Origin of the sequence: Tritonibacter litoralis (assembly GCF_009496005.1) — a bacterium.
GTDB lineage: Bacteria > Pseudomonadota > Alphaproteobacteria > Rhodobacterales > Rhodobacteraceae > Epibacterium > Epibacterium litoralis.
Genome location: NZ_WIBF01000001.1, coordinates 512,022 through 738,476 on the forward strand (window position 1 = coordinate 512,022; position 226,455 = coordinate 738,476).

The window sequence follows — 226,455 nt, forward strand, 5'->3', positions numbered from 1 at the left end:
CAGTCGGCTGAGCGGCGGGCTCTTCAGCCGCAACTGTCTCTTCGCTTTCAGTGTCAGCCGCAGGTGCATCCGGTTCTGCATCAGCAACTGGTGCAACCGCTTCCTCTGCTTCTGCTTTTTCTTCGGCTTCCGCAGGGGCCTCTACTTCTGCAGGGGCCTCAACAGTGTCCGCATCGATTGCGTCTACTGCCTCGACGTCTGCGAGCGCCTCATCTTCGGTTGGCTCTTCCACAGGGGTCTCAGCCACAGTCTCCATCGGAGAGCTGCCTTCGGGCACCTCAGCCATCGACTCAACCGGGGCATCTGTGTCCTCGGACAGATCGATGGTTTCCATACCAGAGATCTCGGTCGCGGGCTTTTCCAGCTCTTCCGTGACGTCTTTGGTTTCGACCACATCAGGGGACGTGGTTTTCTGTGCCTTTGATTTGCTGCTACGACGACGGCGCGACTTGGAGGGTTTGCTTTCCTCTTCCTCGTCCTGCTGACGCTGCGCCTCGGCATAGGCGCGTTCTTCTTCCATCAGCGCTTCACGGTCGGCGACCGGGATCTGATAGTAGTCCGGATGGATTTCCGAGAACGCAAGGAACCCGTGGCGGTTTCCGCCATAGTCCACAAAGGCCGCCTGAAGCGACGGTTCAACCCGAGTTACTTTTGCAAGGTAAATGTTGCCAGCAAGCTGGCGTTTGTTTTCAGATTCAAAGTCGAATTCCTCAACCTTGTTTCCGTCCACCACCACGACGCGGGTTTCTTCCGCGTGGGTGGCATCGATAAGCATCTTCTTAGCCATAGGTCCTTGATGCGCCGCCCGCGCGCAACGCGGTCCCGTCTCTGATCAACGGGGTGCAAATGGTCGGGGGGGCGTCTGGTCTGGGCGATCGTCTGCGGCGCAGTATAAAGCGCAGCCTGGGCCGTTTCGGTCCCCAGCGGTACTGCCTCTATGCTCTTCGCTCGCGCGCGCGTCATCGCGTTTCTTCTCCGACAGGTGCTCCAAACATCTGGGCCCTGCCATTCATTGCCTGGGCCAACATGTTGGCTCCAGGTGCTTTACCGCTTCGCACATTGCGAAGCTTATCACTCTGCTTTTGCTTTCTCGGCTGTGGCCGGACAAAAGCCAAAAGCAGCGAATCTCATCTCAGGGGGAGCTCTCAGTAAGCTCAGCCCCATTTTTCCAACATAAGACCTGTGGATAGGTAATGACAATGGACATTCGTCACAGGACCCTGCGAAACCCACGCATTCCATATAAATTTAAAGAAAACACTAATTTGTTGATGTTTATCTGGCCTAATCTTGCGCCGCGCTGCCGGATCGCGAACCAAGACCACCGAAATCGACCACCAGATGGGTGAGCGATTGCGCCCAATTGCGAAGGCTAAACCGACAGAGACGCGCGCAGGCGCGCCATTTCGTCTTCGGCCAGGGACACCGCATGGTGGAGGGTTTCTGCAAACATCTGCCCCACCTCGGCAAACGGGCGGTCACTTGGGCGCAGATCCGGAACCTGAACCGCCAGGCAGCCCGCCTTGGCCGCAGCTGTGACACCGGGGTCGCTGTCTTCAAAGGCCGCGCAGTGTTTTGGATCAAACCCAAAGCGCGCAGCCGCCTCGCGATACGGCGCAGGGTCAGGTTTGTTGGCTGAGACTTCGTCCCCCCCAAGCACAAACTGAAAGTGATCCAGCAAACCCGCCTGTTCGAGATGGCTGCGCGCACTATCCCCTTTGGTCGAGGTTACCACCGCCATTTCCGCACCTTTTTCGCGCAGCCGAGCCAGTGTGTCCCGAACGGTTGGGCGCACGGGCATCCCTTGGGCCAGCTTAGCCTCGATCAGCTCAACCACCCGCGTTTCAAAGGCCGAAACGCTGATATCAGGTTCAAGGACAGCGGCCATGCGTCGCCCGCTTTCAGCCCCCGAATGACCCACCAGGCTCAAATAGAGCGTATGGGCCTGCCCCTCTTTGAGGCCAAACGCGGTGCCGCATTCCTCAAATGCATTGAGATAGACCCGCTCGGTATCGAGCAACAGCCCATCCATATCAAATAGAAATGCAGCAGGCATGCGCTGCTCCCGGCAAATTAAAAGGCTCCAATAGCTTGTGCTTAACCCAGATAGTCCGCCCGCTGAAGACCATATTTGGCCATTTTCTCGTTCAGGGTCCGGCGCGGCAAGCACAGCTCTTCCATCACGCTTGAGATCGAGCCCTTGTGACGGCGCATGGTGTTGTCAATCAGCATCCGTTCAAAAGCTTCAACATATTCCTTAAGCGGCTTGCCTTCGGTGGTCATCACTGGCTGCATCTCTTCGTGATCGGACATCAACAAGGACGCAATGGTGCCTGAGCCCCGGCGCGACTGCAAAACGGCGCGTTCCGCGATATTGATCAGCTGACGCACATTTCCAGGCCAAGGCGCCTGCAAAAGCTGCGCTGCCTCCTGCGCGGTGACCTGCGGTGTGTCGCAGCCATATTCCTCGGCAAACTGTTCGCTCAGACGGGTGAACAGTGTCAGGATATCTTCTCCACGCTGACGCAAAGGCGGAACCGTGATCCGCAGTGCGGCCAGACGATAAAACAGATCCGGGCGCAGGATATCCTCGCAGGTCTTGCCGGCTTCCTGAAGGTTGGAAATGCCGACAATCCGCGTCTCCCCCGGAATGCCCTGTTCGTTGATCACATTCAACAGCTTGGCCTGCAAGGCCTCGCTCAGCGCATCGATGTCTTCCAGAACCAACGTACCACCGCGCGCTTCTTCCATCGCGGGCAACATGCTGTCTTCGGGCAGCATCGGGCCAAACAGCCGTTTGGCCAACGCGTCCTCTTCAAAGGCGGCGCAAGAGATCAGAACGAACTTCTTCCCGGCGCGGCTCCCAACCGCATGCAGCGCATGGGCAACCAAGGTCTTGCCGGTGCCGGTCTCCCCGTCAATCAGCACATGACCATCAGCCTGCCCAAGATCCAGAATGTCTTCACGCAGCCGTTCCATCACCGGGCTGGAGCCGATCAACTTTTTCATAATCTGGCCGCCATCAGACAGTTCGCGCCGCAGTGCGCGGTTGTCCAGCGTCAGGCGGCGGGCGTTGCTGGCTTTTTTGGCCAGTTCCGACATGCGATCCGGGTTAAAGGGTTTTTCCAGGAAATCAAACGCACCAACGCGCATCGCCTCAACCGCCATTGGCACATCACCGTGGCCAGTGATCATAATCACCGGCAGCGCGCTGTCATTGCCCATCAGTTTCTTCAGAAACTGCATACCGTCCATGCCGGGCATCTTGATGTCGCTGATGACAATACCCGGATAGTCGGGGCCCAATTCCTTGAGCGCATCTTCAGCGCTGGCAAAGGTCTCGGTGTCATAGCCAGACAGGGCCAGCCATTGGCTGATTGACTGGCGCATGTCCTTTTCATCATCGACAATCGCAATCTTCATGGCCTGTGCCATTTCGCGCCTTCCTTTCTGTTGCCGCTATTCTGCGGCTTCGATCCCATCCAAGAGGATCGGCAATTGCATCTCGAACACGGCGCCACCGGTTTCCCCGTTGCGCGCCGTAAGCCTCCCCCCTAGGTCGTTCACGATCCCAGAGGAGATGGCAAGCCCCAGTCCCACGCCCTCACCCGCCTGTTTGGTGGTGTAAAAGGGCTCAAACAGGTTGTCATAGTCGGTAATCCCGGTGCCATTGTCGCGCACCGCAAGGGTTGCGGTTTCCCCGGCCGCTAGGATGATTTCGACCTCGGGATCTTCAACCGATTTGGTCGCATCAATGGCATTGCGCAACAGGTTCACCATGACCTGTTCAATGCGCATCTGATCCCCCATCACCAGCACCGGGTTTTCAGGCAAGATCCGGCTGATTTTCACATGACGCTCCCGCAGCTGCGGTTCCATCATCGACAAGGATGACGCAAGCGCATCGCCCAAGTTTACAGGGCTAAACGTGTCACCCCCCTTGCGCGCATAGGACTTGAGCTGACGGGTAATGGCCCCCATCCGCCCGATCAGATCATCAATCCGCCCAAAGGATGCCAAGGCTTCATCAGGGCGGTTGCGATTGAGTAAAAGCCGCGCCCCTGCCAGATAGGTTTTCATCGCCGCCAAGGGCTGGTTCAATTCGTGGCTGACCGCCGCCGACATCTCACCCAAGGCCGCCAGTTTTGAGCTTTGAGCAAGGCTTTGTTCCGCCACTTCAAGGCTTTGCTGCATGCGTTCGCGTTCGGCAATTTCCCGCTGCAAGCGGCTGTTCAATACGCGAAGCTCTGCCGACTCTCGCTGGAACAAAGCCATCCGCAGCGCTGTCTTTCGACTGAGCGCATAGAAGGCCAAGGCCAGCAACAGCGCGAATCCCATGATTTCCAACGCCAGAACCGCATTCACCTTCTCCCGGATCGAGGCATAGGTGGTGAAACTGGTCATCCGCCAGCCGCGAAACGGGATCCGACTTTCCAGCCGCATCACCGCCTCCCCCTGCAGATACGCATCGGGTGGCAGCACGGTCCAATCGGTGGTGGCCCGGATCGCCCGTTGGATCGCCCCTTCGGGCGTCTGCAGTTTCAACGCATCCCCCTCGGAAAGACCACGCCACCGGGATTCGGTGGCCAACACAATGGTGCCGGTGCTGTCACTCACCATGACCGCATCCGAAATCCCGGCCCAGGCGCGCTCGAATTTCTGCAGATCGACCTCGACAACAATCGCCCCCAGAACCCCCGAGGCATCCACCACCCGCCGTGAATAGGTAAAGCGATAGCCCGCGACCTCACGCGGAATGACCGAGAACACGGTCGACTTCGAACGCACCGCATCGATGAAATAAGGTGCCGTGCGGTGGGTTTCCCCCAATCGGTTCCGGTCCGTGGCCGCCACAGTGCGCCCGTCCTGATCCAGCAAAAAAATCGACGCCGCGCCGATTTCTTCCACAAAAGAAATCAGACGCTGCGTTGACAGGGAGAAATCATTGGATTGCAACGCCGAGATCAAAGCCTGATCCCGCGCCAGCAGCTGCGGAACAATCGCGTGCCGACGTAACTCGCTGACAAGGTTGCCAGAATAAAGCGCCAGACGCAGTTCCGCCCGGTTGCGGGTGGTCTCTGTAAACCGGTGGGTCAGGCTGCGATTGGTGACCCAAATTGTTGCAGCCCCTGCCAGGACAAACAGGAACAACACCAGGCGCACCCGCCAGGAAATGGTTCGCAAGCGGGCCCGGGCCCGCTTGGGCGTTTTGCGTGAGGGCGTGTCAGACATATGCTGATTTTATGCGCCGCCCTCACACAGTACAAGTCAGGCTTCTGCGACCATCCCGGCCAGTGCGCGGAACATCGCCGCGCCATCGGTGCCGCCGTGGCCTTCATCCGCCGCCCGTTCCGGGTGCGGCATCATTCCCAGCACGCGACGGTTCTCAGACAGGATGCCCGCGATATCGTCACGCGACCCGTTTGGGTTGTCACCATAGGTAAAGGCGATCCTGTCTTGGTCCTTCAGCGCGGCCAATGTCGCATCATCCGCAAAGTAATTGCCATCATGATGCGCAATCGGCACCCCAATGACATCACCCGCCGCATAGCCTTGGGTAAAGACGCTGTCAGCGGTTGCAACCTTCAGATCCACCGTTTTGCAGATGTACTTCAGACCGGCATTGCGCAGCAACGCCCCCGGCAGGATGCCGGTTTCCGTCAGCACCTGAAACCCGTTGCAGACACCCAGTGCATAGCCGCCACGTGCGGTATGCTCTGCCAAGGCCTTGCAGATCGGCGATTGCGCCGCAATGGCACCGCAGCGCAGATAATCGCCATAGGAGAAGCCACCAGGAACCCCCACGATATCAACACCTTCGGGCAGCGCGCTGTCCTTGTGCCAGACCATGGAAACATCGAACCCGGCCTGCTCGAACGCAACCGCCAGATCGCGGTCGCAGTTGGAGCCCGGGAATACAAGAACCGCCGCCTTCATCACTGAATCTCGATGCTGTAGGATTCAATCACGGTATTCGCGAGAAGTTTTTCGCACATCTCGGTCACATCCGCCTCGGTTGCGCCGTCTGCCAGATCCAGATCGATCACCTTGCCCTGACGCACGCCTTCGACCTTATCAAACCCCAAGGCTCCCAGCGCGTGACGAACGGCTTCGCCCTGCGGATCCAGAACCCCGTTTTTCAGCATCACATGCACCCGTGCTTTCATCGCGTTTTCCTTTGGCTATCCAGCGCGCCGGTCGGCTCGGCGACCGGGCTTTCATCTTTTCAAAAATACTTAGAACCCCGCCAGTCCGTACGGGCGGCAAGGTTATGGCTCAGTTCACCAGCGTTGGCTTACCCGAGGCTGGCGGATTATTCGGCATCACGCCCAGACGCCGTGCAACCTCGCTGTAGGCATCGGTCAGGCTGCCCAGATCGCGGCGGAATACATCTTTGTCGAGCTTCTGCCCTGTTTTGATGTCCCACAGACGGCAGCTGTCAGGGCTAATCTCATCGGCAATGACCAGGCGCTGGAAATCACCTTCATAGACGCGGCCGATCTCGATCTTGAAATCCACCAGACGAATCCCGACAGCCAGAAAGATGCCAGACATGAAGTCATTCACCCGCAGGGCCAGGCTCAGAATATCGTCCATATCCTGCTGGCTGGCCCAGCCAAAAGCTGCGATATGCTCTTCAGTAACCAGCGGGTCGCCCAGCGCATCGTCCTTATAGCAATATTCCACAATCGGGCGCGGCAGCTGTGTGCCTTCGTCGATGCCCAGACGTTTGGACATGGACCCGGCCGCATAATTGCGCACGATCACTTCCAGCGGCACAATCTCGCAGCTGCGCACCAGCTGTTCGCGCATATTCAGACGCTTCAGGAAGTGGGTCGGCACACCGATCTGGCCCAGGCCGAGCATAAAGAATTCGCTCAGGATATTGTTCAATACCCCTTTGCCCTCGATGATGTCGTGCTTTTCGGCATTAAACGCGGTGGCGTCATCCTTGAAGTACTGGACGATCGTACCTGGCTCAGGGCCTTCGTACAAAGTCTTTGCCTTACCTTCATAGATCTTTTTGCGACGCGCCATGGAGAGCCTTTCGGGGTTGAACTAACGGGAATCTTTGCCCGGTTGGGGCTCTCATAGTGCAACCCCTCGCCTATCGCAAGATTTCCAGAGACACCACAGGCAGCTTCTCGGCCGTACTCTCGGCTCTTTCTGTCGAAACCCGAATAGTAGAAACGCCGACATTTTAAAATAGATTAACAAGTCAGAGAGCCTCGTAAAGCTTTTGCGCGTCCCAAATTGGTCTGTCGCCAAGACAACAGGGGCTGCGGGAGGTGATCATAAAATTACGAATTTTGGAAAACTGGAGGAGATACATGACAACCTTTGACGACCGCGAAGCCGCGTTTGAAAACAAGTTCGCCCATGATGAAACAATGAAATTCGCCGCAACCGCCCGCGCCTGCAAACGGGTTGCCCTGTGGGTGGCGCGCTGTTTGGGGATGGGACGTGAAGACGCTGAAAACTATGCACAAAACCTGATGATGGACGACATTCATGAGGCCGGACATTCCGATTTCATGGCCCGCCTGCGGCAGGATCTGCGCGGCCGCATACCGGATGCGGATCTGCACCGCAAAATGGATGAGGAGCTGGCAACGGCTATGGATGAAATCCAGTCAGATCCATCGCTGAACCCGGCCTGAGGCTGAAACAGACTTATTTCCAAAGGCAGATATAAACCAACTGTTAACCGCCATCACGATCAACAATGTCTTTACTTACCTTTCTGCCTTATAAACCTTTTCAGACATTCGGTTGATCCGGCAGAAGTCTGACCCTGGTCTGGTGCTGCGCGACAAAGTCCACACACAAAACGACCCTCAGGGCATGTCCCGATTGTTGCTATGGGAAAAGCACAGGTGACCAAATGACATTGTTTGTAGACCGTAAGAAAGCCTTCGAAGCCAAATTCGTCCACGATGCAAATTTGGACTTCAAAACCGAAGCCCGCCGCAACAAGCTGTTGGGCGCTTGGGTTTCAGAACAACTTGAACTGACCGGCACGGCGCATGAGGAATTGGTGTCCTCTTATGCGGTATCCGGCGTTTTACCCCGTGACACGCATTGCATCCTTGCCAAAGCCGCGGCGGATCTGAAGGACCATGCCTCTGTTGATGTGATCGAAGCCAAACTTGGTGAGCTGACAGCCGTTGCGCGGCAACAGATCCAAGCCACGTTGGACTGACGCAATAAACCGCCCCTGCCTTGATCGGGCACGCCTGATAAATCCAACGCAAACCAAAATCCCGTCATCCCGCAAGGGTGGCGGGATTTGCGTTAATTAAGCAAAATCCGTGGTTTATTTCCATTATCGGTTAACCGATCTGCAAGTCAAAGCTGCCTACCCTAGACGATGAATATGTGGGTGACATAGGGGGCATTATGCTCAATTTCAAACCAGCGGTTCGCGCAGCTGCTTCCAAAGTGCTGCGTGTGACTTTGCCAATTGCCTCGGCCGTTTTGTGTCTATGGCTGCTCACCCGCAGCATCCAGCTCCCCAGTATTGGTGAACTGACCAGCTTGATGTCGCAAATCCCGATCCTCAACTGGTTGGGTGCTGCTTTTGCAACGCTTGTCAGTTTCTGGTCGCTGGGCCGATATGACAGCGTCGCTCATCGTCATTTGGACACAGGGCTCGACGGGCCGCGCGCGCGCCTTGCGGGCATGGCGGCAATTGGCTTCTCGCAAACCGCAGGATTTGGCATTTTCACCGGAACCTTTGCCCGCTGGCGTCTGCTACCGGGACTGTCCCCAGTCCAGGCCGCGCAGCTGACGGCGCTCACGGGGCTAACCTTTATGGCTGCGCTGGCCGTGATCTGTGCGGTGGCTTTGGTGGCCTGGTCACCGTTCCCCTATGCGATCCCTGTTGGTCTTTTCCTGATGCTGGGCTGTGGCTTGGCCTGCGCGGCCACATTTGTGTTTCCCACCCTCAAAATTGGCCAGCATGTGTTTCGCTGGCCTTCTTTTACGGCGATGTCCGCACTGACCTTTTGGGCCATTGTGGACGTCACTGCCGCAGGCGCTGCGCTGTGGCTATTGTTGCCACCAGACAGCGGCATCGCGCTGACAACCTTGCTCCCCGCTTACTTTATGGCTTTGGGGCTGGCGATCATCTCCTCCTCACCCGGGGGAACCGGCCCGTTGGAGTTGACGCTTGTCTCGCTTCTGTCGGGATACGAAGCCGCCAGTGTTTTGGCTGGCCTCTTTGCCTTTCGCATTGTGTATTACCTGGTGCCCGTTGCCATATCCTCTATCTTTTTGACCCGCCCCGCGCTCCTTGGGGGGACGTCACCGAAACCGGATATGTTGGACGAAATCGGCGCGCGCAAAGAGGCAGCCCACCGGATCCCATTTGGTCGCCCTCGGTCCGAAACCGCCGTAATCCGTCAGAACGGCGGTCATGTTCAAAGCTTTGGCCTGAACCAACTGGCACTTTTGGATACCCCCCAGATCTCGGTTGCCTTTTTTGACCCGATCTCAGGCTACGCCCAAGAGACATTTGCCCCGCTGCGCCACTATGCCCGATCCCGCAACGCCGCTGCGTGTTTTTACAAATGCTCTCCCCGCGTTGCCCTTGCCGCGCGCAAATCTGGCTGGCGGGTGTTGCGTATCGCTGCGGATGCGATCATTGATCCCATCTCCTTCTCCGAAAGCGGATCTGACAAGCGCCAATTGCGGCGCAAACTCCGTCACGCAGAAAAGTCCGGCATCCAGGTACGCCCCGCCGCCGGAACGTTGCCGATTGCACAACTGGCGCAGGTTGACCGGAACTGGCACGCAGCCCATGGCATTGCTCATGGCACCACAATGGGACAGTTCGAAGCCGGATATATCCAAGGGCAACGGGTGTTTTTAGCCTGGAAAAACAACACAATTATCGGTTTTGCCAGCTTTCATGTGGCGGACCAAGAATGGTGTTTGGATCTGATCCGGATGGGCCCGGACGCCCCCGACGGCACCGGTCACGCCATGATCCGCGCCGCGATCGAGGCCGCGAAATCCGAAGATGTCCCGCGCCTATCCCTGGCGGCCGTGCCGGATCACCGTTTTGCCCATCGCGTCGAACGGGGTCTGCGGCGGTTCAAAGCGTGTTTTGCGCCCACCTGGCAGCCGCTTTACATTGCGGCGCCCAACTGGGGGCACCTTACGCTCAGCCTGGCTGAGCTGATCCGGCTGGTCCATCGCCCGCTTCCGGTTCAACCCGCCGCAGAATGGCAGCCCGCCGACCTGGCACCTGAACACGACAGCGACGCAGCCGCCACCATTGGAAAAACTGGTGGGGACATTCATAATAAAGATGAAGAAAATGAAATTGTGTTTATGCGCCGCGCGTGACACTCGAAACAATGCCCTGCGCACCGGTTCGAAAGAACTCTTGTACCGCATGCAATGGGACGTCACGACGCGCAGATGGGAATGAGTGCTATGAGCGACAAATTCGCGAAGGCCCTGGAAACGAAAGACGTTTTGCTGGCCGACGGGGCCACAGGGACCAATCTTTTTAACATGGGCCTCGAATCCGGCGATGCGCCAGAACTGTGGAACACGGACGAGCCGAACAAGATCCGCGCGCTGTATCAGGGCTCTGTTGACGCGGGCAGCGATCTGTTTCTGACCAATACATTTGGCGGAACCGCATCTCGCCTAAAACTGCATGACGCACAACACCGGGTTGGCGAACTGAACCGCGTGGGTGCTGAATTGGGCCGCGAAGTCGCAGACAAATCAGATCGTGAGATTTTGGTTGCGGGTTCTGTTGGCCCCACTGGCGAAATCCTGGAACCTGTGGGTGAACTGACCCATTCCCTGGCCGTGGAAATGTTCCACGAACAGGCGGATGCGCTCAAAGAAGGCGGCGTGGACATGCTCTGGGTGGAAACCATTTCCGCTCCGGAAGAGTTCCGCGCAGCAGCCGAAGCCTTTGCCATGGTCGATATGCCCTGGTGCGGCACCATGAGCTTTGACACCGCAGGTCGGACAATGATGGGTGTGACCTCTTCGGATCTGGCCAAGCTGGTGGAAGAGTTTGATGTCCCGCCGATGGCCTTTGGCGCCAACTGCGGCACCGGCGCCTCTGACATCCTGCGCACGATTTTGGGGTTTGTCGCCCAAGGAACGGAACGCCCGATTATCTCCAAAGGCAACGCGGGTATCCCCAAATACGTGGATGGCAAAATCCACTATGACGGCACGCCGGAACTGATGGCGGATTACGCCGTGCTGGCGCGCAACGCTGGGGTCAAAATCATCGGCGGCTGCTGCGGTACAATGCCGATCCACCTGGAAAAAATGCGCGAAGCACTGGACACCCGCCCCAAGGGGGATCGCCCGACGCTGGAAGAGATTGTGGACATCATCGGCCCCTTCTCCTCAGCCAACGACGGCACCGAAGAAGGGGCCGGAGGGGCCGAACGCCGCACCCGCCGGGGACGCCGCCGCGCCTGATCCCAAAAATCGCATCATGACTTTCAAAGGGCCCCGCCGGGCCCTTTTTTGCACGCCATTTTGGCTCTCTCACATCTGTTAATCGAAGAGCCCAACCAAAGCTTAGGCGAGCCTAAAACTTGGGGGAACAGTGCCAGAGAGAACGGCAGCGCTTTGGGATAGCTCACCGCAAGGAGGAAGGCATTTTCAAATGGGGTCCCAGCTTTCAAATCAATTGAGTTCAATTTGTTTAAGGACAAACCATCCAGCCCGGAGCATATGGAAAGGCCTCAGCAAAAATCCCATTGATAAAAAATCTTCCGAAGGGGACCCATTTTAGCCGCTGTGCGACGACAAACACATCCATTGTCAACAAGTCGAGCCCAATACCTCTGCACCCGCCTCCGTAGTAAATTTCGGGCCTTTGACTCATCCCACAGGCATCGCACTGGCCGGTCCTCAGCCCAGTCAAAACAACGCCAGCTGATCCCCTGCTTGCGGTGGGCGGGCAAACAGGTCGGTCCGCAAGGGGGGCGTTTTTTCTGCCAGGCGCAACCGTTTGCACGCTGCTTTGAAGCGCATCGCCATCATCTCAGCAAAATGGCCCTCGCCGCGCATACGGTGTCCCCAGCGCGGATCATAGTCGCGACCACCGTGCATTTCGCGTAGACGCGCCATCACTTTGGCGGCGCGGTGCGGGTAATGTTCTTGCAACCATTCCTGCCACAATGGCGAGACTTCGCGCGGCAAGCGCAACATGATCCAGGTGGCTGCATCCGCGCCGGCCGCCTGCCCGGCCGCCAGCAGCGCCTCGACCTCATGATCGCTGAGCCCCGGAACAAGGGGTGCAGCCATCACCCGTACGGGAATGCCTGCATCGCTCAACCGTTTGATCGTCGCCAGCCGCCGCGCGGGCGTTGGAACCCGCGGCTCCATCCGCCGCGCCAAATCCGGATCCAACGTCGTGAGTGAAATCCCAACCCGCACCAACCCTTTGGCAGCCATAGGGGACAGGATATCCAGATCACGTTCGATCAGCGTTCCTTTGGTGACAATCGCCACCGGGTGATTGAACGCCCGCAAGACCTCCAAACAGCGCCGCATGATCTGCCACTCCCCCTCGATCGGCTGATATGGGTCTGTGTTGGTGCCGATGGCCAGAGTGGCAACTTTATATCGGGGGCGGCTCAGCTCATCCCGTAATACTGCATCGGCGTTTGGTCGGGCAATCAGCTGGGTTTCGAAATCAAGACCGGGAGAAAACCCCAAATACGCATGGCTGGGCCGGGCAAAACAATAGATACAACCATGTTCACAGCCCCGATACGGGTTCAACGACCGGTCAAACGGAAGATCGGGTGACTTGTTATAGGTGATCGCCGTGCGCGCCAGCTCTTGGCGAACCTGCGTCACCACAGCATCCGCGCGTGCCTCAACCTGCCTCCCGTCATCCACCGCAAAACGGTCTAGATCAAAACGACCCGCCGTATTGCTCAGCGCGCCGCGCGCCCGCAATCGGCGCTGTTGCAAATCATTCAAAGTCTCCATTACTGAAGACTGCCACGCCCAAAAGAACAAATAAAGAACAAACGCGAGAAACTGAAGATTTCCATGCAGATTTCTCATTTTCCATTTCTTATTTTTCCTCGTATAGGTCGGTTCGGATCACGTCGATGTCGGAATCCAGACAGCTTAGCTGCGACATAATGACGAAGACTGAATTATTGCATGTGCCACCGCGGCTCGCTCCGCCCAGCAAGGAATACGCCTATGTCGGAAGAAGAAGACGACATCATCCTCTCGGAACTTGACGATGAGGAACTGGTCCAACAGATGTTTGATGACCTTTATGACGGTCTCAAGGAAGAGATCGAAGAAAGTGTCAATATTCTTCTGGAACGCAACTGGCAGCCCTATGACATCCTGACCAAAGCACTGGTGGGTGGGATGACCATCGTGGGCGCAGATTTCCGGGACGGGATTCTGTTTGTGCCAGAGGTTCTGTTGGCCGCCAACGCGATGAAAGGTGGCATGGCCATTCTGAAGCCGCTGCTGGCCGAAACCGGCGCGCCGCGTATGGGGTCGATGGTAATCGGCACCGTCAAAGGCGACATCCATGATATCGGCAAGAACCTTGTGTCTATGATGATGGAAGGCGCAGGCTTTGAAGTGGTTGATCTGGGCATCAACAACGCGGTCGAAAGCTATCTGGAAGCGTTGGAAGAGCACAAGCCTGACATCCTGGGCATGTCCGCGCTTTTGACCACGACTATGCCGTATATGAAAGTTGTCATCGACACGATGGTCGAACAAGGGACACGTGACGATTACATCGTCCTGGTGGGCGGCGCGCCGTTGAACGAAGAGTTCGGCAAAGCCATTGGCGCAGATGCCTATTGTCGCGACGCAGCCGTGGCGGTGGAAACCGCCAAGGAATTTGTGGCGCGCAAGCACAACCAGATGAGCGCCTGATTTGGCCAGACGTGGCAGAGCCGCCCGCTTGACCGAGCGGGCGGCTTGGCGGCCGCCAACCGGGCGCTCTTTGGAAGAGAAATCCCTGTCAGAACATGGCCTTGCCGCGCCTGAGCGCAAAGTGGGTCGCGTGCTCCTGATTGCATGTGGTGCCCTGGCCCGCGAGATCCTTGCAATCAAAGAAGCCAACGGCATGGATCACCTGGATCTCACCTGCCTGCCAGCCAAACTGCACCTTTACCCCGATCAAATCACCAAAAGCGTCGAGGCCGCGGTTTTGAAACACCGTGCGGTTTATGACGAGATTTTCATTGGTTATGCAGATTGCGGCACTGGCGGCCAGCTTGAGCGTAAATGCGCAGAGCTTGGGGTTGAAATGGTCAAGGGACCGCATTGTTATTCGTTTTTCGAGGGCAATGATGCATTTGCCAATCGCAGCGATGCTGGAGAGATAACCGCGTTTTATCTAACTGATTTTCTGGTGAAACAGTTCGACGCCTTTATCTGGCGGCCCATGGGTCTGGATAAAAACCCGGAATTGCGGGACATGATTTTTGGCAATTACACCACGTTGGTCTATCAGTCACAGGTGGAAGACCCTGGCCTGTTGGCCAAAGCCAAGGAATGCGCCAACCGGATGGGCCTGAGGTTTGAACACCGTCACACAGGTTATGGCGACCTTGAAACCCAGTTGCGGGACTGGACCCAAGATTGAACCGCGAAACGTCGGTCTAGGCCTGTGCCGCCGCGACCTCGCGCACGCGTTCGATCATGGCGCGCAGACCGTTGGAGCGTTGGGCCGACAGGTGGTCATTCAGCCCCAGACGGCCAAGCTCGGCGCGCGCATCCACGGCCAGAACATCCGCAAGTGCCAGACCATTGTAAAGCTTGCGCAGAACGGCAATCAGTCCGCGCACGATCATCGCATCGCTGTCGCCGTCGAAATTCAACACACCATTTTCAATATTTGGATGCAGCCAGACCTGGCTGGCGCAGCCGTCCACCTTGGTCGCTGGAACTTTGAGCGCATCATCCAATGGATCCATCGCTTTGCCCAGATCGATGACATGGCGATACCGATCTTCCCAGTCTTCCAGGAATTCAAAATCTTCCACGATCTCTTCAAAGGCAGCGCTTGCCATGGATTTGTCCCTCGTTTTGGTCTCAAAGTGATGCGTCTTGGCCAGAACAGCACCTATGCCGACGGGCTGTGGTTTTCAACCGCTTTTCAACTGCGCCCCAATCGGGTAACCATTTGCCGAGACTATCAAATGGGCAGGCATCATGCAGAAATCCATCGCTGTTCTCTTGACCGGGGCGCTAATCCTTTCCAGCTGCGGCAGCTTTCGCGACAGCCGGGTCAACCCGCGCAATTGGTTCGGCCGCTCGGATGAGGTCCGGCGCGAAGTTGAGGCGGAAACAACAAACCCGCTGATCCCGATTGACGACAAAGTCAGCCTGACCCGCAAAGAAAAGGAAGACGACACACGCGTGCTGCTGGATTCAGTGACCGAACTGCGTGTGGATCCAACCCCAACCGGTGCAATTATCCATGCAACCGGGCTTCCGACCCGCCAGGGTGCGTTTGACGTTATCCTGCGCCCGAACGAGGATGCCGATGAGGGCGTGCTGGAGCTTGAGTTCCTGGTGAACTATCCTGAGTTTGCAACGGTACAAGGCAGTGAATTCAGCCGATCCGTGCGCGCGGCTTATAGCGTGTCAAATTTTGACCTGCGCGACATTCGTCTGATCCGCGTGGTAAGCACAAACAACGCACGCGAAACCCGCCGCCGGTAAACGGGCCAAATCGCGCGGCCCATTCGTTAGGACAGTCTTATGAAGTGGCGTGACCTGGCAGAGCAACAAATCCAGAAGGCCAAAAGTCAGGGCCAGCTGGACAATCTTGCAGGCGAAGGCCAGCCGCTGGAGCCACGCGCAGCAGAAGATATTGTGTCAGCGGGCATGGGGCTGATGGCACAGGCCGGAGTTGTGCCGCGCGAGATTGAGCTGAAGAAAGCGGTTGACGCGCAGCGTCTTGCCCTGAAGTCGGCACAGACGCCCGAGGCGCAAAAAGCAGAGATGCGCAAACTGGCGGATCTGGAACTGCGTCTCAATATTGAACAGGAAGCGCGGCGCAAGTTCTACCGCACCTCCTGAAACCATTTACAGTTCAACCACATCCACATTCTGGCCGCGCGCCACCAGCGCGATTTCACCGGCACACAGACGCAGCGCATCGGTGCCGAACACCTCATTGCGCCAGCCGCGCAGCGCAGGCACATCCCGTTGACCCGCGGCAATGGCATCCAGATCCGCGCTCGGCGCAATCAATTTGGCCGCGACACCTGCAGTTTCGGTCTTGGCCTTCAACAACACACGCAGCAGATCGGCCAAGGCCGGGTTGACCTGCAGCTTGTCCTTGCTGCGATCCGGCTGGGGCATCTTGTCAGATGGGCAATTCAACCCGCGCTGAATAGCCGCCAGGATCCCTTCAGCAATCGGACCTTTGCGGGCTTCGCGCAGCAAAAGGCGGGAGTTCCCAAGATCACCGGAGTTCTTGGGCTTGGTCGAGGCCAGCTCAACCAGCACGTCATCCTTGAAAACCCGGTTGCGCGGGACATTGTTGGTCTGCGCAAACTCTTCCCGGAATGCTGCCAGCTCTCGCACGATGGCCAGGAAACGGGCGGAATTGGTGCGGGTTTTGACCCGGCGCCAAGCGTCTTCGGGGCGAATGTCATAGGTCGCCGGATCTGTCAGCACCCGCAGCTCTTCCTCCAACCAATGGGCGCGGCCGCTTTTGTCCAGTTCAGCACTGAGGAATTCATAAATCACCCGCAGGTGGGTGACATCAGCAATCGCATAATTCTTCTGCGCATCGCTCAAAGGACGGCGCGACCAATCCGTGAAGCGCGAGCTTTTGTCGAGGCCCTCTTTGGCGATCTTGCGCACCAAAGTCTCATATCCCACTTGTTCGCCAAAACCGCAGACCATTGCGGCGACCTGCGTGTCAAACAAAGGCTGCGGGAAGACATTGGCGTCCACCCAAAAGATCTCCAGATCTTGCCGCGCGGCATGGAAGACTTTGACCACGGCTTCGTTGCGAAACAGATCATACAGCGGCTCCAGCGAAAGATTATCCGCCAGCGGGTCCACCAAAACCGCGTCGCTCTCACCATCGCCATCAAAGGCCAGCTGGATCAGGCACAGTTTTGAGTAATATGTCCGCTCTCGTAAAAACTCAGTATCCACGGTCACATAGGGATGGTTGGCGGCCTCTGTGCAGAACTGTTGAAGCTCTTCGGTCGTGGTGAGCGTTTTCATCAATCGTGGCTTTTCTTGTTACTCTTTTGTGTATTTGTCCGTGATACGCTCTTGGACAGCGCAATGCAAACAGGTGTGCCCCCTACTGTAATTTTCAATAAAAACTGAGGGGGTTAGGCGCGGAACATGGCACACGACATCAAAAATTTTGATGAATTCAAGTGCAAACATTCATTTTTAGAATGCCTCATAACTCCCTACCTTGGTTTCATCACCAAGTTGGAGAAACGATCATGTCTGTTTTCGAAATCACCACCGCCTCCCCTGCATTGGGACAACGCATTCGGTCGCTGATTCCACAAGCTGTGACCGTCGCAGGTCTGGCTGTTCTGGCGGCTGTTGCACTGCAAAATCCGCCCAGCCCGTCTGAGACCCAAGTCAAACTGGACTGGCACGGAAATTCCGCCTCGGTCTCAGCCGTGCGTTAAGGCAGCAGAACCGGTGTTTTGTCGCCCGCAGCAAAACGGCGCAGAACGGCTGGATAGAGTTTGTGCTCCTGTACCAACACGCGCGCCGCCAGATCATCGGGCGTGTCGCCGGTCTGAACCGGAACCCGCGCCTGACCCAAGATGGGGCCATCGTCCAGCAACGGAGTCACCTCGTGCACAGTGCAGCCATGTTCGCTGTCACCGGCCTCCAGTGCGCGGGCATGGGTGTGCAACCCTTTATACTTCGGCAAAAGCGAGGGGTGGATGTTCAACATCCGCCCTTCGAATTGGCCGACAAAATCAGCCGTCAGAACCCGCATAAACCCGGCCAGACACACAATGTCAGCACCGGAATCAATGATAGGCTTTATCAGCTCTGCCTCAAAAGCTGCGCGGTCGTCTTTGAACGGGCGGTGATCGACAGAGGCCGTCGCGATCCCCATTGCCGCCGCCTTGGCAAGTCCACCCGCATCCGCGCTGTTGGCCAGCACCAGACAGGGGCGCGCCGGGTGATCGCCGACCATGCTTTCCACCAGCGACACCATATTGGAGCCGCTGCCAGAAACCAGAATGGCAACTTTCTTGTGGTCGCTCACAGCAGGGAGCCTGTGTAGCGGATGCCTGCGCCTTCGGTCACTGTGCCGATGCGGGTCACAGTTTCGCCCTCACCTTGCAACACCTCAACCAGCGCATCGACGCGGTCTGCGGCAACAGACAGGATCATGCCCTGACCACAGTTAAAGGTTTTCAGCATTTCCGACTCGTCGATGCCGCCGGTTTTGGCCATCCATTTAAACACCGCAGGCAGCTCCCAGCTGCCGAGATCAATGTCTGCGCCCAAGTCTTCGGGCAGAACACGCGGCAGGTTTTCGGTCAGACCACCGCCTGTGATATGGGCCAGCGCGTGAACGCCCCCGGCCCGCACCGCCGCCAGACATTGTTTGACGTACAAACGTGTGGGCGTCAGCAGAACTTCACCTACGGTGCCGTCCCCAAACGGACATGCGTCATCCCAGGTGAGGCCCGAGACCTCCACCAGTTTACGCACCAGCGAATAGCCGTTGGAATGCACCCCATCTGAGGCCAGCGCCAGCAGAACGTCACCGGCCTGAACGCCCGCAGGCAATGCGGTGCCACGTTCCATGGCCCCGACCGAGAATCCGGCAAGGTCGAAATCACCCTCAGGATACATGCCCGGCATCTCAGCCGTCTCTCCACCGATCAACGCGCAATTGGAGCGCACGCAGCCCTCGGCAATGCCCTCGATGATCCGCGCAGCGGTTTCTGTTTCCAGCTTGCCGGTGGCAAAATAGTCGAGGAAGAACAGCGGCTCCGCCCCCTGACACACCAAGTCGTTCACACACATGGCAACCAGATCGATGCCAACGCCGTCAACCACACCGGTGTCGATTGCGATCCGCAGCTTGGTGCCTACGCCATCGGTGGCGGCCACCAGAACCGGATCTGTGTAGCCTGCGTCTTTCAGATCAAACAGCGCACCAAAACCACCCAGACCGCTCATAACACCGGAACGGTTGGTGCGTTTGGCTGCCGGTTTGATCCGGTCCACCAGGGCATTGCCCGCATCAATATCCACGCCTGCGTCTGCGTATGTGAGGCCGTTCTTGCCGCTGGTCATCTTTTGGCTCCTTTGCACTGGATGCGCTGCCTTTAACGCAAGCCGTGGCCAAAGGGAACACGCGATTGCGCCCATTTGCCCCTGTGTTTCGCTCCCAGGGGCCAGTAAACGAAAATGCCCTGCCCGCATACGCGGACAGGGCGAGTTTTTACGCATGTGTTTTTGTTTTTAGACCGCGAACTGCCAAGGAGCCGCAACGAAACCATAGGCTTCACCTTTGCGGATAACTTTACCCAGACCTGGGAATTCAATGTGGGCACCGGTGACCAGCATTTTGTCTGCGGACGCGCGGTCCAGCATCTTTTTGCGGGTTTCAACGGTCAGCGCCGGATCGGTGTCAAATGCAACGGTCCACTCAGGCAGAGCAAACTGCAGACCGGTCAGGTGGATCACATCACCCCACAGCAGCAGGGACTCGGTGCCACCGTCCAGCATGTAGCCAGAGTGACCAGGTGTGTGACCTGGCAGCGGCAAAGAGGTGAAGCCAGCGGCAACTTCAACTTCGCCGTCGAACTTCTTCAGACGGTTTGCATAAGGCGACGTGGTGTTGCGCGCCATTTCAAAGAACGGGCGGTTGCCTTCGGGAACAGATGCCATGATCGCGTCATCGTACCAGAAGCCATATTCTGTTGCAGAGACAACCAGCTCAGCGTTCGGGAAGACCGCGTTGCCGTCTGCGTCCACCAGGCCACCCGTGTGGTCGGGGTGCATGTGGGTCAACAGGATGGTCGAGATCTGCTCAGGCTTCACACCGGTTGCCGCCAGCGATGCCGCCAGGTTACCCAGGGTCGGGCCAAACAGGCCGGCTGCGCCTGCGTCCAGCAGGGTGTATTTGCCTGCTTTTTCGATCAGGTAGCCGCTGACCGGGATCGGCATACCTTGCTCGCCAAAACCAAACAGGGTGTCGGCCAGAACTTCGTCCGCTTTTGCTTGGTCAAAAGGAGAGATGATCTGGGATGCGATGGCGATGTGGCCATCCAGCAGCGCGGTCACAGTGGCGTCGCCCACGGTGAAAGAATGGGTCACACCGGTTTTGGCGGGTGCTGTTTCGGCGTGTGCAACGCGGGTCAGACCGCTGGTTGCAACGACAGGCGCTGCGAGAGTCGCGCCCAGAATCTGTCTGCGATTGATAGCCATGAAAGTGTCTCCAATAAGATTTGCGGTGTAATTTCCGCTGCACTTGCAAACTAGAGGCTAGTATTTTTTTCAGGTAGCCCCATATAGCTGATGACCCCCTATTAGAACTGCTTATAGGTAGCCCGCATGGACCGTCTTGGATTGCTGAAAACACTGATTACCGCTTTGGATGAGGGCAGCCTCAGCCGGGCAGCCCAGCGCCAGGGCATCTCACAATCTGCAGTCAGCCAGCAGATCCGCCAGTTGGAACAGAGCCTGGGCCACCAATTGTTGCTCCGAACCGCCTCGGGTGTCCATGCCACACGTGCGGGTGCGACAACAGCGCAACATGCCCGCCAATTGCTGATGGGATATGAGGCGCTCGAAGCCGATCTTGAAGCGCAATCCGATCGCTTGTCCGGCACCTATCGCATCAGCGTTGGCACGGTTCTGGGACGTACAATTTTTGGCCCCTTGCTGTTGGAGCTGATGCAAGAGTTTCCCGGCCTTGATATCGTCATGGGGTCAGATGACCGCTATGTGGATGTGGTCCGCGAAGGCTATGATCTGGCCATACGTGCGGGCAGCATGGGCGACGGCACCGGATTTGGCCGCAAGATCGCGCAACTGGAAACCGTTTTGGTTGCCAAGCCCGACTATCTGAACACACATGGTCGCCCGACCACTGCGGCCGAGCTAAACCGCCTGAAATTCATTCGCTACAACCTTGAAAACGAAAGCGAATTCATCAGACTCAAAACCAACAACCTATGGTCGGACACGCCGGTGAATGTGGGATTCACGGCCAGTGATCCGCAGCTCATCCTGCAAGCATTGGAGGGCGGCATGGGTTTTGCCAGGATCGTGCGGTTCCTGGTGGAAGATCGGCTTGCGGATGGTTCGCTGGAACTGGTTCTGCCAGAGGCGGAGCTGGAGCAAAAAGAGGTCTTTGCGGTCTACCCCTCCCGCAAAGGGTTCGACAAATGCCAACAGGCAATCATTGACCGCTTTCTCGCCATCGTCGCTGAACGCAGCAGCAACGCTCAGACCCCGGTAAAACGTCTCGAGCTAATCACCGCTTGACCTCCCCCGTCGCTTTGCCTAACCACAGGGCCATGGCGGGCCTGTAGCTCAACGGTTAGAGCAGAGCGCTCATAACGCTTTGGTTGCAGGTTCGAATCCTGCCGGGCCTACCATTTCTCCTGTCTGTCTTCTTGTGCGGCCAATACACTGCATCCAATACACGCCCAAATTTTTGTTGGCCAAGACAACACACCATAAGGCTGTTTTTAAGAGTCTTAGTTTACTTTTCTTACAGCCAAAAGATCGGCATCTTGTTTAGAAATCAGCGCCTCAGGGAGCGTGATCATGCCCATTGCGATTGTTATGCTGCCAGATCACCCCGTTCCGGCCATTTTGCACGAAGACAGCGACATTGATTTGGCAAACCGCGTTGGGCATTTGTCTGCGGCACCCCAACCCCTGCGTGAAGACGCCGCCCGGCTGTGGTTGCTGAGCTTGCCCGCACCATCCGGTTGGTTCAACAGCATCGGGGATGCACGAACCCATATCGAAGACTGGGTGAACGCACAGCATGAAGACGGCTCCTGAACATACCACGCAGCACTACCGCCCAATGACCAAATCGGCTTGCAAGCCACCCAGAGACTCGCTGGTGCCCAAGCGCAGCACGCCGCCATGGGCCCGTGCGACATCGGCCACAATGGCAAGCCCCAATCCAACACCGCTGCCCTTGTTCTGATTGCGTGACGGGTCCAACCGCGTAAACGGCCGCACGGCCTCGTTCCATTGCGATTGAGGAATGCCGGGCCCGTCATCTTCGACCCGAATCCGCAGGCTGTGGTCGGTCACCATGACGGACACGCGCGCCCGCGAGCCATATCGCACCGCGTTGGAAATAAGGTTTTCAATCGCGCGCCGCATGCCACCGGATTTGAGCGTGACAAGGCCCGACCCCACCATATCCCCCAGCATCACATCCTTGCCCTGGCGTTGCCAGTCGCCGACGATGGTTTCGGCCAAAGCATGCGCATCCACGTCTTCGGACGCGCTGGTGGCCACGCCGCGCGAAAAATCAAGGAAAGCATCCAACAAGGCCTGCATCTCATCGACATCGCGCAACATCGGTTCCGCGTCGTCCTCGTCCAGCATCGCAAGGCCAAGGCGCAAGCGCGTCAACGGGGTGCGCAGATCATGGCTGACCCCCGACAGGATCAAAGTGCGCTGTTCAATCTGACGTTCAATCCGCGCCCGCATGTTCACAAAAGCCGTGCCGGCCGCTTTGACTTCGGACGCGCCACGCGGCTGGTAGGGCACGCTCCGTCCCCGCCCAAACGCCAAGGCGGCTTCAGCCAGCTTTTTGATCGGACGCAGCTGATTGCGCATGTAAACAAATGAGATCACAGTCATCAGGAAACTGAACGCAACCAAGGTCAAAATCAGCTGATGTGGTGCGGCGGCGGTTACCCGTCTTTGATCGAACACCAATTTCATCGGACCCAAATGAGTGCCGATAACAATGGCTGCGATCTCGCTGTTGGGCATTTGAACGGCAAGCACTTGCGGTAAGTTGCTACGCAGAGTGTCGCGCACAACACGGCCAGAGAACTCTGTCCAATGCAGAATGTCGCGTTCAGCTGGTGCATCTGTTGGTAAGAAGCGCACATTAATTCGCAGCGGCTCCACATAGGGTTTCAGGGCTTGCAAAGCCTCTTCCTGACTATCGGCGCGGGCGACGACATCTTCCAAAAGGTCGATTTCCCGCATGATCGTATAGGTCATCTGCCCTGTGACATCGGTCAAATCCCGCCGCACAAAAGATGTGGACACCACAAGCTGCAACACAACCACCGGAAGCAGAAGGATCAACGCCGCACGACCATAAAGGCTGCGCGGGACATAATTCTTGAGCCCATTGCGTGCCATAAAGTATCCCTTTGTCATACTGCTCGGATCGGGGTTCTTTGCGCCTCTAACATAGTTAGCGCCATGGACAAAAGAAATGGCCGCAGTTTCAAGGAGACAACCGCGTTGGATTTGATCGAGACCTTCGAGTATCCGCCCGTTTACGGGCACGCCGTTCCGCTCACCCCTTTGGTGCGCTTGCTCCTGTGCCCCAATCCCTCCCCCATGACTTTTCATGGTACCAACACCTATGTTGTTGGCACCCAGGATTTGGCAATTATTGATCCAGGCCCCGAGGACGCCAATCATCTGAGCGCGATTTTGTCATCGTTGATGCCGGGTCAAAAAATCACTCATATTATCGTCACTCACAGCCACAAAGATCACAGCCCGCTGGCTAAAGAGCTAAGCGCAAGGACACGGGCCCCGATCTACGCCTTTGGTGACGCTACTTCTGGCCGTAGCCCGGTTATGAAACATCTGGCGCAAAATGGCCTTGCAGGCGGAGGCGAAGGCATCGACCACGGGTTTCAACCAGATCATGTGGTGGCAGATGGCGATTGTATCGCTGGCAGTGACTGGAGTTTGGATGTCCTTCACACCCCTGGCCATCTGGGCAACCACATTAGCCTCGCCTTGGGCTCGTTGTGCTTCACTGGCGATCATGTGATGGGCTGGTCCAGTTCGCTGGTGTCGCCGCCTGATGGCGATTTGACGGATTTCATGGCGTCTTGTGCGCTGTTGTTGAACCGGACCTGGGACGCGTTTCTACCAGGCCACGGTGCACCCGTTTTATCCCCTAATACCCGCCTACAAGAGCTTGTCGCGCACCGTCGCGCCCGGGAGGCCGCGATATTGGACCAGCTTGCCCTTGGCGCTGCAACTGTAGCGGAACTCACTGCTGCAATTTACGTCGAAACCCCAACCCATCTTCTGCCCGCGGCAGAGCGCAATGTTTTCGCCCATCTCATTGACTTGCATCAGCAAAAGCAGGTTCGCAGCACAAGTGAACTGTCCTCAGAAAGCCGTTTTGAACGCCGAGAGTAATTTTTCTCAAAATTTTCACATTTTTCGCAAGAACCCTCTGGACGCCCTGTTCCAGCATGGGTATACGGCACGGACCGTTCCGGCGTAGCTCAGCGGTAGAGCAGTTGACTGTTAATCAATTGGTCGTAGGTTCGATCCCTACCGCCGGAGCCATAATAAGCCCTTAAGTCTCAATGACTTGAGGGCTTATTTGTTTTTTACATTATCTTTCGTTGGCTAAGCTGCACGTCGGGATGCATTAAAATGGCCGTGGCCAAACATCGGAGACGCCGAAGCCACACACGCGCAAAAGCGCGCGATTACTCCGCCGCAATTTGGCGCAATTCGGAGGTCAAGATACCCTCAGATTCCTGCCAGACCTCGCCAAACTGATCGCAGGCAGGTGGCCGATCTTCAGCACCGATTTCGATTTCTTGCAAACAACGGCGCAGACTCGCTAGGCCCAATACCGCTGCTGACCCTGCAAGCCTATGGGATTCAGTCCGTAGTTCTCTCGAAATGTCTCCGCCTTTGGACAGCTCTGCCGCAAACAGGGCGATTTCATCTAGGAATCGGATCAGAAACTCCTGCGCCTTTTCCGCCCCCAAGGCTTCAAAAAACTGGGCGATATCCGAGCCCAATTCCTCTTCGCTTTCCCCAGTTCCAGGCCGTAATGCGCGGCGTCCGATCACCTCGACCAGCTGGCGTTTGTTGACCGGCTTGGTCAGGATCTCAGCAAAACCAGCGGCCAGAATGCGCGCATGATCTTTTGACGCAGCATGCGCCGTGAGCGCCACAACATCTGTTTGTGGCGCCAAGTTGCGCGCCCGGATCCGCCGGATCGCTTCGATTCCGTCGACTTCTGGCATGCTGATGTCCATCAGAATCAAATCAAAATGGTTCTTAGCAACCAAAGCAACGGCTTCCGCCCCTCCAGAGGCAGCCGTTACATTGTGTCCCATCAACTCCAACATCTTCTGGAGCAGCTCGCGGTTTACGTCATTGTCTTCCACAACCAGCAAGCGCGCGGAGCGGCGGTCGACCTCGGACCGGCTCATGACACCAGACGTGGAATTGTCGACAACCGGCAAAGGCGTACGAATGATAAAGGTGCTGCCCTCCCCAACCTCGCTTTCGCAAGTGATCTCTCCACCCATCGCCGCCACCATCCGGCGCGTGATCGCAAGGCCAAGACCGGTCCCCTCGCTCATGCGGCCATAGCTGGAATCAAGCGTTACGAAATCCTCGAAGATGCGTTCCAGATGTTCCGGCGCAATGCCCTTGCCGGTGTCAGCGACCTGGAATTCCACCATGTCGCCATCATGGTCACGGCTGATTTCAACCATAACCGCTCCATTGCGCGTGAATTTCAGCGCATTGCCCACCAGGTTCAACAGGGTTTGCTGGATCGCACGCGGCATGCCTTTTACAAACCGGGAGCCACCAAGGTTGCAATAGACTGAGAGATCATTCCCCGTGGTCTGTGCAGTCGCTTGCTGACTGGCGACCAAACCTTCGACCAAATCGACCAGGTCAAACGAGGTCTCCTCTTCCGGGGCGACATCCGCTTCCAGCCGCGAAAGCTCCAAAACATCGTTGACATGTTGCAGCAGCAGCTCGCCCGACACCCGCATGGCTCGCAGATACTTGCGCTGGGTGGCCGTGGGCTGCTCGCTCTCCATAATCTCGATCGCGCCCAATACACCCGTCAACGGCGTACGCATCTCGTGGCTCATGACGGTCAGAAGATTGGCTTTGGCCCGCTCCCCCGCCAATGCATCGTCCCGCGCGGCGCGCAGCTCCGCCTCGGCCGCGTAGCGATCTGAAATATCGCGCAAATAGCTGACAAACACGGTGTCATCATCCGTCACCGTTGGGGTGATGGACAATTCAACCGGGAAGACTTCGCCAGATTTGCGCATCCCTTCCAGTTCGATCCGCCCATTTGTGGCAACGGTGGATTTCCCGGTTTTTAAAAACCGGGCTAGCCCTTTTCGATGGGCGTCACGATGGTGGGTCGGCACAATCAACTGGGCCATATCCGAGCCCAGCGCTTCGTCGCGTTTGTAACCAAACACAGTTTGGGCTGCGCCATTATACTCCACGATCTGACCCTGGCTGTTCATCACCAGGATGGCATCCAACGACGAGGACACCATGGCCTTCATCCGCGCAGCACTGCGGGCCCGTGCCGCAGCAAGGCTGCGAACCCGGCGATACAGCACCGCCAGCAGCAATGCGGTCAAACCCAAAGCGGAGACCAGAACGAACACAACAGAAGCCAGTTGCGACAGCAGCCGATGCAGGTCCAGGCGTTTTTGCTTGTTCTCTTCGGAATAGACATTCAGGCCCGCAATGGCGAGCGCGCGAATATCCTCCCGGTTTTCAAATACTTGCGCGCGGAACGCATCCATCTTTTGCAGGAACTCTGCATCGCTGGAATCAACAAAAGCCGCAAGCTCATCCAAACGTTCCTGAACATGCATGAGCAGTTCATTCGCTGTTTTATCCGCACGCAATGGGACAAACACCGAGCTTTCGCGCACAGTTGTGATGCGGCTGTAGAACACATCAAAAGCCCGGCGCAGGTCCCGCAGGTCTTCTTCTTGCTGGGTGGCCAGTGCACGGTTTTCGACCTTGAGGTATTCCACCTCGATTTGGGTGAGGTTCCAACGCAGGTTGTCGGTCTGCGCCGTCGATAATTCCTGAAGGCGGGTCAGAATCTTGCTGCCAAGCCATATCGACTCTCCAAACAGCAAGAGCAGAATAACAATGCCAAATGCCGCAACGCCACGACGGAACCGCCGCAATTTCCGCTCTTGCTGACTGTACATGCCCGCCCCCTAGGTTCAGTTTTTCACGACCAGTTTTTCCAGCTGCCAGATGCTGCGGGAATAGATCGCTTCGGTGCGGTAGTCGGCGCTGCTGTCATAGGGGTAGACAATCCACAGCGGGCCTTTGTTGCGGATGCTCATCTGGCTCCCATTGCGTTCAAAGGCGATTATGGGGCCATTTTCGACGGCATCGCTCACCGGGATTTTCACCGAATAGGCGTTGATCGCCACGGCCTCAATCTCTTCCCCGGTCAAGTCCAGCTCAGAAACCAGCGCGGCCAGCGGCACACCGGTGAAGGTCTGCATGCCTTCGGTCCAGATGGTCTCCGTTTCAAACGAGGACACAGGCAGCGCGCGCAGCTGGTCCATCGTATAGCTTTGTGTTGTGGTCACCCCGCTATCGGCCGCAAGGATTTCAACCGTCAGAACCGGCTCTTCTCCAGCGAGGGTCGCTGTGCTTAGTGCAATCACGGCCATCAGCGTTGCTGCAACCGTTGTGATGATACCCTTCATCAAAATACTCCTTCTCAGACACATCCAAGGGTTTGACCGCACTATTGCATAGGGATTGTCCCGCCGCATTGGCCCGCCCGGATAGTGGAGTATTCTTTCGTATATTACTTTCAAACATCTGAATAATACGCCCTAGCCATCGTAGTGGCAGCGTAAAAAGTCATTTCAAACTAATCTTAAGTGCATAAAGTTACATATTTTGGAGTCTTCTATGTCAGCATATGCCACACAATCTTTGGGCGAAATTCAGGATTTGGAAAGAATTCCGCCTATATATTCGGAGACCAGTAACACGAGTAGGGTGTCGCAACTGATGCGAATTTTGATTGCAGACGACCATGACATGGTGCGTGAAACGATTTCTGCCTATCTGACATCCGAAGGCGGGGCGGAAGTCACGACAGCAATTGACCTGCAATCCGCCTTGGTCGAGCTGGAAGGCAGTGGCCCTTTTGATCTGGTGCTGCTGGACTACAATATGCCCGGTATGATGGGGCTGGATGGTTTGTCCCGCGCCCTCGCCGCAAATGGCGGTAAAGGGGTTGGCATTTTGTCAGGAACCGCACCACCACGCACGGCTCAGGACGCGCTGGACGCCGGTGCCATTGGCTTTATTCCCAAAACAATGGGTGCCAAGTCGCTGCTAAACGCCGTCCGCTTCATGAGCGCTGGTGAAATCTATATGCCGGTTGAACTGATGCGCGAGCAAGCCAACAGCGATACGCACCCGCTGGCTCAAAAGCTCAGCCCGCGTGAGTTGGAAGTCCTGGGTGGACTCAGCCGGGGTCTGTCGAACAAGGAAATTGCGCGCGAACTGGACCTGCAGGAAGTGACGATCAAGCTGCATGTGCGTACCCTGTGCCGCAAACTGGAAGCCAAGAACCGCACCCAGGCCGCGCTGATCGCAAAAGAAGCCGGTTTGTTCTGACCCCCCAGAGCGTATAACGCCAGAAAGGCCTAAGGTTTTATTGGCACCTGAAAAACAAACGGGATGACATTGCCAAGACAACGGCATATGTTCCCGTTATGTCCAGCCCCATTTCCTCCATCCGCAACCTTGGGCCCGCGTTTGAGCAATCCTGCCACAAAGCGGGTATTCTGACCGCGGAAGAGCTGCGCGCAATGGGACCGGATGAGGCCTATGCCAGATTGCTGCGCGCGGGCACGAAACCGCATTTCATCGGCTATTATGTTCTGGTGATGGGACTGCAGGGGCGTCCGTGGAACGACTGCAAAGGCGATGAGAAAAAAGCCCTGCGCCAAAGATTTGATGCGATCAAGGCGGAAGCCTTTGACAAAAACCTATCCGAATTTGAACGGATCCTGGATAGCATCGGCGTGATTGAGAAACGCAGATAACCCATTGAAAGACATAAAAAGACCGCCCTGACTAATCAGAGCGGTCCCATTTGCAACACGTGCAAAACCGGTGGCTTAACCAACCAGTTCGATACCTGCAAAGAAGTATGCGATCTCAACCGCTGCGGTTTCCGGTGCGTCAGAACCGTGAACCGAGTTTTCGCCGATGGATTCAGCAAATTCCGCGCGGATGGTGCCTGCATCGGCTTCGGCCGGGTTGGTTGCGCCCATGACTTCGCGGTTTTTCGCGATGGCGTTTTCGCCTTCCAGAACCTGAACGATCACCGGCTCAGAGGACATGAATTCGCACAGTTCGTCATAGAACGGACGCTCAGCGTGCACTTCGTAGAATTTACCCGCTTGTGCTTTGGTCATGTGGATACGCTTTTGCGCAACGATACGCAGGCCCGCTTCTTCGAACTTGGCGTTGATTTTGCCGGTCAGGTTGCGGCGGGTTGCATCGGGCTTGATGATCGAGAAGGTGCGTTCCAGTGCCATTGTGGCTCTCCTTAACTGGTGTGCAGGGCCATCCCCACACGAAAAAACATCGCGCGCCGGGTAACATGCCGCAGCCCCTATGGGAAGAGGCTTCGTGCCCTGCGCGCGCGGGTTCTGGCACAGCTTGTGCAAATTGATCAAAAGGCGGCGCATACGAATTGACAGGGCCCGGCCCCTGCGCCACACCGCATGCATGCTAAAGATCCAGGACATCACCTTTTCCATCGACGGGCGCACTTTGATTGAAGGGGCCTCAGCCAATATTCCGATCGGTCACAAAATCGGCGTGGTCGGCCGCAATGGCACCGGTAAATCCACGCTGTTTCGTCTGATCCGGGGCGAGCTGACGTTGGAAGGCGGTGCCATCGAGCTGCCAAACCGGGCGAAAATCGGCGGCGTGGCGCAGGAGGTTCCGTCAAACGAAGTGTCGCTGATCAACACGGTTTTGGCGGCAGACACGGAACGCGCGTCCCTGTTGGCCGAAGAAACAGACGATCCTGCACGGATTGCCGAAATTCAGACACGTCTTGCCGACATCGATGCCTGGTCGGCCGAGGGGCGCGCGTCCTCGATCCTCAAAGGGCTTGGCTTTGACGATGAAGATCAGCGCCGCCCCTGTTCGGATTTCTCCGGCGGTTGGCGGATGCGGGTTGCTCTGGCGGCGGTCTTGTTTGCCGAACCAGATTTGCTGCTGCTCGACGAACCCACCAACTATTTGGATCTGGAAGGCGCGCTGTGGCTGGAAAGCTATCTGGCGAAATACCCGCACACGGTTCTGATTGTCAGCCACGACCGCGGCCTTTTGAACCGGGCTGTGAACGGCATCCTGCATTTGGAAGACAAGAAACTGACGCTGTATCAGGGCAATTACGACACTTTTGCCGAAACACGCGCGGCCCGCATTGCAGCCGCGCTGTCCGAGGCTAAGAAACAAGATACGCGTCGCGCCCATTTGCAAAGCTATGTGGATCGGTTCCGGGCCAAGGCGACCAAGGCGAAACAGGCACAGGCGCGTCTGAAAATGATCGCCAAGATGAAGCCGATCACCACCCCGCAAGAGGCCGCGTTGCGCGCCTTTTCCTTCCCCGAGCCCGAGGAAATGTCGCCCCCGATCATCCATTTGGAAGGTGGCGTAACTGGTTATGGAGAAACGGAAATCCTGCGCCGCATGAATTTGCGCATTGATCAGGACGACCGGATCGCGCTGTTGGGGAAAAATGGTCAGGGCAAATCCACCCTGTCGAAACTCCTGGCCGAACGTTTGCCCCTGATGGCGGGAAAGCTCACAAAATCCAGCAAGCTGCGGGTGGGTTTCTTTGCCCAGCATCAGGTGGATGAGCTTTATGTGGATGAAACCCCGGTGGAACACCTGCGTCGCCTGCGCCCTGAGGAAGGACCCGCAAAATGGCGCACCCGTCTGGCGGGGTTTGGCCTGGGCGCGGAACAGGCCGAGGTTCAGGTGGGGCGATTGTCAGGGGGGCAAAAGGCGCGTCTGTCTTTACTGCTGGCCACTTTGGATGCGCCGCATATGCTGATCCTGGATGAGCCGACCAACCACCTGGATATCGAAAGCCGCGAAGCGCTGGTTGAGGCGCTTACCGCCTATTCCGGCGCGGTCATTCTGGTAAGCCATGACATGCACCTGCTGTCGCTGGTGGCCGACCGTCTGTGGCTGGTCTCTGACGGCACAGTGAAACCCTATGACGGGGATCTGGACAGTTATCGCGATTTTCTGCTGGCCCAGAACAAACCCGCCGCCAAAGCGGACTACCCAAAGGCGGCCAAGCCCAAACGGGCCAGCCGGGACGCGGTTCTTACGCTGCGATCAGAGGTGCGAAAATGCGAAGCACGGGTCGAGAAACTGACTGAAATGCAGGAAAAGCTGGACGTGAAACTGGCAGATCCGACGCTTTATGAAAGTGGCAACACGGCCGACATGGAAGTCTGGCAGAAGAAACACGCCGAATGTGTCGAAGCGCTGGGACGGGCCGAAGCACTTTGGATGGAAGCGCTGGAAAAACTGGAGGAGGTCGAAGCACAATGATCGACAGCGGGTTTTTTATCACCTCTTTTGTGGCCCTTTTTGTTATCATCGACCCGATTGGGTTGACCCCGATCTTTATCGCGCTGACCCAGGGTTTGCCCACGAAACAACAGCGTCGGATTGCCCTGCGTGCCATTGCAGTTGCGGGTGGGCTGTTGGCCGTCTTTGCGGTTTTGGGCGAAGCCGTGTTGGAATTCATCGGCATTTCCATGCCTGCCTTCCGCGTGGCCGGTGGCATTTTATTGTTCCTGACCGCGCTCGACATGTTGTTTGAACGCCGCACCAAACGGCGCGAGGAACGCAGCCAGCCTGAAGAGGAAGAAGAGGATATTGAAGATCCATCCGTCTTCCCAATGGCGATACCGCTGATCGCGGGCCCTGGATCGATTACGACTGTGATCCTTCTGACCGGCGAACATTCGGGTTTTGTCGGCTTTGCTGCCACCATGGGCGTTGTGGCCGCCGTCTTGTTGATCCTCTTGGGCCTCTGTTTCTCGGCAGGCGCACTGGCGCAGGCGCTGGGAAAGACCGGCGTCACCGTCGTAACCCGCCTTTTGGGTATGCTGCTGGCGGCGCTTGCGGTGCAATTCGTGCTGGACGGGCTGCGTGATTTTGGCCTGATGGGATCGTAAAGAGGCCCTTGACCTCCTATCTTGAACCGTAAGGGGGAGCTTTATGCCGTCGTTTGATATCGCCCATCTGATCTATTTGGTTGTTCTGCTGATTGCGGTTTTGTTCTGGTTTGTCGCTCAAAATCGGCAATCCATGAACCAAACACTGCAACAGGTTGTTATCTGGGTCTTTATCTTTATTGGCGTGATCGCTGGCTATGGTCTGTGGGAGGACATTCGCGGTGATTTGGTGCCCCAGCAGAGCCTGCATGCCGATGGCGACAGCTTGATGCTGCCCCGTGCGCGGGATGGGCATTATTACCTGACCGCAGAAGTAGATGGGGTGCCGGTTCAGTTCTTGGTAGACACCGGCGCATCGCAGGTTGTTCTGTCTTTGGAGGACGCCGCGCGCATTGGGTATCCGGCCGATGAGCTGGTCTTTCACGGGCGTGCCAGCACCGCCAACGGTGAGGTACGCACCGCGATGGTGCGGCTGGATGAATTTGTAGTCGACGGGTTTCACGATAAAAACGTGCGCGCCTGGGTCAACGAAGGTGCGCTGGAGCAGTCCTTGTTGGGCATGAGCTATCTGCAACGATGGTCCCGCATCGAAATTCGCGACAATGCGCTGGTGCTGACCCGATAATCGCTCAGCTTTCCGCCTTTTTCTCCCAACGGCCGCTTTCTTCGGACCAATATTGCGCGCTGCAGCCCTCTCCGGTCAGGGCTTTCCATTGCATGCGCGCACGCTGCACGGCGTCAGGATCATTGCCATCAAAGAGAATGCACACCCGTTCCAGCTGGGCGACCTCGGCCGCGCTCACCTCAGCCCCATGGATGGCCATCACACAGGCCGGGTTATTGGCGGCCTGTGGCGTTGTTGTCAGCAAAATGGGTTGCAATGCATCATGTGGGCCGCCTGCCAGCCCATGCGCCAGAAAGCTGTCATCAGCCCCCAGCCACAGGCGATCATCTAGCCACGCCATGCGATCGGGTTCGACCCCGCGCACAGCGACCCGCCAGCCCGCCCCACGCGCCTTGTCGAGAAGGACCGGCAAGGTCTCTTCTAGTGGGCGGCGAGTCAGGTGATAGAAATAGGCGGCCCCCATATGGATCACTCCACCTCGTAGTGGTCCTGCACCAGACGGCTCAGCGCCAGAACACCCCAGCCGGTTGCGCCCTTGGGGGCAAAATCAGTGCCCGATGCCACATGTGCAACACCTGCGATATCCAGATGGATCCACGGCACGTCGTCCTTGATAAACCGTTGCAGGAACTGCGCTGCGGTGATCGAGCCTGCTGGCCGCCCGCCGATGTTCTTCATATCCGCAATCGGGGATTTCAGTTTCTTGTCATAGGCTGCGCCCAACGGCATGCGCCATGCGCCCTCGCCCTCGGCCATGGCGGCCGACAGGAAATTGTTGCAGATCGTATCATCATTGGAGAAGACGCCCGCGTTCTCATGGCCAAGGCCGATGATGATTGCACCGGTTAGGGTCGCCAGATCAATCACACCCGCCGGTTCAAACCGCTCCTGCGCGTACCACAGCACATCACACAGAACCAAACGACCTTCGGCGTCAGTATTGATGATCTCAACCGTGTCGCCCTTCATGGATTTGACCACATCGCCAGGCCGCGTCGCACTGCCGGAGGGCATGTTCTCTACCAGGCCAACCAGACCCACCACATTGGCCTTGGCCTTGCGCAGCGCCAATGACCGCATTGTGCCCGCAACCGTGCCAGCGCCGCCCATATCCATGGTCATGTCTTCCATGCCACCTGCTGGTTTCAGAGAGATGCCGCCCGTGTCAAACACAACCCCTTTGCCAACCAATGCCAGCGGCGCGTCCCCTTCGGCGCCGCCGTTCCACTGCATCACAACCACTTTGGATGGGCTGTCAGAGCCCTGACCGACGGACAAAAGCGTCCGCATGCCCAATTCTTCCAACTGCTCCTCTTCGAGCACCTCAACCTTTAGTCCCAGCGCTTCCATCTCAACCAAACGATCGGCGAATTCGGTGGTAGTCAGAACATTTGCAGGCTCGCTCACCAGGTCGCGGGTCATGTGAACGCCATCGGCCAAGGCCAATGTGGTGGCAATTGGTGCCTCCAGTTCATCGACTTTTTTATGGGCGATCACCAGCTCTGGCAAAGCGCCAGAGGTTTCAGATTTATGCGCATCAAATGCATAGGAGCGCAGCGCAAAGCCCAGCGCCAGCTCCTCGGCCTTGGCCAAAGATCCGGCCATCAGGGTCACCACATCATTGCCTGTCCGCGCCGCAAGTTTCGCCCCAACACCGCGCAGCTGCGCTTGGGTGGGTTTCTTGGGCAGAACCACCACATCCAGCGCCTTGACCGCAAGACCCGCAGGCCAGGCCAAGGTGAGCACATCGCCCGCTTTGGTTTTTTGCAAACCGTCCCCCTCGACCATCCGGGCCAAAGCCCCTTTGCAAAGGCGATTGGTGGAACGTGCACCGGGATCCAGATCGCCTTCGGGTGACACGATGACGGCCAGACGACCGGTGATGTCTCCGATGGTTTTGATATCAAATTCTACAAGGCGGACTTTGGCGGATTGGCTCATGAAACTTCCCTTTGGACCTATTCTTTTCCCACTGGTAGCGCGGCGTGCAAGCGGTGACTAGGCAAAACCGAAACCAACACGGTGCAACACCCGATCCTTGGAAGAATTTTGCGTCCAAGGTCGCACAGGCGGCAATTGACGCAAGCATTGAAATTGCAGTTTTCCCCGCTGTTTAAATGCACTAAGGTCGCCTCAATTAGACAAATGCGGATCTGGGGGGATTGCTTGTCACGTTTCGACAGATATGTCCTGTCTCAATATCTGCTGTTCTTTGGCTTCTTTGCTCTAGTTCTTGTGGCAGTTTTTTGGGTAAACCGCGCCGTTGTGCTGTTTGACCGGTTGATCGGTGACGGTCAGTCGGTTCTGGTTTTTCTCGAATTTTCTGCGCTGACTTTGCCGAATCTGATCCGGATGATCCTACCGATTGCAGCTTTTGCGGCCACGGTCTGGGTGACCAATCGGTTGAATGGCGAAAGCGAGCTGACGGTGTTGCGGGCCACCGGTTCCAGCCCCTGGCAGCTGGCGCGACCCGCGCTGGTCTTTGGTGCGATTTGTGCCGCGATGATGCTGGCGCTCACCCATTTTCTGCTGCCGCTGTCGATCAGTCAATTGGATGAACGCCAATCCGAAGTGGCACGCAATGTCACGGCCCGGATCCTGAACGAAGGGGATTTCCTGCATCCGGCACCGGGCGTTACATTTTACATCCGCCAAATTGATGACGACGGAACGCTGAATGATGTGTTCCTGTCGGACAGGCGAGACCCAGAAGTGACCGTGACCTACACCGGCGCCAAAGCGTTTTTGGTGCGCGATGAAGACCGCACCCATTTGATTATGGTGGATGGACTGGCCCAACGCCTGCATCACGAAACGCGCCGACTGTCGACAACGGCATTTTCTGATTTCTCGTACGATATCAGTAGCCTTGCCAATAAAGCAGAGGGCCGCGCCCGCAATATTCGCGCAATTCCCAGCGCTGAATTGATAACACAGAACCGCCAGATTGCAGCCAATGAAGGTCACAGTATCGGCGCACAGACCGAAGAATTTCATCTTCGCTTTGCACGAGCCTTTGTCTGTGTGGCCGTCACATTGATCGGCTTCTCTGCGCTGATGCTTGGATCCTTTTCCCGGTTTGGTGTTTGGCGTCAGGCGCTGTTGGCTTTTGTCATATTGATCATTGTCGAAGGCTTGCGGGGCGTTGTGTCGGAACCGGTCATCGCCACACCCGAACTGTGGCCGTTGATCTATGTTCCAACTGTCTTGGGGATCGCCATGGCGCTCCTGTTTTTGCAACTGTCCGCCCGTCCGCTGAGGCTCCATTTGAAACTGCGCCGAAATGCCAAGCAGGAGATTGCGTCGTGAAGCTCGATCTCTATTACGCCCGGCGGTTTTTTCAATGGTTCCTCGTGATCAGCGGTGTGCTGATGACGCTGGTGACCCTGATTGACCTGAACGAGCAGATCCGCCGCTTTGAAGGCGTCGATCTGAATTTTGCCGAGCTGATAAACTTAACGTTTTTGAACGTGCCGGCAGCACTGAATGAGTTTCTGCCGTTGATCATGATATTGTCGGCCGTTGTTTTGTTCGTTGGTTTGGCACGCAGCAGCGAGCTGGTGGTCACACGGGCCGCTGGCCGATCCGGCATTCGTGCTTTGCTCCCCCCTCTTGTGGTGGCTCTTTTGATTGGGCTCGTCTCCCTCAGCACGTTGAACCCAATCGCGGCGGCCACTGTAAACCGGTACAAAGAGCTGTCGGATGAGTACCGCAATGGCGGCACCGACAGTTTCTCGATAAGCGGTGAAGGTCTTTGGCTCAGACAGGGCACGCCAAATGGCCAATCCGTCATCCATGCGCGTGGCTATTTGGGACAGGGTGATGAAATCATCCTGAGCGACGTCAACATCTTGGAATACACCAAGGACTCAGGGCCCCGAAACCGTATTCTGGCCGAACGGGCTGAGTTGGACGGAGAAGCTTGGGTGCTCACCAATGCCAAGGTCTGGCCGCTGGCTGTCGGGTTTGTGCCCGAAAACGCATCCAAAACCCATGATACCCTGCGACTTGCAACAACGCTCACGTCTGAGCGGATCCGCGACACCATCGGTGCCACCGAAGGGATCTCTATCTACGATCTGCCCGAAACCATCCGCGACCTGGAGCGGGCCGGTTTCTCGACCAAACGGTATGAGGTGTTGCTGCAAGTGGAATTGGCGCGACCGATCTTTTTGGTGTCGATGGTCTTGGTCGGCGCGGCTTTCACCATGCGCCACGCACGGTTTGGCGGCACCGGCCTGGCCGTGTTGATGGCGGTTCTGCTGGGGTTTGGCCTCTATTTCATTCGCAACTTTGCCCAGATCCTGGGTGAGAACGGGCAGGTCCCTATTGCCATGGCCGCCTGGGCGCCTCCGGTTGCGTCCATAATGTTGACTTTGGGGCTCTTGCTCCACGCCGAGGACGGATAACATGCGCCGCACTCTTTTGATAAGCGTTGTGCTGCCTTGGCTCGCAGCAGCAACACCGGCCCTGCCCCAAGCGCTGGTGGAACCCGCAACGGCCAACCGGCAAGCCATCTTGGTGGCGGATCAGGTTTTCATAACCCCTGAGCGGCAATTGGTGGCGTCTGGCGGAGTCGAGGTATTCCAGGGCGAGGTGCGCCTGCAAGCTGAAAAGATCACATTTGACGATGCCAAAGGGCAGCTGAAAATTGAGGGGCCCATCCGCATTGACCAGGATGGCGAGGTGTCTATTTTGGCCGATGCTGCCGAGCTGGACAGCGACTTGCAAAACGGCATTCTGTCGTCTGCCCGGTTGGTGTTTAATCAACAGGTACAGCTGGCAGCGCTTCAGGCAACGCGCGTGCGCGGACGCTATACCCAGCTTTATAAAACAGCCGTAACCTCTTGTGACGTGTGTGATGACGGCCGCCCCCCGCTGTGGCAAATCCGGGCAGAACGGGTCACGCACGACCAAGAAGAACGCCAGATCTATCTCGAAGGCGCACAATTGCGGGTACGGGATGTGCCAGTATTCTATTTGCCAGCCTTACGCCTTCCGGATCCAACGCTGGACCGGGCGACCGGCTTTCTTGTGCCGTCTTTGCGCACCACATCGAATTTGGCCACCGGGGTAAAGGTTCCTTACTTCTTCAAAATCGGCGATCACAAGGACCTCACGGTAGCGCCTTATGTGTCCTCAAAAACGAGGACGTTGGATTGGCGCTATCGTCAGGCGTTCCAACGCGGCACAATCCAGATCGACGGCGCATTCACACGGGATGATCTGCAACCGGACCAAGATCGCGGGTATGCGTTTCTGACCGGTCGCTTTGATCTGAACCAGGGGTATAAGCTTGCAGTAAACCTGCGCACGGTCTCTGACGATGCTTATTTCGCCGACTACGGATTGGCCGATGTGGACCGATTGCGGTCAGATGTGATCTTAAGCCGGATCAAACGAGATGAGTTCTTCCGCGGCGGGTTTATTCACTACAAAACGCTGCGCGACAGCGAAGATCAGGATGAAGTCCCGTCTATCGTTGCCGACCTTGTCTATGAGCGCCGCATTCACCCCTTGTGGAGCAAAACGGGCGAGTTCCGGTACCGGCTGGAAACCCATGCCCACCGAAGAGAATCCGAAGAACTGGCAACAGCGCTGGATCCGGCAGGGCGGGATATTGGCCGATTCTCACTGGATGTGAACTGGCGCCAGGACTGGCGGTTCAACTCCGGAGTTGTCGCCGAGTGGCAAGCCGGCGCAGCATTTGAACGGTTCGCAATCGAAGATGATGCGGTTTCTGCCAATAACAGCCGTCGTGCTGTACCGCGGACGGCGTTGACGTTCCGCTTGCCGATGACACGCACCACAGGGAATGGATCACGACAGTTTCTGGAACCCATTGCCCAAGTCAGCTGGTCCAACCTGTCGGGCGAAGACATCCCCAACGACGAAAGCAATTTTGTCGAATTTGACCAAGGCAACCTATTGTCCTTGTCGCGCTTTCCAGCCTCTGACAAGCGTGAGGACGGGCTGCAATTTGCCTACGGTGTAAACTGGGCCCATTTCGCCCAAAGCGGCTGGCAAGCCTCTGCAACAGTTGGGCAGATTTACCGGGAAGAGGCCGAGAGTGAGTTTACCAAGACCTCTGGGCTTGGCGGAACCACATCTGATATCCTTTTGGCGGGTCAAATAAAGTTGAACCAAGGCATCGCATTGACAGCACGAGGGCTGCTGAACGGCTCCTTTAACTTCTCCAAAGCGGAGCTGCGGGGAGATGTGGATTACAAACGCGCCAGTTTTCGCAGCAGCTACCTGTGGCTTGGGACCGACGCGGACGAAGGGCGTACGGATGCAACATCCGAGCTGTGGTTTGACGGCCAATATGAGGTCAACAGCAATTGGGCCGCCAATGCCAACCTGCGGTATGATGTCTCGGACGGGCGTGCAACACGTGCGGGTCTGGGGCTGGCCTATCAAAACGAATGTGTAACGGTCGACCTGTCGGTCAATCGTCGCTATACCTCAACGACAAGTGTTGACCCGTCCACGGATTTCGGCTTTTCAATCTCATTAAACGGGTTCTCCGTGAACAGCGGCACCAATAAGTACAGGCGATCATGCAGCAAGACTTGATGTTTTCTCACTTTACTCTCCGCTCTGCGGGTATTGTTTTGCGTCGCACCCTTGGCGCGGTGGCTCTGACCAGCATGGTGGCGCTTGCCGCCCCTTCTGTATCAGCGCAGGGCCTGTTTTCGCCGGTCATCCGCGTCAACGATCAGGCGATCACCCAGTATGAGCTTGACCAGCGGGCGCGGTTTCTGGCGGTAACCGGAACACCGGGTGATCCGCTGAAACAGGCGCGCGAGGATCTGATCGAAGACCGGCTCAAGCTGAAACTGATAACCGAAGTGGGTTTGGTGCCCACAGATGAGGAAGTGCAAGAAGGGCTGGAGGGATTGGCGCAGCGCACCAATCTGTCGCTGGACGAGTTCTACAACACCATGGGCCAGGCCGGGGTTGACCCGCAGACGCTGCGGGACTTTACCCGTGTCGGCATCGGCTGGCGCGAATATATCGGCGCGCGTTTTTTGGCCCGCGCCCGTCCAACTGATGAAGAGATTGACCAGGCCATTGGCACCGCCGGACGCGGTGGTGTGCAGGTCCTGCTGTCCGAGATCATCGTGCCCCTGAACGAAGAGACAGCGCCGCAGATTGAAGGCTTTGTTGAACAGGTTCGCGCCCTTAAAACCTTTGATGATTTCTCAGCCGCCGCTTCCCAAGTGTCCGCCGCAGACAGCCGTGCAAATGGCGGGCGTTTGCCTTGGATGGAGCTGACACGTCTGCCACCGCAGCTGCGCGAAATTGTTCTGAACCTTAAAACCGGCGAAATCTCTGATGCAATCACCTTGCAAGGGGCCGTCGCCCTGTTTCAGATGCGCGGCATTCGCGAAGTTGAAGGCAGTGAACAGCGCTTTGCGGCGATTGAATACGCGACATATCTGATCCCGGGTGGGCGCACCTCCGAAGGTTTGGCTGCCGCGCAAAACGTGATCGATGCCGTGGACAGCTGCGACGATTTTTATGGCATCGCACAAGATCAATCGCCGGACGTTCTGACAATCGAGAGCCTGCCCCCATCTGAAATTCCCAATGATATCGCGCTGGAACTGTCCAAGTTGGACCCTGGTGAGACGTCAACAGCGGTGACCCGCAACAATGGTCAGACGCTGGCGCTGGTGATGCTCTGTGGTCGCACGTCTGAGATTGCGGAAGACGCTGACCGGAACTCTATTGCCAGTGCGCTGACGCAGCAGCGGCTTGAGACCTTCTCAAACAGTCTGTTGTCACAATTGCGGGCCGAAGCGCGCATTATCGAATGACATCTGTTGCGCGCCCCATTGCTCTCAGCTGTGGGGAGCCTGCGGGCATTGGCCCAGAGATCGCCGTCAAAGCCTGGCAGGAGCTGCGGGGGCGCTGCCCCTTCGTCTGGCTAGGTGATCCCCGCCACCTGCCAACAGACACCCCGGTTGAGATTGTGTCGGACCTCGCCCAGGTGTCGCAAGTCAGCGCCGAGGCTTTCCCGGTCCTGCCGGTTCCTTTTGCCGGAGAAACCACACAAGGGACCGCAGATCCCCGCAACGCGTCCGGCGTGATCCAGGCGATTGAAACCGGCGTCCATCTGGTTCAATCCGGCCAGGCCAGCGCGCTCTGCACCGCTCCAATCCATAAAAAAGCATTGATCGACGGCGCAGGTTTTTCCTTTCCAGGTCACACAGAGTTTCTGGCCCATTTGGCCGGGCGCGATCGCGTTGTGATGATGCTGGCCAGCCCCATGCTGCGGGTGGTGCCTGCGACCATTCATATCGCTTTGTCAGACGTCCCCGAAACCTTGACCCCAGAGCTGTTAGAAGAGGTGATCACAATCACCGCCCGGGGTCTGCGCAGCCAATTTGGGATCCCTGCCCCGCGCATCGCGGTTGCCGGGCTGAACCCACATGCCGGCGAAGGGGGCGCGATGGGGCGGGAAGAGCTGGAATGGATCGACGATTTCCTTGCCGATCTGGATGTTGCCCCGGCGCAGGTAACCGGCCCGCACCCGGCCGATACGCTCTTTCACGCAGCCGCCCGCAAGACTTATGACGCCGCTGTCTGCATGTACCACGACCAAGCGCTGATCCCGATCAAGACATTGGACTTCGACCGGGGTGTGAATGTGACCTTGGGCCTGCCCTTTGTGCGCACATCCCCGGATCATGGCACCGCGTTTGACATAGCAGGCAAGGGTCAGGCAAACCCGTCAAGCTTGATCGAAGCGCTGTTGTTGGCGCAGCAGATGGCGGCCAGCTCTTGACGCTTGGCGGGCACGCTCCTAACACGGGCTCTTAACATCTGGGCCAGTTGGCCCCTTACACTGGTCAGAACAAAACCGTATGAGCGCCATCGATTCCCTGCCCCCTCTGCGCGAGGTGATTGCAACACACCAGCTTTCGGCCCGCAAATCGCTGGGGCAGAACTTTTTGCTGGATTTGAACCTGACCGCCAAGATCGCGCGCCAGGCCGGAGATCTGAGCGCATGTGACGTGCTGGAGATCGGCCCCGGTCCAGGAGGCCTGACCCGTGGGTTGTTGTCCGAAGGCGCGCGCCGGGTTCTGGCCATTGAAAAAGACAGCCGCTGCCTGCCTGCCCTAGCTGAGATCGCCACGGCCTATCCCGGCCAGCTTGAAGTGATCAACGGTGACGCGCTTGAGATCGACCCTTTGGCGCATCTGACGCCGCCGATCCGCGTGGCGGCCAATCTGCCGTATAATGTAGGAACCGAGCTTTTGGTGCGCTGGCTGACCCCAAAAGACTGGCCACCGTTTTGGCAAAGCCTCACGCTGATGTTCCAACGCGAAGTGGCAGAGCGCATCGTTGCACAGCCCGGCTCCAAAGCTTACGGCCGTCTTGCAATTTTGTCGCAATGGCGCGCGGATGCAAAGATTGTCCTATCGCTGCCGCCGGGGGCCTTTACCCCGCCTCCCAAGGTCAGCAGCGCCGTGGTGCATCTGAACGCGCTGCCCGCGCCCCGGTTTCCAGCGGATGCGGCCACCCTGTCCCGTGTTGTGGCTGCGGCTTTTAATCAGCGCCGCAAAATGCTGCGCGCCGCGCTCAAATCGGTGAGCCCGGACATCGAAGACCACCTGACCGCCGCAGGCATCCCGCCTACGGAACGGGCGGAACAGGTCAGCCTTGAGGCGTTTTGCGCCTTGGCCCGCAGCTTAAAACCTATGGAGTGACCGATGACCGGGGATGTGTTTTCAATTCGAGAGGCCCGCCCCGATGACTATGCGGCGATTTTTGATCTGACACAGCGGGCCTTTGCGCCGACGCCATACGCATCCGGCACCGAAGGCCATATTGTGCTGGCGTTGCGCGATGACGGCGATCTCACACTATCCCTGGTGGCGGTCGCTGCGGATCAGATCATCGGCCATGTGGCGTTTTCTCCGGCCACCGTGGGTGAAACAAATGGCGCGTGGTACGCGCTTGGCCCTGTATCGGTTGCGCCAGAACAGCAGAAGACTGGCGTTGGCAGCCGCTTGATCACTGCAGGGCTGGACCAATTGCGCGGCCTCCCAGCTTCGGGCTGTGTCCTGATCGGCAGCCCATCCTATTACGGCCGGTTTGGATTTACGCGCTGTGACGGGCTCACATATGGCACAGTCCCGGCCGAGTACGTGCAGGGCCTCGCGTTCACATCCATGTCCCCCGTGGGGGAAATAACCTTTGCGCCGGGATTTGACGTTCAGCCAAAGTAAAACCCCGCAGAACCATATGGCTGCGGGGTCTTAAGTCAAACCAAACGTCTTTTCAGATCACTCAGCGGCAGCAGCCGCGTCACCGGCGTCTGTTGCCGGTTGCTCCGCCTCTGGCGCGGCCTCTGCTGGTGTTTCAGCCTTGGCTTTGGGCTTGCGTGCGCGGGGCTTGGGCTTAGATCCCTCTTCCCCTTCAGCAGCCGGTTTGCGGCTGCGTGGTTTACGCGCTGGCTTTTTTGGCTTTTCCGCGGCTTCACCCTCTTCGGCGGCAGGCGCAGCCACTGGGGGTTGTGTCATGCTTTCTGGCGTTTCAACCAAGCCGCTGCTGTCCTCGTTTGCAGCGCTTTCATGTGGGTCGATCACCTCGGCACCGTCGGTGCTGGCCGCAGCGGCAGCTGCAGCATCCGCCTTGGCGGCTGCTTCACGCTCTTGGCGCTCCAGACGTTCCGCACGCTCCCGGTCACGCTCTGCCTGGCGTTCGCGGTTCTGACGCTCTTGCTCTTCCCGACGCGCTTCGATTTCACGTTGGGCTTCGTTCAGCATACGCAAGTAATGTTCCGCGTGCTGCTGAAAGTTTTCAGCTGCCACACGGTCATTACTCAGCTGCGCATCACGAGCGAGCTGGTTATATTTATCAATAATTTGCTGCGGCGTGCCGCGCACTTTGCCCTCGGGTCCTGAGCTGTCAAACACGCGGTTGACAACATTTGCACCGTTGGGACGGTTCCGGTTCGATTTCGACCGGGAACGGGATTTAGACGATCTCATAAGCCTAACGTCAGCCTTAGTTCATTATGCCGAAGACCTTAAAGTTGCGCGCCTCTGCGCAGGGTCATCAGCGATTTTGGGCTTGGCGTCGCCGCAGAGGAGTTTCGATCCTCACGCTCAGGCGACTTCTTTGAGTAACCATGGAATGCGCCATGACACAAGGGGGCGCGTTAAAATTTATACGAATTTCTGTGGGAAACCCGGTTTTTTTTGACTTTTCCACCTCAATCCGGAGCAAAGCCACAGACAACCCGGTCGCGACCATCCAGATCCCGAATGGTGCACACGTTCACCAAACCAACAGAATAAAACAAATCTGTGACCGCTGCTGCTTGGGTTGGGCCAATTTCGACCATCACACGACCCTTTGGTGCCAGATGCGCCCCAAGGCCTGCGCTGATCGCGCGATAGGCTGCAAGCCCGTCGCCCCCATCCGTAAGAGCCATTTCAGGTTCAAACTCACGCACTTCGGTGCTGAGGCCTTCCATCTCGGACAGCGCAATATAGGGCGGGTTGGAAACGATCAGATCGAATTGGCCGTCAACGTTTGAAAACCAGTCAGATGCGTGGATCTCTGCCCGGTCCTGCACCCGGTGTAACACCGCATTGGCGCTGGCTTGTAGACAGGCCGCATCGCTGAGATCCACTCCGACACCTGTTGCCTGCCCCTGCTCGGCCAACAAAGTCACAAGGATGCAGCCAGAGCCCACCCCAAGGTCCAGAACGCGGGCAAAAGGTTGGCTTAACGCAGTTTCGATCAGTGTTTCAGTCTCTGGCCGCGGGTCCAGAACGTCGCCCGACACTTTGAACCGGCGACCATAAAACTCACGTTCCCCAATCAAATGTGACACGGGCACGCGAATGGCACGCAGGGAAATCAGCTGTTCATAGCGATCCGCGACTTCGTCCGACAATTCTTCGGGCGCGATCAAAGTCACGCGGCTGGCCTCAATCCGGGCGGCATGGGCCAGCAAGACCCGCGCGTCCCGGGCCGGGTCCGTCACACCGGCCGCACGCAGTCGATGTGTGGCATCGGCCATGGCCTGGGCTGCGGTCTGTGCGGTCATTGATCCATCTCGGCCAGCAGGCGCGACTGCGCATCCGCCGTCAGCGCATCGATGGTTTCATCCAGATCGCCCTGCAGGATCTGCTCAAGCTTATAAAGGGTCAGATTGATCCGATGATCCGTCATCCGTCCTTGGGGGAAGTTATAGGTTCGAATGCGTTCAGACCGGTCTCCGGATCCCACCTGGCTTGCCCGGTCAGCGGAGCGTTCACTGTCAATCCGCTGGCGTTCCAGATCATAAAGCCGCGTTTTCAGAACCTGCATCGCGATCTCACGGTTGCGGTGCTGCGACTTCTCGGAACTTGTGACAATAATCCCGGTCGGCAAATGGGTGATCCGTACGGCGGAATCTGTGGTGTTGACGTGCTGTCCCCCTGCACCAGAGGCCCGCATGGTGTCGATGCGAATATCTGACGGGTTGATGTCGATATCCACGTCTTCGGCTTCGGGCAGAACCGCCACGGTCGCCGCCGAGGTGTGAATGCGCCCGCCGCTTTCGGTGGCTGGAACACGCTGCACCCGGTGCACACCGCTTTCGTACTTCATGCGGGCAAAGACGTTTTCTCCCTTAATATGGGCCACGACCTCCTTGATCCCGCCAAGCTCGGTGGCTTGTTCCTCGATCAGCTCCAATCGCCAGCCGCGGGCCTCGGCATAGCGCATGTACATCCTGAGCAGATCACCCGCGAACAGGGCCGCCTCATCCCCACCGGTGCCGGGGCGGATCTCGAGGATCGCGGGACGGGCATCTGCGGCATCCTTGGGCAATAACGCCAGCTGCAGCGCGTGTTCGGCTGTCGGCAAAGCCTCTTTCAGCGCAGGCAGCTCCTCTTCGGCCAGCGCGCGCATATCCGGGTCTTCCAGCATCGCTTCAGCCTCTGCCAAATCTTCCAACAGCTGCTGATACGCGGCGATCTGTTCGGCCACCGGACGCAGGTCTGAATATTCCTTGGCCAGGGTTGCAATGTCTTCGCCCGTGCTGCCATCCGCCATCGCGGCTTCAAGGTACTGAAACCGTTGCTGGATTTGATGCAGGCGTTCTTGGGGGATCATCGAGTTGCTTTCATATCTTTTGCACTTAGGCAGACTTGAACTATGTGATATGCTAGCGTCATGCAACTTACCAGTATTCTTGTTTCTTTGGCGGTCGTTGCAAATCTGACCCCCGCCTTGGCAGACGTTACAGGTCCGGGCGGGAAAACCATCGACTGCTACTGCACCGACACCTCAGGCGCGCGCGTGGAACTGGGGCAGACCATCTGCTTGTTTGTCGACGGCAATATGTTCATGGCACAATGTCAGATGTCCCTCAATGTGCCCATGTGGCGTAAGATTGACGACGGCTGCACAATCTCTCACCTTAAACAGAGCCGCCCCGAAGGGCAGCACCCATTAAAGCTTTAGCGATCAAACCTCATTGCCAAGCCCAAATGACATTAGGCGTGGCAATGAATAGGGTCCTCAGATGCTCTGCTTCCACTGAAGCATGGCATTGTTCAGATTGGTTGTTGCAGCGTTATATCCTGGACCATTCAAGGCCCGTTCTGCAGCAGCAAGGTCGTCTTTCTCGACCAACTCGGCGACACGTCCCGCTTCAAGATGGAAAACCGTGTGGGTTTTCATCACCTCTTGATAGCCGGCGCTCCTTGCGACTCTGGGATCAGATGTTAATGAAAACAGCCACTTGCCAAAAGAGCACTGGTCATTGGTGCGGATATCGCAGCTCGGCTTGGGAAGCCTACCTGTCTTAACAGCATCGCCCAGTTTTTGTTTCCAGGCCGCATGCGCCTGCATGGCTTCCCCGATTTGTTGCTCCAAAACGGCTTTATCCATTGAACCCTCCTAAGACTTTGGAACGTCCTCTCCAATAGACTTGGAGGGTTAAATTTTGCTTTTCAGGCCGCGCGCCAAGTAGAAAATGCCTGCCGGCACGGCACGAGACAGCGGGCATTACATCAGACGACAGCCCCGCAGCGCAAACGCGATGTTACTTGCGCGCAACGCCCGGCAGGATACACAGCATTTCATACAGAAGGTTCGCCGCTGTCAGGGCCGTATTGCCGTTGCTGTCATAAGGCGGCGACACTTCGACAAGATCACAGCCAACCACCGTGACCCCCGCCAACGACCGCAGCAGCTCCAGCGCCTGCATCGTCGTCAACCCGCCAATTTCCGGCGTGCCCGTACCCGGCGCATAAGACGGATCCAACCCGTCAATATCAAAGGAAATATAGGTCGGTCGGCTGCCGATATCGCGCCGGATCTCGGCTCCCATACCCGCCAGCGAACGCCCCCACAGCTCAGCAGCCGGGAAATGTTGAAAACCCCATGACGTTGCCTCTGCAAAGTCTTCGGCAGAATAGCCGGTGCCGCGCAGACCGATCTGGTACACCTTGTCCGGAACCACCAACCCCTCTTCCTGGGCGCGGCGAAAGACCGTGCCGTGGGTCTCCTTCTCACCGAACATATCGCTGTTCACATCCGCATGGGCGTCCACATGGATCACGGCCATCGGACCGTATTTGCGCGCCATCGCCCGCAGGATTGGCAAGGTGATCGAATGATCTCCGCCCATTGCCATCGGCACACAGCCCCCGGACAAGATCGCCTCATAGCTTTCTTCGATGATGCGCAAGGAATCTTTGAGAGAGAACGTGTTGATCGCCAGATCGCCGATATCTGCCACATTCAGATGTTCAAAAGGCGCCGCCTTGGTGGTCATATTATACGGGCGCAGCATCGCGCTTTCGGACCGGATGTGTTTTGGCCCCAAACGCGTGCCCGACCGCCAGGAGGTGCCGATATCCATCGGAACCCCCAGAAACGCCACATCCAACCCTTCCAGTGATGTGGCCTGTGGCAGGCGCATAAATGTATTCGGCCCCGAGAAACGTGCGAGGTCATTGCCGCTGATCGGTTGGTTGAATTGTGTCATTTTTTCAAGATGTTCCAGCCCAATAGGCAGATTATTTCAGTTGCGACATGGGCACCGGCAATCGCCGTCGCACCCGAGGTGTCATACGGAGGAGAGACTTCTACGATATCGCCGCCTTTGATGTTGATACCGGCAATTTCGCGCAAAATACGCGCGGCTTGCGCCGAGGACAACCCGCCCCAGACCGGTGTTCCGGTGCCCGGTGCAAATGCAGGGTCCAGACAGTCGATATCAAACGTCAAATAGGTGGGACGATCGCCCAAAATCGCCTTGATCCGGCGGGCGGTTTCCTGGGCACCAATCTCATGCACGGTGGCCGAGTCAATGATATTAACCCCCAAAGTATCCGCATTGGTGGTGCGGATCCCAACCTGAACCGAGGTCTTGGGATCAATCAGCCCCAGTTTCACCGCCTTGTAGAACATTGTACCATGATCCACGCGGTCGAAATCGTCATCCGGCCACGTGTCGCTGTGCGCATCAAATTGCAGCAGGGACAAAGGTCCATACCGTTCCGCATAGGCTTTGAGAATAGGGAAGGACACGTAATGGTCGCCGCCAATCGCGACCGAGGCGGTGTCCGTGTCCAAAATCCCGCGAATGTGATCCGTTAACGCATCCGGAAAGGCCGCGACATTGGCATAGTCAAAGGCCAGATCGCCATAGTCGACAATTGCCAGTTCCCCCAACACGTCAAAGGGCCAGCCATAAGGCGCGTCCGGGCTTTGCAGGGCGCTGGCCTCACGGACCGCGCGGGGCCCAAGACGGGTTCCGGGCCTGTTGGTGACCGCCTGATCAAAGGGCACGCCCGTCACAGCAATATCCGCCTTGCGCAGATCCTTGGTATAGCGACGACGCAGGAATGAGGTCGCCCCGCCAAAGGTGTTCTCAAAACTCGGCCCTTTCAAATCCTCGCGGGTAAAGGCCTCATCCACCTGGTTCTTTGCGTCTTCCAATCCCATGACCAACTCCCTGCCCTGCGTGTTTTCAATATTTGATCAAATATCGAAACATGGGCCACCTGTCATCCCACAGGCTGCAATCGTTCCACCATTCGGGCAAAGAATGATGCGCCAATAGGCGCAATATCATCATTAAAGTCGAACTTGGGATGGTGAACACTGGGCCCCTCGCCTTGCCCCAGGAACAGATAGGCACCGGGCCGCGCTTCCAGGAAGAAGCTGAAGTCCTCCGCCCCCATCTGGCGTTCACAATCACCAATGGCCATAGCCTCGCCTGCGATCTCGCGCGCGACATCTATGGCGCGCTCGGCTTTGGAGGGGGTATTCACCGTGGCCGGATATCCAACCTCATAATTCAGCTCCGCCGTGACATCATAGGCCTGCGCCTGCCCCGCTACGATCGCCTCAAGACGGCGCATGACCATGGCTTGCACGCCTTTATCAAAGGTGCGCACCGTCCCGTTGATATAGGCGGTCTCGGGTACGATGTTATCGGCGCTGCCGGTGTGGATCTGAGTGACCGAGACCACGAGATCATCCAGCGCAAAATGATTGCGGCTGACAATGGTCTGGATCGCCTGGGCAATGCCACAGGCGGCCACCACTGGGTCGCGTGTTTCATGGGGCAAGGCACCGTGACCGCCCAAACCTTTGATATGGATATGAAACTCATCCACCGCAGCCATGATCGGCCCCGGCGTGGTGACAAACTGACCAGTCGGAAAACCGGGCGCGGTGTGCAGCGCGTAAACTTCGGCAATATCAAAGCGTTCGATCACGCCTTCCTCGACCATTATGCGCGCACCACCAATGGTTTCTTCGGCAGGCTGGAAAATCAGCGCAACCCGACCCGCAAAATTGCGCGTCTCGGCCAGATACTTGGCAGCCCCCAGCAGCATCGTGGTGTGGCCATCATGCCCGCAGGCATGCATATTGCCCGCGTGGCCAGAGGCATAATCCTTGCCGGTCTCTTCCATAATAGGCAGCGCATCCATATCTGCACGCAGGCCCATCGTCTGCCCCGGCCCACGCCCGTTGATGATGGCAACCATACCGCTGGTGGCGATCCCCTCGTGCAGCTCGTCCACGCCCATCGCCAACAGCTGCTCTTTTACAAAGGCCGCGGTTTTGGGCAGATCAAGCGCCAGTTCCGGGATGCTGTGCAAATGCTGTCGCCAGGCTTTCATCTCATCTGCATAATCGGCGATACGGTTCACGACCGGCATAGGCTGGACTCCTGCATTCGACTCGGTGATTGATGCATGTGACACTGGAACAAGGGCAACTGCAATGTCAGACAATTCAATCCTCTATGATGAAGGCGCGGGAATTGAGCGGTTGCTCGAAATCATGCGTCGGTTGCGCGACCCCAAGACGGGCTGCCCCTGGGATATTGAACAGAGCTTTGCCACCATCGCGCCCTATACCATCGAAGAGGCTTATGAGGTTGCGGACGCGATTGAGCGCAACGCGTTTGATGAGCTAAAGGGCGAATTGGGGGATTTGCTGTTTCAATCCGTGTTTCATGCACAGATGGCCGAAGAGGCCGGGCATTTCACGTTCCAGGATGTGGTCACCACCATGTCCAACAAGATGGTCAGCCGGCATCCCCATGTGTTTGGCGATGAAACCCGCGAGAAATCCGCAGAACAGCAAACAGCAGATTGGGAAGCGATCAAGGCCGCAGAACGGGCTGAGAAAGATCAACAAGGCACATTGGACGGCGTTGCTGTGGGACTGCCTGCGTTGCTTCGGGCCTACAAGCTTCAAAAACGCGCCGCGCGGGTTGGGTTTGACTGGCCATCAGCGGAAAATGTAATTGCCAAAATCGCTGAGGAATCGGCCGAGCTGGTCGAGGCCCGCGATCACCTGTCCCAGACCGAGGTCGAAGAAGAGTTTGGCGATCTGTTGTTTGTCATGGCGAACTTGGGGCGTCATCTGGGTGTGGAACCCGAGGCAGCCCTGCGCAAAGCCAATGCCAAATTCACCCGCCGTTTCCAGGGGGTTGAGGCGAAACTGGCCACGCGCGGCAAGACCCCTTCTGACAGCGACCTCACAGAGATGGATGCGCTGTGGGATGCGGTCAAAGCGGACGAACGGCGCGAAGAATAAGACGGTACCATGACCAAACGTAAAATTATTATCGACACTGATCCGGGCCAAGACGATGCGGTTGCCATCCTGCTGGCCTTGGCCGCGCCGGATGTGCTGGACCTGCTGGGGATCACCTGTGTGGCTGGCAATGTGCCCTTGCCGCTGACCCAGAAAAACGCCCGGATCGTCTGCGAGGTGGCCGGCCGCACGGATGTCGCGATCTATGCAGGGTGCGACGCCCCGATGGCCCGCCCTTTGGTCACGGCGGAACATGTGCACGGTAAAACTGGTCTGGATGGGCCAGAGCTGTTTGACCCCACCCTGCCCCTGGCAGAGGGCCACGCGGTGGATTTCATCATCGAAACACTCCGCCGCGAAGACGCAGGCAGCGTCACCCTATGTACGCTGGGGCCGCTGACCAATGTGGCCACAGCCTTTCAACGCGCGCCAGACATTATTCCCAAGCTGCGCGAATTGGTGATGATGGGCGGCGCTTATTTCGAAGTCGGCAACATCACCCCTGCGGCAGAGTTCAACATTTACGTTGACCCGGAAGCTGCTGAAATTGTGTTTAAATCCGGCGTTCCCTTGGTCGTGATGCCATTGGATGTCACACATAAGGTTCTGGCCACCCGCAGCCATATCGAGACATTTCGCGCCATGGGCAGCACAGTCGGAACCTTCACCGCCGAGATGCTGGATTTCTTTGAACGCTTTGATGTGGCCAAATACGGATCTGAGGGTGGCCCGCTGCATGACCCCTGTGTGATTGCCTATCTGTTGCAACCCAATCTGTTTCAGGGCCGTCATATCAATGTTGAGATTGAAACTGAGTCCAAATTGACACTGGGGATGACAGTCGCGGATTGGTGGCGGGTGACAGAACGTGCGCCCAATGCCATGTTCATGGGAGATGTGGATGCAGAGGGCTTCTTTGCTCTTTTGACCGAAAGGATCGCGCGGCTATGAGCGCACAATTACACCTCGCCAAACCTGCTCATCTGGACAAGGTGGTGGAGCTGGTCGAGGCCTTCCATGCGGAAACCGAGATCACCAGCGATGACGCCCATCGCCGCGCCGCAATTGAACCTTTGCTGCACGGTCACCCCTATGGCGCGGTCTATCTGATTGGTCCGCCCCGCGCACCCGTGGGGTATATCGTCCTGACCTTTGGCTGGAGTGTCGAACTGGGCGGCATGGACGGGTTTGTCGATGAGCTTTACATTCGCCCCCCAGTGCGCGGGCGTGGCATCGCAACAGAAGTGTTGCAAAACCTGCCCAAAATGCTAGCGGATGTGGGGTTAAAAGCGCTTCACCTTGAGGTGGATTACGAAAACGAACAGGCTCTGCGCCTTTATGGTCGGGCCCGGTTTGAACCCCGCGAACGCTATTTCCTGATGACCAAGGTGCTGGCGAAACCCGGTTGATTGCGTCAGCGCAGACGGCGGGTGAACTCTGGGTAATTGGCCGCCAGCTCTGTGCCTGTCAGCGCCTGACGCTCCTGTGCGGATAAAACTGTGGCGGCAAACTGCGCGTCAGCCCCTGCCAGGATTGCCACCAGCGGCCCCTGCAGCACATCCGGTTCTTCGGCCAACAGCCGATCCAGATCCAAAATGAACCGCGCGCCATCTTCGACATAACGTTCCTGCCCCAGTGCAAAGACCAGAACACAGGGCAGATCACATTCGCCATTCTGCGCAACCAAGGTCGCCACACGGGTGCCCGCCCCTTGCAGCTCTTGGATCACTTCCACAACTTGCAGCGCCTCTTCAAGGCTGCCACCTGCGCTGTTCAGCCAAATGCCAATGGGCTGTCCCCGGTCTTCGCTCAGCAAGGCAGTCCAAAGGAAATGTTGGAATGCGCCATGGTGCACTTTGTCCAACGGCCCATCCAATCGTAGGCCACCCTGAACACGCCGCCACTCTGCTGTTGCTGGCGTCGCCACAGACATCATCCCAGCGAACAAGACCAAACCCAAGTACCGAAACGCGCCAAGCATACCCACGCGACATCCTCTCCTTGTTCAAAAAAAACAATTGGAGGACCAGAATGTCATAAAAGAGTTACAAAACAACCCTCACACGCAGAATCAGGTAGAGTTTCTCGAATTTCAGACGTGCGGTGATGCGTGAACAAGCAACTTTGCGATCAGATCAGAGGGATTTGCGCTGCTTTTTCCGGTGCGATGAGCCCCTTGTGGCGTGGATCTTGCACAAGCTCGATGGCACGGCGATAGGGCGCAAAGCCAGAGCGGACATAAAACCCCAGCGCCTGCGCGCTGTCCAAAGTGCAGGTATGAACGTAAAACCGCGTGATCGGCCGCGCAAAGGCCCGCGCGATGGCATGGTTCATCAACCACCGACCAACCCCGCCCCCGATGAGCTCAGCCGACAGACCAAAGAAGGACAGCTCACAATCGCCTGCGCCCTGCCATTCCAGCTCCAGCAGCCCCAGATCGCGGCCGTCTTTTTGCACGGACCAGACCTCAACACTGTCTTGCGCCAGATGGGCGGCCAGTTCGCCGTCTTCCATTTCCAGCCGGGAAAACCACAAGAAATCCTCTCCCACCAGTCGATACAACGCGCGGTACCAGTCCACGCTTGGCGCACTGTGGTGGTGCAATGTGATCCCTTCTGGGGCAGGCACCAGTCGTTCGGCAGGACGTGACGTCATCTCAAGATAGGTGACCACGCTTGCCAATGTGCCTGCGGGAAGTTCGGTAATGCCTTCAGGAAAAGTCATAAAACGGACCTTTATTCTGTGAGAAAATTGTAGTCGGAAAACGTGGCCGCCTCGCCGTGCTTTTCGCCATTTGAGTCGATCAAGGCCCAGACGACGGCATTGCGGATCTCAAACCGTTTTCCTGTCGCGCTGATACGAATACCGGCATAGTCATCAATGAACCCCTGTTTGCGCATCCGCTCAAACATCTCGTCCCGCGCATCGCGGTGGTGGGGTTCTGCAGTCAACCGCGACGGCATGCCAACCAGTTGATCCCACCCCATCTGCCACAGCTCTTGCGCCGCAAGGTTGCCATAGGTAAGGCATGGGTCATCGCTGGTGTCATGGGACAGGATCGGAAAAGGCGCGTGATACAACGCCTGCGGCTCCGCATAGCGATAAAGAGACCGCCCCAACAACCGCGCATAGCTAGACGTCAACAGCTGCGCATGTTCGGCCTGAAACTGGTTGTCGGCGCTTGGTTCCTGCATGCCCTATCCTTTTTGATCAAACAACAAAGCCCCACCATAAGGCGGGGCTTTGCCGTGTTCAATCGGGGATAAGGTTACCCTTTCAGGATCGAGCGGCCCGCGTATTCAGCCACTTCGCCCAGCATTTCTTCGATACGGATCAGCTGGTTGTATTTCGCAAGCCGGTCAGAGCGTGCCAGCGAGCCGGTTTTGATCTGGCCACAGTTGGTCGCCACTGCCAGGTCTGCGATGGTCGCATCCTCGGTCTCACCCGAGCGGTGGGACATCACGTTGGTGTAACGGGCACGGTGCGCCATATCGACGGCTTTCAGAGTCTCGGTCAGGGTGCCGATCTGGTTCACTTTGACCAGCATCGAGTTCGCGCAACCACGAGCAATACCGTCTGCCAGACGTGCTGGGTTGGTCACGAACAGATCATCACCCACCAGCTGCACCTTGTCACCGATCATATCGGTCAGCGCTTTCCAGCCGTCCCAGTCGTCTTCCGCCATACCGTCTTCGATGGAGATGATCGGATAGTCGTTGACCAGCGCTGCCAGATAAGCCGCGTTTTCCTCAGACGTCAGTGTGGTGCCTTCACCGGACATGACGTAATTGCCATCTTTGTAGTATTCGGTGGCCGCGCAATCGAGCGCCAAGTGAATTTCTTCACCCGGTTTGTAACCGGCCTTTTCGATGGCCTTCAGGATGAAATCCAGCGCGTCGCGGGTAGATCCCAATTCAGGTGCAAAACCACCCTCGTCTCCCAGACCAGTGGACATACCAGCGGTGATCAGGTCTTTGCGCAAAGTATGGAAGACTTCAGCCCCCATGCGGACCGCATCACGGATGTTGTCCGCAGCCACTGGCATGATCATGAATTCTTGGATGTCGATTGGGTTATCCGCGTGCTCACCACCGTTGATGATGTTCATCATCGGAACCGGCAGGATGCGCGCAGAGGTGCCGCCAACATAACGATAAAGCGGCTGGGTGGTGAAATCCGCCGCGGCTTTGGCAGCCGCCATGGACACGCCCAGGATCGCGTTTGCGCCCAAACGACCTTTGTTTTCGGTGCCGTCCAGATCGATCATCGCCTGATCCACGGCCACCTGATCGGTGGCATCAAAGCCAACCAGCTCTTCTGCAATCTCACCGTTGACAGCGGCAACCGCTTCCAGGACGCCTTTGCCCAAGTAACGCGCTTTGTCGCCATCGCGTTTTTCGACCGCCTCATAGGCACCGGTCGATGCGCCTGACGGTACGGCGGCGCGGCCCATGGTGCCGTCTTCCAGCAGCACATCGACCTCAACGGTCGGATTGCCGCGGCTGTCCAGAATTTCACGGGCGTGAATGTCGATAATAGTGCTCATCACTGATGTCCCTGGCTGTGACTTAAGGTTGGCTCCGTCATATCAGCCGATTTGTAAAAGTAAACCACGTTCGTTATCGCTAACGGCAATAAAATGCAGAGGTTAGGGCTAACAAATCCACTGTTTGCGCCAACGATTTGAAATCAAACACAAATGTGTTCAGGTGGCCGCATCGGCTGTAGCCCGCAAGAGTCGGCGCTCGCGCAGGAATGTATAAAGACCAGAACAGATCACCAGCGCAGAGCCCAGCAGCGTCAAGCTGTCGGGACGTTCCGCAAAGACAATGGCCCCAACCAGAATGGAGAACAGCAATCGGGTGTAACGAAACGGCGTGACAACAGCCGCATCACCAATCCGCATGGCGATCACGATGGCATAGTAGCCGCACACCCCAAAGAACACGCCGCCTGCAATCATCGCCCAATCGCTGCCCGTCGGGTTCGACCAGCCCGCTCCGTGCCACCAAATCAAGACGGCCCCAGCCGGAATGACAGAGGCAAAGGCCTGGAAACTGATTACAGTGGACGGCAGGCTTGGATCCAGCCTGCGGGTAATCAGGTCCCGTACAGCCACCCCCAGAACGGCCACCAAAACCAACAGGGATGAAGGTTGAAATGTATCAAGGCCGGGGCGGATGATCAGCATCACCCCGGTGAAGCCGACAAAAATCGCACTCCACCGACGCCAGCCGACCTGTTCCCCCAGAAACAGGGCCGCGCCCATGGTGATAACCAGCGGCGTCGCCTGAAACACCGCCGCAACCGTCGAAATATCAAGCAGCGACAAAGCCGTTGCATAGGCCAATGCGGCAAACGCCTCTGCCACGGCGCGCAGGATCATCAAAGGTGACCAATAGCGTGGGTTCAGAAGATCGTGCCCTTGCACCTTGGCTAAAGAGGCAAAGATAAACCCGCTGCCGCAGCCCAGAACAATCAGAATTTGCCCCACCGCAAGCCCCGACGACAGAGCTTTGATAAACATATCCTCGATCGTGAAGCCCACCATGGCGAGCAGTACCAACAAAATACCGTTTACATTGTTCATGGTCCCGCTCCCAGCTGCCATTTGATGTGCGCTGTTTCCTTGACATCGGAAACAGGCATTTCAGCAAGAACAAATGCGACGAACCATCATGATTTGACGTGAGGGTAGACATCACCAAATGTGATAGAAGCGCGCGCGACGCGGGACTTAACCCTCGCGTTTTGGAACGCCATAAAGCTCCAGCTTGTGACCGCGCAGTTCATAGCCCAGCTTGCGCGCGATCTTCTCTTGCAGCGCTTCAATGTCGGGGTCACAGAATTCGATCACTTCACCACTGTTAAGATCGATCAGATGATCATGGTGATCCCGTTCAGCATCTTCATACCGCGCGCGCCCGTCACCAAATTCCAAACGTTCCAAAATGCCTGCTTCTTCAAACAGTTTGACGGTCCGGTACACTGTCGCGATGGAAATCCCGTCGTCCTGCGCAATCGCTCGCTTGTACAGCTCTTCGACATCCGGGTGATCGGCACTGTCTTGTAGCACCTGCGCAATCACACGACGCTGACCAGTCATACGCAGCCCTTTGGCCTCACACCGGGCGATAATCGACGTTGTCATCGCAGTCCTTTCTTCTCACTGCAAAGTCTTGGAGCGTCCCGTCTTTAACGCATCCTCTTCGCGCCGCAAACCGGCTTTTCTTGACCTTAGCCGGTTGACAAGCTGGTTATCCACAGTCATTTGCGCTGCAACTGACATTCTTTGACTGCGGCCCTATCGACGATAGCCCAGCCGCGCATGACAGCAGCCCCGCCGATCCGGCGCATCTGGCTGCGAAAGGATCACCGAGTGAGCGATTTTGCTGCAATGGAGCTGCCGCCGCAGCTTTTGAAACGTCTTGAAGCCATGGAGCTGAGCACCCCGACCCCCATTCAGGCGCGGGCCATTCCGCATGCCTTGCAGGGGCGCGATGTCTTGGGTCTGGCGCAAACCGGCACCGGCAAGACGGCGGCCTTTGGTATTCCGCTGGTCGCCCAGATGCTGGCTTATGGCCGCAAACCCGCCGCGGGCACCGCGCGCGCGCTGATCCTGGCCCCGACCCGGGAATTGGTGAACCAGATCTCTGAAACCCTGAAGGCGCTGACCGAAAGCACACCTGTGCGGGTCACCGTGATTGTGGGTGGCGTGTCCATCAACCCGCAGATCACCCGCCTATCACGCGGCACGGATATCGTGGTGGCGACACCAGGGCGCTTGCTGGACATTATGGAGCGCGAAGCCATCGATCTGGGCTCATGCGATTTCCTGGTCCTGGATGAGGCCGACCAAATGCTGGACATGGGCTTTATCCACGCGCTGCGCAAGATTGCGCCGCTTCTGCCCAAAGAGCGCCAGACCATGCTGTTCTCGGCCACTATGCCGAAACAGATGAACGAGATTGCCTCCACCTATCTGGACAGCCCCATTCGTATCGAGGTGACCCCGCCCGGCAAACCTGCCGCCAAAGTGACCCAGTCGATCCACTTCATCGCCAAGGCTGAAAAGCTCTCGCTGCTGAAAGAGCTGTTGGCCGAACACAAGGATGAGCGCACGCTGATCTTTGGCCGAACCAAACACGGCATGGAACGTCTGATGAAGACGCTGGACAAGGCCGGTTTCTCGGCCGCCGCGATCCATGGCAACAAAAGCCAGGGCCAGCGTGAGCGCGCCTTGGCCGCCTTCAAATCGGGTGAGGTCAAGTTTCTGGTTGCAACCGATGTGGCGGCCCGCGGACTGGATATCCCGGATGTGAAATATGTCTATAACTATGAGCTGCCAAATGTCCCGGACGCCTATGTGCACCGGATCGGCCGCACCGCCCGCGCAGGCAAAGACGGTCAAGCCGTAGCCTTCTGTGCGCCGGATGAGATGGATGAGCTGAAAGCCATCCAAAAGACCATGAAGATCACGATCCCAGTCGCCTCTGGTCGCCCCTGGGAAGCCATGCCCGATCCAGCTGCAGCCCCCAAAGGGCGCCGTGGCAGCGGCCCGCGTCGTGGCGGGCGTCCGGCCGGCGGTCCAAAGGCAGAGGCAAGCGGCCCCTCGGATGGGAAACCCGGCGGGTTTCGCCGTCGCAACAAGGGCAAAAAACCGGCCAAGCACAATACCCCGTCTCCGGGACGGCGCTCTAGCTAACCTGCGGTTCTGCGGAACCGATTAGGTTCCGCAAAAGGTGGCCGCGACCACTTCGTTCTCTGTGGGTGGGCGCGTCAGATCCATGTCGTCTGGCTGTTCGCTATATGGATCAGACAGAACCCGGTTCAACCGCTCAAACGGTGCAAAATCCCCTGCAACTGCCGCTTCGATCATCTGTTCGATCCTGTGGTTGCGCGGGATGAAAACCGGGTTCACTGCGCGCATCACATCCAATGGAGCCTTCTCCCGCGCCAGACGCGCACGCCAGCTTGGCTCCCACTGGTCGAAGGCCCCAGGATCCAAAAACTGATCCCGCGCTGCGCCATCTGACAAGGCCCGGAACGTATCGGTGAAATCCGCGCGTTCCTGGGTCATGCGCTCCTGCAGGCCCATGATCAGATCCTGATCTCCGTCTTCTTTGGTCGTCAGGCCGATCTTGGCCCGAAACGTGTCGACCCAGGCCGCTTGTAACAAGGCGGGCATGGCATGAATGATCTCGGTCGCTTCTTCAACCGCAGCCTCGGGATCATCCAGCTGCTGCAACAGGGCGGTAGCCAACTGCGCCAGGTTCCAGACAATGATTTGCGGCTGGTTGGCATAGGCATAACGCCCCATCCGGTCGATCGAAGAGAACACCCGATTGGGATGGAAATCATCCATAAAGGCACAAGGACCATAGTCAATCGTCTCACCCGCGATCGCGCAATTGTCAGTGTTCATCACCCCGTGGATGAAGCCCACCCCCATCCAGGCGGCAATCAACTGGACCTGTCGGTCCCGCACAGCGCGGAGCAACCCCATCGGCCCTTGTGCCTCTGGATAATGCCGCTCGATGGCGTATTGGGTGAGGGTCTTTAACGCATCCACCTGCCCGCGCACCGCAAAGATCTGAAATGTCCCCACCCGCAGATGGCTTTGGGCAACACGGGTCAGCACAGCTCCGGGCAGCCCCCGCTCGCGCCAGACAGTCTCTCCCGTCTCGACAACAGCCAAAGCGCGTGTGGTTGGGATGCCCAAGGCGTGCATCGCTTCCGAGACGACATATTCCCGCAAAACCGGCCCCAGCCAGGCGCGGCCATCCCCTTGTCGGGAGTAAGGCGTGCGCCCCGAGCCTTTTAGCTGAATGTCTCGGCGTATCCCGTCAGCTCCCAGCGTTTCGCCTAAGAGAATCGCGCGCCCATCGCCAAGTTGCGGATTATAAGTGCCAAATTGATGACCGCTGTACAGCTGCGCCAAGGGCTCCGCCCCGTCCGGCACCTGGCTGCCGCCAAAAACCGCAGCCATTTCCGCAGGCTCTCCGGACGCGATGCCCAGAACATCAGCCAACGCTTCATTGAACGCGCGCAATTGCGGCGCGGCCACAGGTTCTGGCGCAAGCTTGGTGAAAAAGACCGGATCAAGGCCTGCGAAGGAATTGTCAAAAGGGATGCTGAATGTCATGGGGCAAAGATATGCAAAGCCTGCAAGATTACCAGCCACAAAGGATGTTCAGATGACCGCTGATGAGATTATTGCAAAGCTCAACCTCGCCCCCCACCCCGAAGGAGGCTGGTTCCGGGAAACATGGGCAGCTGACAATCCAGGACGCGCCACCGGCACATGTATCTACTTCCTCTTGAAGGCCACTGAGCGCAGCCATTGGCATCGGGTGGATGCAGCGGAAATATGGCTCTATCACGCCGGCGCCCCTCTGGTACTGTCCTTGGCTGCGAATGCCTCCGGCCCCGCGCAGGATCATCTGTTGTCACCGGATCTTACCCAAGGCGAGCCGCAAGTGATTGTGCCCAAAGGGCACTGGCAGGCGGCAAAGACCACAGGGGATTGGACCTTGGTGAGCTGCACCGTGAGCCCCGGATTTCAGTTTGACGGGTTTGAGCTGGCGCCCAAAGGTTTCGACATACCGCGCCAATAGGCAATTGCCCCGTGCATGAGGGGTTTCGCTTCGGGCTCAGCCCGAAGCGACCAGCGCGCCTGCGCAGCCCCTTGGGCTGCGCAGGCGCGCCCGGCCCAACGGGACCCGGGGCTTTTTCAAAGCATCGTGGGACGGGCGGGAGCGCTGTGTGTCAACCTCAGCTTCAACCCGACGCCGGGACGCTGACAGTTCCCCCGCCAACACAAGCGCTGACACCGGTTGTCGATGGGGCTGACGTGGGCAAGCCACGCGCGACACGCACCGCCAAAAACGCAAAGGCCTGAGCCTCCAGCATATCCCCGTCCAGTCCAACGGCTTCGACCGGTTCAACCTCACATTCCAAGGACACTTTCAACATATCCATCAATACCGGATTATGCCGTCCGCCACCGGTCACCAGAACCTTGGTTGGCGCTTGGGGGCAATGCTGCATGGCCTCTGCCACAGCTGCCGCACACATTCCCGTCAATGTCGCCGCGGCATCCGCATCAGAAAGCTCCCGAACCAAACCAACCATCTCTGCAAAATCATTTCGATCCAGTGATTTGGGCGGCATTCTTGCAAAATAAGGCTCCGCCAGGAACAACTCCAACGCGCCGGTCTCAACGGTTCCGGACTTGGCAATTTTCCCGCCCTCATCCATCGAAAGCCCCAAACGCGCTTGCACAAGGTCGTTCACCGGCGCATTGGCCGGTCCCGTGTCAAAGGCTAAAAGAGCGCCATCCTCCTCCGGCCTCTCAAAACGCGGATCGACATAGGTCAGATTGCCCACCCCGCCGAGATTCAAAAAACACAAAGGCTGCGCGGCCCCGATGTATTTTGCACAGGCAAAATGGAAAAACGGCGCCAGCGGCGCGCCCTCTCCCCCCATTGCCACATCATCGCTGCGGAAGTCCCAAACCACCGGTGCCCCCAGCGCTTGGGCCAATGCAGCACCATCGCCAACCTGCAGGGTTCCTTGCAAGCGCGGCGCATGGGCCAGGGTCTGGCCGTGAAACCCCAAAACTGCGACGTCGGAAAACCCGCTCAGCAGCCTTTGATGCGCCGCCGTCACAACCTGCGCTGCGGCCTCCACCTCAGGCCCCGACCACTGCCCCAGAGCCGCCCGCAGGATCGCGCGTTCCTCGGCGCTATACGCCCGGTAGGCGCTTCGTCCAAATCCGTGAATGCGGTGACCATCTGTATCAATCACAGCCACATCCACCCCATCCAGCGAGGTACCACTCATGGCTCCTGCCGCATGCACCACGCCCGTTTTTGAAATCGCTCGTCCCATGTTCCTGCGCCTTTTGACCACTGGCGGATCTGCGCCGCCCTTGTATTGCAGGATACAGCGGGAATTTTCGCAGGAAAATAGGTTCCAACCAATCCAATTGCGCTTTATACAGCCCCTCGCAATTCATTAGCCGAGGCATGTTATGACTTATCATCCAAAATCGGAGTTCATCGCCGTTATGATGGAACGCGGGTTCCTTGCGGACTGCACCGATTATCAGGGCCTGGATGAGGCGATGGTGAACGGCACCGTAACCGCATACATCGGCTATGATGCGACCGCTCAGTCGCTGCATGTCGGCCATTTGCTGAATATTATGATGCTGCGCTGGCTGCAGAAATCCGGGCATCGTCCGATCACCTTGATGGGCGGCGGCACCACAAAAGTGGGTGACCCATCCTTCCGCTCGGACGAGCGCCCGCTGTTGGGCCCAGAGCAAATTCAAGCGAATATCCACGGCATGCAGCAGGTCTTTGCGAAGTACCTTTCTTACGGAGATGGCGCATCGGACGCGTTGATGCTGAACAATGCCGAATGGCTGGATGACCTGAACTATCTTGAATTCCTGCGCGACATTGGTCGCCATTTCTCGGTCAATCGGATGCTGTCGTTCGAGAGTGTTAAATCCCGCCTGGACCGCGAACAATCGCTGTCTTTCCTAGAATTCAACTACATGATTCTGCAGGCCTATGACTTCCTGGAGCTCAATCGCCGCTACGGCTGTGTGTTGCAGATGGGCGGTTCGGATCAATGGGGCAATATTGTCAACGGTATCGACCTCACCCGCCGTGTTCTGGACAATGAGATCTATGGCCTGACCTCCCCACTGTTGACCACCTCGGATGGTCGCAAGATGGGGAAATCCCAAGGCGGGGCCATCTGGCTGAACGGCGACATGCTGAGCCCTTATGAATTTTGGCAATTCTGGCGCAATACAACGGACGCGGACGTGGGTCGATTCTTGAAACTCTATACGGAGCTTCCGGTCGAAGAATGTGAGCGTCTGGGCGCGCTTGCAGGGTCTGAGATCAACGCCGCTAAAGTGATCCTGGCCAATGAGGTCACAACCTTGCTGCACGGGCCAGAGGCCGCCTCCGCCGCCGAGGCCACGGCGCGCGAGGTGTTTGAAAAAGGTGGCGTCGGGGATGACCTGCCGACCTTGACCCTGACCGCTGCGGATCTGGGCGATGGCATGTCCATTGTACAGGCGCTGGTCAAATCAGGCCTCGCTAAATCCGGCAAGGATGCCAAACGCCTCATTTCAGAAAACGGCGCCAAGATCGACGACAAGCCTCTGACCGACGCAGGCCTAATGTTGGATGCCGCTGCGCTAGCCTCTCCAGTCAAACTGTCAGCCGGCAAAAAACGCCACGCCTTGGTCCAGCTGGAAGGCTGACCAGAATCGCAAATCGAAAAGCACTTGGATGACACAAGGGGCGCAAACTGCGCCCCTTTCTTTTGAGCATTACAAAAGAAAGTAATCCACCAGCGTCAGCACCACAAACACTGGCACAGACAGGGCTGTTGCGACCAAAAAAGCGGCGGTTTTGGTCATTCGGGAACAAGGGGCCGCGACCCCGTAAACTTTATTTCGATTTTTCATGACCTGATTAACCATCAATTAGGTTTCGCTGGGGTTAATGGGCCCATGTTTGATCTCAGCTCTGCCGACCCCATGCCCCATGCCACCTCCTGCGACACGCGCGACCGGGCGTTGCCGCAATCTGATGAGTTCGCCAAGGCGCTGCGCCTGAGCGGTCAAACACCGCTGCGGCTGGACCGAATGCAAGATATGATCGTCTTGCGCCGCAAGTTCTGGGGGCGCATTCCCGTGGCCATGATCAACCGCGCGGATCTGACAAAACCGGCACGGCTGCTTGAAATTCTGCAAGAGGAAGGCATGCCGCGCACACCTGTGCTGCTGTCCCCCGAGCGGCCCACGCCCGAACTTGCGCGCCTTGGCGCCCTGCCCCTGATGACGCCCGCCTCGGTGGCGGTGCTGGATCTTGGAGGCACGCGCGCGGATCTCCGGGCGCGCTTGCAGCAGAAATGGCGCAACCGTCTGAATGCGGCAGAAAACGCGAACCTGCGCGTGACCCGGCAAAATATGCCCATTGACCCGGACCACTGGCTGTTGCGCGCAGATAGCGCCTTGCAACAAACACGTGGCTATCGCAGCTGGCCTACGGCACTGACCCTCGCCTATGCGCAAAGCAACCCCGGTCAGGCCAAGCTGTTTCAGGCCCATTTGGGCAATGACATTGTGGCGGGCGTGCTCATCCTGACCCATGGCGACCGCGCGACCTATCACATCGCTCACAGCACAGAGGCTGGCAAAGCCCAAAACGCACATAATCTCCTGATGTGGTCGGCAATGGAGTGGCTGGCCGCCAAAGGATGCCACAGCCTTGACCTGGGAGTTATCAATACTGAGGATGCCGAAGGTCTGGCGCGCTTCAAACTGGGCACTGGCGCAGAGCTTCGCAAACTGGGCGGCACCTGGCTGTTCTGGCCCCCCTTGGGGCGCAGACTTGCCCCACTTGCGCGGCTGGATCTCAACCTGATGCGCGCTTGATACTGACCTGTTCGGTTCAACCAGATGCGACGGCGCCGCGCCCAAAGGGCGCGGCGCCGGTCGTTTCGGGCAAAGCCCGAAGCGAAAAACTTCATCTCTCCGGAGGTTATTCCGCTGCCTTTTCTTCAAGGATCAACCATTCCTCCTCGGACGCAGCCAGTTTTTCCTGACGCTCCACAAGGGCTTCTGTGGCCTTCTTGAACTTCACCGGCTCTCTTGAGAATAATTCAGGATCCGCCATCAGCTCTTCCAGCTTGGCAATCTCCTTCTCCAATCGATCGATCTCATCCGGCAAAGCTTCCAATCGATGCTTTTCCTTAAAGCTCAGCCCCTCAACAGGTTTGGCCTCTGCCTTCGGTTTGGCTTTGGCCGCTTTGGGCTTGCTGGCGGCTTCCACCGCAACTTCAGGCTGGCGCTGCGCCAGATAATCGCTCCAACCACCCGCATAGACCGTCGCTTTACCGTTGCCTTCCATGGCAATGGTCGTCGTCGCCACCCGGTCCAGGAAATCCCGGTCGTGGCTTACCAGCAAAACCGTCCCGTCATAGGCATCCAACAGCTCTTGCAGCAGATCCAGCGTCTCGACATCCAGATCGTTGGTCGGTTCATCCAACACCAGGAGGTTGGAACTGCGCGCCATCAATCGCGCCAACAGTAAACGCGCCTTTTCCCCTCCGGACAGCGACCGCACCGGCGCGCGGGCCTGGCGTTCGTCAAACAAAAACTCTTTGAGGTAGCCGACCACATGTTTCGGCTGCCCCCGCACCATAACCTGATCCGCCTTGCCCGAGATCCGCATGGATGGATCCGACGTCAGATTTTCCCAAAGGCTCAGATCACCGTCCAATTGGTCGCGGGTCTGGTCAAACAGAGCAACTTCCAGATTGGTCCCCAGCTTCACCTGCCCCGCGTCGGGCTCTTCCTGCCCCAACAACATCTTGAGCAAGGTGGTCTTGCCCACCCCATTTGGACCAACAAAGGCCACGCGATCGCTGCGCTGCACCTTCAGATCAAAATTGGACAGAATCACCTTGTCGCCAAAAGATTTGGCCAGACCTTCCGCTTCGATCACCTTGCGACCTGATTTTGGCCCGCTCTCCAATGCCAATTCAGCTGCACCCTGGCGTTTGATTTGGGAGGCACGTTCTGATTTCAGATCCTGCAAGGCGCGCACCCGGCCCATATTGCGCTTGCGCCGGGCACTGATTCCTTCCACGGCCCAACGGCTTTCGGATTTGATCAGGCGATTGAGCTTGTGGCGTGCCTGGTCTTCCTCATCCCAGACCTTGTCGCGCCAGGCTTCAAAGGCCTCAAAGCCTTTTTCCTGTCGCCGCACTTGACCGCGATCCACCCAAAGCGTCGCGCGGGTCAGCGCATTCAAAAAGGCCCGGTCGTGAGAAATCAGAACAAAGCCTGCGCGGGTGGCGGACAGCTCATCCTCAAGCCATTGGATGGCGGAAATGTCCAAATGGTTGGTGGGTTCGTCCAGCAGCATCAGATCCGGCGCCTCAGCCATCAGCTTGGCCAAGGCGGCACGGCGGCGCTCGCCACCGGATGCAGTTTCCACAGCGCGTGCGGGATCAAACTTCAGCCCTTCGCCAGCGCGTTCCACCTTGTACATCTCACCCGGTTCAAGCCCGCTGGCCGCAAAATCCCCCAGCGTGGCAAAGCCCTCCATCTTGGGATCCTGCTCCATGTACCCAACGGATTTGCCAGGCGGCACAACGATGGATCCGGTGTCCGCCTCAACCAACCCCGCCATGATTTTCATCAGGGTCGATTTCCCTGAACCATTGCGCCCCACCAGCGCCACGCGGTCGCCGGGTTGAACCACCAGATCAAGGTCGGAAAAAATGGGGTCCCCACCAAAGGTCAAGGAAATCCCGTTCATCTGCAGAAGAGGAATACGTGCCATAAAAGCCAGCTAAACCGCTGACAGCATTCCGTCAACGCCCGCGCTTTCATCTTTTCTCAAATACTCAAATTCACCCGGCCACAGCCCGCAGCAACCGTTTGCGCGCAGGCGGAATCGCTCCGATTTCCAGGCCAGTGAACACATGCAGCGTGTTCATATGGGTGTCGACAACCGCGTGGTCGCTGACCCATCCGCCCATCATCAAATAGGTCCGCAACAAGGGCGGCATCCGCAGCATTGCCTTTTTGGCATCCGGTTTGCGCCGCAGCCGCGCCGCATAGCGGAATACATTTGGTGCCTTCACACGCGGCAGCCAGCGTTTGGGGGCCAGGTGGCGATGTTTGAGCATGGCAAAGGCGTCCAGATAATCCTCGGTCTCGGTCCCTGCAAAGGACGAACAGCCAAACAACATCTGAATATCATTTTGGTCCACATAAGCCGTCATCGCGCCCCAGGCGACTCGCAGAATATCCGCATCATTCCAGGCCTGATGGATGCAGAACCGCCCCATTTCGACCATACGCCCTTCAAAAGCGTGCAGCGCCGACAGGTCGTAGAACTGCGCCGAATAACTGCGGCTGACGTCATTGCCGCCGTCCAGAACCAGCATCCGGAAACAACAGACCAATGCGCCACTTCGGCTGTCTTCCACCAGGATATGAGCGCATTCGCTGTCAAACTCATCCTGATCGATGCGCGGCGTGCGAAAACACAAGGTCCGCAGGGCCTGAACCGCGGCGATATCCACATCACCCGCCGCCAGCCGCGCCACATAGCGCCCTTTGCTCAGCAACACTGTCTGCTCTGACATTCGCTACTCCGCCCCTTCGGTCCGGCCCTTTGCGGACCGGAATTCTAACCATGATCTGCCCGCATTACATAGGCAGCATGACAGTCAAATGAAGGATGGATGACGAACCGATTTAAATCAGTTGTCAGCGTCGATAAAGTTTCCAGGCCCAAAGTTGCCAAGGTTCCCCAGCAGCTGACGCAGGAAGGTTTTGTCTTCCAGGCTCGAGCTGGTCACACGGCGCTGAAGGGGAATCACCCGACCGTCTTCAAGGCCAAACCGTTGGACGCCCGTCACTGTACCTGTGTCATTAAAGTTGATCGCCACCAATTCCCGCGAAATCGTCTTGGGCTCCAGTCCGCCGCGTTGACGGATCACGGATTCGACATAATAAAAGCCGCTGGCATTCAAAACACCGGAGGCTGAAGGCTCTCCAATGGTTTCCACAACCGAATCCCGTGTATCAACGCCCGGCACAATATCCGCCAGATCTTCTTCGAGCGGCACATAACCGTGTTTGCGATCAATCGGGCTACAGGCCGCAATCAATGCCATACCAACAGCCAATGCTGTGCTCTTCAGAGCCAATTTCATAATCCTGCTCTGCTTCACTTGACCTGCACGCATTTACCGATAACCCTCTCTGGCTTGAACCCGGCTCTGAACCCGATTACCTAAACCAAAGGCCCGGTTCAAGAAATGAAAGAGTTCACAATGTCGCAAAGCGCAATCTTCCGCGTAGCCGATCTGGATCAAAACACGCCCACAGCCTTTGATTTGCGCCCTGATCAGGACGTTCTGTCGCCCCTGGCCGCCGAGCTCGGCGTGAATGATCTACGCAAAGTGCGCTTTGCCGGTGACATCCGCGCCGCAGGCAAACGGGATTGGGTGCTGAAGGCAACACTGGGGGCAACCATTGCTCAGACTTGTGTTGTCACCCTTGAACCGATGAACACACGCATTGACGCTCCCATCGAACGTATGTTTGTCGCTCATCTGCCGACGCCCGAAGGGTCCGAGGTGGAAATGCCCGAAGATGATACCATCGAACAGCTTGGCACCGAGATCGACGTCTCGGAACTGATGATCGAAGCGCTGGCCTTGATGATACCGGAGTTTCCACGCAAGGACGGTGCGGTCCTGGGAGAGGCCGTTTTTGCCGAACCCGGCGTGGAGCCGATGCGGGACGAGGACACCAAACCCTTTGCCGGATTGGCGGCGTTGAAAGACGCGCTGAACAAAGACAGCTGATTTTTGCCCCAACAAGCCTTTTGGGGTGGAAGAGTTTCTCGGACCTCTCTAAAAAACCCCTTGCGCAATTGAAGATTTTGAGTATTTTCGCGCGCTCATCGGATTTATCGTGGACATCTGGTTGGCTGCGGCCTAAACGCACGTCACACCGATTGAACACGGAACACGAAACGCGCCGCGGGGATGGCCCCAAGGCCCCTAATACACAAAGGTTGAGACATGGCCGTCCAACAGAACAAAGTATCCAAATCGCGCCGCAACAACCGCCGCGCGCACGATGCACTGGTTGCTGCAAACCCCAATGAATGCCCCAACTGCGGTGAGCTGCGTCGTCCGCACCATGTGTGCCCGTCCTGCGGCCACTACGACGGTAAAGAGATCGTCGCGCAGGCCAACGAAATCGATCTGGACGAAGACGCGGCCTAAGCCTCTTCCATTTGACGTCAGGCAGGCCTTCGGATGACCGGTACTCCCGATTCCCGACACGAACAGTCTGACCGTATTACCATTTCGGTAGACGCCATGGGCGGAGATGCCGGTCCCTCAGTTGTGGTGGCCGGCATTGCTAAATCTGCCAAAAAGAACCCGAACATCGGGTTTATTCTGCATGGCCCCGAAGAAGAGCTTGCCCCTTTGGTTGCACGTCGCCGTGTGCTGCGGGACCGGGTGGAGATTCGCGATTGTCGCGGTGTCGTCACCATGGAGGACAAGCCCAGTCAGGTAATGCGCAAGGGCAAGGGGACCTCGATGTGGTCCACACTTGACAGTGTACGCAACGGCGAGGCCGGCGGTGCAGTGTCTTGTGGCAACACGGGTGCGCTTATGGCGCTCAGCATGCTGCGTTTGCGCAAGATGCCAGGTATAAATCGCCCGGCTATTGCAATTTTGTGGCCGTCTCGCAATCCGCAAGGATTCAATGTGATGCTGGACGTTGGCGCCGATGTGCGTGCTGACGCAGGCGATCTGTTGCAATTCGCGTTGATGGGTGTCTCTTACACCCGCAACTCGATGGACATCCCAATTCCGCGCGTCGGTCTGTTGAACGTCGGCACCGAGGAACACAAAGGTCGCGCCGAGCTCAAAGAAGCCTATACTCTGATTTCGGAAAAGGCAGACGGCGCAAGCTTTGAATTTGTCGGCTTTGTCGAAGGCAGTGACATTCCAGGTGATATCGCAGACGTCATTGTAACCGATGGTTTCACGGGCAATGTGGCAATCAAAACCGGCGAAGGCACCGCCAGCCTGATCCGAACCGCGCTGCGAGAGGCGTTTGAATACTCGCTTCTGTCCCGGTTTGCAGCGATTTTGGCCTATACGTCATTAAAGCGCCTGTCCAAACGGATTGATCCGCGCCGGGTCAATGGCGGGGTGTTCCTGGGCCTGAACGGCACGGTGGTGAAATCCCATGGTGGCGCGGATGCCACCAGTGTCTCCGCTGCCGTCAAACTGGCGTTTCGCTTGGCCGAGCAGGGATTTGCACAAAAACTAGCCGCGCGGGTTGCATCCGCCGGTGAGCTTACCCAAGATGGTGCGGCTGGTGGCGACGTCGATCCGTCGCCCTCGGCTCAGGCCCTCTCACAGGCCAACGCACCCAAGTAGACAATAAGAAGGCAGGCACAGATGACGCGACGCGCAGTGGTTATCGGAACCGGACATTATCTCCCCGAACGCGTGGTCGAAAATGCCGAATTCGAAACCAAGCTGGACACCACCGACGAATGGATCCGCACCCGGTCTGGTATTGAACGCCGCCATTTTGCCGCTGACGATGAAACCACATCCGATATGGCCACCAAAGCGGCCGAGGCCGCGCTGAAGGACGCAGGCCTGTCGGGCGACGACGTGGATGCCATTGTCCTGGCGACCTCAACCGCGGATCTAACCTTTCCTTCTGCGGCCACGATGGTTCAGGCCTCTATCGGCATGACCAAGGGATTTGCCTTTGACGTGCAGGCGGTTTGTGCCGGTTTTGTCTATGCGCTCAGCAATGCAAACGCCCTGATCGCCTCTGGCCAGGCGGACCGTGTTATGGTCATCGGCGCTGAAACCTTCAGCCGCATCATGGACTGGACGGACCGGTCCACTTGTGTATTGTTCGGCGACGGCGCGGGTGCGCTTTTGCTGGAAGCCCAAGACCAGCCCGGCACCAACGACGACCGGGGCATTCTGGCAACCGACCTGAATTCTGACGGTCGTTTCAAAGACTTGCTCTATGTGGACGGCGGCGTCGCCACCCGCAGCACCGGCTATTTGCGGATGCAGGGCAACCAAGTGTTCCGCCACGCGGTGGAAAAGCTGGCCCAAACGGCGCACACCGCTTTGGAACGTGCGGGCCTTGGTGCTGATGACGTGGACTGGATTGTGCCGCATCAGGCCAATATCCGCATCATTCAGGGCACAGCCAAGAAAATGGGGCTGCCGATGGAAAAGGTTGTGGTCACGGTGCAGGACCATGGCAATACCTCTGCGGCCTCTATCCCGCTGGCGTTGTCGGTTGGTAAACAGCGCGGACAGATCAAAACCGGCGATTTGGTGGTCACCGAGGCCATCGGCGGCGGCCTTGCATGGGGCTCAGTAGTGTTGCGCTGGTAAACCGATCGTGCAGGTAAGAGTTTGTAAGCAATTCATTGATATTGACAGGTAAAATCTCTGCACCCTATGTTTTTCAAAACAACGGGGACTGGAATGAGCGAAAAAACACTTACACGTATGGATCTGAGCGAGGCCGTCTTTCGCGAGGTTGGCCTGTCACGAAACGAAAGCGCGCAGCTTGTCGAAAGCATGTTGCAGCACATGTCGGACGCCTTGGTGCGCGGCGAACAAGTTAAAATTTCTTCCTTTGGTACGTTCAGCGTCCGGGACAAGTCAGCACGTGTCGGACGTAATCCAAAAACAGGTGAAGAAGTGCCGATCCAGCCGCGTCGCGTGCTGACGTTCCGCCCGTCTCATCTGATGAAGGACCGCGTAGCAGAGGGCAACCGTAAGCAGTAACGGGACCCGAACGAATGTCTAAATCACCAGATGCCTTCCGCACAATCAGCGAAGTTGCGGAATGGCTGGCGGTTCAAGCGCATGTATTGCGCTTCTGGGAGAGCAAGTTTCCCCAGCTGAAACCCGTGAAACGCGCAGGCGGACGCCGGTATTACCGTCCTGCCGATATGCTGTTGCTCGGGGGCATTCGTTACCTTCTGCACGACAAGGGGCTCTCCATCAAAGAGGTCCAGACGCTGTTGCGCGAAAACGGCGCAGCCTATCTGTCCGATATGTCCCATTCCCTGGATGAGCCTTTTACGCCCGGCTCGGCCGGACCCAAAAACGGCGCGGATCTGGGTGTCACGATTGACTCAAATGCGGGTGAACCCGCAGCAGACGACGCACCTGTTGCTGCGGTTGAGGCGAAGGAGCCCGAAACATCCCCGGCGATTGAAGTGGAAACGCCAGCGCCTGCAGACCCTGCGCCCCAACCAGCTCCCCCGGTGTCTGCGCCTGCGCCCACACCGTCTGTCTCTGAACCGGTCGCCGCAGCTGCGCCCAGCCCGGCGGCTGAACCTGTCGTCACTGCAAATACTGAGGCTCCAAGCGCTGCAGATCAACCGGTTGCCGCACCTGTGCAGCCTGCGGCCGTCCACCCCGCACCAGCTGCCGCTGCGCCTGTTGAAACGCCCTCGGCCGCCATGCCGGAGGCTGCACCAGCCGACGCCTCTCAGCCAACGCCTGCCGCCTCTACTTCCGCTGAACAGATCCACCTAGATCTTGGCCCCGTGGCATCAGCCCCTCAGGAAAGTGCCACGGCAAAGGCGGAGCGCCTGCAATCCGCCTTTGCTGGTGCACAACCAGCGCCTGCTTCGTCCTCAAACCCGCCAACAGCCCGCTCCTCGGCACCTGCTGAGGCCCAAGCCAACCTATGGGACGGCACCAGTGACACAGGAGCCGCCACCGCAGATGCGCCTGCGGCAGAGCCTGCCCAACCGACCCTGGCCCCGCAGCAAGACTTGGGTCAGTCAGATCAATCCTCGGTTTCTCAACCTGTTGTTGGCCAGCCTGATCTCGCCCCTGAAAATCTCGAATCCAGCGGCACCGGACCGGGTTTAGCGTCTGTCGACGATAACGCCGCTGACGCCGAAGCGGAGGTGCCGTCGCCAAACGCCGTTGCGCCGGTCGCTCCCCCGATAAGCAACGTGAACACGGCTGCGCCCGCAGTAACCGCGCCAAATGGTGCGCAAGCACCTGGGATAAACGAGGTCGAAGAGGCCACTGTTGCACCAACCGAACAAGTGCCTGAGGTGACGCACACCGCAGCCCCTGTGGCAGGAGTTGCGGTGCCACCTTCTCCACAGACCCTTGCTGCGCCAGAGCCTTCGGTTGTCCCAGAACGATCCCCGGCCTCTGTGCAAGCTCCAACACAGGATGATGTGTCCCGCGCAGCGCTCCCTTTTGCGGATACAGCCTCTGAGCCAAAAACCGACACCCCTAGCGAAACGCCTGCTGCCGCAGGTTTCGATTCCGTGCAAACGCCCGCGCAGCCGACCGGCCATGTCTCCCCGGCTGTCGCCACCACGGATACACCGCTTGGCGCCCCGTTGGCCGATCCTCAGCAATCTGCTGTGACAGAGACAGTTCCCGCAGTTGAACCCGTGGCAGAAGACCCGCAAGTGGTGGCACCGGAACGTCCGGCTTCCCCCGTCGCGACGCCAGCCCCTCAGCCGCCACTTGCACCGTCTGCACCATCTCCGGCTGTGGCCAGCACGCCACAGCCAGCACCCGCGCCCTTTGCATCAAACGCGGGTCACCCGGCGGCCTTGGACAACTCTGTTCCAGAGCAACCGGCGGCAACGGTTGCGGTCAGTCCAAGCGACATCGCGTCGCCCGCACCGGCGCCACTGCCTACACGCGTTGAACCTGCTGGGACGGACGAGACTGCACCACAAAGCATCACCGTTCAGGAACAACCGACACAGGACGAAGTTCCGGCTGCAACCACTGCACAGCCGGAAGGTGGAAATCTGCCGACGCCAAAACCGGGCGTGAGCGTGTTAAAAGTACCTGAACCCGGCTTTTCAGTTCCCGACACAGGGGAACAGCTGGACTCCATGGTGTTCCAGACGCAAGCAACCCCACAAGGGGTCAGCGCGCCGCAAACCATCACCCCCTCGGATCTTGTCATGGGATTGCCGCCCCTTGCAAATCTGGATGCGCCTTCCCCCTCACCTGCCTCATCAGATGTCGAAGACCATCCGCCCGCCCCGGCGCCCAAGGCCCGCGTGATTGAGATCGCCGATTTCGACCTCAGCGACCTCAGCCCTGCGCCGGGCGTTTTGCGGCGCTTGGCCACCCAATCAGAAATTCCCGCGCAAAACCAAGCCTCTGTTGACCAGTGCCTTGCGGATCTTCGAACTTTGGCAGCACGCGGATAAATCGAGGCACGATGGAAAAAAGTTGGTTTTCCCTCTTGCCCCTGCCGTCAGAACCAGTAGAAAGCTCCCTCATCGGGCTATGGCGCAGCCTGGTAGCGCGTCCGTCTGGGGGACGGAAGGTCGCAGGTTCGAGTCCTGCTAGCCCGACCAAACAACCCCGCAAAAACGCCTGGGTGGCTCTCACCCGGGCGTTTTGTGCATCTGGGGTCCCGCAATCGGACCTTGGCCCGATTTCAAAAAGACAAAGATATTGCAGGCCGTTGCCCGCAACCGGGAGGACAGGATCATGACCATGCAGACCACAGGCGTATTGCCCTGCCAAGACATCGAAGCAATGGTTGCAGAGGGCGCGATCCAGCTGGATCACCCCCCCGCTGAGGGTCAGATCCAACCGGCCAGCCTGGATTTGCGATTGGGAACCGTTGCTTATCGGGTGCGGGCGTCCTTTTTGGCCGGGCATGGCCAATCGGTGCAGGACCGTCTGACTGAGTTTGAGATGCACCAGATTGATTTGCGTGACGGCGCTGTTTTGGAAAAAGGCTGCGTCTATGTGGTGCCGCTGATGGAAAGCCTTGCGCTGCCACAGGATGTGTCAGCCGTTGCCAATGCCAAATCCTCCACCGGGCGGCTGGATCTGCTGACGCGCACCATCACCGACGGCGGGGCCGAGTTTGATCGGATCAAACCCGGCTATCAGGGTCCGCTTTATGCGGAAATCTGTCCCCGCTCCTTCTCGGTTCTTGTGCGGCCCGGCATGCGATTGAACCAGATCCGGTTTCGACGCGGCCAAGCGATGCTGAGCGACCAAGAGCTGCGCAGCCTTCACGCCGAAGCTCCGCTGGTGGATGGGCTGGCAGTCATCGAAGACGGTCTGGGCTTTTCGGTCGATTTGCGCCTGCCAGGGAGCGACCTTGTGGGCTATCAGGCCAAACCACACACCAGCGTCATCGATCTGGACCGGATTGGTGCCTATGACCCAAAAGATTATTGGGATGAGGTGCGCAGCGACAATGGCCGCATCATTCTGGACCCCGGCGCGTTTTACATTCTGGTGAGCCGCGAAGCCGTGCATATCCCCCCCGCCTATGCCGCAGAAATGGCGCCTTACCTGGCGATGGTGGGAGAGTTCCGCGTGCATTACGCGGGTTTCTTTGATCCGGGCTTTGGCCACGCTGCGGCAGGGGGATCAGGCTCGCGCGGAGTTTTGGAAGTCCGCTGTCACGAAGCGCCTTTTGTGCTGGAACACGGTCAGATTGTTGGCCGTCTGGTCTATGAGAAAATGGCTGCCATTCCAGATCAGCTTTATGGCGCAGGGATTGCGTCAAACTATCAGGGGCAAGGACTGAAACTGTCCAAGCATTTCCGCACACCTGGGTAGTTTGCGAACCGGATCAGGAATTCCGCTTGGCCCGGCGCGCCTGCCGCATGGCACGGATCCGGTCGCGCTCTGCGCGTTCTTCATCGCTCATCTGACGCTTACCGCGCTGTGGCTTGTCGCTCACCGCGCGAAATCCCGCATCAACGCCGCGATTGACCAACCGGCCAATCACCCGGCGCAGGATCATATTGATCAACCAATTTGCGTTCATTGCGATCTCTCCTGTGTCAGCACGGCCCGAGTATCAGCACAATACGGTGATTTCAGGGCGTCTCTCTGGGCTCTGCTTCGGTGGGCCCTGCTTCGGACGCTTCGGCGACCTCTGCGGTGTCCGGGAACAGTTCGGCCTGTTCTTCCACCTCATCCTCATCGTCACGCCCGCCAAGCGGCAGCGCACCCGGTGGCGGACGGCTTTCCAACAGACCCGCAGATCGCAGCTCTTTCAGCCCCGGTAGATCGCGCGCGCTTTCCAGACCAAAGTGATCCAGGAAATTTGGCGTCACCACAAAGGTCACGGGCCGCCCCGGTGTCATCTTGCGACGCCCCAAGCGGATCCACTCCATCTCAAGCAGTTGATCAATGGTGCCACGCGCTACGGAAACGCCCCGAATCTCTTCGATTTCCGCACGTGTAATCGGCTGGTGATAGGCGATGATCGCCAAAGTCTCGATTGCAGCACGGGACAGTTTGCGCTGCTCAACCGTTTCGCGCTCCATCAGGAACCGAAGATCCGGTGCGGTGCGGATCGCCCAGGCATCCCCGACCTGGACCACGCGAATGCCACGGCCGTCATATCGGCTTTGCAGATGGCCCAAGGCCTCGGCCGGTTTACAGCCATGGGGCATGCGGGCAGCCAGCTCGCGCAGGGTCACAGGCTCTGCACTGGCAAACAGCACCGCCTCGACCATGCGCTCTTGTTCCGCCATCGGGGGCGCATCAAACAGGGTATCAGTGTCCAACTGCGCGGACGCAGATTGGCTGTCAGAAATATCCATCATTTACCTTCGTCTAGGCTGCGCAGTTTAATCGGCGCAAAGGTCTCCCCCTGCCGCAATTCCAGCTTGCCCTCTTTGGCCAATTGCAGCGCCGCTGCAAAGGTGGCCGCAGTGGCAGAGCGGCGCTTGACCGGATCGCTGTGCCAGCCGTCGGGCAAATAGCTGATCATATCGGTCCAATCGCCAGTAAAGCCAATCAACCCGCGCATACGTTCCAACGCCTGCTCCATGGTGTAAACCGACTCGCGGTCCATCACGAAGGGGCGGAATTCATCTTTGGTGCGGATCCGCGCATAGGCCTGCATCAGATCCAGAAGATTTGCGGAATAGGTCACGGATTTGACGCGTGTCACCCCTTCGCACATGCCCCGCACAAAGAAATCACGCCCGCGCTGATCCCGCGCCAAAAGCTGCGCGGCCGCGTCCCGCATGGCCTGCAGGCGCTCCAGCTGAAACGCCAGATGCGCGGCCAGTTCTTCGCCTGATGGCCCCTCTTCGGTGGGGTCCGGTGGCAACAACAGCCGCGATTTCAAAAAGGCAAGCCAGGCGGCCATCACCAGATAGTCCGCCGCCAGCTCAATCCTCAGTTCCTTGGCGCGTTCCACAAAGGTCAGGTACTGGCGTGCCAGCTCCAGCACGGAAATGCGCCGCAGGTCCACCTTTTGGGTGCGCGACAACATCAGCAGAATATCAAGCGGCCCTTCAAAACCGTCGACATCCACAATCAGTGCTTCAGCCGCAAGCCGGTCCTCGACCGATTGCGTGTTTTCGGGAAAAAGCGTGTCTTCAGCCATATACCTGTCCGCTCATGAGAGCGGATAGTTCGTCCTCTACGGCGGAAATGTCAAGCGGCTGCGGCGCCTTTCGCAAGGCCAAAGCGGCGGAAGCACGCCGTTGCGCCGAGTCGCTCATCTCGCCTGCCGCTTGCGCCACGCGTGTGCGATCCGCCAGATCAGCATTACACAGCAAGACCACATCACAGCCCGCCGTCAGCGCCTGTTTTGAGATGTCGCTGTAAGAGCCCGACAAGGCCTTCATCGAGATATCATCAGTCATCAACAGACCGTCAAACCCCATCTCGGTCCGGATCAGATCCACCAGCTTGGGGGATAAGGTCGCGGGCAGCGGGTCAATGGCGTCAAACACCACATGGGCCGTCATCGCCATCGGCAGATCCGCCAGCGCTTTGAAGGCTGCGAAATCTTGCACCGTCAGATCACTGTGCGTGGCTGCCACATGGGGCAAGTCCAGATGGCTGTCAGAAACGGCGCGCCCGTGGCCGGGGATGTGTTTCAGAACTGGCAAGACACCGCCATCCAAATGCCCATCGGACACCGCGCGGGCGATCTCGGTCACGCTGTCCAGCGTTTCACCGTAACAGCGGTTCTTCAAAAACGGGTGCGTGTCATCCATGGCGACATCGGCAATTGGCGCACAATTGCTGTCGATACCGAGGGCGCGCAGCTCATCCGCGATCAAGCGATACCGCAGATACATGGCCCGCGCAGCCGCGGCCCCTGACAAGGCGACGTGATCCAGCGGCGTTTTCCATTCCCGCGCCAAAGGCGCGCGCAGACGTTGAACCCGACCGCCCTCTTGGTCGATCGTGATCACACAGTCATGGCCCGCCGCCTCGCGGAAATCATCGCATAAGGCACGCACCTGGTCCGCGCTGTCGATATTGCGCGCAAACAGGATAAAGCCAAAGGGCTTGGTCTCCGCAAACAGGGCCTTTTCCTCAGCCGTCAGGCGCAGGCCTTCGGCGTCCAGAATCGTAGCCCCAAATCGGCTCATCGGGTGGTCACCGGGATACAATCGGCGCGGCCAGCCACCAGGGCGGCACAGAAGCGGCGCGCATCGGACAGATCCTCAAACCCCATGGCACGCAGGCGATAGAAGGTGCGACCGCCGCTTTCAGCGCGCTGGATAACCCGTTGTTTTCCATCAAGGTAGTCCGAGAACCGTGCCGAGATCCGCGTCCATTCCGCCTTGGCCACTTCCGCGCTTTCATAGGCGCCAAGCTGTGCCAAACGGGTCCCTGCCGCCAGGCTTGCCGGATCCACATCGACCACCTGGGCTGCGGTTGGCGTTGCCGCAGGCGCAGACAGGCTGACCGGAGTCAGACGTGTTGGCCGCGCTGCTGGACGCAGTGACACGCGCACGCCCGGTGCATCTAAAACGGCTGCGGCGACAACCGGCTCAACCTGTGTCAGCGGTGCTGGGGGCACAATCGCCGGGGCAACGGCCGCAACTTGGGTCACGGCATCGCCCGCATCAATGGCGGTCACGCCATCTGTCAACTGGGCAACCAAGGCGTCGATATCATCGCTTTGCACGCCTTCGGTAACGCGGGTTGGGGACACGACCGGTTGGACTTCGGCCACCTCCAGCTCGAGCTCCTCGGGCCTTTGCAACGTCTCGATTTCGCTCAATTGCGCAAATGTCTTATCATCTTCGCTGAGGTCCAATTCCGCCGGTGCCAGCGTTAGGCGGTCCGCCGGTGCAGCAGCCGTGCCGGTTGCAGCAACCGCGTTAACGGCCAGCCCCTGATTGTCCGCAGGACGCCCACCCGGTTCGGCAGGCGAGACACGCAGCGGCCCTTCGGCAGCGCGCACCACAGGAATGCCGGTCACATCACGGGTGATCAGATTATATCCCCAATAGCCAACCCCGATGGTCAGCGCGAGGGAGGCCACCCCGCCCAGGATCCCCAATGTTCGGGTCCAATCGCGTTTCTCAGCTGGTGGTGCATAACCGTGATCTGCCCCTTGGGAGGCAAAACCCTGCGCGGGCGCGGCGTATAGGTTGCTGTCATAGGCAGCCTGCGCATAGGTCTCGGTCCCCGGTCCGCTGTAACCGGATTGGGCCGTGTCTCGTGACTGTTGATAGGAGTCGCTTCGGGTGGGTTCCTGATCCTGGAATCCACCCTGGGAAAAGGCCTGGTGCGCACCGGCCTGCGTAAAATACGCCATATCCGCCTCTCTGCCACGCGCACTTCTGGTGTCGAAATGCGTCGGGTCTCTTTGAACTCTGCCTCAGTCCAGCGGTAGCGTTTATTGGTTGCGAATTTGTTTTCGCGTTATCGCATTTCTTCCGCCGGTTTCACGCCAAGAATACCAAGCCCAGCAGAAATGACAACGGAAACGGCGCGCGCCAGCGCCAAATTCGCATGTGTTGCCGATTGGTCGCCATCCTTAACAAAACGTAAATCATGGTTTGTTTTGCCAAGGTGGTACAACCCGTGCAGCTCGGACGCCAGATCATACAGATAGAAGGCGACCCGGTGCGGTTCATTGGTGCGCGCGGCGATTTCCACCTGACGCGGCCATTCCGCCAGCTTCTTGACCACAGCCAACTGCGCCGGATCTGCGATCAGCGCCAGATCCGCTCCCGCCAGTGCAGCGTCTGTCACATCCAAATCCTGTTCCGCCGCTTTGCGCAGGGTCGAACAAATCCGGGCGTTGGCATATTGCACATAAAACACCGGATTGTCCTTGGACTGTTCCAGCGCCTTGTCGAGGTCAAAGTCAAAGCCCTGGTCATTTTTGCGCGTCAGCAGCATGAACCGGGTCACATCTGCGCCCACCGCATCCACAACATCACGCAGGGTCACAAAGGTCCCTGCCCGTTTGGACATTTTGAACTCGGCCCCGTCTTTGAACAGCTTCACCAGCTGACACAGTTTGATGTCCAGCGGCACCTTACCATCCGACAGCGCGGAAACGGCAGCTTTCATCCGCTTGACATAACCCCCGTGGTCCGCCCCAAAGACATCGATCAGCTCATCAAAACCACGGCTGACCTTGTCATAGTGATAAGCGATGTCCGGCGCAAAATAGGTCCAGGCACCGTCGGATTTCATCACCGCCCGGTCGACGTCATCGCCATGGTCGGTGGATTTGAACAGCGTCTGCTCACGCGGTTCCCAATCATCGGGCTTCTTGCCCTTAGGCGGCTCCAGCACGCCGCGATAGATCAGGCCTTTTTCCTGCAGCTCTTCCAGCGCGGCCTCGATCCGGCCGGTGCCGTACAGGGACTTTTCCGAATAAAAGACGTCCATCTCGATCCCCAACAGGGCGAGGTCTTCGCGGATCATCTTCATCATCTCATCGGTGGCGAACAGACGGAACTGTTCCAACCAGGCCTCTTCGGGCTGGTCGACAAAGGCATCGCCAAACTTGTCTTTGAGCGCCTCGCCAACCGGCTTCAGGTAATCCGCCGGATAGGTGCCATCTGGGAATTCAACCGATTGCCCATGCGCCTCAAGATACCGCAGATAGGCCGAGCGCGCCAAGACATCCACCTGCGCGCCGCCGTCGTTGATGTAATATTCGCGGGTCACATCATAACCGGCAAAATCCAGCAAACTCGACAGCGCGTCACCAAAGACCGCGCCACGAGTGTGCCCCACATGCAAGGGCCCGGTTGGGTTGGCCGAGACATATTCTACGTTGACCCGTTTGCCCTGCCCCATAGTAGAGCGGCCATAGTCAGTGCCCCCCGCCAGAACCTGCGCCAGAACAGTTTGCCAGACAGTGTCCGCCAGACGCAGGTTCAGGAAACCCGGCCCTGCAACCGAGGCTTCGGTGATCCGCGCATCCTCGCCCAGTTTGGCGGCGAGAGTGTCGGCAATATCGCGTGGTTTCATCTTGGCCGGTTTGGCCAGGACCATCGCCGCATTGGTCGCCATATCCCCATGCGCGGCATCGCGCGGCGGCTCTACCGCGACATTGGCAAAGTCGAGCCCTTCGGGCAGAGCCCCATCCGCCACCATGGCGTTGAGGTTTTCGATCACAAGCGAATGAATATCGGTAAAGAGGTTCATATCCGGCGTCCTATTGTTCATCCCTGCGGATAGCGAGGCGCTGGAACAGGGTCAACCTCTCCCTTATGATTTGATCATGTCTTGGCCCTACAAAGGGGAGGCCGCAGCCCGTTCAGGAAAGATCTGCGCATGCAGCTGCAGCGCAAAGCGGTCGGTCATGCCCGCGATGTAATCGCAGACCAGACGCACCCGCGACAGCTTGTCCGTGCAGGACTTAATCTCGGGATGCCAGCGCGCCGGCATCTCCATCGTATTGTCCAGATAATATGCAAACAGATCCTCAACCACCGTGGCCACGTGGGCGCGCACCACCATCACAGAAGGCGCGCGGTACATGCGAGTAAAGAGAAAGGCGCGAATAACCTTCAGATCCCGCCACAACCCGTCCGAGAAGGCGACAACCGGTCGCCCAAGGCCGCGCACGTCTTCGACGCTTTGAACGCCCGAGGTTTCAAGGTTCGCCCGTGTGGTGTCGATCACATCAGACACCAGAACGCCAAACACGCGGCGCAACGCCTCGTGCCTGCGTCGGGTCGCCTCAAGGTCCGGGTATTTCTGATCCACCGTCGCAAAGGCCGCGCCGATGATCGGCAGCTCTGCAATATCAGCGTCGGTAAACAACCCAGCCCGCAGACCATCATGGAGATCATGGTTGTTATAGGCAATATCATCAGCCAGAGCGGCCACCTGCGCTTCGGTGCTGGCATGGGTCGCCAGCTCCAGATCCATTTCGTCATTGCAGGCGGCCAGCGCCCAAGGCAGGTCGCCCAAAACCGGACCATTGTGTTTGGCAATGGCTTCCAGCGCCTCCCAAGTGAGGTTCAGCCCGTCAAATTCCGCATAGTGTTTTTCGAGCGAGGTCACAATGCGAATGGCCTGCGCATTGTGGTCAAACCCACCGTAGGGCTCCATCAACGCATGCAGCGCATCTTCGCCCGTGTGCCCAAAGGGTGTGTGCCCCAGATCATGGGCCAGCGCCACCGCCTCGGTCAGCTCCTGGTTCAACCCCAAAGCGCCGGCGATGGTGCGCGCCACTTGCGCAACCTCGATCGAATGGGTCAGCCGGGTGCGGTAATTGTCGCCTTCATGTTCCACAAAAACCTGTGTCTTGTGTTTAAGCCTGCGAAAGGCGCTGGCGTGGATAATCCGGTCACGATCCCGTTGAAACGGAGAGCGAAAGCTGCTTTCCTCTTCAAAGATGCGGCGTCCCCGCGTACGATCGGGAAAGGTTGCATAAGGCGCGTAGGTCAATGATCTTTTCCTTCGGCTAATCTTGTCGCCCGGCTCGCACCTTTCTATATATTAGGTCCCGCTGCAACACAGCATTGGAGAGATCACATGCAAATGCCACCCAAAGTGACCGATCGCGCCTTTGAACGCCTGGCAGAAATCGGTGCCGCCGCCCAAGGGCAGGCGCTGCGCATTGCTGTGGAAGGCGGCGGCTGTTCCGGCTTTCAATATCAGATCGAACTGGATCAGCCCGCGCAGGACGACCTGGTGCTGGAAGGAAACGGCGAAAAAGTCGTGGTCGACAGCATCTCCTTGCCCTATCTAGCGGATGCAACCATCGATTTCTCAGAAGAGCTGATCGGCGCGCGTTTTGTGATCAACAACCCAAACGCAACAGCAAGCTGCGGCTGCGGCACATCTTTCTCGATGTAATTCCGAAACCGGACGACATATACGGGAGCGGCTTTTACCGCGCCCGCCCGCCGCGCGCGAACCCGTCATAGAAGCGCTCAAAATCCGGGATGCTGTTTTCCGCCTCCTGGAGCAGCTCACCATCGCGCAGTGGCAAGGCGGCCAGGATTTGGTTCCGCGCAGTGGTCCAAGCCAGTGCCCCAAGGCTTTCATCATTATACATCAGCTGAGACAGGGACTTCATCACCCCTGGCGCCTTGCCGCCACGGATCTGTGTCGCGCCCGACGGAACCGCATGGTCAAACCCGCCCTGCCCGGCCGTCATCGCCCACCAGGCCCCAACAAAATAGGCGTGGTAATCGTCATGGGTGCCATCAAACCCATCGGGAATAAACCTGTAGCGCTGCTGAGACTGGGCCAAGGCTTGCTCCCACTGCACGGGCACAGCTGCCTTTGCAAATCGCAGCGAAATACAGACCTCTGCCAAAAGATCCATGTTCTGATCCAAATAAGCGAGGATGCCGACATTTCGCAGACTCTCGACTGCCTCAGATGGCAGATCGGGATTACGCCGCCCATATTCCGACAGGTAGAACACGATATGGGTCAGCTCATAGGCCACTTTTGAATTGGGCATCGCAAACCGCGCGCTGTCACAGGCAAACCGCCGCAAACGATCAGACAAACCCGGATCCGCCCGACCGATGTTCCGGCGCGCCAGCAACCGCTCTGCTTCGGCCCGCTGAAGATCGGACAGCTCCAAATCCGCCAGTTTTTGCGTGTGAACCCAAGCGGCCAAAACCTGACTTTTCTCGCCCCCAAGACCCAAATCTTCGAGGTCCATACAGATCGACAAATAGAATCTGTAGTATTGGCGAAAAAAACACAACCTGCGGTCAATATTGTTATAAAACGGCAAATAAGCGGAGAGATCCAATTCGCCCGACCCGCCAATTTGGCTTTCAAGAATATTTAGAAGTTCAGCATTTTCTTTCAGCCAAAAAACATCATTTTCAGACCTGCGAAAACGCGAAAAACAATCAATTAAAACATCATTTGAAGTCCGGGTGGTTTGATGATCCGCCCAGCCACGCAAGGAAACCACGTTTGACATAAACACCCTTTCAAAAGGAGAAACTGCGCCAGGGAAACCCTAGCGCAGTCAATATTTTAGCTTCCGGAAGAGAACAGCATGGTCGCATCACCCTGACGGACGTCAGCACCTGTCACAGGGGCAGAACCAGACGAGAACATTTCGGTTCCCGCGCCAGCGAATTCGGATGTTTCAACAACAGGCGAAGACCCTGACGAAAACATATGTGCACCCTCACCCGCAAAAACATCACAGGAAACGGATTCAGAAACAAACACAACTTCTTTTTTCAACGCAGACATTTAAACCTCCAAGGTTGCAGAAACGTAAATTCAGCATTGATAAAAACAACAACCCTAGCAAGAAGAAAAACAAGAGAACAAATATGCCAACCTTAAGATTAACCATTTTTCCACAAAGCAACCATGCGATAATAATTGAATTTATTGAAATGTCCAAAATGAATCCACAAACTTATAACCAGGACAAAATTGCAAAGCCTTCATTTCCAACTCCTTTTGCGCCCATTGGTTGCTGCAAAATATAAACCTCTCCCTATGTGTGTGATTCGACCTGCGCTCCTTGTCAGCCCCCTTGCCCTGACCCGCACCATCGGCGATAGAGCATAAGACTGGGCAGGCTCGGAGCGTTCATATGAAAATCGCCACTTTCAACATCAACGGAATCAAAGCCAGAGCCGCCGCGCTGGGAGATTGGCTCGATGAAGCCCAACCTGACGTCGCCGTTTTGCAAGAGATTAAATCAGTGGATGAGGCTTTCCCACGCGAGCTCATCGAAGACCGCGGCTATAATCTGGAAACACATGGTCAGAAAAGCTTCAACGGGGTCGCAATCCTGTCCAAACACCCGCTAGAGGACGTGCAACGTGGTCTGCCGGGCGATGACAGCGACGAACAGGCACGTTGGATCGAAGCCACCGTGGTGGGCAAACAGGCGCTGCGGGTCTGCGGCCTCTATCTCCCCAATGGCAACCCGGTCGAGCTGGATGACGCGGGCCAACCGGTCGCCGGTGGCAAATACGACTATAAACTGCGCTGGATGGAACGTCTGCACGCGCGGGCGCAGGAACTTCTGCGCGCGGAAACCCCGTTTTTGATGGCCGGGGACTACAATATCATCCCCCAGGCCGAAGATGCGCGCCGTCCTGAGGCGTGGCGCGAGGATGCGCTGCATCGCCCGGAAAGCCGCGCGGCCTATCAGCGCCTTGTGAACCTTGGGCTCACCGATGCGTTCCGCGCCCGTAATTCCGCGCCTGGGCAATATTCATTTTGGGATTACCAAGCAGGCGCTTGGAGCCGCGACGATGGCATTCGGATTGACCATTTTCTCCTTAGCCCACAGGCGGCTGATCTGCTGCGCGACTGCCAGATCGACAAAGAGGTACGTGGTCGTGAAAAGCCATCGGACCACGTGCCTGTTTGGATCGACATAGATATCTGATCTTTCCCCGCAGTGTCCGGGCGCAACCGCGCTGCGCCTTGCGCAGCGCTTGGCCCAAGGGGGCTGATCTTTCGCATAGAAAGATCAAAGCCTGCGCGGGAGCCCCTGGTTTGGGGACACGACGTCGGATCAGGCCGCCGTTACATCGTGGCGGTAAATCCAGTCAAACTGGCGAACCATTTTCTCTGGCGCCAGATGCCCGCTGACTTTCAGACCCAAATGCGCCGGGCCTGACAATGGGGACCGCAAGTGGAACTTCCATGCATTGCGGTTTGCGGCACCGATCACTTTCTGCGCCCGCCCCTTTCGCAAACTCTGATACTGTTTCAGCCCTTCCCCCATATCCTCTGCCTGCTCCAGACTTGCGGCCAGAACCCAGGCGTCCTCAAGTGCGAGGTTCGCGCCTTGCGCCATAAAGGGCAGCGTCGGATGGGCGGCGTCTCCCAAAATGGCAATTCCCGGAGCCTGCCATGTCTGGGCCACCGGATGTCGGAACAGCCCCCACAGCCCCACATGATCGACCGCCGCGAGCAGCGCAGCGGCGGCGCCGCCAAATGCCGCAAACGCCGCGCGTAAATTCTGCGGGTCATCTCCAAGGGACCAGCCTTCTTCGACCCATTGTTTCTGCTCTTGAACCGCGACCAGATTGACCTGTTCCCTATGGCGCAGCGGATAGGCCACCAGATGTTTCCCAGGCCCCATAAAAACCTGTGCTTCCGCCTCAAGACCCACAGTATTGGGCACAACGGCGCGCCAGGCCACTTGACCTGTGAAGAAAGGCTTATCCGCACCGTTCAGCGCCTGACGTGCACGCGAATGCAGCCCATCCGCGCCCAGGATCAAATCGGCACAACAGCTGGCACCATTGGCCAACACAACTCGGGGGGATGGCGATATCTCGACCCGATCGACCTTTTGCAGCAGGCGGACCTGAACACCAGCCCCCCGCGCCGCATCCGCAAGGATGTCAATCAGGTCGGACCGATGCACAAAGTAATAGGGCTGGTCGGGCGCGTATTGATCAAAATCCAGCCGCACAACCGGTGCACCTGTGCGGTATTTGCGCAAGACAACTCCGTGGGAGCGCGGCGATTTCCAGGCCAGCTGCTCCTGCAATCCCAAAGCGCGCAGAACAGCAACGCCGTTGGGGGTGATCTGTAGACCCGCCCCAACTTCCGAAATCTCTTCGGCCTGTTCCAGGACTGTCACCTGCGCCCCCTGTGTGCGCAACGCAAGCGCCGCAGCCAATCCACCGATGCCTGCGCCAATGATGATGATCGTCTTATTCTTGAGTGTCATGACACCTGTTCCGTGTCCCCCCACGCCCTCATATCGAAAAAGGCGCCAGAGCAAAAGAGCTCTAGCGCCTTAGTGATTTGATCTGCTCTGGGCAGGGGCCTCAGTCGTCGCGGTGAACCTTTTCCCGGCGCTCGTGGCGCTCTTGGGCTTCCAGGCTCATCGTGGCGATGGGACGGGCGTCCAGGCGCTTCAGCGAGATCGGCTCACCTGTCACGTCACAGTACCCGTATTCCCCCTCCTCGATCCGGCGCAGGGCGGAATCGATCTTGGCTACAAGTTTACGCTGACGATCACGGGTGCGCAGCTCAAGCGCCCGGTCGGTTTCTTCGCTGGCGCGGTCCGCAACATCGGGGATGTTGCGCGTGCCATCTTGCAAGCCTTCGATCGTGTCGCGGCTGTCTGCAAGGATATCGTGCTTCCAGTTGATTAGTTTACGACGGAAGTATTCGACCTGCCTTTCATTCATGAAAGGCTCATCTTCGGCCGGGCGATAGTCGTCCGGCAGAAACACTTCTTGCTTCATTTCGGCTCCTTCGGTCTGGCCCATAATGTCAGTCTCTTTATTGCTCTTTTCAAACATATGGCTTCCCATACCGCTGCGTTTATCGTCTCGCGGGGCAATTGTCACTACACAATCATACCAACGTGAGGTTAAAACAACCTTCAACACCCAAGATGTAGCCCAACCCCACCTGTGAGGAGCGAAATACATGCATTTTCAGGGCACTAAAGAGTATGTTGCCACTGACGACCTGAAAGTCGCCGTCAATGCCGCGGTGACGTTGGAGCGTCCTCTGCTCGTCAAAGGCGAGCCTGGGACCGGCAAGACAGAGCTGGCCAAACAAGTCGCAACCGCCCTGGGGTTGCGGATGATCGAATGGAATGTGAAATCCACCACCCGCGCCCAACAGGGGCTTTATGAATATGACGCAGTCAGCCGACTGCGCGACAGCCAGCTTGGCGATGCGCGTGTGCATGACGTTCAGAACTACATCAAAAAGGGCAAGCTGTGGGAGGCTTTTGAGGCCGACGAAAAAGTCGTACTGCTGATCGACGAGATCGACAAAGCCGACATCGAGTTTCCAAACGACCTCTTGCAGGAACTCGATAAAATGGCGTTTCACGTCTATGAAACCGGAGAAACGGTGACCGCACGCCACCGCCCGATTATCATCATCACCTCCAACAATGAAAAAGAGCTGCCGGATGCCTTCCTGCGCCGCTGCTTTTTCCACTACATCCGCTTTCCGGATGCCGAGACGATGAAGAAGATCGTCGAGGTTCACCACCCCGGCATCAAGGAGACGCTGCTGACAACCGCGCTCACCCAATTCTATGACATTCGCGACACCCAGGGGTTGAAGAAAAAACCCTCCACTTCAGAAGTGCTAGACTGGCTCAAGCTTTTGTTGGCCGAGGATCTGTCGCCCGAGGATCTGAAACGCGACGGGGCCAACGCTTTGCCGCGGCTGCATGGGGCGCTTTTGAAAAATGAACAGGACGTGCACCTGTTTGAACGCCTCGCCTTCATGGCGCGGTCGTCCCGATAATTTTGGCGCGGCTTTGACCTCCGCGCGTTTGACACAAGGCCCACTCTTATGCTGGTAATCTCTGCCCTTCTCATCGGCGCTGTCTTTGGGGCGCTGCGCGCCAAGAAACGCGGCGGCAATCGACTGGATATGCTGCAATATGCGGCTGTACATATGATCATCTTTGGCCTAGCCGGGCTGGCCGCGACGATCCTGGTGCACCGCCTGGCAAGCTGAGGCACACCCATGTTTCAGCCCTTTTTCGAAAACCTTCGCACACAAGCCGTTCCCGTGTCCCTGCGGGAGTATCTGACGTTTCTGGAGGCTTTGAAGGCGGGGCTTGTGACCTATGACATTGACGGTTTCTACTATTTGGCCCGCGCCTCTATGGTCAAAGACGAACGCCACATCGACCGGTTTGATCGCGCCTTTGCTGCAACCTTTGAAGGGCTGGAACAGATCCCGATGGAGGCCGTGGCCGAAGCTGTCGAGCTGCCCGAAGATTGGCTGCGCAAGATGTCAGAAAAACACCTCTCACCTGAAGAAAAAGCCGAGATCGAGGCCTTGGGTGGGTTTGAAAAACTGATGGAGACGCTGAAACAGCGTCTTGAGGAACAAAAAGCCCGCCATCAGGGCGGCAACAAATGGATCGGCACCGGCGGCACCTCGCCCTTTGGCGCCTATGGCTACAACCCCGAAGGGGTGCGTATCGGCCAGAAGGAAAGCCGCCACCAGCGCGCCGTCAAGGTCTGGGACAAACGGGAGTTTCGCAATCTGGACGGCGACGTGGAGCTGGGCACGCGCAACATCAAAGTCGCACTGAAACGCCTGCGCCGCTGGGTGCGGGACGGCGCCCACGAAGAGCTGGACCTGGACAACACCATCCGCGCTACCGCGGAACACGGCTATTTGGATGTCAAAACCCGCCCGGAACGCCACAATGCAGTCAAAGTCCTGCTGTTTCTGGACGTCGGCGGTTCGATGGATCCACATATCAAAGTGGTCGAGGAACTGTTTTCAGCGGCCCGCGCCGAGTTCAAACATCTGGAATATTACTACTTCCACAACTGCCTGTACGAAGGTGTCTGGCGAGACAATCGCCGCCGTTGGAACCAGCAGACACCCACATGGGACGTTCTGCGCACCTATGGCTCGGACTACAAATGCATCTTTGTCGGGGATGCTTCCATGTCCCCTTATGAAATTGCCTATCCCGGTGGGGCCAATGAACATTGGAACCAAGAGGCCGGTCAAGTCTGGCTGGAACGCGCCCGCACCCAATGGCCGGATCATATGTGGATCAACCCCGTGCCGGAAAAACATTGGGGCTACACGCATTCCATCGGCATGATCCAGGAGATCTTTGAAAACCGGATGGTACCGATGACCCTTGCGGGGCTTGAACGCGGGATGAAAGAATTGGGCCGCTGAAGCGCGACCCAAATCAGACATTATAAAGTTGTGCTTTCCATGCGGGCATGACGCAGCGCGCGCAGTTCATCGCCGCTGGGACGAGGCTGCTTGTTTTTAGGACGCTTGGGGGTTTGCACCTCAGGTTTGTTGGAACCATCCACCTGATTACACAGGCTCAACGCCAAAAGACCTGCACACCCACCAAGCAGCAGCGCCAAAGCACCGGTCCAGGTGCTCACATCGCGCAAGATCTCGGTGGGCAAGGTGAGCCCTTGGATCGCGGCCTGGGCCAGGCTCATCACAGCAAAGCCTGCAAACCCCAGCCCGACAAATAGAAACGGGCCCAGATCCCGCAAGTCCGGTCGCCGCACACGACGCGGCAAGAGCGCAGGCGCCGCAAAGAACACACACATCGGCGCGGTGCCAAGGATCAGGATCAATCGCGGCCAAATCGCCTGTCCGCCGTCAAGTGTGGTCAAAAAAGTCTGAAAGCTCAAGATCGCCAGAAACGGCAGCCCCAGCACCGCCAGCCCGCGCAGGCTGAGGTGATACAAAAAAAGCGTCGTTGCACGCATCGTATGTTACCTCGTTAAGATTTACTGCTCATTAACGAAGGATTAACCACGATTTCGGGCAAAACTTGGGAGGAATGCGGACAGCTATTGTCCTTTTCTGTGCCTGCGCCCATATCAGAGATATGCTGAAGCTATCGCCCATATTGATTGCCTTGATTTATGGTCTGGTGACCTACCGCTTGTCGGTCTGGCGCACCCATAAGGAATTGGATCAACGCTCCACCGAACTGGCGGACAGACGTCTGGCCCAGGTAACGGACCAATTGGCCGCTGCCTTGGAAGTGCCCAGAATTCCGGTGTTTATCTATGAGGTGGATCCCGTAAATGGTCTGGCTGCTCCGGATGGGCGGATCTTCATCACCCGTGGGTTCTATCGCAAATACCAACACGGCGAGGTTTCGGCCGAAGAACTGGCCAGTGTGATCGCACATGAACTGGGTCACGTGGCCTTGGGGCATGCCAAACGGCGTGCGATTGATTTTTCGGGCCAAAACGCCCTGCGCACGGCGTTGATGCTGGTGATCGGACGATTTGTGCCGCTGGTCGGCCCGTGGATTGCGGGCATGCTGACCAATCTCTTGGCAGCGCGCCTGTCACGCGGAGATGAATATGAGGCAGACGAATATGCCGCAGCCCTATTGACCAAGGCCGGGATTGGCATCGCCCCGCAAAAAGCGCTGTTTCGCAAACTGGATGAGCTGACACAGTCCCGCGCGGGCATGGCACCAGCCTGGCTCATGAGCCACCCCAAAACAGAAGAACGGATCGCTGCGCTGGAAAAGCTGGAAACCCAATGGGCCCCCGCCAAGACTTAATCGTTTACTCGGCGAATGTATCCTGCTCAAACGCCACCAAGCTTCCACCCGCAATCAGGTGATCCAGGAACAATTCCCGCACATAGGCATCGCTTTCATTCAGGAATTTGATCTCTTCCGCTGACAGGGTCCGACGCGAGTACCCTTGGTCAGCCAAGCATTTGTCCACCGCGTTGCGCGCGCCGTTTTCACGAATCTGTTCGGCCGTGGCCGCGATGGTCAGGGGGCCGATGATAATCCCGCCCCACAGGGGGCTGAACCAATAGCTGGCCGTCAGGTTCTGGCGCGCGCCTATGGGCCCTTGTGGCGCACAGATCTCAAACGCGGCTTTTGCATCGTCCAGTGACTTGCCTTGTTGAAAAGGAACAGACGGCCCAGGTGCAGGCGCACATCCCACAAGCGCCATCACCGCGCCCGTGGCAAAAAGCTTGTTCAGCGTTTTGAAACGGGGGGACGACGGCAAAAGCTTCATAATAGAAATTCCATATTCATCAAAAGGCTATAAGGCTTGCGCACAGGTATCACCTGCGCCTCAGGCAATTTCAACCATAAGCTGCCATGATGGCAAAAATCAGGCCTGGGCGAGCGCTTTTGCGATGCGGGGAAGTCGCGCTTTTTTCAGCAGGCGTCGGATGTCCCATGTGCCATCAGACATGGCATTGGCATCGGCCAGAACGCTTTGCCCAACGCTTTCGATCGCTTCGGGATGGTCCAGCCAAAACCCAAACAGCAGCTCATCCGGTGTATGACGGGTCAGGCCTTCCTCGCTCAGTGTGTGTCGGGGAAAATCCTTGTTATTGACCGTAACAATCCCATCCGCATGGCCGGTAATGGCGGCCGCTAGCACGTGGATATCGGCCTCATCCGGCAACCACAGTCGGGATTGCACACCTTCTGCGGGCGTCACCCCTGACTTGGGCCAGCTGGCCTGGAGCAAGGCAATCTCGCTGCGCGCCTGCGCCTCTCCGGTGGGGCCGATCTTGCGCGCGGCACGGGCCCATTCCTCAAGGATGCGCGGCGACCAGAGCGGCGTGAAACACCCCCCCTTGGCCGCGCCCAAAAGCATCTGCCGCATCACAGTCGGGTAGATCACACAGGTATCAAGCAGCAGTTTCACAGCGATCAATCCAGACGGAAGAACACAGCTTTGAGATAGCCGCTTTCAGCCAGTTGCGGCATCTGGGGATGGTCTGGTCCGGCATAGCCCGTATGCAACAACTGTGCCCGACGTCCCGCGCGGCCAATCCCGCGGGCCGAGGCATTGCGAAACTTGGTCAGCTCAGCCGCGTGGGAGCAGGAACACAGACCCAGATAGCCGCCCGGAGCCACCAGGGGGGCCGCCAGTTTTGCCACCCGCTCATACGCACGCAAGCCCGCTTCCAGCGCGGGTTTAGACGGTGCAAAGGCAGGCGGATCGCAGATCACAACATCAAACTGCGCGCCTTCTGCGCCCAGCGCGGTCAACACGTCAAAGGCATCGCCCTGCCGCGTTGTCAGCCGGTCGCCAAAGCCACCGGCATCCGCCCCCATCTGCGCCAGCTCGAGTGCTGCGGCAGAGCCGTCCACACAGGTCGCCTCTCCAGCGCCTGCGGCCAGCATTGCCAGACCAAAGCCACCCACATGAGAGAACACATCCAACACCCGCGCGCCCGGTGCCACCAGACGTGCGGCAAAGGCGTGGTTTTCGCGCTGATCAAAGAAAAGGCCAGTTTTTTGCCCGCCAGTCAGATCCGCCATATAGGTTGCACCATTCATCGCCACCGGCACCGGCGCGGTTGGCGCAGCACCGCACATAACCTGATCCACATCATCCAACCCTTCCAAACCGCGGGTCCGGCCCGAGGCATTCTTCAGGATCGTGGCACAGCCGGTGACCTTGGCCAAAGCATCACACAGGGCGTGGATATGGGCATCCGCCCAGGCGGCATTGGGTTGCACCACACAGGCCGCGTTGAAACGGTCGATGATTACCCCCGGCAGCCCGTCGGATTCCGCATGCACCAGACGGTAAAACGGCGCATCATAGAGCTGGCTGCGCAGCGCCAGGGCGCGCGCGATACGCGTCTCAAACCAGCTTTGGTCGATCTCTGCGTCTGCATCACGGTCCAGCATCCGCGCAATGATCTTGCTGTCGGGGTTCACGGCCACCAACCCAAGCGGGCGCTGCGCCTCATCCTCCAATACGGCAAGCGTGCCGGGCTCCAGCTTGCGGGTCCGGCGATCCGTCACCAGCTCATTGGAATAAACCCAAGGAAACCCATGGCGCAACGCGCGCGCATTGGCTTTGGGTTTCAACTTGATACGGGGGCGCTGTGGCGCATCTGCGGGATCTGTCATACAGCCCTCATACCCAGATGTGCGCCCCTGTAAAAGAGGGAAGCGCAGCGGTTCCTCCCTATCTGGGTCTGCTGCGCCATCCGCCGCGTCGCTTGGGGCGTCCCATATCGGCCAGACCCGCCTGCATCACCTGGGTCATCGGGTGATCGGGGTGGTCGCTTTCAAATTGCTGCAACAGCTGGCCCAGCGCCTCTTTGCTGTCGACACCCTCTGGCAGGCTCAAAGCCCAGTCCAAAAAGATGCTGCGGCATTGTTCGGCGTTTATCCCGTCGATGTTAAAGCTCTCGTGGAACAACCCTTTGGGGTCTAGCTCTGATTTTGTCACTGTCTTACTCCTCAGCCAAGGCCGTTTGGGCGATCTCTGCGCAGCGTGCATAGCGTGCGTTCAGATCCGCAACCAGATCCGCCAAATTCGCCGCCCCGGACACACGGCAAATAAACCGGGCCGCCCCCTCGCCCACAGCGTCTTCTTCCAAAGGCTCTGCGCTCAGCAGACGGGCGGCCATCTGAACCTCGCGATAAAGATCATAACTTTCACGCAGGATCTGCACTTGTGACGCGCCCAACCACCCACAGTCTTCGGCCGCCTTTAACCCCGGCGCGACCCCGCGCGCAACCTCACCCGCCAACAAAGCCCCGGTCTGTGCAACAAGTTCGACATCCACCATGCGGCCTGCACCGTTTTTGACATCCAACGGACCTTTGGGCTGTTTGGCAGCCGACAGGCGGTCCCGCATTTCCGACACTTCCGCCAGAACCTTGGCCCGCTCATTTGGCGTGCGCAGAACATCGGCACGGATCGTTTCCACGTCCCTGGCCAGCTCTCCCCCGCCGCAGATCACCCGCGCGCGCGTCAAGGCCAGATGCTCCCAAACCCAGGCCTCATTGTGCTGGTAATTGTCAAAAGCGCTGATACTGGTTGCCACTGGGCCTTGGGTGCCCGAGGGGCGCAGGCGCATATCCACCTCATAAAGCCGCCCGCGTGCCATCGGAGCCGTCAACGCCGTGATCAAAGCCTGCGTCAGCCGCGCATAATAGGCACGGGACGCCAGCGGGCGTTTGCCATCCGAGCTTTCGATCTGCTGCGGGTCATAGATCACAATCAGGTCCAGATCGGATTTGGCAGTCATCTGGCTGGACCCCAATGAGCCCATGCCCAAAACCGCCACCCCCCGACCCGGAGGCCGCCCGTGTTTCAGCGCAAAGTGGTCAACGACGACCGGTGCCAGCGCCTCGATCGTGACCGAGGCCAGTTCAGCATATTGCCCACCCGCGGCTTTGCCGGTGATCAACCCGCGCAAATGATGCACGCCGATGCGGAAAGTCCATTCCTTGCACCAGAGCCGCGCTGCATCCAGTTTCGCCTCGTAATCTTCCTCAGCCGCAAGGCGGGCTTTGATTTCTTCCAGCAGCGCGGCCCCCTCAGGCCAGGGATCAAAGAAGGCACCGCCGATCACCGCATCAAAGACCGACGCGTTGCGCGACAGGAATCCGGCCAGTTCCGGCGATGTACCAACGATATCAACCAAAAGGTCGATCAGCTGCGGGTTGGCCTCAAACAGGGAAAAGATCTGAACCCCGGCAGGCAGCCCCGCAAGAAACCCATCCAGCGCAATCAGGCTTTCGGCCGGTTGCGCGGTGCGCGACAGGCGGGACAGCAATTCCGGGCGCAGCCGTTCGAAAATCTGCGCGCCCCGCTCAGAGCGCAGCGCCGGGTAAGTGTGCCAGCGTCGCAGGATTTCCGGGTCAAACGTCTCTGGATCAATGGCTGGCAGCGTGGGTTGCTCGGCCTCACCCGTGTCTCCGGGCGCAAAAAACTGATCCGCAAGTTTGCGCACAGCATGTAGACGTGCGCCGACCTGCTCCACCATGTCGCTGACATCCAGATCCATCAGGCTTGCCACCCGACCAAGCCCATCCTCGGATTTGGGCATCCGGTGGGTCTGGGCGTCATGGATCATCTGGATCCGGTGTTCCACTGTGCGATGCGCGCGGTAGTGATCGCTCAGCTCATCTGCCACAGATAGGTCAAACCACCCTTTCTGCGCCAGCGCCTCCAGACCTTTGACGGTTTCGCGCACCCGCAAATCCGGGTCGCGCCCGCCTGCGATCAGCTGACGGGTCTGGGTGAAGAATTCGATCTCACGAATGCCGCCCTGCCCCAGTTTCATATCATGTCCGGGAACCGAGACCGCGCCAAAGCTGCCCTTGTTCTCGCGGATCCGCAGGCGCATGTCATGGGCATCCTGGATGGCTGCAAAATCCAGATGTCGCCGCCAGACAAAGGGGCGCAGCCCGTGCAGGAATTTTTCCCCCGCCTGTATGTCCCCCGCACAGGCGCGCGCTTTGATGTAAGCCGCCCGTTCCCAGGTGCGGCCCAAGCTTTCGTAATACCGCTCCGCCGCCTCCATCGCGACACAGACCGGCGTGACCGCGGGATCCGGACGCAGTCGCAGATCGGTGCGAAACACATAACCCTCTGCGGTTTTGTCGCTGAGGGTTGCGCACATATTGCGGGTCGCCCGCACCAGCGCCTGGCGCACCTCATAAAAATCATCCGGCTCATATCGGGTTTCGTCAAACAGGCAAATCAGGTCGATGTCTGAACTGTAATTCAGCTCATGTGCGCCCATCTTGCCCATCGCCAGAACCGCAAGCCCTGCGGCGGCTGCGACATCCTCTTCGGTTTGGCCCGGCAGTTTCTTGCGGGCGATCAACTTGGCAATTTCTGCCTTTAACGCCACATCCGCCGTCAGTGCGGCAAAATCAGACAGGGCGGCGGTGACCTTTTCCAGCGACCAAAACCCCGCCAGATCACAGAGCGCCGTCAGCAGGGCCACCCGCCGTTTGGCGCGGCGCAGCTCGGGTTTCAGCTGGTCAGGGTTCAGGGCCGAGACCGCCGCCATCACCGAAATCAAAGCCGCTTGTGGATTGTCCAAAGCCTCTGGAAGCCAGTCACGCTCCATCAGGATCAAACTGTTCAAATAGGGGCTGGTTCCCGAGGTTCCGGCAATCAGCGCCTTGTGTTCGGGCGCAAGCCACGGCAGCGCAGCCAGCGTTTCGTGGGCCAGAGCGGGGTCAAAGGCACGGGGGCAACAGGTCAGGGTCAAAGCAGTGGTCATGCCCACACCCTGCGCCGCCCGTGACAGAAGGTCAATCATCCAGCCTGCCGCACCCAGTATCGATTGGGTCGAAATTAGTCCCTTTGTTTCAATCGCATATGAAGTTTTAGCCGTGGATGTAAAACATTTTAACATCACCCTCTTGAACAGGCGCGTCCTCACTCCGATATCACTCTTACGTAATGTGAATGACTTTTACATCGAACCTAACCTGGAGAGTATGATGACCACCGTTTCCAACGCCGTCCCCCACCACCATGCCCAAGGGTGGTTCAGCCGTTGCGAGGCCTGGCTGGATGACAAGGGCAAAGGCGCCTGGATCGCCGCGATGGTGCTGGGCTTTATCTTCTTCTGGCCCGTTGGCCTGGCCCTCCTCTTTTACATGATCTGGAGTAAGAAAATGTTCGGATACAGCTGCAAATCTTCGCAATCCCGCCGCAGCCCTGCCCGGTTTACCCATCGTTCCAGCGGCAACAGCGCCTTTGACGCATATCGCACCGACACCCTGCGTCGTCTGGAACAGGAACAGCATGATTTTGAAGCCTTCCTGCAACGTCTGCGAGATGCCAAAGACAAGGCCGAATTCGACCAGTTCATGGACGAGCGCGCCACACAACCCCAGGATGAAGGCGATGACACCATCGCTGCAAAACCTGCATAAAGACGTTATAGATCAGGGGGGATTACCTTCCCCCTGACTGTCTGCCGCCTGACTGTCTGTTCCTGCCAAAAGGATCCAATTGTTTTATGCCTGCCCTTCCTGACCCAACCTATGCGCCAGAGTTCTATGCCTCGGTCCCGGCCAAACGATTGTTTGCCTGGTTCGTGGACGGGTTGATCATCTGTGCGCTCTGTATGGCCGTTGTTATCGGCACCGCATTTGTCGGCCTGTTCTTTCTGGGCTTTTTATTCCTGGTCGTTGGTTTTGCCTATCGCGTGGTGACCATCGCCAGTGGATCAGCCACCTGGGGGATGCAATTTGCCGGGATCGAGCTGCGTGACGCACATGGCGCGCGTCTGGACCTTGGACAGGCGGTCATGCACACGCTGGCCTACACTGTCTGCCTGGGATTTGTGTTGTTGCAGTTTGTCTCGATTGTATTGATGTTGACCTCTGCACGTGGTCAGGGTCTGCCCGATATGTTCATGGGCACCGTTATGCTGAATCGCAAAGCGTGAAAGGGGCGGTAAACCATTTCACCTCGCAGTATCTTGGCGTCAACCACCGGTCTTGCTATCATTTTAGGTATCCCTTTGCTTCCTAGGATGTCAAACTGACCAAATGCGCCACTCATTGCCCATCGCTCCACAGTTTTACGTAACAGCTCCGCAGCCGTGTCCCTACCTGGAGAACCGGATGGAACGGAAGCTGTTCACGGCACTTCAGGGCGATGGTGTGGAACAGCTGAACAACTCGCTTTCCCAACAGGGGTTCCGGCGCTCGCAGAATGTGCTTTATCGCCCCTCATGTGCGGATTGTTCCGCCTGCCTGTCAGCGCGCATCAGTGTCAAAGACTTCAAACCACGGCGCAGCCAGCGGCGCACGCTGAAACGCAATGCCAACCTGACCCGGCGCGCCACTTCGCCTTGGGCGACGGAAGATCAGTTTGAACTGTTCCGCCGCTATCTGGACAGCCGCCACGCGGATGGCGGCATGGCGGATATGGATGTGTTTGAATACGCCGCCATGATCGAAGAGACACCGGTGCGCAGCCGGGTCATCGAATATGTAGAGGAGACCACCCAGAAACTGACCGCCGTGTCCCTGACCGATGTTTTGGATGACGGGGTGAGCATGGTGTACTCTTTCTACGAACCGAGCCTGCAGCAGAACTCGCTTGGCACCTTTATGATCCTGGACCACATCCAGATCGCGCTTGATGCGGGGCTGCCCTATGTCTACCTGGGCTATTGGGTGCCGGGCAGCGATAAAATGGGCTACAAGGCCAAATTCTCAGGGCTGGAAATCTACCAGCAAGGGCGCTGGGAGCCTTTGAAAGACCCCGAAGCGATCTCAAAAGCGGCGCAGCCCTTCACGCGGGATCCGATCTCGGAACAAGTGGCAAATATCCAGCTTCCCCCGATCCCTGAGAAAAAATGAAACAAGCCTTGCATGCGGTGTCACTGGTTGTTCCCGATTACGACCAGGCGATTGCCTTTTACTGTGACACGCTGGGTTGGACTTTGACCGAAGACGTAGACCAGGGTTCCAAACGTTGGGTGCGCATCCTGCCCCCTGGTGCCACCACGGGCAGCCTGATTTTGGCGCGCGCCAATGGGCCTGCGCAGGAGGCCATTGTCGGCAATCAATTCGGCGGCCGCATCGGGCTGTTTCTGACGACGGATGACTTTGCCCGCGACCACGCACGGATGCGGGCGCTTGGCGTCGTTTTTGAGGAAGAGCCGAGGTACGAGCCCTACGGCATTGTCGCGGTCTGGCGGGATCCCTTTGGCAATCGATGGGATCTGTTAGAACTGAAATCCAAATAAAAAAAAGGGGCCCCAATCGGGGCCCCTTGGTGTATCAGCCTTGGCTGGATCAATTCGGGATCAGCGCCGGGACAATGGTCACGATGGTCGGGAACAACCACAAGATCCCAAGCCCTGCCACCTGGATCAGCACAAAGGGCAAGATCCCGCGGTAGATATGGCCTGTGGTGACCTCTTTTGGCGCCACCCCGCGCAGGTAGAACAGCGCAAAGCCAAAGGGCGGTGTCAGGAAGGAGGTCTGCAGGTTCACCGCGATCATGATGGTCACCCATTTTGGATCAAACGACCCGCCATAGATCACCGGCCCCACAATTGGGATCACGATGTAAATGATCTCGAGGAAGTCGAGCACAAAGCCCAGGATAAACAGCACCACCATCACGATCAGGAAGACCGTCAGCTCATTGTCAAAGCTCTTGAGGAACTGCTGGATATAATGTTCACCCCCAAAGGAGATCACCACCAGGTTCAACAGCTGCGAACCGATGAGGATGGTGAAGACCATAGAGGTCACCTTGGCCGTCTCTCGCACCACTGGGGTCAGAACGCCGCCTTTGTACAGAACCCAGCAGGCATAGATCAAACCAAAGAGCGCATACATGTAGCAGCCATAGGCCACAAAGAAGGCCGCCCAGCTTTCGGCGCTAACGTCACCTTGGTTGATACGCAGGTCAAAGTTCACACCAATCAGGACCGAAACCACAATGGCCAGCGTCGCCCACAAGATGACCGCGCCGGATTGGCCGTCTTCCTTCAGACGACGATAAGCCGCCAGCATCAGCGCCCCACCGGCTCCCAGCGCAGCCGCAGGTGTCGGGTTGGTGATCCCACCCAGGATCGAGCCCAGTACCGCGATGATCAGAACCAGCGGCGGGAACACCACACGGATCAGATCATTATGCGCGCAACGGATCGCCGCCTCACGCACACCATAGAGCACCAAGATCATTGGCAGCGCCATCAGTGCGACAGTACCGCTTGCGGATGTGGTCGGCTGGATCAGCAGAATGTCCACCAGAGCCAGCAACAGCAGACCAATCGCGCCCAGGATCAACGGCTTGGCATCACGCGACGGCGCGACACCACGACCGATGGCCAGGGTCAGAGCAAACAACACGATCAGCGTGGCGATGCCCGTCCCAATCGGCGCTGCGTTTTCGATCATAGCCACGCGGTTGGCCTCGATCTCGTCGGCTGTCAGCTGACGCGCCTGCTCCACGCCACCCGCGGCGTCAAGCGCAGCCTGTTCAGCGACCGCAGCATCCCAAGCCACCTGACCATGCAACTCGATCATCGCCGCCTGACATTCCGCGCCCACATTTGTGCGCAATGCCGCGCCCTGCCCTGCTTCAGAGAAGCTGGACACCACTGTGCTTTGGCTGCCGATGATGTCGAACGAGCCCAGCAGGATAGCACCGGCGATAATGGCAATCGGCACACCCAGATACCAGGTGAACGCTTCGCTGCGTGTCACCGGCTCGTTGGAGCCGCCATCCAGCACAACGGCTGGGGCTTTTTCCGGGTTCATCAACGCATAGACAAAGGCATAACCCGCATAAAGCAGCGCCAGCATGATCCCCGGCAGCAGCGCCGCCTGGAACAACGTACCCACGGACACAACCGCAGGCTCACCCAGATAGGTCAACGCATCGGTACAGCCCGCCTCGCGCGCACGGGTTTCCTGCGCGGTTGAATACAGGTCACCCGCCAGGGTGCCGAGCAGAACAATCACGATGGAAGGCGGAATGATCTGACCCAATGTGCCAGACGCCGCAATCACACCTGTTGCCAGTTCCGGACTGTAGTTGTTGCGCAGCATGGTCGGCAGGGCCAACAGCCCCATGGTGACCACGGTTGCGCCCACAATCCCGGTCGAGGCCGCCAGGAAGGCCCCCACAACCACAATCGACACCGCTAGACCGCCAGGCAGCGGGCCAAAGACGCGCGCCATGGTGGTCAGAAGGTCGTTTGCAATTTTGGACCGTTCCAGGGTGATGCCCATCAGAACAAACATCAAAACCGCCAGCAGGGTCTCAATCGATGCCCCCGCCAGAACACGTTCGTTGATGCGGTTCACAATGAATGACACGTTGCGATCCAGAGCGGTTTCCCACCCTTGGACGAACACAGGCTCAGCGATGCGCGGCAGATCCGGGTATCGGAAAACCGATATCACATCGGGTTTCACGCCCGAGCTGACCAGCTCGCGATAGACATCGCTGTTGGTGTCAATGGCCTGGTGGATCAACAGTCCCGCGCTGTCGAGCGCGGCGATAATACCAAATGAGATGATACCCGCGCCACCGATGGCAAAAGCCACCGGGAAGCCGGATAAGATGCCTCCGAAAAGGCAGAAGAATACAATAATGAGGCCGATTTCGACGCCATCAAGACCGAATAGCATATCCGTTGTCCCTCAGTTTAATGAGCGCCTTCATAGGCTTCTTCACCTTCGCCAAGAGTATCCTTGTCGAGGTATTTGTTCTCGCTGGCCGGACCTTCGATGAATTCCAGGAAGGAGCGGTAGAAGAACGCGATTGCGTGGATGAACACGATCCCGGCAAAAGCCACCAAAAGGATCTTGAACAGGAAATAGCCGGTAAAGCCGTTGGGGCTAAAGCCGATGGTCTCCACATTCCAGCGCAGCGCGCGCGCTTTCAGCAGCAGACGATCCAGCGCATCCGAAGCCGATGGCTTTGGCACGATCAGGTGACGCCACAAGAAGAACCAGCCATACAGCCAGATCAGCGTGGCGATCGGCAGCATGAAGATCAGCGAACCGAACATGTCGATCGCGCGTTTGGCCCGGTGGCTCACTGCCGAGTACACCAAATCCACCCGCACATGGCCGCCCTGCACAAATGTGTAGGACACGCAAAGAGCGACAACCAAAGCATTGTAAAGCTTCAGTTCTTCGGCATACCAGCTGATGTCGAACTGCAGGGGCACACCCACGCCAAACACAATGTCAGGCCGGGTAAAGATCCGCTGCATAAAGACGATCACGATCTGCTGGATGACCAGCAAAAGACCCGCCCAGGCAAAGAAACGGCCCACCGCATTGGCAAACCCTTCCAGCGCCCGCACGCAGCCCCACATAAAGGGACGGTGATAAAGGCCAACCGCCGTCACGGCAACGACCACGGCCATCACAGCAAAGAAGAATTCAACCGAACCGCCATAATAAACAAACCGCATGATGGCTTGCTTGTCCGACCAATCCAGCCAGAGCGACGGGTGCGTGATGGCATAGGCGATATTGTAATAGGCTTCGCCAAGGTTTGCGATGACCCACCAAATGCCGTTCAGAACGGCCAGGATCGCGCCACCAAAGCCTGCAGAGGCTGCTTCTTGCATGTCCCCTCCTGTTTTCCCCCGCTCTGCGCGGAGTTTGCTTCGTATTTCAGAATGCAGAAACAGAGGAAGCCCCGTGACAGGGGCTTCCTCCTATTCTCGGTTCAGGCTTAGCTGCCCAGAACGCGGATACGCTGTTGGACGTAGTAACCGTCCGACTTGTTGATCCAGTCCGCAGAGGTGGCCAGCGAAGCTTCAAAGGAGTTACGGATCTTGGCGAACAGCTCGTCACCCATGTTCTCGTCCATAACCTCAGCAGAGGCTTTGCCGAACGCATCCCAAACATCGTCAGAGAATTGCAGCGTGCGCACACCTTGTGCCTGCAGGCGCGCCAGAGCGGCACCGTTGTTGGCCAGAGTTTCGGCCAGCTGGTACTGTGTGGTCGCCATGGAGGCATAACGCAGGATCGCTTTGTGCTGGTCGGACAGCTCGTTCCAAACGTCCAGGTTCACAGAGGAGGACAAAGCAGAGCCCGGCTCGTGGAAGCCCGCAGTGTAGTAAACTTTTGCAACTTCTTGGAAGCCGGCGCGTTCGTCAGCCATCGGGCCAACCCACTCCAGGCCGTCCAGCGCGCCCGAAGACAGCGCTTGGTACAGTTCGCCGCCTGGGATGTTCTGAACGGATGCGCCCAGTTTACCCAGAACCTTGCCGCCCAGGCCCGGCATACGGAACTTCAGACCGTTGAAGTCAGCTGCCGAGTTGATCTCTTTTGCGAACCAACCACCGGACTGCGAACCGGAGTTACCTGCGATCAGGCCTTTGAGGTTGAAGATCTCGCCCAGCTCGTCGTGCAGCTCTTCGCCGCCACCGTGGTAGTACCAGTTGGACACTTCCTGCGCGGTGCCGCCAAACGGAACAGCGGTGAAATACGCATAACCCGGGTGCTGACCGATGAAGTAATAATCCGCAGAGTGATACATATCCGCCTGACCCGAAGTCACGGCGTCAAACACTTCCAGCGCGCCCACCAGTTCACCAGGGGCTTTTTTCTCGATGGTCAGGCTGCCGCCAGACAGTTCACCAACCATTTGTTCCATGTAGCTTGCCGCATCATCCAGAACAGCAAAGCCGCGCGGCCACGAGGTGACCATTGTCAGTTTGCGGTTGCCTTGCGCATAGGCCGGTGCAGCCAGAGTTGTCGCTGCGGCCGCAGAGCCACCCAGCGCAGACGTCTTCAAAAAAGAACGACGATCCATGATTTTCCTCCCAAAAGTCCTACTGCCACAGATCCATGGCAGATCAATTTCAGCCCGCTCACCCTACCCGTCGAATGAAACTTGTGAATACCTAGTACTCGGTAGACGAATAGAAAAAGGATATATCAGTCTGTTTTCATTAATTTAATTACACACGTCAGACTAATTTTTTCGTAAAAACAGAAAAAAACGACACCATGTCTTTGCTTTAATCGGCTGATCGAATAACGATTCCTGTCATGCGGAATTTCTTCCCCCACTTACGCCCTTCTTACGGGCAAAAGCTGGCTTTGCTGGCGGCTTTGCCCTTGATTTTGGCCGCTGCGGCGATCTCGGTTTTGGTGACATTCCAGTCCCGCCAGCTTGCCGAGCGGGAGATCGCAGCCCTGGAACGACAGCTGCTGGAGGCCAAAAAGGCGGAGCTTCGCAACTATGTCACGCAGGCCCGCAACGGGTTTTATTACATCTACGGATCAGCCTCCCCCGGTGATGACGAAGCCAAACGTCACGTTGCACAAATCCTGGCAGCAATGATCTATGGCGATGATGGTTTTTTCTTTGTCTACGACTATGACGGAAACAATATCGTCAGCCCCCGCCAGACCGAGCTGATCGGCAAAAACTGGACCGGTCTGACAGACAGCCAGGGCACCCCGGTCGTGGATGAATTGATTAACATCGCCCGCCAAGGGGCTGGCTGGCATACGTTTTTATGGCCCAAGCCTTCCACTGGCAAAGAAGCGCAGATGATCTCTTATGTGGTGGGCTTTCAAAGCTGGCAATGGGTTGTCGGCACCGGCGTATTTATCGACGACGTCCTGGACACAGTGGCCGCCGCCCGTGCCGAAGTGGAAGAGCGCATTCAGCGCACGTTCTATTACATTGGGGGTATTACTATTATCGCGTTGGTTATTGTCTTTGCCACTGGAATGTTCCTCAATATCCGGGAACGCCGCCTTGCGGATGCCAAGCTGAAGGAATTGACCCAACGTGTTCTGGACGCCCAAGAAGAGGAACGCGGCCGGGTGGCGCGGGAACTACACGATGGAATCAGCCAGATGCTGGTGGGTGTACGTTATGCTTTGGATATCGCCCTGCGTCGGATTGAACGGCAAGACACGGAAAAGGCCGCAGCCCCTTTGACCAAAGGGGTTGAGCATCTGACCACCGCAATTACCGAAGTGCGCAGGATCAGCCGCGATCTCCGGCCCGGTGTTCTGGATGATTTGGGCCTTGGCCCGGCGCTCAAAGCACTGGTCGAAGACTTTGGTGCACGTACCGGGATCGAGACTGATTTCCACACCGTTGTGTTCCGCAATCGGTTGCAGCAAGAGAGTAAAATCGCCCTCTATCGGATCGCTCAGGAGGCTTTGACCAATATTGAACGGCACGCCGAAGCAAGCCAGGTTTCGGTTGATCTAAGAGGCCACAAGAAAGGCGTTACCATGTGCATCCGTGACAATGGGCGCGGCCTACCCCAAGAAAAAGACCGCAGTGGAAACGGAATCGGCCTGCGCAACATTCAAGAACGCGTGGATCAGCTTGACGGCACCCTAAAACTTCTGTCATCTTCCGGCCCCCAAAGCGGTACCGAAATTGTGGTCCGCCTACCACTCACCAGCCTGTTGGCGCCGGGTCAGGAATGGCTCTCAGAACCCGAAGACAAATCCCTCTGAGGAGACGGGAATGTCCGAGGCCCCCGATACTGCAATGGAGGATTGCGAATGCCACAACGGCCCACACGTGTGTTGATTGTCGACGACCACCCGATGGTGGCCGAGGGGATCCAGTCGATCCTCGAAAGCTTTGATGACATCGAGGTTGTCGGCTCGCTCACCAATGGGCAAGAGGCCGTGACACAGGTGCCTGTGTTGAAGCCTGATGTGGTTTTGATGGACCTGAATATGCCGGGTCTTGGCGGTCTCAGCGCGACGGAAATCATTCGCGAAGAAGCGCCCGAAACCCGCATTCTGATTCTCAGCATGCATGACAGTCCCGAATATATCTCAACCGCGCTAAGTCACGGCGCTTTGGGCTATGTTCTGAAGGACGTGCCCACGGATGAGATCAAGATGGCAATCGACGCGGTCATGGATGGCAAACGTTATCTTTGTACCGGAGCGGAAGGCAGCCTGAAGCCAAAAGAAAGCGGTGATCGCGAGGCCCTGACGGGTCGGGAGCAGACGATCCTCTTGCAGCTGGCCCAGGGCAAATCCAACAAGGAAGTGGCGCGCGATCTCGACATTTCCGTGCGCACGGTTGAAACCCATCGCAAGAACATCAAACGGAAACTGGGGATTTCCTCAACCGCCGGTTTGACACGTTATGCGCTGGAACATGGTGTGTTGCAGGGCAGCGCCGGGTTTTAAAGCCTACCCGGCAATCGCTGCGCCAAAGAACACCAGCGCGCCGTCCTCGTCCAAAACATGGAACTCTCGCTGGCCATAAGGCTGGTCAAACGGTGCGCGGACCCGCTCTGGCGGCAGCTGGTCTAATTGGGGCTTTAACTGCTGAAACAACCCGTCCAGATCCTCAACATCAATGTAGAACGAATGCTCGTGCCCCAGCGGTGTCCCATCAGGGCGGGGTGGGCATTCCAGCAACCGCACCGCTGCCCCATCACGCCGCAAAAAGGCGTAATTCTCGGCCTGAAACCCCAGCGTGAAGCCCAGAATGTCCCGGTAAAAGCCAATCTGACGCTCCAGATCGGCGCATAGCACAAATGGGGTCACTTGGATGAGTGTGGCAGACATGGTCTCTCTCCTGTGCTTTGGTATCAGCAATAGCGAAAATCACGCAGTTTGTGATCGCAAATCCACAAAAGCATCGGGAAAAAAGGTCAAAAACACTGCCCGATATTGCCGAAAGTGTCCGCTGAACCCACGAAAACGAAATAAAATGTCTTTCGAAGGGTGTTTTTCGACCGCTTTGCCGGTTGACGCCCCCTGACAGCCGTCCTAATGTCCGCTGCAACGCAACGAGGAGCCACCCTTATGATTTCCCTAGTCGTAGTCGTAGGAACCACGCGCATGGGCCGGTAACGGTTAACCATAATCGATCCCATGCGCCTCCGATCAAAAATCGGGGGCTTTTTTATTGCTAACGCACGCTACGCGTAAAAACGATGTCGCCAATTGGAGCAAAGCAGATGACACGTGAAATGACCGGCGCAAAGATGGTTGTCCAGGCCCTGAAGGATCAGGGTGTCGACACTGTATTCGGATATCCCGGCGGCGCTGTTCTACCGATTTATGACGAGATCTTCCAACAAAACGACATTCGCCACATTTTGGTGCGCCACGAGCAGGGCGCGGTCCACGCCGCCGAAGGCTATGCGCGCTCGACCGGCAAGCCCGGTGTTGTTCTGGTTACCTCTGGCCCCGGTGCCACCAATGCGGTGACCGGTCTGACAGACGCGCTGCTGGACTCGATCCCGCTGGTGGTTCTGACCGGCCAGGTTCCGACCTTTATGATCGGCTCGGACGCGTTTCAGGAAGCCGATACCGTTGGCATCACCCGCCCCTGCACCAAGCACAACTGGCTGGTGAAAGAAACCGATGCGCTGGCAGGCACCCTGCATGAGGCGTTCCATGTGGCAACCTCGGGCCGCCCCGGCCCCGTGCTGATCGATATCCCAAAGGACGTGCAGTTCGCCACCGGCACCTATCAGACCCCCAAGCCAACCGCGTCGCATTACCAGCCCAAGGTCAAAGGCGATCTGGAAGAGATCACCGAACTGGTTGCCGCCATTGAAAAGGCCGAGCGCCCGGTGTTCTACACTGGCGGTGGCGTGATCAACTCGGGCCCTGCGGCCAGCCAGCTGCTGCGCGAACTGGTCGAAGCCACAGGCATTCCGATCACCTCAACCCTGATGGGTCTGGGCGCTTACCCCGCCTCTGGCAAAAACTGGATGGGTATGCTTGGCATGCATGGTCTGTATGAGGCCAATATGGCGATGCATGACTGTGACCTGATGATCAACATCGGTGCGCGTTTTGACGACCGGATCACCGGCCGTCTGGATGCCTTCAGCCCGAACTCGATCAAGGCGCATGTGGACATCGATCCGTCCTCGATCAACAAAGTTGTGCGCGTGGATATCCCGATTGTGGGCGACGTGGGCCATGTGCTTGAGGACATCCTGACCGTTTGGAAGTCCCGTGGCCGCAAAGTGAACCGTGAGGCGCTGGCAAAATGGCAAGCGCAGATCGCAGAATGGCGCGCGGTGAAATGCCTGAGCTACACCCCGTCCAAGACCACGATCAAACCGCAATACGCGCTGGAACGTCTCGAGGCGCTGACCAAAGGGATGGATCGCTATGTTGCCACCGAAGTGGGCCAGCACCAGATGTGGGCGGCGCAGTTCCTGGGCTTTGAAGATCCAAACCGCTGGATGACCTCCGGTGGCCTTGGCACCATGGGCTATGGCTTTCCGGCCACCATCGGGGTGCAAATTGCCCATCCCGACGCGCTGGTGATCAACGTGGCCGGCGAGGCGTCCTGGCTGATGAACATGCAGGAAATGGGCACCGCCGCCCAATACCGCCTGCCGGTGAAACAGTTCATCCTGAACAACGAACGTCTGGGCATGGTCCGCCAGTGGCAAGAGCTCTTGCACGGCGAACGCTACAGCCACTCCTGGTCCGAAGCGCTGCCGGATTTTGTAAAGCTCGCCGAAGCCTTTGGCGCCAAAGGGATCTGCGTCTCTGACCCCAAAGATCTGGATGACGCGATCATGGAAATGATCGAATACGACGGTCCGGTGATCTTTGACTGCCTGGTTGAGAAGCATGAAAACTGCTTCCCGATGATCCCGTCGGGCAAGGCGCACAATGAAATGCTGCTGGGCGAGGCCGAAACCCAAGGCGTCATCCAATCTGGCGGCGCCGTGCTGGTTTAAGTCATTAGAACAGATTTCGCAGGGCGTGCGCGCCCTGCCCCGATTTGAGGAAAGGGACATAAATGTCTGCTCTACATATCAAAAAAGGTTCGACCAAACATTCCGCCTATAATCTGCGCCCGACGTTTTCGGACGTGCAGGAACGCCATACGCTGGCCTTGTTGGTGGAAAATGAACCCGGCGTTCTGGCCCGTGTGATTGGCCTGTTCTCGGGCCGTGGCTATAATATCGAAAGCCTCACCGTGGCCGAGGTCGACCACACCGGTCACCTGAGCCGCATCACCATCGTGACCACCGGCACACCTCAGGTGATCGAACAGATCAAAACCCAACTGGGCCGGATCGTGCCGGTGCATGAGGTCCACGACCTGACCGTCGAAGGCCCGTCAGTGGAACGGGAACTGGCGATTTTCAAAGTCGAAGGTGATGGGGACAAGCGCGTTGAGGCGCTGCGTCTGGCGGATATCTTCCGCGCCAATGTCGTCGATAGCACCTTGTCGAGCTTTATCTTTGAGATCACCGGCTCCCCGGAAAAAATCGACGCCTTTGCGGATCTGATGCGCCCTTTGGGTCTGAGTGAAGTTGCCCGTACAGGTGTTGCCGCCCTGTTGCGCGGTGAATCATAAGTAGATCTGCTCCCTAACGGGAGCAAGATTTACGATGCCTGAATAACTGAACGCACGGTCCCAGCGCGGGCCGTGTTTCTCTTTTTTGCGTGCGCCTTATGTGGAAACGGGACAATTTCCCCCATTTTTGGCGCTGGCGGCGCAACATAAGTTGTGGCTGGGAAGCTGACAGCGGTGCCGGGTCGGCCAACATCCGCCAGGTAGGTCGACAATGCGGGGTGGGTCTCTTCCTCAAGCAGGGTCAGGTCCTTCGCATGCCGCAGCTCACCGTCCTGCTCAACCTTGAAGGTGACGCAGTCGCCGTCCCGCAAATCAGGCGCATCCTGTGAGTCGGTACGATAGAACGCAAGGTCGCCCTGGTCTTCACACCAGATCACCGCTCTGTTTTTTGACCTGTCACTCCACACGACAACACCAATCATCCTGTACCTCACTAAACCAACTGATCACGTCCATTCGGTTATATATTCCAATAAGAAAGGAGATAACTGTACTTTCAATTCAGAGACGATCACAGGGCATTTGTGTCAGTTCGTGACAAGGGTGACGCTCATTGCAAAGGAAACGATGCTAATGCGCGACAAAACCGGAAAAATGGCCAAGAGGCTGTCGCCAATCAACACAATTTAAGGCAGAATGGGTGTCGCTAGGAGTAGAATTGCATGGCACAAGCATCACGATCCCCTGCCGAACTACGCAATATGTTCGGCGAAAATTTGCGGAAGCTTGCACAAGGCCACCCATCCGTTTCGGAACTTTCACGCCAGCTCGGCATCAATCGCACGCAGTTTAATCGTTACTTGTCAGGCGAAAGCTTTCCGCGCCCAGATGTTCTGGACCGCATTTGCCAGTTTTTTGATGTAGATGCGCGCATCCTGCTCGAGCCAGTGGACTCGCTGGTGCAACAGGGGCAGGTTCTCAATGGACCGTTTCTCGCGGATTATTTTGGCCGACACGCGCAACGTGTGCCAAACGATGTCTTTCCGTCCGGTTTTTACCAGTTCACGCGCCGCAGTTTTGTTCACACCGATGCATTTGTCCTGGGCCTTGTCTACGTGTTTCGTGACGAGGAAGGTGCAACTTTTGTCAAAGGCTATGAGGCAAAGGATGCAATGCGTTTTCAGGGGCTTCCAGACCGGGCCTCGCATAGAGAGTTTCGCGGCTTTGGCCTACCTCATGAAGATGGTGTGTCTTTGCTGATCGCAAGAAAGGGGTCACTTACGTTTTCTTTCAATTACTTGGCGCGCGCGTCATCGATGGAAAGCAATTTCTGGTCTGGCTATATCGCCCGAACAACGCGGGAATCTGAACGCTCCGAACGTGTCACGCGCATGGTATATGAACACCTTGGACCAGGGCTAAAACGCGCCATGGGCGTCGCACGCGCGGCAGGCCTTCACCCTGCGCAAGAACTTCCGCCGTTTCACCGACACCTGCTGCGGGTGGATGAACCCTTTCAATAAGCAGCCCGCCGCGGCAGAGACCGCGCCCACCGCCACAAAGGCAGCAGGCAACCGGTTTATTCCGATTGCGCGTCAGCGCGGCTTTTGCCGGCCACCTTCAGCGCCAGGGTCGCCGCCATGAACCCATCCAGATCTCCGTCAAGCACCCCTTTTGTGTCAGACGTCTCATGAGAGGTCCGCAGGTCTTTCACCATCTGATAGGGCTGCAGAACATAGGATCGGATCTGATTGCCCCAGCCCGCGTCGCCTTTGGCCTCGTGGGCTGCGTTAATCTCAGCGTTCCGGCGATCCAGCTCTTGTTGGTACAGGCGGGACTTCAGCGCTTTCATGGCAATGTCCCGGTTCTGGTGCTGCGACTTCTCGGATGAGGTCACCACGATCCCGGTTGGAATGTGTGTAATCCGCACGGCCGAGTCGGTCGTGTTCACGTGCTGACCACCCGCCCCAGAGGAGCGATAGGTGTCCACGCGGATATCGCTGGGGTTTACCTCGATCTCGATATTGTCGTCCACCACCGGGTAGACCCAGACAGAGCTGAACGAGGTGTGCCGCTTGGCCGCCGAGTCATAGGGCGAGATGCGCACCAATCGGTGCACACCGGATTCAGACTTTAGCCAGCCATAGGCATTGTGGCCTGTGATTTTGTAAGCGACCGATTTGATGCCTGCCTCTTCGCCCGGTGTCTCGGACTGTAGCTCGACAGTATATCCCTTCTTCTCCGCCCAGCGCACATACATACGGGCCAGCATCGACGCCCAGTCGCAGCTTTCGGTGCCACCCGCGCCCGAGTTAATCTCAAGGAACGTATCATTGCCATCCGCTTCACCGTCCAACAGCGCTTCCAGCTCTTTCTCCGCAGCGGTTTCCTGCAAAGCTTTCAGCGCGGCTTCGGCGTCCGAGATGACTTCGTCATCCTCTTCCATCTCACCAAGCTCGATCAGCTCGATATTGTCGGCCAGATCCTGCTTGATGCTTTTGAACGTATCGATGGCATCCACCAGCATCTGACGCTCACGCATCAGTTTTTGGGCCGCTTCGGGGTCATCCCACAGGTTTGGATCTTCGACCCGTGCATTGAATTCTTCCAGACGATATTCGGCGGTTTCCCAGTTCAGACGCTGGCTCAACAGCTCAAGCGACTTTTCAATCTCGGTCACGGTATTCTGGGTCTCGGCGCGCATGGTCGGAATTCCTGTCACAGTGTTCAGGCTGGCGTGATAAACCAGTGTGACAGAACGAGCAAGCGTCTGCGCCCCGTCAAAGTTTTACGTAACCTTTATACTTAAAATCCTTTTCAACGATATTTAAAGACTCCTCGCATTACGGTGAAACCTGACTTGAGTACCAGTATCGCCGTTAAAAGGACTATCCATGGCACAAGGGTATCTGGTCACCCTTGGTGACCAATCGTTAGACGCAGGCGACTCGATCGGCGGGACGTATACGACGTTTACAGCCGACACTTACATTGGCGCCGGGAGCTGGTCCTGGAGCGGCACGGATGGCGGTTTTGCCTATGTCAACTCCGTGGAGACGGGCGGATACTACACATCCGCTTCTGGTGATGTCTATTTTGTCCCTGATTTTGGCGCCGTCGCCTCCTTGGGAAGCGCAACTTCTGTCAGCCCCCCCTCTTATTCAGCCGCCGATGGCGCAATTGACGGCACTGATGGCGATGAGCTGATCGACAGCAGCTATGTCGACAGCGACGGGGATCAAATCGACAACGGCCTGGGCGGTGGGAGCGGCGATGATGATCTGGTTCTGGCTGGCGACGGCGCAGACACCGTTTTGTCTGGCGCGGGCGCTGACACTGTTTTTGGTGGAAGTGGTGCAGACAGTATCCAAGGCGGCAGCGGCGGTGACCTCCTTTATGGCGACAGCCAAAACGAAGACGCGCTGTCCGGTGGTGAGGCCACGATCACGGACGGCAATGTGGCAGAAACCGACGAGGGGTTCACTGTTACGGCGCAGGCCATCGGCGGCTCGGCGGATGCTGCATCGATCTCTTCCTACGGCAGTAACTTTGGCGTTTCCGGTGCAATCTCTGACAGCGACAGCGGCATCAGCGCGCAGATCGGTTATGATAAAGCAACCGGAACCTCTGAAAAACTGTTTGTCGACTTCGATCAGGAAACCACATCGGCCAGTTTTGACTTTGACCACCTTTACACAAGTGGCTTCGGCGAAGAAGGGCACTGGGCCGTCTACAATGATGGGGTTCTTGTGGCCGAAGGCGACTTCACCGAGGACACAGGTGGCAGCGGCAGTGGCAGCGTAACCATCAGCGGCGTTGGTGCGTTTGATCAATTGGTCCTCAGCGCGAACATCCAGACAGATGGCTCTGATGGTTCGGATTACACGGTGAATCAGATCACCTTTACGATCCCGGTTGTCACACCTGATCCTTATGCCGACACCATCGAAGGCGGTGCTGGGGATGACAGCATTTTTGGCGAAGGTGGAGATGATTCACTGGTTGGTGGCTCGGGTGCGGATTCCATCGAAGGCGGCGATGGAGATGACACGCTGGTCATCGGCCAAGGGGATTTTGCGCTGGGTCAGGACGGCGATGACTATTTCCAGTTTGTGGACACCGGCGACCTGGGCGCTGGCAGTGTTACGGTCACCGGCGGCGATGATGGCCAGACAGTAGGCGACACGCTGGACTTTAACGGCCAACTGTCACCTGGAACGCTGAACATCACGGCAGTTGCAGGCGATGGCAGCCTGACCGGGACGGCCACCTTGCTGGATGGGACCACCGTCTCCTTTTCCGGGATCGAGGCGATCATCTGTTTTGCCAAGGGCACATGCATCGACACGGATCAGGGCCCCCGCGCGGTTGAGGATTTGCGCCCAGGCGATCTGGTCCGGACCCAGGACAACGGGTTCCAGCCCGTCGTATGGAGCGGTCAAAGCAAAGTCCCGGGCCAGGGGCGCGCAACGCCGATCTGTCTGGAGCCAGAGTTTACCGGCGGCTCTTGCGACCTTGTCCTGTCACCGCAACACCGGGTGTTGATCCAAAACCACGCGGCCGAGCTGTTGTTTGACTCGTCCGAGGTTCTGGTGCCAGCCGGTGCCTTGATCACAGACCCGCATGTCACCACGGCGCCCTGCGCGCAGGTAACCTATGTCCACCTGCTGCTGCCCGAGCATGAGATCATATTTGCCAACGGGGTCGCAGTGGAAAGCTTCTTCCCCGGCCAACAGGCGCTTTCTGCCCTGCCATTGCTGCAGCGGTTCGACCTCACCCGTACGCTGGCCGCGTCAGGCCGGGCGGTGTCGGACTATGTCCAAACCGCCCGGCCCTGCCTAAACAGTTACGAATACCGGCTTCTGGCTCAGTACAACCCACCAGAGCTGATGGTGCCAAATGTCGCCTTGGGCCCCAACACCGCGGTGCCACCCGTGGACGTCGTCACCTGACGCCCCTGTTCCTGCACCTCTTCAAACAGCGGCAGGTTTGATCCCATTGCAAAGCCACCATCAAAGGTCACGCCAAAGATCGGCTCATCCCCGTCGCGGAAGTACTCCGCCACCACATAATCGCCAGAGGCATCATTGGCCAAACGCGCGCCTGTGAAACGGTCGATCTTGATGAAATGCCCCCCGTCGGGCACCCGGAAAGAGCCGCCACCGTATTTCTCGGTCGCTTTGGTCATAAACTGTTGGAACACCGGCCCACAGAGCGTCCCGCCATAGGCACCCCGCCCCATCGGACGTGGCTGGTCATAGCCGATGTAGCACCCGGCCACGATGTTTGACGTAAAGCCCACAAACCAAGCGTCGCGTGAATCATTGGTGGTCCCGGTTTTCCCAGCTGTCGGCACAGGCAGGTTGATCACAGAACTTGCAGTCCCGCGATCCACCACGCCTTTCATCATCGACGTCAGCTGATAAGCGGTGATGGGATCCATCACCTGTTCCCGATGGGTTGCGATACGCGGCAAGGCTCCCGCAGGCAACTGCGCCGCCGCGCAATCCACGCAGTCCCTGTCGTCATGGCGATAAATCGTCCCGCCCGAGCGGTCCTGAATACGGTCGACCAAGGTCGGCTCAACACGTTCCCCGCCATTGGCAAACATCGCATAGGCCGCCACCATTTTATAAAGCGTGGTCTCTTCGGCACCCAGCGAGTTCGCCAGGAACGCGCCCATACGGTCATAGACGCCAAAGCGTTCGGCATAGCCCGCAACCACCTCCATGCTGACCTCTTGCGCCAGACGGATGGTCATCAGGTTCCGCGACTGCTCAATACCGGTCCGCAACGGCGTGGGGCCGTAGAATTTGTTGGATGAGTTCTTGGGCCGCCACAGACCTTGTGGGGTGTTGATCTCGATCGGGGCGTCCACAACGATGGTCGCCGGGCTATAACCGCTGTCCAAAGCCGCCGCATAGACAAAGGGTTTGAAGCTGGACCCGGGCTGGCGCTGCGCCTGCGTTGCGCGGTTAAACACCGAATGCTGATAGGAGAATCCACCCTGCATCGCCAGAACACGGCCCGAGTTCACATCCATCGCGACAAAGCCGCCCTGCACCTCGGGCACCTGCCGCACAGACCAGGTTTCGGGATTGCCCGTCTCACCCCCTTCGCCGCGCACCAAAATGACGTCGCCGCGGGTGAAATTGTCAAAGAAGTTGCCTTTGAGCCATTTGATATCAGACCGGGGCACCCGACCAATTTTGGAATGGCCCTCAACCCCAACGTCCAGGGATTGATCCGCAACGGCCAAGACCACAGCCGGGTACCAGCTCCCCCCCAGGGTGATATCACGCGGAACTTCCGCTGCGGCCAAGGCCTCACGCCATTGGGTCTCATCCGCCAGCACGTCCTCTTCCAGGGTCACACCTGTGCCACGCCAGATACCACGTTGGCGGTCAAATTTTTCAAGCCCGGTGCGCAATGCCTTCGCCGCTTCGGTTTGCATTTCCTGGTCGATTGTCGCCCGCACGGTGAAGCCACCGGTAAAGAACTCCCCTTCACCAAAATCATCGCTCAGCTGGCGGCGGATTTCATCGGTGAAGTAATCACGTGGCGGCAAAGCGGTGCGAAAGCTTTCGAAATCGCCGTTTTGAACCGACCGCAAGGGTTGTTCTTTTTCCACCTCATAAACCGCTTTGGAGATGTAGCCGTTCTCATACATCTCTTCCAAAACAAAGTTACGCCGCTGCATCAGGCGCTCTTTGCGGCGCACCGGGTGAAAATCCGACGGCGCTTTGGGCATCGACGCCAAGGTCGCAGCCTCATGCGGGGCCAGTTCGGCCAGCGTCTTGTTGAAATAGGTCTGCGCTGCCGCCGTCACCCCAAAAGAGTTCTGACCCAGAAAGATCTCGTTCATATAGAGTTCGAGGATGTCATCCTTCTCCAGCGTCTCTTCCAGACGTGCAGCCAGGATGATTTCCTTGATCTTGCGTTCGGCCTTGCGTTCCCCAGACAGCAGGAAGTTTTTCATCACCTGCTGCGTGATCGTCGAGGCCCCCCGCACGTTGCTGCCACGTGAGCGCACGGCTTCGATCCCCGCGGCAGCAATGCCGCGCATGTCGTAGCCCTTGTGGTGATAGAAATTCTTGTCCTCAGCCGAGATAAACGCCTGTTTCACAAGATCAGGAATGTCTTCTGCTGCAGTGAACAGCCGACGTTCCTTGGCGAATTCATCGATCAACTCGCCTTCACCCGAATAAATCCGGCTGATGGTGGGCGGTTGATACCGTGCCAATGCTTCATGGCTGGGCAGGTCGCGCCCATAAAACCAAAAGATACCACCTACGGTCACCGCAACGGCTACGATGCCCATAGTGATCGTTGTGAAAATAGCGCCCCAGAAGGACAAAAAGAACCTGAGCACGTCAAAGCCTCTCTCGCAGCATTGCGCCTATATATGCGTCACAGCAGCCGGGGTCAAAACGGGAAACTGCCAAGATTTGGCTCCCTCTCTGCAAAATCAGTTTACCACATGTTCATCCCCGCGTGAGGGGGTCGGCACAACTTAGCCTAAAACGCGTAATTCACTGCCTTACCAAGGCCTTGCGGCTGGCGTCTTCACTTTGCCATGCCAAAAGACCGTTTAAAATTCCGCGCGCGGTCCGTAAGCGCCAGTTGGGATCAAGGATGTTATCCAGGTCTCGCGCGCTCGACAAAAAGCCGATTTCGATCAGGATCGACGGGATATCGGCAGATTTCAGCACGGAAAATCCCGCCGATCGCAAGGGGCGGCGATTCATCGGTCCGCCTTGTTGGTGCAATGCATCCGAGACTTCGGCCGCCAGACGCAGCGACCTTGGGTGGGTTTCAACCCGCGCCAGATCCAGCAAAACATCCGCCACCACATCATCTGCGTCACTCAGATCCGTGCCCGACAACAACTGGCTGCGGTCCTGCCGCTCTGCCAATTTGGCCGAGGCGACATCCGAAGCCTCATCTGACAGCGTGTAGATCGTGGTACCATGGGCATAGCCCGCCGACAGGGAATCCGCATGGAGCGAGATGAACAGGTCCGCCTTGGCCTGATGTGCCAGGGTGATGCGCCGCTCAAGCGAAACAAAATAGTCGTCATTGCGGGTCAGTCGCACGTCAAACTGACCCGATCGCAGCAGAATATCGCCCAGTTCCAGTGCAAATTGCAGCGCCAGGTCTTTTTCATTCACCGTGCGCCCGTCCACATCCACCTGCGCGCCCGGATCAATGCCGCCATGGCCGGGGTCCAGAACGATCAACAAGGGCGCATCGGGATTGCTGCCTACGGGCTGCGGCAACGCCTCGGGCGCGGGCAGATCCCATCGCGGATCCTGTGGCGCACCGGCATGTTCCGCAAAAGATTCGGCGCTTGTGGGGTGCAGTTCAATCGACAAATGCGCCGCCGCCGTCACCGGATCAACTACCAAGGACGCGGTGTGGACCTTTATGGGGTCAGACAATTCCAGAACCAGCCGCGACCATCCCGGAACATAGGTGCCATATTGCAGATCGCGGATAAAGGCGGTCTGTTGGAATTGATCTGCAGGGAAGCCGCTCCACTCTACTTCTTGGAAGTCGAGCACCAGACGGCGCGGATTATCCAGCGTGAACAGCCGATAGGGCACGCCCTGGCTCAGAGCCAGATCGATCTTGCCCCCGCCGCGCAGATCCTGCGCCATGGTTTCCGTGGCATCCACCCTTGCCAGACCGCTGAAACCCTGCCCCAACGACGGCCCCGCACATAAAAGCGCCAGCCCCAAAGCCCCCAACAGCTGTGTCAATCGCATCATTTTGCCTGCCCGTTTCTGCCCGGTTTCACCGCCGATCATGGCGGGTTCAGCGGCGGGATTCCATAAAGGATTTCAGCCGCCGCAAGCCTTCGGTGATATCCGCCGTGGAACGCGCATAAGAAAACCTCAGCGTTGTCGCGCCGCGCACTGGGTCAAAATCAAGGCCCGGCGTCACCGCAACCCCGGCCTGATCCAGAATCTCCCGCGCAAAGGCGCGGCTGTCATCCGTCAGCTCAGACACATCCGCATAGACATAAAACGCCCCATCCGGCGGCGCGATCTTGGTAAAGCCCGCCTGTGGCAGCCCTTCCAGCATCAGCGCTCGATTGCGCGCATATTGTGCCAGGTTTTCGCGCATCTCATCCTGGCAGTCGAGCGCCGCCAGCGCGGCCACTTGGCTGGCATGGGGCGCGCAGATGAACATGTTCTGGGCAATACGTTCAACCACACGCACGTGGCTTTCGGGGACCACCATCCACCCCACGCGCCATCCGGTCATGGAGAAAAACTTTGAAAACGAGTTGATGACATAACAGTCATCCGTCAGCTCAAGTGCGGTGACCGCCTTGGCCTCATACTCCAGCCCATGATAGATCTCATCCGAGATAAAGGCGGCCCCTTGCGCATGGGTTGCCTCGATCAACGCCTGCATTGCGCCGCGGTCCAACATGGTGCCGGTTGGGTTCGCAGGCGATGCCACCATCAGCCCCGCCAGATCCAGATCCGCAAAATCCGCAGGCACCGGCTGCAGGCGGTTTTCGGGGCTGGTTTGAATGTCCACCGGTTGCAGCCCCAGCGCATGCAAGATCTGGCGATAAGAGGGATAGCCCGGCGCGCCGATGCCCACCCGATCACCGCTGTCAAACAGCGCTGTAAACGCCAGGGTAAAGGCCCCGGACGAGCCCGGTGTGACCACCACCCGTTCCGGGTTCAGGTCCACATTATACCAATCTTTATAAAGCCTTGCGATCCGTTTACGAAGTTCCGGAATCCCCAAGGCCACCGTATACCCCAAGGCGTCGTGGTCCAATGCTTCGGCCAATGCGCGCCGCGCGCCTGCGGGTGCGCCGGTGGAGGGCTGGCCGACTTCCATATGGATGATGTGGCGCCCGGCCTCTTCGGCTTGGCGCGCAGCTTCCATCACATCCATCACAATGAAGGGATCCACATTAGAGCGGGTTGAGTTTCGCATTCCGATCTCCCAAGGTGCGGTCATGACCTTTGAACGCGTATATAGGCTGGCGTCAATCCCGGCCTTGGTTTTTGGCTTTGTCCTTTGGTTGGCGACCAGCCTCCATGCACAGTCCATTGGCCTGTTGCGGGATGCCGATATCGAACATGGTCTGGCGCAATTGGCCAAACCGGTTCTGGGCGCGGCGGGGCTCAATCCCAAACGGGTTCGGGTGGTGGTTGTGAACCTGCCAACGTTGAACGCCTTTGTGATCGATAGTCGAACAATTTTCATACATTACGGGCTGATCCTAAAGGTGAAGTCGCCCGAGATGCTGCAGGCCGTCATCGCCCATGAGGCCGCCCATATCACCAATGGCCATTTGGCGCGCAGGCTGGAAAACCTGAAATCCGCACGCTCTGCGGCAGGGCTGGGCACAGCGCTTGGCCTTTTGGCGGCTGTTGCGGGCGCAGGAGGAGACGCGGCGGCCGGGATCGCCCTTGGCACCCGCAGCGCGGCTGAGCGGAGTTTCCTGTCCCACACCCGCGCCGAAGAAAGCGCCGCCGATCGCACCGCCGCCTCGATCATGAAACAGGCCGGTGTGCCTGTCCAAGGCATGTTGGATGTGCATCAGCTTTTTGCGGGCCAAGAGGTCCTGAGCGCCGCCAACCAGGATCCCTATACCCGCTCGCATCCGCTCAGCCGTGACCGGATCCGGGCAACCAAAGCCTTTGTCGCGGCCTATGGCGATACCGGCAAGCCGGACCCGGCCGCGGCCTATTGGCTGGACCGGGTACAAGGTAAATTGTCGGCCTTTTTGCGCGCCCCTAAATGGACCATGCGCCGCGCCTCCAGCGATCCCTATGCGGATGTGAAGCTGATGCGCGAAGCGATCGCCTATCACCGCAACAACAAACTGCAAAAAGCGTTGGCATCGATTGACGGGGCGCTGCGGCTGCGGCCCAAGGACGGGTTTTACCTGGAATTGCGCGGCCAGTTCCTGATGGAAAATCGCCGCTGGGGGGACGCGATGGCGACCTATCAGCGCGCCGCGCAGTTCTCGCCCAACAACCCGTTGATCCTGGCCAGCCTGGGTCGCGCGCAGCTTGCCGCCAACCAGCCACGCGCCGCGCTCAAAACCTTGGAAAAGGCTCGATCCATCGACTTTCGCAATAACAGTTTGTTGAGAGACATGGCTCAAGCCTATGCAAAAACGGGACAAAACGGTATGGCATCACTTGTGACCGCCGAACGCTATGCGCTGCGCGGACGGTTGGGTGATGCAGGAATTCACGCAAAACGGGCCTCTGGCCTGCTCCCCACTGGCTCTGCGGCCTGGCGACGTGCGCAAGACGTGCTCATTGCTGCAGAACGCTTTGAAAAAAGGAAGAAACGATGATCTCTTTTGCTCAGACATGGACGCGCACGGTTGCCGCGGCGGCAACCGCTCTGACGCTCAGCTTGCCCGCATCGGCGCTGGACCTTAAGGCCATGTCCGATGAGGAACGCGCAGACTTTGGTGCAGCAGTGCGCGCCTATCTGCTGGAACATCCGGAACTGCTGCTGGAAATCAGCGACGTCCTGCAAGAGCGCAACGCCGTCGCCGAGGCCGAGCGTGACAAGGCGCTGGTGCAGCACAATCTGGCAGCGCTGACCAATGACGGGTTTTCCTGGGTTGGCGGCAATCCGGATGGCGACATCACCATTGTTGAGTTTATGGATTACCGCTGTGGGTTCTGCCGTCGGGCCAAGCCCGAGGTGGAACGCCTGCTGGCCGAAGATGGCAACATCCGCCTGATCATCAAAGAGCTGCCGATTTTGGGCGAATCCTCCCTGGTAGCCTCGCGCTTTGCCGTCTCTGCCAAACATGTGGAAGGGCCCGAGGCCTATAAGGCGCTGCATGATGCGCTGATCGAAATGCCAGGTGAGCCGAATGAAGTGACCCTGGCGCGCCTGTCCGAAAGCTTTGGATATAACACCGAAGCGATCCTGGAAGGCATGAATGCAGACGCCGTCACCCAAGAGCTGCGCCTGACCCGACAGCTGGCGAACAATATGTCCATCAGCGGCACGCCGACCTTTATCTTTGGGGATGAGATGGTGCGCGGCTATCTGCCGCTGGATCAGATGAAAGCTGTGATCGAAGAGCAGCGCGCCGAAGCCGGCTGAGCCCTGAGCACCTCATAAATGCAAGAAAGGCCCCTGTACCAAAACAGGGGCCTTTTTGTATCTCACTGCTTATGTATCTCGCCGCGCTGCTGTTTACTCGGCCGCTTCAGCCGCCGCCGCTTCTGCGTCCAATGCCGCGGCCTTCTTTTCGACCTCTTCCACGATGTGGTCGACCATTTGATCATTAGACATCTTGTGGCTGGCCTTGCCTGCCAAATAGACCATGCCCGACCCCGCACCACCTCCGGTAAAGCCCACATCAGTCATCAGCGCTTCGCCCGGGCCATTGACCACACAGCCGATAATCGACAGGCTCATTGGGGTTTTGATATGCGCCAGCCGGTCTTCCAGAGTTTCCACCGTCTTGATCACGTCAAAGCCCTGACGCGCGCAGGAGGGGCAGGAAATGATGTTCACCCCCCGATGGCGCAGACCCAGGGATTTCAGGATCTCATATCCCACCTTGACCTCTTCGACCGGATCCGCCGACAGGCTGACGCGCAGCGTATCCCCAATGCCCATCCACAACAGCTGCCCCAAACCGATGGAGGATTTGATGGTACCCGACATCAGGCCGCCCGCTTCGGTAATGCCAAGGTGGATCGGCGCGTCGGTTGCATCGGCCAGCATCTGATAGGCGGCCGCAGACATAAACACGTCCGAGGCTTTGACGCTGATCTTGAACTCGTGAAAATCATGGTCCTGCAGGATGCGAATATGCTCCAGACCGGATTCAACCATCGCATCAGGACAGGGCTCGCCATATTTATCCAGCAGGTGCTTTTCCAAAGAGCCCGCGTTCACGCCAATTCGGATCGAGCAATTGTGATCCTTGGCCGCGCGCACCACCTCGGCCACGCGGGCACTGTCGCCGATATTGCCAGGGTTGATCCGCAGACAAGCGGCCCCCGCCTCGGCGGCTTCGATCCCACGTTTGTAATGGAAATGAATGTCCGCCACGATCGGAACCGGGCTTTCGGAAACGATCTCTTTCAGGGCCTTGGACGACGCTTCATCCGGCACTGAAACCCGCACGATATCCGCTCCGGCTTCGGCTGCGGCCTGAACCTGGGCGATAGTCGCCGCCGCATCGGTGGTCAGCGTATTGGTCATGGTTTGCACGGCAATCGGCGCATCGCCACCAACCGGAACGTTCCCCACCATGATCTGACGGCTTTTGCGGCGTTCAATATTGCGCCACGGACGGATATGGTTGATCGACATAGAGCGGATCCCGGGTTTTATGCTTTGGTCGATAAATACGCACGAAGGCCCAAGGCTGCAATGATCCAAGCATCAGTTTCTGGATTAAAAGCCCCGCCGAGGCGCGCCGCACAAGCAGGCGTTGCCCGTCACTCGGCCAATTCAAACGTGCCAGGCTGGCGGGTTGGCAGCTCTGCGACAATCTTGGCGAGAACACCGTTGCGCTCATCCTCAAGGTCAACCACCTCGGCAAAACGGTCAGACACCGCATTCACCGACAGTTCGATATTCTTGCTGACCTGCCCCCGGTCGCCCACGGGGCCGAATTGCGTGTCATTGGTTGCAAAATAAATCGCGCTGCTTTCGCCCGTACGCAGGCGCGGTGCATTCTCGGTCAGCGGCACCTCATAGGTTTGTTCCGCTTCCATGATCGCTTCGTAAATCACGCTGCCATCGGCTGCCGTCACCTGCACCCAGGACGGTCGGATCGCAACCATGGTTAATGTCGGCGCCAGATCAGCCACGACCTGCGGCTGCACAACACCCAGGTCGTCGGGCTGTTCCGCTGATACGCTGGCCCCAGCCAACGAAATGCTGGGGCGATCCGGGGTGACAAAATTCCCCAGCTGGCTTGGATTGAGGGTCGAGATTGGCGCATCGCGCGACACCAGAACCGGAACATCCAATGCTGGCGGACGATACAGGCGATCCAGCGCCTGGATAGCGGGATCTTCATTGGCCTCAGCCTCTGCCAGCAGAATGCCCTGCAACGGATCCAATTCGGATTGCACAACCGGCACCTGCTCAACCGGTGCGAATTGCACCTGCTGGACCTCTTTCAACACGGCCAATGCGCCGTAACCGATGCCGCCGATCAGGCCCAGCAAAACAACCAAAGATCCAATGGCTCGTGGATCGATCTGGCTGAGAATACCGTCCGAGGCGGGAATAAAAGGCGTATTGGGCGACACAAAAGCTTCGCTGCCCAGGCCGCCCGTGGATTGCAGACCTTTGCCACTGGGCTTGCGACCAGAAGCATCCGCCGACATGCCGTGGGCCACTTCAAATCCGCTTTCCTCGCAGAACTGATCAAAGGCCGCATCGGCATCCATATTCAGATAGCGCGCATAAGAGCGCACATACCCGGCGATAAAGCCGGGCGTGTCAAAAACGGTTGGATCCGTGTTTTCGATGGCTGCGATGTACGCTGCTTTGATGCGCAGCTCCCGCTGGACGTCCAACAGGGACTTGCCCATGGTTGCCCGTTCTCCACGCATAACGTCGCCCAGCTTCAACTCAAAGTCGTCAAAGCTCTTGGGAGAAGACGTAGTCTCTCCACTCTTGGACTTGCGCTGCGTGAGGCGCCCAATCATTCTTGCCGTCCCATCTTATCCTGCCGCATTCGACGTGAGATTTAAGAAAGTCAACATTCCGACTCACTCGCACTCATTCGTTGAGGGAAAGATAACACACTCGAAAGTTTTTTACACGGAACAGTGTACTATCCGGCAAGTTCGGCGCGATTTAGCGCACAATGAGACCAAAGTTCGTCCATGGCGCTGACCAAACGGTCGATTTCACCCGATCCGTGAACGGGCGACGGGGTAAAACGCAACCTTTCCGTGCCACGCGGCACGGTCGGGAAATTGATAGGTTGCACATAAATACCAAAGTCATCCAACAACATATCGCTCAGCTTTTTGGTGTGAACCGGATTGCCCACGATGACCGGCACAATATGCGAGCCGTGGTCGATGATCGGCAGACCCAAACCTTTGAGCCGCAGCTTCAGCACCTTGGCCATTTCCTGATGCTTGTCACGCAGCTCTTGCGTTTCCTTCAGATAGGCGATCGAAGCCGCTGCCCCGGCCGCCACCGCAGGCGCAATCGAGGTGGTAAAGATAAAGCCCGGCGCATAGGAGCGGATTGCGTCGCACATTTTGGCCGAAGCCGCGATATAGCCGCCCATCACGCCAAAGGCCTTGCCCAGGGTGCCGTTGATAATGTCGATCCGATGCGCCAGGTTATCCCGCTCTGCCACGCCGCCGCCGCGCGGGCCATACATACCAACCGCGTGGACCTCATCGATATAGGTCAGCGCGCCAAATTCATCCGCCAGATCGCAGATCTCTTTGATCGGGCCAAAATCCCCATCCATGGAGTAAACAGATTCAAAGGCGATCAGCTTCGGCGCTTTTGGATCGTCCGCCGCCAGCAGCTCACGCAGATGTTCTACGTCGTTGTGACGGAAAATCCGCTTGGCCCCGCCATTGCGGCGCACGCCTTCGATCATCGACGCGTGGTTCAGCGCATCGGAATAGATGATAAGACCCGGAAACAGCTTGGGCAGCGTCGACAGGGTCGCGTCATTGGCGATGTAAGCAGAGGTGAACAGCAAGGCCGCCTCCTTGCCGTGAAGATCGGCAAGCTCCGCCTCAAGCGCATTGTGATAGACCGTGGTGCCCGAAATATTGCGCGTCCCACCAGACCCAGCGCCGGTTGCATCAATGGCTTCGTGCATAGCTTTCAGGACAACCGGATGCTGCCCCATGCCCAAATAGTCATTGCCGCACCACACCGTGATCTCTTGCTGGGACCCATCGGGACGCGTGCGTATGGCATGCGGAAACTGCCCTTTGCGACGCTCGATATCGATAAAAGTCCGGTAGCGGCCTTCGTCATGAAGGCGGTTGATCGCAGCGTCGAGTTGCGCGGTGTAGTCCACGATAGTCTCCATCCATAGTTGCGGGCTGTTCGTGTCACCGTTCCGCTTCTTGTGGCGGCCTGCAGCCTCTTTCCAGTCCACAGGTGGTTAACAACGCAGTAGCTCCGCTGCCTTGATGCAAGTCAAATAAGCGTTTGTGTTTCATACAGCAAGAAACACAGACACTGTGCACTGCGGTGAAACGTCACAAAACCGATAAATTAGTCGAATCTTATTCCAAAAATCCCCATTGCCCAAATCCTTTGCAAATGTGCCGGGATCACTGGTCCCTGGCACAGCGCACTGATAGCCTGCGCGCCAAAGAGACCTATGACTTAGGAGTAGCTGATGTCCCTGACCCCGGTATTGGAAAAGATCGACACGGATCTTGATGCGGCGATGGAGCGGTTGATGACCTTCCTGCGCATCCCCTCCATCTCAACCGACCCCGCCTACAAGGCCGAGGTCGACAGCGCAGCCGATTGGCTGGTGGCGGATCTGCAAAGCATTGGTATACCAGCAGAAAAACGCCCCACCACAGGGCATCCAATGGTCACCGGCCAGATCGGAACCGACCTGCCCGATGGCACGCCGCATGTGCTGTTTTACGGCCATTATGACGTGCAGCCCGTTGACCCGCTGGACCTGTGGGACACCCCTCCGTTTGAACCGCAGATCCAGGACACGCCCAATGGCAAAGTGATCCGCGGTCGCGGCGCCTCTGACGACAAAGGCCAGCTGATGACCTTTGTGGAGGCCTGCCGCGCCTGGGCTGCGGTGCATGGCAGCCTGCCCTGCCGCATCACCTTTTTCTTTGAAGGCGAAGAAGAATCAGGCTCCCCGTCGCTGGTGCCGTTCCTCAAGGATCACGCAGACGAGCTGAAGGCTGACCTGGCGCTGGTTTGTGACACCTCGATGGTGTCTCGTGGCGTGCCGTCTATTTCGTCCCAGCTGCGCGGCATGCTGAAGGATGAGTTCACAATCACCGGCCCCACAATCGACCTGCATTCCGGTCACTATGGTGGCCCCGGCCTGAACCCGCTGCGGGAACTGTCCAAGATCGTCGCGTCCTTTTATGACGAGGAAACCGGCAAGGTTGCAGTTGAAGGCTTCTATGACGGTGTGCACGAAGTCCCCGAATCGCAACTGCGCCAATGGGAAAACTGCGGCTTTGATGAGGCCGAGTATCTGGGTGGTGTCGGCTATACCAAGGCGCATGGCGAAAAGGGTTATTCCGCATTGGAACAACAATGGGCGCGCCCAACGTTGGAAGTAAACGGCCTATGGGGCGGCTATAATGGCGCGGGCTCCAAAACCGTGATCCCCTCCAAAGCCCATTGCAAAATCACCTGCCGATTGGTGGGCGACATGGATCCAGCCACCCTGCGCAGCAATATCCGCAAACATGTCGAAGACCGGCTGAGCGTGGATGCCAAAGTCACCTGGGACAATGATCTGGACGGCGCCCGCGCCTTTACGATGAACGTCGAGCGCCCCGAGTTCGAAAAAGCCCGCAGCGCCCTGTCGGATGAATGGGAGCGGGAAGCGGTCTTTGCCGGGATGGGCGGATCGATCCCGGTTGTGGGCTATTTCAAAACCATTCTGGACCTGGATTCGATGCTGGTTGGCTTTGCCAATGAAGACGACGCCATCCACTCTCCGAATGAGAAATATGACGTCAAAAGCTTCCACAAAGGCATCCGTAGCTGGGCCCGGATCCTGGACGCGCTGTCGTCCAAATAAACCTCTACACAAAAAATGCCCCCGCCAATCGGTGGGGGCATTTTGATTTACTCAGCGTCGCGCTGAACCGGACGTGGGCGCGCATTGTCATCCAGCGCCACAAAGGTAAAGACACCCTCGGTCACGGGCTTACTGTCTTCTTGATGGCGGGCCCGGCTCCAGACGCGGACCTTGATGCGCATCGACGTGCGCCCGATCTTTTCCAATTCAGCATAAAGCGAGACCTCATCGCCCACTGTCACAGGCTGGTGGAACTGAATGCCATCCACAAATACCGTCGACGCCCGCCCCTTGGAGACCCGCGCGGCAATTGTGCCGGCCGCAAGGTCCATCTGGCTCATCAACCAGCCGCCAAAGATGTCACCCGCCGGGTTGGTGTCTGTCGGCATGGCAATGACACGAATGGTCGGTTGCGTTTCGGGGGGCTGGACCAGTTCGGTCATGGCTTGCTTCCTATGTCTTTGATGCAGCGGGTCTGCATGTTTCCTTCCAAGGAATACTGCACCCACAAAGACTTAGAAAGCTTTGATGCGACAAATGATCCACAGCACAGGCTATTTGTCGGTTTCACACTCATATTTTTGGGAAAACGAATGAAAATGGCGCGGTTGACGGGGCTCGAACCCGCGACCCCCGGCGTGACAGGCCGGTACTCTAACCAGCTGAGCTACAACCGCGCATCGTATTTTCATGCCCCCTCAGGGACGACCCTGTAATCCCAAGGGGGGGAAGCAGTGGCGCGGTTGACGGGGCTCGAACCCGCGACCCCCGGCGTGACAGGCCGGTACTCTAACCATCTGAGCTACAACCGCTTGCTGCTTAATTCAGCGTCGCCGCTGAACGTTGGGGTGTAATATTCTCAGCCTTAGGAAGCGTCAAGCGGTGATTTAGGATTTTCAGCGTTTTGCAGGATTTTTTTCCACCCGTCACAACAAGGTGCTGAGGGGAAAGAAAAATCACACCGAACTGACCGGATATCCCCCACACACAAACGCGCTTGGACCCCGCCCGGGAGCTTTGTCGGCAGAGCATTTAGTGCAGTCATTTCAAGGGGAAATGGTGGGTCGTGAGAGGCTCGAACTCCCGACATCTTCGGTGTAAACGAAGCGCTCTACCAACTGAGCTAACGACCCGGTGAAGGCGGATTTAAAGAAAGCGGCGCAGGAGCGCAAGGGCTGTTTGGAGGTTTTTACAAAAAACTTTCACCCCGCGCGCAGAACCGCTTCGGCCCCGTTTTCCAGAACATAGACACAGCCCTGTTCATTGGGCAGACGGGCCATTTCGCTGCGGTCCAGGCCGCAAACGATGCCACGCAGGATTTGCCCCCACAGCCCATGGGCCACAATCACAGTCGGAACTTCCAATTGGTCCAATGTTTTGCGCACACGACCTGCAAAGGTATCAAACCCCTCCCCGCCCGGTGCTTCGCAAAACAGGTCAAGGATTTGCGGACAGGCCGCCGAAATCTTGGGGTAGGCCTCAGCAATTTCATCCAGGGTCAAACCCTCGAACGCGCCCGCCTGCGCCTCGGCCAACAAAGGGTCCGTGACATAGGGATAATTCCCCAGCGCAATTTGCGCTGTTTGCTGCGCCCGACCCAATGGGGAGACCAAACAGGGCGGCTCTTTGGCTTTCAGGATCGGTGCCAACAGACCTGCCTGCACCTGCGCTTGCCGGATGCCCAATTCCGTCAGCTCGGATTCCATTTGCCCCTGAACGCGGTGGACAGCATTCCAAACCGTCTGACCATGCCGCAGAAACCAGATTTTTGGAAAATCGGCCATTCTCAACCCTCTCAAAACAATGCTGGACATTGGCTAACGAGGAACCAGCACAAGCGCAATTCTTCCGTCGTTTCGGGTACAATATTATGTGCGGACAGGGGCGGCCTATTTCCCCGGCAACGTATTCATTTCAAAGGGGAATGGTGGGTCGTGAGAGGCTCGAACTCCCGACATCTTCGGTGTAAACGAAGCGCTCTACCAACTGAGCTAACGACCCGTTGGAGCGGGGTTTAGCGACAGAATTATGAAGGTGCAAGTGGCCTTTGACAGAAAATGCAAAAATTTTCGCTCTAAACCTGTGGCAGGCTGTTGCGGCGGATCATGGTGCGCAGCGAGAAGCTGGAGCGCGTGTTGCGAATACCCGGCACCCGCATCAGCTGCTGCTCCAGAAACCGGTCAAAATGGGTCAGATCCCGGGCTACGACCCGCAACAGCACATCCCGCGTGCCGGTCATCAGATGGCATTCCATCACCTGTTCAAACGGGCGCACGGCTGTCTCAAACGCCTGAAGCGCCTGCGCGCTTTGCTGCTCCAGCTCCACTTCGACAAAGATGGTCACCGTCAGCCCCAGCTGTTCCGGATCCACCCGCGCGCCATACCCCTGGATCACGCCGCTGTCTTCCAAGGCGGCCACCCGGCGGGCACAGGGCGTTGGCGACAGCCCAACCTGTTCCGACAGCTCAGCCATCGTCATACGCCCGTTCTCTTGCAACGCGCCTAGAATCTTATAATCAATCACGTCCACGCCGGTTTCCCCTAAATTTCACCCAAACAATAACAGAAAACTCCAAATTATCAGATAGAAAAGTCGAGGATTGGCGAAAACCTGCATGTCTCACTGCTAAAATATCTCTCAAAGCATCAGGAGAGCCACATGCAAGTGACCCCGGTCCCCAGTGAGACCCATGAAGCCATTTACCATGTAAGCGACCCGGACGTCGGGTTGCTTGGTTTTATCGCCATTCATTCGACCAAGCTTGGACCTGCCGCCGGTGGGCTGCGCATGCGTCCCTATGCGGCGGTTGATGCAGCACTTGAGGATGTCAAACGGCTGAGCGAGGGCATGACCTTTAAAAATGCCGCTGCAGGGCTGCCATTGGGCGGCGGCAAGGCGGTGATCATCGGCGATCCTGCCACCGACAAAACGCCAGAGCTGCTGAAATCCTTTGCCCGCGCCATCCAATCGCTGGAAGGCCGCTACATCACAGCTGAGGATATGGGCATGACCCCTTCTGACATGGCGATCCTAGCGCAAGAAACTGATTACGCGGCGGGGCTGGCGGATGGCGAATTTGCCAGCGGCGACCCCTCCCCCATTACCGCTCAGGGTATCTTTAATGCGATCCAGACCACCTGGGCGCAGAAACACCGATCCCCCACCCTGGTGGGGGTGACCGTTGCGGTTCAAGGTCTGGGCAATGTGGGCTGGCATCTGTGCGACCTGTTGCATCAGGCCCATGCCAATCTGGTGGTAACCGATGTGGACGCGGAACGCATCGCCAAGGCCGAGGTCCGGTTTTCCGCCAAGAGCGTGCAGCCGGATGAAATCTATGGGGTTGAGGCGGATATCTTTGCCCCCTGTGCTATCGGCGGCATCCTGAATGCGCAGACGATTCCGACGCTCAAAGTTAGCGTCGTCGCGGGTGGTGCCAACAATCAGCTGGCCACCCCCCAGGATGCAGGCCAGCTACATGATCGTGGCATCCTGTATGCGCCGGATTTTGTCGCGAATGGCGGTGGGATCATAAATGTCGCGACCGAAGTTTTGCAAATCCGCGACCGCGCCGGTTTTGTAGAGGCCAAGCTGCAGGCCCTGACCGGCACCTTACAAAAAATGCTGGATCAGGCCGAAACAGCCGGTGTCAGCCCGGCGGATATCGCCATCGCCACGGTCGAGGAACAAATGTCCGCACAAGCGGCTTGAACCCTTTGGCGTCCTTCCATAAAAGGCGCCCCGCTGCCTGCGGCAACTTACCGTGCGCAGGTGGCCAATCATCCAGTTGGGGATCAACTTAAAACGCCAAATTCAAGGCGGCCTAAACAATTAGGACAACTCAAAAGGGCGGCCCATGCGGACCGCCCTTTCTTAATGTCATCAACAAAAATGCCAGCTTGGCGATCAATGCGCTGTGGCGCTTGATCCGGCACCTTTTTCCAGCGCCGCTTGTGCCGCCGCAGCCTCTTCGGCCTCTTCATCCCACTCGATCGCCTCAGGCGTGCCGGTCAGCGCGATTTTCAGCACTTCGGACACGTGGCTCACGGTGATGATGTCCAGCCCTTCTTTGACGTTGTCCGGGATCTCCGGCAGGTCTTTGGCGTTTTCTTCCGGGATCAGCACGGTTTTGATACCGCCGCGCAAGGCTGCCAGAAGTTTTTCCTTGAGCCCCCCAATCGCCAGCGCATTCCCACGCAAGGTAACTTCACCGGTCATGGCGATGTCCTTGCGCACCGGAATCTGCGTCAGCACGGACACAATAGAAGTCACCATCGCCAGACCCGCGCTCGGGCCGTCTTTTGGCGTGGCCCCTTCAGGCACGTGGACGTGGATATCCCACTTGTCGAACTTAGGCGGTTTGACCCCGATCTGCGGCGAGATTGAGCGCACATAAGAAGACGCCGCCTCAATCGACTCCTTCATCACATCGCCCAGCTTACCGGTGGTCTTCATCCGCCCTTTACCCGGCAGGCGCAGCGCCTCAATCGACAAGAGCTCACCGCCGACCGAAGTATAGGCCAGACCGGTAACCACACCGATCTGATCTTCCTTTTCGGCCAGACCAAAGCGGTATTTGGGCACGCCCAGGAATTCATCCAGATTGTCCGGCGTGACAGTCACGCTTTCGGCTTCCTTCTTGACGATCTTGGTCAAAGACTTCCGCGCAACCTTCGCAATCTCACGCTCCAGATTCCGCACGCCCGCCTCGCGGGTATAGGTGCGGATAATATCCGTCAGCGCGTCTTCCTGCAGTTCAAATTCCTTGGCCTTGAGCCCGTGGTTTTTGACCTGCTTGGAAATCAGATGCTGCTTGGCGATCTCACGCTTTTCGTCTTCAGTGTAGCCCGACAGCGGAATGATCTCCATCCGGTCCATCAGCGGACCCGGCATGTTGTAGCTGTTCGAGGTGGTCAGGAACATCACGTTGGACAGATCATATTCCACCTCAAGGTAGTGGTCCATAAAGGTGTTGTTCTGTTCCGGATCAAGAACCTCCAACATCGCAGACGCCGGATCGCCCCGGAAATCCTGACCCATCTTGTCGATCTCATCCAACAGGATCAGCGGGTTGGTGGTTTTGGCCTTTTTCAGCGCCTGAATGATCTTACCCGGCATCGACCCGATATAGGTCCGGCGGTGACCGCGGATCTCAGACTCGTCCCGCACCCCACCCAGGGCGATGCGGATGAATTCGCGCCCGGTGGCTTTGGCCACGGATTTCCCCAGCGAGGTTTTACCGACACCCGGAGGGCCAACAAGGCACAAGATCGGCCCCTTCAGCTTGGCAGACCGCTGTTGCACCGCAAGATATTCAACGATACGTTCTTTGACTTTCTCCAGACCATAGTGATCCTGATCCAGGATCTCCTGCGCGCGGCCCAGATCCTTTTTGACGCGGGATTTGGTGCCCCACGGGATCGATAGCATCCAGTCCAGATAGTTGCGCACGACGGTGGCCTCAGCCGACATGGGCGACATGTTCTTGAGCTTCTTCAGCTCGGCATCGGCCTTCTCGCGCGCTTCTTTGGAGAGTTTCGTTGCAGCGATTTTCTCTTCCAGCTCGGCAACTTCGCCTGCGCCTTCTTCACCGTCGCCCAGCTCCTTCTGAATGGCCTTCATCTGCTCATTCAGGTAATATTCACGCTGGGTCTTCTCCATCTGAGATTTCACACGCGTCTTGATCTTCTTCTCGACCTGCAAGACGGACATTTCGCCCTGCATCAGCCCATAGACCTTCTCAAGGCGTTCGCTGACGGACAGCGTTTCCAGCAGTTCCTGTTTGCGGTCCACTTCGATGCCCAGATGGCCCGACACCAGATCGGCAAGCTTTGCAGGTTCGGCGGTTTCCCCAACAGCCGCCAGCGCCTCTTCGGGGATGTTCTTGCGCACTTTGGCGTAACGCTCAAACTCATCCCCCACGGTGCGCACCAAGGCTTCGGTGGTGGTCACATCACCGGGGATCTCTGTCAGCGCTTCGACCCGCGCCTCAAAGAAGTTTTCGTTTTCCAGGAAATCGGTGATCGTCACACGTTCCTGACCTTCGACCAGCACTTTAACGGTGCCATCGGGCAGCTTCAGCAGCTGCAGCACATTGGCCAGAACACCGACATTGTAAATGCCATCGGTTTCCGGATCATCCTCCGACGGGTCAATCTGGCTTGAGAGCAGGATTTGTTTGTCATCCCCCATGACCTCTTCCAGCGCGCGCACCGATTTGTCACGGCCCACGAACAGCGGCACAATCATGTGGGGGAAGACCACGATATCGCGCAGCGGAAGAACAGGATAGGAGGAATTGAGTGGCTCTTGCATACTCGGTCCTTTGTTTGGCAAGACGGTCCGGCCCCGATCTTGGCAGCCCTGGCCGTCTCCTCTTTGGAGCTTTTTATTTGGTCAGATGATCCGTCATTTTCAAGCCATCTGGGTTACCCCCCACATTGCCCCCAGGTCGCGGCGATCACAAGAGCACTTTTACAGAGAAGGTCAGCGAAAACTTAAGAGACCGGTCTACGCCTAAGATTTGGCGCCTGCGTTACGGCGCACTCACCCGCGATGTTTGGGTCAGTTTGCAAACGTTCCCACCACGCAAACTCAAAAATTCAAGTAAAAGTCGAATGATTAATAACTGTTAATCCCTGGAACCCATCGACCACAGTGTCCTTACGGAAACCGTTTCCTTTCCGATTTTGTTGACCAGTAGCGAACGTGAAATGCGTCGCGTGTTTTTTTTGAAAAACTCAACAAAGTGATCGAGAAAATTCGATATGTTACACAACATAATTGGTATCTTTGAAGATACGACCCCAACAAAACTTGCAAAGGATCTTCTGGTTCTGTCCCACCTAATGGCCTTGGCCGTCGGGCTTGGAACCGTCCTTTTGACAGACCTTCATATACTGCGCCGCGCCTTCCGCCCGCTCCAAGACGACGACACCCTTCTGATCAACCGTGCGCACAAGATTATCACGGTGGCGCTGTGGGGGCTTTGGATCACCGGGCTGGGATTGTTTTATCTCAAAACCAACGGTGATTTGGCAGCTGCATCCCCCAAACTCTGGGCAAAACTGTCAACCGTCATCCTGTTGACCGTAACTGCGATGGCCATGGCGCGGGTTGCGGTTCCGGTCATCAATACCCTCGTGGGACGACGCCTGATCGACTTGGGATTGGGGAAAAAACTCATGCTGGCCAGTTTTGCGGCAATGTCCGCGGCCGGTTGGTTGACGGCCTTGCTGCTGGGGGGCGCTGAATTTAGCCGCTCAGCCGACTATACCGCCCTTGGTGTGATCCTTGCGGGCAGCTTTGGTCTGGCTCAGCTCTTTGGGAAAGGCTTAGTTCTTGTGACCCACTTTATTACACCACGCCACCACAACCAAGCAGCGCTGTAAACGCCCCACCAGCACGCCGTCTTTGGCGATTTTAATGTCTGAAATGACGCAGTCTCCGGGGCTTGGTGTTCCAACAAGGCCGCGCATCAAACGCGTCACCTTATTGACACCAAACTCGGAGACTGACTTAAAACCATTACTCCAGCCAAAACGACACCGCATTACAGCGGATCGATATCGCCTTCGGCCCGCATCGCGTGGAAGTTCGCCTCCCAGGCCTCAAATGTGCCCGCGGCAATGGCATCGCGCATTTCCTGCATGATCTGCTGAAAATAATGCAGATTGTGCCAGGTCAGCAGCATGCCCGAGATCATCTCGTTCGAGCGGAACACATGGTGCAGATAGGCGCGGCTGTAATTGGAACAGGCCGGACAGGTGCAGTTTTCATCAAGCGGGCGCGGATCATCCGCGTGGCGGGCGTTTTTGATGTTGATCTGACCGCGCCGTGTCCAGGCTTGGCCCGTGCGCCCAGAGCGCGATGGCAAAACGCAATCCATCATATCCACGCCGCGTTTGACCGCGCCGACGATGTCATCCGGCTTGCCCACGCCCATCAAATAACGCGGTTTGTCCTCAGGCAGGAAACCCGGAGCATAGTCCAGGCAGCCAAACATCGCCTCCTGCCCCTCACCCACAGCCAGACCTCCGATGGCATAGCCTTCAAACCCGATGGCTTTCAACGCTTCGGCGCTTTCTTCGCGGAAGTCCTGTTCCAGACCACCTTGCATGATCCCAAACAGCGCATGCCCCGGACGATCCCCAAAAGCGTCACGCGACCGCTCGGCCCACCGCATCGACAGCCGCATGGATTCGGCAATCCGGTCGCGATCCGCGGGCAATGCGGGGCATTCGTCAAAACACATGACAATGTCAGAGCCCAACAGCCGCTGGATCTCCATCGACCGTTCCGGTGTCAGCTCGTGTTTGGATCCATCGATATGGGATTTAAACGTCACGCCGTGCTCGGTCAGCTTGCGCAGCCCTGCCAACGACATCACCTGGAACCCGCCGCTGTCGGTCAGGATCGGACGCTCCCAATTCATGAACTTGTGCAAGCCCCCCAAGCGGTCGATCCGCTCAGCCGTGGGGCGCAGCATCAGATGGTAAGTATTGCCCAGCAGGATATCGGCCCCTGTCGCGCGCACGCTTTCGGGCATCATCGCTTTGACCGTGGCAGCTGTGCCAACCGGCATAAAGGCAGGCGTCCGGATCTCACCGCGCGGGGTATTGATCACCCCGGTTCGCGCCATGCCGTCCGTTGCATTCAGAGTAAACCCGAAGTCCTGTGCCATCTCATCCGCTCCACGTGATCCAAGGCCGCGTCCATACGCAAACTTAGCCGCTTTGCCAAGGCAGAGCGATTGCGACCACGACAGGAAATGCCTATGTATTCCGCACATTCGCATTTAATCTGTTCATCAGACGCTGAAATTTCTTTTTAAGGAGCCCACGGGCATGGAGCAGCTCATCCTCGACCTTCTGTCGCAGAACATCATTTTTATCGTCGCGGCCGTTGTCGTCATTCTTATTATCTTCCGCGGGGTGCGCATCGTGCCGCAGTCGCAGAAGTTTGTTGTTGAACGTTTTGGCCGACTGCATGCGGTGCTTGGACCCGGCATCAACTTCATCATCCCGTTTCTCGATAATGTGGCGCACAAGATCTCGATCCTGGAGCGCCAGCTGCCCAATGCCTCTCAGGATGCGATCACCAAGGACAACGTGCTGGTGCAGATCGACACTTCGGTGTTTTACCGCATTCTGGAACCGGAAAAGACCGTTTACCGCATCCGCGACGTCGACGGCGCCATTGCCACAACCGTGGCCGGGATCGTGCGGGCCGAGATCGGCAAAATGGATCTGGACGAGGTGCAATCCAACCGCGCCCAGCTGATCAGCCGCATTCAGGAAAGCGTCGAGGACGCGGTGGACAACTGGGGTATTGAAGTGACCCGCGCCGAAATCCTGGACGTGAACCTCGATCAGGCCACGCGCGACGCGATGCTGCAACAGTTGAACGCCGAACGCGCCCGCCGCGCCCAGGTGACCGAGGCCGAAGGTCAGAAACGCTCGGTTGAGCTCGCCGCTGATGCTGAGCTTTATGCCGCCGAACAAACCGCCAAGGCCCGCCGGATCGAGGCCGAGGCCGAAGCCTATGCCACCGAAGTTGTCGCCAAAGCGATCAAGGAAAACGGCATTGAGGCGGCCCAGTATCAGGTGGCCCTGAAACAGGTAGAGTCGCTGACGGCTTTGGGACAGGGCAATGGCAAACAAACCATTGTGGTGCCGGCTCAGGCGCTGGAAGCCTTTGGCGACGCCTTTAAATTGCTGAAAGGGGTAAAATAGTGCAAGACGCGTTTTGGCTTGTGTGGTGGGTCTGGGGCATCGCTGCCCTGGCCCTGATTGTGATCGAAGTGCTGGCCCCCGGCTTCATCGCTTTGGGCTTTGGTATTGGCGCTGGCATCATCGCCGTGCTGTTTCTGGTGGTGCCAGACCTGGTAGTCGCACCCTCCCTGTTGGTATTGCTTTTTGCGGTTCTGTCTTTGGCCGCGTGGCTGGTCTTGCGCCGGGTCTTCTCGCTTCCTAACGGTCAGGTCAAAACCTTTGACCACGATATCAACGACTGAGATATCAAAGTCGGACTGAAAACTGGCCCAAACCTGTCCGCAACTACATTAGATCACCGGGAATTTGCCCCAAGTTTCCGGTGATCTGCCCTGCCCCACTGGACGCCTCGGGCAGAGTTCCCTATATATTCTGTCGGATTACATTCGAGGCACCGATGACCAATACTCCCGAAACCATGGAAGGCACGCCGCTGATTGCGCCTTCAAGCGTGACACACGCGCTGTATGAGGCTGTCGTGGCCGCATGCCGCTCGGTTTATGACCCGGAAATTCCGGTCAATATTTATGACTTGGGCCTGATCTACACGATCGACATTTCGGACGACAATGATGTGCGCATCATCATGACTCTGACCGCGCCCGGCTGCCCCGTCGCCGGTGAGATGCCGGGCTGGATCATTGATGCCGTATCCCCGGTCGATGGTATCAAAAGCGTGGACGTGCAGCTGACATGGGAACCGCCCTGGGGCATGGAGATGATGTCAGACGAGGCGCGCCTCGAATTGGGCTTCATGTAACCTTCCCGTGACTTGAAGCCTGGCCTGTGCGACCCTAGGTTACAGGCAACCCCTCTTTCGGAGATCAAAATGTTTGGCATTCCCGGCAAACAAGCCGTCACCATGACCCCGCGCGCCGCCGCTCAGATTTCCAAACTGATGGAAAAAGACGGCACCGCGGGCCTGCGCATTGGCGTCAAAAAAGGCGGCTGCGCCGGCATGGAATACACCATGGAATATGTCGACACTGCCGACCCCAATGACGAGGTCGTCGAACAGGATGGCGCGCGCATCCTGATTGCGCCGATGGCGCAGATGTTCCTCTTTGGGACCGAGATTGACTATGAGGTGTCGCTCTTGGAAGCGAGCTTCAAGTTCAACAATCCTAATGTTGCAGAAGCCTGCGGCTGCGGAGAATCCATCAGCTTCAAGGTTCCGGGCCGCGAATAAGCGCGCGGCCCTTCTCTGCGGCTTTTTCAGAGATTGTAGGTGAGCGCTCACAATGTTATTTCCTGCCCGTGTAACGGGTAAGGGAGACTACCGAAATGGCGCGTAAACTTGCAGCTGGCAATTGGAAAATGAATGGCACCCGCGCCGCTTTGGCGGAACTGGCCGCTATCGCAGACGCAACAAAAGACGCATCAGCTGACATTCTGATCTGCCCCCCTGCCACATTGGTCAGCGCAGCAGCCGAAACCGTATCCGGTAGCAAAGTGGCGATTGGCGGTCAGGATTGCCACGCCGCGAATTCCGGCGCCCATACCGGTGACCTCAGCGCCGAGATGCTGAAAGATGCCGGTGCTACGGCTGTGATCCTCGGCCACTCAGAACGTCGCACCGACCATGGCGAAACCGACATCATCGTCCGCGCCAAGACCGAAGCCGCCCAGGCCCAGGGGCTGGTTGCGGTGGTCTGCATCGGCGAAACTCTGGATGAACGCGAAGCGGGTGACACGCTCAAAGTGGCGGGGTCCCAGCTTGCAGGCTCCCTGCCTGATGGCATCATAGGTGAAAACACCGTTGTGGCCTATGAACCGGTCTGGGCCATTGGCACCGGCAAGGTCCCGACTTTGGAGCAAATCGGCGAAGTTCATGATTTCCTGCGCGCGGAATTGGTCGCCCGTTTCGGCGATGCCATCGGCAATGCGATCCCGCTGCTCTATGGCGGCTCTGTCAAACCGGGCAATGCAGCCGAGATCTTTGGCGTCTCGAACGTCGATGGCGCATTGGTCGGCGGTGCAAGCCTCAAGGCGGCTGACTTTGGTCCAATCGCTGCAGCGCTTTAAGCCGACACAAGAAAAAAGGCGCACGAGGGGACGCCTTTAGGTATTACTTGGGTCCCGCCGGTTTGTCCGGCGGGTCTCTTCTTTTTATCTCTATTTGGTGACGATCTCCGGCCCCATAAAGTGGTTGGGCAGGAAGGTCGAAATCACCGGAACATAGGTGATCAGGATCAGGAAGACGAACAGAACCGCCAGGAACGGCAGGGCCGCACGAACCACAGCCATCATCGGCATGCCCGCAACGCCCGAGGTCACAAAGAGGTTCAGACCAACCGGCGGGGTGATCATCCCGATCTCCATGTTCACCACCATGATAATGCCCAGATGGATCGGATCAATGCCCAGCTCGATTGCAATCGGGAACACCAGTGGTGCAACGATCACCAACAGACCCGAGGGCTCCATGAACTGGCCACCAATCAGCAGGATCACGTTGACAACGATCAGGAACATCACCGGGCCAAAGCCCGCAGACAGCATCGCATTGGCGATATGCTGCGGCACCTGCTCATCGGTCAGCACGTGCTTCAGGATCAACGCGTTGGCAATCACAAACAGCAGGGTCACGGTCAGCTTACCGGCTTCAAACAGCGTATGCTTGGTGTCAGGGTGCACAAAGGCGGTGATCAACGCCAAAGGTTTCTTGATCAGCGGCGTCTTTGGAGCATTTTCCCCATTTGAGAGCGGCCCCATGTCTTTGTAGACAAAGGACGCAATAAGGAAGGCATAGACCGCCGCAACAGCCGCAGCCTCGGTTGGGGTAAAGATGCCACCATAGATGCCGCCCAGAATGATCACGATCAGGAACAGCCCCCAGCCCGCATCACGCGCAGAGGCAAAGACCTCGCCCCAGCCCAGCCATTCGCCTTTGGGCAGGTTCTTAACCTTGGCCATCACATAGATAGTCACCATCAGGAACAGACCAGCCAGAAGGCCCGGAATAACACCGGCCAGGAACATCCGCCCGACTGAAACTTCAACCGCGGCCGCGTAAACCACCATCACGATCGACGGCGGGATCAGAATGCCCAAGGTGCCCGCGTTACAGATCACACCGGCGGCGAATTCCTTGGAATAGCCCACCTGACGCATACCTGCGATCACGATGGAACCAATGGCCACAACGGTTGCCGGGGACGAGCCGGACAGGGCCGCAAACAGCATACAGGCAAACACACCCGCAATCGCCAGACCACCCGGCAGGTGGCCCACACAGGCGATCGAGAACCGGATGATCCGTTTCGCCACGCCGCCCGTGGTCATGAAGCTGGACGCCAGAATAAAAAATGGGATCGCCAGAAGGGTAAAGTGACCTTCAAAGGCTTCAAACAGCGTGCCTGCAACAGAGGCCAGAGAGCTGTCGGAATAGATCAGTAGGAAGATCGTCGAGCTGAGGCCCAGCGATACGGCAATCGGCACGCCCAACAACAGCAGGCCAATCACCATGCCAAATAGAAATACCACGTCCATCAGTCATGCTCCCCACGCTGGGCCCGCACGGCTTCCAGCTCATCTTCTACTTCGTGGCTTGCAACCAGACGGTCGGCTTGGCCGCGGAAAATCTGTACAGCCGCCTGTGTGAACCGGATCACCAGCAACAGCATCGACACCGGCAGCACAACATAGGGCACCACTTTCGGCAGCTTCTCGTAAGAATCGCCGTAGTTGATCATCTCTTCCAGGAAACGGAAGGCGCCGATCATCGGAACGTCCTGCACCTCATAGAAGCTTTGCGAACGCGCGGTCTCGTTGAGCCCCGTCGGGAACCAACGGCCAGAGGTCGGCGGCAGATCCGCAAAAACCGCCCAATAGTCATAGGCGCCTTTCAGCAACAGCAGCGAGAACACGATACAGCAGGCCGCCGCAAACAGGCCAACCACGCGGCGCGGTCCCTGTGGCAACATGTTGACAATCGCGTCCACACCAAGATGCGAGTGTTTCTTGACCGCGTAGGATGCGCCCAGCAGAACCAGCCACGCAAACAGGAACACCGTGGCTTCCAGTCCCCAGAGGATATTGGAGTTAAAGACAAATCGCGCGATTACATTGGCGAATGTCAGAGCTGTCATCAGCCCCAGAATGATGGCAATCAAGGTCTCCTCGATTGCATCAATAAACCCGGTCGGGCCGGAATGTGCCCCCGACATAGTTCGTCTCCCAAGTTGTAAGGAAAAAGGACAGCGACAGGAGTGCTCCGTCGCCTAAAGATGTGGGAGGGGCAATGATCTGCCCCTCCGCAAAAGTAATGGCTTAGAGGCCCGCGTTTGCAGCTTGTGCGGCTTCGATCATTTCGGCGCCTACGTCACCTGCAAACTGATCCCAAACCGGCTTCATCGCTTCCAGCCAGACGGAACGCTGTGCGTCATCCAGGGTGCGTACAACGCCACCTGCTTCGATGATCGACGCTTTTGCTTCGCCGTTGACTTTGGTGGATTCCGCGTTCCGGGTTGCGGTCACTTCATTCAGGATGGTCAGGAACTGATCACGCACGTCTGCGTCCAGGCTGTTCAGCCAGTCCACATTGGTCACTACCAAATAGTCCAGAACACCGTGGTTGGTTTCGGTGATACCATCTTGAACTTCAAAAAACTTCTTGCCGTAGATGTTGGACCAGGTGTTTTCCTGACCGTCCACAACGCCCTGCTGCAGCGCGCCGTAAACTTCAGAGAACGCCATTTTCTGGGGCGAACCACCGATGGCTTCCATCTGCGCAACCAGCACGTCCGAGGATTGAACGCGGAACTTCAGGCCCTGCGCGTCTTCGGGTGAGATCAGCGGCTTGTTTGCCGACATCTGCTTCATGCCATTGTGCCAGAAGGCCAGACCTTGCAGACCACGGCGCTGCATCGAATCCAGCATCGACTGACCGGCTTCGGAACCTTGGAATGCGTCAACGGCTTCGATGTTCTTGAACATGAACGGCAGGTCAAACAGGCGGAACTGCTTGGTGAACTTCTCGAATTTGGAAAGGGACGGCGCGGCCAGCTGAACATCGCCCTGCAACATTGCTTCGAGTACTTTGTTATCGTTGTACAGTGTCGAGTTCGGGTAGACCTCGATGCACATAACACCGTTCATCTCTTCGTTCACGCGCTTTTCCAGCAAAGACGCAGCAATCCCTTTGGGGTGCTTGTCGGTGTTGGTCACGTGGCTGAACTTGGCGACGATCTCGCCATCATCACAGGCAGCAAACGCTGCACCAGCGGTCGCGGACAGAGCAACGGCAGTTGCCGCAACGGTCAGGAATTTCATGATAACCTCCCAGTAAGAATCCCTACCCCCACCCAAGGCGAGGGCTCGCCGCAAATGTGTCCAATCGCAAATCCCGCCACAAGAATTGATTCGAATTTCACCGAATCACGAAAATTTCGCGATTGTTTTCAAAGGCGTATAATTTGCACAAGAATACCGCATGGGTGTTTGTTTTTTGATCTGTGCGAAAACCCGCACAACGGATTTTGGGTTTGTGCGGAAATCCGCACAACTGTTAGCGCCGGTAGTCCTCAGGGCGAATCCCATAGCGCGCAAGCTTGTCATAAAAGGTCTTGCGCGGCAGCTTCAGGGACTGTGCCGCCGCCGCGGCCCGCCCGTTTTCCCGCCCAAGTGCCGCGATCAACAACGACCGCTCGACCTGCGCCATCTGCTCTGCCAATCCCAGCTCCGCCGCCTCGGACACCTCTTCGGGCATGCCCAGCACAAAACGCATCGCAGCCGACATGAGCGAACGCGCATTTCCCGGCCAATCCCGCGCCATCAGTGACGCCATATACTCCGCCGAGATCTCGGGCGCTTTGATGCCTGCCTGCTCTGCGGCCTGCGCCACATAATGGCGAAACAGGACCGGAATGTCAGATGGCCGCTCGGCCAGGGACGGGATACGCACCCGCATCACATCCAGCCGGTAAAACAGATCCGCGTTAAACGCGCCTGCCGTGACAGCCGCCTGCAGATCCACAGTTGTGCCCGCAATCATCCGCGCTTCGACACCGCGCTCCAACGCGTCCAGCACCGCATATTGCGCCTCGGTCGACAAAAGCTGCACCTCATCCAGGAACAGAGTCCCCTGGGCTGCTTCCTGAAACCCTGCGGCAATATCTTCAGCACTGAAAGAGGCCGCAACCCGTTTCACAAAGGGGCCCTGCGCCACCGGCGACATCAGATGGATGACCTCGGCCACTTTGGACACGCCGCTGCCGGGAGCGCCGGTCACCAGCACTTCGGCCTGGGTCGGGGCCACACTGCGGGCGCGGGCGCGCATCTCCTTGGCCTGTGCAGAGCTGCCAAACAACATCCGCGTCGCCGCATCACCGGTCTCCAGCTTGCGTTTCAACTCACGGTTTTCCAGCACCAGAGCCCGCGTTTTCAGCGCGCGTTCCAGAACCGCTAACAGCTCCGCCGTCGCACAGGGTTTTTCCAGAAAGTCAAAGGCCCCCTGCGAGATCGCCCGCACCGCCATGGGAATATCCCCCTCACCGGTCAGCAGGATCACCGGCAGTTCGGGATCTTTTTCCAGCGCGTAATCCAGCAAATGAAACCCATCCCGACCGGGCATGCGAATGTCGGACAGGATGACCCCCGGAAAGGCGGCCGTGATGTGATCTTTGGCCGCCACAAACGACCCAAATGTCGCCGGATCCAGATCATGCAGTTCCAGCGTCTGCCCCAGCGCGTCGCGCACCGCGACATCATCATCCACCAACAGAACCTTGCGTGTCATGCCGCATCTTCCTTGTTCCAATAGTCAAGCTCAACGGTGAACAGCGCACCCTGTTCCGTGTTGATGCCTCGGATATTGCCGCCAAAGCTTTGCACTAACCCGTATGAGATCGACAGCCCCAGCCCCATCCCCTCTTCGTTGATGCTGACATCTTTGGTGGAGTAAAACGGATCAAAGACCTTTTCTGGCTCTTTCAATCCAGGTCCAACATCCCGCACGCTGACGGACAGTTTTTGCCCGGCCTGCACATAAATGCGGATCAGCCGGTTGTCCTGTTCCATCATTGCATCGGCGGCATTGTTGATCAGATTCACAAAGACCTGCCCCAAACGCACCTCGCCGCCCAATGCATAAACCGGCGCGGAAAACGATGCCGGGTCCCAGTCCAGCTCAATGCGATCCGCCGTCAGCCGCGGCTCGGTCAGCTCTACGGCGGTATTGATCACCGCAATCACATCCACCCGCCCCACAGGCTCGCTTTCATTGCGGGCAAAGGCGCGCAGGTTTTTGATGATCCGCGCCATACGCGCCGCCAGATCCGCAATGCGGGTCAGATTATCCCCGGCCCGGTCGCTTTTGTTGCGCGCCAAAAAGGCAGAGCCGTTCTCCGCATATTGCTGGATCGCCATCAAGGGCTGGTTCAGCTCGTGACTGATCCCGGCGGACATCTGGCCCAGCGCCGACAGTTTTCCCGCCTGGACCAGATCCGCCTGCGCACGGGTCAATGCGGCTTCGGCCTCTTGGCGTTCATGCACTTCGCGGCGCAGATCCTCGTTCACGCGGGTCAGCTCCTGGGTCCGTTGCGCCACGCGCCCTTCCAGCTCGGCATTGGCCAAGGCCAGCGTGCGGCGCCGTTCCGTCACCAGATAAAGCACCGCGCCAAAGGCCAGACACAGCGCCATCACCGTGGCCGCCTGCAACATCGCCAACCGATGCGCCGGGGCCACATCCACCAGGATCTCCCCTACCAGGTTCAGCCCCGGCAGGTTCACCGCCTGATGCAATGCGGTTTCCGGCAAATAGGGGTTAAACGATGACATCCACAGATCATGCCCCCCGACCGAGACTTGCTGGATCACCTGCTCAATCCCGTGACTGTCATACAAGCGACTGCCATCGGCAGAGCGTTGGTAATGCAGCAATTCTGGCCGGTTTGAGATAAAGATCTGCTGCTCTTCATTGGTGAAAAACACCGCAGGCAGGGATCCGCGCCAGGTCTGTTCGACATCTTCAACATCGACCACCACCACCAACGCACCCTGTACGCCACTGGTGCCAAAAATCGGCGCCGCAAAGAAATAGGCCCGCTGCGCGCCGGGCGACAACACCGCATACCCCGTGCCCAGTGCCCCCTGCAGCACCCGGTCAAAAAAGGGTCTGCCCCGAACCACGCGTTCTGGCCGGCTTTGATCCTGCGCCACGGCCTCGCCCTCAGTGTTGACAAAAAACACGTCCACCGCGCCCGTTTTATCCGCCGCCGATTGCAGGAAGTCCGCCACCTGTGCCGAGGGTTCGCCAGCCGCCAGCCTCCGCACTTCGGGGTGGTCTGCCATCAGTACGGCCAGCTCTTGATAGACCTGCAACTGGGACGTGACCCGGTCGGACGCCAGTTCCAGGTCCGCCGCCGTGCGTTGTGCCAATGTGTCCACTGCCTGACGAAACCCATAGGTCCAGACAATGGCAGACAGGGTCAACACGGCCGCCAAAAAGCCAACGATCGCCACCCAGCGGTTTTTCATACGTGTTTGCATCCCTGTCACCTTAACAAAGCAGGCTTTGCATTGACCAGAGATCGTGGCAAAGAGTTTATGATATGAAGACCTTGTACCAGTCCCCGACCGATCCCGACTTTGTTCAAAACCCTTATGGGTTTTATGATCGCGCCCGCCAAGACGGGCCGCTGCATTTCTGGCAGGACTATGGGATGGTCGCAGCCTTTTCCCACAATGCGGTGCATATGCTGCTGCGCGACCGCCGGTTTGGCCGCGCATGCCCGGCAGAGCTGGTCACAGATCCCGCGCCGCATCTTGCGCCGTTTCTGGCCGTCGAAGCGCATTCCATGTTGGAGCTGGAGCCACCGCGCCACACCCGGCTGCGCAAACTGGTTCAGCGCGCCTTTACGCCCCGCGCGGTCGAAGCCCTGCGCCCTGAGATTGAGGCGCTGTGCCATCAGTTGATCGACCAATTCCCGACACAGCCTTTTGACATCCTCAAATCCTATTGCATCCAGGTGCCCGCCATTACCATCTGTCGCCTCCTGGGCGTGCCCGAGCGCGACGCGATGCTGCTGGTCCAATGGTCCAACGAGATTGTCGCCATGTATCAGGCCGGCCGTGACCACCAGACGGAACTGCGCGCCGCACAAGCCGCTGCTGATTTCAGCCTCTATCTGCGCCACTACATCGACGCCCGCCGCGCCGATCCCCGTGACGACCTGATCACCCGCCTGATCGCAGCCGAGGAAAAAGGCGCAACCCTCAGCACCGATGAACTGGTCAGCACCTGCATCCTGTTGCTGAACGCCGGGCACGAGGCGACGGTCTCCACCCTGGGCAATGGGCTGCGGATCATGTTGCAGGAGGGTTGGGAAACCAGCTGGATCGCACCCGGTGGCATTGAACGGCTGATTGAGGAAATCCTGCGCTTTGACCCGCCGCTGCATATGTTCACCCGCTATGCCTATGAAGAGGTGGAGATGTGCGGCCACCGGTTCAAACGCGGTGATCAGGTGGCGCTGCTTTTGGCCGCCGCCAACCGCGACCCAGAGGCTTGTCCCCGTGCGGATCAATTCGACCCGACCCGCGCGCCCAAGGTCAACAAATCCTTTGGCGGTGGGCTGCATTTTTGCGTCGGCGCGCCCTTGGCCCGGATGGAAATGCAGATCGCCCTGCCGATCCTTTTGACCCGGTGCCCGAACCTGAACCTGGCTGAGGTACCCACCTTCCCGCCCAGCTACCATTTTCATGGCTACAGCAGCGTGATGGTGCAGGTGGATTAAAACACGCTCAGGTCTCGATCGGCAGCATGGTGGTGGATTTGATCTCTTCCATCGACAAGAGGGCCGTTACATTATGGACCCGCACCTCTGAGATCAGCGCCTGATAGAATTTGTCATAGGCCCGCGCGTTTTGAACACGCACCTTGATAATATAATCGATGTCGCCCGCCAGACGATGCGCCTCTTGCACCTCGGGGCGGTCCTGCAAGGCCTTCAGGAACTTGGCCTGCCAATCCGCCTCATGCTCGGACGTGCGGATCAAGACAAAGAAACACGCCTCATATCCCAGCGCCTCTGCATCCAGCAAAAAGGTCTGCTGTTTGATGACGCCCGCATCCTTCATTTTGCGGATCCGATTCCAGACTGGCGTCTTGGAACTGCCAACACGACGTGCAATTTCATCCAGTGACTGCCCGGCATCCCGCTGCAGCTCTGCCAAAATTTTCCGATCTGTCCCGTCTATCCGCACCGTCATTCCTGTTTTCCTTCCATTTCAGGACAAACCATTCTGCGCGCCGATGGGCATAGAATAATCATCCTTATTTTTTCTTACATATGGCAGGCATGGGGGAATATTTCCTATATCTAGCATCAAGTCAAACGACAACACGGGTCCTGAGTAATGACACAGCAACGCATATCCCCAATCAAAACCGCCACCGCCCCTGCGCGTGGTCCGTTTTGTCTGGTGGCCGGTGCCGTGGCATTTGTGGGCTCTGGCCCCGGTGACGCGGATCTGTTGACCGTCAAAGCGGTCAAATCCCTGCAACAGGCCGATGTGATCCTGTTCGACCGTCTGGTCAGCGCCGAGATCCTGGAACTGGCAGGCGACTCGGCGCAGCTGGAAAACGTCGGCAAAGAGGGTTTTGGCCCGCAAGTCTCGCAGGAAGAGATCTGCGCGCGTCTGGTTGCCCATGCGCAGGCCGGATTGAAAGTGGTCCGCCTGAAGTCCGGCGACCCCACCATCTTTGGCCGCTTGGACGAAGAAGTCACCGCCTGTGAACAGGCAGGCGTCGCCTATCAGATCGTCCCCGGCATCACCGCCGCATCTGCCGCGGTTGCGGGCATCGGGCAAAGCCTGACCCAACGTGGGCGCAACACATCGGTGCGGTTCATGACCGGCCACGACATGAAGGGCTTTGCCGATCACGACTGGGCTGCGTTGGCCCGTCCCGGCCAGGTCGCCGCCGTTTATATGGGCAAGAAATCCGCCCGTTTTGTCCAGGGTCGCCTGATCATGCATGGTGCGGATCGCGCAACCCCTGTGACAATTGTCGAAAATGCCTCGCGCTCCGATCAACGCGTGTTGGAAACAACACTGGACCGCCTCCCCCAAGATCTGGCAGAAGCCGCCTTCGACGGACCTGCCCTGACCCTTCTCGGGCTTGCCCCGCGCGACAGCGCAGCCGCCCTTTACGATTTACAAATGGAGCTCGCATAATGCCACGCCCCTTTACACCCAAAGTGGTGACCGCCAATGATCTACTTGAAGGTGATGTGATTTACTTCACTGCCGACAACACTTGGACACGTGAACTGTCCCAGGCTGAGCTGATTACAGATGAAGCAGAAGCGCAGCTGCGCCTGCTGGAAGCCGAGAAACAGAATATCTCGATCGTGGGGGCCTATCTGGCCGACGCCAAAGGCGGCGAAAATGGCCCCGAGCCCACCCACTTCCGCGAAGAATTCCGCCGCACGGGTCCTTCCAACTATAGCCACGGCAAACAAGAGGCCCGCAGCGATGTATAAGTACAACCAATTTGACACGGCCTTCCTGGCCGAGCGCAACGCCCAGTTCCGCGCCCAGGTTGAGCGCCGCATTGACGGCTCCCTGACCGAGGATGAGTTCAAGCCGCTGCGTCTGATGAACGGTCTCTATCTGCAGCTGCACGCCTATATGCTGCGGGTTGCCATCCCCTATGGCACGCTGAACCCCGATCAGATGCGCACCCTGGCGCTTTTGGCGCAGAAATGGGACAAAGGGTACGGCCATTTCACCACCCGTCAGAACATCCAGTACAACTGGCCAAAACTGAAAGACGTGCCTGACATGCTGGACGCGCTGGGTCAGGTTGGCCTGCACGCGATCCAGACTTCGGGCAACACCATCCGTAACGTGACCTCGGACCATTTTGCCGGCGCCGCTGCGGATGAGATCAAAGACCCCCGCCCGATTGCCGAGCTGATCCGCCAATGGTCCACCGACCACCCGGAATTTCAGTTCCTGGGCCGCAAGTTCAAGATCGCCATCACCGGCAGCCCCAATGACCGCGCCGTGACCAAAGCCCATGACGTAGGCCTGCGCATGGTGGAAAAAGACGGCGAAGCCGGTTTTGAGGTCATTGTGGGTGGCGGTCTGGGCCGCACCCCGATGGTTGGCAAAGTCCTGCGTGACTTCCTGCCGCAGGCGGATCTGCTGCCCTATCTCGAAGCGGTTCTGGCCGTCTACAACATTCTGGGCCGTCGCGATAACAAGTACAAAGCACGGATCAAGATCACGGTTCAGGAAAACGGCATCGACACCTATCGCGAGATGGTTGAAGAGCAGTTCATCCAGCGTCGCGCCGAGTTTGATGGCACCGACCAGAAGCTGTTGAAAGAGATCGAAGCGCATTTTGCCGCGCCAGAGTTCCGCACCGATGACACGGCTGCCTATGATGCGGCCTATGATGCTGATCCGATCTTCCGCGCCTGGGCCGACACAAACCTGGCCAAACACCGCAAAGACGACCACGCGATTGTCACGATCTCGGTCAAGGCACATGGCCAGACACCGGGTGATGCAACTGCCGCACAGATGAATGTGATGGCAGATCTTGCTGAACAGTTCGCCTATGGTGAACTGCGCATCAGCCACGAGCAGAACGTGATCCTGTCGCATGTCCATAAATCGGACCTGCCCGCGATCCACGCCAAGCTGAAAGAGGCCGGTCTGGCCACCGCCAACGTGGGACTGATCTCGGACATCATCGCCTGCCCTGGCATGGATTACTGCGCGCTGGCAACCGCCCGCTCGATCCCGGTGGCCCAGGACATCGCAACCCGCTTTGACGAGTTGAAGCTGGAGCATGAAATTGGCGCGCTGAAAATCAAGATCTCGGGCTGCATCAACGCCTGTGGCCACCACCACGTGGGTCACATCGGCATCCTGGGTCTCGACCGCGCGGGCGTCGAAAACTACCAGATCACTCTGGGCGGTGACGGCACCGAAACCGCGACCATCGGCACACGCACTGGTCCGGGCTTCGCCTATGATGAGATCATTCCAGCCATTGAACGCATCATCACGGCCTACCTTGAGGTGCGCGAAACTGCGGAAGAAACCTTCCTTGAAACCTATCGCCGTGTGGGCATGGAGCCGTTCAAAGCCGCGCTCTATCCCGACAGTGAAAAGAAAGTGGCCTAAGGCTCATGTTCACATCCACGGATCACATCCAACCAAAGGCGCTGACAGATGCAGACCGTGCCTTGGCTGACAAGGTGGAGGCGCTCAATACGCGCTTCCGCCACCACTCAGCCACATCGGTCATGCAAGGCGCTCTGCAAGAGGCGGGTAACATCGCCCTTGTGTCCAGTTTTGGCGCTGAATCCGTGGTTTTGCTGCACATGGCAGCGGTCATTGATCCCAATACGCCGGTTCTGTTTGTGGACACCGAGCTGCTGTTCACCGAAACGCTGGTCTACCAGCAAGAGGTGAGCGAACGCCTGGGTCTGCGCAATGTCCGCGTGATCAAAGCCGAAGACATCGCAGAGAAAGACCCCTATGGGGCGCTGCGGTTCAGCGACAAGGATGCCTGCTGTGCGCTGCGCAAAACCCTGCCGCTGCAAAAGGCTCTGGATGGCTATGACGGCTGGATCACCGGTCGCAAACGCTTTCAGGCGGGCAGCCGCGCGGCGCTGGACTTCTTTGAGGTCGAGCAAGGCACCGGCCGCATGAAGATCAACCCGCTGGCCCATTGGGCGCCCGAAGATGTGCGCGCCTATATGGATGAAAACCGCCTGCCCCGTCACCCGCTGGTGGCCAAGGGCTATCCTTCGATTGGGTGTGCCCCCTGCACCACCCCGGTCAAGGACGGCGAAGACCCGCGCGCCGGTCGTTGGCGTGGCGACAACAAAGAAGAATGCGGTATCCACGTGGTGGATGGCAAATTTGTACGCACAGGAGCGTAAAAGATGAGTGTGATTGTAACCGATAGCGGTTTTGTCCAGGACGATTGGACCGGCGGTTTTGAGGGCGACAATGTCCTGCAACTGGCCTCTGATGCGGATCTGAAAACAGCTGCAGCCGCGTTGGACGGCGTTCAGCTGGTTGTGGTGGAATTCCCCAGCTTTGCGGATGGCCGTGGCTTTACCCTGGCCCGTCAGCTGCGCCTGCAGGGGTTCACCGGCCGTCTGCGCGCCAAAGGCCATGTGCTGGCCGACCAATATGCCATGGCCCGCCGCTCTGGTTTTGATGAGGTCGAGATCAGCGATGATCTGGCCACCCGCCAGCCCCAAGAGCAATGGCTGGCACGCGCCAACTGGAAGAACCACAACTACCAAGCCCGCCTGCGCGGTGGCCAAGCCGCCCGCTAAGCAAGCTTCAATCGCTAAATTTTGACCATCTGGACAATTTTTCAGGGGGCGTGCCTTGACTTTTTACGGGCCCCTCTGTTCTGTCCTGATCAAAATCAAAGAGAAATCCGCAGCATCGGGGTATCTTCCCCCGTGCTGCCCATAAACGAGATTGTCCCGTGACCGACGCTGCTGTTGACACCAAACCAAAGACACCCACCCTGCCTGACGCGCAGACCGTAACCGAAGTGAAACATTGGACCGACCGTCTGTTTTCCTTCAAAGTCTCCCGTCCCGCCTCGCTGCGCTTCCGCTCGGGTGAGTTCGTAATGATCGGTCTGATGGGTGAGGTGAACGAGAAGACCGGCAAAGCCAAGCCGATCATGCGCGCCTATTCCATCGCGTCGCCCTCCTGGGCCGAGGAAATGGAATTCTACTCGATCAAGGTCGAAGACGGCCCGCTGACCTCCAAACTGCAGCACATCGAACCCGGCGACGAAATCATCCTGCGTCCCAAGCCCGTTGGCACCCTGGTGCATGACGCGCTGATCCCAGGCAAACGCATCTGGTTCTTTGCAACCGGCACCGGTTTTGCGCCCTTTGCATCCCTGCTGCGCGAGCCCGAGACATATGAGAAATTCGACGAGATCATCATCACCCACACCTGCCGCGAAGCGGGTGAGCTGACCTATGGTGCCGAGCTGATCGAAAGCCTCAAAGACGACGAGCTGCTGAACGAAGTGATCGGCGAAGGCTTCTGGAAGAAGATCAAATACTACCCGACAACCACCCGCGAAGAGAGCCCCAAAATGGGCCGCATCACCGACCTGATGAAGTCCGGCGAAGCCTTTGCGGATCTGGGTGTGGAACCCTTGAAGCCAGAAACCGACCGCGCCATGATCTGCGGCAACTTGGCCTTTAACCTCGAACTCAAAGAGATGTTCGAAGAGACCTATGGCCTGGAAGAAGGCGCCAATTCAAAACCTGCGCATTTCGTGGTCGAGAAGGCCTTCCTCGACTAATTTTTCAAGACCAAGGCGACTACTCACACATTCAAAGCCGGGCTCTGCAAAGCCCGGCTTTTTTCATTGCGCCCTACACTGCCCTTTGACATGTCACCCTCAGGCAATTAAGTTGCACCATACAACTTAATTGATGGGACCACCGTGACCGACATTCAAACCATCCGCGCCATCCGGTTAGCCTCGCGCCTGTTGGTGCGGGAACTTGGCTTTATGGGCGGCGATTTTGCAGGCACCGATTTGCCCCCGTCCGCTGTGCACGCACTGATCGAGATCGAAGGCGGCGACGTCACCGCCAAAGTGCTCTGCCACCGTCTCCACCTTGAAAAATCCAGCGTCAGCCGCATGTTGCGCAAACTGATCACCACCGGGTTGATTGCAGAGACACCCGGTGCAGATGCACGGGTCAAGAGCCTATCGCTCACGGACAGCGGCAGAAAATGCGTGGCAGAGATCCACACCTTTGCCAGTTCACAGGTGAAGACGGCGCTGGCCGCTCTGGCACCATCGCAAACGGAGCTGATCGCAGATGGATTGAGCCTCTATGCCGAGGCGCTTGCAAAATCCACACCTCCCGCTACCCCGGTCACGTTTCACACGGGCTATCAAACCGGCCTCATCGCTCGCGTCGTGGACTTGCATATCAGCTATTATGCTCGCAAAGCAGGTTTTGACAGCGCCTTTGAAGCGGCTGTCGCCGGGGGGCTTGCGGATTTTGTCCCAAGGCTAACGCACCCCCAAAATGAGATCTGGACAGCAACACACGCCGGTCAAATCATCGGTTCCATTGCCATTGATGGTCAGGATCTGGGGGACGCAACGGCTCATCTCAGATGGTTCATAGTTGATCCAAGCGCGCATGGCACGGGTATCGGGCGAGCCCTTCTGCAAAAGGCGCTCGCCTTTGTGGATGAACAGGGATTTGAGACGACCCAGCTTTGGACGTTCCACGGGCTCCACGCCGCACGTCGCCTCTATGAATCAGAAGGCTTTGTACTGGCTTCAGAATATACAGGCCGCCAATGGGGGACCGAGGTTCTGGAGCAGCGATTTGACCGCAAACGTCGCGAAACCTAATTTTCTACTGGAAATCTCAAAACAAAAAGCCCCCAGAAGTCAGAGGGCTTTTCTTTGTTCTCAGTTAGAATCAAAGGCCGAGCGCAGATTTCACCTGATCCAACGCCGCCTGCAGCAGCTCAGGATTGTCGCGCGCCTGCGTCAGTGCCGCGGTCAGCGCCGTCTTGTTCAACGCATCCAGTTCTGAGCCATTCACCATCTCGACAACTTTGTCAAAATCAAAACCATCAGCTGTCAGCAGGGACAGCGGGCTGTCGACCGCCGCAGCCGCCGCATCACCGGTCACCGCCTCGACAGAAGACGTTGCCTGCTCGACCGCGTCGCTGCCAGCCTCAACCGCGCCGGATACTGCATCCGAAACCGCATCTGTCGCCGCCTCGGTTGCCTCTTCCACCACATCCGTGGCGGAGTCTACGGCCTCCTGCGCGCTGTCCACGACATCTGTTGCGGCCTCGGTGGCGGCATCGGTCGCGTCTTCAACTGCGTCGCTGGCGGCGTCCTGCACGTCTTCGACGACAGATTCGACCTGATCCACAATGGAACCCGCCGCATCTTCAACAGCCTCTTGGGTGGTCTCTTCTGCCGGTGCCTCAGCCACGGGTGCCGGTGTTTCCGCGCTGCCGTCGGCTGGGGGAGCCACTGCCTCCAACGGCGTGGTTCCTTGCGATTGGTACCACATCACGCCACCCACAACGACAACCGCCGCAGCTGCAATCAATGTAACTGGTTTCATCGTAAATTCCTTTCGTTAACCAAACCCTGGATTGGATCTTGATTGCTAAGTGAGGGGGATCGCGCAGGCTCTCAAGGGGGAAAGATGACCCAATTGCCCCCCACCCTCTGCATCGGCCAAGCCCTGCTGATGTCAAAGCAGGCCTTGGGCGGTCCTTGGCCGAGAATACACAAAGCCCAAAGTCAAACATGGGTTGAAAACCCTCAAAAGGCCAGTCATACCCGCATTTAACTTGAATCACGTGTCTTCAGACGATAGTTTTCAGACACTTTTTTGAAATGACAGAAGGATAGACGTCATAGCCCGCAGACCGCACAACGCGCCGCCTCAACGTGAAACTGGCCCGCGCATCAACGAACGTATTCGCGCCCCCGAAATCCGCCTGATCGGCGCTGAGGGCGAAAATGTAGGGGTGGTGCACCCCGCAAAGGCGATGCAGATGGCTGCTGATGCCGGTCTTGATCTGGTAGAGATCTCTCCCAACGCCACCCCGCCAGTGTGCAAGATCATGGATTTCGGCAAGTTCAAATACGAACAGCAGAAACGTGAAAGCGAAGCGCGCAAAAAGCAAAAGACCATCGAAGTCAAAGAGGTGAAGTTCCGTCCGAACACAGACACCCATGACTATGAGGTCAAGATGCGCAATGTGTTCAAGTTCCTGGAAAAAGGCGACAAGGTCAAAGTCACCCTGCGCTTTCGGGGACGTGAGATGGCGCACCAGAACCTGGGTCGTGAACTGCTGTTGCGTGTTGCAGAAGACATCAAAGAGGTGGGCAAGGTTGAAAACATGCCCAAGATGGAAGGCCGTCAGATGATCATGATGATCGGCCCGCTTCCGGTCAAATAACGGCAAATGCCTCTGCCCGGTTTCCGGGCATATATTCAAGAATATCAAAACCCTCCGTCCCGCGGAGGGTTTTTTCTTTGGCAAAGTGTCTTCTGCAGCCCTCAGTTACGACACCGTTAACCAATATGGGATAGGCCGAGGATGCATTCCTATTGGGCGACACTCATGACAAATTTGACAGAGTTACAGAATACGGCATTTACGGCGATTGGACCCAGCCGAATTGCTGCGTTATCCTTGATGGCTTTGGTTAACCAAGAGGTCGAAAACAAAAACACCGCCGAGGTGTTTAACCTCTCCGCGAAACGGCTTGAAAACGCATATAAAATGCTGAGCGTTCGACTGCCGGAACTGCTCAAGGAGGCCGATCACAAATTCCCTGATGCCGTCGCAGAGAAGCAAAAGGCGGCGCTGGACGCGCTGCAGCCGGTGATGAATTACATTCGCGCCGCGGACGGCAAGGTGCATGACCTTCCCAAACAATCCGCCGAGTTTTCCAATCATTGCCTGTTTGTGCTGGAACCGGCGGTCTCTTCTTTTTTGATGGAGATGACGCAGAACTTGTTGGGCACCCAGAAACAGCGCAGCCAAACGCGTGAGAAGGACATGTTGGAAGCGATCACCAGCGCGGAATCCGTGGGCCGCAACATTCAGCTAATCGCCTTCAACGCCTCGATCGAGGCGGCGCGCATCGGCGACATGGGCAAAGGCTTTGCGGTGATTGCCACAGAGATCCGCGAACTGTCGGGCAAGACCCAAGTGCTGTTGGATGATATCGCAGGCTTCCTGCGCACCTGACCCAGCACGGCACAGCTCAGCGCTCTGCGTCGCTTTCGCGGCGGGGGCGCGGGCGTGTGGGGATTTCTTTCAACAGGCCGCCAACCCCCATGGCGGCAATATCGGCCCCCGTCACACGAAGGCCGCACAAGACCCGTTCCAACACCCAATCCGCACCATTCAGCGCAGGGGAACGGGCGCAGCCCGGCAGGCCAATCACGGGTCGCTCCCCCAGGTGACCCAGGAACAACAGGTTGCCCGGATCCACCGGCATGCCAAAACGCTCCACCACGCCGCCCGCCAAGCGCAGCGCATTTGGGGCCACATCCATCGCGTCTGACGTGGCCGACCCTGTCAGGATCAAAACCAGCTCAGCCTCTGCCACGAGCAAGGTCGCGGACAAAGCCTCTGCCAAAGCGGTTTCGGTATGGGGCACGATCACCGGCGGTGTCAGCGCAGCCCCCATTCGCTCCAACCGCCCCGCCATCGCAGCCCGGCCCTTGTCGGATCGGATCTGCCCCGGCACCAGCGTTTCAATCAGAGTCGCAGACCGCAACAGGCTTGGGCGCAAAAGCAACGCCCCCACGGCGGCTGCCCCTGCCACGCTGATGCTGGTCGTTGCCACGCCATAGGATATGATCTTGACCGTTGCCACCATGGTCCCCGCGTCCACACGGTGACAATCGGGCACCGTGGCAATGGTCACCATCGGGTCCACCGCGTTCAGGGCGGCAATTTTAACCGCATCCACCTGCATCACACCGGGAGCCTGCGCATAAAGGTTCACGCGCCCGGCGCCCGCGGCAACCACCCGCAGACCCAGTGCAGCGGGATCCGGCGCGACCTGCTCGGCCAAGGCAAGGGCCGCCGCATCCTCATGCAGATCGCCGCGCCCCAGCTGCGCTACAACCACCTGATCAAGCCCCGACGCGCGCAGATCTTGTAGATCCTGGGACGTCAGCTGACAGCCTTTGCGCAGCTTGCCATTTGGGGTGGTGATGGAATGCGCCAACAGCGCGCCCTGGGCATCGTCCAGTGGGACCGGTCCAAATTTCATGACTGACGCCCTCGCAATACGGCGGTGATTTCAGCCAGAATAGCCACCGCAATCTCGGCCGGTGTGGCAGCAGCCACGTCCAGCCCAACAGGCCCATGGATGCGCGCCAGATCCTTGGGCGCAAACCCCGCCTCTGCCAGCCGCGCCACGCGCGCGGCATGGGTTTTCCTGGACCCCAATGCGCCGATGTAAAAACACGGCGACCGCAAGGCCACGGTCAGCGCCGGATCATCCAGTTTCGGATCATGGGTCAACAGCACCACAGCGCAGCGCGCGTCCAGACCCTGGTCCGCCAATGCTTCATCCGGCCAGTCTTCCACCAGATCAAACCCCGGAAACCGCGCCGCGCTGCCAAAGCTGCTGCGCGGGTCAATCACCACCGGCGCATAGCCCGCAATCTGCGCCATCGGCACCAGAGCCTGGGCAATATGCACAGCGCCCACCACCAGAAGGCGCAGAGGCGGCACATGCACCGCCACAAAAGTCATACCATCCGCGTCCAGACCCGAGCGATCCTGCGCGATCCGCTCGGCAAGCCCGTCCTGCACCATCCGCCCATGCACCAGCCGCCCCTGCCCCGTGGTCACATCCACCACATAGGCCACCGGCTGGCGCGCCGCGCGCAGATCCACCAGGTCAGACAGGGTTGCCTCGGACAGGCTGGCGCTCACAGGTTCCACCAGGATCTTGATCGTGCCACCACAGGCCAGACCCACGGCAAAGGCATCCGCATCGGCAATGCCAAATTCCAACAGTGCGGGCTGGCCAGTTTCCAGCGCATCCAGCGCGGCATGGACCACCGCCCCCTCGACGCAACCGCCCGAGACCGATCCCGCGATCCGACCATCGCCGCCAACCACCAGCTGCGCGCCCACACGCCGCGGTGCCGAGCCCCAGGTTTCAACAACCGTGGCCAAAACGGCCCCAATGCCCGCGCGATGCCAGGCCAACGCTGTCTCGGGTGCTGTGTCAATGGATTGGGTCATATCCGCCTCTGCCGTGGAACCGGCTGTGCTGTAAGGTCGGGTCTTTTGACACGGTTTGCAAGATCAAGTAAACCCCGCAGTTTACCGACCAGACCACAACACTGCCCACCCATGTCCGCTACGCAACACAATTCCAAAGGGTTTCAGCCCCGTTTTTGCCCCGATTGACCTTTAACCAATTGAAATGGCATTTGTGCCAAAATGTAAATTCAAGCCGGTGATGGCACGCACCACCGGCAGATGGATCTGTGTTCAGGAGAACCCGATGGTCAGGGGTGTTACGGTTCAGTTCGGGAAAATCACCAGATGCGCATAACAGCCGTCACCTGCGTCAAAAACGAAGGGCCCTTCCTCTTGGAATGGATCGCCTTTAACCGTCTGATCGGGGTGACGGATTTCCTGTTTTACTCCAATGACTGCAGCGACGGCACGGACGCCCTGCTGGATGCTATGGCCGCACGCGGTATTGTCCAGCATCTGCCCAACCCCGCCCAAGGGCGCAATTACCAGATGGAGGCGTTGAAACACGCCCGCCATCAGGAGATCGTAAAACAGGCCGACTGGCTCTGGATCGCGGATGTGGATGAGTTTTTGAATATACACATCGGCACACACACTATTCCTGACCTGATCGAGGCCTGCGGGACCCCTGCGGCCATATCTCTGTCGTTCCAGTTCTTTGCCAACGCAGGCGTTGAAACCTATGCCGACAAGCCGGTGATCGCCCAGTTCAGCCAGTGCCACGACCCGGATATCTGGGCGGGTGAAACCGCGATCGAGGTCAAGACGCTGGTGCGCGCCGATTTCCCACTGCAATATTACGGTGCCCACCGTCCCTTCCTGCGCAAAGGTGTGCAAAAAGACGCCCGCCCCATGTGGACCGACGGATCCGGCCGCGCGGTGCCCTTTCGGTTCCTGACCGCCGCCAATCCCCGCCGGATCCGCAAATTCCCAGCCAAAGGTGCGCGAGCATTTGCCACGCTGAACCACTATGCGCTGCGTTCGCTGGACAGCTTTCTGGTGAAAAACGACCGGGGGGATGTGAACCGCGAAAACCGCGCTTTTGATGACACCTATTGGCGTGAACGCAATGATGGGACCTGGCGCGACACCTCGATCCGGCGCTACCTGCCTGCGCTGACGGACGCGTTGCGCGACCTCAAAAGCGATCCCGAAATCGCCCGCCTGCACCGCGCATCGGTCAAGGCGCACCGCGACAAATGCGCCGCGTTGATGGCGCAGCCCGCCTATCGCGCCATGCGCCAGCAACTACAATCCGCCCCCACCATCACCGCCGCCGAAGAGGCGCTGGTTGCGGAACTGGGGCTGGCACCGGCGGAGGTGGCAGAATGACCTTAAAAGTTGTGAACCTCGGCCTGCCCAAATCCGGCACTACCACCCTGGCCCGCGCCCTGACACAGGCCGGTTACACCGTCGCCGACCACCGCCTGCGCGACAAGGAAGAGGACAAGCCCGGCAAACGCCGCATCTTTGTCGCCAATCTCCTGTATCGTGGCCTTTATGAGCATGATGACCCGATGGCGCTGTTGCCCGGCTATGACGCCATCTCCGAGATGAGCTTTATCCACGGCAAGAATTCGGTCTGGCCTCAGTGTGACTTTATGATGCTGCAAGCGCTCAAACAGCGCTATCCGGCGCTGAAATTCATCGCCACCCGGCGCGACGCTCAAAGCCATTCACGCTCAATCATGGCGTGGAACAACCTGGGCACCAACCGTCTGCCCAACAATGCAGTTCCCGGCCTGCCCGTCGGCTATGGCAAGACCGAGGCGCAGCAGATCCGCTGGATCGACGCCCATTACACGGCGCTGGCCCATTGGTTCCGGGACGATCCCGACTACCTCGAACTGGATGTGGCCGACGACACCGCCGCAGTGCGGGTGTCGGCCTTTCTGGGCCATGATCTGCCCTGGTGGGGCAAAGCCAATGTGAACAAGAAGGCCAAAGCCAGCTGATGCGTATCTATCTCCATATTGGTCTGCCCCAGATGGGGGCGGACCGGCTGCAACAGGTTCTGGCCGACAAGCGGGACAATCTGCGCGGCCACGGCATTCTGGTGCCCTCTGCCGCGGGCAAGGGCAATCACACACGGCTGTTTATGGCCGTCACCGACCCAGATCATGTGGACAGCCTGCGCTGGAACCGGGGCTTTTTTGCCCCCGACCGGCAGGCCAGCTTGCGCAGCAAACTGGCCAAGGATCTGGCCCGTGACATCGCCGCCAGCAATGCCACATCCATGATCTTGACCGCCAGCCAGCTGGGCGCGCAGCTGCATGGGCCGTCCGAGATTGCGAGCCTGCATAAATTCCTGTCCCAGTTCAGCGATGATATCCGGCTGGTGGCCCATATTGACGAACCCGCTGCCGCCTTGGCACGCCATTATGCGGCTCAGGTGATGGAAGGGCGCACAACACCCCTGACCCACGAACTGGCGCTGTGCGGCGCGGGCGATTGGTGGCAGGCGGCGCTGGATCAAACCCCAGCGAACGCCCCCCTCAAAGGGCAATTCCACGAGATCCAGGGCGCCCCCTTCTGGCTGGATTATCCGCGCCTCCAACACGCGTGGGAGGCGGTTTTTGGCGCTGGCAGCCTGACCTTGCGCGCCTATGACCCGGATCTGTTTTATGGCCCCGATGCAACGCAGGAGCTGCGCGCGGCCTTTGACATAACGCCCCAGATCGGCAAGGCCAAAGTGGCCCAAATCCCACCTCAGCCCTCTGCCGCAACCCTTGCGCGGGCCCGGCAGTTTAACACCGCCCTATTGGCGCTGATCGACAAACGCGGCTGGATGGTGCCGCGCCGCCTGTGGCGCAGCCTGCTGCAGGAGATGGCAGTGGCAGGCGATCCCCTGTCCGCAGCCACCCTTACGCCGGTCTCCAAGTATTTTGCAGCCGCAAATCGCGCCCTCTTGGCCGCCCATCCCGCCTTGCCGCAAACCCTGTTCAAAGCCCCCCGCGCCCGCAAGGACTGGCAAGAAAGCTCTCCCGAACAAGGGTTTCGCGCCGCCCATTACCTTCTGGCGCATCTGCCCCGACTGGAGGCCGCCCACAAAGAAGAGCGCGCCGCCAAAGCAGGTTTTACCGATCTGACCAACGATGAGGCCCTGGCCGATCTATCGCCCGAAGCGCGCGCACTGATGCCGCCCCTGGCGCTCCAGAACTTTGCCACCCTCCAGGGCTCCCCGTTCAAGCCGCACAATAGCGTCGGCACATTGGATGACAGTTTTGGCGATCAGCCCTTTGCTCCGCTTGCGCCCCGTCAGCGGCTTACGGGCTCCAGCGGCAATGTGATTGTGGGCTGCATGAAGAACGAGGCGCCTTATATTCTGGAATGGGTCGCCTATCACCGCGCCATCGGCATCGACAATTTCCTGATCTACACCAACGGCTGCGAAGACGGCACGGATGAAATCTTGGGCCGTTTGCAACAGATGGGCATCCTTGAACACCGCAACAATGACGACTGGCGCGGCAACTCTCCGCAGCAATTTGCCCTCAATCGCGCGCTCAAGGAACCGGTGATCCAGAACGCCGATTGGGTGATCCATATTGACGTGGATGAGTTTATTAACGTGCGTTGCGGCAATGGCACGCTGCAGGACTTCTTTGACCACGTGCCGGATGCAACCAATGTGGCCATGACCTGGCGGCTGTTTGGCAACAACGGTGTCGACCGGCTGGCGGATCAGTTTGTGATCGACCAATTTGACCATTGCGCCCCGAAATACTGCCCCAAACCCCATACGGTCTGGGGGTTCAAAACCATGGTCAAAAACATCGGTGCCTATGACAAGCTCAGCTGCCACCGTCCCAACAAACTGGTCGACGGCAAACGCGATCAGGTCAAATGGGTCAATGGCTCGGGCCAGGACATGACCCGCGAAGCCGCCGAAAAAGGCTGGCGCTCCTCGCGCAAATCCATCGGCTATGACCTGTTGCAGCTCAATCATTATGCGCTGCGCTCGGCGGAAAGCTTCCTGATCAAACGCCAGCGTGGCCGCGCCTTGCATGTGGATCGCTCGATCGGGTTGAACTATTGGATCCGCATGGATTGGAGCGATCACCGCGACACCACGATCAAACGCAACCTGCCGCGCCTGCGCGCCGAATATGACCGCCTCTTGCAGGACGAAGCGCTGCGCAATTTTCACGAACAGGGCCTCGCCTGGCACCGCGCCAAGGTGCAATCCCTGCACAGCCAGCCCGAATTTGCCGCTTTGTACAAACAGGCACGCGGCGTCAAACTCAACAGCGTGGAACGCGTGGCTTATGCGCTTGCCCTCGATATGGAGAGCTGACGGATGAACGATCTCTCAAACACACAGCAGGTTTTGAAAAGCCGGGGTATGAAATTCCCGCTGGACAAATCCATCCTACCGCCCCGCGTCCGCGCCTCGCTGCGCAACGACGGCTATGAGCAAAAGGAAGCCACCGCCGTCGAAAAGCTTGTCAAACGGGGCGATGTGGTGATGGAACTGGGTGGCGGCATCGGCTTTATGTCGACGCTGGTCGCCACCAAAACCCGCGCCAAATCGGTCCACGCGTTTGAGGCCAATCCCCAGCTGATCCCTTATATCCGCGAGGTCCATGCCCTGAACAAGGCCGCAAAGGCCCAGGTCACCCATGCGGTTCTGGGCTCAGAAGAGGGGGAGGCCACATTCTATGTACGCCCCAACTTCCTGGCGTCGTCCCTATCACCGATGGAGGATGACACCGACGAGGTGACCCAGGTTCAGGTGCCTGCACTGGACGTCAACAAAGTGATCGCAGATCTGAAACCTACCGTCCTGATTTGCGACATCGAAGGGGCCGAGGTAGATCTGCTGCCCAAAATGGACCTCAGCGCCCTGCGCGCGGTGGTGATCGAAACTCACCCGCAATGGATCGGCAAATCCGGCATCCAAACCGTGTTCCGCACGCTGGACGCCGCAGGCCTTGTGTTCTTCCCGCGCTGGTCTCACGGCAAGGTCGCGGTCTTCCGGTCGGATTGGTAAGACATGCGTTTTCTGGCACTTCTCACCGTCCGCAACGAAGGCGCGTTCCTGTTGGAATGGCTGGCCCATCACCTCGCCATTGGCTTCACGGACTTTCTGGTGTTTTCCAACGATTGCCAGGACGGCACGGACAAGATTCTGGACCGGCTGGAGGAAATGGGTCTGATCACCCATGTCCGCAACGATGGCCCGTATGACAAATCCGGCATCCAGTTCACTGCCCTCAAAACCGCTGACAAACACCGGCTGGTGAAAAAAGCCGACTGGATCCTGTCGCTGGACATCGATGAATTTGTCAATATCCACGCCGGTGACGGCCATCTGACCGACCTGTTGGGGGTGCTGCCCGATGCTGACGCCATCACCCTGACCTGGCGTCTGTTTGGCAATGCCGATCAGGTGCGGTTCACACCAACGCCTGTGACCGAAACCTTCACCCGCTGCGCACCGGAACTGGTCAACTGGCCCTGGCGCGCCTCTATGTTCAAAACGCTGTATCGCAACACTGGCACCTATCGCAAAACCGGCGTGCACCGCCCCCGCAGCGTCAAGGAGGAAGACCAGCTCGACAGCTATCGCTGGTTTGACTGCGAAGGGCGCGAGTTGGGTCGCCAGTTCAAGACCAAGCGGCTGTTTTCCAACTATGGCCAGCCCAATTACCGCCACGCGCAGCTGAATCACTATGCCCTTGGCGCAATGGAAAGCTTTGTCCTCAAAGCAGATCGCGGCCGCGCCGTTCATTCCGACCAAATGCTGGATGTGGATTATTGGGTTGAACGTAATTTCAACATGGACACCGACACCTCGATTGCGCGCTACAAACCAATGCGCGACGCGCTGCTGGCAGAAATGGCCGAGGACAAGAAGCTCACTCGCCTGCATGAAAAAGCGGTGGATTGGCGTCACGCCCGCTTTCGCCACCTGATGCTCGAAGAGCCGTTTCGCGCGCTGTTTGCCCGCCTGCTGATGACACCGCCATCACGCGCCATCAATGCCACCACCGCCCGCACCCTCTCTGGTTTTGCCTCGCTGGGACGGCGCAATCTGGCCCCCCAGAACAAAGAGTAAAGCCGCGCCCCTTTTGGGCGGCCCTAATGACACAGGCCATCTGCAAAAACCGTGCGCCTCGGATCACAAATCGGCCGGTGCTCCCACGATTTTGCCCCCCGCCCTGACACAGGTCACGATGCGTGTAGACAGGTAATTTATGTCAACCTAAACTGGCCCTAACATTACATTTTCAAGGTTAAAGAGGTTAAGACAGAATGTCAGATATTGCACATGGGGGCCACGCGGACCCAGCCTGGTTTGTGCCTCCAGGGGACGGCGATTTTCTTGCGATTGTCGTGCTCGTGATTATCCTGGGCGGTCTTTATGGTATCGTCTACCTGTACGCCGCCTTTGACCGATGGGCCGAGCATCAGGCACAGGGCACCCCCTTGGCCAAGACCATCCCAACCCTGCTGGCCATCGCGCTGATTTATGAAATCTTTCCGGTCGACCATTTCCACCCGCTTTTGCCGCTTTGTGCGGTTCTCATCGCGCTGATGGCGGATTGGTCCCGGTTCCATCTAAACACCAAGGCAGACCCCGCTCCCACCGCGCCACCGGCCACACCAACTGTGGAAGAGGAGCGCGACGATGTTTGAGCTGCTGTTCACATCCTTCCCAGCCGTGATCCGCTACTTTCAACTGCGCCGCCGCGGCGAGGCGATGACCGTTTGGAACATGAAAACCGCCGTGTTCCTTTGGGCGATTATGGCCGTGGCCGTCTTTACCCTTGTCTTCTATTTCCACCCCAAAACCTATGCAGGCGTTGTCCCCTATCGCACCGTATCCGTGGTCGCACAAACCACCGGTCCGGTGACCGAGGTTGCGGTCACCAATGGCCAGCGGGTCGAGGCCGGGGATCTCTTGTTTCGCATCGAAGACAGCGCCCAGCGCGCAGCTCTGGCAGAGGCCCAGGCCCAGCTTGCGGTGATCGACGCCGAAGAGGGCAAGGCCGAAGATAGCAAAAAAGTGGCCGAAGCCGGCGTGACCGAGATCGAGGCCCGCATTGTCAGCCTGCAGGATGACTTAAACGACGCCGAAGCCTTGGTTGAACGTGGTGTAGGCACCACAAACACCGTCGTCGAAGCGCGCGCCGTTTTGGAATCCGCTCAGGCCGACCTCGACGCTGCCCGCTCGCAGCTGGATCTGGCGCTGGTGGAGCTCGAACAAAGCATCCCCGCCCAGCGGCAGGCTGTTGAGGCCGCGATCGAGCAGGCCGAAACCGCGCTTGGCTTCACCGAGGTGCGCAGCTTTGTGGGCGGCACCGTCACCCAGCTGGCCCTCAGCGAGGGCAGCCCGGCCACCACATTGGTTGTGCGCCCCTCCATGATCATCATCCCCGACCGCCCCAAGGATGTGCCAATACGGGTGCTGGCTGGTTTCTCGCAGGTGGCCAACTCCACGATCTACGAGGGCATGCCCGCCGAGGTTGCCTGTGATGCCAATGCCAATCTGGGCTTTCGCAACGCGATTTTCCCAGCCCATATCGTTCTGGTCCAACCTGCCGTGGCCACCGGTCAGGTGGTGCCCAGCGGCGACATCCGCGAGCTGAACAACGCCACCTATCGCGGCAGCGTTCAGGCCTTTGTGGAACTGGTTCACCCGGAACATGAAGCCATGCTGCTGGATGGTACCGGCTGTATCGTACAGGCCTATACCAATAATATGGACGGTGTGTTTGGCCATATCATCGCAGCCACCGGCGTCGTCAAAGCCGCAGGCCTGCGCATGAAAGTGCTTGGCTCCATCTTCAACGGTATCGGTCTTGCGGGTGGTGGCGGCCACTAACGCTCTCTCGTGACGCGCCGCTTTGACCCGCCTCAAAGCGGCGCGCCACATTTACAAACCTGGTCTCAGGCCCTGCTCAACCCCGGCTCCAGTCCCAACTCCAGACCCGCGCGGACCGCCGCTGCCGCCGACAAATCTGCCTGAGTTTACCAAAATTTGGCCGTATTCTGCCGTTAACCCTCATGGTAACCAAAAGCCGGACATCGTTTTTCGGCATATTGAGGACGACGGGTATGCAAGAAGTCATCGACGCGCTGGACGAAGATCTCTCGGGGCTGAAACCGGCCCAGTGGAAGGCCCGCATGGCCGAAATCGCCGAGGAAAACGGCCTGTTTCAGGACCTGGGCGACCGCCATTTTGCAACCTTCATTGATCAGGGCAACACGCTCCTGGTCACGTTTGAAACCCTACAGGGCATCCACAACCTCTCGGATCAGGCACAGCCCCTGGGCTTTGATCTGGTGCGCAACCTCGGCTGGTCGCATCTGTGTCTTGTGTCCGACGGCGACACCTGGTTTCGCGATGAACAGATCTATGCGTTCTTTGACCAGCTGATCGACGACGGCTTCTTTGAAGAATTTGACAATGTGGTCTTCTATGGCGCAGGCCCCTGTGGCTATTCGGCGGCGGCCTATTCGGTGGCCGCACCTGGCGCCACCGTGCTGGCGATTCAGCCCCAGGCCACGCTGGATCCGCGCATGACCGAATGGGACGACCGTTTTGTGGAAATGCGCCGCACCTCCTTCACCGACCGCTACGGCTATGCCCCCGATATGCTGGATGCAGCCGACCACGCCTTTATCATCTTTGACCCCTACGAGCGTCTGGATGCCATGCACGCCGCCCTCTTTGCGCGCCCCAATGTGACCCGCCTACGCCTGCCCTTTATGGGCGCGGCCGTCCAGACCCGCCTGATCGAGATGGAGATCCTCTATTCCATCCTCTCCAAGGTTGGCTCCGGCAAGCTGACCCAGCAAAGCTTTTTCAAACTGGCCCGCGCCCGACGCAACAATGGCGGTTATCTCAAAGGGCTGATGGCCCATATCGACAATCAGGACCGCCCCTATCTGGTGGCGCTTTTGTGCCGCAATGTGACCCAGCGCCTGCGCGCGCCACGCTTCCGCCGTCGCCTCCAGGGGCTGAAAAAACGCGCCGAAGCCGGCGATTTCACCTGGCCCAGCGAACGCAGCTGACACGCCCTCTCAAACAGCCCGCGCAGGGGGTCTTTTTCCCCCGCTGCGACTGTTCCTTTGGGCCGGTCTGTGCTAACGCGACGGCATGACCAAATCGCTGACCATCACCCGCCCCGATGACTGGCACCTGCATCTGCGCGACGGCGCAATGCTCCAAGCCGTCCTGCCCGAAACCGCCCGCCACTTTGGCCGCGCGATCATCATGCCCAATCTGGTCCCGCCCGTGGTCACCGGCGCGCAGGCCGCCGCCTACCGCGACCGCATTCTTGCCGCGCTGCCGGACGGCATGACTTTTGATCCGCTGATGGTCCTCTATCTCACCGAAGACACCGATCCCGCAGATGTGGCCGCCGCCCACGCCAGCGGTCTGGTCACCTCGGTCAAACTCTACCCGGCCGGAGCCACCACCAATTCCGCCTCTGGCGTCAAAGATTTCGACAAGGTCCGCCCAGTTCTGGAAAAAATGGCCGAGATCGGCATGCCGCTCTGTGTGCACGGCGAGGTCACCGACGACGCCGTAGATATTTTCGACCGCGAAGCCGTGTTCATCGACCGCGTCCTCGACCCGATCCGCCGCGCGACCCCCGGTCTGCGCGTGGTGATGGAACATATCACCACCAGCGACGGTGTTGACTATGTCAAAGCCCATGATCAGGACCTCGGCGCAACCATCACCACGCACCACCTGATCATCAACCGCAACCACATTCTGGTGGGCGGCATCAAACCCCATTATTACTGCCTGCCCGTTGCCAAACGCGAAGAGCACCGCCTCGCCTTGCGGGCTGCCGCCACCTCGGGTGACACCCGGTTCTTCCTTGGCACCGACAGCGCCCCGCATGTGGACGCGGCCAAGGAATCCGGCTGCGGCTGTGCGGGCTGCTTCACCGCGACCAACACCATGGCGCTTCTCGCTCATGTTTTCGACGAGGAAGATGCCCTCGACAAACTCGAAGGCTTTACATCAAAAAACGGCCCCGCCTTTTACCGCCTGCCGGAAAACCAGGACACGCTGACCCTGACCAAACAGGACAGCCCGGTGAAGTTCCCCTATAAAATCGAATGCGAAGACGGCCCTGTCTCGGTCTTTGAACCCGGCTTCCGGGTCTATTGGACCGTAGCCTAACTCCCAAACCGCCTGCCCCTGCCCACTTCGCCACATGAGGCGCGCCAAAGGGCAGGCGCTTGGGTCGCCCCTTTCATCTTTTCAAAAATACTTCCGCCGGAGGCTCCCCCGCGTGCCTCTGGCGATGAAGTTCATTGCCGTCACTTGCCCTTGCTTGGCGTTCTTCAAAGCTTACCCTATGCACGCGATACGCGCACGAAAGCCCTCTCGACATCGCGCGTCTGGGCCGGTATCAGCGCTCAAACCACTGACTGTCCCAAGAAGGTGCCGCCATGATCCCCACATCCTTCCCCTCCCGCGAAGAAATTGCCCGTCTGTCTGCCCGTATGCTGCTGGAAATCGGCGCGGTGAATTTCAACACGGATGAGCCTTACACGCTGGCCTCCGGCCTGCCCTCGCCCAGCTATATCGACTGCCGCAAGCTGATCTCCTTCCCGCGGATCCGCTCCACCCTGATGGATTTCCTGACCATCACCGTGATGCGCAACGCAGGGTTTGAGGCCTTCGACAATATCGCCGGAGGTGAGACCGCAGGCATCCCGTTTGGCGCGCTGGTGGCGGAGCGAATGGCGCTGCCGATGACCTATGTGCGCAAGAAACCCAAAGGATACGGTCGCAACGCCCGCATCGAAGGCGTGATGACCGAGGACCAGCGCGTTTTGCTGGTGGAGGACATGACCACCGATGGCGGCTCCAAACTCTCTTTTGTGGATGCGATCCGCGAGACCGGGGCCGCGTGTGGCCACACGGCGGTGATCTTTTATTACGACATTTTCCCCGAAACCACCCAGCGCCTTGGCGATCACGGGGTCGAGCTGCATTACTTGTGCACCTGGTGGGACGTTCTGGCCGAGGCCAAGGCGCAACAGGCCTTCAGCCCCGAAACCCTGGCCGAGGTTGAAAATTTCCTCAACGATCCGCGCGCTTGGCAGGAAGCCAACAAAAAGTAATCTGGCGGAACGCCAACACGATGTAACGAAAAAAGCCCGCCTCCCATGGCCGGGCTTTTTCTTTTGCCCCCTCTGGCCCCGCGCCCCCGTCTCCCAGATCCCATTTTTTAAGCAACCGGCGTAATTCTTTGCGCCAATTGGCATATGCACGGCTTTTCACCAGAAAAAATTTGACTCCCAGGACCATCGCCCTGAATAATTTTACCAAACAGTCAAAAAAATGGGAACGCTACCTTGGACAAGCTAAAAACAACATTCACGGGTCTCGAGTTCGTAAATCCATTCATCCTCGCCTCTGCGCCCCCCACCGAGAACAAGCGCAAGATCCTCAAGGCGTTTGAGGCCGGCTGGGGCGGTGTGGTGACCAAAACCATCGGCCTGCACCCGGTGGAAAACGTGGCCGGGCCCAAGACGATTTACCAACGTACCAGCGAGCAGAAACCCTATGTCTCGCGCAACAAACGGCCCGAGACGATGTCGCATTCCTCTTGGAACTGGGAGCTGATCTCTGATCAGGTTCTGGACCAATGGTTGCCGGATCTGAAGGAGATCAAGGAGACCTATCCCGACCGTATGCTGATTGCCTCCATCATGGCGGGGGCTGGCAGCGAAGAAGAGATGAAGAACTGGCAGAAACTGGCAACCTCCTGCGTGGATGTGGGCTGTGACGCGCTGGAATTGAACCTCTCTTGCCCGCATATGGACCGCAAGGACATGGGCGCCAATGTGGCCAATGACGAAGACATTATCCGCCAGATCCTGGCGGCCGTGCTAGCAGTGGTAGATGTCCCGGTCTGGGTCAAGCTGACGCCCTCGACCTCCACCCTGACGGACGCGGCCCACGCGGCCTATGATGCCGGTGCTGCGGCCATCTCCCTGTGCAACACCTTCCCCTCCCTGCCCCTGATGGATCCCGAAACCCTCAAGTTTGAGGTCGAGGTCGACGGGCTTGTGACCTCCGGCGGCCAAGGTGGTCTGGCGATTTTGAACCAGGCGCTGCAGCGCGTCTCGGACATCTCGCGCGCCTGCCCCGACAAAGAAATCTCGGGCATCGGCGGCATTAAAGGCTTCCGCGAAGCGTTCAACTTCATCGTACACGGCGCAGGCAACCTGCAGATCTGCACGGCGGCGATGGAAGAAAAAGGCAGCGGCGGCGTCGGTGTCAAACTGATCCAAGAGCTCAAAGAGGATCTGGCCGATTACTTGGACCGTCACGGCCACGAGTCGATCGAAGCCTTCCGTGGCATCGCCCGCGAACGCATCGTCCAACCCTCCCAAATCCGCCGCAAAAGCGACGACTACAACGGCGGCTACGCAAAATCCGCCTAAGAAAAAGACACAAAGTCGCGTAACCAGTCACCCCCGGTCCGCGAGGACTGGGGGGTTTTTGCAAGGGCCTATTTGCGTATTTCTGAGCCATTCATACATGGTGCGGCGGACGCTGGCTGAGATCCCTTCTTGACCGATGCTGCACAGTCCGCAGGTGACCGGTGGTCGTCGAAAGCCGACATTGGTTGAAGCAAGGGAGGGAGCCCTTAAGTGCCCCGTAGAAAGCAGCGCAAGAATTCGAGGCGGGGCGCGAAAAGACGCCCCGCACAAAGGCTTTATCCGATGGCTGTGGCTACCGCCGAGGCGAGTGGGGTTGTCGGGCGCCCGATCAGGGTGGAAAGCTGCGTTCCATCATCAAACAACGCGCCCTTCGACGCCTCGACGTCACAATGGGCAAGGAGCCCAGCCAGCTCCGCAGGTAGGCCCGCGCTGGTGAGCGCTGCCGCATAGTCGGGCTCAGGCATATCGACATAAGGGATGTCCCTGCCCGCCTGGGCAGACAGCGTCGCGGCCAGATCGGTCAGGGTATAGCTGTCATCACCGGAGAGCTCGTAGGTCTTGCCTTGAAGGCCCGTGTCCAGCAAGACAGCCGCAGCAGCATCGGCGTAGTCCTGCCGCGTGGCTGAAGATATCCGGCCATCCCCGGCCGCACCGATCAATGCGTTGTGTTCCAGTGCCGCGGGCAACCCCATGGTGTAGTTTTCCGTGTACCAACCGTTGCGCAGCACGGTATGGCCGATGCCAGATGCGGCCAGAAGTTTTTCTGTCTCCACGTGTTCCAGCGCAAGGCCCAGCGTGCTGTTTGGTGCGTTCAGCAGGCTTGTATAGACAATGTGCTTCACACCCGCTTCCTTGGCGGCTTCGATCACCGCTGCATGTTGAGGAACACGGCGACCGACTTCGCTGCCCGAGATCAACAGCAGCGTCTCAACGCCTCCCAAAGACGCAGCGAGCGTTTCAGGGGCGTCGTAGTCAAAAGCACGGACAGGCACGCCCAGATCGGCGGCCTTGTCGGGATTGCGGGCCAAAGCAATGAGACCCTCCGGCGCGGCTTTGGTTTTCAGGGTCTCGACAACAAGGCGGCCAAGCTGGCCGGTGGCCCCGGTCACTGCGATTGTCATGGCTGATATCTCCAAATTTTTTCCATGCCATACAGCTAGGCCCTTTACTTGCAAAAGGTAAGTACATACATTTTTGTTAGTATGAAATTTATGAGGTCTCCATGCCGAAACTCAGTGACGCCGTTCGTTCGGGCAAGTTGATAGGAAACCTGCAAGCACAGGAATGTCCGTCGCGCAGTATCCTCAAGCATGTCACTGGCCGCTGGGCCGTTCTGACGCTGATTGCGCTTCAGGGAAGGACGATCCGCTTTGCTGCGCTCAGGCGAACGATCGGCGGGGTCAGTGATCGGATGCTGACACAAACGCTTCAGACATTGGAAGCAGATGGATTCGTGCATCGGCAGGCCTTCAAGGTCGTACCGCCTCATGTTGAATACAGCTTGACCCCGATGGGCGAAGAGGTCGCGCAACATGTGCGCGTGCTCGCAGACTGGATCGAAGACAACACCGGCAACATCCTGTCGACGCGGGAAGAGATCGCGGCAGATTAATCGGACGCTATGGAGCCCAAACCGGCGGCAATCTTATGCGCCGTGAATGATAGCGCGCCTATGCTGATTTTCGCGGCTGTCGCGACCCGCAAAAAGCGGCCAATTAGATCAGAAATGGCAATTGCACCAAAGTTGGGTCAACGGCTGGTTTCCGAGAAAGATGGCGGCCAACGTTGGTTGGCCACCGCGACCGGTTATAAATGTGCTAGGATGACACTTGTCGGTTGCTCTGCGAGCATATTCTCAAGGCCAGCCCACGCGCCTGATGCGACCAGATTGTTGATATGAGTTGCATGCTTGTCTGCGCTTTCCCAATCTTCAATAAGCATAAACACCGCTGGGTCGTCGTGGTGTGTCATTACGCGAACACCTGTACACCCATCTACCAAAGGCAATTCGCTCTTAACCGATTGCATAGCTTCGGCGAAGGCTGTGAGATGTTCTGACTTTGGTTTGAAAGTTACCGCAACAATATGGGTTTTTGTCATAAGGAGGATGTCCTTTGTTGTTTTGAGTTCCATTAATGAAAGTGGCACATCAGCTTTAATTCGCTAATTCGTTTACTAATTACGCTGGTGTTAATCCAATTTCGACGGCAATATTCGAAACATGTCTTTCAAAAATAAAATACAGAACTGGGATGACCTCCGACTTTTTCTGGCTGTCGCGCAAGAAGGCGGACTGGTTGGTGCGGCGGCAACTTCGGGGTCAAGTTCACCCACGTTGAGCCGTAGGATGCGACACCTGGAAGACACCCTGGATGTCCAGCTCTTTGACAGAACCTCAACCGGATATGACCTTACCTCCCACGGTCGCGAGCTTCTTAGTAGAGTTCTGGAAATGGATGGGCAGTCGAAGTCGATTCAAACGTGGCTTTCGCAACTTGATCATCGACCAGTTGTACGGGTCACGGCGGGCTTTTGGACAAGCGTCTTTTTGGCGCGACACTTGAGAGACATTTCAACGGGCTCCACTGGACCTCGAATTGAGCTGCTAACAGGTGCGAATTTCCTCAACCTGTCGCGACGTGAAGCGGATATTGCCGTGCGCAACAAAGTTCCCGACAATCAAGGGATAACGAAGAAGCGGATCGGCCGTGTTAGTTTTGCGATTTATGGATCAATCGAATACTGCGCCTCGCATCCAGACGCATTTGCGGATCATCGCTACGCGCGCTGTGATTGGGTCGTCCCATCCGTCGCTGGGGGGACCGGCACCTCATCCTTTTGGTTGCGGCAGCAGATCGGTGGCACGGCGGCCCTAATTTGCGATTCACCTCAAGCGGTTATGGAGGCGGCGGCGGCAGGCGTGGGGCTGTGTGTTCTCCCAGTGTTCATTGGCTCCTCAGAGCCACGTCTACAGCAATGTTCGCCCCCAATAGAAAGCATCGAACATACGCAATGGTTGGTCAAACACCAAGACGACGGAAATCTTACTCACGTTCGAAAAGTCTTTCGCAAGATTGACTCCCTGTTTGAACGGCACAGGGAGTCGTTTCATTAGATTGACTTGAAACTGGAAGGCTTTACGCATTTCCCCGCAAAAGGACACGACAACACCTGAATGGTCAAAACCCGGCATCTACGGAGCGCTTCTCGGCGCGGCCTTTGTCAGCATCGTTGGATTTTCCTGGGGCGGCTGGATGACCGGAAATGGCGCCGAAGAGATGGCCAACAAGCTGGCTGGGAATCGGGTTTCAGGAGATCAATGGCGCGACCTGTCTTGAGGTGGTGGTGCCCGATGGCGGATATCTGACGCTGGTATGACGCCCAGATGATCGCCCGCAATCCTCTGCGACGCACTACCCGCATCTTTTTCTCTGTTCCCAGTGCCGCGAAAGTACGGTCTCAATGTCGCTGCCAAGAGAGGTTGGCAATGACTGATTGGGCAACTCTTCAAAGCCCGCTTTCTGCGTGCATGCCACAGGGATATTCTGCCCAGTCAGAGTTTTGAACGACAATGGCACACCACGAGCGCAATAAAACGACGAGGAAACCTGTGGCCCTGGTCGCGAGATGGAGATAGTAAACCAAAGTCGGCTTCGTCCCGCTGAGACCTTGGACAACCACACACGTTTTCACGTCTCAACCCAGCGTTCGGGCATTATCAGCAAAATTCATCATACAGATTGACCAATTTAGTCTAATGTATTTAAGTGTAGATACAGCAGGAGAAGTCCAATCATTACCGAGAACAAGCAAACCCGTGTCGCCACCCTCCGCGAAGAACTGAAAGCTCAGATCGAAGGCGGACAATTTGGCGTTGGCGACCGACTGCCCAGCGAGGCGCGGTTGACGGAGGAGTTTTCGGTTAGCCGTACCGTTGTCCGGGAGGCTATTGCCGCGTTGCGCGCGGATGGTTTGGTCGAACCTCGCCAAGGATCGGGGGTCTACGTCCTTGAACCAAAGCCGCAGGCTGAAACGCCCTTTACCTCTGTGGATATGGGGCGGCTGTCATCCGTTATCGAATTGTTGGAGGTGCGCACAGCCGTGGAAGTGGAGTCCGCAGGCCTTGCTGCGCAGCGATGCAGCCCAAGCGAGGAAGAAGACATCATCGAATGTCTCAAGGAGGTCACCCGCCTGAATTCCGCACAGCAATCCTCCAGCGACGCGGATTTCGCATTGCATCAAGCCATTGCACGGGCAACCCACAACCCGCGATTTGTGGAATTTCTCGGCATTTTGGGCCCATCCGCCATTCCGCGTCGCGCGCTCAACGGCTCAAAGAACCGGCCCTACCCGCAAAGCTATGTGGACTGTATCAACGCCGAACATGATGAGATTGTCACCGCAATCCTGAACCGTGATGAAGACGGCGCGCGTGCTGCAATGCGCAGCCACCTAAAAGACAGCCAGCAGCGTTACCGAAGCCTCTTGCGCGGCCAGCCCGAAAGCTAAGCCACGCCAAGCGGTCCCGCCTTAGGCGCGGCCCTCCTCTGCCCAGGTTGGAAACCCATAAAGCTCTTGCGGGTTGTCGACAAGGACCTGCTGCAGCGCCGTATCAGGCACCCAGGACAGGACCGTATCCAACAGAGCACCATCGTCCGGGTAATCTTCTGTTTTTTGCGCCAGATTATGCGGCCAATTGGTTCCCCAAATCACGCGCTCGGGCGCATATTCCACAACCGCCTTTGCCACTTTGGCGATGTCAGAGAACTCTGGCCCGCCCTCGCGACTGCTTTCATAGCAGCCCGCGAATTTGAACCACATATTGCCGCCGTCCAACAAACGTTTGATCGCATCCAGATGCGCCTGCGTCGCCCCCTCAAAGATCTTGGCGTGATGGTCCAAAACCCAACGCGACTTTAGGGACGAGAGTTGATCCAAACGGTCCGGCAAGGTGCTGCCGTCAAATTGAACGGCCATCATCCAGTTTGCCGCATGGGCCGTTGCATCCACATCCGCCAGCGCCTCCAGCCCTGTTGCACCACCAGGCAGATCCATAATCCGCGCCCCGACGATGCCTTTGGCAGACAGAGCCTCGATCTCCTTCTCCGTCTCAGAACCGGTGATCACAGCGACACCACGCGCCAGATCGCCCATCTGATCCAGGCAAGCCAGCAGCGAGGCATTTTGTGCCTGATGCGCATTTGCCTGGGTAACAACCACGCGATCGATCCCAAGCCATGCCATGACCTGTTTGTACATCTCTGGGGTGGGCAACGGATCAAGCGGCAAACCGGGCCCGCCGTCCTCGGCCGGAAATCCCGGCAGGAAAAGATGGGTCTGCGTGTCCACAGTCCCCCGTGGCAGCGAAAGGCGTGGCGGTTGCCCTGTTAGTTTTCGGTCAATCATGATCTCTCTCTCAAAGCAAAATCGCGCAGTGCGTCGCGGTTGATTTCGATCCCCAAACCGGGTCCATCCGGGATCGCAACTACGCCACGCTCGTGGTCCAGCGGGGTTGATAAAACCGCCTGGCGGAAGGGATTATGTGTTCGGTCAAACTCCAATATCGGCTCGACCGGATTGGGGCGTACCGGCGACGGCACCATGGCCGCAATAAACTGCAATGCCGCAGCGATCTGAACGCCTGTTCCCCAAACATGCGGCACCAGGCGGACGCCATAAAGCGCGGCAATATCGGCGATTTTCTTCGCCTCGCTCAAGCCACCTACCCCACAGATATCCGGCTGGGCAATATCAACCAGCCGCCGGGAGAGCGGTTCGGAAAAACCCCAGCGCGTGTGCCAAGTCTCTCCCCCCGCAACGGGAATGGGCTGTCGGTTGCGCACCTCGCCATAGGCCGCAAGCTGCTCTGGAACCACCGGTTCTTCGAACCAGTCGACGCCATAATCTGCCGCACGAGACCCCAGGCGCACCGCATCCACCACGTCGTAACCGTGATTGGCGTCAATCATCAGGCGCATGTCCTGGCCCATGACATCACGTACGGCTTTGATGACCTCCAGATCTTCGGCAACATCAAACCCGATCTTTACCTTGGCCGCATGAAAACCTGCCTCTTTATGCTCTGCCATTTCGCGCGCATTGTCTTCAACCCGATCAACACCATCGCGTTTAAAACTGCCGGTGGCATAGGCACGCACACTGTCACGGAACCGACCGCCCAAAAGGGTGGACACAGGCACGCCAAACCGCTTCCCTTTGATGTCCCATAGCGCAACGTCAATGCCAGAGAGCGCTGTGACCGTCAGACCGCGCTGTCCCTGATCCCGCAACGCATTATAGAGTGTCGCCCAGATCTTTTCCGTTTCAAGCGGATCCTGGCCGATGAGCCAACTCCGGTAGCTTGCGACAACAGCAGCGTTGGGCACTGCCGGCCCCAAACATTCACCCCAGCCGATTGTCCCATCATCGCAGATGACCTCAACCAACACGTGCTGCCGCCGATCAAACCTCATGGAGGCGCTTTGAAACGGGACCTCCAGACGGTGCTCCAACAGATGCGTGCGAACGTCAGCGATTTTCATGCGCTTCTCCTCAGTCTGCGTTGGCGTCGATGATCTTTTGCAGAATAGCTTCTTCTTCTTTGGTCAAATCGTCCAGGGGCGCACGCACTTTGCCCGCGTCAAATCCAACCAACCGCACCCCCGCCTTGATGGCGGAAACGGCATAGCCCTTGCGCCGGTTGCGCAGCTCCATGAAGGGATAGAAGAAGTCGTTCAAAATTGTCGCGCAGGTCGCCCGGTCGCCCGCCCGCAGGGCCGTGTAAAACTTGGTGGCGAGCCCCGGAACAAAGTTAAATACCGCTGAGGAATAAGTGGTAAACCCGGCCCCCAAGTAGGCCTCGGCAAAAAGTTCCGCTGTGGGCATCCCGCCGAGGTACGTCAGGCGATCCCCCATCTTGGCGGTGATCTGACGGACCAGGCCAATGTCACCCGTGCCATCCTTGAACCCGATCAGATTTGGGCACTCATCGCAAAGGCGCGCTAATGTATCGGGCTCTAGCACCGCATTGTCACGATTATAAACCATGACCCCAAAGTCCACCGATTGGCAGACGGATTTGACATGCTGATACAAGCCCTCTTGCGGGGCATCGATCAGGTAATGCGGCAACAGCAAAATACCATCTGCGCCGATCTTTTGGACGGATTGCGCAATCTCAATCGCCATCTCCGTTCCATAGCCACATCCAGAGACAATGGCCGTGTCCCCAGCGCTTTCCTTGGCTGCGGCGACGACATGCGTGATCTCAGATGCCGACAGAGAGAAAAACTCTCCTGTCCCACCCGCCGCAAACAGAACCGGCGCGTTGAAACCCGCAAGCCAATTGACATGTGCCTGATAGCTGTCCGGCTGAAACCGTCCGTCATCACCAAAATGGGTCACAGGAAAAGACAGCAAACCCGCCCCAAGTGCATTTTTGATTTCCATGGGAGTCATCATCGTTTTTCTCCTGTTATTCAGGGGTTACAAGGTCAGCAGGCAACAGCTCTGCTGGAATGTTTTGAAAGCAAACCGGGCGCAAGAACCGACGAATAGAAAGCGTTCCAACCGAGGTCGCACCAAAATTGGTTGAGGCAGGATAAGGTCCGCCATGGACCATCGTGTCACTGACCTCCACCCCGGTGGGAAAGCCATTGGCGAGGATGCGACCTGCTTTGCGCTCCAAGACTGGCATCAAGCGTTGTGCCAGCTCTGTGTCGCCCTTGTCCAAATGGAGCGTACACGTCAGCTGCCCTTTGAAATGCCGCGCGATCTTCATCATTTCATCTGCCGAAGCCACGGTGACGATCAAACCAAGGGGGCCAAAAACCTCTTCTTCGAGGTCTGGCGCGGCCAGCCAATCGGCCCCTTTCACCACGCACAGCTGTGGCGTTGCGCTGCGCGAGACACTGGCTGAAGTCAAACGCGTATGGACGGTTTCGTGACACGCCATTTGCACACATCCATCCCGGTATGCAGAGGCTATGCCATGTGTGAGCATCACCTGTTCCGGCGTCTGCTCCAGCGCGGCCAAGGCCGCGTCAGCAAAGCTTTTGGCATGGTCTTCCATGACAATTGCAATGCCTGGATTTGTGCAAAACTGACCCGCCCCCAGCGTCAAGGAAGACGCCCAGCCAGATGCAAGTTCTTCGCTGCGTGCTGCAGCTGCTTCGGGCAGGATGAACATCGGGTTGACGCTTCCAAGCTCGCCAAAAAACGGGATCGGTTCAGGCCGTTGGGCACAAAGATCAAAAAGCGCCCGCCCACCAGCAAGTGATCCTGTAAAACCCACTGCCTTGATCAAAGGGTGTTGAACAAGGGCAGCGCCCACTTCGCGGTTCCCGCCTTGAATCAGACTGAAAACACCCGGGTGAAGATCACAGATTTTGATCGCCGCATGTATGGCCTCTGCCACAATTTCGCTGGTGCCCGGATGGGCAGAATGCCCTTTGACCACAACCGGGCAGCCCGCTGCCAGGGCTGCGGCGGTATCGCCACCTGCGACCGAAAAGGCCAACGGAAAATTGGACGCGCCAAACACGGCAACCGGGCCAATCGGTCGCTGCATCATCCGCAAATCAGGACGGGGAAGAGGCGCTCGATCCGGAAGCGCTTCGTCGTGGCGCAAATCCAGATATGTCCCCTTGCGAATATGCTCTGCAAAAAGCCGTAACTGCCCTGTTGTGCGCCCACATTCCCCGCGCATCCGGGCATCAGGCAGGCCCGTTTCTTGTCGCCCGATCACAGCGATGTCTTCCAGGCGCGCGTCAATCTCGGTGGCGATCTGTTCCAGGAACGCAGCACGTCCCTCCCGGCTGCTGTAGCCAAAGGACCAAAACGCTTCCTCTGCCGCCTCGCATGCCTCTTGCACAAGCGCCACTGAGCCAAGGCAAAACGCCTGTGGCGCGCCTTCTACCGGCTCAGAGGCAAAGCGGCGTTGTGTTTCAACCCAATCTCCCGCGATCAGGTGCATTCCATGTGGTGTCCAACTCATTGCAATTCTCCGCTTTGGCGGACATAGCTCCGCCATCCGGAGCGGGGGATCCCCTGCTCCGGTGTTTCAAGTGAAAGTAGAACGATCAGTCTTTTATGATCGGATCTGCCGTGAACTTGCCTCCTTGCCACAACACATCCGACGCATCGGCAGGCCGCGGAGGCAGCGTTTCGATTTCTGCTCGATAGATTTCACTGTTGTCCTGTGCGGTCCAACCCAGCCAGCCAATGTGGCTGTTGTCCCACCAGCCACAGCTGTTGTTGGAAACGCCCCAGATCACCGGGCAGCCAAGTTTTGGCACGGTGAACAGACGTTCCATAAGGCGGCAATAATCGTCATAACTAAACCAGGTGGCCATCATTCTGCGATCGACAGGTTTTTCAAAACACGAGCCAATGCGCAGCAACGCTGTCTCTTGGCCAAATTTGGCGTGATACATCTGTGCCACCGCTTCGCCATAGACCTTTGACACCCCGTACCATCCATCCGGTCGCGTGGGGGCATCGACAGTCAGCCGTTGGGATTGCGGGTAAAAACCGATTGTATGATTGGAACTGGCAAAGACAATCCGAGGCATGCCCTGAGCCCGAGCCGCTTCATAAAGGTTGTGCACCCCGCGAAGATTGGCGGCCTCAATCAGCTCATAACTTTTCTCAACCGACACGCCGCCCAAATGCAGCACCGCATCGCAGTCTTTGACCAGCTGCGTGACTGCGGTTGCATCAGCAAGGTCGGCCGTCACGATCTCTTCTTGGTCTGACAGGCGTTCAAACGGCTCGATGTCTGTGGCGCGAATGTGTTTGGCCAAATGCGACAGACGCGTGCGGCTCATTCGGCCCAAATTGCCTGCGGCCCCGGTAATCAAAAGGCGGTTTAGCATAGGTTACTCCATAAGGTTTGGCAGGAACATGGACACTGCCGGAATGTAAGTGACGCACAGCAGTGCAGCGAGAATGGCCAGGTGAAACGGCCAGATCGTCTTGACCGCGTCTTCGATGCGCACCTTCCCCACAACGCAGCCGACAAAGAGGCAAGCGCCAACAGGCGGTGTGCACAGGCCCAAACCCAGGTTCATCATCAAGATTACACCAAACTGGATCGGATCCATTCCAAGGCCGACGACAACTGGTAGGAAGATCGGTGTGCAAATCAGGATCAGCGCCGCCATATCCATGATCATCCCCAGCAACAGCAGGATCAGATTGATCATCAAAAGGATCACAAACGGATTGTCAGAGAGGACGGTCACCGCATGCGCCAGCAGATCCGGAACACGATAAAGGGCCAAAAGGTATGAGAACGCAGACGCCGCAGCCACCAGCATCATCACCAAGGCGGTGGTCCGAACAGAGGTCACCACGGCGCGTTTGAACGCATCCCACGTCAGCTCGCGGTAGACCAATGTGGTGACAAGCAATGCCCAGATCACGCCAAAGGCACCAGATTCTGTCACCGTCATAACCCCGGACAAAACTCCGCCCACAATGATCACCGCAGTCATCAGCCCTGGCAACGCGACAATGGTTGCGATGCCCAGTGCTTTGAAGCCCGGAAAGGTTTCGGCGGGATATCCGCGACGCACCGCGACCCAATAGGCCACAAGCGCAAGGCACAGACACATCAGAACGCCAGGCACGATCCCCGCAATAAACAATTTGGACACCGACAGCCCACCTGCCGCGACAGCATAGAGGATCATATTATGACTGGGCGGGATCACAACGCCGGCAACCGAAGAGGTCACGGTTACGTTGACGGCGTAGTCGGCATCATAGCCTTTGTCTTTCATGACCGGCATCAGGATCGAGCCCAAAGCAGAGGTATCTGCAACAGCCGAGCCGGAGATCCCCCCAAAGAGCATGGAAGACAGGACATTGACCACCCCCAGCCCCCCTCGGATTGACCCAACTGCCGAGGCCGCCAAACGCACCAGACGGTTGGCAATACCGCCCTGCATCATCAATTCACCGGCGAAAATGAAAAACGGGATGGCCAGCAGCGAAAACACAGAAATGCCCGACATTATCCGCTGGAACCCGATAAAGAGCGGAAGACCCTCATACAGGAAGCCCCCAACGGCCGCGAGTCCCAGTGCAAAAGCCACAGGCATCCCGCAAAACAGCCCAAGGGCAAATATGCCAAAAAGAACGGTAAGGCCCACTTACTTAGCTCCCGCGTCAAAAGGTTTACCCTGTGCCAGAAGGGTCATGTGATAGATTGAAAAGACAACAGTCAGCGCGCCACAAACAGACATCGGCACCGCCCTCCAGCCTTCGTTTATTCCCAACATTGGGATGATGCGCGGCCAGGTTTTGTCCGCCAGCACATAGCCTTGGTAGGCAAGAAACGCACCAAAAGCGGCAACACCAGAGACCGCGAGCCAGCGCAAAGGCGTACGCACAGGTCCTGGAAACCCCTCTCGGATGAAATCAATGGACAAGTGATCCTTGTACCAGACACCGGCCGCGGCCCCCAGAAAGGTGATCCAGACCACAAGCACCAGGGCCAATTGTTCCACCCATGTTGGCGTGTCATTCAATACGTACCGGCCAAAAACCAGCCAGCCGAAGATGGCAATCAACGAAACAAGTTTTACACCTGCAATCGCAATGCAGAGCCGCGCACAGCCATCCAACACCCGGAATACCGGCCCCGATCCTGAAGCTTGATGATACATTTTCTCTCTTTCGCCCACTGTCGAACAAGGGGAGCGGCCAGTTTACGGGCTGGCCGCTCTGGGGACCTGAAAGCCGTTATTTGGCAGACTGAATATCTGCGATTAGGCTTTCAAGTGCGGGGTTCTGAGCGATGAACTTCGCGTAAATCGGTTCCATTGCAGCCTGAAAGGCCAACGGGTCCTTAACTTCGTTGATTGTGGCCCCTGCGGCTTCCACTTTTTCGCGGCTGGCCAGCTCTCGTTTCGCCCAAAGGTCGCGCTGGATCTCAGCTGCTTCCTGTGCAGCCGCCGCAATAGCAACCTTGTCATCCTCAGACACCTGGTCCCACACGATGGTCGAGACACAAAGGCACTCTGGAATGATCAGGTGGTTTGTAATCGAGTAATATTTGGCCACTTCAAAGTGACCCGAGCTTTCAAAGGAAGGATAGTTGTTCTCAGCCCCGTCAATCACCCCGGTTTGCAAGGACTGGTAAACTTCGCCATAGGCCATCGGCGTCGCGTTCCCTCCCAGTTGCGACACCATCTGGACATATAAGTCATTGTTCATGACGCGAAATTTCATGCCATTCATATCGGCCGGCTCTGCAATAGGCTGCTTGCTATTGTAAAAGCTGCGCGATCCGCTGTCGAACCAGGACAAGGCCACCAGACCCGATTCACTCAATGCAGCAGAGAATTGGTCGCCCACCTCACCGTCCATCGCCACATGCATATGATCCACATCACGAAAGACAAATGGCAGCGACAAGACATTGGTCGCAGGAACAATCTCTCCCATCGGGCCCATATTGAAATTTGCCCATTCCAACGCACCCGCACGCACCTGTTCAATCGCGTCCGGTTGGCTGCCCAGAACACCACCCGCATAGACTGTTGGCGTAACACGCCCATCGGTAACCTCAGCCACTTTCTCCGCAAAAGCCTGCATTGCAACTGTGTTGGGATAATCCTCGGGATGGATCGACCACCCCTTCCAGTCCCCAGCCAAAGTCGCGCTCGGTGCAGCGACCAACGTGACCGCCGCGACCGTGGACAATATCATTTCACGCATAGTAATTTCCTCCCTAAAGCCCCATACGCGAGGCTGCACAATTTGTATGACAGATATTCCCGCAACTTGTCAACAGGCGGCCGGGAACGCATAAAATCGAAGAAAATTCGTGCGCTAGACCCCTAAATCACAAAAATCAGGCAATGGATTTCTGCACAAACCACCGACTCATCATCAGATTCGTGATGAATCACCGGTATCCGATCCAGAAATCCCCAAAGTTGTATGATAACATTCATGTCATTTGCGTTGATCAAACACAGAATAGGCTTTGCCCCGCGAACGCTCATCGAATGAAGTCGATAGAGGCCACCGCAGCCGCATCAAAGCCAAGCCAATCAAGAGGCGCAAAAGGCTCAGGAACACGACGTGCAGGTGCAATCAGACCACAGCGCCCCGACGCAAAGCCTATGCCTATGTGCCCATGAAGCGATGGGCCGCCCGAGCGAGAAATTCAGAATCGAGCAATCAGCCCCCCGATCCGCAAGGTTCGGGCGTTTTGAACAGAGGGTATTTACAGACCTGTGGAGCCATCCACACGCTTTACAGCCGACGTCAGCCCTGCACCCGTTTTGCCGTATCCGAGCGAATGTCCACCTGCCACTAGGAAGCTCCATGGGCAACGGCATAGACCCCGGCCATTGGAGCGCTTGTGCGTAACCACTGTTGCGATTTTTTACGAGTGTCTCAGCTCGATCTTTGGTTTGTCAGTCGTCAGAGCCCAAGCCAGCTTCACAGGGCACAATCCATCGCTCAGGCCTCAAGCTTGTCCAGAAGCGTTCGAAAGGCTTTGCGCGCCGTACCGGGGTGGCGCACTTTCTTTGCAGCGGCCAAATTGTGCATGTCTCCCCCGACAACAATCAATCCAACCATGCCCCATTCATAATGTGGCACACAGATGTGGCCATAGATGCCGGGCACCGTGAATTCGACTGTCAGTTCTTCATCAACTGCGCCGTTCCAAGGCTCGGCCCCTTCGGGGATCATGCCACGTTTGGAGGCCGAGTTATGACCGTCATCCGTGGCCAGGAAGGTCACTGTGTCTCCGACATTTATGCGCAACAGGGCCGGTTCGAACACGTTCGGCATATCTGGATCACCACAGCCTGTGTTCAGCATCAAGACAGAATGCGATTTGCCAGCCGGTACAGGTACAGGGCAAGACATGGCCGCACCCGCACTCATCAAGGCGCCCATTGAAAGGGTAAAACTACGACGCGTAAGCATGAACAAGTAAGTCCTCTCTTGGGCCGGTGGAGATCTCGATCTCGACCCCATAGGTTTTGGAAATCGCAGAAGACCGCAGAACTTCATCGGGTGCGCCCTGGGCAAGAACGCACCCGTTGCCGATCAACAAAAGATGATCAGCAAAACGGGCGGCCAGGTTCAAATCATGCAAAGCCACGATCCCAACCGCACCGCGCGTGGCAACCGCCGTTTTGATTTGATCCAGGACGGAAATTTGATGGCGCAGATCCAACGCCGAGGTTGGTTCGTCAAACAGGTATACATCCGAGCGCCGAATAAGCGCCTGAGCCGCCGAAACCATCTGCGACTGCCCGCCCGACAAATCGCTGATGTAGGCCTCAGACAGGTGCGCAATGCCAGCCGCCTCTAACGCGCGGGCAACAGCGATCATGTCTTCTTCGCTCACACGCCAACCTTCGAGCTGTTTATGGGCCATCATTACGACGTCAAAGACCGTCAACGCCGCATTGGCCGCAAAGAACTGCGGCATAAAACAGATACGCTTCAGACGCTTGCGGCTGCTCAGCGTATCCAGATCTGTCTCGTCCAGATAGGTTTTGCCGGATTGAGGCTTTAAAAGCCCCGCCATCACCCGAAAGAGCGTTGATTTACCGGCCGCATTCGGGCCGATAAGCGCCGTTAGCTTGCCGGGCTGAAGCGCGTTGAAACTGACGTTGTTCAACACTTTGCGCGCGCCATATGCAAAACACAGGCCGTCTGCTCTTAAACCAGTCATTGCCAGTGCCTCTTACGCTGCCCAAGGATCAGAAGGATAAAAAACGGGACGCCAATCAGCGAGGTGATCATGCCAATCGGATAAACGATACCAGGGGTGATCGCCTTTGAAGCAATGGACGTGCCCGACAGGATCAAAGCCCCACAGAGGGCCGCCAGCGGCAAGAAGCCGCGCTGATCTTCGCCAACAATCATGCGAGCGATATGCGGACCAACAAGCCCGACAAAGGCGATGGCGCCAACAAAGGACACAGCCACCGCCGCAAGAAGCGACACCCCAGCCAGGACCCCAACCCTTAGGAGGCCAACGTTCACACCAAGGGCTGCGGCTTTGTCTTCGCCCATGCGCAGGGCGGTCAACGCCCATGCACGGCTATAAAACCACGGCAAAAGAACCCCCAGCACAACCGCGCAGATCATGACCTTGTCCCATGTGGCGCGTGACAAGGATCCAAGCTGCCAAAAGATGAGCTGCGCCAGCTGCATCTCGGAAGCTCCGTATTGCAGAAACGCCAGCAAGGCATTGAAGGTAAAGAGCATCGCGATCCCAACAAGGATCATCCCCTCGGGCGACACCCCACGTAGCTTGGTGAATAAATAGAGCGCCGCAGATGCGCCCAGGGCAAACACAAACGCGTTTACAGTGACAAACAAACCGCCAACACCAGGCACAATCGACCACCCCAGAACGATTGCAAGCGCAGCGCCGAAACTGGCCGCCGCCGAAAGTCCCAGGGTGAACGGGTCGGCCAACGGGTTGTTCAGGATGGTCTGCATCTCGGCCCCGGCAACGCCCAGCATCGCGCCGACCAGCACCGCCATCAGGGCAACCGGCATGCGCAGTTTCCAGATGATGACGTCTTCTTTGGGCGTGGCGATGGAAGGATCCAGAATAACCTGCAACGTGCGTCCAAAGGTCAAATTTGCAGGCCCCGTGATAATGTCGAGGACCACAAGCGCGACCAGCGCGACCAATGCGGCGAGCACCATCAACAGTTTGCGGCTATTTCGGCTGCGGTAATCTTTCACAAGATCCGTGGCAGCCAGGGTGAGTGTTTGATCAGACATATTTCAAACCTGAAAAGGAGAAGTGACCCGCAGGCTTGCGCTTGCAGGTCGGCTGCATTCAGTACTGGGCTGCGGGTGCAGACATCCAGAATGTACCGTCCGCTTCGAACGGCAAGAAGCGCGCGTGAAGCTCTTGGAAATTGGCCCAAGGATCCAGATCTTCGAAATCATCGGGATGGAACCATTTCGCCAGCTGCTGGATCGCGATGAAATGGTAGGGCGAATTGTAGAACTGGTGGAAGATGGCATGGTAATTGCCCGCTTGAACCGCTGACAATTCGGCAAACCCGTCGCGTGCCGCAAGCGCTTTGATACGATCTGCATTGGCCTCTTCGGTGGCTTCATAGCCCAGAAGAACTGAGGTCACTTCAGGACGAGCTTCGGCCCAGTTCGCGCCAGTGGCAACGATATGGGCTGGATCGGCTTCGATCACACCCTCAAGGTTCAGTGTCACGGAATACGCATTGGCCAAGGTCGAGGCATAGTTGGTGCCCCCGGCCAGTTCAACAAAACGGCCATAATTATATGGGCCAAACGACCAGCAGCAGAAATCGACCTGCCAACCGGCTGCGTTTTCAACCACAACAAGCGGGCGCTCTTCCGCCGGGATTTGGTCGATAACATTGGTCACGCGACGCATCTGAGCCATGTAAAAATCGATGAACTCTGACGCGCGTTTTTCTGCTCCAAAAACACGACCAAGCAGCAGGAGCGATGGCACCGTGTTCTCGGTTGCGTTGCGGCGGAAGTCGATGAATGCAACCTGTACGCCAGCGGCACCCAGCTTCTCCATCAAACCCGTTTCTTCGGCCTTAAACAGGCTGCCAGCCTCCAGAAGGACCAGATCGGCTTCGCTTTCCAATACCGCTTCGATGCTGAAGTCGCCGGCGTAGGGGTTGCCAAAGCTGATCATCCGCGCAGTGTCTTCCGGGAAGGCGGTCTGGAACTTGCGGAACCCATCGGGGTCATACTGAATCAAATCGTCGTTCCAGCCGACGATCTTTTCAAACGGGTTGTCGCCGACGACGGCGGAAATACCGTACATCATGCGGCCTTCGCCAAGGATGATTTTGTCGGGCATTTCAGGAAGCGTCACTTGACGTCCTGCAATATCGGTAAAGGTCAAGGCTTCGGCTTGAGCATCGGTGGCTGACACAAGGCAGGTTGCGCTGGCTGCAATTGCACCAAGGAAGCCGCTGAGTTTTGTCGAATACGACATAAGCGGTCTCCGTTTGGATTGTTACAAAACCTCTCATATGTTTGATGATTTGAGAGCGCAAGTAACTCCGATTAAAAAAGTCGGAATAATTTATGTCCGCGCACCCCTGCCGCCGTCTCGCTGCCCCGCCCTATCCCGATTGCGCCTGATTTACGCCCGTAAAGCAGACGTAGTGGGGCGTGGGAGTTTGGCCTTACCTCTCAGCGCATATTGACCCACCAGAACGCTCAGCAGCACAGTGCTCATGCCGATGCTCTGCATCACAGTCAGGCTTTCCTGCAGGATGACCCAGCCCAAAATCGCCGCGCTCAGGGGACTCAGCAGACCCAACAAGGAGACAGCCGCCGGTTGGATCAGGCGGATCCCCCGCAGCCAGATAATATAAGTCACCCCCGCGCCGATCAGCCCCAGATAGGCAAGGCCCAGGGCGTTTTCGATGGTGACACTTGACAAATCCGTGGGGGCAAAAGGCGCAAACGGCAGCAAAAGCAGCCCTCCGGCGGTCAATTGCCAGCTGGTGAAGGTCAATGCCGATACGGGCGGTTGCCACTTGCGGCTCAAGACGGTGCCCAGCCCCATAGACGCAGACCCGGCAAGACCGGCGACCACGCCCCACAGATCCAGATCCGCCTGCGGCGTCAGCACCAGCAGCGCCACACCCGCCGCCGCAGCGGCCACGGACACCAAAGACAGCAGTTTGATCTGAGACCCCAACAAGACCCGCGCGGCAAAGATCACCACAAAGGGCTGCAAGGCCCCCATCACAGCCGCAACGCCACCCGGCAACCGATAGGCCGCATAAAACAGCAACGACCAGAACACCGCAAAATTCAGCGCCCCCAGCACAAACATTTTCCAGATCCAATGGCCTTGCGGCAGCTGGCGGACCAGACACAGCAGCAAAAGCCCGGCCGGTAGCGCCCGCAGCACCGAAATCGTCAGCGGGTCCAAATTGGGCAGGAACTGCGTCGTTACAATATAGCTGCTGCCCCAGATCAACGGGGCCAAAGCGGTCAGGGCGAGGTCAGACGGGCGCGACATAAGCGTCTCCTTTTATCTTGACGTAGAGATAAATGCTTTTAACTTGACGTCAAGATAAAAAACCCATCACACTGTCCGCATGTTTGATATCGAAGACATCCGGGCCCAATGGGCCAAGCAGCGGCCCGACATAGACACAGGTCCTATGGGGCTGATTGGCCGGGTGGTGCGTTTGTCCGCCCTGTTCAACGACGAGATGGGCAAAACCTTTGCCAAACACGGGCTCAACTTTGCCAGCTTTGACGTTCTGGCCACGCTCCTGCGGTCGGGCCCGCCCCATGCGCTGTCACCGAACCAACTGCTGGCAACGATGATGGTCACCTCGGGCACCATGACCAACCGCATCGACCAGCTTGAAAAGGAAGGTCTGGTGGCGCGCGTCCCAAACCCCGTGGACAAGCGCAGCATCCGTGTGCAGCTGACTCCGCGCGGCAAGGAGAAAATCGATGCCGCCATCACCGATCACGTGGTGGTTCAGAAACAACTGGTCCAGGCCCTGTCACCCAGCGATCAGTCCACATTAAACCAACTCATGGACCAAGCGCTCCTGTCCCTAGCAGAGCCGGATTAATCAGCGCCTTGCCGCGCCCAACACCTTATCCACAGGATATCCAGATTGCGCGTTCCGCAGCGCTTGGGGTACAACATCAGCCCAGAGGCACGGCAGGCGGGACAGCACAGCATGAACGAGATCAGATCATTTGACGGCGACGCGCCGCTGCCCGCTCCAATGGGCGAAGACACCAGCGGTGCCACCACAAACGAGTTGCCCCATTCTATTGAAGCAGAACAACAGCTTCTGGGCGCGATCCTCACCAATAACGACGTCTACGACCGCATCGCGATGACCATCAACTCGGGCCATTTCTATGACCCGGTCCATGCCCGGATTTTTGAGGTCGCCGCCGCGCGAATCTCCAAAAACGCCCTGGCCTCTCCGGTGACGCTCAAGGCGTTTATGGAGGATGACAACGGCCTGCGCGAATTGGGCGGGGCCGCCTATCTGGTGAAACTCGCCGGCGCCTCGATCTCCTCCTTTGCGGTGCGCGACTATGCGCAGATGATCTATGACCTCGCAATCCGGCGCGAACTGATCGCGCTTGGCAATTCCATCGCCGATCAGGCGCGGCGGGTGAATGTGGCCTCCGAGCCCAAGGAACAGATCGTCGACGCCGAACAGAAGCTCTATTCCCTGGCCGAACAGGGCCAGACCGAAAGCGGGTTCAAATCCTTCCTCAAAGCCGTGACCGAGGCGGTGAATGTCACCAACGAAGCCTATCAGCGCGGCGGCGGCATGGCGGGGATCTCCACCGGGTTGGCCGACCTTGATAAACAACTCGGCGGCCTCCACCCTTCGGATTTGCTGATCCTGGCGGGGCGTCCCTCCATGGGGAAAACCTCGCTGGCGACCAACATCGCCTTTAACGTCGCCAAAGCCTATAAGCGCGGGACCAAGGCCGACGGCAGCGAAGGCGCCGTGGACGGCGGCGTTGTGGGCTTCTTCTCACTCGAGATGTCGGCGGAACAGCTGGCCGGCCGGATCCTGGCTGAGGCGTCCGAGATTTCCAGCCACAAGATCCGCCAGGGCGACATGACCGAGGGTGAGTTCCGCCGGTTTGTGCAGGCCGCCAAGGATCTGGAAAGCTGCCCGCTGTTCATCGACGACACGCCCGCGATCCCGATCTCGCAACTCGCCGCCCGCGCCCGCCGCCTGAAACGGACCCATGGGCTGGACCTTCTGGTGATCGACTACCTGCAGCTCTGCCGCGGCATGTCCGACAACCGCGTGAACGAGATCGCCGAGATCTCGATGGGTATGAAAGCCATCGCCAAGGAACTCAACATCCCCGTCATCGCCCTGTCGCAGCTCTCACGTCAGGTAGAAAGCCGCGACGACAAACGCCCGCAGCTCTCGGACCTGCGCGAATCCGGCTCGATCGAACAGGACGCCGACGTGGTGATGTTCGTCTTCCGTGAGGAATATTATAAAGAGCGTGAAAAACCCGGCGATCACGAGTTGGACAAGATGGAAGAGTGGAAGGTCGCGATGGAACGCCTCCACGCCAAGGCCGAAGTTATCGTGGGCAAACAACGCCACGGCCCCATCGGCACGGTTGAACTCTCGTTCGAAGCCCAATTCACCCGCTTCGGCAACCTCGCCAAAGCCTGGCAGCAGGAGCCTGAGGGGTATTGATTGCTATGATCGGCCATCTCATGATGGCCCTTCCTTTGGCGTTTCTCTTTTACGTTTTTATCGTTTACGTTCGATGGCAAAACTCCACTGAGACAGACCAGTCCTTTGCACAAGACTATTGGTACAGCGACAAGAACCCTCTAAGAAGGACATGGTGGCCGGTCCTTGCTGTGGTGTTTTAAATCATCGCAGCTCTGTATCTCGCTCTATTTGTTTCGACACCAGACTTGTGCAGTGGAGCCAAGTGCCCCCCCCAAAAAACACCCTGCGAACGCAGGGCATCTTAATGAGACCGCAAAGCGGACTTAAGCACTCTTACGCCGCGCACGTAGAACTCCGAAGCCGGCCAAACCAGCCAGCATCAGCGGCAAACCCGCCGGTAATGGGATTGGGGACGGCGGAAGCGGTTCTATCTCAACGCCTGAATTGAAATTATCGAAACCAAGCCCGAAGAAACCGATCGTGGGAGCTCTGTTGCTGCGTCCCTCGAACTCTACCCGCAGAATTTCAGCCGCCCCGTGATCATAGTTTACGGTTGTCGCAACGCCATTTCCGGTGTTAGGCGAGCTCGCGCTGAGAAGAATCGTGTTCAACAGATTACCGCCGGTAACAGCGTCATAAAATCTGATTTCAAATGTTTCCGAGAAGTCCAAGTCCAGGATATCTGCAGAGATAAAGGACGACGCCACACTGTATTCCGCCACCAGAATGGGGTTTCTTAACCCCCCAGACCCAAGACCATCGTCGGTCAAAAAGAAATTTCCAATTTGGGCTGCGCTTCCAGGGGCAATTGTATCCCCGCCACCACCAAAACCACCGAATGCAGTTCCAGGCCCTCCGACCTCGGCCAAAACGGGTCCTTGCGCAAGCGCGCTTCCTGTTGACCCGTCGATCAACCCAAAAGTCACGCCTGCCGTAGCTGCGAATTGATTGGTAATTTCTAACCCATCTACAGGTGGCATCCCTGCAATGTCTTCAAAGGTTATCGATGCGGCGGAAGCTGAGGTCGCGAACATTAAGGAAGCAAAAGAAATCGCTGCGGCTTGTGTCTTCATATTATGTTTTCCGTATACTACAAAGTGGGAAACAAACTTAAAATCAATAAACACCCCAGGCACGCCTCCAGATATTTTCTAGACGCTTGCCTATTGGCAGATTCATCTCGCGCGAGCACGTTGCAGATTTATCTCGCGCGACCGTAGAATTTACAAGGGGAAAGTTCACTTTCAGCTAAACTTGATCAATTTCTGGATTTTGAGTGTTTAAATCTCTCATCGTCCTTCGGACATAGGGCATGTTCTCTCGCCGCTATTTGAACTTGCCGTTTTGACCGGACGCCACACAAATCCCCGCTCAACCCGCGCGCGCGGAACTTTCCCACTTGACCCGAGCGTGCGGCAAGCCTGGAACAGCGCATGAGTACGGCAAAACAACCCGTCGATCCGGACGCGCTGGTCCTTCCTCTCGGGCCATTACCCTCAGATCAAAACCCGGGAACAAAGCCTGCAACCAATGTTTCAACACCAAAAAACACCCTGACGCCCCAGAAGGATCAAACGCTGCCCAAGGGTTGCGTCAGGAATGTTACAAGCGGACCTCTCCGGGCGAATGCGGCCAGGCTACGGAGTAAACACCCGCACGATGGGCACGCCGTCCAGAATTTCGTAAAGGCTGGGCGTATGGGCTTGCTGGTTAAACTGCCCGTTTTGAAGACCATTGCCGATGAGCTGCACAATCTCTGGCGAGCCTGCGAATTTGGAATGTGTACCGGCGGCAGAATCGTCAACCGCGCTCAGGTCCAGCACATCAACGCCCAGCCCAGCGAGGTCCGATGCATCCGCATTGCCAACCCTGTTCACCCCGCCTGACACCCGCTGCGAAATCCGCAAGGCTTTGTCATCCTTAGAAATCATTAGATAGATGTCTTTGTCAGCTTCATCCAAATAAGAAAGCTGCGCTTGGAACAGGTTCAGGTCAATGTCTGGAGAGGCAAGGATAATACCGCGCGGACGTACATTTGAATCATAGAGCCCATTCAGCTTGGCGTGGACGATAGCTTCCATGGTCAAAAACGTGCCCATGGAGTGGGCAAAAACATTGACCCCTTCCGCATTTGTCGTGCGCAGGATCCGCGATGCCTCCAGCAGTTTGGGGCGCGCCACCAGCGCACTGTTGATGTCATAGACATAGCGGGAGATCTGATTTGCTGAAGCCCAGGAAAACAACACAGGAACGCCCTGGAAATCCGTATCCTCGACAAACTGAGCAAGACGCAGGATCGCATCGCTCATTGAGGTGTTGTAACCGTGGACAAAGAAAAGCAACTGGCGTTGCCCGGCAGGTTTTTTGGCCAAAGCCGCGTCGACGCGGCTGGCAAAGATCCGGCTGTCTTCATAGACCATAGGCGACACCACGGCAAATTCCTTACGTGGGTCCGGTGGCAGGCGCTTTGGGCGTTCAATCTCGCCCGAGACATGGGTCGGCGGAATGGTGACCTCCACCGAGGCAAAGCCCAATTCGGGTGCGCGGTCTGGCCCGTAAAACACGCCTTCGGCCTCACTTGCCTCACGTGTGGTCATAATGAAGATGCTTTGGCGATCAACCGCAGGGACGCTCAGCGCCGGAGTTTCAAGATTATCAACCCCAACCAGATCCGGTGCTTTGCTACAGGACGCGGCCCCAAAGCCAATAACGACGGCCATAAAAAGCTTTAGATGTAAACGCAAAGGAATATCCTGTCCTTTTAATAGTCACTGAAAACATACCCGGCGTTTTTTGCCGAGATTTGACTCGCACTTCACTATGCTTCGCGCGCCACAATGCGGTCAACAAAACGGTCTCTATCGATTAAAAATAATCCAGAGGCTCAAACCTCCATCGCCACTCTGAGAGATTTGATGAGGATCCGTGCAACTCTGGAAGAGGTCATGCTGATCAGCCCCACCTGCGTCGTCCAATTAGACTGTTGGTGCATGATTGGCCTTGATCCATCCTGCACGGCGTGAGCGACAAATTCTGGGCTGTTGTCCAAACGAATGACCGGTGGGAGACCGCGTAAAGTGAACACGTCGCTTAACGTTATCGATGATGTGGAGAGGGCCAAGCGCCTTTCCGTTTTCCGGGTAAATGATCCACCGGATCACGTCCTGTTCCTTGCAACTCAGTTCGGCAATGCACAAAGTCCTACGATCAAACATGGTTTCTATGCTCAGGCCAAAGCCGGACACGCGTCCCATCCATTGCCCGGCAGCGGTTTGCAGAGCAAACCATGAGAGAGGGTCAGCCAGGATCGCCCTTTTTAGGGTATTTCATTGGTACTTTCAGGATGGTCGGGAAAACAGTACCCCAGACTGTTTTCTGATCCTCCGCGCGCTCGTTGCCTCAGCATTTCGACCCGCTTGTCATTCACATGCCAGCCTGCATCCCTCAGCAGCGCTGCGGTCCGACGGTAATCGTATTGGCCAAATTGCCGAGTAAGATCGATCACGTCGGCCACCCACCGCTCTTCATCTGCGCGACCATTTGGCAGCCTTCGCTGTGTTGATCGGTTCAGCTTGCTCAAAGTCGGATCCGATACTGTCTTTCTCAACCATTCGCTGTCCCGCCTGACAATCGATCCCCCAAATCGTTTACTTGACCGGCGCTAATTCTGAAGGTGTTTCAGTACTTTTGATTAATCCCCTACCTCCAATTCCGATTTACTTGTTTGGCGGGGAAACGCCTCACCGGGGTCTTTTCTTGTCCGCCTGCACTCCAGCAATAATAGGTTTGTTCAGTCACACCGATCTGCAGGATCGCATCCGGACGCGGCTTGCCTTGCTCCGTCAGAACCTCAAACTGCCGTAACTTCGTGACAATTTTCTCTGGCCTGGAGCGCTTGTCTGCCATGGTCTTGCTCCGTTTTCCTAAACATCGCAGAGGAGCACGTCTGGGGGGAAGGATCACAAATCCCCGCGCAACATGCGCCTGCAATACTTTCCCACTTGACCTGTCCGGCGCAGATGTCATGAACGGCGCATGAGTACGGCAAAATTGACAATCGATCTGGACGCGCTGGTCACCAACTGGCGGTCTTTGGATGCAAAAACCAATTGCGAGACCGCTGCGGTGGTCAAGGCCAACGGCTATGGGCTGGATGTGACCCGCGTGGGCAAGGCTTTGGCAGCAGCGGGCGCGCGCAATTTCTTTGTGGCGGCGGCTGAGGAAGGCGTGATCCTGCGCCGCGCTTTGGGGGCTGGCCCCGGTATTTCGGTGTTCTCGGGCCATATGGACGGCGACACCAAGCTCTTGCAAGAGTTTCAGCTGACCCCGATGGTCAATTCGCTGGATCAGCTCTTGCGCCATTTCGAACATCTGCCCGGCCATCCCTTTGGGGTGCAGCTGGACACCGGCATGAACCGTCTGGGCATGGAGCCTGCGGAATGGGGCGCGGTGCGCGATATCGCGCTGGGTCAGGGTCCGGTTCTGTTGATGTCGCATCTGGCCTGCGCCGATGAACCCGGCCATGGGATGAACGCCCATCAGCTAAAGATGTTCCGCGACATGACCGACGGCATCGAAGTGCCCCGGTCGCTCTCGGCCACCGGCGGGCTGTTGCTGGGGCCCGACTATCACTTTGACCTATGTCGTCCGGGCATCGGCCTTTATGGCGGCCTGCCCTTTGCCCAGGCGATGCCCGTGGTGCGCTTGGACCTGCCCGTCATTCAGACCCGCGATCTGGTGCCTGGAGAAACCGTGGGCTATGGCAATATGTGGACCGCCCAGCGCCCGACCCGCATTGCCACCGTCGCCGCCGGCTATGCCGATGGTCTGATCCGCGCGATGGGCAATCTGGATATGGGCGCTGGCGGCATTCAAGTCTTTGCCGAGGCCACGCCCTGCCCCGTCGTGGGCCGCGTCTCGATGGATCTAATCACCGTGGATGTCACCGATATTGCCGAGGTGCCCGCCAGCCTGTCGCTGATCAATGAGGTCCAGACCGTGGATGTGGTGGCAGATGCCGCAGGCACCATCGGATATGAGATCCTGACGTCGCTGGGTCACCGCTACGCCCGGACCTACAAAGGTTAAATCCCCCCATGTCGCCTGCTCTCCTTCTCGCGCAGCTTGGTCGCGCGGTGCTCTCGACGCTGGCCTCGGTGGGGCGTGTGTCGCGCTTTGCCGCCTCCAGCTTCAGCCACATGCTGCGCCCGCCCTTTTACCCGCGCGAGTTTCTTCTGGCGCTGCTGCAGGTGGGCTGGCTGTCCCTGCCGGTGGTTGGCCTCACCGCGATTTTCACCGGCGGCGCGCTGGCGCTGCAGATCTATTCCGGCGGCGCGCGGTTCAACGCCGAAGCGGTGGTGCCCCAGATCGTCGCCATCGGTATGGTGCGTGAACTCGGCCCCGTGCTTGCAGGCCTGATGATTGCCGCCCGCGTGACCTCATCGATTGCAGCCGAAATCGCCACCATGAAAGTGACCGAGCAGATCGACGCCCTGGTGACGCTCTCGACCAACCCGATGAAATACCTGGTCGCGCCCCGCGTGCTGGCAGCGCTGCTGACCGTGCCGCTGCTGGTGGGCGTGGGCGACATCATCGGCATCATGGGCGGCTATGTGGTGGCCACGCAGAACCTCGGCTTTAACCCCGCCGCCTATCTGAAAAACACTGTCGATTTCCTCGAATGGCTCGACATCATGTCCTCGCTTACCAAGGGTGCTGCCTTTGGCGTCATCGCCGCCCTGATGGGCTGCTATTACGGTATGCAATCGGGCCGCGGAGCGCAAGGCGTGGGCCGCGCTACCAAATCCTCGGTCGAAGCCGCAGCCGTGCTGATCCTCGCCGCCAATTTCGTACTCACAGGGATGTTCTTCTCGCTATGATCCGTCTGGAAAACGTCCACAAAACTTTTGGCGACAATCAGGTGCTGCGCGGCTTTGATCTTGAGATCGCAAAAGGCACCTCAATGGTGATCATCGGCGGCTCCGGCACCGGGAAATCCGTGTCGCTGAAATGTGTCCTGGGCCTGATCACCCCCGACAGCGGCAAGATCCTAGTGGACGGTCAGGACGTGACCAAAGCCGACCGCGACGCTTTCCTTGCACGCTTTGGCATGTTGTTCCAGGGCGCGGCACTCTTTGACTCCCTACCCGTCTGGCAAAACGTGGCCTTCCGCCTGCTGCGCGGCTCCCTCGCCCGCCCGCGTGACGAGGCCCGCGAGATCGCCATTGAAAAACTCCGCCGTGTGGGTCTGAAACCGGACGTCGCCGACCGGTTTCCGGCGGAGCTTTCCGGCGGCATGCAAAAACGCGTGGGCCTTGCCCGCGCCATCGCCGCCGAGCCCGAGATCATCTTTTTCGATGAGCCCACTACCGGGCTGGACCCAATCATGTCCGGGGTCATCAATGACCTTATCCGCGAGATCGTGGTCGAAATGGGCGCCACCGCCATGACCATCACCCACGACATGACCTCGGTGCGCGCAATTGCCGACAATGTTGCCATGCTCCACGGAGGCAAAATCCGCTGGACCGGCCCGGTGGCAGAAATGGATGCATCCGGAGACCCTTACGTGGAGCAATTCATCTCCGGCAGCGCAGAGGGGCCGATTGAAGCGGTGCGGTAGATGACAATGGGCCTCTTCTTCGCGTTCCTCTGGAGCCCTTTGTTTTTTATCTTGCTGTACTTCATCGTGCTTGAAAAGATCCCTCATAAGGGCTCGGCTCAACGGTCTTTTGTCACAAAAGCCCTCTGGCCTTTGCTGACGCTCTGCTTCTACTACATTCTCGTCATCGACCCAATGCCGCACTTTTTTGGGCTACCCGGCTTTCTTCTCATGGCACTCATAACTGCCTGCTACGTCCGCGGCACAATTGAACTGCTGAGATTACTTCAGAAGGGATATGCAAAGAAACGCATTGTTCTGGCGCTTTGTTTGTGGGGAATTTCAATTATCCCTTATAGTTATATGGCGTTTGTGAGTGTCAGGCACGGTGGCTTAACCTGGCCTTAAGATAAGAAACGCATGGCGCACCTCATTGAGGTCGGCCCGTCACTGTTGCCACACTGATGTACCCGGTGGTACGTGTCGGTGACAAAGTTTGAGACTGAATTGAACGACACCATCCATGAAAATCTAGCGCGCTTGGCGACGCACTCTTCGGTTTCTTTTTCTGAAACAAGCTTAAGGCCAACGCCCGACCGCGGGTGGGCGTAAAGCGCCCGCCCATGGGGGCGGTCGGGCGCTGGCCGGGCCGCAAGCGACCCAGCCGGAACAAACCGCACGCTTTGCGACAGCCTGCGCAAAACGACGCGAATTGAAAGCCTCCGCGCAAAGCACACGAAGCACTCATCCACTTCTGTATTATGGAACCGGTCTTGGGGCTCCGCCCGTTCGGACCTTAAACTGTCCCCCGGACAGTTTATCCCTGCGGGAACCGGTCCTCACTGTTGCACACCCCCCGTACGCCCCACTTGCCCGGCGTTAACTGCGCTCCGCTACACTGCCAAACGTTCGAGCACCCGCCGTAGATCTGGCACATCCACGGCACATATGAAGACCCCAAGGAGATACGGGCGGCCGCGCACAGCCACAGACCACCTTTTGACCGGGTTAAAGACCCCGTGACCAGGTGCAGGCCCCGCGCGGCACCCAGATGCGCTCTGACCCGGGGAGAGATCCCCCACCCGGCCCTCCGCCCCCCGGCGGCCGCCACCTTTATGATTGCCCACCCCGCCCTGCTTTCATCTTTTTACAAATACTCACAGAGCCAAGGCAGGCCGCACAGCACCGCGCTCCAGAATTCCCCCGGCGCCCGCCCCAGGGTTGATCGGGCCAAACGCCGTGCCCACATTTTAGTCACGAACAGTTTTGCACCAACCCCACCCCCATGATAGATGCGCCTATATGATCCTGCGATGTGCCACCCTCTCCCTCCTCATCCTCTACCCCATCGCCTGGTTCGCCCCCCTGGTGCGCGCGGGGCTGTTGCCAATCTTTGGCCTCTCGGAGATCAGCGTCATAACCGGGCTGCAATCCCTCTGGAGCAAGGATGTGTTCCTTGCCCTCATCGTCACGCTTTTTGCGCTTTTTGCGCCCTATGTAAAAACCATCGGCCTTGCGCTGGTGCAATGGCACTTGCTGGACCGCCGCACCCTGCCGGTGCTACACGCCTTGGGCAAACTGGCGATGGCTGATACCTTCCTGATCGCGCTCTACATCACCCTGGCCAAAGGGATCGGCATGGGCACGCTTGAGACCGCCTGGGGGCTCTACCTCTTTACTGCTTGCATTTTGATGTCCCTGGCTCTGTCCCTCTTTACAGAAAAATCGCTCCCGCCTGAACCGAGGTCACAATAGGGGGCGCTGCCCCCTCGGGCTTGCGCCCTCACCCCCGAAGTATTTTTAGAAAGATGAAATGGACGACTGGCGCAACCGCGCCGCGTCAGCGGCGCCCGGCCCAACAGGAACAGATCATCTTTTGATGATCGCATGACTGGCGGGAGCCTTTGCCCCTTGAACAAAACCTGAACATCAGGCAGACAAACATCATGGCAAAGACATCTTTTTCTTGCTCCGCCTGCGGGGCCTCCTTTTCCAAGTGGTCCGGTCGCTGTGAGGCTTGTGGCGAGTGGAACACCATTAGCGAGGACAAGGGCCTGGCCGCTGGAGGCCCCGCCAAAAAGTCGCTCGGGGCCAAACGTGGCCGCGCGGTGACGCTGACAGATCTCGCCGCGCATGAGGCGCCGCCGCCGCGCACGGAATGTGGTGTGGGTGAGCTGGACCGGGTTCTGGGCGGTGGCCTTGTTCCCGCCTCTGCCATTCTGGTGGGCGGCGATCCTGGGATCGGTAAATCCACGCTTTTGTTGCAGGCGGCGGCGCAATTTGCCCATTGTGGGCTCAAGACGATTTATGTCAGCGGCGAAGAAGCCTCGGCCCAGGTGCGCATGCGCGCGCAACGTCTGGGTCTGGCCAAAGCGCCGGTCAAACTGGCGGCGGAAACCAATCTGCGCGACATTCTGACAACCCTCGAACAGGAAGCGCCGCAGCTGGTTATCATTGATTCGATCCAGACCATGTGGGTCGACAATGTGGACAGCGCGCCAGGCTCTGTTTCTCAGGTGCGCGCAGTCGCACATGAGCTGACCAGTTTTGCCAAACGCAACGGCATTTCTGTCATTATGGTCGGCCATGTCACCAAAGAAGGCCAGATCGCAGGCCCCCGCGTGGTCGAACATATGGTCGACACGGTTTTATACTTTGAAGGCGAGCGCGGCCATCAGTTCCGGATCTTGCGCGCGGTGAAGAACCGTTTTGGTCCAGCGGATGAGATCGGCGTCTTTGAGATGACCGGTCAGGGCTTGGCTGAAGTTATCAACCCCTCGGCCCTGTTTTTGTCCGAACGCGGTCAACCGGCGCCGGGATCGGTGGTTTTTGCGGGCATCGAAGGCACCCGGCCCGTCCTGGTCGAGATGCAGGCCCTGGTCGCACCGTCGCCCCATTCGCAGCCGCGCCGAGCTGTGGTGGGTTGGGACAATGCGCGGCTGGCGATGATTCTTGCGGTTCTGGAAGCGCGCTGTGGCATCCCCTTTGCGGGCTTGGATGTCTATTTAAACGTGGCCGGTGGTATGAAAATTCAGGAGCCTGCGGCCGACCTTGCGGTCGCTGCCGCCTTGCTCAGCGCTCGCGAAGATGTGTCTTTACCCGCCGATACCGTGATTTTTGGGGAAATTTCCCTGTCAGGTGCCCTTCGCCCGGCCCCTCAGACCGAAAACCGGTTGAAAGAAGCCCAAAAACTTGGTTTCACCGCAGGCATAGCTCCAAGTGGTGGCAAATCAGTTTCGGTCGAGGGTCTGACCTTGCGCAATGCAAGTGACCTCACCGGGTTTGTCGGCGCGTATTTTGGGGCGGGATAGACCGCAGTATTCATTCGCGCAAGAACAGGCGAGGCACATGGAAGATTTCACCATAGTCGACGGGGTGGTTGCCCTTGTAATTGTAATTTCTGCTTTGCTTGCCTATTCGCGCGGATTTGTGCGCGAAGCTATGGCCATTGCGGGTTGGATTGCCGCTGCTGTGCTGGCCTTTATCTTTGCCCCCCAAGCGGAACCGCTGATGGCAGAGATCCCGGTGGTGGGCGAGTTCCTGGCCGACAGTTGTGAATTGGCGCTGATTGCCGGTTTCTTTGCCGTGCTGGCAATCGCGCTGATTATCGTCTCTTTCTTTACACCGCTGTTCTCCTCCTTGGTGCAACGCTCGGCGCTTGGTGGGATCGATCAGGGGGCTGGCTTTTTCTTTGGGGTGCTGCGCGGCATCCTTTTGGTGGCCATCGCCTTCTTCCTTTATAATGTGGTGATGACCGGGCAGAGCTTTGCGATGGTCGATGACAGCCGTTCGGCTGTGGTGTTTGAACGCCTCATTGGTCAGATCGAAGATCGCAACCCCGAAGATGCGCTGGGTTGGGTCACCGGCAAATACGAGAGCCTGATGGGGCATTGCGAACAGTAAGCCATCGCATGGGTTTCGACCGAAGACTTACGTGGATTTACGGGCGCTCTTTTGAGCGCCCTTTTTCTTGGGAGCCACGCCCACAAGAGGCATACACAAGTTTATCCACAGAGGCTGTTAACGAGTCTTAAGCCCCGCAAACAAAATTAACCCATTGTTAACATTTGAGAATCAAAAGACTTAGGATTCTCTATCCACAAGTCAAATCCGGCTCAGCTGGTTAACAAATCCACGTCAGAGCGCGGCAAAGGTTAACAAATCCTAGGAAAATCACGCCATTTTCACATAAATCTGAACAATTTCTACCTCTGCCCCAAGCTTGCCCCAATTTAGGCCCAATTCGAAGGCCACATAAGCTCAACACAAAACGAGCACGAGCAGGCAAAGGGGACATCACATGTTTCTGGATCATTTCAGCGCTTTCGCGAACTACCAACCGGTTGAATTCGTGGCGGATTTGCCGTCTTCCTTTGAAGGCGCCGTGCCGCGCAACACCCACCGTCCCCGCGCGGGTGGTCTGCTGCCGCATACTGTGATTGAGACCGAAGCAGGCTTTGTTCAGGCCCGTGATCTGAAATCCGGTGACATGGTGTTCACGTTTGACGGAGGCTCCCAAAAAGTCATCGCCGTTAAGCATTCGGTGCCCCGCCTGACCCCGATGATGCATGTGCCTGCCGGTGCTTTGGGCAATGAACGCGCAATGGATCTGCCTGCGGATCAGATGATCGCGTTGGACGAAGCCACCGCAGACCGTCTGTTTGACGTGCCTGTGGTGCTGGCGAAACTGGTCTCTTTGGCGGGCTACAATGGCATCACCCCAGCCATGCCGCAGCGTCTGGCCCGCATTCACATCACCTTTGAAGAAGAAGAGCTGATCTGGGGCGAAGGTGGCATGCTGATGCATGTGGCTGATACCGACGCCGAAGACAGCGCCTTTTGGACCCTGTCGCTGAGCGAAAGCCGGGCGCTGGTTGCCTCTTCCCAAGACCGCGTTCTGCCGCAACCTTCCGAGATTGTGCGGAACGCGCAGGAAAGCTCTGTGTTGCCTGCATGGCTGCAGCAGCTGAAGATCGCCACACCCTTTGGCCTGGCCGCCTGATCACAGTTTTGCCACCGGACAAGCAACAGGCCAAAGAGCAGGCCAAAACAACAGGCGTTTGTGCAGGCTTACCCGGAAACCCCGGTGTGAGCCTTTTTCATTTGTGATCCTTTGATGACAGCAGCCGCCAATCGTTCTATGTGGGGGCCTGTTAGCTTTATTGGGATTCGGAGCCACACCCCTTGCCGATGCTATGGTTGCAGCCGCCCTGCGCGATGACTTCTGGTTCTGTGCGGAACCCAAGGGCCTCGAACCAGCAGCCTGGCATTGACCTTACACAGAGTTTTACCGCTACAGGCTTGGACAATTGTGCAAGCATGGGATAAGCGCGGGTCCGTGGCTGGACAAGACCGTAAAGTAACACAACTGAACATCAACGCCGAAGTGGAAATGGAGCCATTCTATGTGCGGGATTTTGGGAATCGCAAACCGGGACTCGGATGTCTTTGCGGAGATCTATGATGGTTTGCTGATGCTTCAGCACCGGGGCCAAGACGCCTCGGGCATTGTGACTTACACGGGGGAATTCTTCCGTGAGCGCAAGGAAAACGGTCTGGTCAAAGACGTCTTTGGACCACAAGACGCTGAGACATTGGTGGGCACAATTGGCATGGGCCATGTGCGCTACCCCACGGCAGGCTCCCTCTCTGCCGCCGAGGCGCAGCCGTTTTTTGTCAACGCGCCGTATGGGATCTATTTGGTTCATAACGGCAATATCACCAATACCGCCGAGCAGCGCGAAAAGGTCACCGGCAAATACAGCCGTCATCTGCGCACCACCTCGGATTCTGAAATCCTGCTAAACGTTCTGGCCGACAAGGTGGCCGACGCGATCAAGGTGAACGGCAATGCCGATCCGATCCGCAACATCCTGGCCGGGGCCAAAATGACCATGGAGCGGGTGCAAGGTGCCTATTCCGTGATCTGCATGATCGCAGGCGTGGGCATGCTGGCGTTCCGCGATCCTTACGGCATCCGCCCGCTGTCTGTGGCCAAACGCGCCGCAAAAGGGGACGGCGATGACTATGCCTTTGCGTCCGAGGATGTGGCCTTTGGCATCAACGGGTTTGAAAAGATCCGCGACGTGAAACCGGGCGAAGCGCTGTTGGTGGATCTGGACGGAAACCTGCATGAATTTCAGGCGGTTGAGGGACGGTTGAACCCCTGTATCTTTGAATATGTCTATCTGGCGCGCCCCGATACCATGCTGGACGGCGTCTCGGTCTATAAAACCCAGCTGCGGATGGGTCAGGCTTTGGCGCAACAGATCAAAGAGTCGGGGCTTGAGATCGACAGCATCATCCCGGTGCCGGATTCAGCCCGTCCTGTGGCGCTGGAAGTGGCCAATGCAACCGGCATCCGTTACCGCGAAGGCCTGGTCAAAAACCGCTATGTCGGTCGGACCTTTATTATGCCCGGCCAGCAAGAGCGAAAGAAATCGGTGCGGCGCAAGCTCAATGCAATTCCGTTGGAGTTCAAAGGCTTGAACGTGCTTCTGATCGACGATTCCATCGTGCGCGGCAATACCATCAAAAAGATCGTGGAAATGTGCCGCGATGCGGGTGCGAAAAAGGTCTATATTGCTTCGGCCTCGCCGCCAGTGAAATACCCGAACGTCTATGGCATCGACATGCCCACCAAACATGAGCTGATCGCCAATGGTCTGGGTGTGGATGAGATCCGCCAAGAGCTGGGCGCGGATGCGCTGTTTTATCAGAACCTGGATGATCTGGTCTGGGCCGCCAAAGAAGGCAACCCGGATATCGAGGGCTTTGACTGCTCTTGTTTCAACGGGGAATACGTCACCGGCGTCACACAGGATTATCTGGATGCGCTGGAAAACAGCAGCCGCGTCAGCGCCAAGATCAAGGATATGCCCGCAGCCGGCAGTTCCTGGAACCAGGACCAAGCCGCCTCAAACTGAGCGCGGCGCAAGGCTGCTCTGCAAAACTAGGGTTTGAACTCCCTTAGTTTGCAGAGTAAGAGGCCCGTCATCATCAGTAGACCCAAGACGCTGATCCTTTGTGTCAGCGTCTTTTTCTTTGTGCCCAAGGGCAGGATTGGAACGCCATTTTGGACCCTCATTTCGCGCGGCTTTTGTCGTCTCAGCGCATCTGCAAATGCTGCGGCGCAACGTTTGCGCAGCTGTTGAGCCTGTCGTGCGACCGGCCTGACATCTGCAGCGAAGATCTGGTGGTGCAGGACAATTCGGCCATCCTGACCGAACGCGGCGATGTGCTGACCGAGGATTTCTGCCGTCTGGGGGATCTGCATTTCCTGCGCGTGGTTCTGGGCCTGCCGATACAGGGCGCGGGTGGAGTGGAGTTTATTCTGGGCACCTGGGCCAGCGTCGCGCCAGAGGTGTTTGACGAATACCTGTCGCTGTTTGACGTGCGCGAGACAGAGGCGATGGGGCCCAAACCCGCCTGGCTTGCCAATGCGTTGCCCCTGTCCGATGGGGCACCACCCGCGGGCCGCATCCGCCCCCGCGCCGATGGGCAATATCCGGATCTCGACATCGTCGAAACCGCGCACCCCCTGTATGAGCTGCAATCGCGGGGGCTTGAGTTCGAGGAAGTGCTTGAGATGCTTTATGCCTATGGCCACGACCTGCCCTCGCTGCTTTATGATGCGTGATCCTGCATTGGGTCCCGGGCGCTGAATTCAAGGGCCGCCCCCTCGTGACAGGCTGTGACAAGACGCGCGCCAGCGCGATTTTGCCCAAGCCTGTTGGGGCCACAGGCAAAACTCTGCGTCCGTTGCCGTCTGAGCCCCAACCACAGTTTTCCCTCAAATCACATTCTGATAGCAGCCCCCGTCGCTGGCGCGTTTTGCGCCAGCCCCAACACCTATAGACAGGCACAACACCTCATGGGCTCAAACGCCGCAACTGCAAAAACCCCCGACCATGTCGCACAGACCGCCACCCAGTCCGACGCCCTGCCCGATGGGGGCACGGTTCTGATTGGCATTTTTGGCGCAAAAACCGCCCCCCAGGCCCTGGTGCGCACCGCCAGCGGGCGGGTCAAGCGGATTAAAAACGGCAGCCGCATCGCCGCGTCGCATGTGGTGGCCATCGATGCCGAGGGGCTGATCCTGGAACGCAATGGGCAAACCCGGCGTCTGGCCATGCCCGGCGGTTAGTCGCACCCGCTGCACTGCCCCTTGACCCCTTCGCGCTTGAGGCTCATGAACGCAGCATGACACAAAAGACTGCCGAGATGACCGAACAGACGACCAAACAGAAACTCGCTTTGATCACTGGCGCTTCGCGCGGCCTTGGTGCGGCCCTGGCCGAAGCGCTGGCCCCCACCCATCACATTGTTGCCGTGGCCCGCACCACTGGCGCCCTCGAAGAGCTGGACGACCGGATCCAGTCCAACGGCGGCACGGCGACGCTGGCACCGATGGACATCACGGTGCCCGATGCCATGGCCACGCTCTGCCGCGGTATTCACGACCGCTGGGGCAGCTTGGATCTGTGGGTCCACACCGCCATTCACGCAGCCCCGTTGAGCCCTGCCAATTTTGTCGCTGCCAAAGACTGGGACAAAAGCCTTGAGATCAACGCCAGCGCCACCGCGCGGCTGATCACCTATGTGGCGCCTTTGCTTGGGCAAACAGGCCAGGCCGTGTTCTTTGACGACCCCCGCGCCGGAGAGAAATTCTTTGGCACCTATGGCGCGACCAAGGCGGCGCAGCTGGCGCTGGCGCGCAGCTGGCAGGTCGAAGGCGAACGCACCGGCCCCAAAGTGTCGATCCTGTCCCCCCAGCCGATGTCGACCGCGCTGCGGGCCCGGTTCTTTCCAGGTGAAGACCGCGCCGCCTTGGCCACGCCCCAGGCCGAAGCCACGCGTCTGTTGCCCGAGATTGTGACCAACAGCTGATCCCGGACGCGCCCGCGCCGCGCGCTCGCGCGGCGCTTGGCCCAAGGCAGCGCGCGGCATCTTTGATGCAGCGCGATGGCGCGGGAGCCCCCGCTTTGCGCGCGCAACAGTGTTTTAAAACCACGCAAGCCCGCAAATCCCTTCGCTTTCCACCCCCAAGCGCGCCCAGAGGTCTTGCCCCCTTGCCATGCAAACCATATTCAGAATTGGAAACCACTGAACGCAGGGCGAGATATGCGAATTCTGATCACCAATGATGACGGCATCAACGCCCAAGGTCTGCAAGTTCTCCATGCCATAGCCACCCGGCTTGCAGGCGCCGACGGTGAGGTTTGGACTGTCGCGCCCGCCTTTGAACAATCCGGGGTCGGCCATTGCATCAGCTACACCCGCCCTTTTATGATCTCGGAACTGTCCCCGCGCCGCTTTGCCGCCGAAGGTTCCCCGGCCGATTGCGTCTTGGCAGGTCTGCACAATGTGCTTCAGGATCAAAAACCGGATCTGATCCTGTCAGGCGTTAACCGTGGCAATAACTCGGCGGAAAACACGCTCTACTCCGGCACCCTGGGCGCGGCCATGGAAGGCGCGCTGCAAGGCATCCCCTCCTTTGCGCTGTCGCAATATTATGGCCCAGACAACAAAGACCTGGACAACCCGTTTGAAGCCGCCGCCGCCTTTGGCGTTGAGGCGATCTCAAAGGTCTTGCAGGCGTCGACACACAACCCCAGCGCCTATCAGCTGTTTTACAATATCAACTTCCCGCCCGTCCCTGCCGCCGCCGTCAAAGGTCTGCGCTACACCGCCCAGGGTCTGCGGCAAAACACGCATTTCAGCGCCTCCAACGAAGTGTCGCCCAACGGCCGCCATTACACTTGGATCAAAGGCGGCGACCAGCGCGCGCCCACAGCGCCCGGCACCGATGCAGCCTCAAACCTTGACGGCTATGTCTCCATCACCCCGATGCGGGCGGATCTGACAGCCCATGACGTGCTAGAGGCGCTGCAGTCCGCCCCATGACGCATCCCGGCCCTGATCCAGAAACCCAGATGCAGTTCCTGTTTGCCTTGCGCTCCAAAGGGGTGACCGATCAACCGGTGCTGGAAGCGATGGAAGCGGTCAACCGCGGCCTCTTTGTCAAAGGGCTGTTTGCCGATCGCGCCTATGAAGACATGCCGCTGCCCATTTCCTGTGGCCAGACCATTTCCCAACCCTCTGTGGTGGGGCTGATGACCCAAGCCCTGCAGGTCGCGCCTCGCGACACGGTATTGGAGATCGGCACCGGATCGGGGTATCAGGCGGCCATCCTCGCGCGGCTGGCGCGGCGAGTCTATACCATTGACCGTCACGCCCGATTGGTGCGCGAAGCCCGCGACGTGTTTGACCATCTGGCGATCTCGAACCTCACCTCGATGGTGGGGGATGGCTCGCATGGGATGCCGGAACAGGCACCGTTTGATCGCATTATTGTCACCGCCGCCGCCGAAGATCCGCCCGGTCCGCTGTTGGCGCAGTTGAAAGTTGGCGGCATAATGGTTCTGCCCGTGGGGCAATCAGACCATGTGCAATCGCTCATTCGTGTGCATAAAACCGCCGATGGGCTGGAATATGACGAATTACGCTCTGTCCGTTTTGTTCCCCTGCTTGAGGGGTTGGGCAAAGACACCTAAGAGATTAATGAAACCACCCGTTTTCCGCCAAGGGCCGAACCACCCCTTTGGCGAGTCGCAAGAGGTGGCCGACAGGACCCGCGCAGCCACCGTCCAACCGGTTGCGATTTCGAGGAGAGCAGCGATGACCGTGACCATCCTATCCCACCCGCACCGTGTTTTGCGCGCTGGATCTGCGCTTGCCCTGATGGCAGCGCTGGCAGCCTGCGACGGCTCGCCTCTGGATTATGATCTGCGCGGACGTGTCGGCGGCTTTAGCACAGCCCCTGCAGCCCAAAGCGCCACCAGCAGCCGGCCCACAGCAGATGCGCGGGGGCTGATCAGCTACCCCTCCTATCAGGTGGCCGTGGCCCAACGCGGCGACACGGTTGCGGATGTGGCCAATCGCATTGGTCTGCCCGCCGGTGAGATCGCCCGGTTCAACGGGGTTCAGCCAGACGACAAGCTGCGCCCCGGTGAGGTCATCGCCCTGCCCCGCCGCGCCCCTGATGTGCTGCCGCAATCCGAAGATGTTGCACCCGGTGGTGTGGACATCGCAGCCCTGGCTGGTCAGGCGATTGACACCGCGCCGCTGACCTCGGACAATCCGGGATCGGCCACCCCGACCACCATTCAGCCACGCCCGGAGCCTGTCGCGCCCGAGGTTCAGGACGGCCCCGAACCTGTGCGCCACAAGGTCAAACGCGGTGAGACCGCCTTTACCATCTCAAGGCTCTATCAGGTGCCAGTGAAATCCCTGGCGGAATGGAACGGGCTTGGCAGCAATTTTGCCATCCGCGAAGGGCAGTATCTGCTGATCCCGACCAAGGACCAGCCCGCGCCGAAACGGGAGACCCAGCCCGAGGTTGCCGTGGTGACCGCACCGGGTGTGGGCAGCCCGACGCCGACCCCACCCAGCGCCGTCAAACCGCTGCCGGATGAGCAGATCGAACCCGCCGCAGTCCAGCCCGAAGCCAAGCCCGAAGTCAAAGTGCCCGAACCCACCGCAGCACCAGATTCCGCCATGGTTTATCCGGTACAGGGCAAGATCGTGCGCACCTATAGCAAAGGCAAGAACGACGGCATCGACATTTCCGGCCCCGCAGGTGCCACCGTGCGCGCCGCGGATGCGGGTACTGTCGCTGCAATCACCAAGGACTCTAACGGCATCCCGATCATCGTTATTCGTCATGATCCCAAGCTGTTGTCGGTCTATGCCAATGTGGATCAGATCGAAGTCAACAAAGGCGACGCCGTCCGCCGTGGCCAGTCTATCGCGGCCCTGCGCGAAGAAGCCACGCCCTATGTCCATTTCGAGGTCCGCAACGGGTTCGACAGCGTGGATCCCCTGCCCTATCTCAACTGATGCCGCGCGCCTGCCTCCCCAATGGCATCAAGCTTTGGGGCGCGCCGGTGTGATCTTGTGCAACAGGCGGTTCAGTTCCGCCAATTCCGATGGGCTGATGCGGCTTTGAATCAGCGTGATCAACGCTCCGGCATAGATCGGCCACATTGCTTTTCGGGTGTCCCGTCCCTTTTCGGTCAGGCGCACGATCTGGCCGCGACCGTCTGTTTCGACATCCTCGCGCGTGATCAGGCCGGCCTTGGCGACACGGTCCAACAAACGTGAAGTGCCGTATTGCGGCAGCAGCAAACGCTCTTTCAATTCAAAGGGGCGGATACCATCGGCCCCAGCCTTTTCGATTTCTAGCAGCGCGTCATACCAGCTGAGCTGCGGCAGCCCATGGGCTTTTAGCCCTGATTCAACGCCGTCAAGCAGGGCCTGACTGGCCCGAAACAAAGACGTCCAGGCCTCAACTGTGTGCGGATCCGGTATGGTCATGGATATATATAAACAAGAAGATGCATGTGCATCAACCTTGAATTCCATGCAAAGGACTGCCATGTAAATGCAACTGCATCTATTTGGAGAATTCGCATGACCCTTCACCTGATGAGCCACACACTGTGCCCTTATGTTCAGCGCTCGGTGATCTCGATGTTGGAAAAAAACATACCGTTTGAACGGACCTATATTGACCTGGCTAACAAACCTGATTGGTTTCTCAGCATTTCGCCGCTGGGTAAGACACCTGTGCTGACCGACAAGGACGACGCGATTTTTGAATCGGTTGCGATCCTGGAGTATCTGGAAGACACGCAACCCCATCCCCTACATCCTGCGTCCCCCCTGATCCGCGCTCAGCACCGGGGATGGATCGAGTTTGGGTCCGCCATTTTGAATGACATCGCCGGATTTTATAACGCGCCAACCGCCGCGGTATTTGCGACCAAAACGGCGGCCTTGACGGCCAAGTTTCAGCAGCTGGAGGCACAATTGGGGGATGGGCCCTATTTCGCGGGGGATGCGTTTACCCTGGTGGATGCGGTTTTTGGCCCGGTCTTTCGCTATTTTGACATGTTTGACGACATCGCAGATTTTGGCATTCTGACCGATTTGGACAAAGTCCAGTCCTGGCGCCGAAACTTGGCGGCGCGCCCCTCTGTCCAACAAGCGGTATCCGAGGAGTATCCACAACTGTTGTCAGCCTTTCTGCGCAATCGAAACGCCTATCTTTCAACGCTCATGGCCTGAGCCGATGACTTGAACGGACGCTCTGCGCAGATGGGCCGTTTCAAATCCCGGCGCGACCAAGGTGACGGATGCTGAAAGGCATTCCAACGGCAGCTTTCCGGCGCACTGCGGCGCATCACATCTGGTGTTATCTGATGATTTATTGTGGCCCTATCGCGCCCGACTGAAGCTGATAGCTTCGCGCAGAGAAGCAGGAGGAAGTCCATGTCGAGATGGGTCGTGATTTTTACCGATAGCCCCGAGATGCTCGAAGTCCGAGCAAAAAAGAGTTTGCGGGATGCGCATGTCGCCTATGCGAAGGCGCATCCTGAACTTTTGATTGGCGGCGGTTTGAAACCCGCACCCGATCAGGATTTTTGCGGAGCGCTTTGGGTCGTTGAGGCCAATGCGAAGTCTGACATAGAAGAGCTAGTAAAGAATGATCCCTTTTATGTTCCAGAATACCGAAGTTTTGAGATCTTCACTTGGGGAAAAATCCTTGAAGATCAGACCGTCACACTCTGACGCCTTGCCACCTGGCGCGATACGATCGAGCGGATGATCTGTGAGAGAAAGTGGACCAGCAGCTCTGCTCGGATCCCCGCCCTGTCACCATTTTTTGCGCCACGATCAGATGCGCAAGGGGCACATCGGGTTCTGAGCCCTGATCTGCCCATGTGCGTTGGCGTAATCCTACGTCAACGCCACCCCATGCCGTCCAGCCAGATCGCAGAAGAACTGCCAGGCCACGCGGCCTGAGCGGCTGCCGCGGGTGGCTTGCCATTCGATGGCCTCGGCGCGCAGGTCTTCGTCTGAAATTTCAACTCCGTAGGCGCTGCAATAGCCCTGGATCATCGACAGGTATTCGTCCTGATCACAGGGGTGGAAGCCCAGCCAGAGGCCAAAGCGATCCGAGAGGGAGACTTTTTCCTCGACCGCTTCAGAGGGGTTGATGGCGCTGGAGCGTTCGTTTTCGATCATGTCACGCGGCATCAGGTGGCGGCGGTTGGAGGTGGCGTAGAACACCACATTGTCGGGCCGGCCTTCGACGCCGCCATCCAGAACCGCCTTGAGGCTTTTGTAGTGCTGGTCATCATGGCTGAACGACAGATCATCGCAATACAGAATGAACCGGCAGGGTGCCGCGCGCAGGTGGTTGAGCAGCTGCGCCACGGTGGGCAGATCCTCACGTTGGAGTTCCACCAGTTTCAGATCCGGGTGATCAGCGCTCAGCGCGCCGTGCACCGCCTTGACCAGCGAGGATTTACCCATGCCGCGCGCGCCCCATAACAGCGCGTTATTGGCGGCGTAGCCTTGCGCAAAGCGGCGGGTGTTGTCCAAGAGCGTGTCGCGCGCCCGGTCGATGCCCACCAGCAGATCCAGCGCCACCCGATTGACCTGGGGCACAGGGGTCAGGCGTTCGGGAGAGACATGCCAGACAAAGGCCGGAGCGCTGGTGAAATCGGGTGCGGCCTGCGGCGCGGGTGACATCCGTTCCAATGCGTCGGCGATCCGGTTCAGGGCAGTCTCGTCCATTTATCCATCCTTTTGGCTCTTTGGCGGATTTAAAACCATGTTCCGCCGGGCGCGACAAGTCTTGTGAATTGTCATGTTAAAGCTGCGTGCTAGGTTCATATTCAGCATGCGGCGCTGCGCGCCTGTGAGACGACATCAAGGAACAGGAATTTTACACAAGAGGACCCACTATGCTCTATCCTATTGCGACGCTTGAAGCGACGAAGTTAAACGCGATCCAGACCCTGGAACAGGAGCTTGGCAGCCCGGTTGTGGCGCTGGCCCCGGTAGAGGCGGCCACCGCTGATCTGTCCGAGGATAAGATCGCAAAACTGCGCGCATTGGAAGACGAGCTGGGCCTGGTTCTGGTGGCCGTGCGCCCCAGCTGAGCCGGAGCATCGCGCCACCAAAAACGCCCCCGAGATGACGGGGGCGTTTTTTGGTTTTTAGGGCGTCGAGGATCACTCCTCTTCCACCTCATCATCATAGTAACCTTCGGCCTTCAGCTTGGCTTCACGTTTCTTTTCCACCCGGCCCACCAGGAAGATCGAGATCTCATAAAGGCCGTAAACCACGCTGAAGAGAATCAGCTGGGTCACCACATCCGGCGGGGTCACCAGCGCGGCCAGCAGCAAAATGCCAACCATTGCGTATTTGCGCACGCCGCCCAGACCTTCGGCGGTGACCAGACCGGCCTTGCCCATCAAGGTGAGCAGCACCGGCAGCTGGAAGCACAGGCCAAAGGCCATGATGAATTTCAGCGTGATATCAAGGCTTTCATTCACCTTCCCAAAGAAGGTGATGCGCACCCCTTCGCTGGTTTCGGGCACAACGGCCACATCCGCGGGCACCTCATTGGCTGCATTGCCCACCAGGTTGGCGAACACCGAGGCCACATCCGCAAAGCCCAGGAAAAACTGCATGGCAAGCGGGGTCACCACCATCTGCGCAAAGCTCGCCCCCAAAAGGAACATAAACGGAGAGGCGATCAGGAACGGCAGAAACGCGCCCTTCTCGCTTTTGTAAAGCCCCGGCGCAACAAACCGCCACATCTGATAGCCGATCACCGGAAAGGACAGCGCAAAGCCTCCAACCATGGAGATCCGAAACAATGTAAACAGATATTCCTGCGGCGAGGTGTATTGCAATGTGGGCGCAGGATCGCCCAGCGCGCGCAGACTTTCAACAATCGGACCCACCAGGAAATTCAGCACATGTTCTGCAATAAAATCCCCATTGATGGGAATAAAGAACAGGCTGATCGCCACGATGAAGGCAATAACCGAGCGGATAAGCCGCGTGCGCAGCTCGGCCAGATGTTCAATCAGCGGCGCGGCTGAATCGTCAATGTCTTCGCTTTGAGCCATGCCTTAAGCCTCATCTTTGGGTGGGGCGCTTTTGGGCATCGCCGCCACCTCGGCCTCTGCGGCCTCTGCCTTGACCATCGCCTCTTGGGCCTCACGCGCCATCCGCTCAGCTGCGGCGCGCGCCGAAGCCGCCTGAATGCGTTTGGCGTTCTGGGCGCGTTCTTCGGACAATGGCGCGGAGGATGGGGACGTGCTGTCACCGGGTTGCGCCGCGCTGCCGAATTTGGTCGGATCCACCGTGTCACGCAGATCTTCGGCCGCCTTGCGCATGGTGTCGCTGACAGCACCCAGCGGATTGCTGGCGGTTTTCAAACCTTTGGCCACATCTTTGACGCCGGTCTCATCCGCCGCATCGCTCATGGCGCGGCTGAACTCCCGCGCCATACCGCGCGCTTTGCCCACAAATCGGCCAACGTTGCGAAACAGAACCGGCAGATCCTTGGGACCGACGACAATCAACGCAACGATCCCAATGACCAGCAGTTCGGTCATTCCAAGATCGAACATGGCGGGTTACGCCTTGTCTTTTTCGGTCTCGGGAGTGACGTCTTTCGCCTCAGCCGCCGCGTCTTCTTCCAGCTCTTTGGTGCTGTCGTTCACGCCTTTCTTGAAGGCGGTGATGCCTTTGCCCACTTCGCCCATCAGGGACGAGATTTTGCCGCGTCCAAACAGAACCAGCACCACAACCGCGATCAGCAGAAGACCCGGAAGACCGATATTACCAAGACCCATGACGAACACTCCTTTTATTGTTCCGTGCGACAGCGATCTGCCGCAGATGTCTGTTGGCTTTAAATTACGGCGCGCTTGGGTCGGTGGGCTAGTGCGGGGCACAGCGCAATCGCAGATCCGTGATGGGTTTCGCCACTTTCTGCGGGCCGTGCGCACACAACTGACAGGTTTATGTCAGTTGGGTTGCGCTAAACCGGCGCCATTCCATGTCCAAAAGGAGCAAGACATGACTCAGACCGTTGTTGAAACCGTGACCTTTGAGCTGGCCGAAAGCGCAACCGAACAAGAGCTGCTGACCCGAATCAAATCCACCGAAGCCTTTGTGCGCGCGCTGCCCGGATTTATCTTCCGCCGCCTCAGCTGTGGTGCAGACGGGCGCTGGAGCGATTGTGTGGTCTGGCAGGATATGGCCAGCGCCACCGCCGCCGCCAAAGCGTTTGAAGCGCAGCCGTTTGTGCCAGACCTGATGGCCACCATGAAACCGGGCAGCGTCCAGATGCGGCACGAAAGCGTGGCCTGGACAATGGACGCCACGCACAGGGATGCAAGCTAAGCCCTTGATAAGTCCTTGACGCCGAACAGCCCCATGCGCCAAGGGTAACCCATGCGCCGCACGGACCGACTGTTTGAAATCATCCAAATCCTGCGCGACGGTCAGTTGCACCGCGCGCAGGACATCGCCGACCAGCTAGAGGTCTCGGTGCGCACGATCTATCGCGATATGGACACGCTGGTGGCCTCGGGCGTGCCGGTCGAAGGTGAGCGCGGCGTAGGCTATCTGGTGCGCGAACAGATCACGCTGCCCCCCCTTAACCTGACCGCCGAAGAGCTAGAGGCGCTTAATCTGGGCATGGCGATTGTGGCCGAAGCCGCCGATCCCGACCTCAAATCCGCAGCCCTGTCCCTGGCGGAGAAGATCGACGCGGTGCTGCCCACCCAGACCGTGGCCGAGGCGGACGCCTGGAAATTTGCCGTTTACCCCTTTGCCGATGCGGCGCGGGGGTTTTCCCATATGTCGACGCTGCGCGCCGCAATCAAAGCCCGGCAGAAGCTGGCGCTGCGGTATCGGCGCATTGACGGCACCCTGACGGATCGCACCATTCGCCCCTTGCATATGGAATATTGGGGCCGCGTCTGGACCTTGACCGCCTGGTGCGAGACCCGCGCAGCCTTTCGCGTCTTTCGCATCGATCTGATCGAAGAGGCGCGCGCGCTGCCGGAACTCTTCGTGGATGAACCGGGCAAGCGGCTGGCGGATTTCGACCCCACAGCCTGAGGCCCCGCCGCTTTCATCTTTTCAAAAATACTTCCGCCGGAGGCAGCCACGCGTCTCGCGTGGCTTTACTTGGGGAACACAAAACAATGGCGACGCGGCACCGTCAGCCACATCACCCGGCCTGCTTCGGGCAGGAACACGCTGGGCACCGTGACCTTCTGAATGGATCCGTCAAACTCCATGCGGAATTCCACCAGGCTTTCATGGCCCAAAAACCGGGCGCGTTCCACAGTGGCACGCGCCGCCACACCATGCGTCGGGGTGGGCAAAGGGCCCGAGCCGTTGCGGTCAAAATCAATGCGCACATGCTGGGGGCGAAAGACAATCTCCACCTCGGTGCCATCCGGGTGGCCCGGTGTCAGGAACTGGCCAAAAGGCGTATCCACCAAAGCGCCCTGAACCGTTCCCTTGACCACATTCACATCGCTGAAAAACGCCACCGCCGCCCGGTCGACCGGGTTGGTATAAACGTTATAAGGCGCGCCCTGCTGGATAATGCGCCCCCCCCGCATCAGCGCGATCTGATCCGCCATGCGCATTGCTTCTTCGGGTTCATGGGTGACCAGCAGCACCGCCGTGTCCTCATCCTTGAGGAGCGACAGCGTCTCGTCCCGGATACCATCGCGCAGCCGGTTGTCGAGGCCCGAAAACGGCTCATCCATCAGCATAATGCGGGGGCGCGGTGCCAGGGCACGGGCCAGGGCCACACGTTGCTGTTCGCCGCCCGACAGCTGATGGGGGAATTCATCAATATACTGGCTGAGCGAGACCTTCTCCAACAGCTCCGTCACACGGGCGCGTTTTTCGGCGCGCGTCCCTTTCAAACCAAAGGCCACGTTATCGGCCACACTCAGATGGGGAAACAGGGCAAAGTCCTGAAACATCAGCCCGATTTCGCGCCGCTCCGGGGGCACGCGATAGACGGTGTCGCAGATCAGTTTGCCATCCACATAGATCTCACCGGCGTCCTGCATTTCAACGCCTGCGATAATGCGCAAGGTGGTGGATTTGCCGCAGCCCGATGGACCCAGCAGACAGGTCACCTGCCCCGCCTGCACCGTCAGGGAGACGTTATCCACAACCGGCCTGTCGTCAAACGAACAGTGGATATTGCGGATTTCCAGACGCGGAGCGGTCTCCGTGTGCAGGGGCTGGGCAGAGGTATTCATCGCGGCTTGGACCTTGTTGCATGTGTCGGGAGTGCCACCGGCATCTGCCGCAGATAGCAATCCCGACTGTTTCACGCAAGATCAGCAGCAGCCTGCCTCTTCGCTGCCTGTGGCATCAAAGGCAAAGGGGGTGTCGCCCCCGCAGCCCGGAAACAGGCCGTAGTGGGTGTCGAAATTGCCGATGAACTCAAAATGTTCCGCAAACCGCGTGTCTTTCAGCATCATCCAGGTGTTGCCGCAGACCGGAAAGACCTTGCCGGTTTCGATCTTGTGGTGGCTGTCCAGTTCAAAGGCGTGGGGCGCATGTTCCAGCGTGCCTTTGTAGATCACCGCCTGGCCGTAGTCTTCGCAGGCGCTTTCGAGCGCGGGCAGTTTGAACAGCCGATAGGTGGTGGAGGAGAAGGTCAACGGGGCCACGCGCGCTTCAAGCACCGGGTTGTCCACGGTCAGCTGTCGCGTGTTGACCATACGCGGATCGCCAAAGCCCGATTGTTTGGCAATGGTCAGGAAGTCGTTCCAATAGAGCGCGCCGGACAGGCATTCGCCATAAAGCACCTCATCCTCGGCCATGGCTTTGGGCACGCGGCGGTCGGCGTAAACATCCGAGAAATACATCTCTCCGCCTTCTTTCAGCAGATGCGCCGCGCCCCGCAGCACCGCGCCTTTGTCGGTGGCCAGGTTGATCACGCAGTTGGAGACGATGATGTCAAAGCTGCCGGGTTCCAGATCCAGCTCATCGAGCTTTTCGATAAAGCCGTGGTGAAACTCCACATTGGACTGGGCAAAGCCGAATTTCTCGGCGTGATACGCCTTGTGACGCTCGGCCACTTCCAGCTGGGCCGGGGTCATGTCGACGCCCACCACTTTGCCGGTTTCGCCCACCATCTGCGACAGCGCATAGACATCGCGACCTGCGCCGCAGCCCAGATCCAGAATGCGCGCGCCTTCCAGTGCCAGAGGGGCAATCAAACCGCAGCCATAATAGCGGGTCAGGACCTCGTCATGGATCTGGCCCAGGACTTTTTTGACGTAATCCGGCATGTCATCCGGTGTGCAACAGGCGTTGGTTTGCAGATCATCGCTGCCTTGCAGTACTTCGCCATAGTAGTTTTGCACGTTTTCGTGTTTCATCTGGGCACGCTCCTGTCTACCTGCGCCACGAGCTACGCATACCCTATGCCCAGTGCAAGAAAGGCGCGCCTCGTGTCACGTAACAGTGATCGTTATCAAGGGATTATTTCTGCGCCTCGAGATTAAACGCATGTTCGGCGCGCACCACACCGTTGACCATCAGTTCAATCCGGTGGGGGCCGGGATGGAGGGAAAAGGTGCTGGCATTGCCTTTGAGCGGGTGTTTCTTGGCCAGGGTGAGCGTGCCGCCTTTCAGCTTGGCCTGTTTCAGTTTGAACACCTTGCGCCGTGTCTTGCCTGCGGGGGTCGGGAAATAGAGGCAGTAGTCCACAAGAACCGGCAGATCATCGTCTGCGGTGACTGTGCAGGTGATCTGGAGCGCCTCGCCGATGGCCACGGTCTGGCGGGCCAGCGTCAGATCCACCGCGACAGGCGCATCCGGGTGATAGCCCAACATGCGCATCGCCTCTGGGTGGCCGTCCTTGATCAGCCCACGCAGGGCATGGGTGGTCATCCAGCGCAGTTCAGCCTCGGATTGCTGGCCCTGCTCCCCCCAAAGTTTGAGGCGGTCGAGAACCAGGTCGGGATCTTTTTTGGTGATGTCATTCAAGTGATTGGCCACGGACCGCGTGACATATCGGGTGGGGTCGCGGTGCAGCTGATCCAGGATTGGCAACGGATCCGCCAGATCAAGGCCCACGGATTGCCCCCAGGGCAGACGCGGACGGCTGCCTTCGCTGGCCAGACGGCGCACGTGGTAATTGCTGTCTTGGGCCCAGAGTGCCATCCGCGCAAGCGTCAGATCCTGCCATTGGTTCAGGAAAGGGCGGATGGCCCATTCCATCGAGAACCGCTGGGTGATGGCATGGAGCAGATCCAGGCTGAGATCCGGGTGATCCACCAGCCCTTTGGCCACCACCAATTCCCCAAGGGGGGCAAAGATGAAATCGCCAAAATCATCATCGCTAAGGTTTGGGTCCAAGGGCGGCGGCAGCGCCTTTAACATCTGCGGCGCAATCTCTGGCAAATCGCCTGCCAGATGGGTGCCCAGAACATCGGCGATCCACTGGATCCGCTCTTTCAGTTCCAGATCCAACAGCCGCGCCATGACCTCAGCTTCAAACGCGGTGGCGTCGAAGCTGGGATCGGCGGCCTGAAAAAGACCCGCAAGATACCGGGTCTTGTCCAGATTAAACAGCTGATCTTTGAGAGAGAACCCAGTTGCCATGGATCAGAACTTGGATCAGAGCGTTGCGTTGGTTGAGCCGCCATCCAACAGGATGTTCTGGCCCACCATATAGCCCGCGTATTGGGAGCACATGAAGGCGCAGGTCGCGCCGAACTCGGCCCGCGTGCCATAACGTTTGGCGGGAATTGTGGCGGCGCGGTTGGCTTGGGCTTCCTCGATCGAGATCCCCTGCTGGCTGGCGACCCCTTCATCGAGCGATACGGCACGGTCGGTGGCGTGGATGCCCGGCAGGAGGTTGTTGATGATCACACCGTGTTCGGCCACCTGACGCGCGGTGCCTGCCACATATCCGGTGAGACCTGCGCGGGCCGAATTGGACAGGCCCAGCACCGCAATCGGCGCTTTGACGGATTGAGAGGTGATATTGACCACCCGGCCCCAGCCGCGGTCGATCATGCCGGGCAAGAGCGCTTTCATCAGCGCAATCGGGGTCAGCATATTGCTATCCAGCGCCTTGATGAAATCGTCGCGGTCCCAGTCGCTCCACAGGCCCGGAGGGGGGCCGCCTGCGTTGGTCACCAGAATGTCGATCTGGCCTGCGGCATCCAGCAGTTTGGCGCGGCCTTCCTCGGTGGTGACATCGGTGGCAACCGTTGTGACCTCAACCCCATAGGTGCTTCGGATCGCCTCGGCCGAGGCCTCAAGTGCTTCGTTGCCGCGGGCGTTCATCACCAGGTTCACCCCGGCTTCGGCCAGCGCCTCGGCGCAGCCCAATCCCAACCCTTTGCTGCTGGCACAGACCAGCGCGCGTTTGCCTGAAATCCCCAGATCCATGGCTTTGTCCTTCACATATCTTCCATTTGGCGGCGACATTTGCACAGCCAAGGAGATGTGACCAGCCCCCGTTTCACGAGCCGCATGGCGGGCAAGGTCACGAAATGTTCAGAGGCTGGCCGGTAAATGGCCACAATCAATCGTTAAAGATTTAGTGATACTCTACTCTGAGAATTCAAGGCACTCTCCTTTGCTTCAATCTTCTGCGCGTTTGATCGTCACCTCCATGCCCTCATCCTCTGCCTCTTCCCTGTCTTTGCCGGCCTATCGCGCGGATCAGTTCCGTGTGGAATCAGGCGCGAATATGGGGGACAATCTGGGCGTTCTGGATGATCTGGTGCTGGACGACGTCTATGAGCTGCGCGCGAGCAGTGTGGCGCGCCGCCTGGGTGTTGCGGCCCATCACGACGGGCAGCTGAGGCTAGCGCAAGACACCCAGCTGGGTTCAGCCGGGGCTGATCTGCATCTGGATTGCGTGGTGACCCTGATGCCCGCACACGGCCCCAATGTAGAGGCGCTGGTGGCGGTCGAAGTGGACCGCGAGGGCATGATTGCCGAGATTTACCTGCTGCCGCTGGCACCATTGATGGCGGGTCAGGGCTATACGCTGGTGCGAGCCGAGCGGGAGAATATGCGCCAGACATTGGCGCAGGTGGCCTGTGTCTCCTTCAGCCGGGGCACTCATATCACGCTGGCCTCCGGGGCCCAGCGCCCAATCGAAGCGTTGCAGGTGGGCGACCGGGTGCTGACCCGCGATGACGGCCCGCAGGAAATCCGCTGGATCGGGCTTACGACATTACAAGCGGTGGGGCCCATGGCGCCGATCCTGATCCGCAAAGGGGCGTTGAACAATGCCAATGATCTGCTGGTTAGCCCGGATCATCGGCTGATGGTCTATCAGCGCAGTGATGCCATTGGCACCGGCGTTCCAGAAATTCTGGTGCGGGCGCGGGATCTCGTGAATGGCAGCACCGTGGTGGTGCAAGACGGCGGCTATGTGGATTATTACCAGATCCTGTTTGACAGCCATCACATCATCTATGCCGAGGGGATCGCGGCTGAGACGCTGTTTCTGACCCCCTTTACCGAACCGGCGCTGCCCTCGGAGCTGCTGTCGCAGATCCGCCCGACGGGTGTGGCGGCACAGCCCCTGCCCTTTGCCGAGACCGCCAAGGGGCAATTGCCCGCAGGCGATGCGGCGGCGATCCTCAAGGCGGCGTCGCGCCGTTAAATTTGGCGCAAGGTTCCAGATCCGGACAAAGACGGACGATTTTGCGCAGCTTTGTCTGTCGTGCGATTTACGTCTGTCATATGCAGCCGTTAACCTGATCCCATGATTTCAGCTGCGCGCGCGGCGCGCTTTCTTTGTTACGGGGATAACGATGTATTTAGAGACCTCTGCCCTTCCCAAGTTCAAAACCCAAGGCCAGCATTCGATTTCCGGCCTGTCTTCGGGGGCATTTATGACCGTGCAGATGCACGTGGCGCATTCGGCCGATTTTATGGGCGCTGGCGTGATTGCCGGTGGCCCCTATCGCTGTGTCGAAAGCTATATGAATGCGGCCCAGAAACCGGCCGACGCCTATGTGCTGAACGCGCTTTATGTGGCGATGAACCCGTTGACCCGCGACACCGCCCCCAATGGCAAAGAGCTGGCGGAAAAGGCGCGCTGTACAGAGAACATTGATGATCTGAAGAACCTGAAGAATGACAAAGTCTATATCTTTACAGGCTCCAAAGATCTGGTGGTGCGCTCTGTCTCGGTGGCGGCGACGCGGGATTTCTATGTGGAGCTGGGCGTGCCGGAAAAGAACATCGCCTTTGACAACACGGTGCCTGCGGGCCATTCGATCATCACCCTGAACGACACCGACAGCCCCTTGGGCGCGAACAAGCCGCCCTATATCAACAAGGGGGATTTTGTGCAGTCCCACCGGGTGCTGGAACATATCTATGGCAAACTGAAACCGGCGGCGCATCACACCTATGGCCGTTATGTGCAGTTTGAACAGGAGCCGTTCTGGGGCAGCGAAGGCGCGCGCGCCAGCATGGCAAAATACGGCTATGCCTATATCCCCTCTGAGGTCGACAAGGGTACGGCCGAAGCCAAGGGCGTCCATATTGTGATGCATGGCTGCAAACAGGGCTATTCCTATGTGAACTATGTAAACGGGCTGGCGGACAAGGCCAATCAACCGCCCTATGGCGCGCGGTACATCACCACAACGGGCTATGTTGAGATGGCCGAGGCCAACAATATCATCCTGCTGTTCCCGCAGGCGGTGGGCGCGGACACCAATGCGGCGCAAAACCCCGAAGGCTGTTGGGACTGGTGGGGCTATAGCGACACCGAGTCGCCTGAGCCTGATTACTACACCAAAGACGCTGTGCAGATCAGTGCAATCCACGGGATGCTGTCGCAACTGGCCTCTTTGTAATCCCCTCATTCTTGTTCCCAAAAGGATCAGACCCATGTTTGAAGATCACATCGTTAAACCCTGCGAAGTTCAGGCCAAAAATGGCATGCGGGCCATGGGCACGCTGAAGGACGTGGCGGTTTTGGCGACCAAGTCGGACCAAACCAAAACCGCATTTGAGGCCATGTCCCTGTTTTACAGCGCAGGCCAGCGCAGTATTGAGATGCAGCAGCAATGGCAGGAGGACTGGAAGGACTGGATGATCTATGCCTCCAAACTGCCGGGCGCGGACACCACGTCAAAACTGGTGGACCGGCAGAGTAACATCGTCCTGCAGGCCTCGGCCCAGATGAGCAAACAGACCACGCAGGCGCTGGAGCTGATGGACAATATCTTTGTTAGCTATTCCTTCTGGCTGAGCCAGCAGGCGGCCCCGGAAAAAGAACAGAGCTGAACCGGTCCAACCGTAATGTTTCACCGGTTTCCCCACCGGTTCCCCCCTTGTGATGGCAAGGGGGCTTTTTCTTGCCGAAGGTGAAAAAACGACCTATATCCGCGCACATGTTGGACACCGCTACAAATCGCCCCGAATTGCCGCCTGAAATTGCCCGTCGCCGGACCTTTGCGATCATTTCGCACCCGGATGCGGGTAAAACCACGCTGACGGAGAAGTTCCTGCTTTATGGTGGCGCGATCCAGATGGCGGGTCAGGTCCGGGCCAAAGGCGAAGCGCGCCGGACCCGGTCCGACTTTATGCAGATGGAAAAAGACCGCGGGATCTCGGTCTCGGCCTCGGCGATGTCCTTTGATTTTGACGGCTTCCGCTTCAACCTGGTGGACACGCCCGGCCACTCGGACTTTTCCGAGGACACCTATCGCACGCTGACAGCGGTGGATGCGGCGGTGATGGTGATTGACGGTGCAAAGGGCGTGGAAAGCCAAACGCAGAAGCTGTTTGAGGTCTGCCGCCTGCGCGATCTGCCGATCCTGACGTTCTGTAACAAGATGGACCGCGAAAGCCGCGAGACCTTTGATATTATCGATGAGATCCAGGAAAATCTGGCGATTGATGTGACGCCGGCCTCCTGGCCCATTGGCGTGGGCCGTGAATTTATCGGCTGTTACGACATGCTGCGCGACCGGCTGGAGCTGATGGACCGCGCGGACCGCAACAAAGTGGCCGAAAGCATCCAGATTGACGGGTTGGATGACCCGAAGCTAGCCGAACATGTGCCCGAACACCTGCTGGAAAAGCTGCTGGAAGAGGTCGAAATGGCCAAGGAGCTGCTGCCGACGCTCGACCCGCAGGCGGTGCTGGAAGGGCATATGACCCCGATCTGGTTCGGCTCTGCCATCAACTCATTTGGTGTCAAAGAACTGATGAGCGGCATCTCCACCTATGGGCCCGAACCGCAGGTGCAATCAGCGCAACCGCGGGAAATCGCGCCCGAGGAAAAGAAGGTTGCGGGATTTGTGTTCAAGGTGCAGGCCAATATGGATCCCAAGCACCGCGACCGCGTGGCCTTTGTGCGGATGGCATCCGGCCATTTCAAACGCGGCATGAAGCTGACCCATGTGCGGACCAAGAAACCGATGGCCGTGTCCAATCCGGTGCTGTTCCTGGCATCAGATCGGGAACTGGCCGAAGAAGCCTGGGCCGGGGATATCATCGGCATCCCCAACCACGGCCAGCTGCGCATTGGTGATACGCTGACCGAAGGTGAGGCGCTGCGGGTCTCGGGCATCCCGTCGTTCGCGCCGGAACTTCTGCAAGGCGTGCGCGCGGGCGATCCGATGAAGGCGAAACACCTGGAAAAGGCGTTAATGCAGTTTGCCGAGGAAGGCGCAGCCAAAGTGTTTAAACCGGCGATTGGCTCGGGCTTTATCGTTGGGGTTGTGGGGGCGCTGCAGTTTGAGGTGCTTGCCAGCCGGATCGAGATGGAATACGGCCTGCCGGTGCGGTTTGAGCAGTCGCAGTTCACCTCGGCCCGGTGGTTGTCGGGTGACAAGGCAGACGTCGAAAGATTCGCCGACCGTAACAAGCAGCACATGGCCTTTGACCACGACGGCGACTATGTGTTCCTGACCCGTCTGCAATGGGACATCGACCGCGTGGTCCGCGACCACCCCGAGCTGAAGCTGACCGCGACCAAGGAAATGATGGTCTGATCCAGCTGGTATTTTGCGGGCCGAGGGCCGTGTTTGAAAAAGGTGCAGACCCTTTTTGCGAGGTCTGCACCGCTGCGGCGCATGTTTGGTTTTAGCCCGAACTGCAAGATACGGTGCGGCAGGGGAAAGGCGGCTTTTAAAAACAAACGCGCTTACCGACCCTTAAAGTTCAGCATTGCTCATCGATTGCCGCCAAGCCCTGTCTGTTGCTAGAGTTCAGACCTTTATTGCCAGTTCGGCCCGAGAACCTCTTGGAGGCTTCCGCTTTGCACTGCGTCTTCGATGCCCTTGGTAAGCAAGGCATCAATTTCAGTGTCACCCTCTTTGATCACAAAATGCGTTGGATATCGTTTGTAGAGGGTTTCAGCCAGACCGGTAATCCCTTCAGCTTCGGCAATAGCAATCACGTCCAGATTCGCAAAAAGAAAAGCGTCAACCCGGCCCGCAACGACTTTTTTTAAGGAACACGGTATGCAGCTTGTCCCTGTGGTGGGGAAAGAAAACAGGTCTGTGTGCGCCAGCTCTGTTTCAATGTTCAGACTGGCCAGATTTGACATATCGATTTCAACACCGGGACGATGAAACAGAGAGAACTGCGTATGGAACAAAGGCGTTGAGTTAAAGGCCAGTCCCGGCGCTGGCACGCTTCCATTCCCAGGGTTCAGGAATGGCAGATGCGCTTGGTGTTTGCCTTTTGCAACCGACATGATCGAACGTTTGAACGGTTGCACAATCATCCCAAATTCAGCTCCGGCAGATGCGCCGATCAATCGCATGACGTCTGGAAGGATGCCCTCCTGAGCGCTCTCAGAGAAGCCCGGAATTTCTCCAAATGTCACAGAATGTTCCGCTGCATTTGCAGTCGTATAGCCAAATGTTGCCACTACTAGTAACGCACTCAAAAACTTCACAAGGATCTCCCTCGTCCTCAGACTCTTCACAGTACAAAATACAACTCCAGCTCAGTATGAATGCGGTCTTCTAAGATAAGGTAAACCTCTCATAGGGGCCCAGAGCCTTTGGATCCTTTGTGCAATCGACGGCCGGGAAATTGTCTGCGTCCATTATCTAAGCAACATGTTTATTCGGGCGAGATGGAGAAGCCTAAGTTATGTAGTGGGCGTCGCTCGTACCATTTAGCCGTTCGCAAATGCGCGTGTGAGTGGCAAGATCGCAGCTCCGAAGGCAACCGTGTTCCTGTCCGTCTCATGACACAGTACGTCTGGAGTTTGATTCCACAGATGCAGTTTCTCGCTGAGCCTTGTGCGAACTTTGTCGCTCACATCGTATAGAATGTCCTTGGGCAATTCTCCCCCGAGAACAATTGTGCTGACATCCAACATATAAGTTGAGATTTCCGCAGCTTGGGCGATCGCATCCCCTGCAGTGCGGATCCACTCGGTCAGCCGTTGTTCCTCATCCGGCGTTAGCAGAGATAGGCAATCGTTCAAAAGGGCTTTGCTTGCCTCAATACCCAATGCCTTTTTGAGCGCAACCGTACTGGCGACTTGGCTGAGACGGGCCGTTCCTGCACCTGCATTCGTCGACACCGGGATGCGACCGATTTCACCTGCATTTCCTTCAGTGCCGCGAATGGGCTTTCCCGCTGAAATGAGCCCTGCACCGATACCGCGACCAATATGAACATAGAGAAGCTGCTGATCCTGTGTTTCAGGGTTTAGGAATGCATATCCTGCGGCGCCTGCAGTTGCGTCGTTTTCCCAGATAACAGGTAACAGCACCTTGTTCGCCAGGGCCTCCGGCATGGCTATATGCTGCCACCGCTGGAGCGTTTTTGGGGGAATAACCCGCGCCTCTTTTGAGGTGAAGCGTCCTGGAAAACTCAACCCGACGCCAAGGATACGATCCCGACTTATCCCACATTCATCAACCATCGTATCGATTTCCCGATCCGCGCGGTCCAGAACCCACTGTGCAGATGCGTTGCGGATTTCCAAAGTGTTCTGCGCCACCGGAGTGCCTTTTAAATTCAGGCAAAGGACCGTTAGAAACTCCTGCTCAATGTGAACACCAAAGGCGTAGGCGCCCGTTTCATTGATCGCATAGAGCTTCGCCGGGTAACCGCGTGCGCCGGTCCGTTTGGCTATTTCCCGCACCAGCCCGAGGTCCGTAAGGCGGGCAACAATGTTGGAGGAGGCCTGCGCGGTCACCCCAGTAACGCGTGTCAGTTCAGCGCGACTCACGGCCTTTCCACGTCGAATGAGCTCCAGGAACTGGCGTTGATTCTCTGTACGCAAGGCGAGATCGCGGTTTTGCCAGGCTGTTTCCTTCATAACTGGCGACTGTTTTCTTTTATCATGAAAAATTCACAATCCTCATTCGAGGCCCGCGATTTCCAGCCCGGAAAATCGGCACCGCCGATAAATCTCTGATTTCCAAAATTTACTCTACATACTTGAATTAATCAGATCAACCGTGGAGCGGCACAACTGCAGCTGCAGCCCAGGGAAGGCTAAAGGACTGACATCAAATTGAAATGTGCCCGTCACAAAAGCCGGTCACGCAATTGTGGTCAAAGCCAACCGGAGAGGTCCCATGACACTGACATCGAAATTCACGACACTGGGTGCAGCAGCGCTTGTTGCCACAACCGGGCTTGTTGCCCCAGCTTTTGCTGAAGACGTTACCATCGATCTGTGGTCGCGGGCGGACCGCTCGGGCCCGCTGCGTCCCGGCAATATCGTTGCGGCCGCCGAACAGTTGAACCGCGCGTTCGAGGCTGCGGGGTCCGACACGCGCGTCGTAGTCAATCTGATCGAAACCAATGCCAAAGGCTTTGATGCCGACGCGCTGAACCTGCTGAAAGCCCACAGTGTTGGCGAAACCCCAGACATCATCGTCGCCGCCCATGAATGGATCGGCTCCTTTGTAGAAGCCGGTCTGGCGGCCAATCTGGAAGGTCACATCGCAGCCAATGAAGCGATGTATGCGGACATCATCCCCAACCTTTGGAATTCGGTGATGTATAAGGGCGAGCGTTACGGCATCCCGCAGGATTCCGAAGTGCGTATGTTCTTTGTCAACAACGACATCCTGCGTTCCGCTGGCAAGGACGAAGCTTTCATCGCCGCACTGCCGGGCAAAGTCGAAGCTGGCGAATTCACCATGTATGACTGGTGTGATCTGGCTGCCGAAGCGGTTGAAAGCGGCGCTGCCA

225 protein-coding genes and 7 tRNA genes (2 of these 232 running past the window's edge) are annotated in these 226,455 nt (G+C 58.0%); 119 read left to right on the plus strand and 113 right to left on the minus strand.

Annotated features, from left to right (window positions below; translation table 11 throughout):
* The 7 genes from GFB49_RS02450 to purC form a co-directional block, all read right to left on the minus strand.
* A protein-coding gene (locus GFB49_RS02450; protein WP_153214198.1) for an Rne/Rng family ribonuclease crosses the window boundary here: on the minus strand, positions 1–787 show its start. The gene continues 2,303 nt to the left of window position 1, outside the view; only the first 787 of its 3,090 coding nucleotides appear in the window; its start codon is at positions 785–787; its stop codon lies off the left edge, out of view.
* A gap of 585 nt (positions 788–1,372) precedes the next feature.
* A complete protein-coding gene (locus tag GFB49_RS02455) occupies positions 1,373–2,056 on the minus strand; it encodes an HAD family hydrolase (protein ID WP_153214199.1) in 684 nt (227 codons plus the stop codon).
* A gap of 41 nt (positions 2,057–2,097) precedes the next feature.
* On the minus strand, positions 2,098–3,435 hold the full coding sequence (locus GFB49_RS02460; protein ID WP_153214200.1) for a sigma-54-dependent transcriptional regulator: 1,338 nt from the start codon (positions 3,433–3,435) through the stop codon (positions 2,098–2,100).
* A 24-nt stretch (positions 3,436–3,459) separates the two neighbouring features.
* On the minus strand, positions 3,460–5,232 hold the full coding sequence (locus GFB49_RS02465; RefSeq protein ID WP_153214201.1) for a sensor histidine kinase: 1,773 nt from the start codon (positions 5,230–5,232) through the stop codon (positions 3,460–3,462).
* A 36-nt stretch (positions 5,233–5,268) separates the two neighbouring features.
* Complete coding sequence (purQ, locus tag GFB49_RS02470; protein WP_153214202.1) at positions 5,269–5,937, minus strand: phosphoribosylformylglycinamidine synthase subunit PurQ; 669 nt, start codon at positions 5,935–5,937, stop codon at positions 5,269–5,271.
* Positions 5,937–6,167 carry a phosphoribosylformylglycinamidine synthase subunit PurS gene (purS, locus tag GFB49_RS02475; protein ID WP_153214203.1) on the minus strand — a complete coding sequence of 77 codons (231 nt, stop codon included), beginning with the start codon at positions 6,165–6,167 and terminating at the stop codon, positions 5,937–5,939. The genes purQ and purS overlap by 1 nt, the downstream gene beginning before the upstream one ends.
* A gap of 109 nt (positions 6,168–6,276) precedes the next feature.
* Positions 6,277–7,038 (minus strand): phosphoribosylaminoimidazolesuccinocarboxamide synthase, encoded by a 762-nt coding sequence (gene purC, locus GFB49_RS02480; protein ID WP_153214204.1) that lies wholly within the window; start codon positions 7,036–7,038, stop codon positions 6,277–6,279.
* 293 nt (positions 7,039–7,331) lie between these two features.
* On the opposite strand from purC, the gene GFB49_RS02485 reads away from it, so the two are divergent.
* From GFB49_RS02485 to bmt, 4 genes are all read left to right on the plus strand, one after another.
* Positions 7,332–7,661, plus strand: coding sequence for a DUF1476 domain-containing protein (locus GFB49_RS02485; RefSeq protein WP_153214205.1), 330 nt, complete (start codon positions 7,332–7,334; stop codon positions 7,659–7,661).
* A 224-nt stretch (positions 7,662–7,885) separates the two neighbouring features.
* Positions 7,886–8,203 (plus strand): DUF1476 domain-containing protein, encoded by a 318-nt coding sequence (locus GFB49_RS02490; protein ID WP_153214206.1) that lies wholly within the window; start codon positions 7,886–7,888, stop codon positions 8,201–8,203.
* A 197-nt stretch (positions 8,204–8,400) separates the two neighbouring features.
* The gene (locus tag GFB49_RS02495; RefSeq protein WP_153214207.1) at positions 8,401–10,353 is read left to right on the plus strand and encodes a GNAT family N-acetyltransferase; all 1,953 of its coding nucleotides are present in this window, start codon (positions 8,401–8,403) and stop codon (positions 10,351–10,353) included.
* A gap of 90 nt (positions 10,354–10,443) precedes the next feature.
* A complete protein-coding gene (gene bmt, locus GFB49_RS02500) occupies positions 10,444–11,463 on the plus strand; it encodes a betaine--homocysteine S-methyltransferase (protein WP_153214208.1) in 1,020 nt (339 codons plus the stop codon).
* A gap of 447 nt (positions 11,464–11,910) precedes the next feature.
* Here bmt and GFB49_RS02505 read toward each other — a convergent pair whose 3' ends face one another.
* Positions 11,911–12,990, minus strand: coding sequence for a PA0069 family radical SAM protein (locus tag GFB49_RS02505; protein WP_246149574.1), 1,080 nt, complete (start codon positions 12,988–12,990; stop codon positions 11,911–11,913).
* A gap of 222 nt (positions 12,991–13,212) precedes the next feature.
* Between GFB49_RS02505 and GFB49_RS02510 the strand changes: the two genes are divergently transcribed.
* Entirely contained in the window at positions 13,213–13,914 is a 702-nt protein-coding gene (locus GFB49_RS02510; RefSeq protein WP_153214210.1) for a corrinoid protein, read from the plus strand.
* Position 13,915: 1 nt separating this feature from the next.
* Entirely contained in the window at positions 13,916–14,629 is a 714-nt protein-coding gene (locus GFB49_RS02515; protein ID WP_153214211.1) for a DUF1638 domain-containing protein, read from the plus strand.
* 16 nt (positions 14,630–14,645) lie between these two features.
* On the opposite strand, the gene GFB49_RS02520 is transcribed toward GFB49_RS02515, so the two are convergent.
* Complete coding sequence (locus GFB49_RS02520; protein ID WP_153214212.1) at positions 14,646–15,056, minus strand: SufE family protein; 411 nt, start codon at positions 15,054–15,056, stop codon at positions 14,646–14,648.
* Positions 15,057–15,198: 142 nt separating this feature from the next.
* On the opposite strand from GFB49_RS02520, the gene GFB49_RS02525 reads away from it, so the two are divergent.
* Positions 15,199–15,711, plus strand: a complete 513-nt coding sequence (locus GFB49_RS02525) for a hypothetical protein (protein ID WP_153214213.1) — start codon at positions 15,199–15,201, stop codon at positions 15,709–15,711.
* Between the two features lie 39 nt (positions 15,712–15,750).
* A complete protein-coding gene (locus GFB49_RS02530) occupies positions 15,751–16,071 on the plus strand; it encodes a DnaJ family domain-containing protein (protein ID WP_153214214.1) in 321 nt (106 codons plus the stop codon).
* 6 nt (positions 16,072–16,077) lie between these two features.
* Here the strand turns inward: GFB49_RS02530 and rnd are convergent, their stop codons facing one another.
* Positions 16,078–17,235, minus strand: a complete 1,158-nt coding sequence (rnd, locus tag GFB49_RS02535; protein ID WP_153214215.1) for a ribonuclease D — start codon at positions 17,233–17,235, stop codon at positions 16,078–16,080.
* A gap of 233 nt (positions 17,236–17,468) precedes the next feature.
* Between rnd and GFB49_RS02540 the strand changes: the two genes are divergently transcribed.
* Positions 17,469–17,663: a hypothetical protein gene (locus tag GFB49_RS02540; protein ID WP_153214216.1), complete on the plus strand. Its 195-nt coding sequence runs from the start codon at positions 17,469–17,471 to the stop codon at positions 17,661–17,663.
* Here the strand turns inward: GFB49_RS02540 and purN are convergent.
* The 3 genes from purN to GFB49_RS02555 form a co-directional block, all read right to left on the minus strand.
* Entirely contained in the window at positions 17,660–18,259 is a 600-nt protein-coding gene (gene purN / locus GFB49_RS02545) for a phosphoribosylglycinamide formyltransferase (protein WP_343032444.1), read from the minus strand. The two genes, GFB49_RS02540 and purN, sit on opposite strands and share 4 nt — an antisense overlap.
* The gene (gene purM, locus GFB49_RS02550) at positions 18,256–19,302 is read right to left on the minus strand and encodes a phosphoribosylformylglycinamidine cyclo-ligase (protein WP_153214217.1); all 1,047 of its coding nucleotides are present in this window, start codon (positions 19,300–19,302) and stop codon (positions 18,256–18,258) included. Before purM ends, purN begins: the two co-directional genes overlap by 4 nt.
* 168 nt (positions 19,303–19,470) lie before the next feature.
* Positions 19,471–20,439 carry an MBL fold metallo-hydrolase gene (locus GFB49_RS02555; protein ID WP_153214218.1) on the minus strand — a complete coding sequence of 323 codons (969 nt, stop codon included), beginning with the start codon at positions 20,437–20,439 and terminating at the stop codon, positions 19,471–19,473.
* Between the two features lie 126 nt (positions 20,440–20,565).
* Between GFB49_RS02555 and GFB49_RS02560 the strand changes: the two genes are divergently transcribed.
* From GFB49_RS02560 to GFB49_RS02570, 3 genes are all read left to right on the plus strand, one after another.
* Positions 20,566–21,501, plus strand: coding sequence for a LysR substrate-binding domain-containing protein (locus GFB49_RS02560; RefSeq protein ID WP_153214219.1), 936 nt, complete (start codon positions 20,566–20,568; stop codon positions 21,499–21,501).
* A gap of 37 nt (positions 21,502–21,538) precedes the next feature.
* A tRNA-Ile gene (locus GFB49_RS02565) sits at positions 21,539–21,614 on the plus strand.
* A 172-nt stretch (positions 21,615–21,786) separates the two neighbouring features.
* Positions 21,787–22,029, plus strand: a complete 243-nt coding sequence (locus tag GFB49_RS02570) for a hypothetical protein (RefSeq protein WP_153214220.1) — start codon at positions 21,787–21,789, stop codon at positions 22,027–22,029.
* Between the two features lie 15 nt (positions 22,030–22,044).
* Here GFB49_RS02570 and GFB49_RS02575 read toward each other — a convergent pair whose 3' ends face one another.
* The gene (locus tag GFB49_RS02575) at positions 22,045–23,364 is read right to left on the minus strand and encodes an ATP-binding protein (protein WP_153214221.1); all 1,320 of its coding nucleotides are present in this window, start codon (positions 23,362–23,364) and stop codon (positions 22,045–22,047) included.
* A gap of 63 nt (positions 23,365–23,427) precedes the next feature.
* On the opposite strand from GFB49_RS02575, the gene GFB49_RS02580 reads away from it, so the two are divergent.
* Positions 23,428–24,390, plus strand: a complete 963-nt coding sequence (locus GFB49_RS02580) for an MBL fold metallo-hydrolase (protein ID WP_153214222.1) — start codon at positions 23,428–23,430, stop codon at positions 24,388–24,390.
* Positions 24,391–24,468: 78 nt separating this feature from the next.
* Positions 24,469–24,543: transfer RNA gene (locus GFB49_RS02585), tRNA-Asn, on the plus strand.
* 146 nt (positions 24,544–24,689) lie between these two features.
* Here the strand turns inward: GFB49_RS02585 and GFB49_RS02590 are convergent.
* Entirely contained in the window at positions 24,690–27,203 is a 2,514-nt protein-coding gene (locus GFB49_RS02590) for a hybrid sensor histidine kinase/response regulator (protein ID WP_153214223.1), read from the minus strand.
* A 15-nt stretch (positions 27,204–27,218) separates the two neighbouring features.
* Entirely contained in the window at positions 27,219–27,716 is a 498-nt protein-coding gene (locus tag GFB49_RS02595; RefSeq protein ID WP_153214224.1) for a putative pterin-binding protein, read from the minus strand.
* A 313-nt stretch (positions 27,717–28,029) separates the two neighbouring features.
* Here GFB49_RS02595 and GFB49_RS02600 point away from each other — a divergent pair, with 313 nt between their 5' ends.
* Together GFB49_RS02600 and GFB49_RS02605 are read left to right on the plus strand one after the other, a co-directional pair.
* Positions 28,030–28,644 (plus strand): response regulator transcription factor, encoded by a 615-nt coding sequence (locus GFB49_RS02600; protein ID WP_153214225.1) that lies wholly within the window; start codon positions 28,030–28,032, stop codon positions 28,642–28,644.
* Between the two features lie 98 nt (positions 28,645–28,742).
* Positions 28,743–29,075, plus strand: a complete 333-nt coding sequence (locus tag GFB49_RS02605) for a TfoX/Sxy family protein (protein WP_153214226.1) — start codon at positions 28,743–28,745, stop codon at positions 29,073–29,075.
* A 75-nt stretch (positions 29,076–29,150) separates the two neighbouring features.
* Here the strand turns inward: GFB49_RS02605 and ndk are convergent, their stop codons facing one another.
* A complete protein-coding gene (gene ndk, locus GFB49_RS02610; protein ID WP_153214227.1) occupies positions 29,151–29,573 on the minus strand; it encodes a nucleoside-diphosphate kinase in 423 nt (140 codons plus the stop codon).
* Between the two features lie 193 nt (positions 29,574–29,766).
* Between ndk and GFB49_RS02615 the strand changes: the two genes are divergently transcribed.
* From GFB49_RS02615 to GFB49_RS02625, 3 genes are read left to right on the plus strand one after another with little or no spacing between them, the layout of a single operon-like run.
* Positions 29,767–31,617: an ABC-F family ATP-binding cassette domain-containing protein gene (locus tag GFB49_RS02615; protein ID WP_153214228.1), complete on the plus strand. Its 1,851-nt coding sequence runs from the start codon at positions 29,767–29,769 to the stop codon at positions 31,615–31,617.
* Positions 31,614–32,249, plus strand: a complete 636-nt coding sequence (locus GFB49_RS02620) for a MarC family protein (RefSeq protein ID WP_153214229.1) — start codon at positions 31,614–31,616, stop codon at positions 32,247–32,249. The genes GFB49_RS02615 and GFB49_RS02620 overlap by 4 nt, the downstream gene beginning before the upstream one ends.
* 43 nt (positions 32,250–32,292) lie before the next feature.
* Positions 32,293–32,874: a retropepsin-like aspartic protease family protein gene (locus tag GFB49_RS02625; protein ID WP_153214230.1), complete on the plus strand. Its 582-nt coding sequence runs from the start codon at positions 32,293–32,295 to the stop codon at positions 32,872–32,874.
* A gap of 4 nt (positions 32,875–32,878) precedes the next feature.
* Here the strand turns inward: GFB49_RS02625 and GFB49_RS02630 are convergent, their stop codons facing one another.
* A complete protein-coding gene (locus tag GFB49_RS02630) occupies positions 32,879–33,337 on the minus strand; it encodes a DNA polymerase III subunit chi (RefSeq protein WP_153214231.1) in 459 nt (152 codons plus the stop codon).
* 5 nt (positions 33,338–33,342) lie between these two features.
* Positions 33,343–34,815 carry a leucyl aminopeptidase gene (locus tag GFB49_RS02635; protein WP_153214232.1) on the minus strand — a complete coding sequence of 491 codons (1,473 nt, stop codon included), beginning with the start codon at positions 34,813–34,815 and terminating at the stop codon, positions 33,343–33,345.
* Between the two features lie 225 nt (positions 34,816–35,040).
* Here GFB49_RS02635 and lptF point away from each other — a divergent pair, with 225 nt between their 5' ends.
* From lptF to GFB49_RS02670, 7 genes are all read left to right on the plus strand, one after another.
* Complete coding sequence (gene lptF, locus GFB49_RS21160; protein WP_246149575.1) at positions 35,041–36,183, plus strand: LPS export ABC transporter permease LptF; 1,143 nt, start codon at positions 35,041–35,043, stop codon at positions 36,181–36,183.
* Entirely contained in the window at positions 36,180–37,283 is a 1,104-nt protein-coding gene (gene lptG, locus GFB49_RS02645) for an LPS export ABC transporter permease LptG (RefSeq protein ID WP_343032445.1), read from the plus strand. The genes lptF and lptG overlap by 4 nt, the downstream gene beginning before the upstream one ends.
* A gap of 1 nt (position 37,284) precedes the next feature.
* Complete coding sequence (locus GFB49_RS02650) at positions 37,285–39,450, plus strand: LPS-assembly protein LptD (protein WP_153214235.1); 2,166 nt, start codon at positions 37,285–37,287, stop codon at positions 39,448–39,450.
* The gene (locus tag GFB49_RS02655; RefSeq protein WP_246149576.1) at positions 39,450–40,697 is read left to right on the plus strand and encodes a peptidylprolyl isomerase; all 1,248 of its coding nucleotides are present in this window, start codon (positions 39,450–39,452) and stop codon (positions 40,695–40,697) included. Before GFB49_RS02650 ends, GFB49_RS02655 begins: the two co-directional genes overlap by 1 nt.
* Positions 40,694–41,668: a 4-hydroxythreonine-4-phosphate dehydrogenase PdxA gene (gene pdxA / locus GFB49_RS02660; RefSeq protein WP_153214237.1), complete on the plus strand. Its 975-nt coding sequence runs from the start codon at positions 40,694–40,696 to the stop codon at positions 41,666–41,668. The genes GFB49_RS02655 and pdxA overlap by 4 nt, the downstream gene beginning before the upstream one ends.
* A gap of 79 nt (positions 41,669–41,747) precedes the next feature.
* The gene (gene rsmA / locus GFB49_RS02665) at positions 41,748–42,593 is read left to right on the plus strand and encodes a 16S rRNA (adenine(1518)-N(6)/adenine(1519)-N(6))-dimethyltransferase RsmA (protein ID WP_153214238.1); all 846 of its coding nucleotides are present in this window, start codon (positions 41,748–41,750) and stop codon (positions 42,591–42,593) included.
* A 3-nt stretch (positions 42,594–42,596) separates the two neighbouring features.
* Positions 42,597–43,115: a GNAT family N-acetyltransferase gene (locus tag GFB49_RS02670; RefSeq protein ID WP_153214239.1), complete on the plus strand. Its 519-nt coding sequence runs from the start codon at positions 42,597–42,599 to the stop codon at positions 43,113–43,115.
* Between the two features lie 57 nt (positions 43,116–43,172).
* Here GFB49_RS02670 and GFB49_RS02675 read toward each other — a convergent pair whose 3' ends face one another.
* From GFB49_RS02675 to prfA, 3 genes are all read right to left on the minus strand, one after another.
* Positions 43,173–43,880 (minus strand): DUF4167 domain-containing protein, encoded by a 708-nt coding sequence (locus tag GFB49_RS02675; RefSeq protein WP_153214240.1) that lies wholly within the window; start codon positions 43,878–43,880, stop codon positions 43,173–43,175.
* Positions 43,881–44,104: 224 nt separating this feature from the next.
* A complete protein-coding gene (gene prmC / locus GFB49_RS02680) occupies positions 44,105–44,947 on the minus strand; it encodes a peptide chain release factor N(5)-glutamine methyltransferase (RefSeq protein WP_153214241.1) in 843 nt (280 codons plus the stop codon).
* Positions 44,944–45,999 carry a peptide chain release factor 1 gene (gene prfA / locus GFB49_RS02685; protein WP_153214242.1) on the minus strand — a complete coding sequence of 352 codons (1,056 nt, stop codon included), beginning with the start codon at positions 45,997–45,999 and terminating at the stop codon, positions 44,944–44,946. The genes prmC and prfA overlap by 4 nt, the downstream gene beginning before the upstream one ends.
* Before the next feature lie 60 nt (positions 46,000–46,059).
* Here prfA and GFB49_RS02690 point away from each other — a divergent pair, with 60 nt between their 5' ends.
* The gene (locus GFB49_RS02690; RefSeq protein WP_153214243.1) at positions 46,060–46,350 is read left to right on the plus strand and encodes a hypothetical protein; all 291 of its coding nucleotides are present in this window, start codon (positions 46,060–46,062) and stop codon (positions 46,348–46,350) included.
* A gap of 57 nt (positions 46,351–46,407) precedes the next feature.
* On the opposite strand, the gene GFB49_RS02695 is transcribed toward GFB49_RS02690, so the two are convergent.
* From GFB49_RS02695 to GFB49_RS02710, 4 genes are all read right to left on the minus strand, one after another.
* Positions 46,408–46,779 carry a CZB domain-containing protein gene (locus tag GFB49_RS02695; protein WP_153214244.1) on the minus strand — a complete coding sequence of 124 codons (372 nt, stop codon included), beginning with the start codon at positions 46,777–46,779 and terminating at the stop codon, positions 46,408–46,410.
* Between the two features lie 154 nt (positions 46,780–46,933).
* Positions 46,934–47,881 carry an agmatinase gene (gene speB, locus GFB49_RS02700; protein WP_153214245.1) on the minus strand — a complete coding sequence of 316 codons (948 nt, stop codon included), beginning with the start codon at positions 47,879–47,881 and terminating at the stop codon, positions 46,934–46,936.
* Positions 47,878–48,843 (minus strand): agmatinase, encoded by a 966-nt coding sequence (speB, locus tag GFB49_RS02705; RefSeq protein WP_153214246.1) that lies wholly within the window; start codon positions 48,841–48,843, stop codon positions 47,878–47,880. The genes speB (GFB49_RS02700) and speB (GFB49_RS02705) overlap by 4 nt, the downstream gene beginning before the upstream one ends.
* A 62-nt stretch (positions 48,844–48,905) precedes the next feature.
* Positions 48,906–50,069: a M20 aminoacylase family protein gene (locus GFB49_RS02710; protein WP_153214247.1), complete on the minus strand. Its 1,164-nt coding sequence runs from the start codon at positions 50,067–50,069 to the stop codon at positions 48,906–48,908.
* A 64-nt stretch (positions 50,070–50,133) separates the two neighbouring features.
* Here GFB49_RS02710 and mazG point away from each other — a divergent pair, with 64 nt between their 5' ends.
* From mazG to GFB49_RS02725, 3 genes are read left to right on the plus strand one after another with little or no spacing between them, the layout of a single operon-like run.
* The gene (gene mazG / locus GFB49_RS02715) at positions 50,134–50,955 is read left to right on the plus strand and encodes a nucleoside triphosphate pyrophosphohydrolase (protein ID WP_153214248.1); all 822 of its coding nucleotides are present in this window, start codon (positions 50,134–50,136) and stop codon (positions 50,953–50,955) included.
* Positions 50,956–50,964: 9 nt separating this feature from the next.
* Positions 50,965–51,906, plus strand: a complete 942-nt coding sequence (locus tag GFB49_RS02720; RefSeq protein ID WP_153214249.1) for a nucleoside hydrolase — start codon at positions 50,965–50,967, stop codon at positions 51,904–51,906.
* Entirely contained in the window at positions 51,903–52,364 is a 462-nt protein-coding gene (locus GFB49_RS02725; RefSeq protein WP_153214250.1) for a GNAT family N-acetyltransferase, read from the plus strand. Before GFB49_RS02720 ends, GFB49_RS02725 begins: the two co-directional genes overlap by 4 nt.
* A 5-nt stretch (positions 52,365–52,369) precedes the next feature.
* Here the strand turns inward: GFB49_RS02725 and GFB49_RS02730 are convergent, their stop codons facing one another.
* The 6 genes from GFB49_RS02730 to GFB49_RS02755 all read right to left on the minus strand — a co-directional run bounded on the left by GFB49_RS02730 (position 52,370) and on the right by GFB49_RS02755 (position 57,106).
* On the minus strand, positions 52,370–52,942 hold the full coding sequence (locus GFB49_RS02730; protein ID WP_153214251.1) for a hypothetical protein: 573 nt from the start codon (positions 52,940–52,942) through the stop codon (positions 52,370–52,372).
* A 143-nt stretch (positions 52,943–53,085) separates the two neighbouring features.
* Positions 53,086–53,679 (minus strand): GNAT family N-acetyltransferase, encoded by a 594-nt coding sequence (locus GFB49_RS02735; protein ID WP_153214252.1) that lies wholly within the window; start codon positions 53,677–53,679, stop codon positions 53,086–53,088.
* Positions 53,680–53,690: 11 nt separating this feature from the next.
* Complete coding sequence (locus GFB49_RS02740; RefSeq protein WP_153214253.1) at positions 53,691–54,149, minus strand: MEKHLA domain-containing protein; 459 nt, start codon at positions 54,147–54,149, stop codon at positions 53,691–53,693.
* A 74-nt stretch (positions 54,150–54,223) separates the two neighbouring features.
* Complete coding sequence (eno, locus tag GFB49_RS02745; protein WP_153214254.1) at positions 54,224–55,501, minus strand: phosphopyruvate hydratase; 1,278 nt, start codon at positions 55,499–55,501, stop codon at positions 54,224–54,226.
* Between the two features lie 159 nt (positions 55,502–55,660).
* Entirely contained in the window at positions 55,661–56,545 is an 885-nt protein-coding gene (locus GFB49_RS02750; RefSeq protein ID WP_153214255.1) for a DMT family transporter, read from the minus strand.
* Between the two features lie 147 nt (positions 56,546–56,692).
* Positions 56,693–57,106 carry a Fur family transcriptional regulator gene (locus tag GFB49_RS02755; protein ID WP_153214256.1) on the minus strand — a complete coding sequence of 138 codons (414 nt, stop codon included), beginning with the start codon at positions 57,104–57,106 and terminating at the stop codon, positions 56,693–56,695.
* Positions 57,107–57,334: 228 nt separating this feature from the next.
* Between GFB49_RS02755 and GFB49_RS02760 the strand changes: the two genes are divergently transcribed.
* Positions 57,335–58,660, plus strand: a complete 1,326-nt coding sequence (locus GFB49_RS02760) for a DEAD/DEAH box helicase (protein ID WP_343032446.1) — start codon at positions 57,335–57,337, stop codon at positions 58,658–58,660.
* Positions 58,661–58,681: 21 nt separating this feature from the next.
* On the opposite strand, the gene GFB49_RS02765 is transcribed toward GFB49_RS02760, so the two are convergent.
* Positions 58,682–60,100, minus strand: a complete 1,419-nt coding sequence (locus GFB49_RS02765; RefSeq protein ID WP_153214257.1) for a protein adenylyltransferase SelO — start codon at positions 60,098–60,100, stop codon at positions 58,682–58,684.
* A 52-nt stretch (positions 60,101–60,152) separates the two neighbouring features.
* Between GFB49_RS02765 and GFB49_RS02770 the strand changes: the two genes are divergently transcribed.
* Positions 60,153–60,572, plus strand: a complete 420-nt coding sequence (locus tag GFB49_RS02770; protein WP_153214258.1) for a cupin domain-containing protein — start codon at positions 60,153–60,155, stop codon at positions 60,570–60,572.
* A gap of 163 nt (positions 60,573–60,735) precedes the next feature.
* On the opposite strand, the gene GFB49_RS02775 is transcribed toward GFB49_RS02770, so the two are convergent.
* Positions 60,736–61,848: an anhydro-N-acetylmuramic acid kinase gene (locus GFB49_RS02775; protein ID WP_153214259.1), complete on the minus strand. Its 1,113-nt coding sequence runs from the start codon at positions 61,846–61,848 to the stop codon at positions 60,736–60,738.
* A gap of 142 nt (positions 61,849–61,990) precedes the next feature.
* Between GFB49_RS02775 and tyrS the strand changes: the two genes are divergently transcribed.
* Positions 61,991–63,244 carry a tyrosine--tRNA ligase gene (tyrS, locus tag GFB49_RS02780; RefSeq protein WP_153214260.1) on the plus strand — a complete coding sequence of 418 codons (1,254 nt, stop codon included), beginning with the start codon at positions 61,991–61,993 and terminating at the stop codon, positions 63,242–63,244.
* Positions 63,245–63,496: 252 nt separating this feature from the next.
* A complete protein-coding gene (locus GFB49_RS02785; RefSeq protein ID WP_153214261.1) occupies positions 63,497–64,423 on the plus strand; it encodes a GNAT family N-acetyltransferase in 927 nt (308 codons plus the stop codon).
* A 106-nt stretch (positions 64,424–64,529) separates the two neighbouring features.
* Here GFB49_RS02785 and GFB49_RS02790 read toward each other — a convergent pair whose 3' ends face one another.
* The 3 genes from GFB49_RS02790 to GFB49_RS02800 form a co-directional block, all read right to left on the minus strand.
* The gene (locus tag GFB49_RS02790; RefSeq protein ID WP_153214262.1) at positions 64,530–66,338 is read right to left on the minus strand and encodes an ABC-F family ATP-binding cassette domain-containing protein; all 1,809 of its coding nucleotides are present in this window, start codon (positions 66,336–66,338) and stop codon (positions 64,530–64,532) included.
* A 70-nt stretch (positions 66,339–66,408) separates the two neighbouring features.
* The gene (locus GFB49_RS02795) at positions 66,409–67,149 is read right to left on the minus strand and encodes a GNAT family N-acetyltransferase (RefSeq protein ID WP_153214263.1); all 741 of its coding nucleotides are present in this window, start codon (positions 67,147–67,149) and stop codon (positions 66,409–66,411) included.
* Positions 67,150–67,266: 117 nt separating this feature from the next.
* Positions 67,267–67,722: an outer membrane protein assembly factor BamE gene (locus tag GFB49_RS02800; protein ID WP_246149578.1), complete on the minus strand. Its 456-nt coding sequence runs from the start codon at positions 67,720–67,722 to the stop codon at positions 67,267–67,269.
* Positions 67,723–67,842: 120 nt separating this feature from the next.
* Here GFB49_RS02800 and GFB49_RS02805 point away from each other — a divergent pair, with 120 nt between their 5' ends.
* The 8 genes from GFB49_RS02805 to GFB49_RS02840 all read left to right on the plus strand — a co-directional run bounded on the left by GFB49_RS02805 (position 67,843) and on the right by GFB49_RS02840 (position 75,171).
* Positions 67,843–68,379, plus strand: a complete 537-nt coding sequence (locus tag GFB49_RS02805; RefSeq protein ID WP_153214265.1) for a YceD family protein — start codon at positions 67,843–67,845, stop codon at positions 68,377–68,379.
* A 219-nt stretch (positions 68,380–68,598) separates the two neighbouring features.
* Positions 68,599–68,805 (plus strand): 50S ribosomal protein L32, encoded by a 207-nt coding sequence (gene rpmF / locus GFB49_RS02810; protein ID WP_153214266.1) that lies wholly within the window; start codon positions 68,599–68,601, stop codon positions 68,803–68,805.
* 33 nt (positions 68,806–68,838) lie between these two features.
* Positions 68,839–69,978 (plus strand): phosphate acyltransferase PlsX, encoded by a 1,140-nt coding sequence (plsX, locus tag GFB49_RS02815; protein ID WP_153214267.1) that lies wholly within the window; start codon positions 68,839–68,841, stop codon positions 69,976–69,978.
* A 21-nt stretch (positions 69,979–69,999) separates the two neighbouring features.
* Positions 70,000–70,971, plus strand: a complete 972-nt coding sequence (locus GFB49_RS02820) for a beta-ketoacyl-ACP synthase III (protein WP_153214268.1) — start codon at positions 70,000–70,002, stop codon at positions 70,969–70,971.
* 93 nt (positions 70,972–71,064) lie between these two features.
* Positions 71,065–71,370 carry an integration host factor subunit alpha gene (gene ihfA, locus GFB49_RS02825; protein WP_153214269.1) on the plus strand — a complete coding sequence of 102 codons (306 nt, stop codon included), beginning with the start codon at positions 71,065–71,067 and terminating at the stop codon, positions 71,368–71,370.
* A gap of 14 nt (positions 71,371–71,384) precedes the next feature.
* A complete protein-coding gene (locus GFB49_RS02830) occupies positions 71,385–73,793 on the plus strand; it encodes a MerR family transcriptional regulator (RefSeq protein WP_153214270.1) in 2,409 nt (802 codons plus the stop codon).
* A 73-nt stretch (positions 73,794–73,866) separates the two neighbouring features.
* Positions 73,867–73,943, plus strand: a tRNA-Pro gene (locus tag GFB49_RS02835).
* 136 nt (positions 73,944–74,079) lie between these two features.
* A complete protein-coding gene (locus GFB49_RS02840) occupies positions 74,080–75,171 on the plus strand; it encodes a 2'-deoxycytidine 5'-triphosphate deaminase (protein WP_246149579.1) in 1,092 nt (363 codons plus the stop codon).
* A 13-nt stretch (positions 75,172–75,184) separates the two neighbouring features.
* On the opposite strand, the gene GFB49_RS02845 is transcribed toward GFB49_RS02840, so the two are convergent.
* The 7 genes from GFB49_RS02845 to GFB49_RS02875 all read right to left on the minus strand — a co-directional run bounded on the left by GFB49_RS02845 (position 75,185) and on the right by GFB49_RS02875 (position 82,242).
* On the minus strand, positions 75,185–75,382 hold the full coding sequence (locus tag GFB49_RS02845) for a hypothetical protein (RefSeq protein ID WP_153214271.1): 198 nt from the start codon (positions 75,380–75,382) through the stop codon (positions 75,185–75,187).
* Between the two features lie 52 nt (positions 75,383–75,434).
* Entirely contained in the window at positions 75,435–76,169 is a 735-nt protein-coding gene (gene scpB, locus GFB49_RS02850) for an SMC-Scp complex subunit ScpB (RefSeq protein WP_153214272.1), read from the minus strand.
* Positions 76,166–76,960 (minus strand): segregation and condensation protein A, encoded by a 795-nt coding sequence (locus GFB49_RS02855; RefSeq protein WP_153214273.1) that lies wholly within the window; start codon positions 76,958–76,960, stop codon positions 76,166–76,168. The genes scpB and GFB49_RS02855 overlap by 4 nt, the downstream gene beginning before the upstream one ends.
* The gene (gene nagZ, locus GFB49_RS02860; RefSeq protein WP_153214274.1) at positions 76,953–77,960 is read right to left on the minus strand and encodes a beta-N-acetylhexosaminidase; all 1,008 of its coding nucleotides are present in this window, start codon (positions 77,958–77,960) and stop codon (positions 76,953–76,955) included. Before nagZ ends, GFB49_RS02855 begins: the two co-directional genes overlap by 8 nt.
* Positions 77,957–79,138: an SPOR domain-containing protein gene (locus tag GFB49_RS02865; RefSeq protein ID WP_153214275.1), complete on the minus strand. Its 1,182-nt coding sequence runs from the start codon at positions 79,136–79,138 to the stop codon at positions 77,957–77,959. Before GFB49_RS02865 ends, nagZ begins: the two co-directional genes overlap by 4 nt.
* A 107-nt stretch (positions 79,139–79,245) precedes the next feature.
* On the minus strand, positions 79,246–80,991 hold the full coding sequence (argS, locus tag GFB49_RS02870; RefSeq protein ID WP_153214551.1) for an arginine--tRNA ligase: 1,746 nt from the start codon (positions 80,989–80,991) through the stop codon (positions 79,246–79,248).
* 87 nt (positions 80,992–81,078) lie between these two features.
* Entirely contained in the window at positions 81,079–82,242 is a 1,164-nt protein-coding gene (locus GFB49_RS02875; RefSeq protein ID WP_153214276.1) for a deoxyguanosinetriphosphate triphosphohydrolase, read from the minus strand.
* 87 nt (positions 82,243–82,329) lie between these two features.
* On the opposite strand from GFB49_RS02875, the gene GFB49_RS02880 reads away from it, so the two are divergent.
* Entirely contained in the window at positions 82,330–82,653 is a 324-nt protein-coding gene (locus tag GFB49_RS02880) for a HesB/IscA family protein (protein WP_153214277.1), read from the plus strand.
* 34 nt (positions 82,654–82,687) lie between these two features.
* Here GFB49_RS02880 and GFB49_RS02885 read toward each other — a convergent pair whose 3' ends face one another.
* Both GFB49_RS02885 and GFB49_RS02890 read right to left on the minus strand, forming a co-directional pair.
* Positions 82,688–83,746 carry a DUF6902 family protein gene (locus GFB49_RS02885; protein WP_425505178.1) on the minus strand — a complete coding sequence of 353 codons (1,059 nt, stop codon included), beginning with the start codon at positions 83,744–83,746 and terminating at the stop codon, positions 82,688–82,690.
* Positions 83,747–83,802: 56 nt separating this feature from the next.
* Positions 83,803–84,027, minus strand: coding sequence for a DUF6749 family protein (locus GFB49_RS02890; RefSeq protein WP_153214279.1), 225 nt, complete (start codon positions 84,025–84,027; stop codon positions 83,803–83,805).
* A gap of 352 nt (positions 84,028–84,379) precedes the next feature.
* Here GFB49_RS02890 and xth point away from each other — a divergent pair, with 352 nt between their 5' ends.
* Complete coding sequence (xth, locus tag GFB49_RS02895) at positions 84,380–85,186, plus strand: exodeoxyribonuclease III (RefSeq protein ID WP_153214280.1); 807 nt, start codon at positions 84,380–84,382, stop codon at positions 85,184–85,186.
* Between the two features lie 129 nt (positions 85,187–85,315).
* On the opposite strand, the gene GFB49_RS02900 is transcribed toward xth, so the two are convergent.
* Both GFB49_RS02900 and dksA read right to left on the minus strand, forming a co-directional pair.
* On the minus strand, positions 85,316–86,485 hold the full coding sequence (locus tag GFB49_RS02900) for an FAD-dependent oxidoreductase (protein ID WP_153214281.1): 1,170 nt from the start codon (positions 86,483–86,485) through the stop codon (positions 85,316–85,318).
* Between the two features lie 100 nt (positions 86,486–86,585).
* Positions 86,586–87,008 carry an RNA polymerase-binding protein DksA gene (gene dksA / locus GFB49_RS02905; RefSeq protein WP_153214282.1) on the minus strand — a complete coding sequence of 141 codons (423 nt, stop codon included), beginning with the start codon at positions 87,006–87,008 and terminating at the stop codon, positions 86,586–86,588.
* 187 nt (positions 87,009–87,195) lie between these two features.
* Between dksA and GFB49_RS02910 the strand changes: the two genes are divergently transcribed.
* The 3 genes from GFB49_RS02910 to GFB49_RS02915 are packed head-to-tail and all read left to right on the plus strand — an operon-like array spanning position 87,196 to position 89,445.
* Positions 87,196–88,035, plus strand: a complete 840-nt coding sequence (locus GFB49_RS02910; protein WP_153214283.1) for an AAA family ATPase — start codon at positions 87,196–87,198, stop codon at positions 88,033–88,035.
* 48 nt (positions 88,036–88,083) lie between these two features.
* On the plus strand, positions 88,084–88,251 hold the full coding sequence (locus GFB49_RS20980; RefSeq protein WP_194269246.1) for a hypothetical protein: 168 nt from the start codon (positions 88,084–88,086) through the stop codon (positions 88,249–88,251).
* Between the two features lie 9 nt (positions 88,252–88,260).
* Positions 88,261–89,445, plus strand: a complete 1,185-nt coding sequence (locus GFB49_RS02915; RefSeq protein WP_153214284.1) for a vWA domain-containing protein — start codon at positions 88,261–88,263, stop codon at positions 89,443–89,445.
* A gap of 20 nt (positions 89,446–89,465) precedes the next feature.
* Here the strand turns inward: GFB49_RS02915 and GFB49_RS02920 are convergent, their stop codons facing one another.
* On the minus strand, positions 89,466–90,002 hold the full coding sequence (locus GFB49_RS02920; RefSeq protein ID WP_153214285.1) for a hypothetical protein: 537 nt from the start codon (positions 90,000–90,002) through the stop codon (positions 89,466–89,468).
* A 122-nt stretch (positions 90,003–90,124) separates the two neighbouring features.
* Between GFB49_RS02920 and GFB49_RS02925 the strand changes: the two genes are divergently transcribed.
* Positions 90,125–90,817: a M48 family metallopeptidase gene (locus tag GFB49_RS02925; RefSeq protein ID WP_153214286.1), complete on the plus strand. Its 693-nt coding sequence runs from the start codon at positions 90,125–90,127 to the stop codon at positions 90,815–90,817.
* A 4-nt stretch (positions 90,818–90,821) separates the two neighbouring features.
* On the opposite strand, the gene GFB49_RS02930 is transcribed toward GFB49_RS02925, so the two are convergent.
* From GFB49_RS02930 to GFB49_RS02950, 5 genes are all read right to left on the minus strand, one after another.
* The gene (locus GFB49_RS02930; protein WP_153214287.1) at positions 90,822–91,289 is read right to left on the minus strand and encodes a hypothetical protein; all 468 of its coding nucleotides are present in this window, start codon (positions 91,287–91,289) and stop codon (positions 90,822–90,824) included.
* A gap of 99 nt (positions 91,290–91,388) precedes the next feature.
* Entirely contained in the window at positions 91,389–91,934 is a 546-nt protein-coding gene (locus GFB49_RS02935) for an RSP_2648 family PIN domain-containing protein (RefSeq protein WP_343032447.1), read from the minus strand.
* Positions 91,935–91,939: 5 nt separating this feature from the next.
* Entirely contained in the window at positions 91,940–93,154 is a 1,215-nt protein-coding gene (locus tag GFB49_RS02940) for an RSP_2647 family RNA methyltransferase (protein WP_153214288.1), read from the minus strand.
* A gap of 58 nt (positions 93,155–93,212) precedes the next feature.
* Positions 93,213–93,479 carry a hypothetical protein gene (locus tag GFB49_RS02945; RefSeq protein ID WP_343032448.1) on the minus strand — a complete coding sequence of 89 codons (267 nt, stop codon included), beginning with the start codon at positions 93,477–93,479 and terminating at the stop codon, positions 93,213–93,215.
* A gap of 4 nt (positions 93,480–93,483) precedes the next feature.
* Positions 93,484–96,276 (minus strand): bifunctional [glutamine synthetase] adenylyltransferase/[glutamine synthetase]-adenylyl-L-tyrosine phosphorylase, encoded by a 2,793-nt coding sequence (locus GFB49_RS02950; RefSeq protein WP_153214553.1) that lies wholly within the window; start codon positions 96,274–96,276, stop codon positions 93,484–93,486.
* 223 nt (positions 96,277–96,499) lie between these two features.
* Here GFB49_RS02950 and GFB49_RS02955 point away from each other — a divergent pair, with 223 nt between their 5' ends.
* From GFB49_RS02955 to GFB49_RS02970, 4 genes are all read left to right on the plus strand, one after another.
* Positions 96,500–96,937 (plus strand): DUF2852 domain-containing protein, encoded by a 438-nt coding sequence (locus tag GFB49_RS02955; protein ID WP_153214290.1) that lies wholly within the window; start codon positions 96,500–96,502, stop codon positions 96,935–96,937.
* Positions 96,938–97,023: 86 nt separating this feature from the next.
* Positions 97,024–97,455 carry an RDD family protein gene (locus tag GFB49_RS02960; protein WP_153214291.1) on the plus strand — a complete coding sequence of 144 codons (432 nt, stop codon included), beginning with the start codon at positions 97,024–97,026 and terminating at the stop codon, positions 97,453–97,455.
* Between the two features lie 103 nt (positions 97,456–97,558).
* The gene (locus GFB49_RS02965) at positions 97,559–98,377 is read left to right on the plus strand and encodes an arginyltransferase (protein WP_153214292.1); all 819 of its coding nucleotides are present in this window, start codon (positions 97,559–97,561) and stop codon (positions 98,375–98,377) included.
* Positions 98,374–98,766, plus strand: coding sequence for a VOC family protein (locus tag GFB49_RS02970; RefSeq protein WP_153214293.1), 393 nt, complete (start codon positions 98,374–98,376; stop codon positions 98,764–98,766). The genes GFB49_RS02965 and GFB49_RS02970 overlap by 4 nt, the downstream gene beginning before the upstream one ends.
* A 49-nt stretch (positions 98,767–98,815) precedes the next feature.
* Here the strand turns inward: GFB49_RS02970 and GFB49_RS02975 are convergent, their stop codons facing one another.
* The 3 genes from GFB49_RS02975 to GFB49_RS02985 all read right to left on the minus strand — a co-directional run bounded on the left by GFB49_RS02975 (position 98,816) and on the right by GFB49_RS02985 (position 103,316).
* Positions 98,816–101,170, minus strand: coding sequence for a TRAP transporter large permease (locus tag GFB49_RS02975; RefSeq protein ID WP_153214294.1), 2,355 nt, complete (start codon positions 101,168–101,170; stop codon positions 98,816–98,818).
* A gap of 17 nt (positions 101,171–101,187) precedes the next feature.
* The gene (locus tag GFB49_RS02980) at positions 101,188–102,123 is read right to left on the minus strand and encodes a TRAP transporter small permease subunit (protein ID WP_153214295.1); all 936 of its coding nucleotides are present in this window, start codon (positions 102,121–102,123) and stop codon (positions 101,188–101,190) included.
* A 107-nt stretch (positions 102,124–102,230) separates the two neighbouring features.
* Positions 102,231–103,316 carry a TRAP transporter substrate-binding protein gene (locus GFB49_RS02985; RefSeq protein WP_153214296.1) on the minus strand — a complete coding sequence of 362 codons (1,086 nt, stop codon included), beginning with the start codon at positions 103,314–103,316 and terminating at the stop codon, positions 102,231–102,233.
* Between the two features lie 239 nt (positions 103,317–103,555).
* Here GFB49_RS02985 and GFB49_RS02990 point away from each other — a divergent pair, with 239 nt between their 5' ends.
* Both GFB49_RS02990 and GFB49_RS02995 read left to right on the plus strand, forming a co-directional pair.
* Positions 103,556–104,992 carry a cache domain-containing protein gene (locus tag GFB49_RS02990; protein WP_153214297.1) on the plus strand — a complete coding sequence of 479 codons (1,437 nt, stop codon included), beginning with the start codon at positions 103,556–103,558 and terminating at the stop codon, positions 104,990–104,992.
* 48 nt (positions 104,993–105,040) lie between these two features.
* Positions 105,041–105,685 (plus strand): response regulator transcription factor, encoded by a 645-nt coding sequence (locus GFB49_RS02995; protein ID WP_153214298.1) that lies wholly within the window; start codon positions 105,041–105,043, stop codon positions 105,683–105,685.
* A 3-nt stretch (positions 105,686–105,688) separates the two neighbouring features.
* Here the strand turns inward: GFB49_RS02995 and GFB49_RS03000 are convergent, their stop codons facing one another.
* The gene (locus GFB49_RS03000) at positions 105,689–106,069 is read right to left on the minus strand and encodes a bleomycin resistance protein (RefSeq protein ID WP_153214299.1); all 381 of its coding nucleotides are present in this window, start codon (positions 106,067–106,069) and stop codon (positions 105,689–105,691) included.
* A 395-nt stretch (positions 106,070–106,464) separates the two neighbouring features.
* Here GFB49_RS03000 and GFB49_RS03005 point away from each other — a divergent pair, with 395 nt between their 5' ends.
* Complete coding sequence (locus GFB49_RS03005; RefSeq protein ID WP_153214300.1) at positions 106,465–108,216, plus strand: acetolactate synthase 3 large subunit; 1,752 nt, start codon at positions 106,465–106,467, stop codon at positions 108,214–108,216.
* Positions 108,217–108,278: 62 nt separating this feature from the next.
* Positions 108,279–108,842 carry an acetolactate synthase small subunit gene (ilvN, locus tag GFB49_RS03010; protein WP_153214301.1) on the plus strand — a complete coding sequence of 188 codons (564 nt, stop codon included), beginning with the start codon at positions 108,279–108,281 and terminating at the stop codon, positions 108,840–108,842.
* A 29-nt stretch (positions 108,843–108,871) separates the two neighbouring features.
* On the opposite strand, the gene GFB49_RS03015 is transcribed toward ilvN, so the two are convergent.
* Positions 108,872–109,264, minus strand: a complete 393-nt coding sequence (locus GFB49_RS03015; protein ID WP_153214302.1) for a hypothetical protein — start codon at positions 109,262–109,264, stop codon at positions 108,872–108,874.
* A 240-nt stretch (positions 109,265–109,504) separates the two neighbouring features.
* Between GFB49_RS03015 and GFB49_RS03020 the strand changes: the two genes are divergently transcribed.
* Positions 109,505–110,305 (plus strand): helix-turn-helix domain-containing protein, encoded by an 801-nt coding sequence (locus tag GFB49_RS03020; RefSeq protein ID WP_153214303.1) that lies wholly within the window; start codon positions 109,505–109,507, stop codon positions 110,303–110,305.
* 56 nt (positions 110,306–110,361) lie between these two features.
* On the opposite strand, the gene prfB is transcribed toward GFB49_RS03020, so the two are convergent.
* Entirely contained in the window at positions 110,362–111,486 is a 1,125-nt protein-coding gene (gene prfB, locus GFB49_RS03025) for a peptide chain release factor 2 (RefSeq protein WP_153214554.1), read from the minus strand.
* A gap of 190 nt (positions 111,487–111,676) precedes the next feature.
* Here prfB and GFB49_RS03030 point away from each other — a divergent pair, with 190 nt between their 5' ends.
* Positions 111,677–113,734 (plus strand): Hint domain-containing protein, encoded by a 2,058-nt coding sequence (locus GFB49_RS03030; RefSeq protein ID WP_153214304.1) that lies wholly within the window; start codon positions 111,677–111,679, stop codon positions 113,732–113,734.
* Here the strand turns inward: GFB49_RS03030 and GFB49_RS03035 are convergent.
* The 3 genes from GFB49_RS03035 to GFB49_RS03045 all read right to left on the minus strand — a co-directional run bounded on the left by GFB49_RS03035 (position 113,650) and on the right by GFB49_RS03045 (position 118,745).
* Positions 113,650–116,154: a penicillin-binding protein 1A gene (locus GFB49_RS03035; protein ID WP_343032449.1), complete on the minus strand. Its 2,505-nt coding sequence runs from the start codon at positions 116,152–116,154 to the stop codon at positions 113,650–113,652. The two genes, GFB49_RS03030 and GFB49_RS03035, sit on opposite strands and share 85 nt — an antisense overlap.
* Positions 116,155–116,314: 160 nt before the next feature.
* Positions 116,315–117,553 (minus strand): N-acetylmuramoyl-L-alanine amidase, encoded by a 1,239-nt coding sequence (locus tag GFB49_RS03040; RefSeq protein WP_153214555.1) that lies wholly within the window; start codon positions 117,551–117,553, stop codon positions 116,315–116,317.
* A gap of 46 nt (positions 117,554–117,599) precedes the next feature.
* The gene (locus GFB49_RS03045; RefSeq protein ID WP_153214306.1) at positions 117,600–118,745 is read right to left on the minus strand and encodes a pyridoxal phosphate-dependent aminotransferase; all 1,146 of its coding nucleotides are present in this window, start codon (positions 118,743–118,745) and stop codon (positions 117,600–117,602) included.
* 22 nt (positions 118,746–118,767) lie between these two features.
* Between GFB49_RS03045 and GFB49_RS03050 the strand changes: the two genes are divergently transcribed.
* Together GFB49_RS03050 and GFB49_RS03055 are read left to right on the plus strand one after the other, a co-directional pair.
* Positions 118,768–120,123, plus strand: a complete 1,356-nt coding sequence (locus GFB49_RS03050; protein WP_246149580.1) for a M48 family metalloprotease — start codon at positions 118,768–118,770, stop codon at positions 120,121–120,123.
* Positions 120,120–120,893, plus strand: a complete 774-nt coding sequence (locus GFB49_RS03055) for a DsbA family protein (protein ID WP_153214308.1) — start codon at positions 120,120–120,122, stop codon at positions 120,891–120,893. Before GFB49_RS03050 ends, GFB49_RS03055 begins: the two co-directional genes overlap by 4 nt.
* A 93-nt stretch (positions 120,894–120,986) precedes the next feature.
* Here the strand turns inward: GFB49_RS03055 and ispG are convergent, their stop codons facing one another.
* The 3 genes from ispG to hemA form a co-directional block, all read right to left on the minus strand.
* Entirely contained in the window at positions 120,987–122,117 is a 1,131-nt protein-coding gene (gene ispG / locus GFB49_RS03060) for a flavodoxin-dependent (E)-4-hydroxy-3-methylbut-2-enyl-diphosphate synthase (protein WP_153214309.1), read from the minus strand.
* 128 nt (positions 122,118–122,245) lie between these two features.
* Complete coding sequence (locus GFB49_RS03065) at positions 122,246–123,469, minus strand: helix-turn-helix domain-containing protein (RefSeq protein ID WP_153214310.1); 1,224 nt, start codon at positions 123,467–123,469, stop codon at positions 122,246–122,248.
* Between the two features lie 128 nt (positions 123,470–123,597).
* Entirely contained in the window at positions 123,598–124,821 is a 1,224-nt protein-coding gene (gene hemA / locus GFB49_RS03070; RefSeq protein WP_343032450.1) for a 5-aminolevulinate synthase, read from the minus strand.
* Between the two features lie 327 nt (positions 124,822–125,148).
* Here hemA and GFB49_RS03075 point away from each other — a divergent pair, with 327 nt between their 5' ends.
* Positions 125,149–126,543, plus strand: coding sequence for a dipeptidase (locus GFB49_RS03075; RefSeq protein ID WP_153214311.1), 1,395 nt, complete (start codon positions 125,149–125,151; stop codon positions 126,541–126,543).
* A gap of 47 nt (positions 126,544–126,590) precedes the next feature.
* Here GFB49_RS03075 and GFB49_RS03080 read toward each other — a convergent pair whose 3' ends face one another.
* The 7 genes from GFB49_RS03080 to GFB49_RS03110 all read right to left on the minus strand — a co-directional run bounded on the left by GFB49_RS03080 (position 126,591) and on the right by GFB49_RS03110 (position 129,073).
* Positions 126,591–126,986, minus strand: a complete 396-nt coding sequence (locus GFB49_RS03080) for an acyl-CoA thioesterase (RefSeq protein WP_153214312.1) — start codon at positions 126,984–126,986, stop codon at positions 126,591–126,593.
* 157 nt (positions 126,987–127,143) lie between these two features.
* Positions 127,144–127,220 (minus strand) — tRNA-Asp (locus tag GFB49_RS03085).
* 58 nt (positions 127,221–127,278) lie between these two features.
* Positions 127,279–127,355: transfer RNA gene (locus tag GFB49_RS03090), tRNA-Asp, on the minus strand.
* Positions 127,356–127,600: 245 nt separating this feature from the next.
* Positions 127,601–127,676: transfer RNA gene (locus GFB49_RS03095), tRNA-Val, on the minus strand.
* 69 nt (positions 127,677–127,745) lie between these two features.
* On the minus strand, positions 127,746–128,327 hold the full coding sequence (locus tag GFB49_RS03100) for a histidine phosphatase family protein (protein ID WP_153214313.1): 582 nt from the start codon (positions 128,325–128,327) through the stop codon (positions 127,746–127,748).
* 141 nt (positions 128,328–128,468) lie between these two features.
* Positions 128,469–128,544 (minus strand) — tRNA-Val (locus GFB49_RS03105).
* A 73-nt stretch (positions 128,545–128,617) separates the two neighbouring features.
* Positions 128,618–129,073, minus strand: coding sequence for an Lrp/AsnC family transcriptional regulator (locus tag GFB49_RS03110; RefSeq protein WP_343032451.1), 456 nt, complete (start codon positions 129,071–129,073; stop codon positions 128,618–128,620).
* A 129-nt stretch (positions 129,074–129,202) separates the two neighbouring features.
* On the opposite strand from GFB49_RS03110, the gene GFB49_RS03115 reads away from it, so the two are divergent.
* Positions 129,203–130,252 (plus strand): Glu/Leu/Phe/Val family dehydrogenase, encoded by a 1,050-nt coding sequence (locus GFB49_RS03115; RefSeq protein ID WP_153214314.1) that lies wholly within the window; start codon positions 129,203–129,205, stop codon positions 130,250–130,252.
* A gap of 195 nt (positions 130,253–130,447) precedes the next feature.
* Here GFB49_RS03115 and lon read toward each other — a convergent pair whose 3' ends face one another.
* Entirely contained in the window at positions 130,448–132,856 is a 2,409-nt protein-coding gene (gene lon / locus GFB49_RS03120; protein WP_153214315.1) for an endopeptidase La, read from the minus strand.
* A 452-nt stretch (positions 132,857–133,308) separates the two neighbouring features.
* Here lon and GFB49_RS03125 point away from each other — a divergent pair, with 452 nt between their 5' ends.
* Positions 133,309–133,932: a hypothetical protein gene (locus GFB49_RS03125; protein ID WP_153214316.1), complete on the plus strand. Its 624-nt coding sequence runs from the start codon at positions 133,309–133,311 to the stop codon at positions 133,930–133,932.
* A 161-nt stretch (positions 133,933–134,093) separates the two neighbouring features.
* Here GFB49_RS03125 and tgt read toward each other — a convergent pair whose 3' ends face one another.
* Positions 134,094–135,224: a tRNA guanosine(34) transglycosylase Tgt gene (tgt, locus tag GFB49_RS03130; RefSeq protein WP_153214317.1), complete on the minus strand. Its 1,131-nt coding sequence runs from the start codon at positions 135,222–135,224 to the stop codon at positions 134,094–134,096.
* A 163-nt stretch (positions 135,225–135,387) separates the two neighbouring features.
* On the opposite strand from tgt, the gene GFB49_RS03135 reads away from it, so the two are divergent.
* The 5 genes from GFB49_RS03135 to tpiA all read left to right on the plus strand — a co-directional run bounded on the left by GFB49_RS03135 (position 135,388) and on the right by tpiA (position 138,339).
* Positions 135,388–136,275 (plus strand): SPFH domain-containing protein, encoded by an 888-nt coding sequence (locus GFB49_RS03135; RefSeq protein WP_153214318.1) that lies wholly within the window; start codon positions 135,388–135,390, stop codon positions 136,273–136,275.
* Complete coding sequence (locus GFB49_RS03140; RefSeq protein ID WP_343032452.1) at positions 136,275–136,556, plus strand: NfeD family protein; 282 nt, start codon at positions 136,275–136,277, stop codon at positions 136,554–136,556. The genes GFB49_RS03135 and GFB49_RS03140 overlap by 1 nt, the downstream gene beginning before the upstream one ends.
* 155 nt (positions 136,557–136,711) lie before the next feature.
* The gene (locus tag GFB49_RS03145) at positions 136,712–137,074 is read left to right on the plus strand and encodes an SUF system Fe-S cluster assembly protein (protein WP_153214319.1); all 363 of its coding nucleotides are present in this window, start codon (positions 136,712–136,714) and stop codon (positions 137,072–137,074) included.
* 69 nt (positions 137,075–137,143) lie between these two features.
* Entirely contained in the window at positions 137,144–137,503 is a 360-nt protein-coding gene (locus tag GFB49_RS03150) for a HesB/IscA family protein (protein ID WP_153214320.1), read from the plus strand.
* A 95-nt stretch (positions 137,504–137,598) separates the two neighbouring features.
* On the plus strand, positions 137,599–138,339 hold the full coding sequence (gene tpiA / locus GFB49_RS03155; RefSeq protein WP_153214321.1) for a triose-phosphate isomerase: 741 nt from the start codon (positions 137,599–137,601) through the stop codon (positions 138,337–138,339).
* 90 nt (positions 138,340–138,429) lie between these two features.
* Here the strand turns inward: tpiA and GFB49_RS03160 are convergent, their stop codons facing one another.
* The 5 genes from GFB49_RS03160 to GFB49_RS03180 all read right to left on the minus strand — a co-directional run bounded on the left by GFB49_RS03160 (position 138,430) and on the right by GFB49_RS03180 (position 144,804).
* On the minus strand, positions 138,430–139,806 hold the full coding sequence (locus tag GFB49_RS03160) for a TRAP transporter large permease (protein ID WP_153214322.1): 1,377 nt from the start codon (positions 139,804–139,806) through the stop codon (positions 138,430–138,432).
* A complete protein-coding gene (locus GFB49_RS03165; protein WP_153214323.1) occupies positions 139,806–140,483 on the minus strand; it encodes a TRAP transporter small permease in 678 nt (225 codons plus the stop codon). The genes GFB49_RS03160 and GFB49_RS03165 overlap by 1 nt, the downstream gene beginning before the upstream one ends.
* Before the next feature lie 103 nt (positions 140,484–140,586).
* On the minus strand, positions 140,587–141,588 hold the full coding sequence (locus tag GFB49_RS03170) for a DctP family TRAP transporter solute-binding subunit (RefSeq protein ID WP_153214324.1): 1,002 nt from the start codon (positions 141,586–141,588) through the stop codon (positions 140,587–140,589).
* Positions 141,589–141,823: 235 nt separating this feature from the next.
* Positions 141,824–143,053, minus strand: a complete 1,230-nt coding sequence (locus GFB49_RS03175) for a sigma-54-dependent transcriptional regulator (protein WP_153214325.1) — start codon at positions 143,051–143,053, stop codon at positions 141,824–141,826.
* The gene (locus GFB49_RS03180) at positions 143,050–144,804 is read right to left on the minus strand and encodes a sensor histidine kinase (RefSeq protein ID WP_153214326.1); all 1,755 of its coding nucleotides are present in this window, start codon (positions 144,802–144,804) and stop codon (positions 143,050–143,052) included. Before GFB49_RS03180 ends, GFB49_RS03175 begins: the two co-directional genes overlap by 4 nt.
* 62 nt (positions 144,805–144,866) lie before the next feature.
* Here GFB49_RS03180 and GFB49_RS03185 point away from each other — a divergent pair, with 62 nt between their 5' ends.
* Positions 144,867–146,051 (plus strand): cytochrome P450, encoded by a 1,185-nt coding sequence (locus GFB49_RS03185; protein WP_153214327.1) that lies wholly within the window; start codon positions 144,867–144,869, stop codon positions 146,049–146,051.
* Between the two features lie 7 nt (positions 146,052–146,058).
* Here the strand turns inward: GFB49_RS03185 and GFB49_RS03190 are convergent, their stop codons facing one another.
* Complete coding sequence (locus GFB49_RS03190; RefSeq protein ID WP_153214328.1) at positions 146,059–146,526, minus strand: Lrp/AsnC family transcriptional regulator; 468 nt, start codon at positions 146,524–146,526, stop codon at positions 146,059–146,061.
* A 210-nt stretch (positions 146,527–146,736) separates the two neighbouring features.
* On the opposite strand from GFB49_RS03190, the gene cobA reads away from it, so the two are divergent.
* The 7 genes from cobA to GFB49_RS03225 all read left to right on the plus strand — a co-directional run bounded on the left by cobA (position 146,737) and on the right by GFB49_RS03225 (position 152,704).
* On the plus strand, positions 146,737–147,492 hold the full coding sequence (gene cobA, locus GFB49_RS03195) for a uroporphyrinogen-III C-methyltransferase (RefSeq protein ID WP_246149600.1): 756 nt from the start codon (positions 146,737–146,739) through the stop codon (positions 147,490–147,492).
* Positions 147,492–147,800, plus strand: a complete 309-nt coding sequence (locus GFB49_RS03200; protein WP_153214330.1) for a DUF2849 domain-containing protein — start codon at positions 147,492–147,494, stop codon at positions 147,798–147,800. The genes cobA and GFB49_RS03200 overlap by 1 nt, the downstream gene beginning before the upstream one ends.
* Positions 147,793–149,457 carry a nitrite/sulfite reductase gene (locus tag GFB49_RS03205; RefSeq protein WP_153214331.1) on the plus strand — a complete coding sequence of 555 codons (1,665 nt, stop codon included), beginning with the start codon at positions 147,793–147,795 and terminating at the stop codon, positions 149,455–149,457. Before GFB49_RS03200 ends, GFB49_RS03205 begins: the two co-directional genes overlap by 8 nt.
* Positions 149,458–149,462: 5 nt before the next feature.
* Entirely contained in the window at positions 149,463–150,221 is a 759-nt protein-coding gene (locus tag GFB49_RS03210) for a phosphoadenylyl-sulfate reductase (RefSeq protein ID WP_153214332.1), read from the plus strand.
* A 3-nt stretch (positions 150,222–150,224) separates the two neighbouring features.
* Positions 150,225–150,626, plus strand: coding sequence for a DUF934 domain-containing protein (locus GFB49_RS03215; RefSeq protein WP_153214333.1), 402 nt, complete (start codon positions 150,225–150,227; stop codon positions 150,624–150,626).
* A 158-nt stretch (positions 150,627–150,784) separates the two neighbouring features.
* Positions 150,785–151,627 (plus strand): ferredoxin--NADP reductase, encoded by an 843-nt coding sequence (locus GFB49_RS03220; RefSeq protein WP_343032453.1) that lies wholly within the window; start codon positions 150,785–150,787, stop codon positions 151,625–151,627.
* 144 nt (positions 151,628–151,771) lie between these two features.
* Complete coding sequence (locus GFB49_RS03225) at positions 151,772–152,704, plus strand: bifunctional helix-turn-helix transcriptional regulator/GNAT family N-acetyltransferase (RefSeq protein ID WP_343032454.1); 933 nt, start codon at positions 151,772–151,774, stop codon at positions 152,702–152,704.
* A 70-nt stretch (positions 152,705–152,774) separates the two neighbouring features.
* Here GFB49_RS03225 and GFB49_RS03230 read toward each other — a convergent pair whose 3' ends face one another.
* Positions 152,775–153,437: a hypothetical protein gene (locus tag GFB49_RS03230; RefSeq protein ID WP_153214334.1), complete on the minus strand. Its 663-nt coding sequence runs from the start codon at positions 153,435–153,437 to the stop codon at positions 152,775–152,777.
* Between the two features lie 385 nt (positions 153,438–153,822).
* Between GFB49_RS03230 and infC the strand changes: the two genes are divergently transcribed.
* Complete coding sequence (gene infC, locus GFB49_RS03235) at positions 153,823–154,284, plus strand: translation initiation factor IF-3 (protein WP_425505181.1); 462 nt, start codon at positions 153,823–153,825, stop codon at positions 154,282–154,284.
* Positions 154,285–154,449: 165 nt separating this feature from the next.
* A complete protein-coding gene (locus GFB49_RS21340) occupies positions 154,450–155,082 on the plus strand; it encodes a methyl-accepting chemotaxis protein (RefSeq protein ID WP_281347134.1) in 633 nt (210 codons plus the stop codon).
* 16 nt (positions 155,083–155,098) lie between these two features.
* Here GFB49_RS21340 and GFB49_RS03245 read toward each other — a convergent pair whose 3' ends face one another.
* Positions 155,099–156,118: a molybdopterin-binding protein gene (locus GFB49_RS03245; protein WP_153214336.1), complete on the minus strand. Its 1,020-nt coding sequence runs from the start codon at positions 156,116–156,118 to the stop codon at positions 155,099–155,101.
* Positions 156,115–157,104, minus strand: coding sequence for an XdhC family protein (locus GFB49_RS03250; RefSeq protein WP_153214337.1), 990 nt, complete (start codon positions 157,102–157,104; stop codon positions 156,115–156,117). The genes GFB49_RS03245 and GFB49_RS03250 overlap by 4 nt, the downstream gene beginning before the upstream one ends.
* A gap of 306 nt (positions 157,105–157,410) precedes the next feature.
* Here GFB49_RS03250 and GFB49_RS03255 point away from each other — a divergent pair, with 306 nt between their 5' ends.
* From GFB49_RS03255 to GFB49_RS03305, 11 genes are all read left to right on the plus strand, one after another.
* On the plus strand, positions 157,411–158,457 hold the full coding sequence (locus tag GFB49_RS03255) for a glycosyltransferase family 2 protein (protein WP_153214338.1): 1,047 nt from the start codon (positions 157,411–157,413) through the stop codon (positions 158,455–158,457).
* On the plus strand, positions 158,454–159,080 hold the full coding sequence (locus GFB49_RS03260) for a sulfotransferase (protein ID WP_153214339.1): 627 nt from the start codon (positions 158,454–158,456) through the stop codon (positions 159,078–159,080). Before GFB49_RS03255 ends, GFB49_RS03260 begins: the two co-directional genes overlap by 4 nt.
* On the plus strand, positions 159,080–161,422 hold the full coding sequence (locus GFB49_RS03265; RefSeq protein WP_153214340.1) for a glycosyltransferase family 2 protein: 2,343 nt from the start codon (positions 159,080–159,082) through the stop codon (positions 161,420–161,422). The genes GFB49_RS03260 and GFB49_RS03265 overlap by 1 nt, the downstream gene beginning before the upstream one ends.
* A gap of 3 nt (positions 161,423–161,425) precedes the next feature.
* Positions 161,426–162,118, plus strand: coding sequence for an FkbM family methyltransferase (locus tag GFB49_RS03270; RefSeq protein ID WP_246149581.1), 693 nt, complete (start codon positions 161,426–161,428; stop codon positions 162,116–162,118).
* 3 nt (positions 162,119–162,121) lie between these two features.
* Entirely contained in the window at positions 162,122–163,186 is a 1,065-nt protein-coding gene (locus GFB49_RS03275; RefSeq protein ID WP_153214341.1) for a glycosyltransferase family 2 protein, read from the plus strand.
* A gap of 197 nt (positions 163,187–163,383) precedes the next feature.
* Complete coding sequence (locus GFB49_RS03280) at positions 163,384–163,767, plus strand: hypothetical protein (protein WP_153214342.1); 384 nt, start codon at positions 163,384–163,386, stop codon at positions 163,765–163,767.
* Positions 163,760–164,956 carry an HlyD family secretion protein gene (locus GFB49_RS03285; protein WP_153214343.1) on the plus strand — a complete coding sequence of 399 codons (1,197 nt, stop codon included), beginning with the start codon at positions 163,760–163,762 and terminating at the stop codon, positions 164,954–164,956. Before GFB49_RS03280 ends, GFB49_RS03285 begins: the two co-directional genes overlap by 8 nt.
* A gap of 233 nt (positions 164,957–165,189) precedes the next feature.
* Entirely contained in the window at positions 165,190–166,149 is a 960-nt protein-coding gene (locus GFB49_RS03290; protein WP_153214344.1) for a phosphoadenosine phosphosulfate reductase, read from the plus strand.
* An 85-nt stretch (positions 166,150–166,234) separates the two neighbouring features.
* Complete coding sequence (gene pyrC / locus GFB49_RS03295; RefSeq protein WP_153214345.1) at positions 166,235–167,275, plus strand: dihydroorotase; 1,041 nt, start codon at positions 166,235–166,237, stop codon at positions 167,273–167,275.
* Positions 167,276–167,547: 272 nt separating this feature from the next.
* On the plus strand, positions 167,548–168,225 hold the full coding sequence (locus GFB49_RS03300; protein ID WP_153214346.1) for an orotate phosphoribosyltransferase: 678 nt from the start codon (positions 167,548–167,550) through the stop codon (positions 168,223–168,225).
* A 234-nt stretch (positions 168,226–168,459) separates the two neighbouring features.
* Positions 168,460–169,554, plus strand: a complete 1,095-nt coding sequence (locus GFB49_RS03305; RefSeq protein ID WP_153214347.1) for a tRNA-dihydrouridine synthase — start codon at positions 168,460–168,462, stop codon at positions 169,552–169,554.
* 275 nt (positions 169,555–169,829) lie between these two features.
* Here GFB49_RS03305 and GFB49_RS03310 read toward each other — a convergent pair whose 3' ends face one another.
* On the minus strand, positions 169,830–170,675 hold the full coding sequence (locus GFB49_RS03310; protein WP_153214348.1) for an SDR family oxidoreductase: 846 nt from the start codon (positions 170,673–170,675) through the stop codon (positions 169,830–169,832).
* A 101-nt stretch (positions 170,676–170,776) separates the two neighbouring features.
* Between GFB49_RS03310 and GFB49_RS03315 the strand changes: the two genes are divergently transcribed.
* Complete coding sequence (locus GFB49_RS03315; RefSeq protein WP_153214349.1) at positions 170,777–171,166, plus strand: winged helix-turn-helix transcriptional regulator; 390 nt, start codon at positions 170,777–170,779, stop codon at positions 171,164–171,166.
* Between the two features lie 194 nt (positions 171,167–171,360).
* Here GFB49_RS03315 and GFB49_RS03320 read toward each other — a convergent pair whose 3' ends face one another.
* Entirely contained in the window at positions 171,361–171,654 is a 294-nt protein-coding gene (locus tag GFB49_RS03320; protein ID WP_194269247.1) for a putative quinol monooxygenase, read from the minus strand.
* Between the two features lie 121 nt (positions 171,655–171,775).
* On the opposite strand from GFB49_RS03320, the gene GFB49_RS03325 reads away from it, so the two are divergent.
* Both GFB49_RS03325 and GFB49_RS21400 read left to right on the plus strand, forming a co-directional pair.
* Positions 171,776–172,669, plus strand: a complete 894-nt coding sequence (locus GFB49_RS03325; RefSeq protein WP_153214351.1) for a LysR family transcriptional regulator — start codon at positions 171,776–171,778, stop codon at positions 172,667–172,669.
* Positions 172,670–173,349: 680 nt separating this feature from the next.
* On the plus strand, positions 173,350–174,063 hold the full coding sequence (locus tag GFB49_RS21400) for a FadR/GntR family transcriptional regulator (RefSeq protein WP_343032467.1): 714 nt from the start codon (positions 173,350–173,352) through the stop codon (positions 174,061–174,063).
* 21 nt (positions 174,064–174,084) lie between these two features.
* Here GFB49_RS21400 and GFB49_RS03335 read toward each other — a convergent pair whose 3' ends face one another.
* The 13 genes from GFB49_RS03335 to GFB49_RS03395 all read right to left on the minus strand — a co-directional run bounded on the left by GFB49_RS03335 (position 174,085) and on the right by GFB49_RS03395 (position 187,591).
* Positions 174,085–174,960, minus strand: a complete 876-nt coding sequence (locus GFB49_RS03335) for an amidohydrolase family protein (protein ID WP_153214353.1) — start codon at positions 174,958–174,960, stop codon at positions 174,085–174,087.
* The gene (locus GFB49_RS03340) at positions 174,957–176,096 is read right to left on the minus strand and encodes a mandelate racemase/muconate lactonizing enzyme family protein (protein ID WP_153214354.1); all 1,140 of its coding nucleotides are present in this window, start codon (positions 176,094–176,096) and stop codon (positions 174,957–174,959) included. Before GFB49_RS03340 ends, GFB49_RS03335 begins: the two co-directional genes overlap by 4 nt.
* Before the next feature lie 10 nt (positions 176,097–176,106).
* Entirely contained in the window at positions 176,107–177,012 is a 906-nt protein-coding gene (kdgD, locus tag GFB49_RS03345) for a 5-dehydro-4-deoxyglucarate dehydratase (RefSeq protein ID WP_153214561.1), read from the minus strand.
* A 16-nt stretch (positions 177,013–177,028) separates the two neighbouring features.
* Positions 177,029–178,549, minus strand: coding sequence for an aldehyde dehydrogenase (NADP(+)) (locus GFB49_RS03350; protein ID WP_153214355.1), 1,521 nt, complete (start codon positions 178,547–178,549; stop codon positions 177,029–177,031).
* Positions 178,550–178,634: 85 nt separating this feature from the next.
* The gene (locus GFB49_RS03355) at positions 178,635–179,429 is read right to left on the minus strand and encodes an NAD-dependent epimerase/dehydratase family protein (RefSeq protein WP_153214356.1); all 795 of its coding nucleotides are present in this window, start codon (positions 179,427–179,429) and stop codon (positions 178,635–178,637) included.
* A 3-nt stretch (positions 179,430–179,432) separates the two neighbouring features.
* A complete protein-coding gene (locus tag GFB49_RS03360) occupies positions 179,433–180,710 on the minus strand; it encodes a TRAP transporter large permease (protein WP_343032455.1) in 1,278 nt (425 codons plus the stop codon).
* Positions 180,711–181,226: a TRAP transporter small permease gene (locus GFB49_RS03365; protein WP_153214358.1), complete on the minus strand. Its 516-nt coding sequence runs from the start codon at positions 181,224–181,226 to the stop codon at positions 180,711–180,713. It abuts the gene before it with no gap.
* Between the two features lie 76 nt (positions 181,227–181,302).
* Complete coding sequence (locus tag GFB49_RS03370) at positions 181,303–182,280, minus strand: TRAP transporter substrate-binding protein (RefSeq protein WP_214644930.1); 978 nt, start codon at positions 182,278–182,280, stop codon at positions 181,303–181,305.
* Positions 182,281–183,033: 753 nt separating this feature from the next.
* Positions 183,034–183,507 carry a pseudoazurin gene (locus tag GFB49_RS03375; protein WP_246149582.1) on the minus strand — a complete coding sequence of 158 codons (474 nt, stop codon included), beginning with the start codon at positions 183,505–183,507 and terminating at the stop codon, positions 183,034–183,036.
* The gene (locus tag GFB49_RS03380) at positions 183,491–184,264 is read right to left on the minus strand and encodes an ABC transporter ATP-binding protein (RefSeq protein ID WP_153214359.1); all 774 of its coding nucleotides are present in this window, start codon (positions 184,262–184,264) and stop codon (positions 183,491–183,493) included. The genes GFB49_RS03375 and GFB49_RS03380 overlap by 17 nt, the downstream gene beginning before the upstream one ends.
* A complete protein-coding gene (locus GFB49_RS03385) occupies positions 184,261–185,331 on the minus strand; it encodes a FecCD family ABC transporter permease (protein WP_153214360.1) in 1,071 nt (356 codons plus the stop codon). The genes GFB49_RS03380 and GFB49_RS03385 overlap by 4 nt, the downstream gene beginning before the upstream one ends.
* Before the next feature lie 58 nt (positions 185,332–185,389).
* Positions 185,390–186,550, minus strand: coding sequence for an ABC transporter substrate-binding protein (locus GFB49_RS03390; protein WP_153214361.1), 1,161 nt, complete (start codon positions 186,548–186,550; stop codon positions 185,390–185,392).
* A 150-nt stretch (positions 186,551–186,700) separates the two neighbouring features.
* On the minus strand, positions 186,701–187,591 hold the full coding sequence (locus tag GFB49_RS03395) for an EamA family transporter (protein ID WP_153214362.1): 891 nt from the start codon (positions 187,589–187,591) through the stop codon (positions 186,701–186,703).
* Between the two features lie 79 nt (positions 187,592–187,670).
* Here GFB49_RS03395 and GFB49_RS03400 point away from each other — a divergent pair, with 79 nt between their 5' ends.
* Both GFB49_RS03400 and GFB49_RS03405 read left to right on the plus strand, forming a co-directional pair.
* Complete coding sequence (locus GFB49_RS03400) at positions 187,671–188,162, plus strand: MarR family winged helix-turn-helix transcriptional regulator (protein WP_153214363.1); 492 nt, start codon at positions 187,671–187,673, stop codon at positions 188,160–188,162.
* Between the two features lie 111 nt (positions 188,163–188,273).
* Positions 188,274–189,785, plus strand: a complete 1,512-nt coding sequence (locus GFB49_RS03405; protein ID WP_194269248.1) for a replicative DNA helicase — start codon at positions 188,274–188,276, stop codon at positions 189,783–189,785.
* A gap of 305 nt (positions 189,786–190,090) precedes the next feature.
* Here GFB49_RS03405 and GFB49_RS03410 read toward each other — a convergent pair whose 3' ends face one another.
* The 3 genes from GFB49_RS03410 to GFB49_RS03425 all read right to left on the minus strand — a co-directional run bounded on the left by GFB49_RS03410 (position 190,091) and on the right by GFB49_RS03425 (position 193,673).
* On the minus strand, positions 190,091–190,894 hold the full coding sequence (locus GFB49_RS03410; protein WP_153214364.1) for a VPLPA-CTERM sorting domain-containing protein: 804 nt from the start codon (positions 190,892–190,894) through the stop codon (positions 190,091–190,093).
* A gap of 510 nt (positions 190,895–191,404) precedes the next feature.
* A complete protein-coding gene (locus GFB49_RS03415; RefSeq protein WP_153214365.1) occupies positions 191,405–192,487 on the minus strand; it encodes an alpha/beta hydrolase in 1,083 nt (360 codons plus the stop codon).
* Between the two features lie 979 nt (positions 192,488–193,466).
* Positions 193,467–193,673: a hypothetical protein gene (locus GFB49_RS03425; protein ID WP_153214367.1), complete on the minus strand. Its 207-nt coding sequence runs from the start codon at positions 193,671–193,673 to the stop codon at positions 193,467–193,469.
* Positions 193,674–193,802: 129 nt separating this feature from the next.
* On the opposite strand from GFB49_RS03425, the gene alr reads away from it, so the two are divergent.
* The 15 genes from alr (at position 193,803) to GFB49_RS03500 (ending at position 208,269) form a co-directional block, all read left to right on the plus strand.
* Positions 193,803–194,855, plus strand: a complete 1,053-nt coding sequence (alr, locus tag GFB49_RS03430; RefSeq protein WP_153214368.1) for an alanine racemase — start codon at positions 193,803–193,805, stop codon at positions 194,853–194,855.
* An 8-nt stretch (positions 194,856–194,863) separates the two neighbouring features.
* Positions 194,864–195,646 carry an MlaE family ABC transporter permease gene (locus GFB49_RS03435; protein ID WP_153214369.1) on the plus strand — a complete coding sequence of 261 codons (783 nt, stop codon included), beginning with the start codon at positions 194,864–194,866 and terminating at the stop codon, positions 195,644–195,646.
* Positions 195,643–196,389, plus strand: coding sequence for an ABC transporter ATP-binding protein (locus tag GFB49_RS03440; RefSeq protein WP_153214370.1), 747 nt, complete (start codon positions 195,643–195,645; stop codon positions 196,387–196,389). Before GFB49_RS03435 ends, GFB49_RS03440 begins: the two co-directional genes overlap by 4 nt.
* Positions 196,390–196,776 carry a hypothetical protein gene (locus GFB49_RS03445; RefSeq protein ID WP_153214371.1) on the plus strand — a complete coding sequence of 129 codons (387 nt, stop codon included), beginning with the start codon at positions 196,390–196,392 and terminating at the stop codon, positions 196,774–196,776.
* 894 nt (positions 196,777–197,670) lie between these two features.
* On the plus strand, positions 197,671–198,123 hold the full coding sequence (locus GFB49_RS03450; RefSeq protein ID WP_153214372.1) for a paraquat-inducible protein A: 453 nt from the start codon (positions 197,671–197,673) through the stop codon (positions 198,121–198,123).
* A gap of 191 nt (positions 198,124–198,314) precedes the next feature.
* Positions 198,315–199,679, plus strand: coding sequence for a DNA repair protein RadA (radA, locus tag GFB49_RS03455; protein WP_153214373.1), 1,365 nt, complete (start codon positions 198,315–198,317; stop codon positions 199,677–199,679).
* A 37-nt stretch (positions 199,680–199,716) separates the two neighbouring features.
* Positions 199,717–200,271: a CvpA family protein gene (locus GFB49_RS03460; protein WP_153214374.1), complete on the plus strand. Its 555-nt coding sequence runs from the start codon at positions 199,717–199,719 to the stop codon at positions 200,269–200,271.
* Positions 200,272–200,668: 397 nt separating this feature from the next.
* Complete coding sequence (locus GFB49_RS03465; protein ID WP_153214375.1) at positions 200,669–201,370, plus strand: Hint domain-containing protein; 702 nt, start codon at positions 200,669–200,671, stop codon at positions 201,368–201,370.
* A gap of 403 nt (positions 201,371–201,773) precedes the next feature.
* Positions 201,774–203,294, plus strand: coding sequence for an amidophosphoribosyltransferase (purF, locus tag GFB49_RS03470; RefSeq protein WP_153214376.1), 1,521 nt, complete (start codon positions 201,774–201,776; stop codon positions 203,292–203,294).
* 149 nt (positions 203,295–203,443) lie between these two features.
* Entirely contained in the window at positions 203,444–204,007 is a 564-nt protein-coding gene (locus GFB49_RS03475) for a DUF2199 domain-containing protein (protein ID WP_153214377.1), read from the plus strand.
* 234 nt (positions 204,008–204,241) lie between these two features.
* Positions 204,242–204,514 (plus strand): hypothetical protein, encoded by a 273-nt coding sequence (locus GFB49_RS03480; protein WP_153214378.1) that lies wholly within the window; start codon positions 204,242–204,244, stop codon positions 204,512–204,514.
* A 56-nt stretch (positions 204,515–204,570) separates the two neighbouring features.
* The gene (locus GFB49_RS03485; RefSeq protein ID WP_425505179.1) at positions 204,571–205,257 is read left to right on the plus strand and encodes an SDR family NAD(P)-dependent oxidoreductase; all 687 of its coding nucleotides are present in this window, start codon (positions 204,571–204,573) and stop codon (positions 205,255–205,257) included.
* Between the two features lie 234 nt (positions 205,258–205,491).
* Positions 205,492–206,274 carry a 5'/3'-nucleotidase SurE gene (gene surE / locus GFB49_RS03490; protein WP_153214379.1) on the plus strand — a complete coding sequence of 261 codons (783 nt, stop codon included), beginning with the start codon at positions 205,492–205,494 and terminating at the stop codon, positions 206,272–206,274.
* Complete coding sequence (locus GFB49_RS03495) at positions 206,271–206,924, plus strand: protein-L-isoaspartate(D-aspartate) O-methyltransferase (RefSeq protein WP_153214380.1); 654 nt, start codon at positions 206,271–206,273, stop codon at positions 206,922–206,924. Before surE ends, GFB49_RS03495 begins: the two co-directional genes overlap by 4 nt.
* 124 nt (positions 206,925–207,048) lie before the next feature.
* On the plus strand, positions 207,049–208,269 hold the full coding sequence (locus GFB49_RS03500) for a LysM peptidoglycan-binding domain-containing protein (RefSeq protein WP_153214566.1): 1,221 nt from the start codon (positions 207,049–207,051) through the stop codon (positions 208,267–208,269).
* A gap of 27 nt (positions 208,270–208,296) precedes the next feature.
* On the opposite strand, the gene GFB49_RS03505 is transcribed toward GFB49_RS03500, so the two are convergent.
* On the minus strand, positions 208,297–208,746 hold the full coding sequence (locus GFB49_RS03505; RefSeq protein WP_153214381.1) for a MarR family winged helix-turn-helix transcriptional regulator: 450 nt from the start codon (positions 208,744–208,746) through the stop codon (positions 208,297–208,299).
* 96 nt (positions 208,747–208,842) lie between these two features.
* On the opposite strand from GFB49_RS03505, the gene GFB49_RS03510 reads away from it, so the two are divergent.
* Positions 208,843–209,499, plus strand: coding sequence for a glutathione S-transferase family protein (locus GFB49_RS03510; RefSeq protein WP_153214382.1), 657 nt, complete (start codon positions 208,843–208,845; stop codon positions 209,497–209,499).
* A 219-nt stretch (positions 209,500–209,718) separates the two neighbouring features.
* Complete coding sequence (locus GFB49_RS03515; RefSeq protein WP_343032456.1) at positions 209,719–210,003, plus strand: YciI family protein; 285 nt, start codon at positions 209,719–209,721, stop codon at positions 210,001–210,003.
* Between the two features lie 168 nt (positions 210,004–210,171).
* On the opposite strand, the gene GFB49_RS03520 is transcribed toward GFB49_RS03515, so the two are convergent.
* A complete protein-coding gene (locus tag GFB49_RS03520) occupies positions 210,172–211,014 on the minus strand; it encodes an ATP-binding protein (RefSeq protein ID WP_153214384.1) in 843 nt (280 codons plus the stop codon).
* A gap of 170 nt (positions 211,015–211,184) precedes the next feature.
* Between GFB49_RS03520 and GFB49_RS03525 the strand changes: the two genes are divergently transcribed.
* Positions 211,185–211,382: a hypothetical protein gene (locus GFB49_RS03525; protein WP_153214385.1), complete on the plus strand. Its 198-nt coding sequence runs from the start codon at positions 211,185–211,187 to the stop codon at positions 211,380–211,382.
* 72 nt (positions 211,383–211,454) lie between these two features.
* On the opposite strand, the gene tatC is transcribed toward GFB49_RS03525, so the two are convergent.
* The 3 genes from tatC to tatA are packed head-to-tail and all read right to left on the minus strand — an operon-like array spanning position 211,455 to position 213,092.
* The gene (gene tatC, locus GFB49_RS03530) at positions 211,455–212,360 is read right to left on the minus strand and encodes a twin-arginine translocase subunit TatC (protein ID WP_153214386.1); all 906 of its coding nucleotides are present in this window, start codon (positions 212,358–212,360) and stop codon (positions 211,455–211,457) included.
* A gap of 3 nt (positions 212,361–212,363) precedes the next feature.
* Positions 212,364–212,867, minus strand: coding sequence for a Sec-independent protein translocase protein TatB (tatB, locus tag GFB49_RS03535; protein WP_153214387.1), 504 nt, complete (start codon positions 212,865–212,867; stop codon positions 212,364–212,366).
* Between the two features lie 6 nt (positions 212,868–212,873).
* Positions 212,874–213,092 carry a twin-arginine translocase TatA/TatE family subunit gene (tatA, locus tag GFB49_RS03540; protein WP_153214388.1) on the minus strand — a complete coding sequence of 73 codons (219 nt, stop codon included), beginning with the start codon at positions 213,090–213,092 and terminating at the stop codon, positions 212,874–212,876.
* 226 nt (positions 213,093–213,318) lie between these two features.
* On the opposite strand from tatA, the gene GFB49_RS03545 reads away from it, so the two are divergent.
* Together GFB49_RS03545 and GFB49_RS03550 are read left to right on the plus strand one after the other, a co-directional pair.
* The gene (locus GFB49_RS03545; protein ID WP_153214389.1) at positions 213,319–213,645 is read left to right on the plus strand and encodes a hypothetical protein; all 327 of its coding nucleotides are present in this window, start codon (positions 213,319–213,321) and stop codon (positions 213,643–213,645) included.
* Between the two features lie 51 nt (positions 213,646–213,696).
* Positions 213,697–214,368 (plus strand): helix-turn-helix transcriptional regulator, encoded by a 672-nt coding sequence (locus tag GFB49_RS03550; RefSeq protein ID WP_153214390.1) that lies wholly within the window; start codon positions 213,697–213,699, stop codon positions 214,366–214,368.
* 65 nt (positions 214,369–214,433) lie between these two features.
* Here GFB49_RS03550 and GFB49_RS03555 read toward each other — a convergent pair whose 3' ends face one another.
* The 4 genes from GFB49_RS03555 to GFB49_RS03570 all read right to left on the minus strand — a co-directional run bounded on the left by GFB49_RS03555 (position 214,434) and on the right by GFB49_RS03570 (position 218,691).
* A complete protein-coding gene (locus tag GFB49_RS03555) occupies positions 214,434–215,537 on the minus strand; it encodes an ABC transporter ATP-binding protein (RefSeq protein ID WP_153214391.1) in 1,104 nt (367 codons plus the stop codon).
* Positions 215,538–215,618: 81 nt separating this feature from the next.
* The gene (locus tag GFB49_RS03560) at positions 215,619–216,668 is read right to left on the minus strand and encodes a methyltransferase domain-containing protein (RefSeq protein ID WP_153214392.1); all 1,050 of its coding nucleotides are present in this window, start codon (positions 216,666–216,668) and stop codon (positions 215,619–215,621) included.
* Positions 216,669–216,771: 103 nt separating this feature from the next.
* Entirely contained in the window at positions 216,772–217,896 is a 1,125-nt protein-coding gene (locus GFB49_RS03565) for a DNA alkylation repair protein (RefSeq protein ID WP_153214393.1), read from the minus strand.
* Positions 217,897–217,911: 15 nt separating this feature from the next.
* Positions 217,912–218,691, minus strand: coding sequence for an SDR family oxidoreductase (locus tag GFB49_RS03570; protein ID WP_153214567.1), 780 nt, complete (start codon positions 218,689–218,691; stop codon positions 217,912–217,914).
* Between the two features lie 226 nt (positions 218,692–218,917).
* On the opposite strand from GFB49_RS03570, the gene GFB49_RS03575 reads away from it, so the two are divergent.
* The 4 genes from GFB49_RS03575 to GFB49_RS03590 all read left to right on the plus strand — a co-directional run bounded on the left by GFB49_RS03575 (position 218,918) and on the right by GFB49_RS03590 (position 223,277).
* Positions 218,918–219,922, plus strand: coding sequence for a Hint domain-containing protein (locus tag GFB49_RS03575; protein ID WP_153214394.1), 1,005 nt, complete (start codon positions 218,918–218,920; stop codon positions 219,920–219,922).
* Positions 219,923–220,073: 151 nt separating this feature from the next.
* The gene (locus tag GFB49_RS03580; protein WP_153214395.1) at positions 220,074–221,129 is read left to right on the plus strand and encodes an extracellular catalytic domain type 2 short-chain-length polyhydroxyalkanoate depolymerase; all 1,056 of its coding nucleotides are present in this window, start codon (positions 220,074–220,076) and stop codon (positions 221,127–221,129) included.
* Between the two features lie 34 nt (positions 221,130–221,163).
* A complete protein-coding gene (locus tag GFB49_RS03585; protein ID WP_153214396.1) occupies positions 221,164–221,562 on the plus strand; it encodes a hypothetical protein in 399 nt (132 codons plus the stop codon).
* Positions 221,563–221,669: 107 nt separating this feature from the next.
* Complete coding sequence (locus GFB49_RS03590) at positions 221,670–223,277, plus strand: peptide chain release factor 3 (protein WP_153214397.1); 1,608 nt, start codon at positions 221,670–221,672, stop codon at positions 223,275–223,277.
* Between the two features lie 224 nt (positions 223,278–223,501).
* Here GFB49_RS03590 and GFB49_RS03595 read toward each other — a convergent pair whose 3' ends face one another.
* The gene (locus GFB49_RS03595; RefSeq protein ID WP_153214398.1) at positions 223,502–224,218 is read right to left on the minus strand and encodes a type 2 periplasmic-binding domain-containing protein; all 717 of its coding nucleotides are present in this window, start codon (positions 224,216–224,218) and stop codon (positions 223,502–223,504) included.
* 195 nt (positions 224,219–224,413) lie between these two features.
* Positions 224,414–225,571, minus strand: coding sequence for an ROK family transcriptional regulator (locus GFB49_RS03600; RefSeq protein ID WP_153214399.1), 1,158 nt, complete (start codon positions 225,569–225,571; stop codon positions 224,414–224,416).
* Positions 225,572–225,833: 262 nt separating this feature from the next.
* On the opposite strand from GFB49_RS03600, the gene GFB49_RS03605 reads away from it, so the two are divergent.
* Positions 225,834–226,455, plus strand: the 5' end (the start) of a protein-coding gene (locus tag GFB49_RS03605) for an ABC transporter substrate-binding protein (protein ID WP_153214400.1). The gene runs 737 nt beyond the window's last position; the window shows 622 of its 1,359 coding nt (coding positions 1–622); its start codon is at positions 225,834–225,836; the stop codon falls past the right edge of the window.

Excerpts from the sequence above, each read along its gene's own strand:
- GFB49_RS02455 (WP_153214199.1), bottom strand. The coding sequence starts at position 2,056 with ATGCCTGCTGCATTTCTATTTGATATGGATGGGCTGTTGCTCGATACC.
- GFB49_RS02460 (WP_153214200.1), bottom strand. The coding sequence starts at position 3,435 with ATGGCACAGGCCATGAAGATTGCGATTGTCGATGATGAAAAGGACATG.
- GFB49_RS02465 (WP_153214201.1), bottom strand. The coding sequence starts at position 5,232 with ATGTCTGACACGCCCTCACGCAAAACGCCCAAGCGGGCCCGGGCCCGC.
- purQ (WP_153214202.1), bottom strand. The coding sequence starts at position 5,937 with ATGAAGGCGGCGGTTCTTGTATTCCCGGGCTCCAACTGCGACCGCGAT.
- purS (WP_153214203.1), bottom strand. The coding sequence starts at position 6,167 with ATGAAAGCACGGGTGCATGTGATGCTGAAAAACGGGGTTCTGGATCCG.
- purC (WP_153214204.1), bottom strand. The coding sequence starts at position 7,038 with ATGGCGCGTCGCAAAAAGATCTATGAAGGTAAGGCAAAGACTTTGTAC.
- GFB49_RS02485 (WP_153214205.1), top strand. The coding sequence starts at position 7,332 with ATGACAACCTTTGACGACCGCGAAGCCGCGTTTGAAAACAAGTTCGCC.
- GFB49_RS02490 (WP_153214206.1), top strand. The coding sequence starts at position 7,886 with ATGACATTGTTTGTAGACCGTAAGAAAGCCTTCGAAGCCAAATTCGTC.
- GFB49_RS02495 (WP_153214207.1), top strand. The coding sequence starts at position 8,401 with ATGCTCAATTTCAAACCAGCGGTTCGCGCAGCTGCTTCCAAAGTGCTG.
- bmt (WP_153214208.1), top strand. The coding sequence starts at position 10,444 with ATGAGCGACAAATTCGCGAAGGCCCTGGAAACGAAAGACGTTTTGCTG.
- GFB49_RS02505 (WP_246149574.1), bottom strand. The coding sequence starts at position 12,990 with ATGGAGACTTTGAATGATTTGCAACAGCGCCGATTGCGGGCGCGCGGC.
- GFB49_RS02510 (WP_153214210.1), top strand. The coding sequence starts at position 13,213 with ATGTCGGAAGAAGAAGACGACATCATCCTCTCGGAACTTGACGATGAG.
- GFB49_RS02520 (WP_153214212.1), bottom strand. The coding sequence starts at position 15,056 with ATGGCAAGCGCTGCCTTTGAAGAGATCGTGGAAGATTTTGAATTCCTG.
- GFB49_RS02525 (WP_153214213.1), top strand. The coding sequence starts at position 15,199 with ATGCAGAAATCCATCGCTGTTCTCTTGACCGGGGCGCTAATCCTTTCC.
- GFB49_RS02530 (WP_153214214.1), top strand. The coding sequence starts at position 15,751 with ATGAAGTGGCGTGACCTGGCAGAGCAACAAATCCAGAAGGCCAAAAGT.
- rnd (WP_153214215.1), bottom strand. The coding sequence starts at position 17,235 with ATGAAAACGCTCACCACGACCGAAGAGCTTCAACAGTTCTGCACAGAG.
- GFB49_RS02540 (WP_153214216.1), top strand. The coding sequence starts at position 17,469 with ATGTCTGTTTTCGAAATCACCACCGCCTCCCCTGCATTGGGACAACGC.
- purM (WP_153214217.1), bottom strand. The coding sequence starts at position 19,302 with ATGACCAGCGGCAAGAACGGCCTCACATACGCAGACGCAGGCGTGGAT.
- GFB49_RS02555 (WP_153214218.1), bottom strand. The coding sequence starts at position 20,439 with ATGGCTATCAATCGCAGACAGATTCTGGGCGCGACTCTCGCAGCGCCT.
- GFB49_RS02560 (WP_153214219.1), top strand. The coding sequence starts at position 20,566 with ATGGACCGTCTTGGATTGCTGAAAACACTGATTACCGCTTTGGATGAG.
- GFB49_RS02570 (WP_153214220.1), top strand. The coding sequence starts at position 21,787 with ATGCCCATTGCGATTGTTATGCTGCCAGATCACCCCGTTCCGGCCATT.
- GFB49_RS02575 (WP_153214221.1), bottom strand. The coding sequence starts at position 23,364 with ATGGCACGCAATGGGCTCAAGAATTATGTCCCGCGCAGCCTTTATGGT.
- GFB49_RS02580 (WP_153214222.1), top strand. The coding sequence starts at position 23,428 with ATGGACAAAAGAAATGGCCGCAGTTTCAAGGAGACAACCGCGTTGGAT.
- GFB49_RS02590 (WP_153214223.1), bottom strand. The coding sequence starts at position 27,203 with ATGTACAGTCAGCAAGAGCGGAAATTGCGGCGGTTCCGTCGTGGCGTT.
- GFB49_RS02595 (WP_153214224.1), bottom strand. The coding sequence starts at position 27,716 with ATGAAGGGTATCATCACAACGGTTGCAGCAACGCTGATGGCCGTGATT.
- GFB49_RS02600 (WP_153214225.1), top strand. The coding sequence starts at position 28,030 with ATGCGAATTTTGATTGCAGACGACCATGACATGGTGCGTGAAACGATT.
- GFB49_RS02605 (WP_153214226.1), top strand. The coding sequence starts at position 28,743 with ATGTCCAGCCCCATTTCCTCCATCCGCAACCTTGGGCCCGCGTTTGAG.
- ndk (WP_153214227.1), bottom strand. The coding sequence starts at position 29,573 with ATGGCACTGGAACGCACCTTCTCGATCATCAAGCCCGATGCAACCCGC.
- GFB49_RS02615 (WP_153214228.1), top strand. The coding sequence starts at position 29,767 with ATGCTAAAGATCCAGGACATCACCTTTTCCATCGACGGGCGCACTTTG.
- GFB49_RS02620 (WP_153214229.1), top strand. The coding sequence starts at position 31,614 with ATGATCGACAGCGGGTTTTTTATCACCTCTTTTGTGGCCCTTTTTGTT.
- GFB49_RS02625 (WP_153214230.1), top strand. The coding sequence starts at position 32,293 with ATGCCGTCGTTTGATATCGCCCATCTGATCTATTTGGTTGTTCTGCTG.
- GFB49_RS02630 (WP_153214231.1), bottom strand. The coding sequence starts at position 33,337 with ATGGGGGCCGCCTATTTCTATCACCTGACTCGCCGCCCACTAGAAGAG.
- GFB49_RS02635 (WP_153214232.1), bottom strand. The coding sequence starts at position 34,815 with ATGAGCCAATCCGCCAAAGTCCGCCTTGTAGAATTTGATATCAAAACC.
- GFB49_RS02650 (WP_153214235.1), top strand. The coding sequence starts at position 37,285 with ATGCGCCGCACTCTTTTGATAAGCGTTGTGCTGCCTTGGCTCGCAGCA.
- GFB49_RS02655 (WP_246149576.1), top strand. The coding sequence starts at position 39,450 with ATGTTTTCTCACTTTACTCTCCGCTCTGCGGGTATTGTTTTGCGTCGC.
- pdxA (WP_153214237.1), top strand. The coding sequence starts at position 40,694 with ATGACATCTGTTGCGCGCCCCATTGCTCTCAGCTGTGGGGAGCCTGCG.
- rsmA (WP_153214238.1), top strand. The coding sequence starts at position 41,748 with ATGAGCGCCATCGATTCCCTGCCCCCTCTGCGCGAGGTGATTGCAACA.
- GFB49_RS02670 (WP_153214239.1), top strand. The coding sequence starts at position 42,597 with ATGACCGGGGATGTGTTTTCAATTCGAGAGGCCCGCCCCGATGACTAT.
- GFB49_RS02675 (WP_153214240.1), bottom strand. The coding sequence starts at position 43,880 with ATGAGATCGTCTAAATCCCGTTCCCGGTCGAAATCGAACCGGAACCGT.
- prmC (WP_153214241.1), bottom strand. The coding sequence starts at position 44,947 with ATGACCGCACAGACCGCAGCCCAGGCCATGGCCGATGCCACACATCGA.
- prfA (WP_153214242.1), bottom strand. The coding sequence starts at position 45,999 with ATGATCCCCCAAGAACGCCTGCATCAAATCCAGCAACGGTTTCAGTAC.
- GFB49_RS02690 (WP_153214243.1), top strand. The coding sequence starts at position 46,060 with ATGCAACTTACCAGTATTCTTGTTTCTTTGGCGGTCGTTGCAAATCTG.
- GFB49_RS02695 (WP_153214244.1), bottom strand. The coding sequence starts at position 46,779 with ATGGATAAAGCCGTTTTGGAGCAACAAATCGGGGAAGCCATGCAGGCG.
- speB (WP_153214245.1), bottom strand. The coding sequence starts at position 47,881 with ATGACACAATTCAACCAACCGATCAGCGGCAATGACCTCGCACGTTTC.
- speB (WP_153214246.1), bottom strand. The coding sequence starts at position 48,843 with ATGGGATTGGAAGACGCAAAGAACCAGGTGGATGAGGCCTTTACCCGC.
- GFB49_RS02710 (WP_153214247.1), bottom strand. The coding sequence starts at position 50,069 with ATGCCGGTCGTGAACCGTATCGCCGATTATGCAGATGAGATGAAAGCC.
- mazG (WP_153214248.1), top strand. The coding sequence starts at position 50,134 with ATGTCAGACAATTCAATCCTCTATGATGAAGGCGCGGGAATTGAGCGG.
- GFB49_RS02720 (WP_153214249.1), top strand. The coding sequence starts at position 50,965 with ATGACCAAACGTAAAATTATTATCGACACTGATCCGGGCCAAGACGAT.
- GFB49_RS02725 (WP_153214250.1), top strand. The coding sequence starts at position 51,903 with ATGAGCGCACAATTACACCTCGCCAAACCTGCTCATCTGGACAAGGTG.
- GFB49_RS02735 (WP_153214252.1), bottom strand. The coding sequence starts at position 53,679 with ATGACTTTTCCTGAAGGCATTACCGAACTTCCCGCAGGCACATTGGCA.
- GFB49_RS02740 (WP_153214253.1), bottom strand. The coding sequence starts at position 54,149 with ATGCAGGAACCAAGCGCCGACAACCAGTTTCAGGCCGAACATGCGCAG.
- eno (WP_153214254.1), bottom strand. The coding sequence starts at position 55,501 with ATGAGCACTATTATCGACATTCACGCCCGTGAAATTCTGGACAGCCGC.
- GFB49_RS02750 (WP_153214255.1), bottom strand. The coding sequence starts at position 56,545 with ATGAACAATGTAAACGGTATTTTGTTGGTACTGCTCGCCATGGTGGGC.
- GFB49_RS02755 (WP_153214256.1), bottom strand. The coding sequence starts at position 57,106 with ATGACAACGTCGATTATCGCCCGGTGTGAGGCCAAAGGGCTGCGTATG.
- GFB49_RS02765 (WP_153214257.1), bottom strand. The coding sequence starts at position 60,100 with ATGACATTCAGCATCCCTTTTGACAATTCCTTCGCAGGCCTTGATCCG.
- GFB49_RS02770 (WP_153214258.1), top strand. The coding sequence starts at position 60,153 with ATGACCGCTGATGAGATTATTGCAAAGCTCAACCTCGCCCCCCACCCC.
- GFB49_RS02775 (WP_153214259.1), bottom strand. The coding sequence starts at position 61,848 with ATGGGACGAGCGATTTCAAAAACGGGCGTGGTGCATGCGGCAGGAGCC.
- tyrS (WP_153214260.1), top strand. The coding sequence starts at position 61,991 with ATGACTTATCATCCAAAATCGGAGTTCATCGCCGTTATGATGGAACGC.
- GFB49_RS02785 (WP_153214261.1), top strand. The coding sequence starts at position 63,497 with ATGTTTGATCTCAGCTCTGCCGACCCCATGCCCCATGCCACCTCCTGC.
- GFB49_RS02790 (WP_153214262.1), bottom strand. The coding sequence starts at position 66,338 with ATGGCACGTATTCCTCTTCTGCAGATGAACGGGATTTCCTTGACCTTT.
- GFB49_RS02795 (WP_153214263.1), bottom strand. The coding sequence starts at position 67,149 with ATGTCAGAGCAGACAGTGTTGCTGAGCAAAGGGCGCTATGTGGCGCGG.
- GFB49_RS02800 (WP_246149578.1), bottom strand. The coding sequence starts at position 67,722 with ATGAAATTGGCTCTGAAGAGCACAGCATTGGCTGTTGGTATGGCATTG.
- GFB49_RS02805 (WP_153214265.1), top strand. The coding sequence starts at position 67,843 with ATGTCGCAAAGCGCAATCTTCCGCGTAGCCGATCTGGATCAAAACACG.
- rpmF (WP_153214266.1), top strand. The coding sequence starts at position 68,599 with ATGGCCGTCCAACAGAACAAAGTATCCAAATCGCGCCGCAACAACCGC.
- plsX (WP_153214267.1), top strand. The coding sequence starts at position 68,839 with ATGACCGGTACTCCCGATTCCCGACACGAACAGTCTGACCGTATTACC.
- GFB49_RS02820 (WP_153214268.1), top strand. The coding sequence starts at position 70,000 with ATGACGCGACGCGCAGTGGTTATCGGAACCGGACATTATCTCCCCGAA.
- ihfA (WP_153214269.1), top strand. The coding sequence starts at position 71,065 with ATGAGCGAAAAAACACTTACACGTATGGATCTGAGCGAGGCCGTCTTT.
- GFB49_RS02830 (WP_153214270.1), top strand. The coding sequence starts at position 71,385 with ATGTCTAAATCACCAGATGCCTTCCGCACAATCAGCGAAGTTGCGGAA.
- GFB49_RS02840 (WP_246149579.1), top strand. The coding sequence starts at position 74,080 with ATGACCATGCAGACCACAGGCGTATTGCCCTGCCAAGACATCGAAGCA.
- GFB49_RS02845 (WP_153214271.1), bottom strand. The coding sequence starts at position 75,382 with ATGAACGCAAATTGGTTGATCAATATGATCCTGCGCCGGGTGATTGGC.
- scpB (WP_153214272.1), bottom strand. The coding sequence starts at position 76,169 with ATGATGGATATTTCTGACAGCCAATCTGCGTCCGCGCAGTTGGACACT.
- GFB49_RS02855 (WP_153214273.1), bottom strand. The coding sequence starts at position 76,960 with ATGGCTGAAGACACGCTTTTTCCCGAAAACACGCAATCGGTCGAGGAC.
- nagZ (WP_153214274.1), bottom strand. The coding sequence starts at position 77,960 with ATGAGCCGATTTGGGGCTACGATTCTGGACGCCGAAGGCCTGCGCCTG.
- GFB49_RS02865 (WP_153214275.1), bottom strand. The coding sequence starts at position 79,138 with ATGGCGTATTTTACGCAGGCCGGTGCGCACCAGGCCTTTTCCCAGGGT.
- argS (WP_153214551.1), bottom strand. The coding sequence starts at position 80,991 with ATGAACCTCTTTACCGATATTCATTCGCTTGTGATCGAAAACCTCAAC.
- GFB49_RS02880 (WP_153214277.1), top strand. The coding sequence starts at position 82,330 with ATGCAAATGCCACCCAAAGTGACCGATCGCGCCTTTGAACGCCTGGCA.
- GFB49_RS02885 (WP_425505178.1), bottom strand. The coding sequence starts at position 83,746 with ATGTCAAACGTGGTTTCCTTGCGTGGCTGGGCGGATCATCAAACCACC.
- GFB49_RS02890 (WP_153214279.1), bottom strand. The coding sequence starts at position 84,027 with ATGTCTGCGTTGAAAAAAGAAGTTGTGTTTGTTTCTGAATCCGTTTCC.
- xth (WP_153214280.1), top strand. The coding sequence starts at position 84,380 with ATGAAAATCGCCACTTTCAACATCAACGGAATCAAAGCCAGAGCCGCC.
- GFB49_RS02900 (WP_153214281.1), bottom strand. The coding sequence starts at position 86,485 with ATGACACTCAAGAATAAGACGATCATCATCATTGGCGCAGGCATCGGT.
- dksA (WP_153214282.1), bottom strand. The coding sequence starts at position 87,008 with ATGAAGCAAGAAGTGTTTCTGCCGGACGACTATCGCCCGGCCGAAGAT.
- GFB49_RS02910 (WP_153214283.1), top strand. The coding sequence starts at position 87,196 with ATGCATTTTCAGGGCACTAAAGAGTATGTTGCCACTGACGACCTGAAA.
- GFB49_RS20980 (WP_194269246.1), top strand. The coding sequence starts at position 88,084 with ATGCTGGTAATCTCTGCCCTTCTCATCGGCGCTGTCTTTGGGGCGCTG.
- GFB49_RS02915 (WP_153214284.1), top strand. The coding sequence starts at position 88,261 with ATGTTTCAGCCCTTTTTCGAAAACCTTCGCACACAAGCCGTTCCCGTG.
- GFB49_RS02920 (WP_153214285.1), bottom strand. The coding sequence starts at position 90,002 with ATGCGTGCAACGACGCTTTTTTTGTATCACCTCAGCCTGCGCGGGCTG.
- GFB49_RS02925 (WP_153214286.1), top strand. The coding sequence starts at position 90,125 with ATGCTGAAGCTATCGCCCATATTGATTGCCTTGATTTATGGTCTGGTG.
- GFB49_RS02930 (WP_153214287.1), bottom strand. The coding sequence starts at position 91,289 with ATGAAGCTTTTGCCGTCGTCCCCCCGTTTCAAAACGCTGAACAAGCTT.
- GFB49_RS02940 (WP_153214288.1), bottom strand. The coding sequence starts at position 93,154 with ATGACAGATCCCGCAGATGCGCCACAGCGCCCCCGTATCAAGTTGAAA.
- GFB49_RS02950 (WP_153214553.1), bottom strand. The coding sequence starts at position 96,276 with ATGACCACTGCTTTGACCCTGACCTGTTGCCCCCGTGCCTTTGACCCC.
- GFB49_RS02955 (WP_153214290.1), top strand. The coding sequence starts at position 96,500 with ATGACCACCGTTTCCAACGCCGTCCCCCACCACCATGCCCAAGGGTGG.
- GFB49_RS02960 (WP_153214291.1), top strand. The coding sequence starts at position 97,024 with ATGCCTGCCCTTCCTGACCCAACCTATGCGCCAGAGTTCTATGCCTCG.
- GFB49_RS02965 (WP_153214292.1), top strand. The coding sequence starts at position 97,559 with ATGCGCCACTCATTGCCCATCGCTCCACAGTTTTACGTAACAGCTCCG.
- GFB49_RS02970 (WP_153214293.1), top strand. The coding sequence starts at position 98,374 with ATGAAACAAGCCTTGCATGCGGTGTCACTGGTTGTTCCCGATTACGAC.
- GFB49_RS02975 (WP_153214294.1), bottom strand. The coding sequence starts at position 101,170 with ATGCTATTCGGTCTTGATGGCGTCGAAATCGGCCTCATTATTGTATTC.
- GFB49_RS02980 (WP_153214295.1), bottom strand. The coding sequence starts at position 102,123 with ATGCAAGAAGCAGCCTCTGCAGGCTTTGGTGGCGCGATCCTGGCCGTT.
- GFB49_RS02985 (WP_153214296.1), bottom strand. The coding sequence starts at position 103,316 with ATGGATCGTCGTTCTTTTTTGAAGACGTCTGCGCTGGGTGGCTCTGCG.
- GFB49_RS02990 (WP_153214297.1), top strand. The coding sequence starts at position 103,556 with ATGCGGAATTTCTTCCCCCACTTACGCCCTTCTTACGGGCAAAAGCTG.
- GFB49_RS02995 (WP_153214298.1), top strand. The coding sequence starts at position 105,041 with ATGCCACAACGGCCCACACGTGTGTTGATTGTCGACGACCACCCGATG.
- GFB49_RS03000 (WP_153214299.1), bottom strand. The coding sequence starts at position 106,069 with ATGTCTGCCACACTCATCCAAGTGACCCCATTTGTGCTATGCGCCGAT.
- GFB49_RS03005 (WP_153214300.1), top strand. The coding sequence starts at position 106,465 with ATGACACGTGAAATGACCGGCGCAAAGATGGTTGTCCAGGCCCTGAAG.
- ilvN (WP_153214301.1), top strand. The coding sequence starts at position 108,279 with ATGTCTGCTCTACATATCAAAAAAGGTTCGACCAAACATTCCGCCTAT.
- GFB49_RS03015 (WP_153214302.1), bottom strand. The coding sequence starts at position 109,264 with ATGATTGGTGTTGTCGTGTGGAGTGACAGGTCAAAAAACAGAGCGGTG.
- GFB49_RS03020 (WP_153214303.1), top strand. The coding sequence starts at position 109,505 with ATGGCACAAGCATCACGATCCCCTGCCGAACTACGCAATATGTTCGGC.
- prfB (WP_153214554.1), bottom strand. The coding sequence starts at position 111,486 with ATGCGCGCCGAGACCCAGAATACCGTGACCGAGATTGAAAAGTCGCTT.
- GFB49_RS03030 (WP_153214304.1), top strand. The coding sequence starts at position 111,677 with ATGGCACAAGGGTATCTGGTCACCCTTGGTGACCAATCGTTAGACGCA.
- GFB49_RS03040 (WP_153214555.1), bottom strand. The coding sequence starts at position 117,553 with ATGATGCGATTGACACAGCTGTTGGGGGCTTTGGGGCTGGCGCTTTTA.
- GFB49_RS03045 (WP_153214306.1), bottom strand. The coding sequence starts at position 118,745 with ATGCGAAACTCAACCCGCTCTAATGTGGATCCCTTCATTGTGATGGAT.
- GFB49_RS03050 (WP_246149580.1), top strand. The coding sequence starts at position 118,768 with ATGACCTTTGAACGCGTATATAGGCTGGCGTCAATCCCGGCCTTGGTT.
- GFB49_RS03055 (WP_153214308.1), top strand. The coding sequence starts at position 120,120 with ATGATCTCTTTTGCTCAGACATGGACGCGCACGGTTGCCGCGGCGGCA.
- ispG (WP_153214309.1), bottom strand. The coding sequence starts at position 122,117 with ATGTCGATCAACCATATCCGTCCGTGGCGCAATATTGAACGCCGCAAA.
- GFB49_RS03065 (WP_153214310.1), bottom strand. The coding sequence starts at position 123,469 with ATGATTGGGCGCCTCACGCAGCGCAAGTCCAAGAGTGGAGAGACTACG.
- GFB49_RS03075 (WP_153214311.1), top strand. The coding sequence starts at position 125,149 with ATGTCCCTGACCCCGGTATTGGAAAAGATCGACACGGATCTTGATGCG.
- GFB49_RS03080 (WP_153214312.1), bottom strand. The coding sequence starts at position 126,986 with ATGACCGAACTGGTCCAGCCCCCCGAAACGCAACCGACCATTCGTGTC.
- GFB49_RS03100 (WP_153214313.1), bottom strand. The coding sequence starts at position 128,327 with ATGGCCGATTTTCCAAAAATCTGGTTTCTGCGGCATGGTCAGACGGTT.
- GFB49_RS03115 (WP_153214314.1), top strand. The coding sequence starts at position 129,203 with ATGCAAGTGACCCCGGTCCCCAGTGAGACCCATGAAGCCATTTACCAT.
- lon (WP_153214315.1), bottom strand. The coding sequence starts at position 132,856 with ATGCAAGAGCCACTCAATTCCTCCTATCCTGTTCTTCCGCTGCGCGAT.
- GFB49_RS03125 (WP_153214316.1), top strand. The coding sequence starts at position 133,309 with ATGTTACACAACATAATTGGTATCTTTGAAGATACGACCCCAACAAAA.
- tgt (WP_153214317.1), bottom strand. The coding sequence starts at position 135,224 with ATGGCACAGGACTTCGGGTTTACTCTGAATGCAACGGACGGCATGGCG.
- GFB49_RS03135 (WP_153214318.1), top strand. The coding sequence starts at position 135,388 with ATGGAGCAGCTCATCCTCGACCTTCTGTCGCAGAACATCATTTTTATC.
- GFB49_RS03145 (WP_153214319.1), top strand. The coding sequence starts at position 136,712 with ATGACCAATACTCCCGAAACCATGGAAGGCACGCCGCTGATTGCGCCT.
- GFB49_RS03150 (WP_153214320.1), top strand. The coding sequence starts at position 137,144 with ATGTTTGGCATTCCCGGCAAACAAGCCGTCACCATGACCCCGCGCGCC.
- tpiA (WP_153214321.1), top strand. The coding sequence starts at position 137,599 with ATGGCGCGTAAACTTGCAGCTGGCAATTGGAAAATGAATGGCACCCGC.
- GFB49_RS03160 (WP_153214322.1), bottom strand. The coding sequence starts at position 139,806 with ATGGACGTGGTATTTCTATTTGGCATGGTGATTGGCCTGCTGTTGTTG.
- GFB49_RS03165 (WP_153214323.1), bottom strand. The coding sequence starts at position 140,483 with ATGTCGGGGGCACATTCCGGCCCGACCGGGTTTATTGATGCAATCGAG.
- GFB49_RS03170 (WP_153214324.1), bottom strand. The coding sequence starts at position 141,588 with ATGAAATTCCTGACCGTTGCGGCAACTGCCGTTGCTCTGTCCGCGACC.
- GFB49_RS03175 (WP_153214325.1), bottom strand. The coding sequence starts at position 143,053 with ATGACACGCAAGGTTCTGTTGGTGGATGATGATGTCGCGGTGCGCGAC.
- GFB49_RS03180 (WP_153214326.1), bottom strand. The coding sequence starts at position 144,804 with ATGCAAACACGTATGAAAAACCGCTGGGTGGCGATCGTTGGCTTTTTG.
- GFB49_RS03185 (WP_153214327.1), top strand. The coding sequence starts at position 144,867 with ATGAAGACCTTGTACCAGTCCCCGACCGATCCCGACTTTGTTCAAAAC.
- GFB49_RS03190 (WP_153214328.1), bottom strand. The coding sequence starts at position 146,526 with ATGACGGTGCGGATAGACGGGACAGATCGGAAAATTTTGGCAGAGCTG.
- GFB49_RS03200 (WP_153214330.1), top strand. The coding sequence starts at position 147,492 with ATGCCACGCCCCTTTACACCCAAAGTGGTGACCGCCAATGATCTACTT.
- GFB49_RS03205 (WP_153214331.1), top strand. The coding sequence starts at position 147,793 with ATGTATAAGTACAACCAATTTGACACGGCCTTCCTGGCCGAGCGCAAC.
- GFB49_RS03210 (WP_153214332.1), top strand. The coding sequence starts at position 149,463 with ATGTTCACATCCACGGATCACATCCAACCAAAGGCGCTGACAGATGCA.
- GFB49_RS03215 (WP_153214333.1), top strand. The coding sequence starts at position 150,225 with ATGAGTGTGATTGTAACCGATAGCGGTTTTGTCCAGGACGATTGGACC.
- GFB49_RS03230 (WP_153214334.1), bottom strand. The coding sequence starts at position 153,437 with ATGAAACCAGTTACATTGATTGCAGCTGCGGCGGTTGTCGTTGTGGGT.
- GFB49_RS21340 (WP_281347134.1), top strand. The coding sequence starts at position 154,450 with ATGACAAATTTGACAGAGTTACAGAATACGGCATTTACGGCGATTGGA.
- GFB49_RS03245 (WP_153214336.1), bottom strand. The coding sequence starts at position 156,118 with ATGAAATTTGGACCGGTCCCACTGGACGATGCCCAGGGCGCGCTGTTG.
- GFB49_RS03250 (WP_153214337.1), bottom strand. The coding sequence starts at position 157,104 with ATGACCCAATCCATTGACACAGCACCCGAGACAGCGTTGGCCTGGCAT.
- GFB49_RS03255 (WP_153214338.1), top strand. The coding sequence starts at position 157,411 with ATGCGCATAACAGCCGTCACCTGCGTCAAAAACGAAGGGCCCTTCCTC.
- GFB49_RS03260 (WP_153214339.1), top strand. The coding sequence starts at position 158,454 with ATGACCTTAAAAGTTGTGAACCTCGGCCTGCCCAAATCCGGCACTACC.
- GFB49_RS03265 (WP_153214340.1), top strand. The coding sequence starts at position 159,080 with ATGCGTATCTATCTCCATATTGGTCTGCCCCAGATGGGGGCGGACCGG.
- GFB49_RS03270 (WP_246149581.1), top strand. The coding sequence starts at position 161,426 with ATGAACGATCTCTCAAACACACAGCAGGTTTTGAAAAGCCGGGGTATG.
- GFB49_RS03275 (WP_153214341.1), top strand. The coding sequence starts at position 162,122 with ATGCGTTTTCTGGCACTTCTCACCGTCCGCAACGAAGGCGCGTTCCTG.
- GFB49_RS03280 (WP_153214342.1), top strand. The coding sequence starts at position 163,384 with ATGTCAGATATTGCACATGGGGGCCACGCGGACCCAGCCTGGTTTGTG.
- GFB49_RS03285 (WP_153214343.1), top strand. The coding sequence starts at position 163,760 with ATGTTTGAGCTGCTGTTCACATCCTTCCCAGCCGTGATCCGCTACTTT.
- GFB49_RS03290 (WP_153214344.1), top strand. The coding sequence starts at position 165,190 with ATGCAAGAAGTCATCGACGCGCTGGACGAAGATCTCTCGGGGCTGAAA.
- pyrC (WP_153214345.1), top strand. The coding sequence starts at position 166,235 with ATGACCAAATCGCTGACCATCACCCGCCCCGATGACTGGCACCTGCAT.
- GFB49_RS03300 (WP_153214346.1), top strand. The coding sequence starts at position 167,548 with ATGATCCCCACATCCTTCCCCTCCCGCGAAGAAATTGCCCGTCTGTCT.
- GFB49_RS03310 (WP_153214348.1), bottom strand. The coding sequence starts at position 170,675 with ATGACAATCGCAGTGACCGGGGCCACCGGCCAGCTTGGCCGCCTTGTT.
- GFB49_RS03315 (WP_153214349.1), top strand. The coding sequence starts at position 170,777 with ATGCCGAAACTCAGTGACGCCGTTCGTTCGGGCAAGTTGATAGGAAAC.
- GFB49_RS03320 (WP_194269247.1), bottom strand. The coding sequence starts at position 171,654 with ATGACAAAAACCCATATTGTTGCGGTAACTTTCAAACCAAAGTCAGAA.
- GFB49_RS03325 (WP_153214351.1), top strand. The coding sequence starts at position 171,776 with ATGTCTTTCAAAAATAAAATACAGAACTGGGATGACCTCCGACTTTTT.
- GFB49_RS03335 (WP_153214353.1), bottom strand. The coding sequence starts at position 174,960 with ATGATTGACCGAAAACTAACAGGGCAACCGCCACGCCTTTCGCTGCCA.
- GFB49_RS03340 (WP_153214354.1), bottom strand. The coding sequence starts at position 176,096 with ATGAAAATCGCTGACGTTCGCACGCATCTGTTGGAGCACCGTCTGGAG.
- kdgD (WP_153214561.1), bottom strand. The coding sequence starts at position 177,012 with ATGACTCCCATGGAAATCAAAAATGCACTTGGGGCGGGTTTGCTGTCT.
- GFB49_RS03350 (WP_153214355.1), bottom strand. The coding sequence starts at position 178,549 with ATGAGTTGGACACCACATGGAATGCACCTGATCGCGGGAGATTGGGTT.
- GFB49_RS03355 (WP_153214356.1), bottom strand. The coding sequence starts at position 179,429 with ATGCTAAACCGCCTTTTGATTACCGGGGCCGCAGGCAATTTGGGCCGA.
- GFB49_RS03365 (WP_153214358.1), bottom strand. The coding sequence starts at position 181,226 with ATGTATCATCAAGCTTCAGGATCGGGGCCGGTATTCCGGGTGTTGGAT.
- GFB49_RS03370 (WP_214644930.1), bottom strand. The coding sequence starts at position 182,280 with ATGCGTGAAATGATATTGTCCACGGTCGCGGCGGTCACGTTGGTCGCT.
- GFB49_RS03375 (WP_246149582.1), bottom strand. The coding sequence starts at position 183,507 with ATGCTTACGCGTCGTAGTTTTACCCTTTCAATGGGCGCCTTGATGAGT.
- GFB49_RS03380 (WP_153214359.1), bottom strand. The coding sequence starts at position 184,264 with ATGACTGGTTTAAGAGCAGACGGCCTGTGTTTTGCATATGGCGCGCGC.
- GFB49_RS03385 (WP_153214360.1), bottom strand. The coding sequence starts at position 185,331 with ATGTCTGATCAAACACTCACCCTGGCTGCCACGGATCTTGTGAAAGAT.
- GFB49_RS03390 (WP_153214361.1), bottom strand. The coding sequence starts at position 186,550 with ATGTCGTATTCGACAAAACTCAGCGGCTTCCTTGGTGCAATTGCAGCC.
- GFB49_RS03395 (WP_153214362.1), bottom strand. The coding sequence starts at position 187,591 with ATGTCGCGCCCGTCTGACCTCGCCCTGACCGCTTTGGCCCCGTTGATC.
- GFB49_RS03400 (WP_153214363.1), top strand. The coding sequence starts at position 187,671 with ATGTTTGATATCGAAGACATCCGGGCCCAATGGGCCAAGCAGCGGCCC.
- GFB49_RS03405 (WP_194269248.1), top strand. The coding sequence starts at position 188,274 with ATGAACGAGATCAGATCATTTGACGGCGACGCGCCGCTGCCCGCTCCA.
- GFB49_RS03415 (WP_153214365.1), bottom strand. The coding sequence starts at position 192,487 with ATGGCCGTCGTTATTGGCTTTGGGGCCGCGTCCTGTAGCAAAGCACCG.
- GFB49_RS03425 (WP_153214367.1), bottom strand. The coding sequence starts at position 193,673 with ATGGCAGACAAGCGCTCCAGGCCAGAGAAAATTGTCACGAAGTTACGG.
- alr (WP_153214368.1), top strand. The coding sequence starts at position 193,803 with ATGAGTACGGCAAAATTGACAATCGATCTGGACGCGCTGGTCACCAAC.
- GFB49_RS03435 (WP_153214369.1), top strand. The coding sequence starts at position 194,864 with ATGTCGCCTGCTCTCCTTCTCGCGCAGCTTGGTCGCGCGGTGCTCTCG.
- GFB49_RS03440 (WP_153214370.1), top strand. The coding sequence starts at position 195,643 with ATGATCCGTCTGGAAAACGTCCACAAAACTTTTGGCGACAATCAGGTG.
- GFB49_RS03445 (WP_153214371.1), top strand. The coding sequence starts at position 196,390 with ATGACAATGGGCCTCTTCTTCGCGTTCCTCTGGAGCCCTTTGTTTTTT.
- GFB49_RS03450 (WP_153214372.1), top strand. The coding sequence starts at position 197,671 with ATGATCCTGCGATGTGCCACCCTCTCCCTCCTCATCCTCTACCCCATC.
- radA (WP_153214373.1), top strand. The coding sequence starts at position 198,315 with ATGGCAAAGACATCTTTTTCTTGCTCCGCCTGCGGGGCCTCCTTTTCC.
- GFB49_RS03460 (WP_153214374.1), top strand. The coding sequence starts at position 199,717 with ATGGAAGATTTCACCATAGTCGACGGGGTGGTTGCCCTTGTAATTGTA.
- GFB49_RS03465 (WP_153214375.1), top strand. The coding sequence starts at position 200,669 with ATGTTTCTGGATCATTTCAGCGCTTTCGCGAACTACCAACCGGTTGAA.
- purF (WP_153214376.1), top strand. The coding sequence starts at position 201,774 with ATGTGCGGGATTTTGGGAATCGCAAACCGGGACTCGGATGTCTTTGCG.
- GFB49_RS03480 (WP_153214378.1), top strand. The coding sequence starts at position 204,242 with ATGGGCTCAAACGCCGCAACTGCAAAAACCCCCGACCATGTCGCACAG.
- GFB49_RS03485 (WP_425505179.1), top strand. The coding sequence starts at position 204,571 with ATGACACAAAAGACTGCCGAGATGACCGAACAGACGACCAAACAGAAA.
- surE (WP_153214379.1), top strand. The coding sequence starts at position 205,492 with ATGCGAATTCTGATCACCAATGATGACGGCATCAACGCCCAAGGTCTG.
- GFB49_RS03495 (WP_153214380.1), top strand. The coding sequence starts at position 206,271 with ATGACGCATCCCGGCCCTGATCCAGAAACCCAGATGCAGTTCCTGTTT.
- GFB49_RS03500 (WP_153214566.1), top strand. The coding sequence starts at position 207,049 with ATGACCGTGACCATCCTATCCCACCCGCACCGTGTTTTGCGCGCTGGA.
- GFB49_RS03505 (WP_153214381.1), bottom strand. The coding sequence starts at position 208,746 with ATGACCATACCGGATCCGCACACAGTTGAGGCCTGGACGTCTTTGTTT.
- GFB49_RS03510 (WP_153214382.1), top strand. The coding sequence starts at position 208,843 with ATGACCCTTCACCTGATGAGCCACACACTGTGCCCTTATGTTCAGCGC.
- GFB49_RS03520 (WP_153214384.1), bottom strand. The coding sequence starts at position 211,014 with ATGGACGAGACTGCCCTGAACCGGATCGCCGACGCATTGGAACGGATG.
- GFB49_RS03525 (WP_153214385.1), top strand. The coding sequence starts at position 211,185 with ATGCTCTATCCTATTGCGACGCTTGAAGCGACGAAGTTAAACGCGATC.
- tatC (WP_153214386.1), bottom strand. The coding sequence starts at position 212,360 with ATGGCTCAAAGCGAAGACATTGACGATTCAGCCGCGCCGCTGATTGAA.
- tatB (WP_153214387.1), bottom strand. The coding sequence starts at position 212,867 with ATGTTCGATCTTGGAATGACCGAACTGCTGGTCATTGGGATCGTTGCG.
- tatA (WP_153214388.1), bottom strand. The coding sequence starts at position 213,092 with ATGGGTCTTGGTAATATCGGTCTTCCGGGTCTTCTGCTGATCGCGGTT.
- GFB49_RS03545 (WP_153214389.1), top strand. The coding sequence starts at position 213,319 with ATGACTCAGACCGTTGTTGAAACCGTGACCTTTGAGCTGGCCGAAAGC.
- GFB49_RS03550 (WP_153214390.1), top strand. The coding sequence starts at position 213,697 with ATGCGCCGCACGGACCGACTGTTTGAAATCATCCAAATCCTGCGCGAC.
- GFB49_RS03555 (WP_153214391.1), bottom strand. The coding sequence starts at position 215,537 with ATGAATACCTCTGCCCAGCCCCTGCACACGGAGACCGCTCCGCGTCTG.
- GFB49_RS03560 (WP_153214392.1), bottom strand. The coding sequence starts at position 216,668 with ATGAAACACGAAAACGTGCAAAACTACTATGGCGAAGTACTGCAAGGC.
- GFB49_RS03565 (WP_153214393.1), bottom strand. The coding sequence starts at position 217,896 with ATGGCAACTGGGTTCTCTCTCAAAGATCAGCTGTTTAATCTGGACAAG.
- GFB49_RS03570 (WP_153214567.1), bottom strand. The coding sequence starts at position 218,691 with ATGGATCTGGGGATTTCAGGCAAACGCGCGCTGGTCTGTGCCAGCAGC.
- GFB49_RS03575 (WP_153214394.1), top strand. The coding sequence starts at position 218,918 with ATGCCCTCATCCTCTGCCTCTTCCCTGTCTTTGCCGGCCTATCGCGCG.
- GFB49_RS03580 (WP_153214395.1), top strand. The coding sequence starts at position 220,074 with ATGTATTTAGAGACCTCTGCCCTTCCCAAGTTCAAAACCCAAGGCCAG.
- GFB49_RS03585 (WP_153214396.1), top strand. The coding sequence starts at position 221,164 with ATGTTTGAAGATCACATCGTTAAACCCTGCGAAGTTCAGGCCAAAAAT.
- GFB49_RS03590 (WP_153214397.1), top strand. The coding sequence starts at position 221,670 with ATGTTGGACACCGCTACAAATCGCCCCGAATTGCCGCCTGAAATTGCC.
- GFB49_RS03600 (WP_153214399.1), bottom strand. The coding sequence starts at position 225,571 with ATGAAGGAAACAGCCTGGCAAAACCGCGATCTCGCCTTGCGTACAGAG.